This is a genomic window from Rickettsia endosymbiont of Ixodes pacificus (genome assembly GCF_000965155.1).
GTDB lineage: Bacteria > Pseudomonadota > Alphaproteobacteria > Rickettsiales > Rickettsiaceae > Rickettsia > Rickettsia tamurae.
In genome coordinates this window covers 1,268,083-1,482,156 of sequence record NZ_LAOP01000001.1, presented here as the reverse complement: position 1 = coordinate 1,482,156, position 214,074 = coordinate 1,268,083, and the positions used below count along the sequence as shown (strand labels likewise).

Here is a 214,074-nt window from a genome sequence, read left to right as displayed (position 1 = left end):
AAAAGGTACTAGATGTTATGAAACAAAGTATCAACATAAATCCAGGATCAGTAGATAGCGGGGCTTCGTAATAATCAAATTATAGCGCCAGTAATATTTGAAGGAAATTGTAATAAAGAAATATTTACAACCTATGTAGAGACTATATTAACTAAAGAATTACATCCTGGACAAACAGTAATTATGGATAATATCAACTTCCATAAGAATAATATAATAAGAGAATTAATCGAGTCGGTTGGGTGCAGAATTTTATTCTTACCTACATATAGCCCAGACTTAAATCCTATAGAACATTATTGGTTTAAGATTAAGAACGAAATAAGAAAAGTTACGGGGCAATTCAAAGATATCAGTATGGCTGTAGAACACGTACTAAAGTTTATTTAACTGTACCTATTACTATGGTCTAGCTATACATAACCGGTAATTATTATTACGGCTCCTAAAAATTCTCCATCTCCGCTATCAGATGACTTTCCGTATTTTTTAGCTCTTTTTCTTGCCTCAAGGTCATCTGTTGCCTGTTTATTTGCAATTCTGCGTATGGTCTCCGGATCTTGCGTAAACATAATACCTCCTCCATGATTAAATAAGCCTTATTTAATCATATTGCAATTAGAAGTCAAATATTATTTTAGAAGTTCTATTTTTATTAACCGAATTCAGCTATCAAAGAAACTTTGTAATTACTTTTAAATATTCATCTAGGATTTTTTGGTTGTCCTCAACAAATTTTAAAGCATTTTCACGATAGGCTTTAAGTTCTAGAGAATTATTAGACCTAAGTAGATATGTTAGTTTGGTTAGTAAATCTTCACCGTTTTTGATTTGGATAGCTGCTTCATTTTGCAGTACGCCTTTAGCGATATCGGTGTTTTTACTCATATCGGGACCGAATATAATACAATTAGAGAAATATGCCGCTTCTAAAATATTATGCCCGCCTTGTTTAAAAGAACCGCCGATAAGAGAAATTGTAGCTACGGAAAAAAACAACCCCATTTCACCGAATCTATCAACTATATAAAGGTCATCGCTTAAAACAGGTAAATCATTTTGTGATTTAGTGGTAGCGGATAAATTATGTGACTTACAATTATCGATAATTGATTTAACTCGCTCAGGATGTCTTGGAATTAAGATAACATAGCAATCTAAAAACTGCTCTTTTAGGTTTTTGATTATAGGCAAAATCACTTCTTCATCTTCGGGGTGAGTGCTAGCAAATACCACGACTCGCCTATTTTCTAAATGTAAGCTTAATTTTGATAACTCTTCTTGATTGACCGGAAGTTTTTCATTAGCAAATTTAATATTGCCTAAATTAACTGCATTCGATACTCCAAGTTCATTGAATTTTTGTAAGTCACGCTCGCTTTGTGCGATAATTTTACTGAAATTTTTGAGAATAAGCTGAAAAAAGCTTTTTCTTTTTAGCCAAGCTTTAAACGATTTATCGGAAATACGAGCATTTACTAGCAGTAATTTACACTGCCTCGCTCCCTCATTAATAGTACACGGCCATAATTCCGATTCTATAAAAATACCTAAATTAGGTTGCCAATTTCTTAAAAATTTTCGAGTAAAAATAATATTATCTATCGGTAAAAATTGGTGAACTGCTATTTTAGGTAATTTGGCAGTTAATATTTTAGCGGAGCTGTTAGTCCAAGAAGTTACTAAAAAACGAACGTCAGGATAGCGTTTACTTATATTATATATTAATGTTAAAGCTGCCATAGATTCGCCGACGCTTGCTGCATGAATCCATATTAGACTTCTTGCATAACTTGCTTCTAAAGGTAATTTATACGTCGATCCGGTACTCGAATCCTCACGTACGCTTGTGTACGCTGCGGTTCTGCGTTCCGTGTCTCCTTTAAATTCCTCTTTATTAGCTTCGTTATGCAAGAAGTCTAATGAATAGTCTTGTCTGCTTTTCCCGATAGCAAAACGTTCTTGGATGCGTCTTATATCTTCTTTACCTATTAATAAGCGGATAAGAATTATAATGAAATAAATAGGTAATAATATAAAGCTTAAAGCATAATATAATAGCATCATTTCTTTAAGCTCTCTGGGTTAAGCTTGCTAATTGTTTTTCAAGGCTTATATGGTTTTGTATTTTATCATTTGTGAGTTCTAAAGGTGAGCCAACTATGATTTTAATAGTACCAAACGGTAGGGGTATTATTAATTTATCCCAACTTTTTAGTCTAAAACATTTAGAGGTACTACTTACTATCGGAATAAGTTTTTTGTTATATCTATAGGCAATTTCAGTAATGCCGCTATTTACTTTATATACCGGTCCTTTAGGACCATCCGGCGTGACTATTATATTTGCACCTTGAGATAGCTTACCTATAATATTACGTAAAGCTCCAATTGGATTTTTATTAGTAGAACCTACTATAACTCTGCAACCGAATTTTCCTACTAAATCGTTTAAAATTTTTCCGTCTAAATGCGGGGATATTAAAGCATAGATATTTCTATGTCCTATAAACATAGCCGGACTTAAGGCGAGCATATTATGCCAAAATGCAAAGATTACACCTTGTTCGTTTAGGAATTTTTCCTTATTGCCGTTATCGTAAAATATAAATTTCTGCCTTGAAGTAAAGTAAACAAAACGCAAATACCAATATAGTAAAATAGTAATTATACTAAGTACGTATTTATTATTTTTTAAAAATTTTTTAAAAACTTTCCGCATTGATTACCTTAATTTGTCATATCGTGGCTTGTCCACGGTTGACAATGGGAAAACTGAAGCCATACAACATAATCAACCTATAGAACTACAAGCCCTCTCAATTCTAATACAAGCCTCTTCTAGCTCTTTCATAGAAGTAGCATAAGAGATTCTAAAATATCCCTCTAAGCCGAAAGCAATACCGGGTACTACGGCAACTTTTGCTTCTTCAAGTAAATATTCGGCAAAATCATTACTATTTGCAATAATTTTTCCTGATTTAGTTTTATGCCCAAATATTTTATCGCATTTAACAAATAAGTAAAATGCCCCTTCCGGCTTATAGCACTCAAAATATTCTATTCTTTTCAAAATTGATAAAGCAAGATCACGCTTTTTTTGAAAATTTAAAGCATTAGGCTTTATATAATCTTGAGGACCGTTTAATGCTTCAATAGCAGCCATTTGACTTATTGAACAAGAGTTTGAAGTACTTTGCGACTGAATAATAGTCATTGCTTTAATCAAAGCTTTAGAGCCTGTACCGTAGCCTATACGCCAACCCGTCATAGAATAAGCTTTAGATACTCCGTTTACGGTAAATATTCTCTCTTTTAAATCAGGTGCTATTTGGGCTAATGTATAAAATTTAAAATCATCAAAAGTAATATGCTCGTAAATATCATCGGACATTACGTTTACATGGGGATATTTTCTTAAAACTTTAGCAATATTTTCTAGTTCTTCAAAATTATAGCTTGCACCTGTCGGGTTACTAGGAGAGTTAATAATAAGCCACTTAGTTTTATCTGTAATTGAACATTCTAAAGCTTCTGCACTTAATTTAAAGTTATTTTCAATTCCGCAATTTACAAAAACAGGTGTTCCTGTGCTAAGTGCAACCATATCAGGGTACGAAACCCAATAGGGTGCCGGAATAATTACCTCATCCCCTTTGTCTAAAGATGCCATAAACAAATTATATATAACTTGCTTACCGCCGGTGCTTACTATTATTTCATCAAGTTCGTAATCTATATTATTTTCACGTTTGAATTTGTCTTTTATTGCTTGCTTTAAAAGAGGCATACCCTCAACGTTAGTATATTTAGTAAAGCCATCTTTAATCGCTTTAATCGCCGCTTCCTTAATATTGTCAGGCGTATCAAAATCAGGCTCACCGGCACCGAGTGCGATAATATCAACTCCCGCTTTTTTAAGTTCAAGAGTTTTTTTTACGACTGCAAGGGTCGGCGATGGCTTTATAGAACTTAGCCTCGTAGAAATAATTGACATAATTTGAGTCCGTATTAATGCATTAGGTGTTGTTGCATAGATACTAGAGTCGTCATTGCGAGCAGCCGTAGGCTGCGTGGCAATCTCATCAAATATTCTGAGATTGCTTCGTCAATTGCTATGCAATTTCCTCGCAATGACGTTTACCCTTTTGATCCGCACAACAAGCTTTATTTATAAAAGCGATAATACAGCAATTTTAATCGCAATAAAATTATTTTATTTAAAAATTTATCAAGATATGCTTTATTATAGTTAAGTAATATTAATTTAGTAATTAAACTATGCTCGGTAAAATAAAAGACAAAATCAAACATTATTGCTTAACTATAATAAATATACCGAATTTTATTAAGAATAAAATTTTAGAATTTAAGAATTATATAAGTGATTGTAAATATAAATTCTCTCATTTAGCCGAAACTAATTATCAGCTTGGACTTGATCATTTATATAGAGGTAATTTAAATGATGCATTGCTTAGGTTTAAACTAGTCGATAAATTTTTTAATCCTAATGATTCTAAAGTATATTATCAACTCGGATGGGTTTATTTTTTAAAAAATAATTACAGACAAGCTATAGAATATTTAGAAAAATCTAATGAAAAATATAAAGCTATATTTATAAATTTTTTGAAAAATTATAAGGATATTACTGAAATACCTCAAGAAATTTGGGGAAAATATCGTGATTTAACAGCACAATATTATCCTACTATTTTTAATAACGATAAAAATATCCATCTTCCGTATAGGTTTGTTAATGAAGCACTTAAGCAGATATCTGATTTACCGGATAATTACTCTATTTTGGAACTTGGAAGTAATATAGGGCTTGTAGGTTATGAAATACAAAAACGTTTTCTGGAAAGTTTTACTTTAACCGGTGTAGAAATTTCTACTTTAATGAATGATTTACAAGAAACATATTATCCGAACACTAAAATTTACGATCAAATATATAATATTGCTATAGATGAATTTTTAAAACAAAACACTAATAAATCTGATATTATTTTTAGTTTTTGTGGATTATCGTTTACTAACAATTTAATAGAATATTTTAATTTAATATACTCATCTCTTAGTAAACAAGGGTATTTTGCCCTTTGTTTACCGAATGCGGCGAAGACACAATTTTCAGTAAAACGCAAAGAATTTATTTTTAACTTGAATGAAATAAATAATATTTTGCAAAAAAATAATTTTACTATATTAACTTCGGAAGAAATAATACTAGCGGAAAACAATAAATATAGTATTATTGTTTGTAAGAAAACAGCATAAATCAATGAGAATATTAATTATATTATCCATTATTTTATGTTCATTATTGATAAGAGCTGATCTTGAATATGTTGATAATGACATATATAACTATAATGGTGGAAGAAACGAAAGCGGTTGCTTGGAAGTTTATGATCCATACGAAAAATTTAACCGTAAAGTGTTTGCATTTAATTCTGTGTTAGATTATATAATATTGCGTCCTTTAGCGATAGGTTATAAGAACATCACGAATGATTACGTAAAAGCACGTGTTAATAGTTTCGTCAGTAATGTCGATACACCGCTTACGGTGGTAAATTATGGGCTTCAGTTAAATTACGATAAAACTATGAAAAGCGTTTGGCGGTTTCTCATTAACACGACCCTTGGCATAGGCGGTTTATTTGACGTAGCAGGTAAAGTAGGTTTGCCGTCTGATCGTCAAACTTTCGGTAGTACCCTCGCACATTATGGGGTTGCCCCAGGTCCTTATTTAGTATTGCCGATAATCGGTAGTACTAACGCAAGAGACATGACGGATTCGGTAATTACTAATTATGCTCTTAATCCATTAATGTACTACACTCATAATGATTTTAACTTAGGAGTACTAGCAGTTAGTAAAATAAACGATCGATATGTTGTGTTACCGTTTAGTGATTATGTGATGAAGAATTCTACCGATCCTTATGTGGCTATTAGATCAGCATTACATCGTGCTCGTGAAGCATCGGTTCAATATCCTGAAAATTTTAAATGTCCTAAACCCAAGAATTAATTAAATTAAAGAGGATTATATGCAAAAAATTATTACAGGTTTATTTCTATTAGTTATAACGTTTCCCGCTTATTCTAATGAAAAAGTGCCTGCCGGTTTGAACAGTTACGTTACTAATTTAGTAAATGAAGCTTCTAGTATATTAAACGATAGTAAGCTATCTGAGCGAGTAAAAATTGCTAAAGCACGTGAGTTAGTGTCTCAGAACCTAGATTTTGATTGGATGGCTAAATATACATTAGGCAGAAATGGGATAAAAACTTTATCAGGTGGGCAGGTTCAGGAATTCATCAAAGTTTACTCTAAATATGTTACTAAATCTTATACTGATTTAATAAAAGATTATAAAGGTGAACAGCCTAAAATAGTAGGAGTTCGTCCTTTAAGCTCGACCGATTTTATGGTTGCTATGAATATCATTAGTAATAAAGAGCAAGACCCTATTAAAGTAGAATATCTTGTACGTGAAATGAAAGGAAACGGAAAAGACGTTTTTAAAGTTTCTGATATAATTACGGAAGGTGTAAGTCTTATTGGAGCTCAACAAGACGAGTTTACTGATACTTTAAAAAATCAAGGTTTTGAGGCACTAATACAAAAATTAGAAAGTCGTTCTTAAGCTTATTTCACTGTCATCCTAAATCGTCATTGCGAGGAAATTTTGGCAGGCAGTAGTAATAAGTTACTCGCATCTCGTTTAGCTATAGCATTAAATGTTAAATATATTGAGCCGAGAATTACCTGTAGAAATTCAAGAATCGTTTCATAATGAAGATGTAATCATAGTACAATCCACATCAAAACCCGTTAATGATCGTTTAATTAAGCTGTTCTTGCTAGTAGATGCGGCAAAAAAAGCGGGAGCAAATCGAATAATTTTAGTAATGCCTTATTTCGGTTATGTAAGGCAAGATAATATAAATTCTCAAAATATAATTCCTGCTAAGTTAATAGCAGATTTTTTAGAGAAGCTCGGAGTAAACCATATAATTACTATTGATTTACATTCCGATAAAATAGAGAAATTTTTTAATATTCCTGTTTCTAATCTTGAACCTATAAATTTATATATCCCGTTTTTAAGAACTTATAGCAATTTCGTTATAGTTGCACCTGATAAAGGAAGTATCAATCGAGTTCAAAAAATTAGTAATTTACTAAATATAGATTCAGCTTATATAAACAAAGAAAGAGATATAAATATATAATTGCGAGATGATATCAATAACAGGATGATATTTATAGATAGCGGTGAAACAATAGTAAAAGCAGCGAGATTTTTAAAAGAACATTCGGCTTTATCGGTTAGTGCTTTTATAACTCATGCAGTGCCTTCTGCTGGTTCTAAAAATTCGATAATAGACCTCTTGCATAACGAAGCTAATAGAGAGGAATTTTGTACGTCAATCCGGTACTCGCATCCTCACACTAAAGTGTACGTGAGGATGCGAGTACCGGATTGACGTACAAAATTCCTCTCTATTAGCTTCGTTATGCAAGAGGTCTATGACAATATTTTTATCACGGATACTATAGAAACAAGTGACTTATCTACAAAATTTCATATAATACCTGTGTTGTCTATCATCGTAAAAGAGTTAAGAAATATATTATGAGTTTATGTACTCTAGAAATAAATCTATCTGCAATAAAAAATAATTACCTTTTATTACAAGATATTTGCAAAACCTCATTAGTCGGTGCTGCCGTTAAAGCTAACGGTTACGGTCTTGGAGCAGTACAAATTTCTAAAGTTTTAATAGAAGAAAATTGTAGGCATTTTTTTGTAGCCTCAAGTGAAGAGGGAGTGAATTTACGCAAAGCTTTAGGAGTAGATGTTAATATTTTAGTGCTTAACGGCGTTTTTGAACATGATGCTTTAGAGCTGATAGAATATAATTTAACACCTGTTCTAAATAACTTAAAACAAATAGAAATTTGGCAAAAATTTAGTAATTTGAAAAACCGATTATTGCCTTGTTATTTACATTTTAACACAGGGATTAATCGCCTTGGATTAACTCATGATGAAATAGAGCAGTTAATTAATAATCGTGATTTATTAAAAGGGCTAGATTTACAATATATTATAAGCCATCTAGCTATATCCGAGGAAATAGATAATTCTTATAATCTAGAACAATTAAACAGATTTAAAGCTTATTTACGATATTTTCCAAACGTCAAAGCAAGCCTTGCTAATTCCGGCGGCATATTTTTAGGACAGGATTACCATTTTGATTTAGCAAGACCGGGGGCAGCCTTATACGGTCTTAACCCTGTAATGAAAAATCCTATAAACTTAAAAGCTCCTATAATCCACTTACAGAATTTGACACTAGATAGCCATATCGGTTATAATATGACTTTTACAACTAAGCGTGATAGTGTCATTGCAACGTTACCGCTTGGTTATGCCGACGGATATAGCTGTAACTTTAGTAATCAAGGCGAGGTGTTTATTAACGGTTACAGCGTTCCTATAGTAGGGCGAATATCGATGGATTTGATAAATATCGATGTTACCGATCTACCACCGTCCGATATTTTTCTAGGGCAGGAAGCGGAAATTATCGGAAATCATTGCACGCCCGATAAAATAGCGAGTATTATAGGTACTATCGGGTATGAGGTATTAACTAGTCTTGGTAATAGATATAAGAGAATTTATAAGTAAGCATCATGAGCTACGGAAATTACGAAGTAATTGACGAAGCAATCTCAGGAATTTGTTATTATTTCATGAGATTGACACGCAGCCTACGGTTGCGGCTTTGTTGCATGGATCGTTTTATGTCATTCCCGCGTAGGCGGGAATCCAATAAAACATATAAAAAACTTGTTTTTATATGTTTATTTTATCAAATATGTAACTTCTATATCAATATTTGAAGTTATTTTTCTGGATCCCGCCTATGCGGGGATGACATCGAGTAGGTTTTTCGATCCATGCAACAACGCCTACGGCTGCTCGCAATGACGATTTAGATAATAATTATAAAACAAAAAAATATACACAAATGTTATTAAATATAGCTAATTCGGTCGGTAAACGTACTATAAAGTTTGCACAAAGTGTAGGCAGTTTTTCTCTATTTAGTTTTGCTACCGTTAGCAGTATCATAAGACCGCCTTTATATTTGAGTTTAATCATCAGACAATTATTATTTATCGGATTTTACTCGCTTTCGGTTGTTGCGATGACAACTTTCTTCTCAGGGGCGGTACTCGCATTACAGAGCTATACTGGTTTTTCCCGTTTCTCAGCTGAAAGTTCCATTGCAACGGTAGTAGTATTGTCGCTGACTAGAGAGCTTGGACCTGTCTTAGCCGGACTAATGGTAGCGGGAAGAGTCGGGGCATCAATCGCCGCCGAAATAGCAACAATGAGAGTAACAGAGCAGGTAGATGCTTTATATACTTTATCTACCGATCCTATTAAATATTTAGTTTTTCCAAGAGTAATAGCAGCTATTATTACAATGCCTTGTCTTGTTTTAATCGGGGATATAATTGGTGTTATGGGCGGTTATTTGGTAGGGGTATATAAACTTGATTTTAATAGTGCAGCTTATTTAACCAGTACTTTTCAGTATTTGGAGCCGATTGACGTAATTTCCGGTCTTGTTAAAACGGGAGTTTTTGGATTTATTATTTCTATAATAAGTTGCTATAGCGGCTATTATTCAGGTAAAGGGGCTAAGGGAGTTGGAAGAGCTACTACCTCGGCAGTAGTAAATTCTTCTATCGTTATCTTAATCAGTAATTATTTAATAACCGAATTATTTTTTAAAGTATAAATATGAGTGAAAAAGAAGAATTTAAAATTAAAATTCGGTCATTATATAAATCATTTGCTAATCATAAGGTGTTAGACGGAATAGATTTGGATGTAAAAAAGGGCAGTTCATTAGTTATTTTAGGTGGTTCCGGTAGCGGCAAATCCGTTCTAATTAAAAATATAGTAGGACTGATTAAACCTGATAAAGGTAAAATTTTTATTGATAATGTAGAAATCCAAGATATCTCAAGTAAACAAAAATTTGAGATTATGGACGGTATAGGTTTTTTATTCCAAGGTGGAGCATTATTTGACTCCTTAAATATACGTGATAATATTACTTTTGAGACTAAAAAATTATCTAAGAAAGAAAAAAACGACCTTGCCGGTGCAAAGCTTAATTCTGTCGGTTTGTCCCCTAGAATACTCGATCTTTACCCTTCCGAATTATCGGGAGGAATGCAAAAAAGAGTAGCCCTTGCTAGGGCTATTTGTAGTACACCGTCGATTTTATTCCTTGATGAACCGACCACAGGGCTTGATCCTATAATGGCAAATGTTATCAACGAATTAATTATAAAAATCCAAGAAGAGTTAGGGGCAACTACGATTACTATAACTCATGATATGATTAGTGCCGAAAAAATAGCTAAAGAAGTAGCTATGATTTATCAAGGAAAAATTAAATGGTACGGTAGTAAAGATGAAATGCGTAATAGTGATAATCCTTATTTAAAACAATTTATAAATGGATTAACTACCGGTCCTATAGAGGTATAAAATGTTTAAGAACTTATTATGTATAGTAATATTTCTAGGTATAAACCTAAATGTTTATGCTATAAATTCTAGCTCTTATACGATAGACGATATAATAAAAATAGTAATTATTCTTGGAATAGTTATTTTAATTTTTAGTCCTGCAAAATTCCGTATAATCGTTATCGGTACTATGTTAGGCTTGGCTTATGCCTATTTTACATATAAATTATCGTACCTATCTTTATTTCTTCACTAAATGGACCATAATTATCTCTTGACACTAGGGGAGTATTACTTTATATTTTTTATCTATTGTATATTTATAAGTTTTAAGGTATTTAGCTTATGTCTCGTAAGTGCGAACTCACAGGTGTGGGTGTTTTATACGGCAATAACGTATCACATTCTCAACGTAAAACTAGAAGACGTTTTGAGCCTAATTTAAGGTCAGTTAAGTTTACAAGTGATATAACAGCCGGGGAATATAGATTATCGGTTAATGCTAGATGTATTAGTTCAGTGGAAAAAGCTGGCGGTTTTGATGCATATATTCTAAAAGCCGATGATAATGTTTTATCAAGTAACGCTAGAGCTATTAAGAAAAAAATAATTCAGACTAAAACGGCAAAATCATTATGAAAAGCGGTATACATCCAGAATATAAAAAGTTTTTGATTAAAGTAGGAATCGATGTTTTTGAAACAATGTCTACTCATCCTACAGGTGAAATTTTAATGGATGTTGATTTTAGAAAGCATCCGGCATGGAATAAAGATTCCGGAAATGTAGTAAATCAATCGAACAAAAGTGTTAGTGATTTCAATAAAAGATTCTCAGGTCTTTCTTTCGGTAGTAAGAAAGAAGCTAGCTAGGCTTTGTTTGTGGATAACAAATCGTCATTGCGAGAAGAATTACGTAGTAATTCGACGAAGCAATCCAGTAAAAAATTCTGTAAATCAGAATTTTTTTATTATTTTTTTCTGGATTGCCGTGCAGTCTACGACTACTCGGTATCTACGCAAGAATGACACTAACAATATTCACATAGTATTGGACTAAGTCAAAATATAACACAGATAAATCGTCAATTCTCAATTATTGCGGGGTGGAGCAGCTCGGTAGCTCGTCAGGCTCATAATCTGAAGGTCGTTGGTTCAAATCCAGCCCCCGCTACCATATTTTTAATGTCATTCTAGCTCACTTATAGCGTTATTGAAGTCTGCTGATGCCATTCCTAACTCAGTGTTGTTGCATGGTTTGGTTTTCCTGTCATTGCGAGAAGAATTACGTAGTAATTCGACGAAGCAATTTAGTCAAAAATTCTGATTTACAGAATTTTTTTTATTATTTTGCTGGATTGCCACAATCCTTTTAGTCGCTCGCAAGGCATTGTTGCGTGGACCGGTAAAACCCACTGTGTCCACCCCCCATGGGATGACCAGAGGTGAAATTGAACCACGCAACAATGCCCGCTCGCAATGACGACTCGGTATTCACGCGGGCAATGCCTAATTACATCCAATACGAAAGCAAATTATGACTACTCAGAAAATAGTGCCTACAAAATCGACTGATGGCAGTAAGCTTTTTCGTCATCAAGCTAAATTTGTAGCCGGTGTTATGAATATAAATCAAATCCCCAATTTTTCATTGCCGGAAATTGCTTTTGTCGGTAAGTCAAATGTCGGCAAATCAAGCCTAATAAACACGATATGTAATAATAAAAATCTTGCTAAAGTTTCTAATACTCCGGGGCGTACTAGGCAAATCAATTTCTTTAACCTTGCAGATAAACTTATTATAGTTGATCTTCCCGGCTATGGTTTTGCTAATGTTCCTATATCAGTCAAAGAGCAGTGGGAAGTGTTAATTAGTTATTATTTACGAAATAGTCATAATTTAAGGTTAGTTAACTTATTGATTGATTCAAGAAGGGGTATAAAAGAAAACGATAAGAAAGTAGCTGAGCTATTACTTGCAAATAAAAGAGAATTTCAAATTATTTTCACAAAATCGGATAAAGTTACGGATCATAAAAACCTTAACGATGAAGCACAGAATTTTCTTGCAACTTTAAACTACTCATGTAATGTTATGTATGTAAGTAGTAGGAGTAAAGAAGGTGCAAGAGAACTTAAAGCTAGTTTGGCAAAATGCATCAAACCTCAAAAATAAAGAGGTAGATAGTATTTCTTCATTAAATAACATTGCTATAATTAAGAATATAATAAAGTGTAGTAGTGAGCTGAAGAGTCAAGCAATAGTTCTAAAATTACCTGCTACTATTATTATTGACGATAAATTATTTACGGCTTTTATTGAATCTGTTAGATTGCTTGAGATGTGCGGTGCTAAATATATATAGTACATGATCATATTGATTTACGAAGTTCGTCTTTAATATCACAAATAGATGAAAATTTTAGTCAAAAAATTAGTAAAATAAGCGACTATAGTTCTCTAAATGATCCTATTATTATGGAAATTCTATCCAGTTACGTTAACAAGCTTATAGTAACAAAGTTAAGTAGTATAGGTTGTTATGCAGTTGGTATTTCAGGTAAGGATGCTAATTTACTGCAAGCAAAAAAATCAAAATTATCTCACCGAAAAATTGTAAATCATGATGTTATAAATATTGGTTTTTTGAGTGAGCCTATTATTTGAAGATAATAATATTATACCCGTGATAGCACCGTTTGCGAGCGACGATCAGGAGAAAACACATTTATTAAATGTTAACTTAACGGTAGCAACAATTGCTTCTGCATTAAGTGCGGAACATTTAATATTGCCATATGAGATATTGCAGGTATCCGAGACGTTACCGTATAATAAAAATACGAGATATTAACTTGTTGAAATCAATGTTAGATGATAGTAATAATTTCATCGAAGAAGAATTAATTAAGATAGCAGTTAATGCACTTGAAAATAATAACGGTTACGTACATTTTGTGAATAGTGAAGCACCGAATTCAATATTGTCAACTATGTTTGATATTAATATAAATTAATAGAGGTTTTTTATGGCAGGAGCATTAGCATCCGATCTTTTATTTGTAGGGTTAACTAGACCGCCGATGATATTTGGAGTAAGTATTAAGTTTGCTGCATTAAATATGATAATGACGATGATAGTATTTATTTGGAATAATGGTATTATGATTTTGTTCGTTGCAGCTGCTTTGCATTTGGTAGCTTATATTATATGTTTTAAAGAACCGAGATTCATAGAGCTATATTTAAATAAAATGTCAAGAACTAGCCAATGTCCTAATAAATTTTACTACGGAGCAAATTCGTATAATATTTGAGTTTTATGTCATTCCCGCGTGGATACCAAGTCGTCATTGCGAGGAAAAACTGCAAGTTTTGACGAAGCAATCCAGTTAAAATTCTGATTTACAGAATTTTTTTATTATTTTTTCTGGATTGCCACGCAGCCTACGGCTGCTCGCAATGACGACTTGGTATCTATGCGGGCAATACTATGCGGGAATGACATAAAAAGAGGTATAACTGACAAAATAAATCAAAATAGTTAAATCAGGTGAGGTAATGAAGTTATTTAGAACTAGAGTAGCTAAAGAATTAAGGTCTAAACAAGAAAGACCCACTTCGCATTTTATTCCTTATAAATGTCATTGGGATAGTAATACTATTTTAACGAAAGATAATTCTTTATTACAAGTTATTAAAATAAACGGATTTTCTTTTGAAACTGCTGATGATGAAGATCTAGACATTAAAAAGAATATCAGAAATGCCTTACTTAAAAATATAGCTTCGGGAAATATCGTTATGTATTTCCATACTATTAGAAGACGTAAAGCAGTAATATTTGACGATACGGAATTTACTTATGATCCTACCGTAAAAGTCCCTAATGATTTTATTACTTATTTAGGTGCAGAATGGCGTAAGAAACATGCGGGTGCTAGGTCGTTTTTTAATGAATTATATGTTAGTATTTTATATAAGCCTGATACCGGCGGTGCTGCTATAGTTGAGTATTTTCTAAAGAAGCTTAGACAAAAATCTAATAAAACCGCTTGGGAAAATGACATGAAAGAGATGAAAGAAAATCTTCAAGAAATGTCAACTAGAGTGGTTAATACATTCAGAAGTTATGGAGCAAGATTACTTGGAATTCGTCAAACGCAGTCAGGTAGTTATTGTGAAATTTTAGAATTCCTTTCATCTTTAATCAATTGCGGCGATTCACCAGGTCCTATAGCATTACCGCGTGGTACTATTGACGAATATTTACCGACTCATCGCTTATTTTTTGATTCTCGTACTATTGAAGCAAGAAGTCCGCTTGGCAAGAAATATGCCGGAATGATCAGTATACTTGAATACGGTCCTAATACTTCGGCAGGAATTTTTGACGGATTCCTGCAAATGCCTTTTGAATTTGTCATGACTCAAAGCTTTATCTTTGCTAATAGAACAATAGCGATCGGTAAAATGCAATTACAGCAAAATAGAATGATACAATCTGGTGATAAGGCTACTTCACAAATTGCTGAAATTAATACGGCCCTTGATATGGCCACTAGCGGTGATATCGGTTTCGGTGAGCATCATTTATCGCTTTTATGTTCCGCAAATAATATTAAAGCTTTGGAAGATATATTGTCAATGGCAGCAGTTGAGCTTTCTAATTCAGGAATTCAGCCGGTTAGAGAAAAAGTTAACATGGAACCTAGCTATTGGGGACAGTTGCCGGGAAATATGGATTATATAGTGCGTAAATCCACTATAAATACTCTTAATATGGCTAGCTTTGCCTCACAACATAATTATCCGCTCGGTAAAATTAGAGATAACCATTGGGGAGAATATGTCACAGTACTTGATACTACTTCAGGTACGCCGTTTTATTTTAATTTCCATGTAAGGGATGTTGGACATACTCTAATTATCGGTCCAACCGGTGCCGGTAAAACAGTTCTTATGAATTTCTTATGTGCGGAAGCACAAAAATTCAAACCTCGTATGTTCTTTTTTGATAAAGATCGAGGAGCAGAAATATTTATACGTGCTTTAAACGGAGTTTATACAGTAATTGATCCGGGTTTAAAATGCAACTTTAACCCTTTACAGCTTGAAGATACTAGTGAGAATAGAACGTTTATTTTAGAGTGGCTTCGCGTGCTTGTAACTTCTAACGGTGAAAGTTTAACTGCACAAGATAATAAAATCTTATCTCAAGCGGTAAGCGGTAATTTTAGATTAGAAAAAAAAGACAGAAAGCTTAGTAATGTTATAGCATTTCTTGGTATTGATACACCAAATAGTTTGGCAAGTAGGATTGCAATGTGGGTCGGTAAAGGTTCACACGCTAAGATATTTGACAATGAAATAGATGATATTGATTTACAAAAAGCAAGGGTATTCGGTTTTGATATGACTGAATTACTTAAAGATCCTATAAGCCTTGCACCGGTATTGTTATATATTTTCCATCGTATTAATATCTCTTTAGATGGGCAGAAAACTATGATAGTGCTTGATGAAGCATGGGCTTTAATCGATAATCCGGTATTTGCACCTAAGATCAAAGATTGGTTAAAAGTGTTGAGAAAATTAAATACTTTTGTTATATTTGCTACGCAGAGTGTTGAAGATGCCGCAAAAAGTAGAATTAGTGATACGTTGATTCAACAAACAGCTACGCAGATTTTTTTACCTAATTTGAAAGCTACGGATATTTATCGTAGTGCATTTATGTTAAGTCAGCGAGAATATATTTTAATTAAAACTACCGACCCTACTACACGTTATTTTTTAATAAAACAAGGAATAGATGCCGTAGTTGCAAAGGTTAGCTTAGATGGCATGGATAACATAATCAGTGTTTTATCTGGTAGAGTTGAGACTGTAATATTGCTCGATCAAATTAGAGAGAAACACGGCAATGATCCGGATAAATGGTTACCTATATTTTATGAAGCAGTTAAAACATTATAGATTCCTGTCTGTCATACCGTGGCTTGACCGCGGGATCTTGTCTCACAGACTGTATCCTGAGATCACGTGGTCAAGCCACGAGATGACATTGTTACAATACGACGCAAGTAACTAGTTATGAAATTATTTCCTCGTAGTATACTTATAACATTAGTACTAAGCTTTATCCTAAATTTAGGGCTAGTTACTAAAACTCATGCTAAAGATACTCTTGATAGCATTATAGATGTTTTAAGCGGTTTAACTTGCGAAACTCAAGGCGTAGGTGATTTATTACGTAGTGAATTCTCTCATACATGTATTGTTGCTCCGTTCTTTACTTTTGCGGTAATGAATCTTGTTTCTCCCGTTTTATACATGAATACGTTTTTAAAGCTTAAAATAAATGATAAAGATTTGTTTAACGATAGTAAGTTTGGAAATTTTCCAGGAGGTCAATGTACTCGTGAAAATAGAATTGATCCTAAAAATCCGGAATTACGTTTTGCTTTATGTAGTAATGCTAAACTAATTGTAGCCAGGGCAACTGCCGTAGCAAAATCGGCACTTGCGATCGCTAAAGCCGTATTAACAGGGAGTGATCCTTGGGATGATATAAAAGAAGCGTGGAAAAATAATAAGAAAGATTATTATGTTCCATATAGCGGTAAGCCTGGTGATGACGGTTTTGCATTTGATGTAGGCTTCCCTGTAATATATTGGAAAGTTATTCAAGATAAAGATAGAATATGTGTTTCAACAAAGGGGTTTACAGGAGACGTTCCCGTCGGCTGTAAATATATGAAAGAGCCGTTTCCGAAATCCATGTATAATAGCTTTATGGATGTAGCAGATAAGGATTTTATTGAAGATACGCCTACCGATCCTTTAGCCTTAGTTTCCTGTAGTGCGGCAGGCGACGGGTGTTATCAAAAAGCTTATAATGCTTCAAAAACTGCAGTAGTCATGACTTCTCCTCTTATAGAATGTATGAGGCAAATGATTGCTAGATTACTAATTAGTAAAGATGTTTGTAGTTTTGATAATGTAAGCCAAGTGGTTAATTTGGCTTCAAGGCAAGATAGTGCATTATTTCAGTTCCAAGTAGGAATGTATAAAATAGTTACGGCTTTTCTAACTTTATATGTTATGTTTTTTGGCTTTAAACTATTACTTGCAGGTGAAGTACCGCCAAAAAGTGAGTATATAAATTTTATATTGAAAATGATATTCGTAACTTATTTTTCAATAGGAATTAATATAACCCCTGGTAATGGCTCTCCGTATGACCGGTTAGACGGTATGATTCAGTGGGCGTTTCCTTTCTTACTTGACGGTATAAACGGTTTAGCAAGTTGGGTTATGAATGCTGCTCCGTCCGGTTTATGTAAATTTAATAATCTTTCTTATGACGGTACCGTTTCTTATATTGCATTATGGGATGCATTAGATTGTAGAGTAGCTCATTATTTAGGACTTGATATATTATCTACGTTACTTGTCGAAAATGCTTATCGAAGCCATGATTTTTTAAATTTTGATTTCTTTAGTTATAGTGCTCCACCATATATTTATTTGCTAATTCCGGCGATAATCTCCGGTAATATGATGTTGGTGTCACTCGCTCTTTCTTATCCGTTACTTGTGATTTCGGTTGCTGCCTTTATGGTTAATGCAACGATTATGTGTATGATATCTATAGTAATACTCGGTATTTTAGCTCCTCTTTTTGTACCTATGTTTTTATTCACATATACAAGAAATTATTTTGATAGCTGGGTTAAACTAATGATCTCGTTCTTGCTACAGCCTATGGTGGTAGTTACTTTTATGATCACGATGTTTTCGGTATATGATTATGGTTTCTACGGTAAATGTCAATATAAGAGCAAGTTAATTCACAATAGTATAGAAGACAAAATTCAAGGTGGTATTACCTCTAAGAGGGATGTTTTAATATTTTACATTAATAATGATTGGGATGATACGTTACAATATCCTGATAAAGATGCCGTAGAAAGTTGTAAAAATAGTTTAGGTTATATGTTAAATAACCCTATTACCACGGCATTTAACTTTGCAAAAGATAGTGTAAGTGAAATTGTCGATAGTAAACCGGGTGATACCCCTACCGATAAATTTCTTGCTAAATTCCAGTTTTTATCGGGAGTAGTTTTGGGTCCCGGAATGTTTTTCATGTCTCCAAAAGTGCTTTTTGAGAAAATTAAAAATATTTTGCTTGCGTTAGTTACGGCATGTTTTACATTGTATTTGATGTATAATTTTAGTAGTCAGCTAGCTGAATTTGCTGCAGATATGACGGAAGGAGTAGCTCTTAATAATGTTGCTATAAAACCGCAAGCAATATTTAAGGCAGCTATGGCAGTACTTGCTACTGCGGGTGCTGCAACTAAGGGGGGCGATCAGATAGCAAGTAGAGGAGGAGTTGGTGATTTAAAAGCTGGTCAAGGTGGAGGAGCAAGTGATTTAGAGGTAGGTAAAGGCGGACTATCAAATGATAATATTGCTGCAAGCGAAGGTACGTCGGCACCTGCGGTAACAACGCCGACAGCTTCATCTTCTGTAGCAACTTCTAGCTCAAAAACTGTAAGTAGTGAAGCAAGATCAGATGTTGTTACTCCTCCTCCTACAGAAGCTGTTTCACCACCGCCTGCTAGTATTAGAACTTCTATTTATACACCTGCACCGCAAAGTAATATTGAAGCTGAAAGTGTTGGAAAAATCATAAGAGATAATAATCAAGAAAGTAAAAAAGAGATTGATAATACTCCGCCTTTACAGGAAAAAGTTGACAATACAAGTAAAGGTACGGGAGTAATTGATTATAGTTTTAACTTAAAGGAACATGAAAATCCGACAGGAGTAAAGCAAATACGGGAAAATGTAGAGATTCGGGATAAACGTGCAGAAGTAGAGAAAGTATGGAACGAATTAGTAGTAAGCGGGGGAGGAAGAATAAGAGATCAGCAAGGTGAAGAAACATCGGAACGACGTGCGAATGCAGAAAAGAAATGGAATGAATTAGTCGATAGCGGTGTAGTAACTGAGATAAGAGAAAGGGATAATAGTGTAACTAATAAATTTGATAAATTAGCTGATGAACTTAATAAGTCAGAAAAAGCAAAGGTAGAAGAAAATAAAAATATAGAAAACGACAGAAAAGAAGATAATACTACTACGTCACCGCAAGAAAAAGTTGACAGTACAAGTAGGGGTTCAGGAGTAATTGATTATAGTTTTAACTTAAAGGAACATGAAAATCCGACAGGAGTAAAGCAGATACGGGAAAATGCAGAGATTCGAGATAAACGTGTGAAAGTAGAAAAAGCATGGAATGAACTAGTAGCAAGCGGAGGAGGAAGAGTAAGGGAACAAGAAGGAGGAGAAGTATCAGAACGACGTGCAAATGCTGAAAAGGCATGGGATGAGTTAGTAAAAAGCGGCGTAGTAACAGAAAAAAAAGATAATAGTTCTAATGAAAACTCTTAAAACCTTAAAGATATTTATTATAGTTTATATAGCATCTGTAAGCTTAGCTAGCTTTGCCGGCTTTGGAGAATCATGTTCTAGTTTACCGACTACTTCAGATGGGTATTTAGAAACGGACACGGCATATGGCTATATAATTCGTAATATTGATATGAAAGATCCGAGAGGTAATTGTAACTCAGTTGCGTCTAGTATAACGTTTTGTTTTAAAAATGTAGAAGGTAGTAGTAGCCCTTGTACCATGTATACTTTAAATGAAGGTGACTCTAAGAAGATTAGTGATTTAAGTACTGATAATAATCTTGATCTTGGAGCAAATCCTGTATTAAAGAATATCGTTTTAACGGTTAAAAAATGGGATAATGATCTATGTTTAGTTATGCCTACGTCAAGGGGACCGATGCCGGTAGCATGTAAATCTTTAAGTGCTACTTCACCGCCTACTCCGCCTGATGAAAATTGTAATATAGGAAAAAGTTGCTATACGGGAGCAAATTATAGTCAATCGTTAATTAATTTTTCCGGTCTTGCAGTTCAGTGTTTGAGCGAAACGCTTAATAAAATATTTTTTGCCGGAAATGGTTGTAGTTCTCAAGATCAAAATTCTAGAATAACTAATCTTGCTGCTTTTTCTACGTTTCAAGATTATTTAAAGAGAATTATAGGTGCGGCACTAATTCTTTATACTATGTTTTTTGCCTTTAATATGGCTCTAAATAAAGAATATGCAAGTACTGAAAAAATAGCTCTTTTTGTAATAAAATTCTTATTCGTTGCTTATTTTTCTATCGGTCTTGGACCTTTAGATTTTAGTGGTGGTCAGCCGACAAAAGAAAACGGTATGTTAAAATATGGATTACCTCTTTTGACGGGAGCGGCACCGGACTTTGCACAGATGATCTTTAATGCAGCAGGTTCTATAGGATTATGTCAATTTGATAATTCAAAGTATAAAGACGGTTATAAATTTTATGGTTTATGGGATGCTATTGATTGCCGTATAGGTTATTATCTTGGCTTGGATTTACTTTATAATATAGATAAGAATGGAGTTTTAGGGAATTCGATCGGCAATGGTCCCGGTGGTAATAATACACCTATACCTAATTTTGATCCTGATGGCAAAAATGATAGACCAAAAGATTTAAGTAAAGCAGGAGCACTGAGATTTTTTGCCGTTATGTTTGGATTCTTTATGGCCGGAAATGTTATTATACTTGCAGCAGGTTTAGTATTTTCTGTAATATTTTTATCTATACTTTTATATTTTATTACGCATTATTTAGTTTGCATGATTACTATTTACGTTATGACATATATTTCTCCTATATTCATTCCTATGGCTCTATTTACTCGTACAAAAGCTTATTTTGACGGGTGGTTAAAAGTATGTATCTCATGTGCATTGCAGCCGGCAGTAATAGCAGGTTTTATAGCTTTATTAATAACTATGTATGATTCTGCAATATTTAAAAATTGTGAATTCCTTAGATATGATTATGAAAAAGGGGATATTAGATTTAGTACTTTTGAGTTAAGGCTTCCTGTCGGTGGGGCAGATAAATGTCAGGAAAGTTTTGGATATAAAATGTTACAATATTATGCGGGTGAAGGTTGGGAAGAGCATTTATTAATACTTTTCCCAATAAAATCAATTGTTAGAGATGTTGTATCTATTTTAGCGGAACTTTTGTGCGTATTAGTATTCTCGGTTATTTTTTATTATTTTTCTAAATCTATAGGGCGTTTTGCCGCTGATTTAACTAACGGTCCTAATATGGATGCAGTAACGGCAAGTCCAACTAAAATCGTTGATTTAGTAAAGAAAGGAGCAGCTTTCCTTAAGGATGCTGCTATGGCTTCGCAAGGTAAGCCGCCGGTAGGAGATAAGCCGGATGTTGGAGGTAAGCGTAAAGAGGGAGAGCAGCAAGGCGGGGATTCAGAAAGCGGTGCGGGTGGAGGTAAATGATAGAATATGCAGGGTAACTTATTAAAAGTTTTAGGAGTACTTGCTATAGTAGCAACGTTAGTTTGCTTTATTTTTGCAGCACTTGGTATGATAGGAGCAGTAAAAGTCGGTGACGGCTGTTACATGAGATATGCTCCGGACGGTAAAGGAGGTTCGGATTCAATAACCGGTACTATAACCCTTAATGCTAATGCTAATTATGTAAACACTTCTAAGATGTTGCCCGACGGCACAACTCAGCTTATTCCTGATCCTAATCGTTACGGTGAATGGTTAAATACTCAGGTACTAGTAGAAAACAGTCAACCGGTGAATTTACAAGTGGTCGGTCAGGTTAGTTTGTGTTTAGCTTATGTACCAAAAGACAATTTACAACGTACAGGGGCTGGATCTAATTTAGATGATAGTGGTAAAATGATTCCGATCCCTCGTATTACCGATGCAAATAATAAGCCTGTCTCTCTAATAATAGATGCAAGAAATAATGAATGGCGTAATATTGCCGAATTATACGCCAATGATAGAGTTTTAGTTTCCGTATCTCCTAATTTTGCCAATACGGATGCGACAGTTGAGGATGCTTTTAAAGGTGCTAAGGTTACGAAAGATTGTTCACAAGGCAAAACTTCTTATGAGCCGATTTGTGGAAAATATTCTATTTATTCCGGTAAATATGTTAATGCTTGCGAACTGAAGCAAAATTATTGGCAACATAATAAGCATCGGGAAAAATGTTATTGTTTTTTTAGATGTATTCATCAAGAAGATGTTGTTCAGTGGGTATGTGATGCTGCTAATGCCGTTTCTCATTGTTGCCTTGGTTTTATATGTGACTCCTTACCTGCTTGGATAAATCACGAGGGCGACATGCCGGAAGCTTATAAAGATGACGGTAGTTTTACCTTTAGTTGGTCAGATAATTCAGGTAATTTATTGATTGATTATGCGGGACTTCAATGTTCTAATAATGCTAATATTCCTTCAAACGGTAAATGTCCTGATAGTGTCGAGAATCGTAGTCCTAAGGATAAAGATTATATTGGAGGTGTAGATTGTACTTCGGGAATATGTAACGATGGAGATTTTCAAAAGAATCGGAGATTTTGGTATACGGCGGACGGTAAAGGAGGCAAAGGACCAACCGGATTAATATATCAAATGAATGATGCAGGCTCTGTAAGTCAAGCTCTGCCTTCTAAGCTAGAATTTGCTAAATTTGTTGCAGATACAGATCAACCGTCTGACTATAAAGATAAAGACGGTAAATATTTATATAAAGTTATATATAATATACCTTTTAACAGCAATATTGAAAAAAGTTATTTACAATATAGGCTTTGGTCTCCTACCTCACAAGATGCTAGTAAGAATACGGGAGGATACGTTTTAAATATTAAACAGACTAAATGTTATAGAGAGAACGGTAATAGTTTTAACGATACTTTTGATGATCGGGGACGAGTGCAATACATAATAGTAAAGCCTTCGGAAAACCCGAATACTAGCGGTAAAACCTATTCACCTCAAGGAATTAACGTTGATAGTGAAGGTAAATATAACTTTAACGCAAATGAGGCGGGTTATATATGGATGAAAATTCTAAATGATCCTGGTAATAATTTAAGGGACTATAAAGATAGTGAAGGTAGCTATAAAGTACATTTCTCAACATCCTTAAAAGTAGGAAGTTTTACTATTAAAGTAATGAATCCGTTACTTCAGTTATTTAAAACTAAAGTGCAAGGGGCTGCTACTTCTATTTTTAAAAATATGGTATGTTATAAAGCTAATGATAGTTCGTCCTGTACTAACTTTTTTACCTATATTAAAGCAATTTTAATTCTGTATGTGATGACTTACGGAGCAATGTTCTTGCTTGGTTTTGCTAAGATAAACCAAAAAGAGCTAGTAATTAGAATAGCAAAAATCGGGGTAGTTAGCGGACTTATGAACGGTAATACCTTTGAATTTTTCAATAACTATCTTTTTGATGCAATTACCAATTTTTCAGACGCAATTATTGCTAATATGAGTGGATATAGTTTATTTACTTCTACTAATGCTATTTCTAATCCTTTCATGTTTTTAGATGCAGTAATGAGTAAAATATTTTTTAGTCAAACCTTTATCGCTCAATTACTTTCACTTCTTTCTCTTGGGCTTAGCGGTATTATATATTTTATAATTACTTTTATTGCGGTTGGTATAGTAATTATTACGGCACTTAGAGCTGTTGCCGTTTATATTATGGCATTTATGGCAACTTGTATATTAATCGGTATAGCCCCTTTATTTATTAGTTTCTTATTATTTGATTTTACTAGGTATTTATTTGATAATTGGGTGAGGTTTACGATCCGCTATATGATAGAACCGGTAGTTATGATGGCAGGTATTATAGTGCTAACACAGCTATTTACCATTTATCTAGATTTTGTTTTAGGTTATAGCGTTTGTTGGAAATGTGCTTTACCGATAAAAATTCCGTTTATCGGTACTATTTTACCTATTGCATTGCTGAATGTACCTATCTTCTGTATTAATTGGTTTGCCCCTTGGGGAATGGATTATATGTCAGGTATGATGGGAGTAAATATGCAAAATATCGTAGCTCTAGTTATTATTGCTTACGGTATGTATGGTTATGTCGAATTTTCAGGACGTATGGTAGCAAAATTAACTAGTGCTGCTGGACCTTCGGCTACTGAAATTGGTGGTAAAATGTCTCATGATGCAGGACAAAAAGCATTAAGTCAAATAGGAATGGATTATAAAACAAGAAAAGGTATTACCGGCAGAGCGGAAGCACGATTAAAACAACGCAATAAGACATTAGATCAGGCTGAGAAAAATAGGAAAAATACGCCAAAAGAAGGGGGTGAGAAGACAAATGAAGAACCGCCTAAACCTGAAACACCGAAATAGAGGGCCGGAAAAGTGTCATACCGTAACTTGTCCACACGGTATCCAGCTTACAACGTATATTTTTTGACATTTTTACTGGATACCGTGGACAAGTTACGGTATGACGTGTTGGATAACAATTTAAAATTATGAAAATTCTTAAGAGTTTAGTTTTATTAGTTTTGTTTATGGCGATGCCAGCTAAAGCCGATGATGCTTTTTCATGGATGTCAACCAGTTTTGGCGGGTTAAAAAGCTTATTCGGTTGTTTAGAAGTGCCTGAATTTACAAGTTTTCAAGAGGGTAATATAGGAATTAGTTTATCTACAGCCGGAACTTGGCAATCAACAGGTAATACTGTTGAGAAAGGTAAATTGTTAAAAATAAATTGGTCTACTTCAGGTATTACTCCTGAACCTAGAAAATATCTAGTATTATATAGAATTGATCCAAGGTTTAGTACGCCGCAAGTTTTCATTAAAACTTATAATTATTCTAAATTACAATTTGAAGCTTTAGGATTTCCTCGTTTTGTTACGGACAATAACAGTGAAACACCGGGGGCTATACCGCCTGATAAAGACCTTGATGCACTTTCATTTACTAAAATGTCTGATTCTGTTAAATATTTTAACTATTCTAACGGTAATTCGAGAATTGAAGTTAAGGCCGGCGATGTAGTAAATATTAGTTTAGTTGGTAAAGATAATTTTTTTAGCCCTAATACTCCAAAACTTCCTAATACCGTAGATAATATTTTAACACAGGAACTTGATAGTTCGATATTCGCTGCTTCTGCACTTTATACTCAAAGTAATCTTGGAAATTTTGATAATAGAATAATTTACTCTTCTGCAGAGCAGGTGTGTAATATGATAGATGAGGAAAGAAAAAGTGTATGTAGCGGCACGGGTACTGCTACAAAGTATAAAAATACCGATAATGGAATAATAGTCGGTAAGCCTATGATAACGGGAGCGGTACAGAATTTCATGGGCTTAATTAATTCTTGTCCTGCTAATGCCGGTATAAATGCTAGCCCTGCTTGCTATTATGATCAAGGTAGAGGGATGATAATTAAAGTAGGCGGGCAGGTTATTAAGGGACGAGATCAGAGTTTTGTAAATTCAGGCAGCACTCAAAGTAGCTTTATATATTATCAAGCCACTATCGGTGGTACTATGGATTTTACTAGCGATTGGCAAGTTAGTAACATGTTTAGTAATTCAGTTTTAATGAGTGATTGGAGTAATGGCAGATTTCCTGATTATAATAGTTTTGTAAACTATATAAATACTAGCGATTGGTCAGCTAATTTTTTATATTTCGGTCGTTATTCGATGATTGTTGAAATAGGTAACGGGACAAATTCAATTAATCCGGGTGATCAACAAAATATAAAGTTAGAATATTTAATAACATCTGATGGTGCGTTACCTGATTCATCTGTTCGTGGTACGCCGGTAGATTATAACTTTGCGACTGATGCACCGCAAGATGGATATTTATGGTTAAGGGTAGTAAATCCTAATAGTAATATACAAGGGGTAGTTAGTGTAAATTATGCTAATTATACTGGTACAACTTGGTTTTCTGATATAATATATAACGGTGCTATTAAACCTATTACCGATCAGTTTAGAACTTTTAGTCAAAATTTTTATATTAAGTTAGTTAAAAATTCTGCAGTGCAGAATATAGCTAAAGCTGCATTAACCCTTTATGTTACTATATTTGGGCTAATGTTCGTTGCAGGAGCATTAAAATTAACTGCCGTAGAAGTAATAACACGTATATGCAAAATAGCTATAGTAGCTTTTTTAATTAGAGAAGAAAGTTGGAGCTTCTTTAATACATACTTCTTTAGTGCATTTACTGACGGTATTGATTTCTTTGTAACTAACGTAGTAGGTGCTACAAGCTCTAGATCTAATATTTTTGGTTTTATTGATCCTATATTTGATAAATATACTAACGGTAGGATTTGGGGATTACTATTTATTGAATTATTACAAATACACAATGGTTTAGCATTTATCGCTATTATAACCATTTATTCACTTATTACTTATTTTAGAGCTATTTTAGAAGTTATAATAGGCTATGTTATTGCATTCATAGGGGTAACTGTTATGATTTCATTAGCACCGTTTTTCATAATATTAATGTTATTTGAAAAAACTAAAAGTTTATTTGATAATTGGATATCGACATTGCTTAGCTATGTAGTGCAGCCGACAATATTATTGATTTTCTTTTTATTGATAGATCAGGTTTTATCTGAGCAGCTTTTAAAAGTGGTAGTTAGAGCCTGTTGGGATACTCTTATACCGATAAAAATAGGGCTTGATTTAACAAATCTTGGTATTCCGATTAATTTCTCTTTTACATTACCGTTCTTACCCGGAATACCTTTCTATGTACCGGATGTTCCGGAAATTAGTAGCTCTAATATTCTAACGAACAACGCTAATACTTTCTTAGTATTATTTACTACGGCTTTATTATTTTATTCATATTGCTTGATGTCATATGGTTTAGTAACTTTTGTAAATGTAGTAGTCGGAATGCTTACAAATGTTACACCGGCACGAATATCAGGAAATTATCAAGAACGTTCTGATCCTGTGGGAGCCGTTATGCAGGATATAGGTTCGGTAACAAAACCGATTAAAAAGGCTGCAATGGTTCCGGCTAGAGTTTTCAAAGACAAGATAATTGATCAAAATTATAAAGCTAGAAAACCGGAAGGGGGTGGTGAATTTACAAATAAATTCCTTGCTGAGCGTAATGATGTGAAGAAAGAGGAAGGAGAGAGGAAAGAATAATTGTAAATATTTTCACCGTCATTGCGAGGAAATTGCATAGCAATTGACGAAGCAATCTCAGGAATTTAATACTGCTTCATGAGATTGCCACGCTCCCTACGGTCGCTCGCAATGACGTTGAAATTGAGACATATGGAAATAACACATAAAAATAAATGAACAAAAATATTTTTATTACATTATTAATATCGCTATTGCTGCTTTCCGGTTGTACCGGCGATACTTGTATTGACCCTGATGATTTCGGTTTTATCAAATTCAATGTCTCTTCTAGATATGATCCGGAAGAAATTACTTCAAGACAGGAAGGTGATCAGGTAGCACCATGGCGTGATAGTGCTTATAAAGTAAACGGCTATCCTTTAACAGTTATGGTAAGACCGTGGAGTTATATACTTGGCGATAAAAATACTTCAGGTCAGTTATCTGCATGGTGTCCATGGTATGGTCAAAAAAATAACACAACTACTTTGGCTGCTTTTTGCGTTAAGCTACAACCGTGTACTTTTTGGGATAATGCTAGACTTGATATGTGTACTCCTAATCCCGCAAATCAAAATGATGCAATGATTAGTAATGCTCCATGTATAATGACAGACGGTGTCGGGCTTTATTTTCTTATTGCCGCTAAAAATACCGATCCCAATATTTCACCGGACTCACAGCGTAAACCGCAAGGTATAACTCAGCATTTAGGAGCGCTTACTTCGAGTGTAGGCTATAGTATTAGTAGTACAGGACAATTCTTGAAAGCCGGCGGTATAAATTATCAATATAAAGGTGAAGATAAGTCAAAATATGCTCAATCTCCTCTTTATTTTAAGATTATAGATAAATTTTATGATGATAATAGCGGGCAATATAGATTAGTAATAAAGTCTGGAGTTACTGATACTAGACCCGATCCGCTACAATTTTTAACGGATTTAATAAAAGGAGTATTATTTGGTAAGGATGGGATTATAAAGAAAACTTATCAACAAATAATTGATACGTCGGGTTATAGGATGAGTGTCTCGGCTATTTTAACTCTATATATAATGTTTACGGGCTTTTCCTTTTTAATAGGTAATATAAACCTTACTCATATCGAACTTATAGTTAGAATATTAAAAGTTAGTATAGTCTCAATATTATTAAGTACGGATAAAGCTTGGACATTTTTTCATGATTATTTATTCGTATTTTTTATTGATGGGGTTCAGCAAATACTGCAAATAATTAATGAAGCTTCGGCTACCGGCCCCGGTTCTCAAAGCTTGCTTGGGTTACTTATTTCTCCTCAAACTTTATCTAAATTATTTTCTTTACTATTTGTTGATTGGCTTGGTTTTATATATATCATTCTATATTTAATAGCTCTGTATTTTATTTTCTTTCTTATATTTAAAGCTACTATTATATATCTAACCGCTCTTATAACTATCGGTATGATTATAATTATGGGACCGATATTTATTTGTTTCATGTTGTTTAATATAACTCGTTCATTATTTGAGAATTGGTTAAGACAATTAATATCATACGCATTACAGCCTATAATTTTATTTGCCGGTATCGCTTTTATTTCAATGATCATCAGAACCGAAATATATTCAACGCTTGGTTTTGCGGTATGTAAACATGATTTTCCTAATTTAGGTCCGATAAATGAAATATTCGGTAGTTTTCTTGAGAATATAGATCCAAGCCTTGGTAATTCAATATTTTATTGGTGGTTCCCCGTACCAATGAAAGGCGGTATAAATAATTTCCACAAAGCAAAGATATTAGTTCCCGAAGATCATATAATAGTAGATGATTCTTGTAAGAATGACCCTGATAAATGTAAGCATTGTGCTGCGTACGAATGTATAGATGAACGCTATATTGAATTACCGTTTTTAGATTTAGTTAAAGATGTAAAAAGGATTAGTAATTTTATAAACGGGAAATTTGTCCAACTTGATGGGATATTACTAATTTTTGTGTCTATTTATTTGCTAAGTAAATTTAACGATACTGCTATATCGACGGCACAATTTATTGCCGGTACTTCAGGTAATTTAACAGACATACAAAAAGTTAATCAGCAATCTTATGAATCTGCAGCGAAGCAAATGAATAGACCGCTAAGTTATGTGGCTAAGACGGTAAGTGCACCTGTAACTACCCGTGTAAGTGCGAAGTTAGAAGAAACTAGTATGTTCTTTGCTAAAGGATTTGAAGGTATAATGATGGGAAGGCTTGAAAAGCAAGCTCTCGGTTCTTCAGCAAATAAAGCCGTACAAAATGAGGTTAAGAGAAAATACGGTATAGATTCTAAAGATGTAAAAATGAATGCTATTACTGATTATGAAAATGGTATTTCAGGATTATTAAAGAATTTACCTAAGGGGAATGAATTAAAAGCAAAAGAACTATCGCAAATGAAATTTACTCAGCTTCGAGATAAAATTGCTGCAAATAAATATGGAGTGAAAGATTACGCTGCTTTAAGTAAAGAACAAAAAGCTGAGCTTGATAAGTCATTAAAAGATGCTAACTTACGTGAACTCGCTAGTGATGCGAACTTTACTAGAGATTATCAAGATGCTTATAAGCATGCTCACCAAGAAATGTCAGGGCGAGGTGTTGGTTTGTTCGGTAAGAATATAGGAGTGCTTAGAAGCTGGCAAGAGATGGAGCATCGTGTTGATACAAAACGTAAATTAAAAGAAGAAAAGCGTGTAGGTATAGGCGAAAAAATATATGCAGGTTATACAGGAATAAAAAGAGGAGCTTTAACTGCAATAGTCGGTAAAGATTTACGCGATGCTTATGAGGGTAATCTAACCAGTGCCGAATGGCATGATTTTGAATATAACGATCCAAGGCTTAGAACTTATAGCGAAAAATTAAAAGATGATGAAAAAGCACGGGAACGTGAAGAGCTTCAAATGCATATTAATAAGGAGACGCTAGCTGCTCAAGCAGATATATTATCACCGGAATATCTAGCAAGACTAGAAAAAGCAGGTAGACAGAGTGATGTAGAATATTATCAAGAATTAGCTCAAAGAAAGCTTATTCATGAGGTGCGTGGTAGGTTATTTGAGGAAGGTGATCCGGTAATGATGGGCGATAGATTTATGCGTGAGAAAGCTACTGATTCTCAGATGCGGGATATGATAGATAACGCTCATAGAAAACATGCACAATTTATAGATGAAGATCGATATACCCGTCGTCAAGAGCATTATGATATTATGCACGAGAAAGCTCAGGAAAATTTAGAGCAAACTTATAAAGAGCTTAAAGATCATTTCAAAAGAGATGATATCAAGATCGAAGAAATGCCGGCATTAATAGCACAAAAAGTTAAAGATACCGCCGAGGGAGCTGAAATAGATCAAAAGATTACGGAAGAGCTTAATAACTTTAATGCTGATGTTAAAAATTATGAGTATAGTACTGAAGTATTAAATAAAATAGAGGATAGAAAGCAAGCCATTACCGATGAAGTCAATGCTCAGATCGATCAGATTAATAAATATAGAGAAAATGCAAAAATGCAAACCTATGTAAAGCCTATAGTAAACGAGGGTAGAAAGCTAAGAAAATTAGAAGATCATTTAAGAAATATGAAGTAGAAGAGTTGGTACTGCCTAAAAAGAATTGATTGGGGTTATCCTAGTGCTTCGATGTCATCCCCGCGGAAGCGGGAATCCAGTTACTAAAAAGTATAAACACACTAAATTTTTAAAATTAAAAGCTCGATTTATCTCGCTTTTTTCTGGATTCTGTGGACAAGCCACGGAATGACATCGAATATATACTGTTGCGGTAATACTACTTATTAATTTCCTATTAAAACGTTTCTTCAATTTTCTCTATATTAGTTAAGCTATATATTAACTAATTATTATTAAAGGGTTTATGAAGAAACAACATATAATAAATGAGACTTTTTTAGATGCAATTCTAGCTAAGAAATTAGGCACTAATTATACTTCTCCAAAAGAAATCAACGATCCTGACTTTGATGAAGCAGCAAAGCATTTCATCGATCTATTACTTAGAGCCGACGACTTTAAGCCTGTTAAAACTGCAGTAGTTCATCCGATCGATAAAGAATCATTACTCGGTGCAGTTAGAGCGGCACAATTTAATGTAATAAACCGGTCTTGATTGGTCCGCAACATAAAATTGAATCAGTAGCAAAAGTTAATAATGTCGATCTTGAGGATTATCAAGTAATTAACGTTGAGCATAGCCACGAAGCAGCAAAAAAAGCCGTAGAGCTTGCGAAGAAAAGAGAAGTTGCGGCTATTATGTTTGCTTGCCAGTAACTCACCTGATGCTAAATTTGCTATAGATTTATTCGTGTATCGCATTGTACTTGAAATAGGTAAGTTAACTGCTGCCCTTGAGGGGCTTGATTGTCTAATTTTTACTGCCGGTGTCGGACAGAATTCCGCTGTAATACGTGAAATGATTACTGAAAAACTTTTATGGCTAGGCATTAAAATAGATGATACAAAAAACGAGTATATAATAAGCGCTGAAAGCAGTAAGATTAAAGTTTTCGCTGTGCCGACAAACGAAGAGCTAATCATTGCTGAGGAAGTGATGAAGTTTTTATAACACAAATTGGTTAATTTTTAATTACTTCTACCTCTATTTTTCTTTATTAACTTTTTTTGAAATCAACCACTTTCATCTGAAAGATGAAAGTTTGTTTTATAGCGACTAGAAGTCGCATATGAAGCTAAAGCTTATGCGACCCGTATGTGCAAAATCATGTCTGGCTCATGTGTACCAATATGCCTATTAATCATATAATCGTTACATTACCACTATTAGACCTACAGTAACTTCCTTGCACACACAATGTCTACCACACTGTATAATAGCGACTATAGTAAACAGTACGTAATTTCCTGACGTATTGAACTCATGGTGCTTGTGATGCTAACGCATCATGGCGCACATGGCAAGCTAAAGCTTTTCCATCTGGAAGATGGAGGTTTTAACCACCAAAGGGACTATAAAATATATGCAACTATAGATATATTTTTAACTTAAATTTTGAGGGAAGTTATGCCGGAAGATTTTGATAAAAAGAAAGCAGAAAAACAAATAAAGGATATTAAAAACAATAAGATAAATCCATATAATGATGCAATGAAGAAAGATTCTAGAGTGAATTTATGCAGAAGCAAGTTATAGCTAAAAACGCAGCAGCAGGTTATAAGGCAGCATTAAAAATAGAGCAGCAAGCAAAAGAAGCAGGTATTAGTTTAGATAAAGATGCTATGAGACGCTTAGAGAAAATAAAAAGTCGTTATATAGAAGCTACTAAGAAAGCAGAATTTCAGAAATTTCAAAGTGATCAAGCTCATAAAACGAATCAACAAAAAGCTGAAGCATTTAGGAGTGGTGCAACAGCTGCTGCTAAAAAACAAAGAAAAGAAGATTATAGGACAGGTGGGTGGGGTAAAAATTAAATTATAATTTTATTGCATTAATTGGTACTGGCTACTATTTTAAGCGCATGTCTATACTTCACGCTACAATCTTAACAGTTTTTCCTGAAATGTTTCCTGGGACTCTAGGGCATTCTTTAGCAGGGCAAGCACTGCATAAAAATATTTGGTCATATAATGTTATTAATATTCGGGATTTCGGTTTAACTAAGCATAAAAAAATTGATGATGAGGCTTACGGCGGTGGTGACGGGCTTATAATGCGTTCTGATGTTCTAGGCAGTAGCATAGATTATGCTTTATCTTTAAATCCTAATGCTGAAATTTACTATCCTTCACCTCGCGGTAGAGTCTTTACCCAAAGCTTTGCTAAAGAGATGTTAAAAAATAAAAACCTCATATTCTTATGTGGACGTTACGAAGGAATTGACGAACGTGTAATTGAAGAGTATAATGTTAAAGAAATTAGTGTAGGCGACTACATTTTATCCGGCGGAGAAATACCTACCCTTACCATTCTCGATTGCTTAATTAGACTACTGCCAGGTGTTTTAATGAATCAAAATACCTTATCTTCCGAGTCTTTTGAAGAAGACGGGGAATTTAAGGGCGGGCTTGAATGCGGTCTATATACAAGACCTGAAATTTGGCGTGATCGAGCTGTACCGAGTGTTTTGTTATCCGGTAACCACAGGCTAATTAATGAATGGAAAAAAGAGCAATCACATATGATTACTAAATTACGCCGTCCGGAGTTACTTAAAGATTTATAGAGTTAAGGAGTTAAAAAAATGAATATTATTGACCGCTTTGAACAGGAAAATATTTCAAAGCTTACTGCAAATAAAAAAATTCCTGATTTTGAAGCCGGCGATACAGTTAAAGTAACTGTTAAAATTATTGATAGATCGATTGAGAAAGACGGTAAGGAAAAACTAACAGAAAGATTCCAAGCTTATGAAGGTGTAGTTATTGCTAAAAGAAATCGTGGTATTACTTCATCTTTCTTAGTACGTAAAATTAGCCACGGTGAAGGTGTCGAAAGACGTTTTATGACTTACTCGCCGATAGTACACTCTATTGATGTAGTAAAATACGGGGTAGTTCGTCGTGCTAAACTTTATTATTTAAGAAATAGAAGCGGTAAGTCGGCTAGAATTAAAGAGAGACATATCCCTATTGCTAAAACTAAGGCAGCAAAAGCTTAAATATATTCGTAGCTCTTATGTTATTCCTGCTTTCGTAGGAATAACATGGCATATACTCCGAATGAAGAGTAGGTATACGAAGATCAACTTCAAAAAGAGCAAGGAATCCACAAGGCGAGGATCGCAGTGTATGCTTAATACGTGAGAACTGCAGCTCTTGTAGGATGCGTAGCCAATTTTTGAAGTTCATAGAGTATACACTCAAATCCCTAAAGTATCTCTATAAAGTTCAAGCATAGCATCCTGCTCGGCAAGTTTATCTTTATCCAATTTCTTTAGTTTCAATATAGATTTCATAGCTTTAACATCAAATCCATGTGAAGAAGCATCTTGGAAAATATCTTTTACTTCTTGAGATAAATCAGCTTTTTCCTGTTCTAATCTTTCTATTTTGCTTATATATTGTTCTAATTGTTCTTTTACTACTACTTCTGACATAAAAAATCATTTAACCTTTTTGAATTTACTATATAATACAAATATAACTTTTATTCAATAAAATATATAATAATGCAAATTTATCCTTTAAGACTTTTACCTAATAAAATCGATTTTGATTTTATGAATTTTAAAAAAGTCAGCTACACTTTCTCAATTATTTTATCACTCATTAGCTTTATTTGGATCGGTATATATAAATTTAATTTCGGGATTGATTTTGCCGGCGGTATAGTTATTGAAGTAAGGCTTGATCAAGCTCCTGATTTGCCAAAAATGCGTGGGGTTCTAGGCGAGCTTGGAATAGGTGAGGTGGTCTTACAGAATTTCGGTAGTGAGCGTGATTTATCGATTAGATTCGGTAGTAGTAGCGAAGAAAATCTCATGAAAAATATTGAGTTAATTAAAGCATCTTTGCAAAGTAATTTTCCGTATAAGTTTGAATATCGTAAGGTAGATTTTGTTGGTCCGCAGGTGGGTAGACAGCTAATAGAAGCAGGGGCTATGGCGATGCTGTTCTCTTTCTTAGCGATTATGGTTTATATTTGGGTGCGTTTTGAGTGGTATTTCGGTCTTGGTATACTTATCGCCTTAGTGCATGACGTAATACTTGCTCTTGGGTTTATGAGTATGATAAAGCTTGATTTTAACTTAAGTACTATTGCTGCAGTGTTAACTATTATAGGTTATTCCGTTAATGATTCGGTAGTAATATATGATAGGATTAGAGAAAATTTACGTAAATATCATAAAAAAAATATCACGGAAATTATAAATTTAAGTATTAATGAGACTTTATCAAGAACTATTTTAACGGTAATTACCACGCTACTTGCCAATTTAGCTCTTATTCTTTTTGGCGGTGAGGCAATCCGTAGTTTTAGCGTACTTGTATTTTTTGGGATAATAGCCGGTATTTATTCCTCGATTTTTATCTCTGCTCCGATACTTACAATGTTTGTTAATAGGAAGTTTAATAAAAAAGTAATAGAAAGGTAATGAATCATCATTGCGAGCAGCCGTAGGCTGCATGGCAATCTCAGGATTTTGGCACGAGATTGCTTCGTCAAAATTTTCAATTTTTCCTCGCAATGACGTTTTTAAGCCATAACGAGAATAGTTTATGCTAAAAGAAGAAGACAAAATTTTTACTAACCTACATGGGCAGCAAAGCCATGATTTGAAATCTAGCAAGAAGCGAGGCGATTGGGAGAATACTAAAGCTTTGCTTGATAAAGGTAGAGATTTCATCATTGAAGAGGTTAAGAAATCAGGACTTAGAGGGCGAGGCGGTGCCGGATTTTCTACCGGTATGAAATGGTCGTTTATGCCCAAAAATTCAGAGAAGCCTTGCTATTTAGTAGTAAATGCTGACGAGTCTGAGCCTGGTACGTGTAAGGACCGTGATATATTAAGGTTTGAGCCGCATAAATTAATAGAAGGTTGTTTGCTTGCAAGCTTTGCTATAGGAGCGAACGATTGTTATATCTATATTAGAGGTGAGTTTTATAATGAAGCCTCTAATATTCAGCGTGCCTTAGATGAAGCTTATAAAGAAGGGTTAATAGGAAAGAATGCTTGCGGTTCGGGCTTCGATTGTAATATTTATTTACATCGTGGGGCAGGGGCTTATATTTGTGGTGAAGAAACTGCATTACTTGAAAGTTTAGAAGGCAAAAAAGGCATGCCACGGCTTAAGCCGCCTTTTCCTGCCGGCTTTGGATTATATGGCTGCCCGACTACTATAAATAATGTTGAGTCTATTGCAGTAGTGCCAACCATTTTAAGACGAGGAGCTAGCTGGTTTGCCGGTATAGGTAAACCTAACAATACGGGAACTAAGATTTTCTGCATATCAGGGCATGTTAACAAGCCTTGTAATGTTGAAGAAGCAATGGGAATCTCGTTAAAAGAATTGATTGAGAAATATGCCGGCGGTGTTCGAGGCGGTTGGGATAACCTTAAAGCCATAATCCCGGGTGGTTCTTCCGTGCCTTTACTTCCTAAGTCATTATGTGAAGTAGATATGGATTTTGATAGTTTAAGAACCGCAGGTTCCGGACTTGGTACAGGCGGTATTATAGTTATGGATAAATCTACCGATATTATTTATGCAATAGCAAGGCTTAGTAAATTTTACATGCATGAATCATGCGGGCAATGTACTCCTTGCCGTGAGGGTACGGGCTGGATGTGGCGAGTTATGATGCGGCTAGTTAAAGGTAATGCCAAAAAATCTGAGATAGACGAACTCCTTAACGTTACGAAAGAAATAGAGGGGCATACTATCTGTGCTTTAGGTGATGCGGCAGCTTGGCCGATTCAAGGGCTGATACGCCATTTTAGAAGCGAGATTGAGGAGAGGATAAAGAGTTAGCGTGGCTTGACTTTATCGTCATTGCGAGCGGGTCTTGTTGCGTGGATAGGATACCCAAACCGTCATGAGCTACGCAGCCGTAGGCGTTGTTGCAGAGTTGCCGATGTCATTCCCGCGTAGGCTTTGTTGCGTGGATCAATTTCACCTCTGTCATCCCGCGACTTGATCGCGGGATCCAGTTAAAAATACTAAAATTATTAGTATTTTTTATTGTTTTTCTGGATACCGTGGTCAAGCCACGGCATGACACTGAATGCGTTTTTCGATCCACGCAGGAATGACATCGGCAACTCTGCAGTAATAGTCTTCCACGAGAACGACATAGGTAAGAGCCATGTAACAAATATTATTTATAAATAATTAAGAGATTATGCAAACAGATAATACAAAATCAAACACTAATAAAACAGCTAAGCAAGAGTGGGGGTCTTTTGCTTTTGTAATATGCATCGCTTTACTTATTAGAATACTTATTATGGAGCCGTTTACCGTTCCGACCGGTTCTATGAAGGCAACCATACTTGAGAATGACTATATATTTTCTACGAAATATAGTTATGGTTATAGTAATTATTCTTTATCTTTTTTTGATTTTATTCCTCTTTTTAAAGGGCGAATATTTGCTCGTGAACCGGAGCGTGGCGATATTGTAGTTTTTCGTCCGCCTAACGATATGAGTGTTAGATATATAAAGCGTTTAATAGGGCTACCCGGCGATAAAATTCAATTGATTGATGATGTAATATATATTAACGATAAAAAAATAGAACGCACGGAAGTTGGAACTTATATAAGCGAAGAGGGAATAAAATATTTGAAGTTTAAAGAAACACTGCCAAACGGTAGAACATATTTTTCTTATAAGCTTGCTCCTATTTTTGGCGTTATATATAATGATAGATACGGTAATACGGATGTTTTTTATGTACCTGAAGGGAAATATTTCTTTTTAGGGGATAATAGAGATCAGTCAAATGATAGTAGAGTAAATCTTGGATTTGTACCGTTTGAAAATTTTATTGCTAAAGCACAATTTATTTGGTTCTCAACAAAAATAACTTGGTGGGATAATGATATAGGAGTTATTAATCTAGTACTAAAGTTAAAGCCATGGATTGAATCTGTTAGGTTAAATCAAATTTTCAGAAATCTTTATAACACGGATGAGTAATGGAATCATTTGAGAAGTTAGAAAAGCTACTTAGCTATAGTTTCAAAAATAAAGAGCTTTTAATAGAGGCGTTGAGTCACCCGTCTTTAAGGCAGCATCACGAGTACAAGGATAATAAAGATTATGAACGATTAGAGTTTCTAGGTGATGCCGTATTAAATTTAGTAATCACGGAAATTTTATTTAAGAATTTTGCAAATTATAATGAGGGAAATTTAGCTAAAATTAGATCATATTTAGTTTGCAAAGAAACAATATGTATGGTTGGGGCTAAGCTTGCTTTAAAAGATTATATAATTATGACTCATGGGGAAAAAGTAGTAGGCGGGCGTGATAATCCTAATAATATAGAAAATGCTACGGAAGCTTTGATTGCAGCTATATATCTTGATAGTAATATTGAAACAACCCATAATATTATCGGGAAATTATGGGAAGAATTTATAAAAGTTCAGAATTTAACGGATTATGACCCAAAAACTGCTTTACAAGAATGGGCTCAAGCTAGTGATCATCACCTACCTATATACCGTCTGATAAAAAGAGAAGGAGCCGCCCATTCATCGACTTTTACGGTTCTTGTAAAAGTAAAAGATTATGAACAAACAGGCACTGGTCACTCGATAAAAGAAGCAGAGAAAAACGCAGCACGAAGCTTATTGTATAGACTTAAAATGACTAATAGACATCTTCCCAAACCAACTTATAGAGAGGAATTTAAAGGAGACACGGAATGCAGCACCGCAGCGTACACACTAGTACGTGAGGATGCGAGTACTGGATCGACGTCTAAATTACCTCTAGAAGCGAAGTTTGGGAAGATGTCTAATCAGAAAACGGTATCGGTTTGTATAATCGGACGACCAAATAGCGGGAAGTCGACTTTGTTAAACAGAATAATCGGTGAGAAGCTTTCAATCGTTACCCCAAAAGTTCAAACGACTAGGTCAATTATTACCGGTATTATTACCTTAAAAGATACGCAGGTAATTTTATACGATACGCCCGGTATATTTGAGCCGAAAGGAACGCTTGAGAAGGCGATGGTCAGATGTGCGTGGTCTAGTTTGCATAGTGCGGATTTAGTTTTGTTAATTATTGATAGTTTAAAACCGTTTGATGATGTAACGCATAATATTTTAGATAAGCTTTGCTCACTTAATATTGTTCCGATATTTTTATTGAACAAAATAGACATCGAATCAAAATATCTAAATGACATTAAAGCTTTTTTAACGGGAAATCATCCTGATAGCTTGCTTTTTCCTATATCTGCTTTATCGGGCAAAAATATTGATGGATTACTTGAATATATAACAAGTAAGGCAAAAATTTCTCCTTGGCTTTATGCAGAAGACGACATAACGGATTTACCTATGCGTTTTATTGCAGCAGAAATTACAAGAGAGCAGTTATTTTTAAATTTGCAGCAAGAACTCCCTTATAAATTAACCGTACAAACCGAAAAGTGGGAAGAGCTTAAAGACAAATCCGTAAAGATTAATCAAGTTATAGTAGTCTCAAGAGAGAGTTACAAAACTATAATACTCGGTAAAAACGGTTCTAAAATTAAAGAGATAGGAGCAAAATCCCGAATGCAAATGGAGAGGTTTTTTGGATCTCCTGTTCATTTATTTTTGTTCGTTAAGGTGCGTGAGCTGTGGGAAAATAATCAAGAATTTTATCAATATATGAAGATATAAAGCTGTCACCCTGTGGCTTGACCACGGGGTCCAGTATTTTTAAAATTATTTTATGGCCCCCGTGGTCAAGCCACGGAGTGACACGGTATATGTAATCGTGATAGTACTTGGGATTGATCCGGCACTTGGTAGTCTTGGATGGGCAGTAGTTGCAAAAGAGACCGCAAAGTTGAAATATTTAGCTAGCGGTATTATTAAAACAAATAGTAAGGATGAAATTCATCATAGACTTGCTTTTATTAATAGTACATTAGAAAAAGTAATATTAGAATATCAACCAAATATGGCAGCGATTGAAGAAACATTTGTTAATACTAATAGCGTGACTTCTTTAAAACTTGGATATGCTAGAGGGGCGATAATGTCGCTGATCGGTAGATATAATTTGGGCTTACGAGAATTTAAGCCGAATACGGTAAAAAAAACCGTAACAGGATATGGGCATGCAGAGAAAGACCAAATTTTGCATATGATAAAGCTTTTGCTGCCTGGCACTTCCTTAATTACCAATTCCGATGAAGCTGACGCCGTAGCGATTGCCTATACCTGTTTAGTTACAAAAAATTATTAAAATGAATCCAATAATAATATTAGTTGCCCCGCAAATGGGTGAGAATATCGGTGCTACTGCAAGAGCAATAAAGAATTTTGGTTTAAATGAGCTTAGAATCGTAGCTCCAAGAGACGGCTGGCCTAATGAGCAAGCACGTAGTAATGCAGTCGGAGCGGTTAATATTATAGATAATGCAAAAGTTTATGATAGCCTTGAGGATAGCATTAAAGACCTCGAATATTTATATGCTACTACTTGCATTAAAAGGGCTATGAATAAAGATTATGTATTTTCACAAAATTTGCCTTTAGATTATCCAAATTCTGCAAAAGTCGGGATAATGTTCGGGCGGGAAAATAATGGGCTTAGCAATGAAGAGATTTCACTTGCCAATAAGATTATCACTATTAACACAACTGAATTTAGCTCACTAAATATTGCTCAAGCGGTGATTATAATATGCTATGAGTTATTTCGTAATTCTACGCCCAGAGAGGATGTACATAACATTCAAAAATTAGCTACTAAAGAAGAAATAGAGCATTTTTTAGTAAATTTATTCGGCAAACTCGATAAAGCCGGATTCTTCAAGGCTCCCGACAAAAAACCTGCTATGCAACAAAATATCACTAATATATTTACACGTATAAATAGTCTCTCTTCCCCTGAAGTCCAAACGCTGCAAGGTATCATAAAATCGTTAAACCTCTAAAGATTTAATAATTTCAGCTACTCTTTCTGCTTCATTTAAGGGTTTGTAGCTATATTCTTCTAGAGCAATAACCGACTTATCAAAAATTCTTGCTATCTTCTGTTCTACTAACTGCTTTATAAAAATCTTATGCTTTGAAGAATTAAAGTTTGGTGGGCAGAATATATAAAGAGGTTTACCGCTTGAAGCTGCTTCACTGCACATTGAGATTGAGTCGGCCGTAGAGATTATATATTTTGCTTTGGCGAGCATAGCTATATAAGGATTATAGCCTGCGTCTTCGTTCGGGTCATAAATAATTGTGGAAGACGGCATATTATTTTTAATAATTGATTTTACAGTTTGTGGTGTACGTCTACTAAAACTAATGAGAAAAGGTATTTGTTGATTAGTATATATTTTATTTAATAATGAAGAAAATAAAACTGCTTCATCTTCATTGAAATTAAATTTTTTATTATTCCCACCGATTATCACTGTAATAAACTGTTTAAGATTAGGATAATGTTTTTGCAGTTCTAGATTCGCAGCAGCAAACTTATCGGTTATGTTGTTGATGGCTCCATTGATGGGGATGATTGTCATTTCGCGACTTGATCGCGGAATCCAGTCTTCTTTAATTTTTTTTTGGATACCGTGGTCAAGCCACGGTATGACATTTTGGCTATTACTTAAATCATGATAAGGCAGAATGACGGCATCAAATGCATCATAAGGTAAAGAGGGCTGCATTATTTGTATTAACTTGATATCTTTAAATTTCTTTTTTAAATAAAATGCTAGTACTGTCGTTCTTCTTCCAGCGGTAATTATCATATCAGGTAAAGGCTTTGCCATAATATCTTGCAATAGCTCACTTTTTATATGAATAGGATAATATTTTAGTAAAAAGTTTGGTAGCTTAGTTAAGCAATTATATTCAAGCTTAATTGTGGTATATTCTTCTGTTAATTTTTCAGCAAGTGCAATAGCCTGATGGGTGTTGCCTGTTCTATCATCTGCCAATACGTGTATTTTCATCGTAAATACTTCTCTAAAGGTAATGTTAATAAGTTTGTTAGAGGCAGTGATTTATCGCAAGCATCGGCTATTTGCGGTGTGATCGGGATTTGAGCGATTAGTGGTATATTATATTTTTGCGATAAATACCCGCCGCTATTATTTTTAAGCATATAGCTCATATTCTCAATTATTCCCAAAATAGGTAAATTTAGTTTTTGATATAAATCTATAGAACGTATTACGTCTATTTCTGATATTTTTTGCGGCGTAGTTACGATTATTACGCCGTCTAAATGATAATTTTCTAGCATACTTAAATGAATATCACCTATCCCCGGCGGCATATCGATAATTAGATAATCTAAATTATCCCATTTTGTTACCGATAATAATTGATAGATAGTTTTGCTCGCCATAGGACCACGCCAAATAATTGCCGAGTGGTCTTTAACGAAGAAGCCTATAGACATAATTTCGATGCTTTGAGCAAGTACCGGTATTATTCGTCCATCTTTCGTTTTCGGTACTTCGTTAATGCCGAATATATGCGGAATTGACGGACCGTAAATATCCGCATCTACTATTCCGACTCGGTAATTTTCTAGACTTAACTGCTGAGCAATAAGAGCTGATATTGTAGATTTTCCGACTCCGCCTTTGCCTGACGCTACTAAGATAATTTTTTTTACGTTTTCTATAAAATGTTTTGGTTTTTGAACTTTTTTCTCCATCGGTTTACTTTCGGTGAAAACAATTGTTATTTTATTTACTTCCGAAATCTCGTTAAGTTTATTAATTGCCTTAAGTCTAATTTCCTCGGCTTCTAACTTGTTTTTACCTGATATATCTATGGAGAAACCGATATTATTCCCCTTAATTATAATATCCGATATAACTTCATTTAAAAAAGTACCGTCTTTAAAGGTAATATTCTGAATTTTATCTATAATTTGTCGTTGGTGTAAATTCGCCATAATTAAATTTCCTTTTTAAAGCTGTTTAAGTTTGTAACTTGACGTTATATACTATAATATATATAATCACTTAAATATCCTCATACTTTTTGTAAAATTCTACTTCTAGAGGTAATTTGTACGTCAATCCGGTACTCACATCCTCACGTACTTTTTTGTACGCTGCGGTGCTGCGTTTCGTGTTTCCTTCAAATTCCTCTCTATAAGCGAATTTTACAAGAAGTATTTTAAAATAATATAAAACAACAAAGCAAATGCTTAATAAAAAATATATCTCGATTTTAAAAAAATCCCCATGGAAAGATTTTGATTCTAATAAAGAAGATAACATATTCACAAGACCGCGTAAAAATCAATTTAATTTTGATAAATTTCAATTCCAGTTTAATTTCAATGCTAAAACAATAATTTTAGCTGTTGTTGCGATGGTTGCTTTATGGTTTGCTTCGGGTATTTATGAAATAAAAGAAGGTGAAGAAGCAGCAGTAATAAGGTTTGGGCGTTTTGTGCGTAAGGGTTACCCCGGGCTTAATTATCATTTACCGGCTCCTTTTGAAAAGATAATAGTTGAGAAAGTGAAGCAATCACGCCGGATTGAGATTGGTTATCGTACAAATAGCTCTCTGCGTAGCGGTGGCGATAATACTAAAAATATTGCCGGTGAAAGTATAATGCTTACCGGTGATGAAAATATCGTTGCTTTAAATTGTGACGTAATGTGGCATATTAATAATCTTGAAGATTTTATTTTTAATGTACAAAGACCTGAAGAAACAGTAAAAGCAACAGTAGAAAGTGCCGTTAGGGAAGTAATAGGCAATACTCCTATTTCTTGGGTATTATCCGATCGAAAGCAAGAAATTACTTATAAAATAGAAAAATTAGCCCAGAAGATACTGAATAGTTACAATGCTGGTGTGATGATTGAGAAAGTACAATTATTAAAAGCCGAGCCGCCTGCCGAAGTAATAGACGCTTATAGAGACGTGCAAACTTCAAAAGCAGATAAAGAGAAAGAAATAAATCAAGCTCAAGCCTATAATAATAAGATTTTACCGGAAGCTAGAGGAGCAGCTGCAAAGATTATACAAGAAGCAGAAGGTTATAGAGAAGAAGTTATATCAAAAGCAGAAGGTTATAGCCAAAGATTTAATGCTATTTATAAACAATATGCTACAGATAGGCAAGTAACTAGAGATAGATTATATTTAGAAGTAGTCGAAGAGATATTAGGCGGTTCAAATAAAACGATTATTAATAATGCACTACTGCCGCACATGGCCATAAAACCGTAGGGTACTATGTCATTCCCGCGAAAGCGGGAATCCACTTTTGTCATACCGTGGCTTGACCACGGTATCCAGAAAAAATTAAAAAAGGCTGGATCCCGCGATCAAGTCGCGGGATGACATTATAACAGCATAGAATACAAAAAAACAACAAGGAATATTAAATGCAACAAAAGATTTATTATATAATTTTTACAATTGTTTTTGGGCTGATACTGATTTCTAGCTCCTTATTTTCAGTTGACCAACGCCAATCTGCTGTAGTATTCCAGTTTGGTGAGGCAGTTAGAACTATAGAAAATCCAGGGCTAAATATTAAAATCCCGTTTATTCAAAATGTTGAATTTTTTGATAAGCGTCTTTTAGATGTTGAGGTTGAGGCAAAAGAATTAACGGCTGCTGACGGTAAGCGAGTTATTGTTGATTCTTACGCCAAATTTCAAATTAATAATCCCGTAATGTTTTATAAAACGGTACATGATTATCAAGGCGTGAAAATTAGGTTAACTCGTAATCTTGAATCGTCAATGCGTAAGGTGATAGGTAAAATCTCGCTAAGTAGCCTTTTAAGTCAGGAACGTAGTAACGTAATGTTAAATATCTTAAATCAAGTGGACGGAGAAGCTAAAAGCTTTGGTATTGACGTTGTAGATGTTAGAATTTTAAGAGCAGACTTACCGAAAGAAAATAGTGCGGCTATTTATCGTCGTATGCAAACGGCACGTGAAAAGGAAGCAACCCAAATTAGAGCGGAAGGGCAAGAAGAAAGCGTGCGTATTCGTTCAAAAGCAGATAAAGAAAGTAAAATAATACTTGCTAAAGCTTATCGAGATGCACAAATTATTAAAGGTGACGGCGATGAGAAAGCGGCAAAAATATATAATTCTGCTTATTCAGTCGACCCGGAATTTTATAAATTTTATAGATCACTTTTAGTATATAAAAATTCTTTAAAGAAAGAGGATACTAATTTTGTAATTTCACCGGATGCTGAAGTTTTAAAATATCTAAATCTAACTAAGTAGTATACTCGTTTAATTTGAAAGGCTACGTTGTTTTATATTTTTTGATCCTTACGTAGGATTAACTACGCTGCGGTCAAAAAGTATAAAACGCCTTGCTCTTTTCCAAATTAAACGAGTATACTACTTTTTATTTACTTGGAGTATATGGTTAATCTGAAAATAGTTCTTGTTATAATAGTTTTAATATCAAGTAACGTTGTTCTAGCAAAAGAAAATAATAAGTATTTAAAAGTAGCAGATCAAGAAGAGAATGAGTTTACGGAAATAAATTCTGCTCCTTTAAAAGTAAGTGAAGCCGCCCGTTATAGCTTTGCCGATATAGTTGAACCGTTAATTCCTGCAGTCGTTAATATTTCAACAATAGAATATGTTAATAGTAAATCGGAAAATGCCGAGAAAGATCCTCTGCAAGAAAAAAAACCTTTAGATTTCATTAATGATTTTTTAGAAAAGCTTAATATACCGCTGAATTTAGAAGAGGTTGATCAAACTCCTAAAAGCGTTCCGCTTGGTTCAGGATTTATTATTGAACCTAACGGCTTAATAGTGACAAACTATCATGTAATTGCAAATGTTGAGAAAATTAATATAAAACTTGCAGATAATACCGAATTATCGGCTAAATTAATAGGTAGCGATACTAAAACCGATTTAGCTCTCTTAAAAATAGATAGCGAGGAACCTCTACCTTTTGTTGAGTTTGGAGATTCAAATGATGCAAGAGTAGGAGATTGGGTTATTGCAATCGGTAATCCGTTCGGTAATCTAGGAGGTACGGTGACAAGCGGTATTATATCCTCTAAAGGGCGGGATATCGATATAGATACGGACAATATAGTCGATAATTTTATTCAAACGGATGCTGCAATTAATAACGGTAATTCCGGTGGTCCTATGTTTAATTTGGATCAGAAAGTAATTGGCGTAAATACGGCAATTTTTTCACCGCTCGGTACTAATATAGGTATCGGTTTTGCAATACCGTCAAATACTGCAAAGCCTATAATCGAACGTCTTAAGAAAGATGGAAAAGTAAGTAGAGGACGCCTTGGAGTAACAATACAAGATTTAACCGAGGAAATTTCTGAAGGGCTAGGACTTAAAGATACTAGGGGGGTGTTAGTAGCTAAAGTACAAGAAGACGGTCCAGGTGATAAAGCAGGAATTAAAACAGGTGATATAATAATAGACTTTGCAGATATACCGGTTAAAAATACTAAAAAATTACGTGTAATTATTGCAGATGCTCCTATTGATCAGGAAGTAAAAGTAAAAATACTTCGCGATAAAAAAGAGCTTGAATTACCTATTAAAATTACTTCGGATAATGAAGAGGTTACCAAAAGAAGAGACCAATAAGGAAGAAATAACAAACAAAGAAGAAAATAATATTACTTTTAGTAATTTGACTGAAGAACTAAGACAAAAATATACTATTCCTCAAGATAAAATGGGAATAGTTATAACCAATATTAATCAGGAAAGCATAGACGATATAAGTAAGCTAGAAGAATTATATGAAAATGCTAAAATCAGATAAGCAAAATATTTTGCTCTTGATTGAAAGGGGCGATACAAGTGTGTTCGTGCCGTTATCGGTGCTGTGAAAATGTCATACCGTGGTCAAGCCACGGTATGACACCTAAATAATTATGAATGAAAAAATAGCAATTTTAAGTGCATATAGTTTTGTTAATATAGAAAGAGCCGGCGAATTTAATACCAAAGCTTTTGCTTATCGGTAAAAAATATGTTAGAGGTACTATTTTATTAGCTAATGAAGGTTTTAACGGTTCTTTTTCAGGTTCATATGAAAATGTAAATCTTGTACTTGAAGAACTAATAAAGCTAACCGGCCCCAAAGATGTTAACGTTAAAATAAATTATAGTGATGTTCATCCTTTTCAGAAGCTGAAAGTAAGGCTTAAGAAAGAGATTGTAGCGATGAATGTTGAAGATTTGAATGTTGATTTGTTTAAAGGCGAATATATAGAGCCGAAAGATTGGGATGAATTTATCACAAAACAAGATGTTATAGTAATAGATACTCGTAATGATTATGAAGTAGAGGTCGGTACATTTAAATCAGCAATTAATCCTAATACCAAAACATTTAAACAATTTCCTGCTTGGGTTCAGCAGAATCAAGAATTGCTCAAAGGTAAGAAAATTGCTATGGTTTGTACAGGTGGTATTAGGTGTGAAAATCCACCAGCTTACTTAAAAGCATAGGTTATGATGAAGTATATCATCTAAAAGGCGGTATATTGCAGTATTTAGAAGATACACAAAACAAGAATAATTTATGGCAAGGTGAATGTTTCGTCTTTGATGATAGGAGAGCAGTAGCAGATGATTTATCACCCGCAGACATTGGTTGCAGACGAAGTTTAATTTTTTATTATATTAAATAGCTATGACTAAAACCAAACAAGAAATTTATAATAAGCGTCCAACTTCGCCGCATTTAACTATATATAAGCCGCAAATAAGTTCTACTTTGTCGATTTTGCATCGTATGACCGGTGTAGCTCTATTTTTTGCAGTATCGATTTTGGCATGGTGGTTGATCCTTAGTAAATATGACAATAATTATTTACAACTTGCTAATTGCTGCATTATAAAAATATGCTTAGTAGCTGCTAGTTACGCTTGGTTTTATCATTTATGTAACGGCATTAGGCATTTATTTTGGGATATTGGTTACGGTTTTTCTATAAAAGCAGTTAATATCACCGGTTGGTGTGTAGTTGTATGTTCTATATTATTAACTATGTTGCTATGGGTATAAAAATATAAATAGTCTTCGGTGTCATACCGCGACTTGATCGCGGTATCCAAAAAATAACTTAATAAAATGAAAGAATATTATGTTTATATACTTTCTAATAAATGTAACGGTACTCTATATAGGCGTTACTTCAGATATTATAAAACGTATTTGGCAACATAAGCAGAAGATAAGAAAAGGTTTTACTACAAAATACGATATAGATAAACTAGTTTATTTTGAACAATTTAATGATGTTAATCTTGCAATTGGACGTGAAAAACGTCTAAAGGAATACAAGAGGAAATGGAAGCTAGATTTAATTAACTCTAGTAATCCAAGTTGGCATGATTTATATGAAGATTTTTTAAAATAAATTATGCTTTAGTAGTAATAAGTTTTTTTGGATACCGCGATCAAGTCGCGGTATGACAACTTAACGAAAAAAATATGTTTAGAGAAAATTAATGGTATATGATTTTAAAGCAGAAATTGTAAAAGCAAAAAATAGCGGTTCTGCTAAAAGTGGTTCTCATCATTGGTTATTGCAAAGAGCAACGGGGATTATATTAGCTTTATGTTCTATATGGTTAATATATTTTACGTTAACCAACAAAAATAATGACATAAATATTATTATGTGGGAGCTTAAAAAGCCTTTTAACGTAATAGCATTGTTAATTACGGTGGCTATTTCGTTATATCATGCAATGCTTGGTATGCGTGTAGTGATTGAGGATTATGTAAGTTGTCACAAATTACGTAATACATTGATTATAATAGTGCAATTATTTTGCATTGTGACTATTGCAGCTTTTGTAGTAGCGATGTTTTATAGGGGATAAAATTGTCATACCGCGGCTTGACCGCGGTATCCAGAAAACAATTTATAGCATTATTGTGTATTGAATTACTGGACCCCGTGGTCAAGCCACGGGGTGACAGGGGTAGACAATTCACGTATCAAAATAGTAAAAAATTAATTTAATGACCAAAGCATATAATATCATTCATCATAAATTTGACGTAGTAGTTGTAGGTGCGGGCGGAGCAGGTCTTCGTTCTGCATTCGGTATGGCTAAAGAAGGGCTAAATACCGCCTGTATAACTAAGCTATTTCCAACCCGTAGTCATACTGTGGCTGCTCAGGGCGGAATTAGTGCGGCTCTTGGGAATATGGGCGAAGATGATTGGCGTTGGCATATGTATGATACGGTAAAAGGTTCTGATTGGTTAGGCGATCAGGATGCCATCGAGTATATGTGCAAAAACGCTCCCGATGCGATTTTAGAGCTTGAGCATTGCGGTGTACCTTTTTCAAGAACCGAAGAAGGAAAAATTTATCAGCGTCCTTTTGGCGGTATGACTACGGAGTATGGTAAAGGAAAAGCAGCTCAGCGTACATGTGCTGCGGCAGATCGTACGGGGCATGCCATACTTCACACTTTATATCAACAGTCACTAAAACATAAAGTGCAGTTTTTTGTTGAGTATTTTGCTATTGATTTATTTATGGAAGATGGTGAATGTAGAGGTGTAGTTGCGTGGAATTTAGATGATGGTAGTCTGCATTGTTTTAGAGCTCATAATGTAGTGCTTGCAACGGGCGGATACGGGCGTGCTTATTTTTCGGCGACGTCTGCTCACACTTGTACGGGTGACGGGGGCGGTATGGCGATTAGAGCCGGTCTTCCACTGCAAGATATGGAGTTTGTACAGTTCCATCCGACCGGTATATATTCGGCGGGCTGCCTTATTACCGAGGGAGCAAGAGGTGAAGGGGGATATCTCGTTAATGCAAACGGAGAGCGTTTTATGGAGCGTTACGCTCCTGCTGCAAAGGATTTAGCTTCAAGAGACGTAGTTTCAAGAGCAATGACCATCGAGATTCGTGAAGGGCGAGGAGTCGGCGAGCATAAAGATCATGTATTTTTGCATTTAAATCATTTATCGCCTGAAATTTTACATAGCCGTTTGCCCGGTATCTCTGAGACGGCTAAAATTTTTGCCGGTGTGGATGTCACTAAGGAGCCGATACCGGTACTTCCTACGGTACATTATAATATGGGCGGGATACCGACTAATTACCACGGTCAAGTCATAATCAAAGACGGTACGAATCATAATAGCGTAGTAAAGGGACTCATGGCAATCGGTGAAGCGGCTTGCGTATCGGTACACGGTGCTAATAGGTTAGGGTCAAATTCTTTGCTTGATTTAGTAGTGTTCGGTAGAAGCTCTGCATTAAAAGCGGTAGAGCTTATTAAGCCTGCGAGTCCTCATAGGCCTTTAAAAGAAGAAAGCCTTGAAAAGGTTATTAATAGATTCGATAAAATACGTCACGCTAACGGTAATATTTTAGTTGCAGATTTAAGGCTTAAAATGCAAAGAACTATGCAAAGCCATGCTTCGGTATTTAGAATTCAAGAGGTACTAGATGAAGGAGCAGGAATGATTAGCGAAATAAGAAGCGGCTATAAAGATATAAAAATTAACGATAAATCTTTGATTTGGAATAGTGATTTAGTCGAAGCATTAGAACTAGATAATCTACTTGATCAAGCTTTGGTTACGGTATATTCAGCAGCTGCAAGAAAAGAAAGCAGAGGAGCTCATGCACGTGAAGATTATCCTGATCGTAATGATGGAGATTGGATGAAACATACTCTTAGCTCTATCGATGAAGCGGGTAAAGTAGTTCTTGATTATAAACCTGTAACATTAACCACTTTAACCGATGAAATCAGTGCAATTCCACCGGCAAAAAGAGTGTATTAATTAATGTTCTTATGTCATTCCTGCGAAAGCAGGAATCTAGAAACCTTTAATGTCATCCCGCGATTTAATCGCGGGATCCAAAAATCCTTATTTTTCTAGATACCGCGGTCAAGCCGCGGTATGACAAGAAAAAAATATATATTAAAAATGTTTGAGTATTTAACAAAATTCTATCCAAAAATCCTTTTTATTGTAGAGGGAACTTTGGTAACTTTAAAATATAGCGTTATTGCCGTTATATTCGGTTTAGTAATAGGGATGCTGCTCGCTATTTGTAAGGTAAATAAAAATCGTGCTTTAAGGTTTTTTGCAAATTTCTATACTTCTATTTTCAGAGGTACTCCTTTATTAATTCAATTAAGTATTATTTATTTTGCATCGCCGTATATAATAGTGGTTAAATTTAGCGTGTTTACGGCAGGTGCTATTTCTTTTTCTCTTAATTCGGGAGCGTATGTTTCCGAAGTAATCAGGGCGGGGATTAATGCGGTTGATAAAGGGCAGTTTGAAGCGGCTGAAGCTCTTGCTATTCCAAAGTTTTTAATAATGAAAGATATAATCCTGCCGCAAGCAGTTAAAAATATTTTTCCGTCATTAGTAAATGAGCTTGTAAATTTGATTAAAGAATCAGCCATTATTTCTATGCTTGGAGAAATGGATTTAATGCGTAGAGCACAAATTGTATCAATTGAAACATATAATTATTTTTTTCCAATGCTTATTGCTGCGTGCTGTTATTATATTTTAGTGATGTTAATCAGCTTTATAGCAAAAATAATTGAGAAAAAAATGATTATTAATTAAAACATACTTGCTTTTATGGAAAAAGTAATTATAATTTAAATTTAGTGTAATTTACAAATTCTTATAATTTGTATTTAGAAATGATTTAAAATAAAGGGTGGAAGTATTTTTCCACCCTTTAATTATCGTATATATAAGTTTTTTTTGGAGTATTTTTTTTAATGCCGACATATAATCAATTAGTACGTTTTGGGAGAAAGTCAAAAACTCGTAAGACCAAATCTCCTGCCTTAGAATCTAATCCTTTTAAAAGCGGTGTTTGCCTAGTTGTAAAAACCGTTACCCCTAAAAAGCCTAACTCTGCACTTCGTAAGATCGCAACGGTACGTTTAAGTAATAAAAGAACCGTAAATGCATATATTCCTGGTGAAAAGCATAGTGTAAAGGAGCATGATAAGGTATTAGTAAGAGGCGGTCAGGTTCCTGATCTTCCGGGGGTGAAATATCATATCGTACTCGGTGCTTATGATATTGCCGGAGTTAAAGGACGTAAGCAAGGTCGTTCACGTTACGGTGCTCCTCGTAAACAAGTTACAGTTACAAAAAAATAAATTATTAGTTAGAGAGAAAAAATAAAATGTCACGTCGTCACGCCGCGGAAAAGCGAGTAATTTTACCTGATATGAAATATAACAGTATTTTACTGTCAAGATTTATCAATAATATTATGAAAGAAGGGAAGAAAGCCCTTGCAGAGAAAATTGTTTATTCAGCCTTTAATAAAATTGAAAAGAAGCATAGAGTTGATCCGTATCAAACCTTTAATAATGCTATGCATAACGTGAAGCCGCATTTAGAAGTAACTTCGGTTAGGGTTGGAGGAGCTAATTATCAAGTTCCGACGCATGTTGATGAAAGAAGAGGATATGCTCTTGCTAGCCGTTGGATTATTAATGCTGCGTCAAAACGTTCTGAAAAAATGATGATTGATAAACTTGCCGAAGAGCTGTTTGAAGCTTCTAATAATAGAGGCGTCGCCATTAAGAAGAAAGAAGATACTCATAAAATGGCTGAAGCTAATAAAGCTTTCTCTCATTTTAGCCCTAAAAAAATGAAATAAGGTAGGGTATAATGAGTAAAATAAATAAACTTGAGCATATTCGTAATATCGGTATATGTGCTCACATTGATGCCGGTAAAACCACAACTACCGAACGTATTTTATATTATACTGGTAAATCGCATAAAATAGGTGAAGTTCATGAGGGCGGTGCTACCATGGACTGGATGGAACAAGAGCAAGAACGCGGTATAACCATTACCTCAGCTGCTACTACTTGTAGATGGCAAGATAAAATAATTAATATTATTGATACTCCTGGGCACGTTGACTTTACTATCGAAGTAGAGCGTTCGCTTCGTGTTCTTGACGGTGCGGTTGCAGTATTTGACGGTGTAGCAGGTGTTGAACCGCAGTCAGAAACGGTTTGGAGGCAAGCAGATAAATATAATGTTCCTAGAATGTGTTTTGTCAATAAAATGGACAGAATGGGAGCAGATTTTTATAGATGCGTTGAAATGATCAAAGATCGTTTAGGAGCAAAACCGCTTGTTATTCAGTCGCCTGTAGGGATTGAAGAAAATTTTAAAGGTATAATTGATCTTGTCAAAATGAAAGCAGTGATTTGGAAAGATGAATCACTTGGAGCTGAGTATTTTGAAGAAGATATACCTGCCGATATGAAAGATAAAGCTGAAGAATATCGTGCTAAATTACTTGATATGGTTGTTGAGTTAGATGATCATGTTATGGAAAAATATTTATCAGGTGAAGAAGTAACAGAAGAAGAGATTAAAAGATTAATCAGAAAAGGTACTATTTCAGCAGCATTTTATCCGGTTTTATGCGGTAGTGCTTTTAAAAATAAGGGAGTACAGCCTTTACTTGATGCCGTAGTAGATTTCCTACCTTCGCCTATTGATATAGGTATAGTAAAAGGTATGGAAGTAAGTACCGGTGAAGAAAAAGATTACCCTATTTCGGTAACTGAGCCTTTTGCAGCTTTAGCATTTAAAATTATGAATGACCCGTTTGTTGGTTCATTAACTTTTATTAGAATATATTCAGGTAAAATTACTTCAGGAACAACTGTTATTAATACCGTAAAGAATAAAAGAGAAAAAATCGGTAGAATGCTATTAATGCATGCTAATAATCGTGAAGACGTAAAAGAAGCATCAGCAGGTGATATAGTAGCTTTAGCAGGTCTTAAAGATACTACCACCGGTGATACATTATCCGATATTGATAAGCAAGTAATCTTAGAAAGAATGGAATTTCCGGAGCCGGTAATTGAGCTTGCGGTAGAACCTAAATCAACAGCCGATCAAGAAAAAATGGGCTTAGCACTTTCTCGTTTAGCAGCAGAAGATCCATCATTTAGAGTTTCAACTGATCATGAAACAGGACAAACAGTGATAAAAGGAATGGGAGAACTCCATTTAGAAATTATCATTGATCGTATGAGAAGAGAGTTTAAGGTTGAAGCAAATATCGGAGCTCCTCAAGTAGCATATCGTGAAACTATAACAAAAGCTTGCGAAATTGATTATACCCATAAGAAACAATCCGGCGGTGCAGGACAATTTGCTCGTGTAAAAATTATTTTTGAGCCTCTAAAAGAGGTAAAAGATCTAAAAGATGAAGATAAAAATAAAACTTTTGTCTTTGAAAGTAAAATCGTCGGCGGTGCCGTGCCTAAAGAATATATACCAGGTGTTGAAAAAGGTTTAAATAATATTAGAGAAACCGGTGTTATTGCCGGTTATCCTATGATTGATTTTAAAGCGACTTTAGTTGACGGTGCGTTTCATGATGTAGATTCTAGTGTACTTGCGTTTGAAATTGCTGCAAAGGCAGCCTTTAGAGAAGGAATGCCGAAAGGTAATCCTAAATTACTTGAGCCGATTATGAAAGTTGAAGTTATCACTCCTGATGAATATATGGGTGATATTATAGGCGATTTAAATAGTCGTAGAGGGCAAATTCAAAGCATGGATCCAAGAGGGAATGCTCAAGTAGTTACTGCGAATGTTCCTTTAGCGGAAATGTTTGGGTATGTTAATACGCTTAGGTCTTTATCTCAAGGTAGAGCTCAGTTTAGTATGATATTTTCTCATTATGATCAAGTGCCGAGTCAGGTAGCTGATATTATTAAAGCTAAAAAATAATTGATGGATCTAATTAGATATAATTAATGTCATGTCTTGCAAAAGTAGATGTTGTTTTACTGTGACAGCTTATAAATTAGAAGTACCGATTATTATAGTAATTTTTTAATAATAACAAATATTTTAAATAAATTTATTGATTTTTTATTAAAAATATGATAGGAGTGTAGCTCAATTGGTAGAGCACCGGTCTCCAAAACCGGAGGTTGCGGGTTCGATGCCTGTCGCTCCTGCCATTATAGATTTAGAGCTTTTTTGCTATAAAATATAGAATTTTTACAAAATTCGCTTATAGAGAGAAATTTGAAAGATATACTTCACCTCAAATCGCAGCGTACATACTAGTACGTGAGAATCCCAGTGCTGGATCATCGTCTCAATTGCCTCTAGAAGTAGAATTTTGTAAGAAGTCTAATAAATTACCTAACAAAAATATGTTTAAAGAATATAAAATTTATAAGTTTTTTGAACAAGTTAAACAAGAAACTTATAAGGTAGTTTGGCCAACTAGAAAAGAGCTTGTTGCTTCAACATTAGTAGTGGTAGTAGCAGTTTTTATTTTTAGCCTAATTTGTTTGGTACTTGATTATAGTATACATAACATAATGCAGCTTTTGCTTAATATCGGCAAATAGTAGTATAAGGAATAAATTTGTGATAGAACAGAGTATAGATAATATATTGCCTTCTTCTAAAAAAAATGTAAAGCAGTGGTATGTGGTACATACGGCATCAGGAGCAGAGAAACGCATTAAAGAAGATATGCTTAGAAAAATCGCTAAACAGAAAATGACAGATTTTTTTGAAGATATATTAATACCTGTTTTTGGAGTTTCTGAAGTTAAACGTGGTAAAAATGTCAAGGTAGAAAAAAAACTAATGCCGAGTTATATCTTGATAAAGATGAATATGACTGATAAATCTTGGCATTTAGTGAAAAATATATCTGGAGTAACCGGCTTTTTAGGAAGCAAAACCACGCCAAAAGCTCTTACAGAAAGTGAAATACAAAATATTTTTAATAATTTGGAAGCAGAAGCTAAAGAAGCAAAGAATTCTAAATTGTATGAAGTTGGTGAAATAGTGGCTGTTACAGATGGTCCTTTTGAAACTTTCATGGGTACAGTAGAAGAAATAGATCAAGAAAAAAATAGGTTAAAAGTTTCAGTTTCAATATTTGGTAAAGCAACTCCAATAGAACTAAATTTTAATCAAGTAAAGAAAAATGATTAAAAGTTGGACTAAATACGGTTTATAAATTACTTAAGCTGTATTGTACGAATGTTCAGGATGTCATTGTTGCGGGATAATGAGTCGTCATTGCAAGCAGACGTAGGCTGCGTGGCAATCTAGAAGAAATAATAAAAAATTCTGATTTACAGAATTTTTTTCTTCCTTGCTTTGTCAAAACTTACAGTTTTTCCTCGCAATGATGGGAAAAACGATCCATGCAATTGTTACAAAGTAATATTAATTTAAGAGAAAAATAAGGATATTTATAAATGTCTCAGAAAGCAATAAAAGGTTATATTAACTTGATAATTCCGGTTGCCGGAGCCACCCCTGCTCCTCCTATAGGACCGGCCTTAGGACAAAGAAAAGTTAATATTGCAGCATTTTGTAAAGATTTTAATGATGCTACGCAAGGTATGGAAAAAGGAGTGCCTTTGCCGACTGTAATTACTGTTTATGAAGATAGTAGTTTTTCTTTTAAAATAAAAACTCCTCCTGCTTCTTACTTTTTAAAGAAGTATGCTAAAATTACTAAAGGTTCTAGTGCTACTAAGAAAGAAGCCGTAGTAGGTAAAGTTACTATGGATGATTGTCGTGAAATTGCAAAGTTAAAAATACCTGATTTAAATACAAAAAATATTGAAGCAGCAACAAAAATTATTTGTGGTAGTGCTGCATCTATGGGACTTGAAGTGGTAGGGAATTAATTATTATGTCAAATAAGAAAGATGTTGCCGTAAAAATTAGCGGCGGTAAAAAAATAAGAGAAGCTAGAGAAAAAGTAAAATCAGATACTTTATATAATTTAACAAATGCAGTTGAACGATTAAAATCAGCATCATATGTTAAATTTGACCCAACCTTAGAAATAGTTATGAAGCTTGGAATTGATCCTAGGCATTCCGATCAAATGGTACGCGGTGTAGTTAATTTACCTGCCGGTACAGGCAAAACTGTAAGAGTTGCCGTTATTTGTAAAGAAGAAAGAGAAGAAGAAGCTAAAAGTGCTGGAGCAGATTTAGTAGGTTCAACAAATATCATTGATGAAATTAAATCAGGGAAAATTAATTTCGATGTATGTATAGCTACTCCCGATATGATGGCAGCTATAGGTTCAGTTGCAAGAATTTTAGGACCAAAAGGTTTAATGCCTAACCCTAAACTTGGTACCGTAACTTTAGATATTAAAAATGCTATTAAAAATGCTAAAAGCGGTCAGGTAGAATATAGAGCAGAGAAAGCAGGTATAATTCATGCAGGGCTTGGAAAATTATCTTTCTCAGACCAAGATTTATTAAAAAATTTAAATGCGTTTATTGAGGCAGTAATTAAAGCAAAACCTGCCGGATTAAAAGGAAGTTATTTAAAAGCAATGTATTTATCTTCTACTATGGGAACATCGGTACAAATAGATTTAACTAGTATAGCATAATTTTTATAGCCGTTTAACGGTAGTATAGTAATAATAAAAAAATTTTGTTATTTTAAGCATTTGTATCAGTTTAAATATATTAAACTGTATTATAAAAGGAGAATTAAAAGGTGTTAAGATCAGAAAAACCGGTAGCAGTAGAGGATATTGTAAACATTTATAAAGAATCGCCCTCTGTAATTATTACTCATTATCACGGGTTAACCGTTAGTCAAGTGAGTTCGCTTAGAGAATCACTTAAATCTAAAGAAGCAGGTTTTAAAGTAGTTAAAAATACTTTAGCAAAAATAGCTGCAAATCAAACAGGGCTTGATAGTATTGCTAATTTATTTGCGGGTCCTACTGCTATTGTTTATTCTAAAGAACCGGTTGAGATGGCAAAATTAGTAGTTAATTTTGCTAAGGCTAATGATAATCTTAAGATTATTGGTGGAATAGTCGATAATCACGTGTTAGATGAAAATTCAATAAAAGAACTTTCTAAGCTATCTTCACTTAATGAGCTTAGAGGTAAAATTGTTGGGTTATTACAAGCACCGGCTACTAAGTTTGTAGGTGTTTTACAAGCTCCGTCTTCGAGTATGGCGAGAGTAATACAAGCACATGCTAGTAAAAATTAACTTAAAGGTTACTGCATCAGATATTTTAATTGATAATTAAAGAGCTTTTATAGTGAAAATTAATAAGATTTTTGTCGAAATAATTGTTCTTATTTTAAAAAAATCTTATAATTTGTAGCAAAAAAGAATTTAATTAACTTTAAAATATCTGATGCAGTAATCTCTCAATATAAAAAAAAGTAAAAAGGAAAAAATTATGGCAGATTTAGCTAAAATTGAAGAACAATTATCATCATTAACATTAATGCAAGCAGCTGAGCTTGTGAAAATGCTAGAAGAAAAATGGGGTGTATCTGCAGCAGCACCTGTAGCTGTAGCAGCTGCTGGCACTGCAGCTCCTGCGGCTGAAGCAGTTGCTGAAAAAACTGAGTTTGAAGTAGTTTTAACAGCTGCCGGTGACAAGAAAGTTGAAGTAATTAAAGTTGTGAAAGATATCACGGGTCTTGGTTTAATTGAAGCTAAGAAATTAGTTGATGAAGCTCCAAAGCCGATTAAAAGCAATGTGAAAAAAGCAGAAGCTGAAGAAATCAAAGGTAAGTTAGAAGCTGCTGGAGCAAAAGTTGAATTAAAATAATTATTTCTGCACTAGGTCCTGTAAAGAAAAATTATTCGTATTTTTAGATATTTTTAAGTAAAAATTAATAAGATTCTTGCTGGAACAGTTATTTCTATTCCAAAAAAATCTTATAATTTTCAATAAAAAACAACTAAATATAGATTAATTTTTCTTTACAGGACCTAATGTTTTTTGCATTACAGATGAAATATTTTATAGCTTTAAATTAAATTCTTAAAATCTAAAAAGCCTTATTTTAGTAATTAAATTTGAATAAGGCTTTTTAGATTTTAAGAATTTAATTTAAAGCTAATTTAAGTTATTTTTTTGAAAGGATAAAGCTATTACATTAAAAATCTTATTAATTAAAATAATTTTGTTAACGTACCATACGTCTAGAAATTTAAATTATTGAAATTTTCTAGGTTCTGTGAACATTTATAATTGATTTTTAGTGAAAATTAATAAGATTTTTGGGAGTATAGTTGTTACTATTTCAAAGAAATCTTATAATTTATAGCTAAAAAGAGCTATAATTATGATTATTCTATTATAAAATGCATAGAACAATCACTTCAATACGGGCAGTAATTTTATCAGTCAGGAGATTATATGGTTTCATTAAGGGATAATATAGAAGCACAACCCTTGTCACATAATAGAAGAATAAGAAAAAATTTCGGTCACATAAATTTAGTAGCAGATATACCGAATTTGATTGAAATTCAAAAAAATTCATATGAAAAAAACTTTCTACAGTTAAATATTAAAGATTCTGAAAGAAAAAACAAAGGTTTACAATCTATATTAAACTCAATTTTTCCTATTTCAGATTCCTCCAATATTGCTAATTTAGAATTTGTAAAATATGAATTCGATACTCCAAAATATGATGTAGAAGAGTGTAGTCAAAGAAGTTTAAGTTATGCTGCTCCTCTTAAAGTTACTTTAAGATTAAGTATTTGGGATATAGATGAGGATACCGGTGCTAGAGAAATTAAAGGGATTAAAGAGCAAGAAGTATATATGGGTGATATCCCATTAATGACTAAAAACGGTACTTTTATTATCAACGGTACGGAAAGAGTAGTTGTATCACAAATGCATCGCTCACCTGGCGTGTTCTTTTATCATGATGAAGGAAAAGTTCACTCTTCCGGCAAGCTTTTATATTCTGCTCGTGTTATTCCATATAGAGGGTCTTGGCTTGATTTAGAATTTGACGCTAAGGATGTTATTTATTTCAGGATTGATAGAAAAAGAAAGCTTTATGCTACTACTTTGCTTAGAGCTATAGGTATGAGTACTGAAGAAATTATAAAATTTTATTATAATTCAGTAACTTATAAGCTTGTTAAAAATAAAGGTTGGGCGGTTAAATTTATACCTCAGCATATTACTGCTCATCGTTTAACAAGTGATTTAGTAGATGCAGATACCGGAAATGTTCTACTGAAAGCAGGACAAAAAATTACCCCACGTTTGGCTAAAAAATATTTTGGGGAAGGGCTTAATAATATTTTAGTAGCTCATGAAACTTTAATCGGCAAATATCTATCCGAAGATTTAAGAGATCCTGCAAGCGATGAAGTATTAGCAAAAATCGGTGAAATGATTACTGCTGATATGTTAAATGTTATTAATGATCTTAAAATTAAAAATGTTAACGTATTAGTAATCAATCCTCAATCCGGTCCATATATAAGGAACACCTTATTTGCTGATAAAAATCAGGATCGCGAGGCAGCATTATGTGACATTTTCAGAGTTTTAAGACCGGGCGAACCTGCTAATATCGAAGCGGCTGAAAGCCTGTTTTATAATTTATTCTTTGATGCGGAAAGATATGATCTTTCAGAAGTCGGGCGAATAAAAATGAATTCTAGGTTAGAGCTGAATATTTCTGAAGAAGTTACGGTTTTAACAATTGATGATATTAAAAATATCGTAAGAGTTTTAGTAGAGCTTAAAGACGGTAAAGGTATCATAGACGATATTGATCATTTAGGTAATAGAAGGGTTAGATCGGTAGGTGAATTGATAGAAAATCAATTTAGAATAGGTTTAGTCCGAATGGAAAAATCTGTAATTGAAAGGATGTCGGCAGGTGATGTTGATACCGTAATGCCTCATGATTTAGTAAATTCTAAAATTTTAGTTTCAGTAGTAAAAGAATTTTTTAGTACCTCCCAATTATCCCAATTTATGGATCAAACAAATCCATTATCGGAAATAACTCATAAAAGAAGGCTGTCGGCACTCGGACCTGGAGGTCTTAGTCGAGATCGAGCAGGTTTTGAGGTGCGTGACGTACATCCGACTCATTACGGTCGTATTTGTCCTATTGAAACACCTGAAGGTCAGAATATCGGGTTAATTAACTCTATGGCTACTTATGCTAGAATAAATAAACACGGTTTTATAGAGAGTCCGTATAGAAGAGTTAAAAATGGGCATGTAACCGATGAAGTGGTATATCTTTCTGCTATTGAAGAAGGTAAATACAAAATCGGACAAGCAAATTCTAAAGTTGATAAAGACGGAAAGCTGCAAGGAGAGTTTATTAATTGCCGAGTTGAAGGCGGTAATTTTGTAATGGTAGAACCGCATGAGGTAGATTTCATTGATGTGACTCCTATGCAGGTAGTATCGGTTGCGGCTTCTCTTATACCTTTCTTAGAAAACGACGATGCTAACCGTGCTTTGATGGGTTCAAACATGCAAAGACAAGCCGTTCCTTTAATTAAAACGGATGCACCTTTTGTAGGTACCGGAGTTGAAGGGGTAGTAGCTAAAGATTCCGGAGCGGCAGTGCTTGCATTACATGACGGTATTGTTGAGCAGGTAGATTCAAATAGAATCGTGATTAGAACTCTAGAACAAAAAGTTGACGGTTCTCCTTCGGTTGATATTTATAATTTATTAAAATTCCAAAAATCCAATCATAATACTTGTATAAATCAAAAGCCTTTAGTTAAGGTCGGTCATTACGTTAAGAAAAACGATATTATAGCTGACGGTCCTAGTACGGATAACGGTGAAATTGCTTTAGGTAGAAACGTGCTTGTGGCTTTCTTACCTTGGAACGGTTATAATTTTGAAGATTCAATTTTAATATCCGAACGTATAGTAAAAGAGGATGTATTTACATCTATTCATATTGAAGAGTTTGAAGTAATAGCTAGAGATACACGCCTTGGTCCTGAAGAAATTACCCGTGATATACCGAATGTAAGTGAAGAAGCATTACGTCATCTTGATGAGGTCGGAATAATTTATGTAGGTGCAGAAGTAAAAGCCGGTGATATTTTAGTCGGAAAAGTAACACCGAAAAGTGAATCGCCTATTACTCCTGAAGAGAAGCTACTACGTGCTATTTTCGGGGAAAAAGCTTTTGACGTAAAAGATTCATCGCTGTATGTACCTTCCGGAGTTAGCGGAACTGTAGTAGAAGTAAGGGTATTTTCTCGTAGAGGTGTAGAAAAAGACCAGCGAGCTATTGCTATTGAAAAACAACAAATTGAAAAATTAGCAAAAGACAGAGACGACGAATTAGAAATTATTGAGCATTTTGTGTTTAGTTGGCTTGAAAAGCTTTTAGTAGGGCAGGTGATTATTAACGGTCCTAAGCAAGTAAAAGCAGGACAAACAATTACTAGTGAAATGCTAAAAGGTTTATCTAAAGGGCAATTTTGGCAGCTTACCGTGGAAGATGCAAATGTAATGAATGAAATAGAGCAGATAAAGACTCATTATGATGAGAAAAAAGATGCCCTCGATAAAAGACTCGCTACTAAAGTAGAGAAATTGCAAAGCGGTGATGATTTACCTCAGGGAGCTTTAAAAGTAGTAAAAGTATTTATTGCAACTAAGCATAAATTACAGCCCGGGGATAAGATGGCAGGAAGACACGGAAATAAAGGTGTTATTTCACGTATCGTACCTGAAGAAGATATGCCATTTTTAGAAAATGGAACTGTAATAGATATCGTTCTTAACCCTCTAGGTCTTCCGTCACGTATGAATATAGGACAGATTTTAGAAACGCATCTTGGGTGGGCATCAATAAATTTAGCAAAAAAAATATCCGAATTAGTCAAGGAATATAAAAATAAGCATATAGGTATTGAGCAGATTAAGAAATTCTTACTTGAGCTATACGGAGAGAATATTAATTATATACTTGAAAGATCGGAAAAAGAGATTATCTCTTTCTGTAATAAAGTAAGTAAAGGCGTACATTTTGCAACTCCTGTATTTGACGGAGCAAAAGTTCAGGACGTTAAAGATATGCTAAAACTTGCCGGTCAAGATCCTTCAGGACAAGTAAAATTAATTGACGGTAGAACCGGTGAATATTTTGACCGTCTAGTAACCGTCGGACAGAAATATTTGCTGAAATTGCATCATTTAGTCGATAATAAAATTCACTCCCGTTCTATAGGACCTTATAGCTTAGTAACGCAGCAACCGCTTGGAGGTAAGTCTCATTTCGGCGGACAGCGTTTCGGGGAAATGGAATGTTGGGCATTACAAGCTTACGGTGCAGCTTATACGTTACAGGAAATGTTAACGGTTAAGTCGGATGACGTAAACGGTAGGATCAAAACTTATGATTCTATAGTACGCGGTGAAAATAATTTTGAATCAGGCATTCCTGAATCATTTAATGTTATGATAAAAGAATTTAGATCTTTATGTCTTAACATAAAGCTTGAAGTAACTTAGAGTTAAGTGTATACTCGGTGAATTTCAAAAATTGGCTACGTCGTCTAGCAAGCTCGCAGGTAGCAACGTATTAAGTATACGCTCCTCGCCTTGCAGACTCCTTGCTCTTTTTGAAATTGACCTTCGTATACCTACTCTTCATTTGCTCGAGTTATATTGTCTTGCATAGTATTAGCTTTGTTGCATGGATCAAAAAACCTATTCGATGTCATCCCCGCGAAAGCGGGGATCCAGAAAAATAACTTCAAATATTGGTATAGAAGTTATTTATTTAAAAAATAAGCCTGTAAAAACAAGTTTTTTATAGGTTTTACTGAATTCTCGCTTTCGTGGGAATGACATTAAACAATCCATGCAACAACGCTGCGACTAAGAGGAGTATGGCAATGACGAAAAATATGAGCCATGCAATAAGAACTTTAATAAAGAAGTATACGAGTAATTTTTAAGGAAAAGTATTTATGAGCGTAGTAAATTTTTACGGACAATTAAGTAATACTCAACAATTTGATCAGATAAGGATTAATATAGCAAGTCCCGATCAAGTACGTTCGTGGTCTTTCGGTGAAGTAACAAAGCCTGAAACAATTAACTATCGAACTTTTAAACCTGAGAAAGACGGTTTATTTTGTGCAAGAATTTTTGGTCCGATAAAAGATTACGAATGTCTCTGCGGTAAATATAAGCGGATGAAAAACCGTGGTATTACATGTGAGAAATGCGGCGTTGAAGTTACGGTTTCTAGAGTAAGACGTGAAAGAATGGGACATATAGAGCTTGCGGCTCCCGTTGCTCATGTTTGGTTTTTAAAGTCATTGCCTTCAAGAATTAGTACGCTTCTTGATATGGCAATGCGAGATGTAGAGAAGATTCTTTATTTTGAAAATTATGTAGTAGTTGACCCAGGGTTATCGATTTTACAAAAAGGCGAACTCTTAACAGAGGAAGAATTACAGAAAGCAAAAGATAAGTACGGTGAAGATGCATTTACTGCCTCTATAGGTGCAGAAGTAATACAACAAATGCTTAAAGAGCTTGATTTTTCAAAGTTAAAGCAAGAATTATACGAGGAATTACAAACCACTTCCTCAGAAATCAAAAAGAAAAAATTAGTAAAGCGTTTAAAATTAGTAGAGGATTTTTTAGAGTCGGAAAACAAGCCGGAATGGATGATTATGGATGTTTTGCCGGTTATTCCTCCTGAAATTAGACCGCTTGTTATGCTTGACGGCGGAAGATTTGCTACTTCGGACTTAAATGAACTTTATAGAAGAGTAATTAATAGAAATAATCGTTTAAAGAAATTAATAAAGTCAAAAGCTCCTGATATAATAGTCAGAAACGAAAAAAGAATGTTACAAGAAGCGGTGGATGCGTTATTTGATAACGGTCGTCGCGGTAGAGCAGCGAAAAATGCTAATAAGCGTCCATTTAAGTCATTAAGTGATATGCTTAAAGGTAAGCAGGGGCGTTTCCGTCAGAACTTGCTCGGTAAGAGGGTTGACTATTCAGGACGTTCGGTTATCGTGGTAGGACCTGAGCTTAAACTTCACCAGTGCGGTTTACCTAAAAAAATGGCTCTGGAGTTATTTAAGCCGTTTATTTATTCTAAGCTTGAGTTGTACGGCATCGCTACAACTATTAAAGCTGCTAAAAGAATGGTGGAAGCTGAAAAACCCGAAGTTTGGGACGTGCTTGAAGAGGTAATTAGAGAGCATCCGGTTTTACTTAATAGGGCTCCGACGTTACATAGGCTTGGTATTCAAGCATTTGAACCGCTATTAATTGAAGGTAAAGCGATCCAGCTTCATCCGCTTGTTTGTGCTGCGTTCAATGCAGATTTTGACGGTGATCAGATGGCGGTACATATCCCATTATCGATTGAAGCACAGCTTGAAGCTAGGGTATTTATGATGTCTACAAATAATATCTTAAGCCCTGCAAACGGTCGTCCTATTATTGTACCGGATAAAGATATAGTGCTTGGTTTATATTATCTAACCCTTGCATTTGATAATGAAGTAGGCGAAGGGATGATGTTCTCAGATTTAGCTGAGATAGAACATGCTTTATATAATAAATTTATAACTATTCATACAAAGATAAAATATCGCAGAAATCAGTTAAATGCCGAAGGTAAAATGGTCCATGTTATCATTGATACTACTTACGGTAGGTTAATGGTCGGTGAGTTATTGCCTTCTAATCCTAATATAGAATTCAAGTTTATTAATAAACAACTAACTAAAAAAGACATATCATTAGTTATAGATTTAGTTTATCGTCACTGTGGTCAAAAAGCTACGGTAATTTTTGCCGATCAGCTAATGAAACTAGGTTTTAAATATGCTTGTTCTTCAGGTATTTCTTTTGGAATGGACGATATGGTAGTACCGGAATCTAAGAGTACTCATATCAATGAAACTCAGCTTGAAATAAAAGAATTTGAACAACAATATTCAAACGGTTTAATTACTTACGGAGAGAAATATAACAAAGTAGTTGATGCGTGGTCAAGATGTACCGATAGAGTAGCAAACGACATGATGAAAGATATTGCTACGCCGCCGATTAATGATGATCCAAATCATCAGAAAATAAATGCTATATATATGATGGCTATTTCCGGAGCAAGAGGTTCTTTCCAGCAAATTAAGCAGCTAGGCGGTATGCGAGGTTTAATGACCAAATCAAACGGTCAAATTATACAAACTCCTATTATCTCTAACTTTAAGGAAGGATTAACTGAATTTGAGTGTTTTAATTCTGCTAACGGAATGCGTAAAGGGCAAATAGATACGGCTTTAAAAACGGCAAGCTCAGGTTACTTAACAAGAAAATTAGTAGATGTTGCACAAGATTGTATTATTACTGAAAAAGATTGTGGAACTGATAAAGGAATTGAAGTTAAGAGTGTTATTGAAGGCGGGGAAGTTATAGTACCTTTAGCTGAAAAGATTTTAGGTCGTACTGCTGCTATCGATATATTTCATCCGGTAACTAATGATCTAATTCTCAATAAAGGCGAGCTTATTAATGAAGTAAAGTTAGAGCAGATTGAGTCGGCTGGACTCGACAGAATTATGATAAAATCCGTATTAACCTGTGAAAGTACTACCGGTATATGTAGCATATGTTACGGTAGGGACCTTGCTACCGGTACATTAGTATCGGAGGGTGAAGCAATCGGGGTTATTGCTGCTCAGTCTATCGGTGAACCGGGTACGCAGCTTACAATGAGAACTTTCCATATCGGAGGAGCGGCAACAAAAGGTGCTGAGGTTTCTTCCGTAGAAGCTTCCTATGACGCAAAAGTGAAAATTATAAGCCGTAACGTTGTTATTAATTCCGAAGAACGCAAAATTGTTATGAGCCGAAATTGTGAATTATTATTGCTTGATAATAACGGTAATGAAAAGGCTCGTCATAAAATTCCATACGGTGCTAGATTACTTGTTGATGACGGTGATATGGTTATTAAAACGCAAAAACTAGCGGAGTGGGATCCTTATACTATACCGATTATCACAGAGAAGTCAGGTAAAGTTTTATTCAAAGATATGGTTGAGGGTATTTCTATTCGTGACGTAACTGACGAAGCTACCGGAATACCGAGTAAAGTTATTATTGAATCAAAGCAATATTCACGCGGTGCAGAATTACGTCCGCGTATACAGCTTTTAGATGCTAAAGGTGAAGTTATAACCTTATCAAACGGTTTAGAAGCTAGATATTACTTGCCGGTTGGAGCAGTTTTAAGCGTAGAAGACGGAGTACAAATATCGGTAGGTGATATCATTGCACGTATACCGAAAGAATCAACCACTACTAAAGATATTACCGGTGGTTTACCGAGAGTTGCCGAGCTTGTAGAAGCAAGACGTCCTAAAGATCACGCAGTTATTGCCGAGGTTGACGGTAGAGTAGAATTCGGTAAAGACTATAAATCTAAGAGACGTATTATTATACATCCGATTGATGAAACAATGTCTATTGAGTATATGGTACCAAAAGGCAAGCATGTTGTAGTTAACGAAGGTGACTTTGTTAAAAAAGGCGATTTATTGATTGACGGTAATCCAGTACTTCAAGATATTTTAAAAGTAATGGGCGTAGAGGTTCTTGCAAATTATATTGTTAAGGAGGTTCAAGCCGTTTATCGTCTACAAGGTGTAAAGATTGATGATAAGCACATAGAAGTTATTATCCGTCAGATGTTACAAAAAGTAGAGGTTACGGATTCAGGCGGAACTACGTTATTAGCAGGTGAAAAAATAGATAGACATGAATTCGATGAGATAAATGAAAAAGCTATTAAAAACGGTTTAAAACCTGCTGAAGCACAATTAATATTACAAGGTATTACTAAAGCTTCTCTGCAAACTAGATCGTTTATCTCTGCGGCATCATTCCAAGAGACTACTAGAGTTTTAACTGAAGCAGCTATTGCCGGTAAAGTAGATAAGTTACGAGGATTAAAAGAAAACGTGATAGTTGGACGATTAGTACCTGCCGGAACCGGTTACTTTATGGATAAAATGCGTAAAGCAGCTGTAAAGCTTGACGAAGAGAATGCATAAATAACTTAGATAGAACTTGATCTTTGTAAGGTATTGTTGTGTGGATACCGATGTCATTCCTGCGAAAGCAGGAATCCAAAAAAATAACCTTACTATGCATTATTGACAAAAAAAGCCTATAAAAACCAAGTTTTTTATAGGCTTTTTCTTACTTCCCGCTTGCAGGAATGACGCTTTAATAACAAGCGATCGGTGCTGTTAAATGCTCGTAGTTTTGACCTAAATAAGATACTGGTTGTTCAGAGATATACGTATCATTGTTATCATAATTATAATTACCGTATAATTGTAATCTTGCTAAAGAATCTTCATATTGGAAGTTTTTAAGTATTTCTTGATTTTTAGATATCTGAATTTCTGCTAAACAATGTTCAACATAAGTTTTTAATGCTTCTTGATGAATTCCATCATATAAAGCTTTTAACATGAGTAAGTTTACTAATGGGTTAATACCATTATTTGCATTAGTAGTAATCGTAGCTTCTTCGTGTTTTTGATCAATAGATAATTTACAAATTAAAGGCTCTTCATTACTTACTTCTACTTTCTCTATTTCAAGATTTTCTGATTCAGCATTGATTTTTTCTTCAAAATTTATCTCTGGGAAAAGTGCTTTCACATCCGTTATTTCAAGTTTCCCTCCTTTTTTACCTACTTCATAAGCTTTAGAAACAATTTGTTTATAAATAACGTCAATTAATTCTCGTTTTGTTTGTATTTCATCAGAATAGTTAATTCCTCCTTCATTCCAAAACTTTACTATTTTAGAAAAAGCAGGAATATATTTACCGATCTTTGCTAAAAATTTTTGTGCAAATGTAGGTTCAGTAAGAGGGGTTAATGTAGGATTTTTTTCATATTTTTTAAATACATACTCGACAATTTTAGGTATATTTTGATCTGTTTCTATTTCGTCAGGTAAGCCGTGTAATATTTTTTTGGCTATTGCTTGATCCATCTTCTTATACAAAATATTAACCTCGACCCATGTCCATACTGGATTAGCCATAAAACAAAGCTTTGTTACATAAAATGCTAGCGATATAGGTAGAGATAATAACTTTAAATAGTTAAGGCAAGTATATCGTATTGGATGAGGCGTAAGACTATAAATCTCACCCATATCTTGGTTTAACTCACATGATGTTTTAATCATTGTATACTTCTGCTTAATTAAATGAGAAGTGATGTCATGTACTGGCATATTATTACTTAAATTTAACTAATTCGTCAACAAAATATAATAAAACGTTAACATTTGTCAAATGCTATTTTAATGAGATTTTGTTTTAAATCAATTATAATACTTGCAAAGTTTTATCAAGATAAATAGAATTATCCAAAGTCAAAAGTAATATAAGGAATAAGTATGCTTAACATAAACTTTGTGAATGAAGAATCATCTACTAATCAAGGTCTAGTAGTTTTTATTGATGAGCGGTTAAAGCTTGATAGTAATTTAATAGGACTTGATCAACAACATCACGGATTAATTTCTAAAACTATTCAGAATAAACTGCAATTTACCGGTAAATATGGACAGATCAAGGTTATTCCGTCTGTCATTAAATCAGGCGAGGTTAGATATTTGATAATAGCAAGTCTTGGGAATGAAGAAAAATTAACTGAAGCAAAAATTGAAGAGTTAGGCGGCAAAATTTTACAGCATGCAACCGGTTGTAAAATTTCTACTATCGGCTTAAAACTTACAAATAGAATTAGCAGGTTTACATCTCAAACATTTGCATCTTTAGTTGCTAGTGGTGCGTTTCTTGCTTCTTACAGATTTAATAAATATAGAACTACCTTAAAAGAAGCAGAGAAGTTCGTAGTAGAGTCAATTGAAATTCTTACCGATAATAGCGCTGAAGCGGCAAAATTATTTGAAGTCAAAAAATTAATTGCTGAGGCAGTATTTTTTACAAGAGATATAAGTAATGAACCGTCAAATATTAAAACTCCGCAAGTCTATGCCGAAAGAATAGTTGATATACTTGAACCGCTAGGAATAGATGTTGATGTTATCGGTGAACGTGAGATGAAAAATCTTGGTATGGGAGCATTGCTTGGTGTGGGGCAAGGTTCACAAAACGAGTCAAAGTTAGTAGTTATGGAATATAAAGGCGGCAGTAAAGATGCTCCGACTATTGCTTTGGTTGGTAAAGGAGTGATTTTTGATACAGGCGGTATTTCATTAAAACCGTCAAGTAATATGCATTTAATGAGATACGATATGGGAGGTTCTGCAGCAGTTGTGGGTACCATGATTGCGGTTGCCGGTCAAAAATTACCTGTAAATATAGTCGGTGTTGTAGGGCTTGTCGAAAATATGCCGTCCGGTAATGCACAGCGTCCAGGGGATGTAGTAACTACTATGTCAGGGCAAACTGCCGAAGTTTTAAATACCGATGCAGAAGGGCGTTTAGTACTTGCTGATGCTGTTTGGTATGCACAAGAAAAATTTAAGCCTAAATGCGTGATTGACATTGCAACTCTAACAGGAGCAATAACCGTAGCACTTGGTAATACATATGCCGGTTGTTTTTCCAATAATGATGAGTTAGCTGATAAGTTAATAAAAGTAGGGGAAGAAGTTAATGAAAAACTTTGGAGAATGCCGCTTCATGATGAGTACGATGCAATGATTAACTCCGACATAGCCGATATGGCAAATATCGGGAACGTACCGGGAGCTGCCGGAAGCTGCACGGCTGCACATTTTATTAAACGTTTCATTAAAGATGGAGTAGATTGGGCTCATTTAGATATAGCAGGCGTTACAAATAGTAATGAAGCTTCAGCACTTGGTCCGAAAGGGGCAGTTGGGTATGGTGTTAGATTACTTGAAAAATTTATCAAAAAATATACTCGATGAACTTCAAAAATTGGCTACGTCGTTTTACAAGTACTGCAGTACTCACGTATTAATACGCTCCGTTCCTCGTCTTGTGAACCGATTACTCTTTTTGAAGTTGATCTTCGTATATTACATATTACTCGTAGTATACCTACTATTTGTTTATTCTGAATATAATTATGAACACAATAAATAAACCTTATATATTTGTTATAGGTAATGAAAAAGGCGGAGCAGGTAAGACTACCTGTTCTATGCATCTAATAATCGCTCTGCTTTATCAAAATTATTCGGTAGTAAGTATAGATACCGATTCACGTCAAAGTTCGTTAACGAATTATTTAAAAAATCGAGATTTATATAATAAACAAAATCCTGATAAAACTGTATTAGTACCGAAACATTTTCATATATCGGAAAGCGAAGTAGAAGAGCAAGCAAAGAGTTTTGAGCAGGTACTCAAAAATAATCAGGATGCCGATTATATAGTGATTGATACCCCAGGCAGTCATACTCCTTTATCAAGAGTTGCTCATTCTTACGCCGATACAATTATTACACCGATTAATGATAGCTTTCTAGATTTAGACGTAATAGCAAAAGTCGATAGCAAGGATGAAATTATTAGCCCATCAATATATAGTCAAATGATTTGGGAGCAGAAAATGGAGCGTGCTAGTCGTGATAGAATTAGTATAGATTGGGTAATACTTCGTAATCGTTTAAGTAATCTTGATGCATTAAATAAAAGACGCGTAGGAAATGTATTAGCTAAACTTACTAAAAGAATTAACTTTAAACTCGCAGAAGGATTTAGCGAACGTGTAATATATAGGGAATTATTTTTGCAAGGTCTAACATTACTTGATCTAAAAACTGCAAAATATGATAGAGCATTTAATAGCTCACACGTACTTGCACGTCAAGAATTACGAAATCTTTTAGACTTTCTAGGTATTAAGGTTGCGTTCAAAGGTTAATTTCTATTAAAGTTTTTCTTGTATAAAGTTAAAAAATATATATAATGTGCAAAATTAATATGTTTTAACTTTATAAGAGAAACAAATGCCAAATATTGCTGAAAATATTTCAAAACTACCGGAAGAACAAGAAAAAGTTAATAAGTTTGTTGATCAATATAAAAATTTAACCCCGGAAGAACAAAAAATTGTTGATAGAAAACTTAAGTCACATTTTACAAAAGAAGAGCTAGAACAAGATGAGCTTAAATCAAGAATGAATAACATACGTAGTAATTTGTCCAATAAAGACCAAGAAAAACTACAAGCAGGTAATAATTCTATAGGTGAAATAGCAAAAGATGTATTATCGTTAGTTAAAGGAATAATAAATCTAGTAGAAAATATTGCAGAGATAATTAAAAATCCTAAGAAAGCAATATATGAATGGATTAAAGGTGAGTTAAATCAAGTAAAACCTCAACAACAAAATTATCAGCAACTCCCATCAAAGCCAAAAGTTGCTGCAATATCAAGATAAAACTTTGGCAAGATAAATTTTTAGTTTTTATTTGCGAAAATTTGCGATTTTATTTATATAATATAGGGAAAATCGTATAATAAAAAAATAAAAATGCATAAATACAGAACTCATAATTGTAACGAATTACAAATATCCGATGTAGAAAAAGAAGTTAAGTTATCCGGTTGGGTACATAGAAGAAGAGATCACGGGAATCTAGTTTTTATAGATTTACGTGATCATTACGGTATAACTCAAATCGTGTTTACCGATCAAAACCCTCAGCTTATGGAGGATGCAAGTCGTTTGCGTTATGAGTCGGTAATTGCGGTAAGGGGTACAGTTGTAGCAAGATCAGAGGACACGATTAATAATACGCTTCCGACAGGTCATGTTGAAGTGCTAGCTGTGGAATTTATTATTGAATCAGCTGCGGACACTCTACCTTTTGTTATTAATACCGAAAAAGACGCTCCCGAAGAGTCGAGGCTTAAACATCGCTTTTTAGATCTTAGACGTGAGAAATTACATAATAATATAATACTCCGCTCACAAATTATTTCTCATATTCGTCATTTGATGACGGCAAGAGGATTTATCGAATTTCAGACACCGATTTTAACTGCTAGTTCTCCTGAAGGTGCTAGGGATTTCTTAGTGCCGAGTAGAATGCATCCGGGTAAGTTCTATGCATTACCGCAAGCACCTCAGCAATTCAAGCAGTTATTAATGGTTTCAGGCTTTGATCGTTATTTCCAAATTGCTCCTTGTTTTCGGGATGAAGATGCAAGAGCCGATAGATCACCCGGCGAGTTTTATCAGCTAGATGTAGAAATGTCGTTTGTTACACAGGAAGACATATTTAGTACTATTGAGCCTGTGGTGTATGATTTATTTACTAAATTTACAGATAAGAAAGTATCAGAGACTCCTTTCGTTCGTATTCCATATAATGAATCTATGCTAAAATACGGCTCTGATAAGCCTGATTTGCGTAACCCTATTATAATTGCCGATGTAACTGAGATATTTAGAGATTCCGATTTTACAATCTTTAGAGAGAATATTAAAAAAGGTAGCATAGTTCGTGCAATTCCTGCCCCTAAAGCTGCTTCATTACCTCGTAGTTTCTTCGATAAAATGATAGAGTTTGCGATATCAGAAGGAGCAGGTGGACTCGGCTATATTCAGTTTAGTGAAACCGGTGAAGCAAAAGGACCAGTAGCAAAATTCTTAAGCCCGCAGCAATTAGAGAGTCTAAAAGCTACAGCTAGCATTAGTAACGGTGATGCTGTATTTTTCGCTAGCGATAAGAAAGAGAAAGCTGCTAAACTTGTCGGTAAGGTTAGAATAAGACTTGGTGAAGAGCTTGATTTACTTGAAAAAGATTGTTTTAAATTCTGCTGGATTACCGATTTTCCATTCTATGAGCTAAATGAAGAAACAGGAAAAATTGATTTTAGCCATAATCCGTTTTCTATGCCGCAGGGCGGAATAGATGCTTTAGAGCAAGCTAAGACCACTGAAGAGTTATTAGAACTTACCGCATACCAATATGATATTGTTTGTAACGGTATTGAACTTTCCAGCGGTGCTATTAGAAATCATAAGCCGGAAATTATGTATAAAGCATTTTCCATAGCAGGTTATAGTGAAGAGGAAGTTGATAAGAGATTTGGAGGGATGATTAGAGCGTTTAAGTTTGGAGCTCCACCACATGGTGGAATAGCCCCCGGTATTGACCGAATCGTTATGCTGCTTGCGGAAGCAACAAATATAAGGGAAATAATTGCGTTTCCTTTAAACCAACAGGCTGAAGATTTACTAATGAACGCCCCAAGCTATGTAGAGGATAAAGCTCTAAAAGAGCTAAGCATTATGCTCTCACCGTCAGCTAGAAAAAATGCGTAAGGTGGTAAGGATTTATAGTTGTTGTATGTTATTATGTCATACTATGACTTGATCGCAGGGTCTATTTTTTTAAATTTTTTTCTAGATATAGCTAGACCATAGTAAATAGGTACATACTATGCTAATATATATGTTATAAATGATAATAAATAAATTATGGCAAGCAGTTACAGTTACGATTTAAGAATGAAACTATTCAAAGCTCTAGATGATGGGCTCTCAATTGTTAAAGCATGTAAAATATTCAATATAGGTCGTAACACTATATATAGATGGAAAACTCTTAAATGGGAAACAGGAGATATAAAAGCAAAACCTTATGGTCCAGCAAAGGGTTATAATGCAAAAATAAATCTCAAAGAATTTGAAGAATTAATTATCAATAATCATGATAAAACAGCTAAAGAATTAAGTATTATACTAGGTAATAGATTACAAAGAACTAGAATAAATTACTATAGAAAACTACTAGGGTACACTTATAAAAAAAAGTCATCTTCATCCCAGAAGGGATATTGGTTTAAGGAATGAATTTATAGAAAAGATACAGCAAATTTCTAAAGAAACTCTAGTATTCATTGATGAGTCAGGAATAGAAGATAATGCTTGTAGAGAATATGGATGGAGTATAAAAGGTACTAGATGTTATGGAAACAAAGTGTATCAACATAAATCCAGGATCAGTATGATAGCGGGGCTTCGTAATAATCAAATTATAGCGCCAGTAATATTTGAAGGAAATTGTAATAAAGAAATATTTACAACCTATGTAGAGACTATATTAACTAAAGAATTACATCCTGGACAAACAGTAATTATGGATAATATCAACTTCCATAAGAATAATATAATAAGAGAATTAATCGAGTCGGTTGGGTGCAGAATTTTATTCTTACCTACATATAGCCCAGACTTAAATCCTATAGAACATTATTGGTTTAAGATTAAGAACGAAATAAGAAAAGTTACGGGGCAATTCAAAGATATCAGTATGGCTGTAGAACACGTACTAAAGTTTATTTAACTGTACCTATTTACTATGGTCTAGCTATACCGTGGTCAAGCCACGGATGACAGAGGTGAAATTGATCCACGCAACAATGCTTACCTTTGTTGCTGTCTTTCCTTCCTAGCTTGAATATTTAGAGAATGCGATTCCTTTTACCGCTTCTACTCTTTTTGTTTGGAGCCCTTCTTGCTTCTTCTGTTGTAGTACATTACCAATTTTTATACTTTCCGCTATAAGTTTTTCTGTATTATGAATTTTATTTAAATTCTCAGGAGAAATTTGTTTCATAAAATAATTTGAGATACTAGGTAAACCTATCTTTTCACAAAAATTTCCTACCTTGTAATATATAGTATCTTTAGAATTTAACTTGAAAGATTTAGCATTTAATAAGTTGGTCGTGTTTTCGATATTATCCTGATATTTTAAATCTTTCTTTATACCCTCAATATCTTGCTCGGTAAGATAATTTTCTTTTTTTAGCTCTTTCATTATATTGTCGTAGAATTTTGCTACTTCTTTATCGGTTACATTTTTAGTTGTTGCCTGCTTTGTAAAATCAACAATTAGTGATTCCAACTTTTCGCCTGTAGATTTGTCTTGTATACGCATTGATTTTGCAGGATCAGAAATTTGTACTTCTACTTATATCTGTCTTAACCTCAACTTCTTTTTCTTCCCATTTTCCTTCCAAATCTTTGTTCCATTGTTGTTCCTTGATTATTTCTTTTTTCAAGCCTATAGAAGTTTTAATTTGGTAATTATTTTCATACGCCCACTCTTTAGCATCTTTACCTTCAATTGTAATGTTATTATCTATTGCATAGAGTACCGAATTAGCGAAAGCCTCTAACCAACCACCATTGTTAAATTCAGGTAAAACATTACTGAATTTTGTTACTATCTCAGCTCCTTTGGCAACTTCTTGCATATTAACAAGATTTTCTTTTATACTGCCTTTATAGTGTTTTCTCAAATCATCAAAATTTTTAATATTAGTGGATAACGCAATATTTTTCGGATCAAACCCAGCTTTTTTTAATTCATCAATTTTTTGATCAACTATTGCTTCCATCTGTTTCTCATCAAATTGACTTATCATTTGATTTAACGGTTCGCTATATTTATCGATACTAAATGAGAAATTACCTGCTTTAATAGCAGCACTGTAGCCAACACCAGGATGTGCAAACATTTCAGCTGTTGATTGAATCATACTGGCAAAATCCTTATGAAATGCTAAAAAAGAGCGCAATTTTGGTTATTGTTTTACCATCCTGCACCATTAAATTACCAGCATGATAATCTACTTCCCCCAGCATATGACAAGCAGCTATGGCTTTTTCAAATCCTTCCAACTTTTTTAAATTTTGATCATTAGCTCTGACTCTAGTTTGACCTGATAAACCGGAAAATTCTGTTAGCGTTACAGCATTATCAAAAAATTTAGAACGTACATAAAGTGAATCAGGGTGTTTTTCATCCGCTTTTACCAGCCCTTCTTTTGGTACTCGATCATGTAATAAAAATTGATATGGATAGAAGCCTATTAATTCTTGTACCCCGTCTCTTCGGTCAGCAATAGCCTGTTTTCGTGCCTTATTATCTTGTATTTTTTGGCATGCAGCATGAGTTTTATAAAAATGTTTTAAAATAAAAGTATTACCGGCGTTATCTTTAGCAACATAACCGGTAGAGACTCCTGCTGCTTTTTTCCTTTCCCCTCAAACTCAGCTTATTGTGCCACCCTCTTATCACGTAGCATAGCATCAATTGCTTTTTTAGGGTCATTAAGATTTCTTATTCCTTCAAGTTTTCTGTAATCTGCGTTATATCGGCTATCATCTAATCCAACCTGTCGTTCAATTGCATCTTCCATAACTAAATGCTGTAAAAGAGGTGCATCGATTATTTCCCTTAATTCCTTGTTTTTATCTCCTGGAAACGAGTTTTTTATTATTGTTGTAACTTTATCTAAATCCTTAGTGTTTAAATCGGCTAGGACCATAATAGCTAATATATAGGCTTTCAGCAGTAGGAGATTGGTCATTAGAAAGGTCAATAACAGGATTCGGCTGCCTTCGCAGGCTCTCTAGATATTTTGGTATTCAATGCTGTATCGTTAGTTTTCAGGGCTTTAAAAAGTTGCTCTTGTAATAATAATTCCTGTTGAGTTTTCTCTTTAGACATAAAAATAACCTGATTATATTAACTAATGCTTCAAAAATTTATTATATAAATTGATTAATTGCAAGGAAGAAAAAATTCTGATTTACAGAATTTTTTTATTATTTTTTCTGGATTACTATCCTGTACTATAGATTTGATCGTGATATGACAATGAAAAAACCAAAGTCATGAAATAAAATCATGACTTTGCAGGAATGATACTAATTAATCCCTTCTATTGCCTAAAAATCTCATTAAATATAGGAAAAGATTTATAAAATCTAAATATAAAGTAAAGGCTGCCATAATAGAAAGCTTTTGTCCTACTTCATCGTTTCCTGCCATGTAATACATAGACTTAATCTTTTGAGTATCCCAAGCAATTAATCCCATAAATACTACTATTCCAATAAGAGAAGTAGCAAAAGAAAGAGCCGAGCTTTTTAGAAACAAGTTGACTAATGAAGCAATGATAAGACCTATAAGACCCATTGCAAAAAATGAACCCATAGATGTTAAATCTCTACTTGTACTATAACCGTATAAACTCATTGCTCCAAAAACGGAAGAGCAAATAAAGAAAGTACGAGCTATTGATGTCCCGGTATAAATAAGAGCTAAATATGCAAGCGACATACCGGTTAAACCGGCATAAACCCAAAATAATATTTGTGCCGTTTGCAGGTTCATTCGTCCGAAGCCCATAAAGAAATATAAAGCAATACCGAGCGGAGCAAACATTATAATAGTGCCGAAACCTGTTTGAAACATTAAATTATAAATAGGCTCAACTGATATAGTCGTTACGGCTGCTACACCGGTTAGTAAAAGTGCTAAAGCCATATAATTATATACTTTAAGCATGTATTTTCTTAAGCCTTCATCAAAAGTTTTATTTTTTGAGGTGGCAGTTAAAGTTTTTGTATAATCGATCATAAGTAACCTTAGGATTATGTTATTTACATAATAAAATATAGTCGTTTAAAGGCTATTTGTAAAGATATTTTAAAGCTAATTAAATTCTTTTTTGCTGCAAATTATAAGATTTTTTTAAAATAGGAATAGCTATTTCTTCAAAAATCTTATTAATTTTCGCTATAAAAGTTCTTTAATTATCAGTTAAAATATCTTTACAAATAGCCTCTTAAAGGTATTTTTTCAAGCTATATTAATTATATTTTATAAATATCTTGCATTGAATATAAAGCAGAAGGTTTATCTTGTAGCCAAATAGCGGCTTTAATTGCACCAATAGCAAAAGAATTTTTATTCAGAGCTTCGTGTTTTAAAGTGATTATTTCATCGTCACCTAGGAAAGATATTTCATGTATACCGTGAACATTCCCACCACGAAGCGAGGAAATACCTATTTCTTTTTCGCTTCTTAGTCTACTACCACGATTAAATGTTATATTTAATCCTTTTTCGCTTGCAATTGTTTCAGCAAGCATAATAGCAGTTCCTGAGGGTGAATCTTTTTTATTACGGTGATGTGTTTCTAGAATTTCAACATCGTAATCATCTAGTATTTTTGTTACTTCTTTAGCTAGATAGCTAAGCAAACTAGCTCCTATACTCATATTTGCAGAATATAAAACAGGTAAAGTTTGAGCTGCTTTTTCTAAAAGCTTAAAATGTTGAGGTTGGAGGCCTGTGGTTCCGATTACTAATTTTGTATTATGTTTTAATGCATAATTAATTAATTTTTCTAATATTTCAGGAGTAGAAAAATCGATGATTACATCAGAATTTTTACAAAAATTATCTAAATCATCTAAATTATTAGTACTATTAAATTTTGCTGAAATTTTGCAATCTTTAAATTTATCTATTCTTTCAGCAATAACCTTTCCCATTTTACCGGTAGAACCGCTAAGACCGATATTTAACATATTGGCAATGTATACTCCTAATAAATGAACAGTAAGTAGACGAAGTTTAATTTGGAAAAGAGCAAAGAGTCTAAAGCCCTCGGATCACAGCGTATACTTAAATATAGTTCGAACCGCAGATCTTATTAGACGACGACGCCAAATTTTCAAATTATACTAGGCTCTGTGAATATTTCTAAAAAGATTTAATTTTGGTTATTTTTTGCTGCAAATTATAAGATTTTTACTGGAATAGTTACTTATATTTCAAAAAATCTTATAATTTGCAGCAAAAAATAACCAAAATTAAATCTTTTTAGAAATATTCACAGAGCCTAGTATAAGATTTATGAAAATATAATAGAGGCTTTAAATCATTTTTAATATCGGTATTTATTACTTCACCGATAAATATAACATGATCACCGGCATCGTAAGAAACATATTTATTACATTCTATATGACAAGTTGCACCGTTTATTAAAGGGCAATCAGTTTTATTACCAAGCACATAATCAATTTTTGTAAATTTATTAGGTTGTGATTTAGCAAAATGTTTTGAAATATCAATTTGATTCTCTGCTAAAATACTAATTGCAAACTTATCACTTTTTCGAAAACTGTTTATACTAAAAGAGTTTTTATTAAGGCAAAATAATATTAATGGCGGTTTTAAAGATATGGAAGTAAGAGAACTAGCAGTAAAGCCAAAAAGCTCGTTATTGCAATTTGTTGTTATAATAGTCACTCCCTGAGGGAATCGGCTCATAGCATCTTTAAATTGACTTTCTGTTATTGTCCCAACCATTTTTTCATAATTTTGTTAATGGTCCCGTCTTTTTTTAATGAATCGATTGCCTCATTAATTTCATTAATTAGTCCTGAGTTTTTAGACATACCTATAGCAAAATCGGATGAAAATTCTTCTAAAGTACTGCTTTCTAAATTTGAATTATTTTCTTTTAATTTTTTGCCTTGAAATTCCTCAGAAATAATAGCATCTATGACTCTGGCTTTTAATTCTTCAACTAACATTAAATGATTTGCTAAAGAATGAACTTTAATATTCATCGTCTGTGATAGATCTTGTGCTTTTTTTTCTAAAACACTACCGAGCTGTACTCCTACTATTTTATTCTCTAGATCTTTGCTATTTTGTATATTGTCGCCTGTTCTATATATTATAGCAAATCTTGCAGTAGCGTAATTATCGGAAAAGCTGATATATTCGGAACGCTCCGGTGTTACGGAAAGCTCCGCCACCGCAACATCAATATTTTCACTAACCAAAGCTGCAAGTAAACCGTTAAAGTCGAAGTTTTTTATGATAACTTTTTTATTTAGACGTTCACTTATTGCTTTGATAATATCAATATCAATCCCAACAATCTCTCCGTCTTGGATGAATTCATAAGGAGGATTATCTGCGGCAGTACCGACTATTAAAGTTTTTTCCGTTTCTTTTTGTTCACAAGAAACTAGTAAGAAAGATAGTAAAAATATTTTCAGAAATTTCATAAAAATAATGTTTTAAGTTTGAGTATGTCCTGTGTCATCCCGCAGGCATTGAGCTTGTTATATGGCTTGAAAAACCCGTTCGGTGTCATACCGTGGCTTGGCCACGGTATCCAGAAAACAACTAAAAATACTAATATTATTAGTATTTTTAACTGGATCCCGCGATCGAGTCGCGGGATGACAGAGAGGGAAGTGAACCATGCAACAAAACCTACGGCTGCTCGCAATGACGGGAGAATCTATCCACGCGGGCAATACCTTCAAAGGAATAGCATCAAGAACTCAATTTCTCCTTTAAAAGCTGATTCACAAGCGTCGGATTAGCCTTACCGCCGGTTTTTTTCATTACCTGCCCTACAAAGAAACCGAATAATTTATCCTTACCACTTCTATAACCCTCTACTGATTCAGGATTTTCAGCTATTACCTCGTCAATTACCGTGTTTAGCACGTTATTATCCGAAACTTGTACAAGTCCTTTTTCCTCTACTATTTTATCAGGTGTTTTACCGGTTTCAAACATAATTTCAAAAACGGTTTTTGCAATTTTACCGGAAATAGTATCATTTTCTATTAATTTTACCAGTTTTGCAAAGTTACTAGGAGTAATTTTGCATTCATTTATTCCTATCGATGCTTTATTTAATTGGCCGAACAACTCACTAGTTAGCCAATTAGTAAGCATTTTAGGGTTACATTCATTTGCTGCTTTCTCAAAATACTCAGCAACCGATTCATCGGCTACTATTACTTCGGCATCATATTTACTTAAGCCAAATTCCTTCGTATATTTTTCAATCTTTTGATCAGGTAGCTCAGGTAAATTTGCTTTTAGCTCGTTTATTAACTCATCAGAAATAACAAGCGGTAATAAATCGGGATCAGGAAAATATCTATAATCAAGTGCTTCTTCTTTTAAACGCATAGTTCTTGTTTCGCCGCTATTGGCATTAAATAAGCGTGTTTCTTGAATTATTGCTTCACCGCTTTCAAGCAAGTCTACTTGTCTTTTAGCTTCAAATTCTATTGCTTTAATGATATTACGAATTGAATTAATATTTTTAATTTCGCATCTTGTGCCTAGTGGTTCGCCGCTACGTCTTACTGAAATATTAGCATCGCAACGCATCGAGCCTTTTTCCATATCACCGTCACAGCTGCCGATATAACGTAACAAATTTCTCAGCTTTTTTACAAATTCAGCCGCTTCTTCCGGTGATGATATATCAGGTTCGGTCACAATTTCCATAAGCCCAATACCGGCACGATTTAAATCGATAAAGCTGTAATGTGGTGATTGATCATGCATAGATTTACCCGCATCTTGCTCTAAATGCAAACGGTTAATACGAATAGTTTTAAGATCGCCGGTACTAGTCGCTATTTCCATAGTGCCGTTTTGTACTATAGGATAGTAAAATTGCGAAATTTGGTAACCTTGCGGCAGATCGGCATAAAAATAATTTTTACGATCAAATACCGAATATTTATTTATTTTAGCTTTAAGCCCAAGCCCTGTTTTAATTGCTTGGTGTACACAATGCTTATTTAATACCGGTAACATCCCGGGCATTGCTGCATCAACATAGGAAACCTGCGAATTTGGACTTGCTGCAAAAATAGTACTACTTCCTGAAAAAAGCTTAGATTTTGAGGAAATTTGAGCATGGATTTCAAGCCCTATTACATATTCCCATTTCCCCGTATTACCTTCAATATATGCCATAATTAAAACCCTTTGGCTCAAATTTAATATGTTTTACACCTGACTCAATTGTCGATGCTACTTTCAAAACATTATATTCGTCTAATTGTTTACCTATAATCTGCATCCCAAGAGGTAAACCTCGTGCCGATAATCCGGCAGGAACCGATGCACAAGGTAAACCAGCTAAACTTGCAGGAATAGTAAATAAATCGTTTAAATACATAATAGTCGGATCATTTTGTTTTTCACCGATCTTAAAAGCTTCGGTCGGTGCTGCAGGTAACAAAATGGCGTCAACTTTTGCAAAAGCATTATTAAAATCGTTTGCAACTAAACGACGTACTTTTTGAGCTTTTAGATAATATGCATCCATACAACTAGATGAAAGCACATATGTTCCAATCATAATACGGCGTTTTACTTCCTCCCCAAATCCGGCTGATCTAGTCATTTCATACATTTCGTCAAGCGTCATATTTTCACGTTCTACCCGAAGACCGTATCTAACACCGTCATATCTAGATAAATTTGAAGAAGCTTCAGCCGGTGCTATTACGTAATAAACGGCAACACCATATTTAGCATGCGGCAAAGTAATATCAACTATTTCAGCACCGGCGTTTTTAAGTAGCTCTATAGTATCCTGCCACATTTTCATAATATCAGGTTCAATAATACCACCTTCACCAAGGCTAAGAGGTACGCCTATCTTCATATTTTTCATAGAACTTCCAATAGCGGATTGTAGCTCTGGAACTTCTGCTTTAATCGAAGTAGAATCTTTTTCGTCAAACCCCATCATCGCTTCAAGCATGATGCTACTGTCTAAAACGCTTCTAGTAAATATCCCTGCTTGATCAAGTGAGCTAGCAAACGATATCATTCCGTATCTTGAGCAACGACCATATGTCGGTTTAAACCCGACTAAACCCGTAAAGCTTGCAGGTTGACGTACCGAACCGCCCGTATCGCTACCAAGAGCAGCAGATGCCATAAATCCGCTAACTGCCGCAGCTGAACCGCCTGAAGAACCGCCTGGAACTAAATCAGCATTATCATCATTTGCTTTCCAAGGGCTAATTACATTTCCAAAACAACTAGTGATATTTGCTGAACCCATAGCAAACTCATCCATATTGGTTTTGCCGAGCATCACACCGCCCTTATCAAAAATATTTTGTGTAACACTTGATTCATAATTAGGTATAAAATTTTTCAGTATATTAGAACATGCCGTAGTTCTAATTCCTTTCGTGCAGAAAAGATCTTTAGCGGCAAACGGGATACCTTCAAGTGTTCTTGCTTTATTTTGAGCATAATTTTGATCGGCGGCTTCAGCCTGTTTTAAAGCTAAATCAAAAGTTTCGGTAACATAAGCATTTAGGTTTTTATGCTTTTCTATTTGTTTAATATGTGCATTAACTAATTCCTTACTTGTAAAATCTTTATTTTTTAGACCTTTTACACTGTCTGCTACTGTTAATTTGTTTAGTTCCGTCATAATTATTCAACAACCTTTGGAGTGATAAAATATTTTACTTCTTTAGCAAGCTGAGCACTATTTCCGCTTACATTATCAAATAATTTGTTTGATAAATCAGAACTCGTAACTTCATCCTCTCGCATTCTAGCATTCATATTAGGAACCAAAGTTAAAGGCTCTATATCTTTGCAATCTATTTCATTTAAAATATCAATCATATTCATAATAGTACTAAGCTGAGCAGAAAATTTTTCTACAGTATCTTCTTCAAATTTTAATCTAGCTAATTTTGCTATTTTCTGTGTTTCTTCTTTTGTTATCATAGTTTTATTATTTTGAGTGGTAATAGTATGATGTTATTCCCGTGAAAGCTTGCTTGCGTGGATCGATTTTTCCGTCATTGCGAGAAGAAACTGTAAGTTCCGACGAAGCAATCCAGTAAAAAATTCTGTAAATCAGAATTTTTTAATTATTTTTCTGGATTGCCACGTCGCTTCGCTCCTCGCAATGACGATTCAGTATCCACGCAACAAATCTAAAGCAGGAATGACATAGAAAGTCAAACAGTCATTATTTCTTGTTCTTTTTGTTTTATTACCGAGTCAACTTTACTACTATAATCATCGGTTAACTTTTGTACTTGTTCAGATAAGCTATGATGCTCATCTTTTGCGATAACGTTATCCTTTTCTAGCTTTTTAAGTTCTTCATTGCCGTCTCTTCTAATATTACGTAATGAAATTTTAGTATCTTCACCGTATTTATGAGCAAGCTTTACCAATTCTTTACGCCTTTCTTCAGTTAAAGCCGGTATAGGTAGTCTGATTAATTGACCGTCTGTTGCTGGAGTTAAGCCAAGATTTGCTATCGTAATTCCTTTCTCTACCGATGATACCATAGATTTATCCCAAACCTGCACGTTAATTGTTCGTGCATCAGGGGTGGATAGAGAAGCAACTTGTGAAAGCGGCATTTTACTTCCGTAAGCTTCTACGGTTACACTATCAAGCAAATTAACCGAAGCTCTACCCGTACGTAGCCCTTTAAGCTCATGATCTAAAACTTTGAGAGCTTTCTCCATCTTTTCTTGTAAGTTTTTCTTTAAATTCTCTTTACCCATCTTTATTTTATCCATACTAATAATTATATTTTTATTTGGTATAAGCATTACCGGTGTAGTTCTATGTCATGCTAGTTCCTTGATCACGGCATCCAGTTTTTTACTTTTTTATGGATACCGTGGTCAAGCCACGGTATGACACTATACTACATTTCCTCAATTGTCGTATATTCCCCTTTATCTTGTATTACTCTAGCAAAATTTCCCTGTTCTTTTATCGAAAATACCCTTATAGGTAATTTATTTTCTCTTGCAACTGCAATAGCTGCCGTATCCATGACTTGCAGGTTGTTAGTTATAACATCTTTATAGCTGATAGTGAAATATTTTTTAGCATCCGGATTTTTTTTAGGGTCGGAATCATATACACCGTCAACCTGAGTTGCTTTTAATAAAATATCGCTATTCATTTCGATTGCACGAAGTACTGCAGCACTATCGGTTGTACAAAATGGGTTACCCGTGCCGCCGGCAAAAATTACTACACGCTTTTTTTCCATATGTCTTTTAGCTTTGCGGCGAATATAAGGCTCGCACACGCTCATCATAGGAATAGCCGATAGAACCCTTGTATAGATATTGAGGCTTTCCATAACGTTTTGCAGTGTTAAAGCATTAATTACCGTTGCGAGCATACCTATATAATCCGCTGAAGCTCGATCCATACCGACGAGTGCTGCATTAATCCCACGGTAAATATTTCCACCGCCAACTACAATAGCGACTTCTACTCCTAAATCGATAACTTCTTTAATATCGCCGGCAATCTTTTTTATTACGTCATATTCATGCCCAAATTGCTTGTCTCCCATTAAAGCTTCCCCTGAAACTTTAAGTAAAACTTTTTTATACTTTAGAGCGTTTATATCTGATATCATTTTCTACTTCAAGTTGTTTTTAATATCTGCTTAATTTTTTTAATCATTATACCTCTTTGTAGGTCGGTAATCGATGATTTATTAAGTGCATGCACTAATAACATATTATTATTTATATCAAGTGTTACTGTACCTGGAGTTAGAGTAATCGAATTACCATACATTATTTCGCCTATTTCTTCTAGCCCTTCTGCGTCAACCCATTCAAAAATCGGTTCTATCCCTATCTTTCTTTGCCAAATTATTTTAATAACCGAGAAAGCTGATTTCCATATTTCTAATAATAACCAAGGAAAATATAATATAAATTTAATTTTAGTGAGCATTAACATTTCCGGTTAATTTGATATTTGAAGTAAAAGGTATTAGTAGCATTATAAATACAAATAACAGCCCTATCATATTAAATATATTATTTATTGCAATTACAAAAGCATCATTATTTAATTTGTTTGCTAATAACAAATATGATGCTTTTTCGGGATTCAAAACTTTTCCGCTTAATAATTCAGTGTAAGAATCTAGTTGTTCTAATGCAATCATAGAAGTAGACGAGATATTTTTCGATAAATATTGCATAAAGGTTTTAGTATCATTAGTAAGTATAGTACTGATTATTGCAAGCCCTACCGCTCCTCCTAAATTACGAGTAAGATTATAAAGCCCGCTAGCGTTGCCTACTCTTTCTTTTGGCATATTGCCAAGAGCTATATTATTAGTCGGTATAAAACAAAACATTAATGAAAGCCCTCTAACAAATTGAGGAAGCACAAATGCAGCAAATTTAGAGTCAGGCGTTAGAAAACTATTCAAATGACATCCAAGAGCAAACCCTCCAAGCCCTATAATAAGCATCAGGCGTAAATCTACTCCTAGCCCTAACATTCTACCGGCGAGTGGTGCAGATAAAAATTGTGCTCCGCCCGTCACCATCATAGTAGCCCCGATTTGTAATGTATCATATCCGGCAATAGTAAAGAGAAATAGCGGTAATATATATACTGCCCCGTATAATCCGATACCCATAACGAACGAATAAAGGCAACCAAAAGTAAAGTCTTTATAAAGAAATGTTTTTAAGTCTAAAATTGGATTAATAAAGGTTAGTTCTCTAATGATTAATAAAATAAAACATAAAGCTACTGCAATACTTAAGAATAATATTAAATTATCCTCAAGCCAACCTTTTTTGTTTCCTTCTTCTAAAACATACTGTAATAAGCCGAGCGTTAAAGCAATTAATAATATACCGAGAAAATCAAAATTTTTCAGTAATTTATAATTTGGTTTATCAAAATCCCCATATAAAAAAACTACCGTGCATACGAAAATACCGGGTATGACGTTTAATAAAAACATAAAATGCCATGATAAAATCTCCGTAATATATCCACCGAGTGTAGGTCCTAAAGTAGGGGCAACAGTTACGACAAGTCCAATTAAGATAGTAACGGTAGGACGTTGCGATGCAGGAAAAATTATAAAAACGGTACTAAAGACCGTTGGTATCATAGCACCGCCAAAAAATCCTTGTAATGCTCTAAAGATAATCATGGATTCAATATTAGTTGCAAGCGAACATAATACGCTCATAACCGTAAACCCTAAAGCTGCAATAAAATAAGAAATTCTAGTAGAAAGCAACCTTGCTAAAAAGCCGGTAATAGGAATAATGATAACTTCAGCTATTAAGTACGATGTTTGAACCCAAGAAAACTCATCGCTTGATGCAGCAAGACCGGCAGCTATTACGGATAATGAGCTAGCGACAATCTGAATATCAAGTACCGACATAAACATCCCGACAACCATACCAAAAAAAGCAAATAATTGCTTTTTAGAAAGAGCAGGCGGTTGTAAATTATCATTTGACATAATTAAATTATACATTATACAGTTTAAATTAAATAAAGTTAATAAGTGACATAAAAATATATGTTTAAAATAAAAAATTGTTGTACAACTTTTAATTTTTAATTAAACTATTTATTAGGATATAAGTAGACAAGACATAATATATGGTAATCATTTTATTTATATTTAGCAAATAATAAATATGTGATTGATTTATTAAAAAATATTTACTATAATTGATTTATTAATATGCAAAACCCAGCACAAAAAATTATATCTTTTTCAGAGCATAAATCTGATATAGAACGTATAAAGAAATCAATAGAAGAGGGGTGGGCAATAGTAAAGCTAGTACCTAATAAAGACCGTTTTATCGGACTTTTAGAAAAGATTTCGCATGTTGAAGATGAAACAATCTATATTCCTCCAAGAAAAAAGATAATAGTTAATTAACACGAATAGCGAATTATTACATAATCTGCTATTCGGCTTAAGAAGTTGAATATAAAAGGTGAAAATTGGCTTTCACTTTTTATATAAAGCTAAGTATATATTATTTTTTAGCAAAAACTTATAATTCTTTACAAAGTATAATAGAATTGCCTAAAAAAGGTAGTTTTGTTTTACACCACTCTTAAAAAGACCTTATTGTCATTCCCGTGTAGCATTGGTGTTGTTGCATGGATCAATTCCACCCTGTCATTCTAGCTCATTTGTATTGGGATCCAGTTTAAAATACTAAAGGTGACCTTACAGTTAATAAAGTTCATCAAAGTAGTTGCCGCAATCTTGCCGATATTATGGCTTAAAGAATCACGAGTTGCTGCATGTTGGCTGGTTATTGTTTTGCCGTTCAGCCTAACATTAGCTCGCTCAGCTAGCTTGGTGATAATATTAATTGCCTGCTCTTTAATATCACTAATGATTGGGCCTATCTTCAAGATCGCATCAATAGTTGTAACTGCTCGTTGCACACTGTAAAGTGCTGCACCAATAGGGTTAATGACTACATGCTGCACAAAATACTCCGCTAGATAGTTCGTTAAGTACCCTAGTATGCTTCGAGGTTTTGGTGATATTAAAGCATGTTTGCTGCATCGCTTTTAATAACAATTCCTGCTCTAAACGGCTGTAACTGCTTAAGAGTATACAGTTATAAGAATTTAGAACAGGGATATATTTTCACTAACTTGAATTACTTATCTTAGTTTATAACCATTTTTAGTATTTTCTGCTATAGCAAAATCGTCATAATCCTCATATCCATCTATATTAAATTGATTGAATTGAGCTAAACATTCACTGAAATCATTAGCTTTATTATTTTGCTTCATTATCTCTACTAGTTCTGTTGCGTCATCGATAATCTTTTGCCACTGTGGGTGACCGTAATATTCTATATCTGGCTTTTCGCCTTCTATTTCTTCTGTTAAATCATAAAAGAAATGACTGAATTTATTTACTTTTTCTACTTCTTCTTGATTATACATAGTAAGACCAATTTTAATTTGTGATGTTTTGTCTAAAGCATTTGCATCATTAAAAAGCGTATCAATACAAAAGCATAATTCATCCCAAAAAGAATGCTTATATTTAGAATCTACCCATTTTGTTAACTGTAATTCTTTATTGGCTAACTCTTTAAAAGTAGCAAATATCTCCCATCTAAGTGCAGGAGATAAAAGCCACATCATTCTATGTTTCATAATATTTTTTTATTTTTTAGATTTAAAAAATTCTTCCCATTTTTGTCCATTCCTCTAAATCAATGTGAGCATCTGGGTGATGACCAGTCTTATGACCATATTCTTTAGTAATATCAAACCTTTAACCGATACCATGCAATAAAGCCATGTTCAATGATTTAAGGCTTGTATCTCTTTTAAGTAAGGTGATTTTGTTTTTTTCAAAAAAGGTATTACTTTTTCTCTTAGTTCAGGTATCATAATTGCTATATTAACTAAAAAAGAGTCTGTATAAATATGAACACAACTTTTATCTAGATTTATAAATTTTTTAATAAACGGTAATATAATATCAAAATCTATTTTTTTAAATCTGATTACTATATAACTGAGTCCTTGAAAAGCAGTTTTATATATTTGTTCATTTTCTTTTTTTTTTCAAGAAAATACAGGCAGACCTCTAATGCTTCTTTGTAATTTAAAGAATTTTGACAGAAACTTAAAATAAACTCTACTTTTTCTTCTTCATTATTTAAGGAGAACATTAGTGTTTTATCTGTATATCTTTTTAAAGTTTTTCCAGTAAAAAAATCAATTCCATTTTTAAAATATTCCAAATAAATCTTTCTTCTTAATCTTATTACATGGTAAGTAATTTGCTCTAAGGTATCTTTAGTTTCATATAATATTCTCTCACTTTTACTATTTAAGTTGTTAAACAAAATAGGTAATATTAATTTTTTTTAATATTGCTAAACCTATAAGCTAAGATTCCTAAAGCTTGAAGTGCCGCAGCTTGTATTAATTCTTCAGGATTATTTAAATTTTTGATAATACAATTCATCGCATCATCATAATTTTCATAATGAGCTACATTTATAATATAATAAAAAGACTTTTCCCATTCAGGAAGATTAATTACATCGGGTTGTTTTTTAAACTCTTCTTCATTAACTAACATATACTTTTAATGTACCTATTTTATAATTTTACCATTTGTTTTTATTAGGTTATTTTTTAAAACAGCGTCTCTCTCTATTTCTTTATATGTCCTTATATGACCATTATATACATTACCACTTGTATTATCAAATATTACAAACTGGTCATTTTTTATATCAACAGCAATAAGTCTTTCAGTATCATTACTTATTTTATAAGCATTTTTTAAAGCCGCTTTAGGGTCTTTAGATGCTGGATTTTTGACCACTTGGATTGATGGTGATGATAAATTATTAGTATTTTAAGTTATTTTTCTGGATACCGTGGTCAAGCCACGGTATGACACGAATGTGTTTTTCTATCCACGCAACAATGTCTTACAGGAATGACATAGAATGCGTTTTTCTAAACATTATTAGTATATCAGGTATCTACCACGCCTATCACAAAATAGGGCTATAGTTTTATTTAGAAAATGGTGCCAATGTGGGGATTTGAACCCCAGACCTACGCATTACGAATGCGCCGCTCTACCAGCTGAGCTACATTGGCTGAAATATGATTATATTATGCTGAGATATGGATTCCTACGAGACATTGTTTCGTCATTGCGAGCGACTGACAAGGAGCGTGGCAATCCAATAAAAAAATTTTAAAATGCTAAAAGACTAGCATCCTTAATTGGATCCCGTGGTCAAGCCACGGGGTGACAATGAAACATCTTTATAAATGCGTCGAAAATCTTAAATGGAAATGCTGCGTATCATCATATTTCTTCTTCTTAACCGGGAAACCCCAATCCATTCTGATCGGTGCAAAACGTGTTACCCAAATAAAGCCGAAACCAACGGAAGCTCTAAGCGATTTATCGTTATAAAAACCGTTTGGAGTTTGATATTGTTTCTTATTTAGACCTACTCCCCAAACGCTTCCTAAATCCATAAAGACTGCACCGGTTAAATTAAATTCCTCAGGTACAGGTGTTGGGAAATTAAGCTCTGTTGAGAATGTGTAATATCGCTCACCGCCAAGTCCTTCGTTAGTGACCTTTTCACGAGGTCCTACACCACCGCTTGCAAAGCCTCTTAAACTATAATCACCTAAATTAAAGCGATCGGAAATTCTAATAATTTTTCCTCCAAGTCCTGCAATATCGCCTCCGGAAGCAGATAATTTTAAAGTAAGCTTGTTATGTATGAAAGATTTATAATATTTACCGTCAACTTCATGCTTTATATATTTGTTATCACCTCCAACGCCGGCAAATTCTTGTGTGCCGCTTACTAAATAACCGTTCTTTGGAACAATTTTGTTATCAGTTTGGTCATAAGTAATAGCATGTCCTATAGCAGAAGTAATGAATCTTCCCATTTGCTCCTTTAAGAATATTGAGCTTGATGGAGTTGGAGCACTTAAAATATCACGTTTGATTAAATAATCTATTTCGTGACCTAAATCCTCTTTAATTTCATAACCAAGAGAAGTTTTGACTCCTATAGAGTGTAACTTATAGCTTTGATCAGTTGTATTTAATACACTAGCACCGCGTCCGGTATAGTTTCTAAATGCGTTTACGCCAAGTGATAAATCACGATCTAAAAAGTGCGGTTCGGTAATACCACCGTAATAGCTTGTAGTGTTTTTACTTACTTGTACACCGGCATTAAGCAGTTTCCCGGTACCGACTAAATTACGCTCTAAGAAAGAGAAACGTCCGAATAAACCGCCGGCAGTATTATATCCTAAATCAAAACCTATAGAGGAAGTAGATTTTTCATCAACTTCAACGTTAACATCATATTTATCTTTAGCTTTAGTCGGAGCTAAGCTAATTGCTACTTTCTCAAAATAATCTAAATTTCTAAGATTACGCTCACCTTTTTCAATATATGAACGATTAATTATATCACCTTCTTCTGTTTTAAATTCTCTTCTTATAACATGGTCTTCGGTTTTAAGGTTATTAATAATATTAATTTTATTAATATAAACTTTGTCGGCTTTCTCAATAATAAATTTAATATCTGCAGTATGATTAGCATTTTTCATTATATCCGGATAAACATTTACTGCAGGGTAACCGTTCGCTGTAAAATATTCTCCGATTTTTTCAGCTATATCATCAACCTTTTTCATATTGAAAACCTTGCCTTGCTTAATATTAACAATTTTATTAAGCGGTGTTATATCTATATTAGTTAATTTATTGTCTATTGTAATATTACCGAAGCTATATTTTTCTCCCTCTTCAATGGAATAGGTAAGGGTGAAATATTCTTTAGTATTATTGAGTTCTGCCGATGCCGAAATTACTCTAAAATCTGCAAAACCTACAGATTGATAAAACTCTCTCAGTAATTCTTTATCATACTCCACTCTATCAGGATCGTAAGTATCGTTACTTTCTAAAAAACGAAACCAACGAGATTCTTTAGTTAAAACAATAGATTTAAGTTCTGAAGCACTATAATTTTCATTACCACTAAAATAAATATATTTAATACCGGTTTTTGGTCCTTCTGCTATATCAAAAATAACCTTAACTCTGTTGTTTTCTAAATTTTCGATTTTAGGTGTTACCGTGGTAGCAAAACGTCCGCTACGTTTATAAATTTCTAATATTTTCTTTACATCTAATTCAATTTTAGCTTGGCTAAGAGATTCGCCTGACATTGTATAAATTTCTTTAGCGAGCATATTAGTTTTGATTTTAGAATTACCGCTAAATACTACGCTATTTATAAAAGGCGTTTCAGTAACGTTTACTATTAAATTACCATCATTTGTTATATGCATGTTTATATTTCTAAAAAGTGAGGTGGCATATAAACGTTTTATTACCTCATCTTCTTTAGAATTATTATAGGTTTCTCCTACCTTAAGCTTTAAATAGCTATCAATAGTAGAACGCTCAACCCTATGGTTACCTTCGATAGTTATTTTACGAATTACAGAGTCAGCTAATGAAATATGATAATAAAAAATCGTTAATAATAAAATTGTTAACTTACTAATTGATCTGATTTTCACCTAAAACCTTCTTTAAGATTTAAATATTCTATGGTTTAATGCATTAGTTACAAATTCATCGTCATTGCGAGGAAATTGCATAACAATTGATGAAGCAATCCAGTAAAAATTCTGGTTTACAGAATTTTTTATTATTTTTTCTGGATTGCCACACAGTCTATAGCTGCGGTGTTGTTGCATGGATCGAAAAACCTACTCGATGTCATCCCCGCATATGCGGGGATCCAGAAAAATAACTTCAAATGTTGATATATGAAGTTACATATTTGATAAAATAAACATATAAAAAACAAGTTTTTTATATGTTTTACTGGATTCCCGCCTACGCGGAAATGACATAAAACGATCCATGCAACAAGGTCTACGGCTGCTCGCAATGACGATAAAGCTCTCCTATACTAATGCATTTAAACGTAATTAATGTACTCCACTATAGTAGATAATATAAACGAGAGCAAGCAAATCTATAATTTAGGAAAACAAATTTTGTATATCGTTGGAAACAGAAATTATAATAAGAAAAATTATGATTATTGCTCCTAATTGTAACAAAATATTTTTAGTCTTAGGATTCGGTAATTTATTTGTAATTGCTTCATATAATATAAATACTAAATGTCCGCCGTCAAGCACCGGTATAGGTAGTAAGTTAAGTAACCCTAAATTAACGGAAAGCATTGCTATAAATAATAGATACATTTGACCTCCCCCCGCTATAGATTTTCCTGACTCTTTAGCAATAGCTACCGGTCCTCCTATCTCATCGAATGAACGTTTCCCTACAATCATTTGCGATATTGCTTTTAGAGTTAAAGCAGACATATCTATAGTAGTATTAATAGCTTCCCAAAATCCTCCTAAAATTCCTATTTTAGTATAAATAGGTTCATTTTTAGCTATAATACCGATGCGAAGAGTTTTCTTAACTTTCTTTTCTTCGGGAGGCGATATAATTATTTCTTGAGGCATTATATTAACGATAAATTCCTCATTTTTTCTTTCTATAGTTAAAGTAGAAGGACTAAAGCCGTTAATTAATATTTCTTTCTGTACGTCCCCGAAATCTTTAACAGATTTATCATTAACCTTAACAATTTTATCTCCTTCTCTTAAGTCTACTCTCTCTGCCGGTGATGAAGCTACTACGTCACCTATTATAGGAGGAATCTCTGCTTTTCCAAAGTAACAATAAAAACCTGCAAATATTATTACAGCAAGTAAATAATTAATTAACGGACCTGCTGCAACTATTAAAAAACGTTCCAAACAAGATTTAGCATAAAAAGCTACTTTTTCGTTAATTTCTTCAGTCTTATCCATAAGGCTGCGATCATAGCCGTAAATCTTGACATAGCCGCCAAGCGGTATAAGACAAATCTTCCACCTAACTCCTTTTTTGTCGGTAATACCTATTAGTTCTTTACCGAAGCCTATCGAGAATTCCTCAACTTTTACATTAAAATATCTAGCAATGCAATAATGCCCAAACTCATGGATAAATACCAAGATACTAATTGTTATAATAAATCCGATTATAGAGAGCATAAAAATTTTATAAGTTTACTAATAAATTATTTTAAGGTATAAATTGCAAGGTTACAGATATCATTTCGTCATTGTGAGTGATATTGTTGCAGGGTTTGAGTTTCTTAATGTCATCCCGCGACTTGATCGCGGGATCCAGTCTTTTTTTTATTTTTTTTTCTGGATACCGTGGTCAAGCCACGGTATGACACTGAACGTAATACTCACTCGCAATGACGAAAATTAAATTTTAAATTTCTTTTCTCTATGAGTTCAAATAAAATTAATAAAAAGTCGATTGCACGTATTGCAGCAGTACAAGCTATTTATCAAAACATATTGCAAAATAACGACGATATGGATGATATCATGCAAAATATACTTTCTTTTTATCAAAATAATAATTCTATAACAGATTTACCGGAGAATTTAAAAATATCATTAAGTATAAGTCATTTTAAAATGCTGGTAAAGTCGGTATTTGAAAATATTAATAAACTAGACGAAATTATAGACAATCATTTAACAAATGATAAAGATCCTGCACATATGCCGATCTTACTCCGAGCTTTATTGCGTGCCGGTATATGTGAGCTATTATTTTGCCCTACTACGCCTGCTAAAGTAGTAATCAACGAATATACGGATATAGCAAATGACATGTTAAATGAACATGAGATCGGTTTTGTGAATTCTGTATTAGATAAAATAGCAAAAGAGTATACTCGTTTAATTTGAAAAATTGGCTACGTCATCCTACAAGTACTCCGGTACTCACGTATTAAGTATACGCTCCGTTCCTCGTCTTGTGGATTCCTTGCTCTTTTCCAAATTAAACTTCGTCTACTTATTATTCATTATAAGATTTTATGACAAATAATTTAAGCGGTTATAGAAATAAATTCGTTAGAGTCAAGAGTTCTAAAAAACGTACCGTTTCCTCTAATAACTGGTTAAAACGCCAATTAAACGATCCGTATGTTGCAAAAGCACGCATTGAAGGCTTTAGGTCGAGAGCTGCATATAAACTACTTGAAATTCATGAAAAATTTAAACTTTTTACTCCTAACATGAAAATTGTTGATTTAGGGGCAGCTCCTGGGGGATGGAGTCAAGTAGCTTCCAAGCTTATTAAAGCTTCGGATAATAGCCTAAATAATAAAATAATCTCTATAGATTTATTAGAAATCGAACCTATTGCCGGAGTTGAATTTTTTCAAAAGGACTTTTTTGAAGAAGATACGGAAGAATTAATTATTCAGGCTTTAGACGGTAGAGCTGATATAGTAATGAGTGATATGGCATCAAATACCATAGGTCATAAAGCTACAGACCATATAAGAACCTTACTTTTATGTGAGCAAGCTTTTGAATTTGCTTTAAAAGTACTAAAGCCCTCCGGTCATTTTATTGCTAAAATTTTTCGTGGCGGTGCAGAAAACGAATTATTAAATAAAGTGAAGCGTGAATTTAGAACGGTGAAACATTTTAAACCTTCATCCAGCCGCAGCGAATCTACGGAAATCTATTTAGTTGCTCTAAATAAGAAATAATCAATATGAAAGGCGAAAGGCGGTTTCCGCCTTTTATATAAATCGTTATTTTTTTATTTAACATACTAGAGGATATAGATGATAATTACTTATATCTCCTGTTGTTTTGACTTCTTGAGCGTATTCTTGACTGCAGCTTTGAAAATCATTATACATCTCAACTAAATTAGCTCCAGTTTCAGTTTTAACTATTCTATTATATAAATTATTTTTTAAATTTAGAGTATTTTTAGCATATTTTTGTATTCCTGCTTCCCAATCATCTACGGTTAAAGTAATATTCTGTTTAAAATCAGAGAAATTAACAAGTCCATGTTTACTGATTCCGGCTATTATTTCCTCAAAGCCTTCAACTATTTCATTAATTCCTAGGTATTTTATAACTTTTTGTTTGGCAAAATTATATAAATATGATGCCCATTCTTCTGATTGTGATAGTTCTGTTTTTTTACCAGGAAGTACCATTGTTGTTTTTCCCAAATGCTTATTAGTAATATTAATAAGATTATGTTTTGCATTATATATCTTGGAATGGGTAGCTAGCTCTTCTATTGGAGTTGTTACTTTTCCGGTAAAGAAATTTTTTTTTATGGCTCTTTCAATTATCGGTTTTGAGCCAGGGCTGTCAAAAGTTGTAGATTTATTAAAATGTAAGTTGCGAGAATGTATTTCTACTGAGGTTAAATCTGCAATTATTGCTCCAAGTGAATGACCGCTAGTATTAAAACTATATTCTATGGCTTTACTTAAGCCACCTAATTTGTTAATTACTTCATTAACAAATTCCTGAAGCGGAGTTAGTTTAGTAGGTAAATAGTGAAGAGTGATAAGCCCATCATCTAATAAATCATATATATTGAATTTTGTGCCGGCACTAGCAATATGAACTTCTTTAGTTTCTTTATTTATAAATGCGACGGCTTTATAACCATATTTAGCAGTGCTGATATGATCACATGAAGCAGTCAGTATTTCCCAGCCGCTATCTGTTAATTGTTCATTGACCTTTGATGCTTCTAGATTATAAACATTTAAATCATCTGTTTTATATGCGAGGTCTAACCCTATATAAGCAAGTTTTTTAGTGCTAATATGTTTAGAATTTTTGTGCTTAGACATATCTACCTCTTTTTTATTGGTATTACCATAAAATATGGTTTTTTCTAAAAAATGTCAAGTATTAATATTAATTAACTTATTATTAAATAAAGATTGACATTTGGTTACCTTTGTTATATAGTGCATTTGCGTTATATAAAACCATGAAACATGGCAACTTAAACAAGGAGATAAACTATGTTTACATTATTAGTACGTAATTTATTCGGAAGTAATAAACCTATTACTTACTTATCTTTAATAGAAAAAGCAAAAGCAGATTATAGTTTTTATACAAAATTAGCATCAGGAAGTTTTCTTGCAGGAATAAGTAGTTTTTTTTCATCTAGTAGTTGGCTAAGCAAAATACCTTTAATAACAGGGGCTGTTTTTGGTACTAGTTATGGGGCAAAAGGTATTATGGATAGTAATGAACAAATAAAGCTTTTTACTAAAGCTCATGAAGCAACTAAGGTTGAAGAGTATTTGGCTATTTCGGGGTTAGGAAGTTTTGTATACGGTACTGCTATAGATAAAAATGGTATAGATAAATTTACCGGTAAATATATTGAAGGAATAAACGGTAAGATAATATCTAATGCAATAACTCGTGTGCCAACCTTAAGTTTAACGGAAGACGGCGTTGGTTACAAACATAGTGGTGGTTATGAAATAGTAGAATCAACAGATCGTGCGTTATATCAGGAAATACCTGGCGTGAAAGGACAATATACAAATAAATTAGTTCTAGATACTAGTATTCTTTCTTTACATGATTGTATTATTCAGCAGCTAATACAAAATGGCTATTCAAGTGAAAATATTGAAAAAGCTTTAAGTTTAGAAACTGTTGAAAAGAGAGAAAGTTACAAAAATAAGCAATTAGCAGAATACAAGCCAAATTTGACAAGTAAGTTATGGCATGGTACAGAGAAAGCTATGCAAAATAAAGAAGTAGAACTTTCAAAAGAAATACAGAAATATGCTGAAATAAATGAAGCTTATGAAGCATTATTTAATTATCATACTTCTAGTACTAGCGAAGAACAAGAAGAGCAGTTTTATAGCCTTGATTATAATAATCTTAATGATGATCAAACTCAAATCTTAGGAGATGAAGGATATATATCTGATATTGCCTAGTAACTAAATACAAAATTTTCTAGAGAGTAAGGTTATAGATCTATAACCTTACTCTTTTTTATTTAATAACCTCTTTAGCTCTCTTTTCAAAAGCCACAATCATTTTTTCTGTTGCTTTGGTAAAATAAGTGCCGATTAATTTATCCAGTATTACGGACTTCATTTTAAAATCAATAAAGAATTTTAATTCAGTTCCTGCTGTGCATGGAACAAATTGCCAAGTACTTTTTAAATATTCAAAAGGTCCTGAAATAGCTACCGTATTAATCAAATATATTCTATCATCTGTTATTTCGCTTGTAACCCGTGAGTTATATTTTTCTGAAAAGCCTTTTAACTGAATTACTAATTCAGCAATAACCTCTTGATTATTTTCTGAAATGATTCTAGCGGCGGCACACCAAGGCAAGAATTTAGGATAAGACTCTACATCCCACACCAAATCAAACAATTTCTGCGGCTGGTAAGGTAAAACCTTAATTTGCTCAAATGATGGCATAATATTAGAAATCCGTGACTTTACCTTTATGTTGCCAATCGCCGTATCTTGTCGGTTCTAGACCTTTAACACCGCCAATTTCTTTTTCTTTTGGCAAATTTTCTTCTTCTGATATATTATTATCTTTTTTATCGTCCATAGTACTAAATATATGAAATATAATCGTATTTATATTAATAGTCGTTTAGCTGAAAATAGCAAGATAGAATTAGCAGGTGATCATGTTCATTATGTTAAAACGGTGCTACGTCTTAAAGTAAATGATGGCTTGCGTATCTTTAACGGTATGGATGGAGAATTTTTAGCACAAATTACCGATATAGGTAAGCATAACTTATCGGTTAGGCTTAAAGAACAGTTAAAAAAGCCTTATACAGAATCTACTTTAATTCTTGCTATATCTATAATAAAGCAAGATAAATTAATGCTTGCAATAAATATGGCTACGCAACTCGGTATAACTAAAATTATTCCGTTAATTACTAGGCGATGTCAATTTAGATCGGTAAATATCGAACGTTTAACAAAATGTGTAATTGAGGCAACAGAGCAATCAGAACGTCTTACTCCCCCGATAATTGAAAAAGCTATCACAATACAAGATTATCTTAAAAAGAATAATAATTTGATGTTATATGCTAATGAACATGAAAAAGAAGAAAATTCTATATTACGAATTTTATCATCACTTAGTAATATATACTCTTGCGAAATGAAGAGGGGTTATACGAAGAACAACTTGGAAAAGAGCAAGGAGTCTGTAAGCCGAGGAGCGGAGCGTATACTAATACGTGAGCATCTGAGGACTTACAAAGACGACGTAGCCAATTTTTCAAGTTCATCGAGTATAACTATTATTGTAGGACCGGAGGGAGGCTTTACTAATGATGAGCTGGAACTTCTTGCCTCATATAAGAATACAAAATCTATAAGTTTAGGAAGTAATATATTACGTGCTGAAACAGCAGCAATAACTGCTATAGCACAGGTGAGGTTGTGGTGTGGATCAGTCTCAGTGGTCACCCCGTTGCTTGACCACGAGGTCTAGTTAAAAATACTAATATTATTAGTATTTTTAGTTATTTTCTGGATACCGTGGTCAAGCCACGGGATGACACCGAGTGGGTTTTTTGAGTCATACAACAACATCTTTAGTTGGTTAGCTCATGACGAAAAGGCGTTTACTTCGCCTTTTCTATTCCGGGTTTACAAAATAGCTTACCTAAACAAAGGAAAGAATATACACCACAAAAGCCTATAATTATATAAAGTATGGTAACAATAATTGGAAATGAGCTAAATAAAAGTGTGACTAAATTAAATAATCCGACTAAGCCCCAATTTATAGCACCTATAGAAGATAATAAATGTATAGTAGTAATAAGCGGATTATTAGAAGTATTTATTAACATATTTAAGCTCCTTTTAGTTAAACGTAAAAGACCTTGTTGTGTGGCTCATACCTCTGTCATCCTGCGACTTAATCGGCGTTGTTGCATGGATCAAAAAACCTACTCGATGTCATCCCCGCATAGGCGGGGATCCAGAAAAATAACTTCAAATCGATATAGAAGTTACACATTTGATAAAATAAACCTAAAAAAACAAGTTTTTATAGGTTTTACTGGATTCCCGCCTACGCGGGAATGACATGAAACGATCCATGCAACAACGCAGGTCAAGCCACATGATGACGCTGTGTGCGCTTTCCGAGCCATGCAACAAAACTAACGTAAAATAATCATTTCTCATTTTGAGCTATATGTCTACTAAATTTTATTATTCTATAATTTATTAATCCTTCTTAAAAGTTTGATATATTACAGGTATAACAAAAATTGTAAATATAGTACCGATGCTTAATCCTCCAACTATTACAAAACCTATAGAATTACGAGCAGCAGCATCGGTCCCGTCTGCAAAAACTAGAGGTAAAGCTCCGACTACAGCAGCAAGGGTAGTCATAAGAATTGGACGCAAGCGAAGTTTTGAGGATTCTATTATAGCTTCTTGAACCTTTACTCCTTTTTCTCTTAGCTGATTAGCAAATTCTACTATCATAATAGAATTCTTAGTAATTAATCCAATTAAAGTAATAAGTCCGATATTACTATACATATTAAGGCTATTACCGGCAAGCCAGAGAGCAAGTACACCGCCGGTTATTGAGAAAGGTACGGCGAGTAATATTAATAAAGGGTCAGTAAAGCTTTCAAATTGAGCTGCAAGCACTAAATAGATAAATATAAGAGCAAACACAAATGTTATAAGCATATTACTGTCTGCCTCTCTCATTTGTTTAATTTCTCCGATATATTCAATTATAGTATTACTAGGATCAAGTAACTTGGCGGCTATTTTATTGATTTCATTAATTGCATCATCAATTTTTCCGTCAGGAGCAAGATCGGAAGAAATAGTAACGGATTTTGAATTATTATAATGACTATATGATTTTACTGATATTTTTTCCGTAATATTAGCTATCGATTCAAGCGGTAACATATTATTATTTTTTGCTCTGATTAAAATTTTACTAAAATCGCTAATATCTTTTCGATCTTTTTGATTAAATTGTAATATAACGTCATATAAATCATTACCCATTCTAAAATCCCCGATTTGTTGACCTGCAAGTAAATATTGTACCGTTCTGTCTATATTTGCCAAATCCATTCCGTATAAATAAGCCTTATCACGGTTGACTTCTATACTTATAGTCGGCATTGCCGATTGTAAATTTCTATTGACGTTTAAGAAAATAGGATTTGTTTTCATTATATCAATATCAATAAATTGTTGTGATATTTTATCTAGATCATCATATTCAAGGTTCGTTTGAATAGTAAACTCGATAGGGCTACTTGCATTCCCGCTAACCATTGAACGTGGATCCATAGCGAAAATCGACATGCCCGGTATTTCGGAAAACTGCTTATTTAACATATTCTTAATAGTTTCTTGGGAACGAGAGAACGCTCACCCCAATCTTTTAACGGAATGAATCCAAAAACATTATCGCTACCACCTGCACCTATTATAGCTAGACCATAGTAAATAGGTACATACTATGCTAATATATATGTTATAAATGATAATAAATAAATTATGGCAAGCAGTTACAGTTACGATTTAAGAATGAAACTATTCAAAGCTCTAGATGATGGGCTCTCAATTGTTAAAGCATGTAAAATATTCAATATAGGTCGTAACACTATATATAGATGGAAAACTCTTAAATGGGAAACAGGAGATATAAAAGCAAAACCTTATGGTCCAGCAAAGGGTTATAATGCAAAAATAAATCTCAAAGAATTTGAAGAATTAATTATCAATAATCATGATAAAACAGCTAAAGAATTAAGTATTATACTAGGTAATAGATTACAAAGAACTAGAATAAATTACTATAGAAAACTACTAGGGTACACTTATAAAAAAAAGTCATCTTCATCCCAGAAGGGATATTGGTTTAAGGAATGAATTTATAGAAAAGATACAGCAAATTTCTAAAGAAACTCTAGTATTCATTGATGAGTCAGGAATAGAAGATAATGCTTGTAGAGAATATGGATGGAGTATAAAAGGTACTAGATGTTATGGAAACAAAGTGTATCAACATAAATCCAGGATCAGTATGATAGCGGGGCTTCGTAATAATCAAATTATAGCGCCAGTAATATTTGAAGGAAATTGTAATAAAGAAATATTTACAACCTATGTAGAGACTATATTAACTAAAGAATTACATCCTGGACAAACAGTAATTATGGATAATATCAACTTCCATAAGAATAATATAATAAGAGAATTAATCGAGTCGGTTGGGTGCAGAATTTTATTCTTACCTACATATAGCCCAGACTTAAATCCTATAGAACATTATTGGTTTAAGATTAAGAACGAAATAAGAAAAGTTACGGGGCAATTCAAGATATCAGTATGGCTGTAGAACACGTACTAAAGTTTATTTAACTGTACCTATTTACTATGGTCTAGCTATACCATCAGATAACCTAATATATCTTTATAATTAGCAAGGATTTTTTCGGCTTCTTTCACTACTTTAGTAGAAGATTCTAAACTAGAACCTTCAGGTCCTTTAAGAGAAATTTGTAAAAATCCGTCATCTTATTGAGGTACGAAAATTTTTTGAGTAAAATTTGAGTAAATTTAAAACTAATAATTAGCACTATAAATGATGATGCAATAATGATGACAAATTTCTTTTTATTGTCAAAAGTTAGCTTTAGATAGTAAATATATTTATTTTGAATAAATTGTAGAATGTCGTTAAACTTTACTAAGAATTTCGGTAAGTCCGTATTATGTTTTGTAACCATACGACTTGACATCATAGGAGTTAAAGTTAAAGCGACAAATCCTGAGAACAAAACACAAAATGCTAAAGTCCAAGCAAATTCAATAAATAATTTCCCGATAAAATCCTCTATAAAACCGACGGGTAAAAATACGGCAGCAAGCGTAATAGTCATAGCAATGATTGCAAAGCCGATTTTTTTAGAAGCAAGCATAGCCGCTTCCATGGGTTTATGCCCCATTTCATTATATCTAAAAATGTTTTCGAGCATAACTATTGCATCGTCAACTACTAAACCTATAGCAAGTATCATAGCAAGGAGCGTAAATATATTAATAGAAAATCCAAAAGCATACATTACGCTAAAAGTACCGATCAACGATACCGGAATCGTCACAAACGGAATTAAGGTAATTTTAGCAGAAGCAAGAAATAAATAAGTGACTAAAACTACTAATATTAAAGCTTCAAAAATTGTTTGAAATACTGCATAAATTGATGCTTTTACAGGCGTTGCTCCATCATATGCGATACCCATACTTATTCCTTTAGGCATGGATTCTTTAATTCTTTCTAGTTCTTTAGTTACTTCATTTGATAAATCTATGACGTTAGCTTTTGATTCTTTTATAAGACCAAGAGCAATGGAGCTTTTGCCGTTATATCTAAAAATTATGTCCTCATCGGGAGAAGTTAAAGATATTTTCTCTATATCTCGTAATTTTATGATACCTCTGTTTTGTACTTTTAGAATAATATTGCCGAATTCTTCCGGTGTAGATAAAGAACCTTCAAGAGTTACTATAAAATTATTACTTTTTGTTTTAATCGTTCCTGCCGGATAATCTTTATTTTGCTCTTTTATTGCGGATTCAATCTCCAATAAAGAAATTTTATGTTGATATAATTTTTTGGAGTAGGGTTCTATTCTCATTATTCCCGACTGCCGTAAATTTATGACTGTCCTACGCTTTCAAGTTTATCTAACGGTGTTTGTAGATTATCTTCGACGATCTTTGTTAATTCTAAATCGCTATATTGATCACTTTCAACACTTATGAAGAGGCTTAGGAAACTATCGGCATCAAGTTTTGCAACTGACGGGGCTTTCATATCTTGCGGGAACATATAAGTGATATCCGATATTTTAGAACGAACATCGTTTAATGCTATTTCAATATCGGTAGATAGTAAAAATGATAAAGTAATACTACTTTCGCCGGTGGAACTTTGAGAAGTTATATAATCTAAATTTTTAACCGTCTTTAAAGCTTTTTCTATACGCGTCGTTATTTCTTTTTCCATATATAAAGCATCGGCACCTGCATAATGAGCTTCGACATTTATAATGGGAACTGAAATATCCGGAGTTCCTCTAATTTGTAGTTTGGTAAAAAAATTGCTCCAAGAGCTACGATAACCAAACTCAAAACCGTAGCAAAGACAGGACGCTTAATACAAATTTCAGACAATAACATTGGATTTAATATATTTTTCTTTAAAAATTTTATTCTAAATTAATATGAATAGCGAATTATTACATAATCTGCTATTCGGTTAGAAATATTCTATATAAAAGGTGAAAGACGGTTTCACTTTTTATATAAATTAAGTATATATTGTTTTTTATTAAAAAACTTATAATTTTTTACAGGGTAGAAAATTAGTTTTTGTAATTTACTATTGACAATAAATTAGGGTTTTAATGATAAATTTTCACTTTAATTACTTGATTAAGATAGTTTTAACAGTATAACTGATGTAAAATGGCTACATTTTTCTATAAATTAATATAATAACGTATATATTTTAAACTTTGTAAATAACTGGCATTTGCAGTATGTAGGTAGTTTGTTATAATTAACTCACATAAAAAATATATTGATGTATATTATTGCCAGTTGTATATATTGTTTTATAAAAAAACATCAATACATATTAACCCATTAAAGGAGAGTTGATTTTATTATGAGTACACATAACAAAAAAGAACCAAAAAAAATGAATAAAACCGAATTTATAGCATTTATGACCGACCATGGTCATAATCATAAACATGCTTCACATAAAACATTAACAAAAACTGATGCCGAGAAAGCACTTAATTTAGTTCTTGATAGTGTGATTAGTGCTATAAAGAGCCACCATAATATTAATATAACAGGTTTCGGTTCATTTGAAATACATCATAGAAAAGCACGTGAGGGTCGTAACCCAAAAACCGGAGCAAAAATGAAAATAGATGCTTACAATCAACCTACTTTTAGAGCCGGAAGAAAAATGAAAGAAGCTTGTAATTAAAAGAAGTAACTTATAGTACTGATAATTTCCGAACCCCGTTACAAGCTTGCGGGGTGACACTAGAAAAATCGGCTCATGCAACAATGCTCTACAAAAGCCGGAATGATATAGAACACTTCTTAAGTACAATTCATAACGATATTACAACCATTGATAATCGAACGCCTAGAGTTTAACTTAAAACATAATAAGCTATACAATAGTTGGCTTATTGAAGCCGAAAATATAGAGCAGGTTTTAAAAGATTTAGAAGATTTTATATATATTAAGCTTTTTAAGAATAGCATTCCTCTTGAAAACAATCCTGATTATCATTTCATCGCTAGGGAAACTTCAGCTACATCTAATGCTAAAAATATTTCTATTGAACAAATAAGAAAATTACAAGACTTCTTAAGTAAAACTTCTGCAATCTCAGGTTATAAAGTTGCAGTAATTTATTCGGCGGATCTTATGAATTTGAATGCGGCAAATTCATGCTTAAAAATTCTTGAAGATGCACCAAAGAATAGTTACATTTTTTTAATTACCTCAAGAGCTGCAAGTATTATATCTACAATTAGATCAAGATGTTTTAAAGTTAATGTTAGATCTCCTCTACCTAATGCTCGAAATGATTTATATCTTCAGTTTATTCAGCCGATAGCAGATAACGAAACGTTAGATTTTATTAATCGTTTTACTACTAAAGACCGAGAATTATGGCTAGATTTTATTGATAATTTATTATTATTAATGAATAGAATTCTTAAAAAATCTGCTAACATTAATATTGAACTTCTAGATTTAGAAAACAAGATTTTTAATAAACTGCCAAATAAGCATCCTTCCTATTTACTACAAAAATTTACCGACATAAAAAAGCTAATATATAATACCATTGATTATGATTTGGACTTAAAAACAAGTTATATATTAGTGGTGAATGAGTTTTCTAGTAATTAACACGATATCCCTCCGTTCCTTTCTACGTTATCCATAAAACAACAAAATATATTGGAGAAATATACTCCTTTTTTTAAAAAAATAGTTAATAAATATTCAAGATGGGAAGCGGCTTCCCTCTCGAATATAAATTTAATTTATGTTTTATTTTGACTATTATTCATTTACTCGTAGTATATATTAGGTTCTAGGAACTTTATAAATTAAATTACTTACATGTTTAAAACTTTAACACAAAATTTAACGAAGATTTTTGATAAGCTAGTTAGCTCAGGAATTTTGACGGAAGCCCAAATAGATGCTGCTATGCGGGATATAAGAGTGGCTCTTTTAGAGTCGGATGTTGCATTACCGGTGATAAAAGATTTTATAGCGGAAGTTAAACAAAAAGCTTTAGGGCAGGAGGTTATTAAGTCTGTTTCACCTGGGCAGATGATAATTAAAATTATCCATGAAGAGATGATAAATCTCTTAGCTTCAAGTGGAAGTGAGACAAAGCTAAATTTAAATTCAAAGCCGCCCGTAAATTTCCTAATGGTAGGGTTGCAAGGGAGCGGTAAAACTACGGCAAGTAGTAAGCTTGCTTTACGACTTAAAAATCAAAATAAAAAAGTTTTACTTGTTTCTCTGGATACTTACAGACCGGCAGCACAAGAGCAACTTGCTATACTTGCAAACTCAGTACAGATTAATTCATTACCTATTGTGCAAGGTGAGAAACCCCTCGATATTGTCAAAAGAGCTATTGCTGAGGCTAAAATTTCTGCTTATGATGTCGTAATTTATGATACGGCAGGTCGTACACAAATTGATAAAGAGATGATGGAGGAGGCTCTTGCAATAAAAAAGATAGTAGAGCCTACGGAAACTTTGTTAGTAATCGATAGTATGACAGGGCAGGATGCAGTAGTCACGGCAAGTAGCTTTAATGAAAAGTTAGAGATTTCAGGATTAATTTTATCTAGAATTGACGGCGATTCTAAAGGCGGTGCAGCACTTAGCGTAAAATATATTACTAAAAAGCCGATTAAATTTTTAAGTAGCGGTGAAAAACTAACCGATTTAGAAGAATTCGATGCTAAACGTTTAGCTTCTCGAATACTTGATATGGGTGATATTATCTCTTTTGTTGAAAAAGCAGCTAGTATTGTTAATAGAGAAGAAGCTGAAAAAACGGCAGCTAAATTAAAAAAAGGTAAGTTTGATTTAAATGATTATCTTCAGCAAATGAGAAGTATAAAAAAAATGGGAGGTTTTGGAAGTATACTTAGCATGTTACCGGGTAGCGGTAAAATTATGGATCAAATAGATCAATCAAAATTAAATAGTAAAATAATTGAACATCAAGAAGCAATTATTTTATCCATGACGCTGAAAGAACGTAAGAATCCCGATATAATTAATGCTTCTCGTAGAAAACGTATAGCTGCTGGAGCAGGGACTACGGTACAAAAGGTAAATATTTTGCTAAAGCAATATAAGCAAATAAGCGAGATGATGAAAAAAGCCAGTAAAATGAATCCTAAGAATCTATTACGTAGCGGAATTGGAAAATTGTTTTCGTAAAACGGCATTATTGCATGAATGGTTTTATCGTCATTGCAAGCGGGCATTGTTGCGTGGATCAATTTCACCTCTGTCATCCCGTGGTCAAGCCACGGGATGACATTTTCCGGGCTGTTGAAAAAGTTATAAAAAGAAGTAGAAAAGAGTTAATCTAAGGAATAAGCTGTATTTTTATGCTTAAATGAAGGTGTAAAGATGCAGGGTTATAAGCTTGATCAAAGTGTGAGATGTAATAGCCTTAGCTTAAGGCACATGATACCTAATGATCATTTATTAGTGAGGATTCATGAAGCTAAAGAATTAGAGTTTTCTTTTATCTATGAAATAACTAAGAATCGTTATTGTGCTAATTACGGACGTCCCATCAATTGATCCTGTATTATTTTTTAGGATGCAAATAATAAGTTACTTATATGGTATAAAGTCAAATAGACGATTATGTAAAGAAATTCAGTTAAATATAGCATATAGGTGGTTTTGTGGTTTAAGTTTAGAGGATAAAGTACCGGATCATTCATCATTAAGTAGGATAAGAGATAGATTTGGGGTAGAACTATTTCAAGAAATATTTATAAGCTTGATTAAGCAATGGTATGAACTAGATATTATAAAAGGAGAAACAATTATTTCAGATGCCTCTTTAGTTGAATCTAATGCCTCTATGAATAGCCTAATATTAAGAAAAGATCAAGGTGATTCACAAAAGAGAGAATTAAAAAAATATGAACGTCGTTATCATGATTTCCGAGAAGGGAAAAAAGTAAGGAAAATATCTAATCAAACTCATGTCAGTAGGACAGATCCTGATTGTAGTCTTGTATCAAGAACTAATGGTTATAAAAAGCTATGTTATAAGACCCACTACTCAATTGATTCAGATTCACGTATTATAATAGATTGTTATGTAAGTACAGGATCACAACATGAGTGTATTGTACTTCCAAGTAGAGTTTGGAATATATTAAATAATTTTTCTTTTAGAGTAAAAGAATGGATAGCAGACAAAGGTTATGGTAGAGGTCCAACCTATGGATATTTTAAATTACTTGGAATTACAACTTATATACCTTTACATGTAGATAATCTTGGTGAAGGAAAAATAAGTAGGGGGGAATTTCAATATGATAGAGAACAGGATAGATATAAGTGTCCACAGGGACATTATCTTTATCCGTATGATAAATTAGATAAAAAACAAATAAAACGTTATCGTATTACAGGAGGGCATTGTAAAAATTGCTCTCTAAAATCAGGTTGTATTTCTGATAATTATAGTAATAGAGGACGATTTATTTATCGTAATCCTTATCAGGATGAAATAGATGAGGTAAAGGTCAGACAGAATAGAATTGATTTTAAGAAAAAACTAATTGAGAGAAAGTGGAAAATAGAAGGTCTATTTGGTGAAGCTAAGGAGAATCATGGTTTACGAGGAGCAAAATTTAGAAGTGTACAGAAAACACAGATTCAAATACTGATGATTGCGATAGTACAAAATTTTAAACGGATACTTAAAATTATTTTTTGGTTTTTTTATCTACTGCTATTAAAGATAAAAAAATATTAAAGTATTTGCAACCTTGTTGATTTTTTCAACAGCCCGTGTAGAGTTTTACAAATTATTTTAATTCTCTAGAACTAAGACAAGAAATACATAGTGCCTTAAATGTTGTAGAACGTTGGAATGGTGTTAATGACTTTATATTTTATGGGAAGACAGGAGTATTCCGTAGTAACAACCCACTAGAGCTAAAATTATCAACTTTATGTTTGCATTTATTACAGCTATCAATGGTCTACATCAATACTTTAATGTTACAACAGATATTAGTTGAATCATCTTGGGTGGAAAGGATGAGTAATGAAGACAAAAGAGCGATTTCTCCGCTAATTAGTGAACATATTAATCCATATGGAAGTTTTAGTTTAGATCTAAATAAGCGCTTAGCAATTAATATTGATCAGACTCTTTTTACACAAGAGGCAGCATCAATATGAATAAAAGAACCTCACCAAGAAAAAAAGCTCTACAATTAGCTAAATACCTAAGATCTGAGTCACCGGATTATGGTTACTTACGTACTGTATTTATGTATTTAAGGCAAGAATTAGAAGTGGCTGTTACTGTCCAACCTAAAAAATTACCCTATGTTCCAACTGAAGACGAAATACAGAAGTATTATGATGTAATATGGAAAAGTAAAAATATACAAGACATTATAATTATCAAAGTATTAATATATACAGGTATAAGAGTAAGTGAGCTGGTAAGGCTAAAAAAGCCTGATGTTGACTTGAATGGATGTCAAATTAGAATCATTGCTGGAAAAGGAAAAAAAGACAGAATAGTACCGTTTCCAAAAAGTTTTCGGGAAACATTGGCAATGTATATCACTAGCACCGCAGAGCATAAGACTTCTTACCTATTTGAGTCAAGTTGGAAGAAACCATATTCTGATAGAGGAATTAGAAGGATATTAGAAAAATATAGTAATTTGACAGGTATGCAACAAAACATTTCTCCACACAAATTACGTCATTTTTTATTTACTTGGCTTAAAAAAAGAGGAATAGACGATGCCCTTATTCAACCATACTCTGGTCATGAAACCCGCAAGTCTCTAGAGATTTATTCAAAATTATCGTTATCGGAAGCTCAAAAAATATATGAAGAAAATATAAAAAATTTTCCTGTTTAAACTCCTCAACTTTTCCGCCCCTTGCACGATCTTTAGTATTGGGCCTAATGGTCATTCCCCGAGCATATAAGGATATTACTTTATCATCAAATCCTTCAAATTTACGCACTCCTTTTGGAATTAGTTGAGGTTCAAATTCTCCGTCCCAATCCCTTGGCACTTCTACTTTCAATTTACGACCTTCTGGATCTATTAGAGTCTTTTCATAATTGCCATTACGTCTGTTATCTGAGTCTTTCTCATTTTTAGAATGTTTCTCATAACCTATATGAGATTCCATTTCTTTCTCTAAAATCTTATTTACTATCTGCTTTTTAATTTCCTGAAATATCTCTTCTTTGCCAAATATCTCAGATGGATCACTTTGTGATAGTATTTCTGATACTACTTTTTCTATAGTTGGATTTGATACTTTGCTCTTATTTTTCATATTAGCCTCATGTAAGTTGTTTTAATTAATTTTATTCTTAACTATTTTTATAACTTACACAAACTTTCTGACACCCTCTCAACTCTTATTAGTTTTTTGAATTTCTTGTTGTTGCTGTTTTTTGTATTCTTCCGCTTTTTCTTCTATGTAATTAAAAAAGAAATAAGTAAAAGTTAAAAAACCGGTCAAAATAATACCAAATGTTATTAGTATTGCTTTAAGTCGCTTCCGTGAATCTTCTGCTTTTAATCTTTTCTCTTCTTCATCCATGCCTTCATCATTTTTGAATTCAGATATTATTATTTGTTCTTCTGTAGTATTTTCCATGTTGTAACTCAACTAAAATGAATCTAAGTTGTTCCTATAACTTACAGATTTTTGAAGTTTATAAGATTAGCTATATTTTAATGATGAGGTTTAAGCCTCATAAAAATAGAATATATAAGCAATAATACTATGTCAATAGCCTTGAATATTAGCAGTAAATTATGTAATAATATGTGTTCAACCAGGGTTATACATATTATTATAATTTGGGTCTCCTAACATTGAAGTATTTAAAGTATCGGAGTAAGCAGCTGATAATATAGCATCATCAAAAGTGATATTAAGCTGTCCTATATAGTTTTGAATAAAATTGTTAACAGTAGATTCAAAGCTTGTATATTTTGTAGGATATGAATAAACAAGCTGTGTACATTCTGTATTTCCTAATTTACTTCCAATCAATGTTAATAACATAGAGTTATATTCATCTTGGGGATTACGATTAATTATTTCGTAAGTTTTAGCAAGAATATAACAAGCTTCGTTATTTCCTTTCATAATTTCTAATTTTATTTCTTCAGAAGATAAAATATTATTTAGAAAAGCTTTTTCATATATTTCATAATTTGGTGATGAATCAGATTTTCCGTTAAAAAGAGCGGTAAATAGGATTTTAGCTTTCTCTAGATCATTCATTTTTGATTTATCGGTAACCAAAAGACCGTTCATAGTATCGATAATTATGACATTGTCAAGACCTACTACGGTGGTTAATTTATTATTAGAACTAATGAAAGAGTTTGTGGTATTACTTGTTACTACGTTTCCCTCGCAATAATTATCGTTTATATTCCGGTGTTTTACCTGTAATAAGGAATGCCAAGTACCAAGATCGTTCCAAGCAAAATCGGCTTTTATCATGACCATTCCCGAAATATATTCCATTATGGCATTGTCTATAGAAATTGCTTCGATTTCATTATAAGCCTCATCATCTATTGCCAAACTATTCTCATTTTTTACAGCAGTATTAAATGCTTTTTCTGCAATACAAAATAAATCAGGTTGAAGGTTCATTGCTAAGTTTAAGAAGAAGTTAATATCGTATACAAATATTCCTGAATTCCAAAAATATTCATTACTTTGAAAATGTTTTTTTGCTTGCTCTAATATAGGTTTTTCAATGAAATGATCAACTAGATAAACATTTTCTGCAATTGATAATCCTGTGTTTATATAGCCATACTCGGCACTTATAACATTTATAGGAATACCTATAGTGCAAATACCGAATTCATTAACATAATGTAAAGCCTTATTTATAGTATTAAGGTAATTTATATTATCCGCTATATGATGGTCTGAAGGTAGTAACACTACAATATCAAATCCTTGTGCTTTAGCCGATAATCCCGTAATAATGGCACAAACGGCAGTATTTTTTTTGTAAAGGCTCGGTAATTAATTCTATTTCTACATCTATTTCTGCTGCTTGTTCTTTAGTGATTGATTCATATTTTTTGGGAGTAATAACAGTAGGTTGCCCTAAAAATTTATTTCGGTTTAATGTTTGCTGAAGTAAAGTTAGATCACTCAATATTTTTTTAAATTGTTTCGGTTTATCCTTAGATGACAAAGGCCGTAGTCTTTTACCGTTGCCTCCTGACATAATCACCGGCTTTATTAGACTCCTTGCATAACCTCTTTCTAAAGGTAATTTGTACGTCGATCCGATACTCGCATCCTCTCGTACCTTTTTGTACGCTGCGGTGCTGCGTTTCGTGTCTCCTTCAAATTCCTCTTTATAAGATAGGTTATGCAAGGAGTCTACTTCAACTATTAATTGAGTAAGCAATAGAGAGCTTTATAAATAGTTTTAAAAAATATGTCAAGTGAATTAACTATATTGACAAGTTTTACAATAAAAAGTACTCCTGCCTGAATGTTTTGTCTTGATAATAGTGCTAGAGCAGCTTAAACAATTTTGTCCCTCTCTACCGTAAACCGTAAGTTGCTGGGTAAAATAGCCAGGTTTGTTATCGCCGTTTACAAAATCTTTAAGAGTAGTACCGCCGGCAGTTATAGCTTTAGCTAATACTTCTCTAATCGATTTAATTAAACTTTCTATTTCATCGTCATTTAAATCGTTACCTAATTTATCCGGATGAATTCTAGCTAAATGAAGACTTTCGGAAGCATAAATATTACCGACTCCAACTATAATTTTATTATCCATAATCAAGTTTTTTATCGGTATTTTTCTAATCTTTAGCTTGTTTTTTAAATATTCTAGCGTCAATGAATCAGAAAGCGGTTCTATTCCTAAATCATTGAAAAATTCTTTTTCCAAGAAATTAGTTTTAAAGCTATAAACCATTCCGAATCGTCTAGTATCATTAAAAATTAGCTTTTCACAGTTATTTAAATCAAAAATCACATGATCGTGTTTTTGAGTTTTATAATTAGCAGATTGCAGAGTAAATCTGCCGCTCATGCCTAGATGAACTATTAAAGAATAATCATTATTAAAATCTATAATTAAATATTTTGCACGACGCCTAACATCCAGTATATTAGTATTTGAGATTTCTGTAGCTAAAAGCGAGGATAGCTTATAACGTAAATTATCTCTTTTTAACTCTACATTTTCTATAATAAGCCCGATTAGCTTATCTTTTAGGGAGTTTTTAAGAGTTTCTACTTCAGGAAGTTCCGGCATTTGATACTAATATTTATAATAAAAAACTATGAACCAAACAAATTTTGGCTTTAAAAAAGTAGACTACACTAAAAAACAAGGTTTAGTAAATAACGTTTTTTCTAACGTCGCTGATAAGTATGATTTAATGAATGACTTAATGAGTTTTGGATTACATCGTTTATGGAAAGATGAATTTATTAGGCAAATCCCAAATCTTAAATCTCATATATTAGACGTCGCTAGCGGTAGCGGTGATATTGCTTTAAAGCTTGTTAAAAAAGCAAGAGATAGAGGTAATAATATCGCTTTAACTTTAAGCGATATTAATGAAGAAATGTTAAAGCAAGCTAAGAAAAAAGCAATTGATCTTAATTTATTTCAGAACCTTAAATTTACTGTAGCAAGTGCTGAAGAACTACCGTTTCCGGATAATAGTTTCGATTATTATACTATAGCATTCGGCATTAGAAACGTACCTGACATTAATAAAGCTTTAAAAGAAGCTTATAGAATTCTAAAACCGATGGGTAAGTTTATATGTCTTGAGTTTTCAAAAGTAAAGGAAGGGTACATAAAAGATTTCTATAAATTCTACTCATTTAATATTATACCGAGTATTGGTCAAATGATAGCGGGTAATAAAGAGGCGTATGAATATTTGGTCGAAAGTATAGATTTATTCCCCTCACAAGACGAGTTTAGAATAATGATTAAAGAAGCCGGTTTTGAGGAAGTCGGTTATAAAAATTTGAGCGGTGGAATAGTTGCTATTCACAGTGCATATAAAATATGATAAGTAATTTTTTTAATTTAATACGTATTTTTCGTATCATCAGTAAAAAGCAAATCTTAATTGATTTAAGAAGCCCTAAATATTTCAGGTTTATCGGTTATATATTAGCCTTATTTTTTGCTCCGGTCTCGTTAATAAAAAAATCACGGGAAGATTACGGCAAACGCTTAATAGATTGTTTAAGCGATCTTGGACCTATTTATATAAAATTCGGACAAACTCTTTCGACAAGAGCCGATTTAGTAGGAGCAGAAATAGCAGATTATTTAAGGTTATTGCAAGATAAGCTACCTCCGTTTGATGGTGGGGTGGCTAGAAAGTTGATAACGAAGGAGTTTTTATGTCATTCTCGCACTCCGTTATGTCATCCCTGTGAAAACGGGGATCCAGAAAAAACAATACTGGATTCCCGCCTACGCGGGAATGACATAAGAGAGAGTAGTCATGACGCCCTCCCTTTCTCACACTTCGACGACACCCCAATCGCCGCTGCTTCAATCTCGCAAGTACATAAAGCACAACTCATAACCGGTGAATATGTTGCGGTAAAAATTTTGCGTCCTGATATTCATAAAAAATATAATAGAGATATTAAGCTGTTATATTTTCTTGCAAAAATTATCTCAAAATTTTCTAAAGCAAAAAGGCTAAAACCGACTAAAGTAGTCGATAAATTTCATGAAACTATGAAATTTGAGCTTGATTTACGTTTAGAGGCGGCAGCTAGCTCCGAGCTTATGGACAATATGCGTAATGATATTAATGTAATAATCCCTAAAATATATTGGGATTTAACATCAGAAAATATACTAACCACCGAGTGGTTAGACGGAACTTCTATATATGATACTTTACTACTAAAGGAAATGGGATTAGAACCTGCAAAAATATCTCAGGATTTTGCCGTAATGTTTTTCAATCAAGCCTATAGAGACGGATTTTTTCATGCTGATTTACATGCAGGAAATATTTTAGTAAACAAGCAAGGTAAGATAATTCTACTCGATTTCGGTATTATGGGCAGACTTAAAGAAAAAGATCGTTTAGCCGTTGCCGAAAGTCTATTCGGCTTTTTAAAACGTGATTATAAATTAGTTGCTAAAGTACATTTAAGAGCTGGCTACATCCCATCAAATACCGATTTAGATTTATTCGCTCAAAGTTGTAGAGCAGTCACCGAGCCTATAGTAGGTATGCCAACGAAAAATATTTCCATAGGTAAGCTGCTTGCACATTTATTTAAAATCACAGAAGATTTCGGCATGGAAGTACAACCGGAGTTGTTGCTATTACAAAAGACTTTGATAATGGTGGAAGGGATAGGCAGACAGTTAGACGGTAATGTTAATATGTGGCAACTCGCCGAACCTTGGATTAAAAAATGGGCAGTGAAAAATCTAAGCCCTGAAGCGAAGCTGTTACGACTGGTAAAGCATTACCTAGATAGCCTAGAGGATATTATTTGACATATAAAATTATTAATATTATAGCCTTATATATTAAGAAATTTATTATTATGAAACTAAAAGATTTATTTATTAAATATGTTATTGAAACTCCTTTTTTGGTTGATTGTAAAAATAATAAATTAGTATTTCCTTCAGATAAAGAGCAAGAATACAAAAGTAGCCTAAAAGAAAAAATAGGAGAGGAAGAGTTTAAGAAATTAACGGCTTCAGATAGAATTGTTCAATGCCCCGAAAACTTAGAAAATATAGCTTTAGTAAGTATAGAAACGCATCCCGATATATCGATTATAGCAACGGAATTTCTTAATGATGTACAACGTGAATATTATAAAATCTTTGTGGATACAAATAATAAGGTTAAATTGATTTGGCATTACTCGGAAATATATTTTATCGGTGATGTAGGGTGGATGCCGGTTAAAGCTTTAATGCCTGGGTATCGGACTGGTATTAGAAAAATAGAGCCTCTACCAAAAATCATCGAGCTATGGCCAAAGCCTTCCTATTACCATGACCCTAACTGGCTTAAGAAAAATACAGCGTGTAACAATCCAAATATAGACCCAAAGATAATGGATAATATTGTTTCATTATGTGGAGAGGTTAGTATAGATCTAGGTTTTGTAGACATTTAATAGAATAATCATAATTATGACTCTTTTTTGCTGCAAATTATAAGATTTTTTTGAAATATGAGTAGCTATTCCGGCAAAAATCTTATTAATTTTTGCTTAAAAATATCTCATAATTATAATCATTAATCAAATGTCCACAAAACCTAGAGACTTTTTGAATGAAAGGGAAGAATTATATGTAAACCTTTAGATTTGATCTGACATATTAAGATTGAAATTAGACGAGTTTGTGGGTATGTAGATAACTAAGGAGTTATCTATCATATCCACGAACTAAATATAAAACTCAATTAATAGGAACAATATGTCAAATTATGATCAAAAAATAATCAAACCTAAATTAGGATTATTAGAACTTGCAAAACAACTAGGTAGTGTTAGTACTGCGTGTAAAGTAATGGGCTATTCAAGAGATAGCTTTTACCGTTTCAAGGAACTATATGAGATGGGCGGAGAAGCGGCTCTTGTGGATATGAGTCGTAAGAAACCTATAGTAAAGAATCGTGTATCAGAACATATAGAACAAGCAGTAATAAATCTTGCTATAGAGAATCCTGCTCTTGGTCAGCTTCGTGCGAGCCAAGCACTAATAAAGCAAGGTATTATAGTGTCATCCAGTGGTGTACGTTCTATCTGGCTACGCAACGATCTTGAAACTCTAAAGAAACGACTCAAAGCTTTAGAAGCTAAATCTGCACAGGACGGTATCTTACTGACAGAAGAGCAGATATCTGCTTTAAAAAAAGCAAAACAAATTAAAGAGGCTCATGGAGAAATTGATACTCAGCATCCCGGTTATCTTGGTGCACAAGACACCTATTATGTCGGTAATATGAAAGGAGTAGGTAGAATATACCAACAAACCTTTATTGACACTTATTCTAGAGTGGCTATTTGCAAACTCTATACTGATAAATCTGCAATAACATCCGCTGATATTTTAAATGATAAGGTAATACCTTTCTTTAATAATCATGATGTACCACTACTGAGAATCCTTACAGATAGAGGAACGGAATATTGTGGTAAGGTAGAACATCATGCTTTTGAGTTATATTTGGCTATAGAAAATATTGATCATACTAAAACTAAGGCACGTTCTCCTCAAACTAATGGAATATGCGAAAGATTACATAGAACTTTAAAAGATGAATTTTATGATATAGCTTTCCGTAAAAAGATTTATAGCTCATTAGAGGATTTACAGATTGACTTAGATCAATATTTAAACAAATATAACAATACTAGACCGCATTCTGGAAAGTTCTGTTATGGAAAAACTCCTATGCAAACTTTCAAGGATAGCATTAAAATTGCTCAAGATAAGTCTATTAATTCTTACTTATCTGACAGCACTTTTGCTGCTTAATCAATCTCTACCTGTCAGATCAAGTGTACGGGCTGTTGAAAAAGTTATAAAAAGAAGTAGAAAAGAGTTAATCTAAGGAATAAGCTGTATTTTTATGCTTAAATGAAGGTGTAAAGATGCAGGGTTATAAGCTTGATCAAAGTGTGAGATGTAATAGCCTTAGCTTAAGGCACATGATACCTAATGATCATTTATTAGTGAGGATTCATGAAGCTAAAGAATTAGAGTTTTCTTTTATCTATGAAATAACTAAGAATCGTTATTGTGCTAATTACGGACGTCCATCAATTGATCCTGTATTATTTTTTAGGATGCAAATAATAAGTTACTTATATGGTATAAAGTCAAATAGACGATTATGTAAAGAAATTCAGTTAAATATAGCATATAGGTGGTTTTGTGGTTTAAGTTTAGAGGATAAAGTACCGGATCATTCATCATTAAGTAGGATAAGAGATAGATTTGGGGTAGAACTATTTCAAGAAATATTTATAAGCTTGATTAAGCAATGGTATGAACTAGATATTATAAAAGGAGAAACAATTATTTCAGATGCCTCTTTAGTTGAATCTAATGCCTCTATGAATAGCCTAATATTAAGAAAAGATCAAGGTGATTCACAAAAGAGAGAATTAAAAAAATATGAACGTCGTTATCATGATTTCCGAGAAGGGAAAAAAGTAAGGAAAATATCTAATCAAACTCATGTCAGTAGGACAGATCCTGATTGTAGTCTTGTATCAAGAACTAATGGTTATAAAAAGCTATGTTATAAGACCCACTACTCAATTGATTCAGATTCACGTATTATAATAGATTGTTATGTAAGTACAGGATCACAACATGAGTGTATTGTACTTCCAAGTAGAGTTTGGAATATATTAAATAATTTTTCTTTTAGAGTAAAAGAATGGATAGCAGACAAAGGTTATGGTAGAGGTCCAACCTATGGATATTTTAAATTACTTGGAATTACAACTTATATACCTTTACATGTAGATAATCTTGGTGAAGGAAAAATAAGTAGGGGGGAATTTCAATATGATAGAGAACAGGATAGATATAAGTGTCCACAGGGACATTATCTTTATCCGTATGATAAATTAGATAAAAAACAAATAAAACGTTATCGTATTACAGGAGGGCATTGTAAAAATTGCTCTCTAAAATCAGGTTGTATTTCTGATAATTATAGTAATAGAGGACGATTTATTTATCGTAATCCTTATCAGGATGAAATAGATGAGGTAAAGGTCAGACAGAATAGAATTGATTTTAAGAAAAAACTAATTGAGAGAAAGTGGAAAATAGAAGGTCTATTTGGTGAAGCTAAGGAGAATCATGGTTTACGAGGAGCAAAATTTAGAAGTGTACAGAAAACACAGATTCAAATACTGATGATTGCGATAGTACAAAATTTTAAACGGATACTTAAAATTATTTTTTGGTTTTTTTATCTACTGCTATTAAAGATAAAAAAATATTAAAGTATTTGCAACCTTGTTGATTTTTTCAACAGCCCGTGTAGAGTTTTACAAATTATAGTAAAAAATTCTATTGCAAGATAACCATGACTTTAAAAATTAACAAAAACTAAAAAGTAAAATTTTATAAACCTTTAAATAATTATAGTAAAATAATATTAAATTATATAAAGGTATTTAAATGTCTAAAAGCCAAGAGCAGGAATCCATTAATAATATAAGGCAACAGCTTGATGAAGAATATAAAAACCTTTCGTGGGTTCAAGTTGGATATTTAGCTCTTGGGGCTGAAACAGGTAATAAAAAATATGATGAGTTAAATAAACGATATCTAGATCTTAATAAAGATAATTTAGGTATAATACAAAGTGTTATCCAAGCAGTCGGGAATGCTCCTAGTGCATTGCAATTTACATGGGAGGCTTCTCTTACCTGATCTTGCACTGGAGCTTAATAACCTCAGAAAAGCGAGAAGTGCTACCACTAATGTAGGTTCTATTGAAGCCGGTTGCAAGATAATAGCAGATGCAGAATCGCTTATAAAAAAATGTGCTTCTGTTTTACATTCCGAAACTATATCCAATAGCTCAAAAGAAACACTTTTACAATCTAAAGTTATCCCATATCTTCTCACGCCTATTTTAAATAAGAGGCTTAGCAAAATAACAAAAAACTTTCAAACTTCCGAAACAGAAAAAATAAATGTATTAGACAAAATAACTCCTAAATTTATCAGAGAATTATCTACACTAGGAGTAGATTTAATATCTAAAGCACTAGAAAGCGATTTAAACCCAAAAGTACAAGAAATATATAAGAATATTAAACAAAAAAACGAGTCATCTCAAGGTGCTATATTAAAAATATACATGACATTATTACTTCAGATAAAGTAAAACCCCTTCTTAATCATGATTTAGTACAATTTTTAAAAAATCCTGATAATCAAAAGGGGTTAGTTCAGATTACGGAAAATATAATAAATAATAAAGCACAAAAAATCGCTAAACCTGAATTAATTGCAAATATAGCTAGACCATAGTAAATAGGTACAGTTAAATAAACTTTAGTACGTGTTCTACAGCCATACTGATATCTTTGAATTGCCCCGTAACTTTTCTTATTTCGTTCTTAATCTTAAACCAATAATGTTCTATAGGATTTAAGTCTGGGCTATATGTAGGTAAGAATAAAATTCTGCACCCAACCGACTCGATTAATTCTCTTATTATATTATTCTTATGGAAGTTGATATTATCCATAATTACTGTTTGTCCAGGATGTAATTCTTTAGTTAATATAGTCTCTACATAGGTTGTAAATATTTCTTTATTACAATTTCCTTCAAATATTACTGGCGCTATAATTTGATTATTACGAAGCCCCGCTATCATACTGATCCTGGATTTATGTTGATACACTTTGTTTCCATAACATCTAGTACCTTTTATACTCCATCCATATTCTCTACAAGCATTATCTTCTATTCCTGACTCATCAATGAATACTAGAGTTTCTTTAGAAATTTGCTGTATCTTTTCTATAAATTCATTCCTTAAACCAATATCCCTTCTGGGATGAAGATGACTTTTTTTTATAAGTGTACCCTAGTAGTTTTCTATAGTAATTTATTCTAGTTCTTTGTAATCTATTACCTAGTATAATACTTAATTCTTTAGCTGTTTTATCATGATTATTGATAATTAATTCTTCAAATTCTTTGAGATTTATTTTTGCATTATAACCCTTTGCTGGACCATAAGGTTTTGCTTTTATATCTCCTGTTTCCCATTTAAGAGTTTTCCATCTATATATAGTGTTACGACCTATATTGAATATTTTACATGCTTTAACAATTGAGAGCCCATCATCTAGAGCTTTGAATAGTTTCATTCTTAAATCGTAACTGTAACTGCTTGCCATAATTTATTTATTATCATTTATAACATATATATTAGCATAGTATGTACCTATTTACTATGGTCTAGCTATATATTAGATGTTTTAAAACATCCTAAAGTAACGGAAAGAATAGAGTCAAAAGGGAAAGATCCGAAGTTTATACATAAGGCACTAGATGCATCTACGCCTTTTTTAAAAGATGCTCTGCCGTCAATTACTAAACTTGCAAGCCTCGCTCTTGCCGATAGCGATAAAGTTGCCGATATAATACAAAAATTTCAGTTAATTAAGTCACTTCCAAAGGAAGAGAAATCAAAAGAAGAAAAGGTAAAAGAGGTAAAGGAATTGATTAGTACTTTGATACAAATTAAAAACCATAATCCGGAAATAAGCAAAATAATTGAAAAAGACCTTCCTGAACTATTAACAATTAAAATTAGACGGTGAAAAATTAGTAAAGATAGCCGGCAAACATTCACCTGAATTAATTAAAATTGCCGATAAATTTAGCAAACATGAATACGGTAAAATTATAGTGCCGGCGTTAAAATTATTATCAGACCCGAAAGTTCTAGGAGTATTAGCAGAAACTATAGTTAATTTAGTAAAGATAAAGAAGCGGTAGGACCGCATACAAGTAAGGTATTAGAAGAAAGACAAAGAGAGATAGGAAAATCCGGTAGAGGAACATAGAAAATCTTGTTATTATTTGATTAAAATTATATTGTAAATTCAAAGTATCATTATGAAATTACAAGGATGAAGTACCATAATGCCGGGAATAATACATATAAAAAAACAGAAAAAATAAGTGTAGTTGGAATAGAGAACTTATCTAATTTACAGCTTGGTTAAAGTGTACTAATTACGAGTCAATCTAATAGTGTTTGGAACAATCAGGCGGCTTGATAATCAACTAACAAGTTTTCTAGCAGTTTCTCTATACTATTACTTTCTATACTAATAAGTATTATATTACAAAATAGTAATACTAAGGGAAAAAGTTTATATTAACTATAGAATGAATATTTTATAAAAGTAATTTTAATTTATATATTATTTCATTTATAAGTATTTTATTTAATGTTAGAATTTTATTTGCTTTACGTACTTTGAAATCCATTGATCTAATTTGATCACATAATACCGCCCCCTTTATTTGCTGAAAATCTATTATTACTTCAAAAGGATAATTTTTTATTTGACTAGTAATAGGAGCAAATAAAGCAAGACCGCTTTTAAGATTATATTTGTAAGGGCTAAGTACAACCGCAGGGCGTGTCTTTTGAATTTCTTTACCTTTTTGTGGTTCAAAATCAAGCCAAACTATATCACCTTTTCAGGTATATAATTTACCATGTTTCATTACCTTTCGTCTTATCATTACTTAATAATTCATGATGACGATTAGAGTCAGTAATATTATTTAGTAATATATCTAATTCAGATTCTTCTGTGCTAATAATTAAACCGTTATTAGTTAATTTTAAATTAACTAATGTGCCTTCACTAACATGTAATTTTCCAGCTAAATATTTAGGTATTCTAATACCTAAATTATTCCCCCATTTTTTAATTTGACTTTGCATAATAATATACTTGATTATTGTATAAACAAGTATATACGTAAATTTAAATTTTGTAAATTAATTAATTTTAAACTACACATAAGGATTTTTAGTTTTTACGTAAGTGAATCTAATAGGAATGCCCGGCATGTCAAAAGCCTCACGCATATTGTTTACTAGATAACGAGTATAGCTATCGGTAATTTTTCCCGGGTTATTAGAGAATAATTTGAAAGTAGGTGGGCGGGTTTTTGTTTGAGCCATATATTTTACACGCACTCTTTTACCGCCCTTTTGTAGAGGTAGTGGATGTGCTTCCGTAGTAAAATTAAGCCATTCATTTAATTTGCTGGTAGTTATTTTTTTATTCCAAATTTTATAGATTTTAAGACAAGCATCTAAAACCTGCTCTATATTTTGTTTATTTATTGCTGAAATGAATAGAACTGGTACCCCTTTAACCTGAGGCAGATGAGTATTTATCTGATAATAAAATTCTTCCTGAAATGCTTCTTTTTCGGATTCTTTAACTAAATCCCATTTATTCACTACTATAACTATACTTCTTCCCTCATTTACCACATGGCTTGCAATATTTAAATCTTGCTGTTTTAAAGGGGCTAAAGCATCAATCATTAAGATTACGGTATTAGCAAATTTAATACTGTTAATAGTATCTGATGCCGATAATTTTTCTAAAGATTCTGTAATAGTAGATTTTTTGCGAAGCCCTGCCGTATCGATTAATTTAATATGATTATTTTTGTATTGCCAATCAATTTCAATTGATTCACGAGTAATGCCGGCTTCAGGACCGGTTAATAATCTTTCATCATTAATAAGAGCGTTTATAAAAGTAGATTTTCCGGCATTGGGTCTGCCGCTAACTACTATCTGCAAACAGTCTCCTTTAATTGGATCGGCTATATTTGTCTCGATTGATTCTTCTTCAGGTAACTTGGCAATAATCTCGTCATATAAATTAATTAAGCCTGTGCCATGCTCGGCAGAGATAGCCACCATACTATCAAACCCTAATTTGTAGTACTCTTTATCAAAATCAAAAGCTTTCTCGCATTTATTAACTACCAATATAGCAGGCTTATTATATTTTCTAACAAAGCTACCAAGTAGCTTATCATCGGGCAATATTCCGCTTCTACCGTCAACCATAAAGCAAATTAAATCTGCTTCTAAAATTGCTTTAGTAGTCTGTTCCATTAACTTCTCTCCCATACTATCAGGATTCTCTTCAAGTCCTGGGGTATCAATTAACAAAAATTCAAAAGAGCCAATTTTGCCTTCTGTATATTTTCTATCCCTAGTGACGCCCGGCAAATCGTGAACGATAGCTTTTTTACGTATGCTTAATCTATTGAAAAGCGTTGATTTGCCTACATTCGGACGACCAACTAAAGTAATGATTTTCTTAGTCATTATTAAATATTATTATGGTTAAGAGAACTAATAATGCCCCGATAAAACCTACTATATTTGCTATTATAATAGGTGTATTTTTTATTAATATGCCGTATATAAGCCAACTACAAAGAGCAATAGCACTTATAGTAAAGGCGGGCATAGAAACGGAAGCTGAAGATTTGCAGGTGAAAATCTTATGAGCCTGTACATAAAACATAAAATTGCCGATTGTACCGACAATCGTCATATATTTTTCGTAAAATTTCATGAATTTTGGAGACATATATTTATTTCTTAAAAAGTGATTTATGTCATTTTCGTAGGTATTGTTGCATGGATAGCAAATCGTCATTGCGAGCGACTAAAAGGAGCGTGGCAATCTCAGGACTTTAGCATGAGATTGCTTCGTCAAAACTTGCAGTTTTTCCTCGCAATGACGGTCTGGTATCCACGCAGGCAATGACATTCACTGACTATTTTTAAAACTCGCAATTACCGGTATATGATCTGAAGGTTTTTCTTGAGTCCTTAAATTATAATCCATATAGCAATTTTCTAAATAGTCAATAGTATTATTACAACCAAGGATCATATCAATCCTCATACCTTTATTTTGTTCAAAACACCCGGCTCTATAATCCCACCATGAAAATTCTTGTTTACTCGGATGCATCAATCTATATAAATCCTCAAACCCGGAATTTAGAATAGTACGTAATTTTTTTTGTTCAATCTCAGTAAAACAAGTAGTTTCAGCAAGTAGCTTAGGTGAATATACGTCTATATCGAACGGTGCAATATTGAAATCACCGCCAATGATAGTTTTTTCGTCAAAAGATTTTTTAGTTGATAGATAATTAATAAAATTATCATAAAATGCTAGCTTTGCTACAAATTTATCGCTACCGATAAATGAACCGTTAGGAGCATAGAGCGAGATTATATTACAGAATCCTATAGGTAATGATAATTTTATTTCTAAGAATCTTGCTTGATCACTGTAGTAATTATTCGGAAAATCCTTAATTATTTCATCGGCAGGAAATTTTGAAATTATAGCAACGCCGTTATATGATTTTTGTCCGTGAACATAAAAATTATAAGGTAAATCGGATAATTCATCAAAAGGAAATTTCTCGGTTTCGCATTTTATTTCTTGCAATAATAAAATATCCGGATTTTCTTTAGATAAAAAATTACGCAATAAATTAAGTCTTGTTTTTATGGAATTAATATTCCAAGTAACTATCTTCATGTTTGTTTTTCTAAGCTTGTGTTTTCATTACGGAATCGCCACTCAAGAAAACCAAAATGATAAGCTAAAAGATTAGTAATGAATGCTCCGGAAATTACTATAATCATTGAATATTTTATGGTATTGTAATTTGGATTACTGCCGTACATATCTAATAATACGCTAAAGGCTATACCCCATAATATACTTATTTCAATACTCACTCCTCTTGGTATTCTCTTAATTGAATGTTCTTTCATAATAAAATCTCGTAATATCGCACCGCAATTAGCTGTAATAAAAGCAAAAAACGGTCCCCAAAAACTTAGAGGCTTGATTTTGTGAATAATAACCATTGCAACTCCTATAATTATAAAAGTTGCTTGTCCGAATGAATCGCAAATTGCTACTATATTATTTAGTGATTGTTCTAAATAATTATCTTCAGCAATCTGTTTACTATAATAGCTGAATAATTTAATAATTGTAAAACCAAGTAAAACTACTACAAATATATAATAGAAATAAGAAGGAGTAAAATAGAAGTTTAAATGTCCGGTATCATGATTTACTATTAAGTCGAGTATTATACAGCTACTAATAGACGGTAATACTGCAAATAAAAATGTACCGAATAAAGTACTATTTTTTCTGCTACTTAAAATAATTCCTGAAAAAGCAAAAGCAAGGCAGCCAAGTAATCCTATAATATGACACCAACGAGAATCTATAGATTTAGGTAATAGAATATGGTATATGTATGTCTTAATAATTTTTTTATATTCGTTACTTGTAAGAAAATCATCTATCGCAAAATTAAATTGCTCAATTATATTTAAAGATACGGTTTTTTTGCTAAACATCAAATGTATAGGAGTTTTAATATTTAAAGGAACTTCTAATATATTCCTGTCTATCGCTCTTCCGAGTATATTAACGGAACCGACTATTCGATCACTAATAAAACCGTCAATTTCTTTCTTTATTATTCCGTTTACTAATTCTATATCATTTTGATATATTTCAATTATATCCCGATTTTTCTCATTATATAAAAAATCTGTAAATTTAGGGTCTCCGTATACGGTACCTTTCACTATTCCTAAATGAAGATTAAATAAGCGTATTTGTGCTATTAGTTCATTAACATTTTGAAAATTTAACTTTTTGGCAAGTGGTTCAATAATAAATAATGATAGTTCTTCTAAGCGATAAGGTTTTGAAAAATGAGCGTAGTTACTTCTCTCAGTAGTATAAGTAGCTCCTGCAGCCATATCGGCATTGCCGCTTTGAATATCTAATTGATCTTGATACCAACTTCTTGATTATACTCAATATTGATACCTATTTTTGCGGCAATAGCGTTAATTAATTCTATATCCATACCGGAAACGGTAGTGCGACCGTTTGAAGTAGCAATTAAGTATTGGTAAGGCTCATTTACATACCATGCATTTATTAAAGTTTTTTTATCGGTTGTCCCTTCGCATTCTAAAATTGCTTGTTGTTCGTTCGTACCTATGCTCAAAGCATAAAAATTTTTAGAAATGAGAAGTATAAAAATAAAAAGCTTTAAAATTTTCATGGTCTGTATTTTTTTAGAATTATGTTTTGTCATTCCTGCGAAAGCAGGGATCTAGTAATTTTTAATGTCATCCCGCAACTTGATTGCGGGATCTCAGGATACAGTCTGTGATACAAGATCCTGTGGTCAAGCCACAGGATGACATTTTTAATTACGAACTACTTTAATTTCGCCGTCAGAAAATTTAATATTAAAAATTTTTTCATTTGCAGCAGTAATTTTAGAAGATAAAAAATTACCCGTTTCTCCTTTAACTATAGCAAAACCTCGTTTCAATACGTTATGATAATCAAGGCTTGCAAGTAACGTGCTATTTAATTCTAATTTATACTCAAAATTTTTCAAAGTATTATTTGCCGATTTTGATAGATAAGCTGTTTGATGTGTTAATTCTAATGTTTTGTAATTGAGTATTTTAGCAGGGTTAACTCTTTCTTTAGAAAAAGATTTAAGCTTTGTTTCTTGTAGTTCAATAAAGCACGGTAAAGCATCTAGTAAATTAAAACCGGTTTCGTCTAGTAATTGTTGCCTATTATTTATATAGTGAGAGAGATATCTGTGTATTTTATCGTAATTTACTATATTTTGTTCGTGATATTTAATTAACCGGCTAGTATTATTCAATAATATTTTTTCATAAGATTGTAGAGTATTATTTAAAATAGATCGTACCGGTACGGCAAATTCTGCGGCAGCAGTTGGCGTCGGAGCTCTTTTATCGGCTGCTAAATCTATTAAAGTATAATCCACTTCATGACCTACTGCGGAAATAATAGGAATTTTTGAGTTATAAGCGGCACGTACTAATATCTCATCGTTAAATGACCAAAGATCTTCTATAGAACCGCCACCTCTAGCAACAATTATAACACTTGGTTTATTTATCTCTTCTAAATTGTTAAATCCTTCAATTGCTTCAGCAATTTCATTGCCGGAATTTTCGCCTTGTACGCTAACCGGCCATATTATTATCCGAGTCGGGAAACGTTCGCGAATGCGATGAATAATATCTTTAATAACAGCACCGGTTATTGAAGTGATAACGCCTATTTTATCAGGTAAAAAAGGTATAGGAATACGTTTCTTATTAAATAGTCCCTCTTTTTCTAAACGAGCTTTGCGTTCATTTAGAATTTGCAACATAGCACCAAGTCCTGCAGGTCGCAAATTATCTACCGATAATTGATAGCGTGAATTACCTGCATAGCTTGAAAGCTTGCCGCTAATCACCACTTCCATACCGTCATTTAAAGGAAATTTGATTTTAGCAAGAATAGGGCGCCAGCAAGTACAGGCTAAAATAGCGGTATTTTCTTTTAAGTTAAAATAAGCATGACCTGAGCTTGCTATTTTTAAACCTGAAATTTCTCCTTTTACCTTAATATAGCCAAAATTATTTTCTAATAATTCTTTAATTTTATTAGAAATCTCACTAACTGAAAACTCTTTAGTTGCTTGATTTGCAATGAAATTGTCTAGCATTTTATTAGTACTTGGTTTTTTGAGCTGAGAGTGGCTTTGTTGCATGGTTCTTGAAAAACGTTCTGATGTCATACCGTGGCTTGACCACAGTATGACAGTAGTGGAATCGATCCACGCAACAATGTCCACTCGCAATGACGGTTATCATCTCCATAGAATAACCTTGCACTGCAAAAGAGCAAGCAAAATTTTTTATTATTTGATATATTGCTAATAGCTTGCTATTATTTTTTACTATTAAAATATATTTATTAATATAAATGCTACTACGAATAATATGCTTGCTTATTATCATAATATTTTCTTTGGTAAGTTTTGCCCATCTTTCTAAGAATGGTCAAAATATTAAAATAAGCAATATGATAGCCGACTTCGTAGAGTATAATGAAAGTCAGGATTTGATATATGCTAAAGGTAATATAAGAATTATCACGGATGAGTATTTATTAACGGCAGATAATTTACTTTATGATATAGAAAACAATATTTTATGGGCAGAAGGTAATATCCGAATTAAGGATAAACAAAACCGGATAATAGAGGGGGACAAAGCGGTTTTAAAAGATGAATTTAAGAAAGGTATCATATCGGAATTTATTTTGCTTCCCGGTGATAATAATCTTTTAATTGCTAAACTTGCCGAAAGAATAGATGAAAATAATCTTAAGCTGCACCATGCCGAATTTACCCCTTGCGATGTTACTTGTAATAGAAACCCTATTTGGCAAATTGCTGCTAAGGATACTTATATTCATTTCGAAGAACATAGAGTAGTTTATAAAAACGTATTTTTTGAAGTATATGGCGTACCGATTTTTTACTTACCGTATTTTTCCCATCCGACTCCTACGGCACCTGCAACTTCCGGATTATTAGTGCCTGACGTCAAAAATAAAGGGTTTGGTATCCCTCTATATCTACGTGCAAAACCTAATATGGATTTTACTCTCATTCCAAGGATTTTTAGTAAATATCAAACTTATGAGCTAGAAGCACGCTATCGCCCGAATGATACCGATAATATGAATTTTCAAGGTAGTTACGGTAAATTACCGTATTTTCTAAAAAAAGACGGAAGTGTAGTGAAAAATAAAAAAGTTTCTTCTTATCATTATATAGCAAGCGGTAATTTTATTAGTACCGATAAAGTTTATGATTACGGTTTCAGGGTGGAACGTACATCGGATAAAGCTTATTTAAAAAATTATTATAATAACTACGCTTCATATTTAACTTCTAAAATATTCTTAAATAAAATTCATGAGACTGATTATTTTTCGGCGGAATGGTTAAGTTTTCAAGGCTTAGGTAGTAATGATAGTAAATATACCGATCCTCTAGTATTACCGAAAATCAATACAAAAAACGTGATAAATTTGAATGATAATGACAACAGCCATATCGTTGTTGAAAATAATATGTTAATGTACAAAGAAAGAATAGGAAAACAACTTGCTAGAACCTCTTTACAATTATCCTTTATGCATAATGTGCTGACTTCTTCAGGGCAAATTTTTGATTTTGTAGCAAAAGATAGAGGCGATTTTTATCTTGCTAGACGGGTTTATTTAGATAAGCCGAGAGAAAGTAAATCATTTCAAAGGAATATACCGGAATTGCAAACTTTATGGCGTTATCCGTTAGTAGGTAATATAACAAAAACGATAAATTTACTTATTGAGCCGGTAGTTTCTTTTACTATGGGACGTAAACTATATAAGAAAGATAAAAAATTTGTTATAATTGATCCTGCTAAATATGAATTATCCGAAAAAAATATCTTTTTATCCAACCGTTATAGCGGTATTGATTGCCATGATTTCGGTAATAGATTAAGTTACGGCTTAAATACTAGTATTGCTAAAGAAGAAAATTATTTAAAATTATTTTTAGGACAGTCGCGTAATACAAGATATAGTATAGATTTGCCTGCTGATGATACGGAAAATGTAGGGCAGATTCTAGGTAATCTTTCTAATAATTTAGAAGTGTTTTATAGCTTTCGGAAAGATAGATATTTCAGACCTATTAAAGATGAAGTGGGAGGAAATTTTAACTATGATAAGATTAACTTTCTAGGTAGTTTTATTCAGCTTACCAATCTTAAAAAATATTATTCCGTAGAAAGTATAAAGGTTTCAAATAATAGAGTGCGACAATTTTATGGGGACATAAATTATCAGCTAGCGGAAAATTGGACTATAGGCTTTGGTGCACGTATTGATCTCTCTAGACGATCTCCAAATTTGCTTACTCGAACTATTAGGGTGACATATGCGAAAGATTGTGTTAGAATTACTGCAAAGATTTATTCCGATTATCTAGCCGATGGAAGTAGAGGAATCAAAAAGACTACCTCTTCGCCGACTATTTCTATCGGTTTAAAAGTTTTAAACATGTGAGTATACTCGTTTTATTTGAAAAATTGGCTACGTCGTCTTATAAGTTCTGCGGTGCTCACGTACTAAATGTACGCTCCGCTCCTTGACTTATAGACTCCTTGCTCTTTTCCAAATAAAACTTCGTCTACTTACTGGTCACTTATTCAGAGTATCACATGAGAAAATTATTATTAATCATTACCGTTTTTTTTACTTTTAATGTAGCACAAGCATCATTACCGAATATAGTAGCATCCGTAAATGATGAACCTATTACTCTTAATGAGTTCCGTGCTAGAAAAAAAATGATTATGGCACTAAATAATGTTGAAAGTCTAACGCCTGCTCAAGATAAGCAGCTAAGTGACTTAGCAATCAAGAGCTTAATTGACGAATCTTTGCTTTTTCAATATGCCGGAGATAGAGAAATTCCGCAAGAAGAGATAGATAACGCTATTAAATCTATTGAAGATCGTAATAAAATGCCTCACGGTTCTCTTCTTCAGTATCTAAAAAGCAGATCGGTTAATCCTGATAGTTTTATTTCCCAAATTAAATCCGAGTTGATTAAAATGAATATTTTATCAAGTCTATCAAGATCGGTACAAGTAAGTAATAAAGAAATAGATGTCGCAATTTTATCTAGCGATCAAAAAGACGTAGAAATTTCAATGCAAGTATTTACATCTAAAGATGGTGGCAATAAAGCGTTTACGCAGATGAATAATTTGAAAAATCGACTAAAAAAATGTGCGGATGTTAAAAAATCGCTTTATGATAATTTTGCTACTATGCAAATTATTACCGATAAGCTTAGCAAGATAGAAGGCGTAAAACAAACTATTGTAAAGGACTTAACTCCTGATAAAGCAAGCAATGTTTTTGAAGTAAATAACAAATTTGAAATAATATTAGTGTGCAGCAAAAAAATCTTAAATGTTAATGAAGATGAAAATAATTATGTAGTAAACTTCCTAACCAATAAAAAGATTTTGCAAAAAGCACAAAAAATGTTTGAAAATATGCGTAAAAAGGCAGCTATAAAAATAATGTTGCCATCTTGAGGTACCTGTTTTTCGTCATTGCGAGGAGAGGCAAAGCCTCGACGCGGCAATCTCAGGATTTTATACTATTTCATGAGATTGCCACGCTCCTTTCAGTCGCTCGCAATGACGATGAAAATCGATTCATGCAACTTTTTTAGCTAGAACAACATTACTCTATGCTCCCTTCAATTGCAAAACATGCAGCATCTCATCAAATTAATCCTCTTAAAAAGTACGGACAAAATTTTATTTTTGACAGTAGCCTATGTGATAAAATTGTACGTGCGAGTAACCTTGCAGAAAATAGCCGAGTATTAGAAATAGGACCAGGCACCGGAGGGTTAACTAGGTCAATATTGCAAAAAAAACCTGAATCCTTAACTGTTATAGAAACAGATGAGAGATGCATCCCGCTCCTTAATGAGATTAAAGAATATTATCCTAATCTAAATATTATTAAACAAGATGCGCTTAAAATAAATTTAACCGATTTAAGCTATGATATAGTCAATTCAGTTGGATTTGCATACAAGGAGCGAGAAGCGAAGCCTATAACTAATAGGAGAGCGACGAGTAACGATGTAGGCGAGTCCAAATCAATTGACTATAAAGTAACTATAATTTCTAATTTACCGTATCATATAGGTACTGAGTTAGTGATTAGATGGCTGAAAGAAGCACGACTAATTACTAATATGACGCTAATGTTACAAAAGGAAGTAGTAGAACGTATTTGTGCTATGCCATCAACTAAAGCATATGGCAGGTTATCGGTAATATGTCAGTTAATTGCTAAAGTGGAAAAATGCTTTGACTTAGCACCGACTGCTTTCTATCCACCTCCTAAAGTATATTCTGCGATAGTCAAACTAATACCTTTAGAAAATCCGCCGTCTATTGCTCTGATAAATAAAGTTGAGCAAATAACAAAACTTGCTTTTGCAGGACGACGGAAAATGATCAAATCATCACTGAAAAATCTTGTACCTAATATACATGAAGTATTAACTCAGTTGAAAATCAATGATAATTATCGTGCTGAAAACCTTACCCCTCAAGATTATTTGAGAATTGCTGAAATATTATAAGCTTGCATCATTCAGCTTTATCTAACTTTTGTGCTTCTGCTTCTTGCTGTAGTTTATATTCTGCTGCTTTTTCTTCTATATAGTTAAAAAAGAAATAACAAAATGTTAAAAAGCTAGTTAAAATGATTGCAAACGTTATTAATATTAACTTAAGTTCTTTTTTAGAGTTTTCAGCTTTTAATCGTTTTTCCTCTTCTTCATCAATTATAAACTCAGGTAATATATTTGATTCTTCTTCTTTATTTTCCATGTGTTACCCCATATCTTAAGTTTATTAAAAATTAATGATAGAGTTTAAATATCATTTAAGTAAATTACGATATAAAGATACTTAAAATAAGTCAACAATTTTTAATTATTAGTTGTGATTTAATATAAATGACTGGTGCTTTTTAAAATAATTTTCTAATAGACAGTTTTGAAATTAGTTATTCTTCTTTCTTGAGTTTCTGATTTTGTTTTTGGGAAATCTACATTATCTTAGCCAAGTGTATGAAAGTGTTTAAGCTTTCTTCGTCTTAATAAGGTACTTTGACATATATAAGCATTTGATGTGTTTTGTCCGATATTTTATTTTTCTCTAAAACGCATATAATTTGTGAGTATTGTTATGTTCATCTTGTATACTAAACGCTTTATTTGCTGCAACTGATTTATCGGATTTTGATATAAAATCATCAATAAAATAGTTTAAAGAATCTCTAAATAATTCGCTTAATTGCTCATCATTTTCAAGTTCTTCATATGATAACGATCTTGCGGTTTTCAACTTAAAATATGATTTAATCATTTCAAGAGCAGAATATCTATCGCAGTTATTATTAAGAATTTTATATAACATTTTTTTATCAAAATATGCAGGTATTATTTTTAAATCCTTATTAATAATTTGCTGTTTGTAATAAGATAACTGACGCATAAAAACGATAACGGTAGCTGTAAGACCTGCAACTAAGATAGAGTATAAATTTAGTGATTGAAAAAGCATATTTTTAATATATTTAATTATAACTACCAACGATAGTATAGTATTTTTTGCTTTTCAATCTAAAAATGAACCATTACTGTATATTACTTATTTTTTTCTTTCAATTAGTTTATTTATCACATATTTATTGTGCTGCTAATAGAACATGAGATTTGTATAAATTAACTTTCAACTCAACTAATCGATTTTCATATCTATGACAAGAAAGTTATTAAAAAATAAATTTCTAAAATCTTATTAATTTTTGCATATTGATTCTAGAAAAATATTCTAATTATACATATTATCCTCTTATTAAATTCTATAAATTTTAATATTCTATTAAAGAATGAGCTATAGACAAAATCATAATAAAAAGTTTTAAGAATGCAATAGAAATTTAATTAAAGATATAAATAAAAATTTGAGAGTAATTTAAAGAGTTTATGAATGTATAGGGGATTAAAGGAAATAATAGAAGATTTTAATAGTTAATGATAGTTGCTATTTATTAATTTAAAAAATCTATTTATTACAGTTGTTCCAAAACTATCGTCAGAACAGTTTAAAACATCTTTAAATAACAAGTTTATGCGTGATAATAATCTTACTTTTTCTAGCTGAAAATATTGTTTAATTTCTTCAAGTGCCAAATATCTACCACGGTTATTATTAAGAATTTGCTGTTTATAAAAAGATATTTTGTTCATCATGGTCTAGTACCTCAAGAAAAGAAGTATGAAGTAGAACATATAGGGCAAATATCTAAAGAAGGTTGTGAAATATCTTAACTTCTTACATTCCACTACATGTGAAGTGCGTTAAGTTGCACTTCATTTCTCTATTTATCGTATAAGGCGAAAATTCCTATTGACTTTTATATAAAACAGTATAGATTTCTTTACAATTTAATTTTTTGTAAAGAAATTATGCTGACCTATAAAAAAGCAAGTAAGGTTAAATAGAGAACAGCGAGAAGCGGTAGGATTATTGTCTATTGGTACTTTTTTAGAGTATTTTGATCTTCTATTATATGTTCATATGGCAGTATTACTCAACGATATATTTTTTCCAACTTCAGATCCTCAAGTTGTTTTCTTACTTTCTGCTTTTGCCTTTTGTTCTACATATATTTGTAGACCTGTAGGGGCAATAATTATAGGTTATATTGATCACTTAGGACGTAAACTACTATAGTTATAACAACTTTAATTATGGCTTTATCTTGCTTTATAATGGCAATTTTACCTACATACGCTGAAATAGTGGTAAAAGCAGCTTGGATTGTTACAATGTGTAGAATTGCTCAAGGTTTTTCGTCAATGGGTGAAACTGTAGGAGCAGAACTTTATCTAACAGAGCTTATAAAACCACCGGCTCAATATCCGGCAGTAGCTTTAACTTCTGTTTTTACTTCGTTAGGAGGGATGGGAGCATTGTTTGTAGCATATTTAACAACTACGACAGGAGCAAATTGGCGATATGCTTTTTGGATAAGGTACAGGTATTGCAATGATTGGAGGATTAGCTAGAACACGCCTCAGAGAGACGCCTGAATTTGCTGATGCAAAAAGAAGAGTAAAAAATATACTTGAAAAAGCTAATTTAGATATAAGCAAATTAGAAGAAAATCCTTTATGGAACCAGAAAGTGAGTATAAAAACTTCCTTAGCTTTATTTTGTATTCAGTGTGCAGATCCTGTATATTGTGGAAATATTTTAAAAAATTCTTTTAACTATACTCCTGCACAAATAATACATCAAAACTTTTTAGTTTCTATAGTACATGTTGCTAGCTACATAATAATAACATATTTAAGTTATTACATTTATCCTTTAATTATACTAAGAGTAAAAGCAATTATATTTGGAATTTTTATACTGTTATTTCCATATTTATTAAACTATAGTACAAGCGGTTTTTATTAATTCAATCATTTATAGTTCTTATTCGGATTTTGTGATACACCAGCAATGCCTATATTTTATAGACATTTCCCAGTATTTAAACGCTTTACTTATACCAGTTTTATATATGCTCTATCCTGTGCTATGATGTATGTTCTTACTTCTTTTGGGCTTATTTATTTAACAGAATTTTTCGGACATTGGGGAATGTTAGTAATTATGATACAAGCATAGGGTTTATGTTTGGATTAAATCACTTTGAAAAACTCGATAAAACAGAAATTGATTTTAATCAAAAAATAGGTCTTTCAATTGCATAGCTTTTAAAACATAATTTTATAAATTCTTGTTCTAATTCACACACATCAAAAGACCATACGCATCAAGTTAAGAAAAGCAAGTAGGTTATACTGGTATTACGGTAGTAAATTATGAATTAAAAAGAAGCTAATATATGGTATAAATTTTTGCAAGATTAACAACTAAATTGTGAGAATTTATCCTATGGGGAAAATAGTAAACTTAGCAAAACTATGCCAAGAGTTTTTTGGAGAGACAGCCAATAATTTATCCATTACAACAGGATTTATTAAGAGACAACGAAAAATAACTGGTTCAGCTTTTCTAAAAGCTATAGTGTTTGGTAATATGAGCGATAGTAATTGTAGTCTTGATGGAATGCGTAACTTTTTAAGTGAAGAAACTATAGATATTTCTGCCCAAGGCTTAGACTTTAGGTTTACTGAGGTAGCAGTAAAATTTATGCAGTCAATGTATGAACAATGCTTGAAATTATTTAGAAATACTATGCCGCTTGATTGCAACATTTTGCAGCATGCAACATTTTGCAGCAATTTAATAGCGTTAAATTATTGGATAGTAGCCATATTATTCTACCTGCCAATATGGCGGATAAGGTATAAGGGCTGATCAAGGATATAGAGAACATTTATCAAACATATCTACTAAGGACTTATTAATATCTGATTTAGGTTATTTTGTCCCAGCTTCATTTATTCAAATTATCGAACTTGGTGCATATTTTATTAGTCGTTATAAAGCAGATACTAATATATATGACCCTATCACTGAGGAAAAAATTGATTTATTAAACCTATTAGATAATAAATTCTTTTTATCAAAAGATGTACTTTTAGGTAAACAAGCAAAAGTTAAGCTACGGATTATATGTCATAAATTGACTGATGAACAGGCTATTGGTAGAAGAAGGAAGGCTAATTTATTAGCTAAGTCTCATAAATATAAATCTTCTTCAAGAAACCAGAGATTACTAGATTGGTCAATATTTATCACTAATATATCAGAGGATATGGTTAATGCTGAGCATATAATGATAATTTATCGAGCAAGATGGCAAATTGAATTATTATTTAAATTATATAAAAGTCATGCAAAAATTGAAAATCTTAAAGGGAGAAGTAAACCTGCAAGAGTTTTGTGTGAATTATATGGTAAATTATGTAGTGTGCTTATTTTTCATGGATTATCGAATTGTGTAGAATTAGCAAATGATAGAGAAATTAGTTTAACCAAAGCATTTATTGAACTACAGAAAAGGTCAAGAGAATTATTCCTGTCTATTACTGGACGTCTTAATGATTTAAAGCAGTTCCTTAAGAAATTAATTATAGATTGGGGGAGATTTTCTTTGAAAGATAAATATCGTAAAACCAGATTATCTTCCTTAAATACACTAAAATTATTAACAATTATGGCTTAACTTGATGCGTATGCTCACGTAAACAGACTGAAAACGACGAGCAAGTGCTGCATCTTTCTCGATATATTTACGATATTCATCTAGAGTAGTAGCACCGATACAGTGCAGCTCACCACGAGCAAGCATCGGCTTTAGCAAATTCGAGGCATCCCTAGCTACTGGACAATTACCACCATTCTACGAATGCTCGCAATGATGTTTTTATGTGATTTACATAAAACCGTCTGGTATTATTATTATACCCATATCCAAGATTGAGCAGAATTTGCTAATATACCTTGGTTTATATCTTTCACTGAATATATTCTAATAAAATAACGGTCTTTTTCATCCCATTTAGGACCACTCTTTTATGTAAAACCGTCTTATTCGGGCTGTTGAAAAAATCAACAAGGTTGTAAATACTTTAATATTTTTTTATCTTTAATAGCAGTAGATAAAAAAACCAAAAAATAATTTTAAGTATCCGTTTAAAATTTTGTACTATCGCAATCATCAGTATTTGAATCTGTGTTTTCTGTACACTTCTAAATTTTGCTCCTCGTAAACCATGATTCTCCTTAGCTTCACCAAATAGACCTTCTATTTTCCACTTTCTCTCAATTAGTTTTTTCTTAAAATCAATTCTATTCTGTCTGACCTTTACCTCATCTATTTCATCCTGATAAGGATTACGATAAATAAATCGTCCTCTATTACTATAATTATCAGAAATACAACCTGATTTTAGAGAGCAATTTTTACAATGCCCTCCTGTAATACGATAACGTTTTATTTGTTTTTTATCTAATTTATCATACGGATAAAGATAATGTCCCTGTGGACACTTATATCTATCCTGTTCTCTATCATATTGAAATTCCCCCCTACTTATTTTTCCTTCACCAAGATTATCTACATGTAAAGGTATATAAGTTGTAATTCCAAGTAATTTAAAATATCCATAGGTTGGACCTCTACCATAACCTTTGTCTGCTATCCATTCTTTTACTCTAAAAGAAAAATTATTTAATATATTCCAAACTCTACTTGGAAGTACAATACACTCATGTTGTGATCCTGTACTTACATAACAATCTATTATAATACGTGAATCTGAATCAATTGAGTAGTGGGTCTTATAACATAGCTTTTTATAACCATTAGTTCTTGATACAAGACTACAATCAGGATCTGTCCTACTGACATGAGTTTGATTAGATATTTTCCTTACTTTTTTCCCTTCTCGGAAATCATGATAACGACGTTCATATTTTTTTAATTCTCTCTTTTGTGAATCACCTTGATCTTTTCTTAATATTAGGCTATTCATAGAGGCATTAGATTCAACTAAAGAGGCATCTGAAATAATTGTTTCTCCTTTTATAATATCTAGTTCATACCATTGCTTAATCAAGCTTATAAATATTTCTTGAAATAGTTCTACCCCAAATCTATCTCTTATCCTACTTAATGATGAATGATCCGGTACTTTATCCTCTAAACTTAAACCACAAAACCACCTATATGCTATATTTAACTGAATTTCTTTACATAATCGTCTATTTGACTTTATACCATATAAGTAACTTATTATTTGCATCCTAAAAAATAATACAGGATCAATTGATGGACGTCCGTAATTAGCACAATAACGATTCTTAGTTATTTCATAGATAAAAGAAAACTCTAATTCTTTAGCTTCATGAATCCTCACTAATAAATGATCATTAGGTATCATGTGCCTTAAGCTAAGGCTATTACATCTCACACTTTGATCAAGCTTATAACCCTGCATCTTTACACCTTCATTTAAGCATAAAAATACAGCTTATTCCTTAGATTAACTCTTTTCTACTTCTTTTTATAACTTTTTCAACAGCCCGTTATTGCTTAATACAACGATATCACCGGAAGTAATATATATAGTTTTGAATAGATTCTTGATCTACGATTTCTCTAATTTTATTTAAAAACCCTGCTGTTCTTTGTGTTTCAGGAATAGCATCCATTTTTATTCTGCTGTAATAACCGGTAGCATGTTCTACTAATAAAGGGAGATTCTTGCTCACTATTTTACATGAAAAAGAATCTGCACTTGTTACTGTAAATTCATTACTACACCCTATTAAGATATCTTGGTAGCTCAATTGATTTAATATATCTTTAAGGCTAATATATACTATAGGTAGATTCTCATGTCCTTTATGTACAATCCCAAAAATTAAATAGTCAACTATAGGAGATAAGTTATCACTCTTTTCTTTCATTGGACGGTATGCAGCATCTACATGCCAATCTAAATCATTATACGGTGATTGAGAGCTACGTTCATTATGAGAATTACGTTTTGGTGCTACTGCTCTAATAATATTCTTATCTTCATCTTTATATAATACAGGAAAACTACCAATTATCCCTATTCTCCATACATATGACAAATTAATTCTTCTATTCCCGTAATCCATACCTCACCGTCATAAGAGGTCATTATATTATAGTTTTTTTTATCGATATTTTTTATATGTATAATTTCTGCATTATTATTTACTGCATCTTTAATTTCTTTTGTATAATTTACATTATTTTGTTTCTAAAAAATTTTTAAAAAATACAGTAGATTTATATGGATTTTTAGTAAAATTGTTTAAAACCTCATCGCTATTAATATTAAAATTTTTTAGATAAATTTCCTTTCTCATAATTTATCTTTAAATCTTTTTTATAACTGAGTTCCAATTTTTAGAAGCATTAATAATACCAAAAGGATCTACATATTTTGTATCTACTAAATATAAATTTTTTTTCTTTCAACCAGCTAGTTAATCTAACGATTTTATTGTTTAAATTTTCTAATTTTGCTATACAAGTTTTTTCATCTAAAGTTTTCCTCCAAACATCATAGCACGCATTATTATAATCAATATTAGTATCTTCAATGATGAAATAATCTCCTTCTTCAAATATATTATTATGAAAATATTCTAAAATACCTATCATATTAATATGAGCATCTTCTATTAAAAGTATAGGATGTACTATTTCAGATATTTTCTCTTTTGGAAATATTGCCTCTACTTTATTAGAATCACCTTGTAAAAACTCTATTCTATTATCTCCTTTTACGGCTTGATCAATATTTTCAAAATCGATATCTATACTAATAACTTTACCGTCTTTTACCGATAAACTTTGTATATCCGCCAACCAAAGGGCAGAAGCTCCTTTAAAACTTCCAAATTCAATTATGGTTTTAGGTTTTAATTCTTGAATTAAACCTTGAGTAGTAACAGTCTGAAAAGGACTTTTTTGTAATGGTATATTTTTCCAATTAATATCACAGCTATTTTCAGCAATAGAATGCCAAAACGATTCAGGTATATCACTTACTGAAGTTCTATATTTATAGATACAAACCTTTTTGATTGTACTGTATTATTTAGGAAATTTAACACATATCCTCAACCTTAAGTTAACATAGTTATTGTAATACGCACTTAAGTCAATAGCATTTTTAAATTAAAAGTTGAAAATAAGAAAAAAAATTTTAATAACTATACTTTTAGTAAATGAATAGGAGGTAGCATTAGAGTTCTAACTTGCTTCTAAGGGTAATTTGTGCGTCGATCCGGTACTCGAATTCTCACGTACTAAGTGTACGCTGCGGTTCTGCGTTCCGTGTCTCCTACAAATTCCTCCTTATTAGCTACATTATGCAAGAACTCTATTGTTGTGTGGATATCGATGTCATTCCCGCGAAAGCGGGAATCCAGTCATTAAAAAATATAAACATACTAAATTTAAAAAATCAAAAGCTCAAATAATTTCGCTTTTTCCTGGATTCTTGCTTTCGCGGGAATGATATCGATTCTTAAGTTGGCCCCCATATGCTTTCGCAGGAATGACATAATTAGCTAGAAATGTCGATGAGCATTAAGATAAATATACTTCCTTATCTAAAGTATCTTCGCTGTTATCTATAATCATAGTAATTGTTGCATCGCCGGTAATATTGATAATAGTACGTAGCATATCAAGTATTCGGTCAATACCGGCAATAATTGCTACTCCCTCTATAGGTAAGTGAACCGAAGAAAGAACCATAGGAAGCATTATCAAAGAGGCACCGGGAATACCGGCACCGCCGATAGATCCAAGTGTTGAGGTGAGAATAATTACTAAATAGTCGTGAGGAGCAAGCGTTACTCCCATCATCTGAGCAAAAAATATGGTGGTAAGAGATAAATTTATAGCAAAGCCGTCCATATTAATTGACGCACCTATCGGAAGTACGAACGAAGTACTAGACTCTGAAATGCCAAGCTTTTCACGACAAACTTGCATAGTAGTTGCAAGAGTCGCCTTACTACTTGAAGTAGAAAAAGCAAGTATCTGATACTCAAAACTTTTCTTATAAAAAGGTATAGGGGAAACACGGCAGAATACATATATAAGTAAGCCAAAAACTAAATATTGGAATGTCATTGCCACAACTACCGCTACAATAAGTTTCGATAAACTAATCATTATCTCAACTCCCTGCATGCCTACAATCCAGCCTGTTAAAGCAAAAGCACCGTAAGGGGATAATTGAATAACAAACGATATTATTTTTAATATTAATTTTGACATTACATGAATTAAATCAGTAACAGGTTCACCGATAGATTTCATTTTGTTTAAGGTAATCCCAACAAAAATAGCAAAAAATACAACTTGCAAGACATCACCGTTTGCAAAAGCCCCAACAGCATTATCAGGGACGATATTTACAAAAAAATCAATTATATTAAATGAAGTTCTACTTGTCGTTTCTGAAGAGGTAAAATCTATATGTATGCCTACTCCCGGCTTTAATACTAAGGCAACAGTAAGTCCAAAAACCGTGGCAAAAAAAGTAGTACCTAAAAAAGCGGCTACCGCTTTCATTCCTACTCTACCAAGGGCAGAAGTATCATTCATACTAGTGATACCGGAAACCAAACTGAAGAAAATTAAAGGGGTAATGATCATTTTTATCAAACGTAAGAAAATGTCACCGATAGGTTTAATATAATTAACATATTGTGGTAAGTATATACCAAATATAATACCTAAGATTAACCCTAAGGTAACTTTTTGCCATAATTTCATAATTTACTTACTTAATTTTAAATTTGTTCAACTATAAGTTTATTTACTATTTTGGTCAATCCATTCTAAGTACTTTTGAAAGCAATAGTCAATATTTATTTTTATTATTTGCGGTAATTCATAATTATGAATTTCAAGGAGTTTATTTTCAATTTCGTTATAATTAGAAGATTTTGCTTTAATTACAAGTCTATATTCGCTTTCTAAAGTTACTCTACCATCCCATCTAAAGTAACTTTTAACATCGTCAATTTGAATGCAGGCAGCAAGATTTAATTCTAACAAAACAGATGCTATTTTTTCGGCAATTTGCAAATCATTAGTAGTAGTTAAAATTAAACAGTAATCTTGCATGCCTAAACCTCAACAAAACAATTCAGCGTTTCATATAGTTTGAGGCTCGCTATGAAGAAGTTTTGACTGACGAAAAGTTTAGGAAAAATTTCATTCTTTAAATGCGTCGCTATATTTTCTGCAGTTGGGTTATTTTGCATATAATATATTTTTTGACCGGTACAATTTTCTATTTGCTGTCCCATTTCCTTATCGTCTTGATTTAGGATTAAGCTATGATCAAAATTTTCATCAATCCATTTTTTAGCTAAATCCTTAATTAAACCAAAATCGATTACCATACCAAGTTTATCGGTTTCGTTTGTGGCTATAGTTATCTCAAGAATATAGCGATGACCGTGCAGGAATTGACATTTATTTTGATGTCCTATAATTCTATGTCCTGCATCGAACTCAATACGACGAGTACATTTTATCATTATTATATACTTCCTTTCCCGATTGTCATGCCGTGGCTTGACCACGGCATGACAATTTTTTACAAATTTAACAATAACTTCTCAGGATTTTCAATGAGTTGCTTAATTTTTACCAAGAACGATACTCCTTCTTTCCCGTCAATTATGCGATGATCGTAAGATAAAGCTATGTACATCATCGGACGTATTTCAATTTTACCGTCTATAACTACGGCTCTTTCCTCGGTTTTATGTAAGCCTAGAATACCTGATTGAGGAGGATTAATAATCGGTGTAGATAATAATGAGCCATATACACCACCGTTAGAAATCGAGAATGTGCCGCCTGACAAATCAGCCATAGAAAGCTTACCCTCACGAGCTTTTTTAGCCAAAATTTCTATAGCTTTCTCTACTTCGGCAAATCCCATTTTATCGGCATCCCTAACAACCGGTACGACAAGTCCTTGCTCTGTTCCGACAGCTACACCTATATCATAGTAATTTTTATATACTAAATCATCGCCGTCTATTTCAGCATTTACCGACGGAATAAGCTTTAAAGCTTCTATAGTTGCTTTAACAAAAAACGACATAAAGCCAAGTTTCACAGAGTGCTTTTTCTCAAACTCTTCTTTATATTGATTACGCAAGGCAATTACTTTTGACATATCGATTTCATTAAAAGTAGTCAAAATAGCTGCCGTATTTTGTGAATCTTTTAAACGCTGTGCAATAGTTTTACGCAAGCGTGACATACGAACACGCTGTACTCTTTCTTCATTAGATTTACTTATTGCAGGAGCAGAAGTAGCCGTAGGCGGAGTGTTTATTGTTTCAAGCACGTCACCTTTGGTAATTCTACCGTCTCTACCTGTTCCTTTTATATTATTGGGGTCAAGCTTATTTTCGGTAACTAATTTTTGTACAGAAGGAGCAAGAGTATTATTAGCCACGGCAGGTTTTTCTACAGGCTTTTCTGAAGTAGGTTGCGTAACTGCTTGAGCTTTAGCAGATTCATTATTAGTACCGGCAGTATTTGCAGCTGCCCCTTCATTTATTTCGCCTATTTCTTCGCCAACTGCTACATTTGCACCGTCAGTTTTCGATATTTTACCTATAGTACCGTTGCAAGGAGCATTAACTTCTAAAGTCACTTTTTCGGTTTCGATTTCTAACAGTAATTCATCGGTTTTAACCGAATCGCCTTTTTTCTTATACCATTTTGCAATAGTTGCTTCCGTTACGGACTCCCCAAGCGACGGTACTATAATTTTAACGCTCATAATTTATTTTACTCCTAAAAATACGATTCCTATGTCATTCCCGCGTAGGCGGGAATCTAGAATTTGCTTTGTCATCCCGTGGCTACGACCACGGGATCTTGTATCACAGACTATATCCTAAGATACCGCGATCAAGTCGCGGTATGACACTAAATGTTACTGGATTCCTGCCTATGCGGGAATGACATTAAGAACCACAATATTCACACCTTTAGTGCTTCCCTTAATAGCTTCTCTTGCTGTTTATTATGTGCTTGCAGCGAACCTACTGCCGGAGAGGCTGATTCCTCTCTACCTACATATTTAAATTCGTTATTAATTCCTGCTTCTTTTAAAGCATCGTTTAAGTGAGAAAATATATAACGCCAAGCTCCCATATTCTTCGGTTCTTCCTGACACCAAATAAATTCCTGCGTCCTATTATATTTTTTTAATAGCGATGCTACAAGTTTTTTTTCAAAAGGGTATAATTGCTCAAGCCTAATAATCGCTATATTACTGTTATTGCCACGCATTTCAAATAGATCGTAATACACCTTACCGCTACATAAAACTATTTTAGTAATATTGTTTGTATCTACTTTAGTTACTTCATCTAAAACCGGTAAGAAAGTAGTATTTTCACCTAGCTCGTCAAGTTTAGATACGGCATATTTATGACGTAATAATGATTTCGGTGACATTACGATTAACGGTTTACGGGTATCATCAAGTATTTGGCGACGTAGCAGATGGAAAATCGAAGCAGGGGTAGTAGGGTATGTAATATACATATTATCCTCAGCCGCCAGCTGTAAGAACCTCTCAAGTCTTGCCGAACTATGCTCTGGTCCTTGTCCCTCAAATGCATGAGGTAACAAAACCACAAGCGCGCTCATACGAAGCCATTTAGTTTCGCTGCTTGAAATAAACTGGTCAAAAATAATCTGAGCTCCATTAGCAAAATCACCGAATTGTGCTTCCCATAAAACTAAATTTTTTGGGTTTGCGAGTGAATAACCATACTCGAAACCAAGCACCGCATATTCAGATAAATTACTATCGGCTACCTCGTATTTTGCTTGTTCTTTAGATAAATTATTTAGAGGTATATAGGTAGTATCATCAATTTGGTTGTGCAATACTGAATGACGATGCGAGAAAGTACCGCGTCCCGAATCTTGTCCGGTTAGCCTTATATTTGTGCCTGAAGCAAGCAAGCTTGCAAAAGCTAGCTGCTCTGCCGTCGCCCAATCAATAGGTTGATCAGCTGTTAGAGTGGCTTTTCGAGCTTCAAATAGTTTTACAAGTTTTGGATTAGCAGCAAAATCTTTCGGTATTTCACATAGTTTAGTTCCTAAATCTTGTAATGTTTTTTTACCGACGCCCGTTATTGCAGCTTGTGTACGAGTACGAGAAATACCTTGCCATAACCCGCCTAAGAAATGTGCTTCTTGCTTATAACTTTTTGCCTGCTCATATTCCTTATCTAGTTTTGCTTTAAATTCTTCTTTTAACTTAGCAAAATAATTATTATCAATTATACCGCTTTTTACTAACTCATTTGCGTAAATATTTCCAGGGGTCGGTTTGCTTTTAATAATGTTATACATCTTGCCTTGAGTATACATCGGCTCATCGCCCTCATTATGCCCGTATTTACGGTAACAAATAATTTCTACTACAACATCCTTGCCGAATTTCTGCCTGTATTCTACCGCAATATTGGTGGCTTTTAACACTGCTTCTATATCATCACCGTTAACATGTAAAATTGGGGCAGCTATGATTTTAGCAAATTCCGTAGAATATCTACTAGCTCTAGTATCTGCAGCATTAGCTGTAAAACCTAACTGATTGTTAATGACGAAATGCAATATTCCACCGATATCATAAGCAGTGAGTGGTGACATTGATAGACTCTCGGCAACTACGCCCTGACCGCAAAAAGCAGCATCGCCATGCACTAAAATAGCTTTGACTTTGCTGCGTTTAGTATCTCCAAGAATATCTTGCTTTGCTCTTACTTTTCCTGCAACTATAGGATTTACCGCTTCTAAATGTGAAGGGTTATCGGCTAGTGACAAGTGTATTTTCTTATCCTCTATAGTTCTATCGGACGAATAGCCTAAATGGTATTTTACATCGCCTGAAACATTTAATTCATCAGGAAATACGCTACCGCTTATGAAACCGGCAATAACGGTTTTATAAGGTTTGCCGACTACTTTAGTCAGAGTATTTAGCCTCCCTCGGTGGGCCATACCGATGACAACTTCTTCAACGCCTTGATGCATAGATAAATCTATAGCTTTACTCATGGCAACTATAGAAGCGTCTCCGCCCTCAACGGAAAAACGCTTAGCACCAGGGAATTTAGTATGTAGATACTGCTCAAACCCTTCTACTTCTACTAAATCATTTAGGATAGTTTTTTTGTCTTCAGAAGAAAATGTAATTTTGCTTTCTAGCTTATTATATAACCAGTTTTTTTCTTCTATATTTTCTATTTGTTCAAATTCAACACCGATGGAGCCTGTATAAACTTTATCGAGCTTGGTAACTAATTCAGATAATTTACAGTTCCAAGTACCGACAAATTCATCCGTAATATTGATATTTTCTTCTAGCTGACCGCTATCAAGACCAAAAGTTTCTATATTAAGCTTTAAATCATTTTTTGTTTTACGTAGCTCAAGACCAAGCGGATCAAGATTCGCTAAATAGTGAGCATGCTTGCGATAAGCATTGATCATTTCCTTAGCTTTTAAACTATTTAAGTCTTCAGAAGATGAATTATTATTTAATGATTCTTTTTTTATTTCATCAGGGATAATTATTTTTGCCGTACTTTTATTGAGTAAAGTATTATTATCCTTAATGCCGACAAAAAATTCTTGCCAAGTTTGATCAACCGAGGCAGGGTTGGCTAGATATTGCCTATATAGCTCTTCAACAAAAACAGCATTCCCGCCAAATAAATAACCTGTTTTTTTTAAGTCTTCTTCCATATTATTGTTTGTATTGTTTGATTTTTTTGTTCCGGTGTCATACCGTGGCTTGACCACGGTATCCAGAAAAACAATTTAAAATACTAATAATTATTAGTATTTTTACTGGATCCCCGTCTACGCTGGGATGACATCGAGTAGGTTTTGCCGATCCATGCAACAACGCCAATTGCCTGCTCGCAATGACGATTTATTACTATAAATACTTCCCTTCTAAATATCTTATATACACCTCAGGGTTAATTTTTTCCTCACCGCTAGCACTTTTTAATAAATCGGCTGAATTTTTTAACGAACCGAGATTTCTAAAATTCTTATTTAGATTACTAAAATCACCCTTTAATATATCATCATCATTGATGCGATAATTGCACCGTTTGTATAGGCAGGAAAGTAACCGAAATTTCCGTGTGACCAGTGAATATCTTGAAGACGGCCGTTACTAAAACTTACCGGTTTAACGCCTAAATATTCTTGCATCTTACTATCCCAAAAGCTTGGTAACTCATCGAGATTCAAGTCACCCTTGATAAGCATTTCCTCTATCTCAAAACGTAATATTACATGCATCGGATAAGTTACTTCATCTGCATCTACTCTTATAAAATCAGGCGTAACTCTTGTAATTTTTCTATATAAACTTTCCGCTGAATATTCTTCGCTTTTAAAAGCAAATTCGTCTCGAAGTAGTTTAGCTAAAAATTCCGTAAATTCTCTTGATCTACCTACTTGCATTTCCATAAATAAAGATTGGCTTTCGAAGGCCTTTAGCAAGCCCAACCGGCTGCCCTTTATACATTTCCGGTAGATTCTGCTCATATAAAGCATGTCCTATTTCGTGAGTAATTCCCATTAAACCGCTTATGAAATTATCTTTATCATATCTAGTAGTTAAACGTATATAGTTTGGCGTTCCGCCGCAAAAAGGATGAGTCGATTCGTCTAATCGTCCTTTTGTTAGATCAAACTGCATAATTTCCATAATGCGTTTTCCGATACGCTTTTGCATTTCAGGAGCTAGTTCGCTGTTCTTTACTAGTTCTTTCTCGCTTTTCTGTTTTTCTAAAACTTTATTTATGAGCTGCGGGAGTTCTTTTTTAAGTACTGAAAAAACTTGTTTGATCTCGCTACTTTTCCTGCTTGGATCAAACATATCTATTAATGAGTCGTTATAATCCGCAATTAAAAACATCTGCTCGTACTTTAGCAACTTCTTTCGTATAATCTAAAACTTTTTGTAAGTGTGGTTTGAATAAATTATAGTCGTTATTTTTTCTTGCTTCTCGCCAAACAAGTTCAGTTTTAGTAGTAGCGGCTACCAATTTCTTTTGTAGCTGCTCGTCAATACAATTTGCATCTGTTATTTTTCTCTCAATCTCTCTAATATTACCATTCTGCCATTCATCAAGGTTCTTTGATTCTTCTTTTGCCTTGCTAAGTAACTCTTTTAGCATGGGAGATTTGAGCATAGAATGAACTAGTGACGTTGCTGCGACTTTCTCCTGAACCTATAGGCATATTTACGGCAACATCCCAGTATAATATGCTTAAGATATTATTAAAATGTGAGATGGTCTGAAGCTCATTTTCTAATTTTGTATAGTTGTTCATATGTTCCTTGTTTTTTGTCATTGCGAGGAGACGCCATAAGCGTCGACGAAGCAATCTCGGGTAAATTCCTGAGATTGCCACGCTCCTTTCAGTCGCTCGCAATGACGTTCATTACAAATGCAACAACTCCTTTGCTGCTTTTAAACTTGCCTCGGTGATTGTTTTACCTGAAATCATGCGGGCGAGTTCCTCTTGCCTTTCAGCTAAATTTAAAGCTTTTACCGTTACTTTTGTTTCTTTATCTAGCTGTGTTTTCTCGACTTTTATATGCAAATCTGCCTTACCTGCCACTTTTGAGGCTGGTGCGTAATAACTATTACTTGAGTAACGCTACTAAGTTTTTTTAATCGCTCATCTACTTTATCTGCGACCTCTCCGCCAATCCCGACATCTATTTCATCAAATATAATAGATGGTTTTACCGTTTTATCAAACAAAGAAGTTTTTAAAGCAAGCATGAACCTTGATAATTCACCGCCGGAAGCGATTTTATTGATTGCTGTAGCTAGCGTTCCAGGATTGGTAGAAGCCTTAAACACAATATCATCATTACTGCCGGCTGTCGGCTCTTTTCTAGTTTCTATCTCAATCTCAAAAATTGCTTTCGCCATTTTAAGCTGTTTTAGCTCCTGATGCAACGATTCTTCTAAGTGTTTTGCAGCAATAAGACGCTTTGCAGATAAATCACTCGCCAGTTCATAATATTTTTTCTGCAATAGCACTTCTTGAGCTTTTAACTCATTGCTATTTGCTATTTTATTTTTTAATATACCGAGCTGCTCTAAAGATTTATCTAAAAATACCCCTAATTCATCAGCGGGAACATTATATTTACGGCTAATAGCTTTTATTAAAAATAATCTTTCTTCTGTTTCTTCGAGATTATATTCCTCGTAATTAAAACTATCTAACAGATTTGATAATTCTTGACGTGCTTCTTCTAGATTATTATAGGCTTCTTCTAAGCTTGTAGCGATAGCTTCAAAACGCTCATTATCGCCTTGCCTTGCTAATAATTTCTCTGCTCTATTAATCGATGTATTTATTTCGGGATTATTAATCTGTTCTAGAATATCTTTTATTAACTGTAAATCCTTATCTTTATTTTGCAAATCTTTTCGTATATTTGCTAATTTTTCTTCTTCGCCTATTTGAATGTTCAGCTTAATTAATTCTTCCGTTGCAAAGCTCAAATAATCGATTTCTTGGTCTATAGAATTTTGCTTAAGTGTTATTTCGGCAATTTCTTTCCGAGTATTTTGCCAAGTCTGATAACATTTAGAAAGTTCGGCTCGGAAGTCCAAAAGATTTCCGTAACTATCTAAAATATCACGCTGCGTATTTGCTTCTAGAAGAGAAATATTATTATTTTGCCCATGAAGTTCAAATAAGTAAGTAGCTAATTGCTGCATTATAGCCTTATTAACTACTTGATTATTAATGAAAAAATTTTTCCGTCCTTCGGCTTTTTGCAAACACTTTATAAGTAAGCAATAACTCTTCAGGCTCAATAAAATTTTGGATCAGAAAATTTTTTATTCTTCATTTAAAGAGAATATTATATTAACAACAGCGTAATCTTTTCCACGCTTTATTATATTATTTGAAGTTTTATAACCTAGGCAAAATAAAATAGCATCAAGTAAAATAGATTTGCCGGCTCCTGTCTCACCGGTAATAACGCATAAACCTTTATTAAACTCAATTTCCAGCTCGTCTATCAGAATGAAGTTTTTAACTGAAAGACTATGGAACATAGATTTCCTGATTTAGTATCCCTTAACTAGTCTATATGCATAACTATACCATTGACTATCAGGATAGTTGTAACCTAGCACCGAGGCATATTTTTTTGCTTCATCCGGAAGTCCAAGCATCATATAGCTTTCGACTAAACGGTAAAGAGCTTCTACCGAGTGAGAAGTAGTTTGATAATTATCAATTACCTCTTCAAATCTATTAATAGCTGCCATTGGGTTCTTTTTCTTTAAGTAAAACCGACCTACCATCATCTCTTTACCTGCTAAATGATCGTTTACTAGGTCGATTTTTAAAGATGAATCAATAGCATATTTAGTATTTGGGAATTTTGCTATTACGTCTTCAAAACTATCTTTAGCTAGGAAAGTTCTAGATTGATCATGATTTACGTCTGAAATTAACATATAATATGATAATGCTTTAAGGTAATATGCATAAGCAATGTCAACATTTGCAGGATGCAAATTAATGAACATATCAAGCACATCAACCGCTTCTTCATATTGAGCGGCGAGGAATAAAGAATAAGCCTGCATCAATTCGGCTTGCGGCGTCATTTCATTACCTGGATGTTGGTAAAATACTCTTCCGAATTCTTCCGCAGCTTTCTTATATTTTTTCTTTTCTAACAAAGTAACACCTTCGTTATAAAGAGTAGGAATAGGAACTACTATGTCATCACTGTTTTTTTTGCTTTTACATCCGCTGAAAACTAACCCTATAACTAAAAGGGTACTCAATAATTTTGTTAATTTCATAAGAACTTAAATTCAGTTAATAACTAAATATACATATAGGTTTACAGAATTTCAAGGATTCAATTTAAAATCTCACAAACTTATAAATTCTTGGACTTATTTCTCTACCCAGTGTCCTTTATCATTTTTGTGGTATTTTTTTTCAACGGCTGACCATGCTACTTTATGTGCAACTGTCTCTCTAGAGTCGTTTTCACGTCTTTTATCGGCATCCTTATATTGCTCAAATGCATGATTAAAAGCTTCACGATAAATATCCTTGGCATGGCTTGGAAGATGATTTTTGACTGAATCAGGTAAATCGTTATTATTTTTATAAGGCATAAAAACCTCCGGTAATATTGATTATTTAACGTCATTGCGAGGAAAAACTATAAGTTTTGACGAGGCAATCTCAGGAGTTTGTTATTATTTCATGAGATTGCCACGCAGCCTATGGCTGCTCGCAATGACGACTCGGTATTCACGACCATAAGCTTTTCATTTTGTTAAAAAAGCTGCCGTCGTTTTCTTTTTCATTTATAGATTCTTTTTTGAATTCTTCTAGTAATTCACGTTGTCTTTTAGATAAATTTTTAGGTACTTCGACATGAATATGCGTAAGCATATCACCCCTAATAGTTGATCTCATTTTAGACATACCTTTGCTGCGTAGCCTTAATTGATCACCGTTTTGTGTGCCTGCAGGAATTGTTAAGTTTACTTTTCCGCCTTCAATTACCGGTACTTCTATCTCTCCTCCAAGAGCGGCATTCACAAAACTAATAGGTAGTTTACAATGTAGATTTGCTCCGTCTACTTTATAAATATCATGTGGTTTTATTGCTATATCAACGTATAAATCACCGCTATTACCGCCTCTAATACCTGCTTCCCCTTCTCCGGTATGTCTTATTCTAGTACCGTTTTCAACACCGGCAGGAATATTTACCGATAAATTTCGTTGTTTATGATAACGTCCCATGCCATGACATTTCTTGCAAGGATTTTTTATAATTTGTCCATTACCTTGGCATTTATGACAAGCTTGTTCGATCGTAAAGAATCCTTGCTGAATTCTAGTCGCTCCAACACCGCCGCAAGCATCGCAAGTAGTTATGGTTTCACCTTTTTCAGAACCGCTACCGTGACAAGTATCGCATTTTACTTCGCTAGAAAAGCTAATATTTTTTTCTATACCGTGAAATGCTTCCTCTAGGTTAATTGTCAGATCATATTTTAAATCCGAGCCTCTAACTTTAGCTGAAGTTGGGCGTGATGATCTTCTGCTGCCTCCCATAAAGTCGCTAAAGAAGTCACCGAATATATCGTTAATATCAGGATGAAAACCGCCATGATTTCCTCCTCCTCGTGATTGTTGGTTTTGAAAATTATCATGCCCAAAGCGGTCATAAGCGGCTCTTTTCTGTTCGTCTTTTAAGACATCATAAGCAGCATTTATTTCTTTAAATTTCTTTTCAGCATCTTTAGCGGTAGTAGTATCAGGGTGATATCGCTTGGCTAGTTTGAGGTAGGCTTTTTTAAGGTCAGCTTGGCTAGCTGTTTTACTAACGCCTAGTATTTGGTAATAATCTTGTGACATGAAATTATGTTATATGTTTGTTTTATATGACGATGTCATGCCGTGACTTGACCACGGCATCCAGTGAAAACATAAAATGTACACTTTAAGTTGTTTTCTGGACCCCGTGGTCAAGCCCACGGGGTGACAATTATTACTTCTTCTCTACATCTTGAAAGTCGGCATCTACTATTTTTTCATCATTAGCGGCACTTTCTTCAGCAGGTTGGCTCTCGCTTTGTGCTTTATACATCGCTTCACCGATTTTCATGCTAGCTGCAGTTAAGCTTTCGGTCTTTTCTTTAATCAAAGCAGCATCTTCTGACTCAAGAACGGCTTTTAAAGTAGCTAGTGCTTCTTCAACAGCTCCTTTATCGTCTGATGATAATTTATCGCCATACTTTGTAAGAGTTTTTTCAGTAGAATAAACTAAACTATCGGCAGCATTTTTTGCTTCAATAAGTTCCTTACGCTTTTTGTCTTCATCGGCATTCTGCTCGGCATCTTTAACCATTTGTTCAATTTCCGCATCGCTAAGACCGCCGGAAGCTTGAATAGTTACTTTCTGCTCTTTACCGCTTGCTTTATCTTTAGCCGAAACATGCACTATTCCGTTAGCATCAATGTCAAACGTTACTTCTATTTGCGGCAAACCTCTTGGTGCAGGAGGTATACCTTCGAGATTAAACTGACCAAGTAATTTATTATCTTTTGCCATTTCACGTTCACCTTGGAATACTCTAATAGTTACGGCATGCTGATTATCGTCAGCAGTTGAGAATACCTGACTTTTCTTAGTAGGTATAGTAGTATTACGATCGATTAATCTTGTAAATACGCCACCAAGAGTTTCAATGCCAAGGGATAGAGGCGTAACGTCTAATAATAATATATCCGTTACTTCTTTATTAAGTACTCCGCCTTGAATAGCAGCACCGAGAGCTACAACCTCATCAGGATTTACGCCTTTATGCGGCTCACGTCCGAAGAATTTTTTTACGGCTTCTTGTACTTTTGGCATTCTAGTCATACCGCCGACTAATACTACTTCTTGAATATCAGAAGCTTTAAAACCTGCATCCTGTAGTGCTTTACGGCAAGGCTCAATAGTTTTCTCAATTAAATCATCTACTAATTTTTCAAGTTCTGCTCTAGTAAATTTAATATTTAAATGTTTCGGTCCTGTGCTATCAGCCGTAATATAAGGTAAATTAATATCGGTAGTTACTGCAGAAGATAGCTCTTTCTTAGCTTTTTCTGCTGCTTCTTTCAAACGCTGAAGTGCTAAAGGATCTTTACTTAAATCTATACCGTTTTCTTTTTTGAATACATCTATTAAATGGTTTAATATTCTTGTATCGAAATCTTCACCACCAAGGAATGTATCGCCGTTTGTTGATTTCACTTCAAAAACACCATCAGCGATCTCAAGAATTGAAACATCGAATGTTCCGCCGCCAAGATCATATACTGCAATAGTTTTACTTGCCGATTTCTCGAAACCGTAAGCAAGAGCTGCAGCAGTCGGCTCGTTGATTATTCTAAGGACCTCAAGACCTGCTATTTTACCGGCATCTTTCGTTGCTTGACGCTGTGCATCATCAAAATAAGCAGGTACGGTAATTACTGCTTGTGTTACTTTTTCCCCTAAATAACTCTCGGCAGTTTCTTTCATTTTTTGTAAAATGAATGCACTAATTTGGCTTGGTGAATATTTATTGTTATCAGCTTCAACCCATGCATCATTATTATCGGCCTTGACTATTTTATACGGTACAATACCTTGGTCTTTTTCAACCATGGGGTCAACAAACTTTCTACCGATTAGTCGTTTTACTGCATATACGGTATTGCGAGGGTTAGTTACTGCTTGCCTCTTAGCTGATTGCCCGACTAATTTTTCGCCGTTTGCAAAAGCTATTATTGACGGCGTAGTTCTCTCACCTTCTGTATTTTCTATTACTTTCGGTTCTTTACCTTCCATGACTGCAACACAAGAATTGGTAGTTCCAAGGTCGATACCTATTACTTTTTCCATAAGATTCCTCGTTTTCTTTATTTTATTTTTGTTTATTATTAGTGTTGTAGTCTGTATGTCATTCCCGCCTACGCGGGAATGACATACAGACTACAAATCCTTTAATTATTGTGCTATGACTTTTTATTTGATATAGTGCGGCTTAAATGATTTTACAAGAGGTGAACATGAAAAAACTACCGATTTTACTAAAACTTTTATTTATTATTAATTTAGTTTTCCAGAATAATATAGTTTTTTCATCTTCTGAAACAAGCAGTGCTATATTTGAAAAAGCGAGGAAAGCAATCGTAACAATTGATACTAGAATTGCCGTATCGGCATATGATGATACAAGTAGTTGGACAGGAACGGGATTTATTAACGATAAGAACAACGGTTATATAATTACTAATACTCATGTTGTCGGCGGTGCGTCTATCGGAACTTATTTTGTTACTTTTTATAATGGGGAGCAGGCAGAAGCAAAGCTTATCTATTACGATATTTGGCAGGATTATGCCGTTCTAAAAGTAGAGAGCAAAGATATACCGGCATCGGCAACACAAATAGCTTTCTCAAACGAGCTTCCAAAATTAAATCAAAAGGTTTTCGTAGTCGGTAACACGGAAGCAAAAGGTTTTTCTTTCCATACCGGTTATTTGTCCGATCTTTATAATATTGAAGGTTTAATGCCACAATGTACTTATGTTATTAATTTAAATAGTACCGGCGGTGCTAGCGGTTCACCAGTGTTAAACGATAAGATTGAGGCTATAGGAGTATTATATGGTGGGGGTAAAACTCATTCTCTAGCACTGCACGGTGATTATGTAGCTCGTACTTTAGACAGTTTAAAGAATAATAAACAACCGAGCAGAAAACATATAGGAATAATAAGCGAGTTATATTCTTTAAATAAAGCAGTTAGACATCATAATTTCCCTAAAGAAGAAATGGACAAATATATAAATAAATTTCCTGATAGTAGAAATAGAGTGATAAGCGTTAAGGCAGTTCTAGCCGGTTCGCCTGCTGAAAAATCTTTAAAAGCCGGTGATATTATTTGGGCAGTTAATGATAAGGAACTCGGCGGTAATCTAGCATTATTTGATAGAGAAATGGATAATTTCAAAGGAATAGCTATTAAACTTACTATATTTCGTGACGGAAAAAAGCTAGAACAAGCAGTAGATTTATATGATGTGAACAATAATAAAATCGCTAAAATGATAAATTTCGGCGGTGCAGTATTTTTTGAAGCCGATGATTATTTTAGTAATAAATCAGGTATTCCGCTTAAAGCTCTAAGTATAGCTTCCGTTCAATCCGGTAGTAGCTTTAGCTCTATACCGACGTTTTTTACCAAAGATTATAAAAATGTTTATAGATTGCAAATTTTTGAGATGAAAGATTTGGCTTTGAGTAATCTTGACGATTTGGTGAAATTCTTACCTGCTATTACTAAAGAGAAATTTATAACGGTTAGATTTAAAAATTATCAACCTTACTATGCTAATTTTGGTTATAACGAACTCATCTCGTCACATGATAATATGATTGCGGATGTAACTTTGGATTCTATAGATACTAAGCCTTATATATTAAAGTATAATACTATTTCTCATGACTGGGATATGGAAAATATAAAACTTCAGTAACTAATCCATTGTGATAAATTAACAATTCTTATAGCTCAGAGTAGTTCGCCAACTAGGTCATTTTTGTGTGGATTGGTAAATATTCTTTATGTTATTCCTGCAAAAGCGAGAAAGCATTGTTGCGTGGATACATACCTAAGCCGTCATTGCGAGCAGCCGTAGGCTGTATGGCAATCCATAAAAATAATAAAAATTCTGTAAATCAGAATTTTTAACTGGATTGCTTCGTCAAAACTTACAGTTTTTCCTCGCAATGACAGAAAAAACGGTCCCTACTCAACACCTAAGAAACATAGCTAATTAACAATCCCTCCTAAAATAATTAATAATTTATAAATTTAGGAAAATTAATAACCAAAAAACCTAGCCCTTTAAATTTAAAAAAAGTAGAAGAAGTAAAAAAACAAGAAGCATTGATTCAAGAAGCAGATATTTTAGAATTTTTTACAGAAAATTATGAAAAATATGGTAATGATTTTCATACTCAGGATTCACTAACATCACCACGTTCAGATGATGATATAGAAGGGGATATTTCTAGAAAAGAAACTTCTTTAAAGGAATTGAAAGTATTAATAACTAAGAATAATCAAGATGAACTAAAGCATTTCTATTTGATAAAAATAATCAGTATATCTTATATGATGCGGTTGAGAGCGATGATGCAGAATTGGTTGAAACGATATTAAAACTTGCTAAACACTTAACTACTGTAACCTATAATGGTTCAACAGTCTTACATTCAGCAGCTAAATTGTCTAGCCAAGGGATCATTGATGCCTTACTAAGAGTGGCACCTCAACTAAAAGCTGTCCAAGATGCGGATAGTAAAAATCCATTCGATGACATACCATATGATTTGCAACATGAAATAAATACATATTTAGAATTATCAGGGGAAAGCTAGCCATATTTTGAGAAACCTAAGGCTTAACTTTTCTTATAAATAGTTTTAGAGGGAAAGATGCCATATGTTGTCTCCACACTACGGCAATGATATCAGAGTCATACAAACCTAGGATATTGTAAAGGTTTTAGTAGCAACTGATAAATTTAGAAGAATTAATGAGAAAACAAAAAATACCTACTTTACTTACATCAGATTTAAGTCAATATAAAACTCCAAGCCTAGATTCCCCCGATTCAGAGAGAGAAATGAAATCTGCATCGGTAAAGAGCGATATAGATGAGTTAGGAGAATTGTTTAAAGATAAGACAAAAGACGGTATAGCAATTTTTAATAGTGCATTAAAGATATGTATTGAAAATAATCCCACTGCCTTATTACACGAAGCGGCTGAACATGGTAAAAAAGAGTTAGTGGTAGCAATCTTAAAAGTAAATCGGGATTCTATAGATTCTACGACTCCTCAGGGTCTATCGGTATTACATTCGGCAATTGCAGGGGTTAATAATAAAGACGTTATTGAAATTCTATTACAGGCAAAACCTACTTTAGTAACACAATAAAGATGCTTCAGGTCTTACTCCATTAGATTATTCTACATATTATGGAAGTAGGGTAGAGATAGTAGAAATATTACAAGCTTACACTCGAGATGTTAAAGATCGAATTCCTATAGAATCATCAAAATACAATATAACACCGTGTAATAATTTGGAAGAAGATATGCACAAATATTTAGAAGATGATATGTCTATAATCGGAAAAAATAAGCATACAATAATGGAACTTGTATAAAAAATTTGTAAATTATTGGACAAGCATCTTCCTTGTAAATTTAACATAGAGTATTAGATTTGCAAGGAAGATGTAGAGAGTTCTTTAATAAAAAGCAGTGAGTATGTAAAACTTACCGATCAAATTTAAAGATTAAAAATTATAATTCAGTAGTAGGGATATACTTGATATTTCCATCTTCTCCTATCAATGGGTAATACTCTGTTTGAGAGTTATAAGCATCATAACTAATTGATGTTTGTGATGATAATTTTTGTGCTAATATTGTCAATTTTTCTTCATATAACTTAAAAGATTTTTCTAAATCCTTTTTTGTAACCTTTACAGTTTTAGCTTCATTTGTATTTACTTTGAGTGTTTCAATATTTTCTGTTGAGTCATATTTTGTTAAAGTTACTTTTTCTTTTTTTGGGAAGGGAAAATATGCTTTTATTTTTACCAATGCTGTTTTTATTTCTGTTGGAACACTTAGAACCTAATAACATACTAATACCTTAAAATTATTTTGAAGCGGCAAAAATATATAAGTCTTATTTATAAATGTCAATATAAATTAACATATAATTACTATAAGTATTAAATGCTAATTATTATAATTTTCTTTCACAAAATCGAAATAAACTGTTATTAATATAAAAAACCAATCTTAATCTATATATGCGTTCTTTATTTGTAGTAATTATATTCTTTCTAATGAGCAGTTGTAATTTAAAACCGGTATATAGTGAAAAATACAGTAGAAATAATGATTTAGAAGCTATTGAAGTTGAACCGATTAGAACAATTGAAGGAGCTGAGTTTTATCATCGTTTAACTAGTATTTTACCTCAGAAAGCAAAAGCAAAATACCTGCTTAAAGCAGAGCTTATCGCAACAACTATGCCTGCTACTATTGAAAAAAACTCCAATGTTTTAAGGGAATATATTAATCAATTAGTTATGTATAAATTAATTGATATAGAAAGCCAAAAGGTTTTAATTGAAGAGAAGTTTTACCAAAACACGTCATATAATGCTATTTTTACACCATATGCAACAAATGTTGAAAGAGATGAAACAGGAATAGACTTGGCATATCAAGCAGCAGAAGAAATTCGTAGCAGATTAATTTTATATTTTACACGGGAATAGTTAAGCTATGAAATTTTATTTTTCACAAATAGGTAGATTATTTGAACTAATAACAGCCGGAAAGATTAGAGCTCTTTTACTATATGGTCCTGATAAAGGTTATATAGAAAAAATTTGTAAGCATTTAGTAAAAAGCTTAAATATGCTACAAACTTCTATAGAATACGCAGATCTTAATATTTCATCTTTAGAAATATTACTTAATTCGTCTAATTTTTTTGGTCAAAAAGAATTAATTAAAATTAGATCGGTTGGGAATTCAATCGATAAGAATTTAAAAACAATTCTAAGCAGTGATTATATAAATTTTCCTGTGTTTATCGGTGAGGAAATTACTTCAAGTGGGAGCTTTAAAAAGTTTTTTGAAACGGAAGAATATTTAGCGGCAGTTGCTTGTTATCATGACGATGAAGCAAAAATTGAACGAATTATTTTAGGTAAAGTAGAAAAAACTAATAAAATTATAAGTAAAGAAGCTATCACTTATTTAAAAGCTCATTTAAAAGGTGATCATGATTTAATTTGTAGCGAAATAAATAAATTAATATATTTTGTTCATGATGAACGCGAAATTACTTTAAACGATGTTCTAGAAGTTATAAGTAGCGAAATTACGGCAAACGGCAGTGATTTAGCAATGTATTTTTCAAAAAAAGATTATAGTAATTTTCTGCAAGAGCTGGAAATATTAAAAAAACAAAATATCAATGAAGTTTTAATTATTAGAGCATTAATAAGGCATTATTTAAATTTATATATAGTTTTGTCGAAAGTAAAAAACGATGAGCGTTTGGAACTCGCAATAAAATCATTATCCCCACCGATTTTCTATCAGTATATTAATGATTTTACGAAAATAGCAGGTAGTCTTAGCCTAACCGAATGTCTAAAGACTTTAAAACTGCTACAACAGGCAGAAGTGGATTATAAGTTAAATCCTGCTAGTTTCGATTTATTCCAAAGTATACTCCAAAGTAAATGAAGAGTAGACGAAGTTTAATTTGGAAAAGAGCAAGGAGACTATAAGGCGAGGAGCGTATACTTAAATACGTGAGCACTGTAGCTCTTATAAGACGACGTAGCCAATTTTCAAATTAAACGAGTATACATTATGCCTAGACCTGATTTTTCTGCCCCTGACAAACAAATTCACGAGATAATTAGAGTTAATCATGCTGGAGAGTATGGTGCAAAAAGAATTTATCAAGGGCAGCTAAAATATATCAAATCTCAAAATGATCATATATTGATTAAAGAAATGCTTGATCACGAAGAGGTCCATTTAAATTATTTTGAAAAAAAATTACTAGAAAAAGAAGTAAGACCCACGTTTTTATTATTTTTTTGGCATCATTACGGATTTTTACTTGGTGCTTTATCTTCCTTGATGGGAATAAAAACGGCGATGCTTGTTACCGAGAGTGTAGAAGAAGTAATAGAAAAACATTATGAACAGCAAATAAATTATTTAGAAAATAAAAATGTTGAGCCGGAATTATTAAATAATATTATTAAATTTCGACTTGATGAAATTGAACATAAAAATATTGCTATAATGAATGATAGTACTGAGGCAATATTTGCAGAAATAACTAGTAAAATAGTGAAGATAATTTGTCGTATCTCTATAATTTTAAGTAAGAAAATTTAGAGTTAACAGCTTAATTAGTTGAAAAATCTAGAAATATTTTACTTTTAAGATATTAAGAAGATAATAAAAAAACATTAATAATATTATTAGAAACGGTGATGAAAAGAAAATTTTTTTAATTTTTTCTTTATTTTTTGCATTTGTATTTTTTAGAATTAATAAATCTTTATTTTTATCAAACATAGTTAATACTACTCGCAATTCCTTTATTTAATTTATGCCTAAACTTAATCTAGAATTAATAAATAAAGGTGCCAGGGGTAAGCTCCGTTGCTGTAAGACAACAACCTCCATTATACTTCATGATTTTACTCACTTATAATAAGCATACGCATCAAGTTAAGCCATAATTGTTAATAATTTTAGTGTATTTAAGGAAGATAATCTGGTTTTACGATATTTATCTTTCAAAGAAAATCTCCCCCAATCTATAATTAATTTCTTAAGGAACTGCTTTAAATCATTAAGACGTCCAGTAATAGACAGGAATAATTCTCTTGACCTTTTCTGTAGTTCAATAAATGCTTTGGTTAAACTAATTTCTCTATCATTTGCTAATTCTACACAATTCGATAATCCATGAAAAATAAGCACACTACATAATTTACCATATAATTCACACAAAACTCTTGCAGGTTTACTTCTCCCTTTAAGATTTTCAATTTTTGCATGACTTTTATATAATTTAAATAATAATTCAATTTGCCATCTTGCTCGATAAATTATCATTATATGCTCAGCATTAACCATATCCTCTGATATATTAGTGATAAATATTGACCAATCTAGTAATCTCTGGTTTCTTGAAGAAGATTTATATTTATGAGACTTAGCTAATAAATTAGCCTTCCTTCTTCTACCAATAGCCTGTTCATCAGTCAATTTATGACATATAATCCGTAGCTTAACTTTTGCTTGTTTACCTAAAAGTACATCTTTTGATAAAAAGAATTTATTATCTAATAGGTTTAATAAATCAATTTTTTCCTCAGTGATAGGGTCATATATATTAGTATCTGCTTTATAACGACTAATAAAATATGCACCAAGTTCGATAATTTGAATAAATGAAGCTGGGACAAAATAACCTAAATCAGATATTAATAAGTCCTTAGTAGATATGTTTGATAAATGTTCTCTATATCCTTGATCAGCCCTTATACCTTATCCGCCATATTGGCAGGTAGAATAATATGGCTACTATCCAATAATTTAACGCTATTAAATTGCTGCAAAATGTTGCATGCTGCAAAATGTTGCAATCAAGCGGCATAGTATTTCTAAATAATTTCAAGCATTGTTCATACATTGACTGCATAAATTTTACTGCTACCTCAGTAAACCTAAAGTCTAAGCCTTGGGCAGAAATATCTATAGTTTCTTCACTTAAAAAGTTACGCATTCCATCAAGACTACAATTACTATCGCTCATATTACCAAACACTATAGCTTTTAGAAAAGCTGAACCAGTTATTTTTCGTTGTCTCTTAATAAATCCTGTTGTAATGGATAAATTATTGGCTGTCTCTCCAAAAAACTCTTGGCATAGTTTTGCTAAGTTTACTATTTTCCCCATAGGATAAATTCTCACAATTTAGTTGTTAATCTTGCAAAAATTTATACCATATATTAGCTTCTTTTTAATTCATAATTTACTACCGTAATACCAGTATAACCTACTTGCTTTTCTTAACTTGATGCGTATGGTAAAATCTACTGTGTCACCCCGTGGCTTGACCACGGGGTCCATAAAAACAACTTAAAATACTAATAATTTTAGTATTTTAAATTAGATCCCGCAATCAAGTCGGCCTTGTTGCATGGATAGGTTTTTTCGTCATTGCGAGAAGAATTACGCAGTAATTCGACGAAGCAATCTCGGAAAAATTCCTGAGATTGCCACGCTCACTAACGTTTGCTCGCAATGACGACTTGGTATCCACATGAGTAATGTCTGCTCACAATAACGTTAAAGCAATTCTGATTTAATTAGAGTTAAAAGTTCTTTTCTCCAAATTACCAAATTTAGAAAATTGACTATCATAATAAAGCGGAACATTTCCAACCGGTCCGTTACGATGTTTTGCAACAATTATATCGGCAATATTATATACTTTGTTGAGCTTATCTAACCATTCGGCATGTTTAGCATCGCCTGCTGCCGGTTCTTTTCTAGTTAAATAATATTCTTCACGGTAAATAAACATTACTATATCAGCATCCTGTTCTATAGTTCCTGATTCTCGAAGATCGGATAGCATAGGTTTTTTATCCTCACGTAGTTCTACCGCTCTTGAGAGCTGAGATAACGCAATAACCGGAATATTTAACTCTTTTGCTATTGCTTTTAAGCCTTGGGTTATTTCTGAAATCTCGCTAACTCTATTTTCGGATTTACTTACTCCTCTAATTAATTGTAAATAATCGATAAATAATATACCGAGATTATGCTTGCGTTTCATTCTTCTAGCTCTTGTTCTTATAGCGGAAATAGATAGAGCAGGGGTATCATCGATAAAAAATTGTAATTCCGATAAAGTATTTGCTTCCTTGCGAAGACGGTTATATTTTTCTTCACCTAGAATCCCCGTACGAAGAGAAGTAGAATCAATTTCTGCACACATTGAAAGTAGACGTGTGGTTAGCTGTTCTGAGGACATTTCTAAAGAGAAAAAACCTACCGACTGAATTTCTTGATTATCTCTAATATTTTTAAGACGCATATTATTACAGGCATTAAGTGCAAGGTTTATAGCGAATGTTGTTTTACCCATCGACGGACGTCCTGCGAGAATTATAAGATCGGAATTATGAAAGCCGAATAATTTATTATCTAGATCAATCAAACCGGTAGATATGCCGATTACGTGATCGTTATTTTTCATAGCTCTATTAATGCTAGCAAGGGATTCTGAAATAGATATACCGATTTTGGTAAAACTTTTTTCATTTAAGCCTTCGCTAGCTAAATCGTAAAGCTTAGCTTCGGCATGTTCAATCTGTTCCTTTGCTTCAACTTCTAATGAAGAATTATAGGCATTATTTACTACTTCTTCACCGATATTTATTAAATTACGCTTTATTGCTAAATCATATATTATTTTACCGTAATCAATCGGATTTATTACCATCATTGACATAGTTATCAATTTTGCTAAATATTCCGCTCCTTCTATTCCTTGAAATAGTTCATCTTGAGTTAACATACTACGTAAAGTAATAGGTGTAGCTATCAGCCCTTTTTCAGTAATTTTCTCAATTGCTTCATAGATTTTTTGATGAATAGGCTCAAAAAAATGTTCATCACGTAAAAATTCCGATACGTAATTTAGTAATTCATTATTGGTTAGAATCGCCCCAAGTAGCATTTGCTCTGCTTGAACATTGGAAGGTAAAACCCTTGGTATAGGAATATCTACTTCTTCGTTAGCAGCTATATTTTTGTCATTATTTATTTTATTACGTGCCATTGTTGTTTGTTAAATTATTATATGGTTTGAAAAAAGAAGCCCTTTATGTCATCCCCACGAGGTATTGTTTCGTGGATACCGAGTCGTCATTGCGAGCAGCCGTAGGCTGCGTGACAATCTAGGAGAATAATAAAAAAATTCTGTAAATCAGAATTTTTTACTGGATTGCTTCGTCAAAACTTACAGTTTTTCCTCGCAATGACGTTAAAACCGATCCACGCAATAAAACTCAAAACAGAACATTTTATATTATTCATTTGAGTTTTTATAAAGATAATTTACCACAATAATATAGTTTATGAGATGAGTTTGTTATAAATACATCAGACAATAATTAGTTAATTCTACTCTCTGATACAAAAAATTACCAGTAAGAATCTTAGCAAGATTAAAACATAAAAATTATTAATAGATGCACATAAACATGAAGCAACACCAAAGAGAATTATCGATAATATATAAATATTTTTTAAACCAAATTTATCTCCCAACCAATTACTAATTGGAATGGAAATAGAGAGTGCTAAGAGAAAAGCTATACTGATCCAATTTGCATTGATAACAGAAATCCCAAAATGATCAGCAATAGTTGGAAGAGCAACATTAATAATTGTTAGGTCTAATCTATCCAAAAATAAGGTAATAGTATAAATTATAGCAACTATATGTTTATATTGAACACACATTAAATAATTTTATTTATTTCATAAAATTCAGGTATAACATTGTTAGATGGGGGATATTTACTAACAGCACGATGAGTTTTTTTAATGTAAGTTTAATAGTAAAGTTGATACTTTATTGCTCATAACTACCCCAGCGTTTAATTAAATTAGTTTCGATATTGAAAAAATCTAAAACTCTAGTAATAGAGTGATTGACTATATCATCTATATTTACAGGGTTATTATAAAAAGCCGGCACAGGCGGTGCTATGATACCGCCGTAACTCGCTACTTTTAGCATATTTTCTAAATGTCCGATATGTAGTGGAGTTTCACGGGTCATTAAAATAAGTTTTCGTCTGTCTTTAAGTACAACTCCTGCCGCTCTACTAATTAAACTATCTTCCATTGAGTGAGCAATACTTGCTAAGGTTTTCATACTACAAGGGGCTATTATCATTCCCAAAGTTTTAAAAGAACCGCTTGAAATAGTAGCACCTAAATCTTTATCGTTATAATAATAATTAGCCAGTAGCTTAACTTCATCTATAGAATATTTAGTTTCGAGCTTTATAGTAAGAGCTGCTCCCTCTGAAATAATCAAATGAGTTTCGATATTTTGCTCCTTTAGTACTTTAAGCAAACGAATACCGTATATTGCTCCTGAAGCTCCGGAAATTCCTATAATAATTTTTTTCATCTAAATTTCTACAATCTATTAAATTTAGTATATAATAAAAAAAAATTATAAAATACATTATATATGCGAATAGCAAAAATATTATTGCCGGTAGCAAAATTATTTCCGTTAGATTATTTAATATCTGAAGATTTAGAGCTAAATATCGGCGATCTTGTTGTAGTGCCTTTTAGAAATAAAGAATTAATTGGTATAGTATGGGAGCTTGCTTCAAATTCCGAGGCAAAAAAAATAAAAACTATTAGAGCGAAAGTACCGTTAAATTTAAATATTACTTTAGAAGTTTTAGAATTAATTAAATGGATGAGTAGCTACTATATGTCAGAACTTGGGAGCATAGCCAAGTTAGTATTACCTATAGATATTGCTGAAAAACCGATTAAAGTTAAAGAGCAGAAAGTAAATAATAACTTTGTGCTACCTGATTTGTCAGAAGAGCAGAAACAAGCAGTAACAATTTTAAATGAAAGTAATAAGCCTGTGCTTATTAAAGGTGTTACGGGGTCAGGTAAAACGGAAATATATTTTCATCTAATAGCAGATTACTTAGCAAAAGGCAAACAAGTGCTGGTTATGTTGCCTGAAATTGCTTTAAGTACACAAATTATTAATCGATTTATAGAGCGATTCGGTTTTGAACCTATCATATGGAACTCAAACGTTACTAAAGCTCAAAAGAAAATGATTTTAAGAGGCATATTAAGTGATAAAGTTAAAGTAGTAATTGGGGCTAGAAGTAGTTTATTTTTACCTTTTAAAAATCTCGGTTTGGTGGTTATAGATGAAGAGCATGACGATTCCTATAAACAAGATGACGGTATATTATATAATGCTAGGGATACGGCTATCGTAAGAGGTACATTTGATAAAGCACAAATTGTTTTGTGTTCGGCAACACCATCTATTGAAACGATGTATAATATAGAAATAGGTAAATATCAATTGGTTACATTGGTTAATAGATACAAAAATGTCGATTTGCCGAATATAGAAATAATCGACATGACTAAAGAAAAGCTACCTAAGAATTCATATTTATCTAAGATTCTTATAGAAGCTATTAAAGATAATTTAGATAATAAAAAGCAAGTATTATTATTCCTTAATAGGCGTGGTTATGCTCCGCTAATGCTCTGCAAAGCTTGCGGTTACAGATTTACCTGCAAATATTGTTCTAGCTGGATGGTAGTACATAAAGCGACTAAAAAACTTGAATGTCACCATTGCGGTTATCAAAGTAAAATTTTTAGTTCTTGTCCTGAATGTCTAGAAGATGAAACATTAACTATTTGTGGTCCAGGTATAGAGAGAATAGAAGAGGAAGCAAAAGCACTCTTTCCTGAGAGTAAAATTGCGGTGATAAGTAAAGATCATGCTAAAAGTCCTGAAAAAACAGCACAGCTTCTACATCAAATGGAAAATTTAGAAATTGATATTTTAATAGGCACACAAATAATAACAAAAGGTTACCATTTCCCGAATCTTACCTTAGTCGGTGTAATAGATGCCGATCTTGGGAGTAATAACGCCGATCTTAGAGCATCTGAGCGAACTTTCCAGCTACTACATCAAGTGGGAGGTAGAGCGGGTAGGGGAGATAGTAAAGGTGTGGTATATTTACAAAGCTATTATCCTGATAATATAATTTTTAGTTATGTTAAGGCCGGTGATGAAGATAGTTTTTTTACAAATGAACTTGAAATAAGAAAATTAGCAGATATGCCGCCATTTTCTAAAACGGCATCGGTAATTTTATCAGGTTCCAGTGAGGCTAAAATTCTAGAAATTGCTAGGGATATGGTCCGAATCGCACCAAAAGCAAACGTGAAAATTTTAGGACCGGCAAGCTCATTAATGTCAAAGCTCGCCGGTAAATATCGTTACCGGATACTCATTATAGCAGATAAGAAATTTAATTTGCAGAAATATTTAAAATTTTGGCTAAGCCTTATAAAAATTCCTTCTTTTTGTCATCTAAAAATAGATATCGATCCTAAAAGTTTTTATTAGCTTCTATATCTTTCTCCTTTATTCTTCGACGGTGGAACATTAGATGAATGAGGAGAAGGATTAGTAAGAGATTTTTGTATTTCTGCTATAGCTTTTTTAGTATTTTGAGTAGAATTTTTTATAGCATCTTTATAAAAAGCAGCTTTAGCTTTATCTCCAGTAAAAGAATATTTTATAAAATTACCAATATTTTTCCAAATAGGATTATTATCCATTTTTGTAGTTTCTTCACACCATTTACCTACCTCTTTCAGTTTTGCTTCAACTTTAACTATAGCAGTTGGATTATGTTTATTATCATCATAAATCTGAATAATATTATTTACTTTTTCTTTAAATTCAATGTGTTTTCTACTTTGTTTCAAATGAGCTATTATATCATCATTGTTTACTAATTTTCTAAGATTATCAATTATATCAGATAATTTAGGTGGTTCAGGTAATTTATAATGTTGATTGATTTTCTCAAATTTATCTTTGTGTGGATGATTCTTTATTAGATCATCTTCTATAAAAGAAACAAACTCTTTTTGAGGTACTCCTACTTGTTTTATTAGCCGTCCTAATGATTGTTCATAAGCTTTAATAGTAACATCAAGACGCTTCCCTGCCATAGAACCGCTTAATTCTATATAGCGGCTAAATTCTGGAATCAAAGCATCTTTGGTATCAATATTATGATCTTTAAAAAATTTCTCTATTTTCTCTTTTACGGTTAAATTAGATTGTTTTTTAGGTGTTTCTTCCGGTACTTTTGTTTGTTCCGGAGCCGGTTTTGAAAAAATAATAGGCTTTTGGGTTTCAACTTGCGGATATGGGGTATCGACAAATATATCAAGTGCTTGGGAATGTGTAGTTAAGTCAGTCTGTTTTTTATGTGCCTCGTTCCATGCCTTTATTTGCTCAGAAGTAGGTTTTGGAGGAACAGCCGTTTTTGTATTTTTTGGTGGGTTATTTGACATATTTGATTTTTTTCCCACTCTTTTATTCTATCTTTTACTGATTTTGGAATATTACCTTGTGCCATATTAAGCTCCTATATTTATTTACATATTTTTATTTTCGTTAGTTTGCTTAAATTTTTTATAAATTGCAAGCAAAATTTCTTTTTGTAATGCAATATTTTTACTATAAGATAGTTAGGTTATATATTAGAATCCAAGTTATTAACTAAAATAAGATATGAATTTTATGTACCCCCATATTAGACTTAGAAGAAATAGAAAAGTTTTTTGGCTTAGAGAATTAATAGCTGAAAATAATTTATCAATTAGTGATTTAGTGTTGCCTTTATTTATTGTTGAAGGACATAATGAAAGGCAAGAAATTAAGACTATGCCCGGTATATATCGTTTATCGATTGATCAAATAGTAGAAACGGCAAAAGAAGCAGCAGAGCTTGGTATTAATGCTATTGCATTATTTCCTAGTATTGATCAAAGTCTAAAAAGCGAAAATGCCGACGAGGCTTATAATTTAGATAATTTGATATGTAGAACTATTAGAAGCATCAAAAACGCTAATATTGATATCGGTATAATATGCGATGTAGCACTTGATCCTTATACTACACATGGTCATGACGGTATTGTGTATCACGGGGAAGTTGATAATGATAAATCAGTAAGAGCCTTGTGTAATCAAGCATTAGTACTAGCAAAAGCCGGAATAGATATTGTTGCACCTTCTGATATGATGGATGGAAGAATCGGGGCAATAAGGGAATATCTTGACAAAGAGGGGTTTATAAATGTTGGAATTCTTGCTTATGCCGCTAAATATGCTTCAAGCTTTTACGGTCCGTTTCGTGAGGCAGTTAGAAGCACTCAAAAGAATTATTTAGATAAATCAAGCTATCAAATGGATGTGCGTAATATTAAGGAAGCAATGCTTGAGATTGAGTATGATATAGCAGAGGGAGCCGATATGGTTATGGTGAAGCCTGGTATGCCGTTTTTGGATGTTATTCGTGAAGCGGCAAATAATTTTAATGCTAAAATTTTTGCATATCAGGTTAGCGGAGAATATGCAATGTTAAAATTTGCAGCAGAAGCAGGGGCGATTGATTGGGAGAGAGCTTTGATGGAGTCATTAATTAGTTTTAAACGTGTCGGTGCAACAGGTATATTTACCTATGCAGCTCTTGAAGTAGCTGAAATATTAAAGAACAATAAAATTAAGTAGAAAACGGCTTCTATCCTTGATATAAAATAAATAATATTTTTATAATTATATCAAAATTATCAATATAAAGAGGCGAGGATGACTCAAAATAAGAAATCAGTATTTAAAGGTTGGAATTTTTTAAAGCCTAAAGGAGGCGGAGCTAATGAAGTAGGAGAGCATGGCGGCGTATATCAAAGCTCAGACGGTAAAATTACGGCGATGATAAAAAAAGAGACTTCAAGCTCAAAAAATATAGCCGAGTTTTTAGGATCTCAAATTTTTGAAGCTATAAGTCCCGGAAATGGAGCAAAGGTTAATTTAATTGCTCCTGATGATTTTAATAAATCTAAAGCTGTTGATTCGCAAATATATGTCAAATCTGAATTTTTTGAGAATTATAGTAGCGATATGTATGTGGACATGGATAAACATATGTCTGCTAAAACTAAACCGAGTTCTTGGTTTAGAAAGGACGGCGGTAGACCGCTTTTTATGGGGGCTAGAAATAAATTATTTAGAACCTTAGAAAATGCTTTTAAGGAAATTAAGTATCAGAACTTTGAAAACATTATGCCGGCAAGTTTATTGATCGGCGATTTTGATATACATGTTGGAAATATAGGAGTTATCAGAGATCAAAAAAATCCAAAAACTTTACCTAAATTAGTAAGAATTGATTTTGCCGGTAGTTTTGATAATTTAACAAATAATATCTATCCGCATTCAAGAGCCAAACATTTGCCTGGATTCGGTCCCACTAACCATTTTAGAGAATTTCCTTCTAATTTAAGAACAAAAAATCCTAATTTTGCCGATAGCTTACTTGCAGTTTCTAAAATTGATTTAAGCAAAACTATTGATAAAAGTTTTGATGAATTAACTAAATATTATAGTAATGAAGCAATTGCAGAATTTGCAAAACAAGCGATGCCAAAGAAATTTAATAATAAAAAATCTAAAGAAATAACGCCTGAAGAAATTAAGGCTAGTTTAATAGATACAATGAAAAAAAGGCAAGAATCCTTAAAGGAATACGGCTTAGAAATTAAAGTAAATAGTTTAATTTCTAAAAAATATAGTTTTCCTTATTACGAAGTGAAAGAGCAAGGATTAAAAACATTAATGAAAGAATATCCTGATTATTTTGAGAAAATTCTTAATTATGAAGAAAGAAAAAAAGGGGGACAAAAACTTAAATTAAGAAATAAAGTTACTACTAATTTTGTAAGAATTTTAGAAATACTTGGTATTAGAGATAGTGCGAAAAAACATTTAATAAAGACAATAAAAAGTTTAAATGAAGATATTAAAGATGAAAGAAATTTAGCTGATTCTTCTGATAAAATAAAGAAAGAATCAAAACAAAAATCAGTAAAGACAAATATAGACGCAAACAGAGAATATGTAGACGCTCTAGAAAAATTCAAAAAAGAAGTTGGAACGGATGATATTGTTAGTGTTACTCCAAGTCAATTAGGTCTAGCTAAAAAAGCTAAACAGAAAGACCAAGATTTATTAAAATTAGATGAAGAAGATCTAAAACATATAAAGAATCTAAAAGAAAAGGTTGTGAAGCCTACTAAAACTACTGCGGCTAGTGTTGTTAATAAAAAGTCTACACCATCTAAAACGAGATAATAAATGAACCAAGCAACAAGAAGCCTACAACTAAGTAATTAATCAGTAAAAGCCCATATTGCATAGGAAGCTTAATTATCTCAATCTTTTTAGAAAAATACAGGGCTTTTACTACTTTAAGATAATAAAAAGCAGCAACTACGCTGGTAAAAATACCACAATAAGCTAATGCGAATTCTTCTTGATTAATTGCTTGGTAAAAAAGGTAATATTTACCGAAAAATCCTGTAAGAGGAGGGATTCCAATCATTGAAAACATAACTATGCTAATTACGGCAGCTATAGTTTTATGGTTCTCTGCAATTCCTTGTATAGTTTTAAAACTAGCTTTATCGGTGTCTTTACCGAGCAGCATGATTAAGCAAGTAAAAAATCCTATACTTCCTACCGCATATATTAGAATATATAGTAAAGCTGCTTTATATCCTTCTTGATTATGCAGAAGAACGCCGATTAATACATAACCGATATTTAAAATAGTACTATAAGCCATTAATCTTTTTAGAGAAGTTTGACGAATAGCTCCAAAAGCTCCAAACAGCATAGATAATATAGCAATTATCTTTATTAAATTATAATTAATAGGGTAGTAGTTACCTATGATTAATTTGCTGATATTTAATAAAACAATAACCATACCTATTTTTGAGGCAGCGGTGAAATAAGTAACCGAAGTAATCGGCGATCCTTCATATACGTCAGGGACCCAAAAATGAAGTGGAACGCTTGAGAGTTTAAAGAAAATACTACTTAAAAATAATACAATCCCGATTATTAAACCAAGTTCCATCCCAGAATTATCATTTAGTTTATATAAGATATCCTCAAATTGTAGGCTTCCGCCGAATCCGTATATAAAAGAAATACCGAATAATGATAAACAACTAACTAAACTACCTAAGATAAAATATTTTAAAGCACCTTCCGATGATTTAATATCATTTAATTTGAATCCTGCAAGTGCATATGAAGTTAAAGCAGTAAGCTCCATACCGCAGAATAATAATAGAAAATTCCGTGATGAAATTGCAACAAAAATACCTACGACCGATAATAACATTAAAGTAATAAATTCAAACTTTAATTCCTCAGCAACAAGAATAGAGTAATCACGGTATATAATCATGGAGATAATAATGAATAGTAGCACTATGCTTTTACTAATACCGATATTTATTTCGGTAGCAAATGAGTGCCATACTCCTTCATAGCTTGAGTACTTAAAGGTAAGAAAAATTGATAATATGCATAATAAAATAATGATATTAGAAATAATTCTATTTTTATTTGGTATAATTACGGCAAAAAACTGCCCTAAAAGTGCTATTAAAGTCAAAGTTATTTCAGGAAGTAGCAGTAGCATATAAAACTAATATTATTTATGGAAATATAGATATTAGTAAATAAATCATTTTTTATCAACAAACTTATATATAATATTGAACTTTAATAAAAAAGATAAAAGAGTTACTTAGTAAAGAATCGGCTAATAAGAATGATAAAGATGATTCAGAAAAAATAAAAAGAATCATAGATATAATAAATACCGAAAAAGAAGAAAATAATAAGATTAATCTAGTACATAAGGAATTAGGTAAAAATAATATAGAAGAAATAAAAGATATAATTGAATCAATAAACAGAATCCAAGCAGATATAGGGAAAATATTATTATTAGGCGGTGCAGGAGTTGGAAAAACAACGTTATTGCATAATATATCCTATAAATGGGGGAAAGGGCAGTTGTGGAATGATAAGTTTGATTATGTATTTAGAGTTAAGTTAAAAGAGCTATTAAATGAAAGTTGGAGCAGAGAATATGAACCTAGTGAGTTACGTCAAGATAAAGTTGGTTGTTTCATTCATTACTGTTTAACGCATAGTGCAAAATTTTCAAAATCAGAAAAAATACAACTACTGAAAGATATAGCTAGACCATAGTAAATAGGTACAGTTAAATAAACTTTAGTACGTGTTCTACAGCCATACTGATATCTTTGAATTGCCCCGTAACTTTTCTTATTTCGTTCTTAATCTTAAACCAATAATGTTCTATAGGATTTAAGTCTGGGCTATATGTAGGTAAGAATAAAATTCTGCACCCAACCGACTCGATTAATTCTCTTATTATATTATTCTTATGGAAGTTGATATTATCCATAATTACTGTTTGTCCAGGATGTAATTCTTTAGTTAATATAGTCTCTACATAGGTTGTAAATATTTCTTTATTACAATTTCCTTCAAATATTACTGGCGCTATAATTTGATTATTACGAAGCCCCGCTATCATACTGATCCTGGATTTATGTTGATACACTTTGTTTCCATAACATCTAGTACCTTTTATACTCCATCCATATTCTCTACAAGCATTATCTTCTATTCCTGACTCATCAATGAATACTAGAGTTTCTTTAGAAATTTGCTGTATCTTTTCTATAAATTCATTCCTTAAACCAATATCCCTTCTGGGATGAAGATGACTTTTTTTTATAAGTGTACCCTAGTAGTTTTCTATAGTAATTTATTCTAGTTCTTTGTAATCTATTACCTAGTATAATACTTAATTCTTTAGCTGTTTTATCATGATTATTGATAATTAATTCTTCAAATTCTTTGAGATTTATTTTTGCATTATAACCCTTTGCTGGACCATAAGGTTTTGCTTTTATATCTCCTGTTTCCCATTTAAGAGTTTTCCATCTATATATAGTGTTACGACCTATATTGAATATTTTACATGCTTTAACAATTGAGAGCCCATCATCTAGAGCTTTGAATAGTTTCATTCTTAAATCGTAACTGTAACTGCTTGCCATAATTTATTTATTATCATTTATAACATATATATTAGCATAGTATGTACCTATTTACTATGGTCTAGCTATATCTCTAAAAACACATCAAAAAAAGTGGAGCTGATTATAGTTTGTGGAAGGCAGTACTCTCTCCTAGAATTTTTTATTTTCCAGTTATTTGCAATTACTCTATTTGCTGTATTCTACTTATAATTATAATAGCGATATTCTCTTTGCTATATCGGTAATAATTATTTTTTTCTAAAGAATTCTCATATTTTGTGTCACGTACTGCCTGCCACGATAAGTTAAATACTTGTCCTACTGAAAAGTTTTGAAATAAATTTATAAAAGTTGCTAAAGCTTGCTTTTCTACATGTTTATCCATTACAGGAAAATCATGTTCTACTAATAAATATTTTAAGTTTTCTATACATTCATATTTAGTAATTAGCTCCCGCATTTCAATAACATCACTTCCCCATGATGAAGACCACTGGTCTTTAATAATAGTCCAAATAGTATTAAAATATTCTTTTTTTTTCTCCAATATCCATATTAGGCAAAAATTCCCATAATATTTTATTACGATAATACCCTACTACTTTGTTTTCTGAATCAAATTTAAAAGCATCGAGACTATTTATTAAGGGATTAATCTGTATAAAACCTCTGCGATTTAAATGTTCTATAATATCGCATCTTAACTCCTCATCCGGTGCTAAACTTGTTATAGAAGGTCCTTCTAAATAGGGTTTTATAAACTCTAAATCTTTAGTAGCAGAGTGTTCTTTTACGGCAAATAAATATACCGCATCCTTTAAGGTTAATTCATTTGGTATAGGAATATCGATACTAATGGGCAAAAACGCTTGCATTAACACATTTCTTTTATTTTCTTCTTCAGCTTGTTTTTTCTGTTTTCTAATTTCTTTACAATTAGAACAGGAACAATGTAGATGATCGATATGATTACATAAAGGACAGAATGAGTTAACACTTACTATATTACTATCACCATTAGTATAACTTCTGCTTCTAAATTCACTCACTAAATTTATATCCAAACAATATTTACAGAACAATTCATTATGAACTAGAGGGGGAAAGAGTTTAATTAACATGCTAGGATATACATTAATCTCAAATTCTTCTAATAAATCTGGTATTTTTTCGTAATTATAATAACGTCTATGTAATAACAAATGCATATGAAACTTTTAAAAGCTCGACAGTGGAAACCTTGATTACTATTTGGCTTTCCGGTTCGATAAACTACAAAAATTGGCTAACTGTCCAGACTAGAGCGTGGTATGTTAGTATTACAGAAAAAAGATATTTTTGTTTAGGTAAAGTTGATGGTAATATTTTAACAGTCCGTCCGTTTTACGTTCCGAGATAATCATACAAGAATTTTTGGAGCAGGATACTGGCGTAAAGGTAAGAGGATTTATGAGCAAGAGAATAAAATATACTGATGGGGAAATAGATGAAGTAAAAATAGTAAAAGATTTCTTGCCGCACCCTAAGAGAACTTTTATTAAAAGATGATTCAGTAAAAGTAACCATTTCTTAAGTAAAGAGAGCGTAGAATTTTTTAAATCAGAAGCAGCAACTGCACATGTTCCTTATCAAAAAATGATTAAGATTTTATTAGACTGAAATTACCGTTTTACTTAAATTAGGAAACTTCTTTGCTAACCTTATTTGTAGCGATCTTCTTTTTTAGGTTAAACTAAAATTTGCGTCGTTGTTTTGCGACCTCATATAGCACAATACCGGATGATGTACCCAAATTAAGACTTTCAATAATTCCGTACATTGGAATGTTAATACAAAAGCTACTTCTCTTGACAGCAGTTTTGTTAATTCCTACTCCTTCGTTTCCAAACCAAACTGCAAGCTTTTTATACTTAGTGTAATCATGTTCATGAAGCACTACATTTTTGTATCCTTTTATGTGAGGAGAAGTAATCGGGCTGTTGAAAAAGTTATAAAAAGAAGTAGAAAAGAGTTAATCTAAGGAATAAGCTGTATTTTTATGCTTAAATGAAGGTGTAAAGATGCAGGGTTATAAGCTTGATCAAAGTGTGAGATGTAATAGCCTTAGCTTAAGGCACATGATACCTAATGATCATTTATTAGTGAGGATTCATGAAGCTAAAGAATTAGAGTTTTCTTTTATCTATGAAATAACTAAGAATCGTTATTGTGCTAATTACGGACGTCCATCAATTGATCCTGTATTATTTTTTAGGATGCAAATAATAAGTTACTTATATGGTATAAAGTCAAATAGACGATTATGTAAAGAAATTCAGTTAAATATAGCATATAGGTGGTTTTGTGGTTTAAGTTTAGAGGATAAAGTACCGGATCATTCATCATTAAGTAGGATAAGAGATAGATTTGGGGTAGAACTATTTCAAGAAATATTTATAAGCTTGATTAAGCAATGGTATGAACTAGATATTATAAAAGGAGAAACAATTATTTCAGATGCCTCTTTAGTTGAATCTAATGCCTCTATGAATAGCCTAATATTAAGAAAAGATCAAGGTGATTCACAAAAGAGAGAATTAAAAAAATATGAACGTCGTTATCATGATTTCCGAGAAGGGAAAAAAGTAAGGAAAATATCTAATCAAACTCATGTCAGTAGGACAGATCCTGATTGTAGTCTTGTATCAAGAACTAATGGTTATAAAAAGCTATGTTATAAGACCCACTACTCAATTGATTCAGATTCACGTATTATAATAGATTGTTATGTAAGTACAGGATCACAACATGAGTGTATTGTACTTCCAAGTAGAGTTTGGAATATATTAAATAATTTTTCTTTTAGAGTAAAAGAATGGATAGCAGACAAAGGTTATGGTAGAGGTCCAACCTATGGATATTTTAAATTACTTGGAATTACAACTTATATACCTTTACATGTAGATAATCTTGGTGAAGGAAAAATAAGTAGGGGGGAATTTCAATATGATAGAGAACAGGATAGATATAAGTGTCCACAGGGACATTATCTTTATCCGTATGATAAATTAGATAAAAAACAAATAAAACGTTATCGTATTACAGGAGGGCATTGTAAAAATTGCTCTCTAAAATCAGGTTGTATTTCTGATAATTATAGTAATAGAGGACGATTTATTTATCGTAATCCTTATCAGGATGAAATAGATGAGGTAAAGGTCAGACAGAATAGAATTGATTTTAAGAAAAAACTAATTGAGAGAAAGTGGAAAATAGAAGGTCTATTTGGTGAAGCTAAGGAGAATCATGGTTTACGAGGAGCAAAATTTAGAAGTGTACAGAAAACACAGATTCAAATACTGATGATTGCGATAGTACAAAATTTTAAACGGATACTTAAAATTATTTTTTGGTTTTTTTATCTACTGCTATTAAAGATAAAAAAATATTAAAGTATTTGCAACCTTGTTGATTTTTTCAACAGCCCGTGTAGAGTTTTACATATTATATTTTGTGATGTTATTTTTTTTTGTATCAGCATATTCTGATGCTGTCCTTAATGTTATTTCTTTACTAAGCTGATTAAATCTCTGTTGTTTTTCTTGATCGGTAAATTTAAAGTAATTCTTATCTTGTAATAAAGCGGTTAATGCTTCGGTTTGAATAGTTTGTTTATACCCTATCTCTGCTAATGCTTGTATATTTTTATAATTACCTATATCTGCTTTTTGTTTTTCTTGATTAATATTATGGTTTAGCTCCTTAATTAACTTTATCCTATCCTGGATCTGATTTACCGAATCTTTAGAACCTTTTAATGATTGCAATCCTATATTTATTGATGAAATTATTTGTGCTACATTATTACCGACTATAGCTGCAGATATCCCCGCCACGTTTACTATATTACTTATTCCATTTGTTATAACCGATGCTATAAATAATGATTTGGTACTTTTATTACTTTTGTCTTTCGTTTGCTGTTTATCATTATGTATATGTAAATCATCTTTTAACTTTGGATCAATTTTTAAAAGGGCTTGTTGTTTACTCAAATCATCACGATGTTTTTCTAATAATTTATTTTCTTGTGTAAGAAGACGTATCTTTCGAGTATGTACTACATCTATTATTGCTTTACCTACTATAGATGTTGCCATGGCAGTAGCTGATACAAACATAAATGGAGCTGTTGCAGGTGCTATAGTTGCCAGCATAATACTACTTGCTATTAATCCGAGTACGCTAGCTGTGGTTTTATTAAAAAGAATCTTTCCTGTTACGTTGCTTATTTTCTTTACATTACCCCATGTTTTGAGGTCTTAATACTATTTATAATATTGGATGTTCTTGAGTTAGTTTGTGCTTTATGCTCACTTTTATAAATAGTATTTGGGTGTTGTTCATGGTTTTTTAAGGTGTTTGTGCCTCTACTCATTAATTTTTGTATCTGTTCTTGCTCTATTATATATAAATCATCTTTACTTTTTACTGTTTCTTGAGAAATTATACGCTCCAAGTTACACCTTTGTATAATTTCTATATCATCCATACTTCTAAATATTGGAGGCTGCTTTTTAGGTACTGTGTTTATATTATTGGATGATGCCTTTTTTCTCTGTTCCTTTATAATATCTAAATCTTTTTCTAGTAATTGTGCATATTTATTTTCTTCTTCTAGGTCTCGCCATTCTATTCGCTCTATTTGTATGCCTTTAATCTGTTTTAGGGTGCATTTAGATAATTATTAAAATTTGTTAATAGTTATCTATAATTAAATTACTTAAAATGCAAATTTAGAGTAAATATTTGTGGTGAATTAGTGTTAATAGAGCAAAGAGAGATAAATAATAACATAAACTAACTAAAAGTTATTGTATTATTAAAAAATTCATATATTAATTAAAAATACAAAATTATTTATTAATCATTATGTCAAATACATCTAAGTTAGAAAATCACTATAATAAATTGTTACAAGATATCATGCTTAAAACATTAGAGCAGAATAAAACTGTAGAAACCTATTTAGTACAAGAAGATTTTAGTAGTGCTTTAAGCGAACTACAAAAAATAAACGAAAAGCTTGAAGAATATTGTAAGGTTTTTTCTCTGCTTGAAATAATTAAAACCGAACTAGCTGAAGAAGATAAAGTATATAACTAATTTAATTTGTATAAAAGGTGAAAGCCGCATTTCGCCTTTTATATTCAATAATAATTTCCTGCTTCAACTTCTAGCTTTTTAAAATGTGATATACCGAGGCTATACCCTATAATAATAGGAATTACTATCATCAATAACCCTAAATTATTAAAACGTTCTGTTAAATAAACAAGCCCGAAAGAACTAATTACATACATAGCGGCTCTTGAAGAAGCATATATAAAGCTAGCATAGGTAAATCGTTTAAAAATCGGAAAACTTTTATAAAATATTGGAATTGCCGGAAATTCACTTGGAGAAAAAGTAACTACAATTAGTTGAATTAAGAGAATTTGCCAGCCTTGCGTTATATTATCTAATATTAATGGACTAAATAGAAGAAAAGTTAAAAATATTACTAATTGCGTTTTTAAAATTTTTAGTGGATGAAATTTACATAAACACGTAAGTGCTAGTGCTACAAAAATTCTACTATAGAAATAATAAAATTTTGATGTATTACTGCTTCAGCGGTATAGTGCAACGAATCTTTAAGTATATTACTACAATGAATATAAGCAAAATAAAACCACACCGGTTGTGCTAGTTGTATTAAAAAATAATAGATTGCAGTCTTCTTATTAACTTTTTCCTGCCATACAGGATTATTTTTTATCTTTGCTACATCAATTATATTACTATCTTTTATAGTTTCTTGTATTCTACGCTTAGCATCAACAAAATCCGGTGTTTCACGTATAAGTAGTCCTAGCAGCACTACCTATTAATGCAATTCCTGCACCTACCCAAAATGCGATACGCCAATTAAAGCCATAGGATGTAACTAAGGTTGCTACGCCAAGGGCCACAGTTAATCCTAAGCTAGCACATACTCCTACAAATGCTACGGCAGGAAAGCGTTTAGGAACTCCGACAGATTCCGTTAAATATAATTCTGCTCCTACTCTTTCTCCCATGGATGACATATAGCTAGACCATAGTAAATAGGTACAGTTAAATAAATTTTAGTACGTGTTCTACAGCCATACTGATATCTTGAATTGCCCCGTAACTTTTCTTATTTCGTTCTTAATCTTAAACCAATAATGTTCTATAGGATTTAAGTCTGGGCTATATGTAGGTAAGAATAAAATTCTGCACCCAACCGACTCGATTAATTCTCTTATTATATTATTCTTATGGAAGTTGATATTATCCATAATTACTGTTTGTCCAGGATGTAATTCTTTAGTTAATATAGTCTCTACATAGGTTGTAAATATTTCTTTATTACAATTTCCTTCAAATATTACTGGCGCTATAATTTGATTATTACGAAGCCCCGCTATCATACTGATCCTGGATTTATGTTGATACACTTTGTTTCCATAACATCTAGTACCTTTTATACTCCATCCATATTCTCTACAAGCATTATCTTCTATTCCTGACTCATCAATGAATACTAGAGTTTCTTTAGAAATTTGCTGTATCTTTTCTATAAATTCATTCCTTAAACCAATATCCCTTCTGGGATGAAGATGACTTTTTTTTATAAGTGTACCCTAGTAGTTTTCTATAGTAATTTATTCTAGTTCTTTGTAATCTATTACCTAGTATAATACTTAATTCTTTAGCTGTTTTATCATGATTATTGATAATTAATTCTTCAAATTCTTTGAGATTTATTTTTGCATTATAACCCTTTGCTGGACCATAAGGTTTTGCTTTTATATCTCCTGTTTCCCATTTAAGAGTTTTCCATCTATATATAGTGTTACGACCTATATTGAATATTTTACATGCTTTAACAATTGAGAGCCCATCATCTAGAGCTTTGAATAGTTTCATTCTTAAATCGTAACTGTAACTGCTTGCCATAATTTATTTATTATCATTTATAACATATATATTAGCATAGTATGTACCTATTTACTATGGTCTAGCTATACCTTGCACTATACGGCATATGGTTACTATCCAAGCGGCACTAGCACCTACTTGGGCATAAGTTAGGAAGATTAGCCATAACGATGCAAGAAAACGACATTAAAATAGTGGTAATAATGACTGTAGATTTCCGACCTATATTATCGCCTATCCAGCCAAATAATAAAGCTCCTAAGGGTCTAAAAATAAAAGTAGAACAAAAAGAAAAAGCTGCAAGAAGGCGATTAACGTGAGTATCATATTGCGGAAAGAAAAGCTCATTAAGTAGTACTGCCATATGAACATATAGCATAAGATCAAAATACTCTAAAAAAGTACCTATGGATAGTAAGCCTATAGCCCGTTTTGTTCTCTGTTTAAACTTTTTTGTTTTTTTCGTATCCCAACACAATTTTTTCTAAAAAGTTAATTTATAGAAAGGTTATATTGAGAAGATTTAAAGTCAAGGAAAAAGTTACAATATTTTATGATTATAGTTATTTAAAACTTCTTTGACTAATGAAGTTGTTATTTTTCTTTTGGAAATTAAAGCAAAATGGTTAATATTTTCTAATATTTCTATAATTTTAGAATATTCCCTAGGCAAATTTACTAAAAGAAAATCTATTATTTGTCTGGATATTGTTACCGAAGAAATAGAAAAATGCTTAAATATTAGAATTTTGATTAATTCATCGTTAGGTGAGTTTAATACAATACTAAGTACTGATTTAATACGTGAAGATAAATCGGGTAAAGTAAAATTTCTGCTTTTATCAGATGAGGTAAGTAAAAGATATTTTTGTTTTTCGTTAATAATATTAAATATATGAAGTAATGCCGGCTCTTGCCAGTTTTCAATATCTTCAATGATAAAAGCATTATATTTTTCTAAAATTTCTTCACTAAAAAAAATATCTTTAATAATATAGGCATTGCTTAAATTTTGCCATATTTTGGTTAAATAAGTTTTGCCTGACGAAGAAGGTCCTTTAATTAATAAAGTAAATTTATAAGGATTAACGCCAAAGCCGCACTGCCAATTTTTTATAATATTATAAGCTTGATCGTTAGAACTAGAAACAATAAACTCATCAGGATGATATTTATTAGAAGTAGTAAAACGAAATATATATTGCTGCACTGTTATAAGAATTTTTTAGCCGTCTGTTCGATAGAATTTGCTAGATTTATAAAATTTAATTAGATTCAGGAGTAAAATTTTTGTAATCCCTGCAATCGGTATAGCAAAAAATATTCCAATAATTCCAAATAAACTGCCGCAGGCAAAAATCGAGAATATAATCCAAAGAGGATGCAACCCTATTTTATCACCGATAATTTTAGGAGTTAAAATATAAGACTCACAAATATTCCCAACTAAATAAATTATCATTATATATAATAATTTTGCGGTCATGCCGAAAGTTAAATAACCGATAATTAAAGTCAAAAGAAACGATATAAAAGTACCGATAAAAGGAATAATAACTAAAAATCCCGTTAAAATGCCAAGTAAAAGAGCGAGATCAATACCTATTACGGTAAATGCAATACTATAATAAGTAGATAATAATAAGCAAATATTTAGCTGTCCTCTTATGTAAGCAGATAACAGATTATTAATTGCCGATAATATTTCAAGGATTTTCGGTCGGGTTTTTATAGGTAATAATGATTTCATGTTTGCAATAATTTTAGCCCAATCACGTAGGAAATAGAATAATATTATAGGTATAAGTAAAAATAAAACAAATATGTTAATGGTAATAATGGTATAACGCCAAAAATTATTAGCAATACTGCCAAGTATAGTAAATATACTATTTATAAAATTGCTTAAAGAATTCTTGATTTTATCGGCAATATCAGGTTCTATCGAATAAATTTTTGCCATTATAGGCGGTAATATTTCTGCTTGTAAATAATTTTTATATTTTGGAATATTATTTATAAAAGTAAAAATTTGTCCATAAATTATCGGCACTAAAATAGTTAAGCTTAAGAAAAATATGCTCAAAAATATCAGATAAATTATGCTTGATGCAAATTTATCTGATATTTTAAATTTTGATGCGATAAAACCTATAGCAGGTTGTAGTAAGTAAGATATTATAAATGCGATAAAAAATGGTTTTACTGCGTCTGAAATTAGCATAAAACCGCTTATAAAAAGCCCTAAAAAAACTAGCCAAAATATAGCGGTTCTATTCATATTATTTTCCCCATTTTCTATACGAAGATCAACTTCAAAAAGAGCTAGGAGTTCACAAGGCAAGGTGAGCTGCGTATACTTAATATAGTTCGAACCGAAGCTCTTATAGAACATTGAGCCAATTTTTGAAGCTCTACCTTAGTATTAAGATTTTTTAGCTACTTGTACGGTAGCAGGACGAAGTAGTCTATCTCTAATTTTATATCCTGATTGCATTAAAGTAATAATGCTATTCGGTGCATGATCAGGATGTTCTATCTGCGAAATTGCATTATGTAAATTATAGTCGAACATTGAACCTATTTCCGGCTTTATTTCTTCAATATGATGTTTATGAAAGATTTTGTCCAGCTCATCTTTAGTCATCTGAACGCCTGCAATAATATTTGTGACTTCTATATCAGAATTTGCCGGTTTATGTGCTAATGCTCTTGAAAGATTATCACTAACATTTAGTAGTTCTTTAGCAAATGTAGCAATTGCATAATCTTTTGCTTCGTCACGTGCTTTTTCTAAACGCTTTCTTGTATTGTCTATTTCGGCAGTAGTTCTAATTAGCTTGTCTTTTAGCTCTTCAATTTCTGCTTTTAACGCTGTTATCTCTGGATTTGCTGTTTCAACTATCTCTTCAGCAATATCATTTATTGTTTGTTCATTATTTTCTATATTATCATCTATCATATTATTTACTTATATATTTATATTCTTTTTTGAGATATATATAGATATAATAAAAATTTTTTCAATAGTAAATTAATATTATGAGACAGTCAGGAAGAAAAAGCAACCAATTACGTCCTATTTCATTAGAATTATCCCCGCTTGTTAATGCGGAAGGCTCATGCCTTATTAAAATCGGTAATACGCATGTTATGTGTAGTGCTACTTGTGAAACTACCGTACCGCCATTCTTGAGGGGACAAAATCAAGGTTGGATTACTGCCGAGTACGGTATGCTTCCCGGTTCTACATCACAGCGTATTAAAAGAGAAGCAGCACTCGGAAAACAAGGCGGAAGAACGCAAGAGATACAGCGTTTGATAGGTAGGGCGATGCGATGTGTAATTGACTTGAAGAAACTAGGGGAGAGGCAAATTATCATAGATTGTGATGTTATTAATGCTGACGGCGGTACTAGAACGGCAGCAATAACAGGGAGCTATGTAGCATTGCACCTAGCTATTAGATCCTTGATGAAAAAGAGAGTTTTAAAGGTGAACCCGTTAATTAGTCAAATTGCAGCTATTTCTTGCGGTATATATAAAGGCGAGGCAATACTAGATTTGGATTATTTGGAAGATAGTGATGCCGAAGTGGATAGTAATTTTGTGTTTGCAGGTAACGGTAATTTAATCGAAGTACAAGGCATGGCAGAGAAAAATCCTTTTTCCGAAGAGCAGTTTTTAGCAATGTTAAAACTTGCCAAAGGCGGCGTGGCAGAATTGTTTAAACTACAAAATCAAGTACTACTTGGGTCTTAGAAAGTTGCTACGTGGATCAGTTTTCCCGTCATTATTGACGAAGTAATCCAGTAAAAAATGCTGATTTATAGCATTTTTTTGTTATTTTTCTGGATTGCCGTGTCGCTTCGCTCCTCGCAAAGCATTGTTGCGTGGATCAATTTCACCTTTGTCATCCCGTGGCTTGACCACGGGATGACACAGTGGGTTTTACCGGTCCATACAACAATGCCTCCTTGCAACGACGGTTTCATGTATCCACGCAATCAAGCTTCCACAGGAATAACATATTTATTAAGCGTATAGATTATCATCAAAAGCAATATGTTCACCTGATAATGTAATTATCTTATCTCGATTGGTATTATTTATAAATACCTTATGATTAAGGTCTGTTACTTTAACATTACTATGTGGTCCTAAGATCAATTCCTTAATATCACCTATGGTTTCAAACGTAACACGCCGATTAGCTCCAATTGTTATTTTATCACGGGATATATTAATATTTGCTGTTCTACTTTCTTTGGTAAAAGTAATAGTTCCATATTTCGGATCGTTCATATTTTCCTCTTTGAATGAATTTTAAGTTGTAAAATCATTACTACAATATTCCATATACTACTTCAATTAAAAATTTTTTTAATTTAGCTCTCTACTCAATTTATAATTGCTATTATAGTGTATTTTTTAAATTTAAGCATCTATGACATTAAGATTATATTATTGTCTAATATGTCTTATAATTATTTTAAATATTAATAAGGTGCATGCCTCGGCATGGTTGTTAGAGCAGGGAAGATATAGATATATTGTAGAATAAAGTTAATAAGATATCAAAAAACGAGAAAAAGCAAAGAGAAGAAGCCGTTTATACATAAGAGAAAGAGTAGCTTATCTATGGGAATACCTCAAAAAAGTGAGTGATCAGCCGAGTCTTCATGCAAAAATCTTACGACAAATAAAAAGATTAGAGCAGAAGATATTAGAATTATCATCTTACCAAGATGAGCAATTTGTAAGTAGTATAGCTAGACCATAGTAAATAGGTACAGTTAAATAAACTTTAGTACGTGTTCTACAGCCATACTGATATCTTGAATTGCCCCGTAACTTTTCTTATTTCGTTCTTAATCTTAAACCAATAATGTTCTATAGGATTTAAGTCTGGGCTATATGTAGGTAAGAATAAAATTCTGCACCCAACCGACTCGATTAATTCTCTTATTATATTATTCTTATGGAAGTTGATATTATCCATAATTACTGTTTGTCCAGGATGTAATTCTTTAGTTAATATAGTCTCTACATAGGTTGTAAATATTTCTTTATTACAATTTCCTTCAAATATTACTGGCGCTATAATTTGATTATTACGAAGCCCCGCTATCATACTGATCCTGGATTTATGTTGATACACTTTGTTTCCATAACATCTAGTACCTTTTATACTCCATCCATATTCTCTACAAGCATTATCTTCTATTCCTGACTCATCAATGAATACTAGAGTTTCTTTAGAAATTTGCTGTATCTTTTCTATAAATTCATTCCTTAAACCAATATCCCTTCTGGGATGAAGATGACTTTTTTTTATAAGTGTACCCTAGTAGTTTTCTATAGTAATTTATTCTAGTTCTTTGTAATCTATTACCTAGTATAATACTTAATTCTTTAGCTGTTTTATCATGATTATTGATAATTAATTCTTCAAATTCTTTGAGATTTATTTTTGCATTATAACCCTTTGCTGGACCATAAGGTTTTGCTTTTATATCTCCTGTTTCCCATTTAAGAGTTTTCCATCTATATATAGTGTTACGACCTATATTGAATATTTTACATGCTTTAACAATTGAGAGCCCATCATCTAGAGCTTTGAATAGTTTCATTCTTAAATCGTAACTGTAACTGCTTGCCATAATTTATTTATTATCATTTATAACATATATATTAGCATAGTATGTACCTATTTACTATGGTCTAGCTATACTGTAGAATACGGTATTACCGATAATCAAAATATTGGAGTACATTTTTTGTACAAAGAAGATAAATTTTTGAATGAAAAAAACATAAGCACGGATGCTTCTATTTACTATAAATTGAAGCTATTTGAAGATAACGATTTTGTTATTTCGGCTCAGCCTAAAATTTTAATGAGTAAGAGTAAAAAACTTAAAGAAGATTTTTTAGGGGAAGTATCATTATTAATGGGAATGTCTAAAAATATCCGCTCTGTTACTATCTTTAATCAAAATATATTTAGCCTTGGACATTCAATTAATAATCTCGGTTCTAAGAAAATGTATTATAATTTTTCTACTTGTGAGGGGATTAAATTAAAAAATGGCATAATAAGGAAAATAAAAATTCAATCACTACTCAAATCGGTTATTTTTGGGATCGCAGTCTTTCAAATAAGAAATATAAAATATCAGGTATAAGTTTTTCAGCATGGTTAGATGTATAAATGAAGATATAATATTACAGATAATCAGAGATAAAAACTTATTAGGAAAAAACAAGTTACTAATTTAAAAGCTATTATCGAAGAAGCAATTATCGATAATGAGATAATGATTGATATATTATTATATGAAAATAAAATATTGCCGCTAATAAGCAATATTTCTTAACAGTTTTAGTACCGTTATATAAAGAATTAAGTAAGTTAAGGTCAATAATTAAAAATATTTCATTAATTAATTACCCAAAAGATAAGCTAGACGTTAAAATTATTATCGAAGATGACGATTATCTAATGATTAAAGAAGTAGCCTTATATAATTTACCGTCTTATTTTCATGTTATATCTGTTCCGAAAAACTAACCGAAAGTCCTTAATTATGCTCTAGAATATTCACGTGGTGAGTATCTAGTAGTATATGATGCTGAAGATAAACCTGAACCTGAACAGCTACTTAAAGCTCTAACAATGTTTAGAAGTTTATCTGATGAATATGTTTGTCTTCAAGCTAAGCTCAATTTTTATAATAAAAATGAGAATATTTTAACCAAAATGTTTAATATAGAATATAGTTTATGGTTTGAATATATCTTGAAAGGATTAAGTTTGCTAAAACTTCCTACACCTCTTGGGGGTACTAGTAATCATTTTAAAACGGATATATTAAATAAGCTTGGCGGATGGGATGCTTATAATGTAACAGAAGATGCCGAGCTAAGAATTTACTCACAGAACTATAAAGTAGCTATCCTTGATTCCTATACTCTAGAAGAAGCTCCGAATAGTTTAGGTAATTGGCTAAATCAAAGATCACGTTGGATTAAAGGCTTTTTGCAAACATTTTTTGTATTTAAAGCACAAAAAGATAAATACCAAAAGTTTACTTTATTGCAAGTAATAACAATTTACATTTTCATCGGCTTATCTACTTATAATTTTTGGAGTTTACCCTTTATAATATTTTCTATTGTTATAAATAAAAATTCTATAATTAATTATTTATGGCTTATTAATAGTATTTTTTCGCTTTTATATCTTTATAGTACTGCTCTGTATATATTAAAAAATTCTTTAAAAAGCGGGAAAGTAAAATTTCAGGATATAGTAGCTTCGATCTTATGGGCTAGTTATTTTATATTACATACTGTAGCTTCATATAAAGCAGTATTTGAAATAATTTTTTGTCCTTTCAAATGGAGTAAAACTAAACACGGCACTAGTTTAGAGGATTTTGAGAAAGAATAGACCTCTAATAAAAAAATTTTTATTCTTGCCCCTTGAATTAACAAAAATAAAATATATATAGTATGTACATTTAAAGATTTAATAATTGGAGGTTAAAATGTCTTTTAAACCATTACATGATAGAATTGCAATAAAGCCTATCGAACACGAAGAAAAAACTAAAGGTGGAATTATTATTCCGGATACCGCAAAAGAAAAGCCGATGCAAGGTGAAATAGTAGCCGTAGGTAACGGTATTCGTAATAAAAAAGGCGAAATTCATCCTTTAGAGCTAAAAGTAGGCGATAAAGTTTTATACGGTAAATGGGCAGGCACCGAAATTGAAATTAAAGGCGAAAAACTGATCGTTATGAAAGAAAGCGACGTATTTGGTATTATTAATTAATTATTTGTTTTAAGGAGAAATTAAATATGGCAACAAAACTTATTAAACACGGCTCAAAAGCTCGTGAGCAAATGCTAGAGGGCATTGATATACTTGCAGATGCAGTAAAAGTTACTTTAGGTCCAAAAGGTAGAAATGTACTTATCGAGCAATCATTCGGTTCACCGAAAATTACCAAAGACGGTGTGACGGTTGCAAAATCGATTGAGTTAAAAAATAAAATTAGAAATGCAGGAGCTCAGCTATTAAAATCAGCTGCTACAAAAGCTGCAGAAGTAGCCGGTGACGGTACTACTACAGCTACGGTACTTGCTAGAGCATTAGCTCGTGAGGGTAATAAGTTAGTAGCTGCCGGTTATAATCCTATGGATTTAAAGCGTGGCATGGATTTAGCGGTAAATGCATTAGTAGAGGAAATTAAAAAGTCTAGTAAAAAGATTAATAGCCAAGAGGAAATCGCACAGGTCGGTACTATCTCTTCAAACGGTGATAAGGAAATCGGTGAGAAAATTGCTAAGGCAATGGAGGAAGTCGGTAAAGAAGGCGTGATAACCGTTGAAGAAGCAAAGAATTTTAGCTTCGATGTTGAAGTAGTTAAAGGTATGATGTTTGATAGAGGTTATCTATCTCCGTATTTTGTAACGAATTCCGAGAAAATGGTTGCTGAGCTTGAAAACCCTTTCATCTTACTATTTGAGAAAAAATTATCAAACTTACAACCGATGTTACCTATACTTGAGGCTGTAGTGCAATCACAACGCCCACTATTAATTATTGCTGAGGATGTTGAGGGCGAAGCTCTTGCAACGCTTGTAGTCAATAGATTACGTGGTGGTTTAAAAGTTGCGGCAGTAAAAGCTCCCGGTTTTGGCGATAGAAGAAAAGCAATGATGGAAGATATTGCTATCCTAACTAAAGGTGAGCTTATTACTGAAGATTTAGGTATGAAGCTTGAAAATGTGAGTATTAAGAGTTTAGGGACGGCAAAAAGAGTAACAATTTCTAAAGAAAATACCGTAATTGTTGATGGTAATGGTGATAAGAAAAATATTGAGGATAGAGTATTACAAATTAAATCTCAAATAGCTGAAACTACTTCTGATTATGATAAAGAAAAACTACAAGAGCGTTTAGCTAAACTTTCCGGCGGTGTTGCCGTATTAAAGGTTGGCGGTGCTACGGAAGTTGAAGTGAAAGAGCGTAAAGATCGTGTTGAAGATGCACTTGCTGCTACAAGAGCGGCAGTTGAGGAAGGTGTTGTTGCCGGTGGCGGTGTAACATTACTTCATGCATCACAAACTTTAACAAAGCTTAAAGTAGAGAATAAGGATCAACAAGCAGGTATTGAAATAGTAATAGAAGCTTTAAAGGATCCGCTAAAACAGATTGTTGAAAATGCCGGTGAAAACGGTGGCGTAGTAGTTGGTAAATTACTAGAACATAAGGATAAAAATTATGGCTTTAATGCTCAAGATATGCAATATGTCGATATGATTAAAGCAGGAATTATTGATCCGGCTAAAGTAGTGCGTACTGCACTTCAAGATGCTGCTTCCGTTGCTTCGTTAATTATTACCACGGAAACTTTAATTGTTGACGAACCTTCTGATAAGAAAGAGCTAATGCCAATGCGTGGCGGTATGGGAGGTATGGATTTCTAAGTCTATACTCCATAAGATAGGTTATGCAATAGGTCTAATAAACCCGTTTTGTTGTATTGCTCGTTCCCCTCATTGCGAGGAGGCATTGTTGCGTGGACCGAAAAACCTGTTCAATGTCATATCATGGCTTGACCACGGTATCCAGAAAACAACTAAAAATACTAATAATATTAGTATTTTAAACTGGATCCCGCTACAAGCTCGCGGGATGACAATTAAGAAACTGGTCCACGCAGGCAATGCCTGCTTGCAATGACGATTTTAACAACGTGCCGTACAACACATTATCAAGTCGCAGAGTAGGACACTGAAAAACTGATTTATGCAACAAATGGGTTTTAAAGCGATTCTTTGCTTAATTTGAAAATAAATTCTTTAATAAAACTCTTCCTCAAAAAATAAAATATAGAATTTCTTGTAATTATTTCAATAAATGGTTGTAAATATTTTTTAATTAATTAATTAATTATAATAGCTCAACCTTTTGATCATCCTATATAAGACTGTTAACAAAATAACTTTAAAGCTAATTAAATTCTTTTTAACTGCAAATTATAAGATTTTTTTGAAATAGGGATATCTATTACTGTAAAAATCTTATTAATTTTCATTTAAAAATCTCTTTAATTATCAATTAAAGAGATTTTGTTAACAGTCTTATATAGGATGATCAAAAGGTTTAAAGCGGTTTTACGCCTTAATTATTAAGAATAGATTTCTTGTTGAAGCTATAGGCAAGGTTAATCTATAATGTATATATTCGTTTAATTTAAAAAATTAGTAATAAAAGTTTCTAGCTTTTGGTCGGTTAAACTACGCTAACTAAAATTAGTAAGGTTTTAGAAAAATTACTATTCTTATTTTAAAAAAATCTTATAATTTATACAGTTAAGAAAAACTAAAATAAGATAATTTAAATTTTATATATAAAACTTAAAAAATTAGGTTCTAAAAGAAATCTAAATAATGTGAATTTAGGATAAAAGATAAAATAATAGGGTAGTGCGAAGCTCGCCACAAGCTTAATTTTTCCTATTAATATCAACTAAAGCTAGGCTTTATTAATATTTACTAAAAATAGCAAATTAATTAGAAATATTAATAGAACTTAATAAGTTTATTGCTTTAATTGGTGTTTAGTTATTCGTAAGTATAACTAACTGAATTAGTATAAACTAAGGAGGTATTTTTGCTCCAAAGGGTTATTAAACATTTAAATCATAATTTATCTAAATATGATATTGCTGCTCAAATAACAGGTAGGATCAAACATCCAATATCAATTTTATATAAATTATATCGTAAGAGTATAAAGTTAGAAGAATTAACAGATATTTTTGCGATAAGAATAGTAGTAATAGATGAAGAGAAATGTTATAAAGCTTTAAAAGTAGTTCATGATCTTTATGAGCATGAAAAGGATAAATTTAAAAATTATATTCTTAATCCTAAACCAAACGGCTATCAATCTTTACATACTATTATTACAACTGAGGATAATTATAAAATAGAGATACAAATACGTGATCATAAGATGCATTATCATGCAGAGAGCGGTGAAGCTGCACACTGGAAATATAAAAATAGTTTTTAGCTGATATACACTTTTTTTCTTTCTAAAGTAGTATTGCATACTCTTTAATTTATTTTGTATTATTTTGAAGTTTTAAAAAGAAATTTCGTAAACCGACTTTTTGAAATATTTCTTTTTGTTCTGAAGGGAAATGTTGCTTGATAAAATTAGTGCAAACATTTAATAGTTGTTGTTCTACGGTTCGTATTTCTAAATAAGCTGCTATGAGTAAGAAGCTTTCTATAGTTTCTTTTACTGTTTCTAAAGCCTTTTCCGGCGATTTAGCATTTATAGTTTGTAAATTATGTAGGCGATCAAATACTTTAATAAGTGCTATATCATATCTTTGTTCTTGGATTAGTAAATTTAACATTTTCACCGGAGCTAATTTTACCGTATGGCTTAATTCTTGTTAAACGTTCTACGCTATCGGCAATATTCTTATCAAAAATTTTGCTAATATCAGCATGTGTAAGTATTGTATCCTCTATAATATCGTGAAGAAGGGCAATATTTATCATATATGATTTGTAAAGTTTAGGAGCTTCAAGAGCTGTAAAATCTGCAAGCATGATTGCAACTTCTATAGGATGAGAATAATAAGGTTCCCCTGATTGACGCATTTGAGAAGCATTGAGAAGCATGATATTTACGGGTATAATAAAGACCTTTTTCAATTTCTGTTATATCTATAGGTGAATCTACTATAGTATTCAAATATTTAATTCGATCAATTAATTTTTTACTATAATCACAAACCTCAAATTTTTTCTGCCAAGTATCAATATCTTCCATAAACCTACTAATTATTTAAACTTCTTTTAAAAGGAGTATATGCATACAATTAGTATAAAATATTTTTATGAGAAAATTAATAAGATTTTAGAAAGACATGATATTTATTTTTTAAATTTATCTATAATCAATGGTTAAGCACAAGTTAAACTATATCTTGATTTTTAAATAGGATTATATTTTTGTGATTTTTTTACACAGTTACATTACATTAATATTAATTTTTGTTAACATGATAAATTGAATATATTACTATAATAATAGCTAGTAGCTTAAGTAAAAATATAAAAATAGTTAATAAAACTTAATAAAAAGAAAGGTATTTTTTTATTTATTCTCAAATATTTTTTCACTTTAGTGGTTTATAACTTCTTGCAATATATTAAAAATTTAGTAAGCATTATTAATTGTAAAGGTAGATTATTATTCAATCTATTTTTATATATATCGAAATACAATTTAAATTAATAGGTAAATTATGACTAAAAAACTAGTTGATAACAAAATAGCTCCTAATAAAGCAGAGTACGATAAGAAATTTTCGCATATCTTAGATGTTACCCCATATCACATGGGGCAGTAACCTTACCGAAGACAATGGCTTTAGTTTGCGAAGAGTTAAAGTTGTTAAGATAGCTCACAGAAAAATGAGATGGAAGGAGGAAAAAATCCTTTCCTGATGATGTTGACTTTCCTGATGATACTCTAAGTGCACCGGCAATTAAAGAGGGACATCTTCTTAGCGGTGGAAAAGAAGATGAGAGAGATTCTGTTAATTATACTAATGCAGAAATGCGACAATTTTCATCTGACAAAACATTTGATTGGAGAGATGGAAGCAAGTACCATCATGTTCATAAAGTAAAAGCCGGTGACAAGTTTGATATACATTGGGATTATACCATGGCACATAAAACACGTGGTTATACATATGCGATCACTGATCATCCTACTGACTTTTCTCAAAGACTAACTTTAATGAGCTTAAGACATTTTTTGAAAATATAAGCCAAGAAAAACCATTTTGGAGTCATCAATTACCTGCTTCTACGGATCACTCAATAATTCTTCCGGAAAGAGAAGCAGGATTTCATGTTCTTTTAGAAAGATGGATAGTAGCTGATACAGGCATGGCATTTCATCAATCATGGGTTCTTGAATATGAAGCAAGTTTAGGTGGTAAAGGGCCTGGACATGAACACCATCATCACGATGCTTAATTAAGCTTTAAAGCAACTTAATAGCGTATCGTCATGGGTTAAGCGACGCAAGGTGTTATTGTGTGGATACCCGAGTCGTCATTGTGAGGAAAAATTGAAAATTTTGACGAAGCAATCTCGTGCCAAAATCCTGAGATTGCCACGCTTCTTTCAGTCGCTCGCAATGACGGTTTAGTATTCACGCAACAATGCCTGCTCGCAATCACGATGAAAAGCATTTCATGCAACAGCACTTAAATTCCGTTACTATCTATTCAAAGCGTTTAGACCTTCCTTTAGACCGTCTTTTATAAATGAAATTTTAGCTTGTTTACCGTCAGTGGTGATTAGTTCTAAATAATTATCATTAGATAAAATCATGTCTAGATCGTCTTTTGTAATAATAGCTAAAGCCTGACAGCCGTTTACCGTACAATTTACGTATTTCCCGGCTGATATTCGTTTGTCACCGCTATTAATAACTGTACCTGCTGGAATTTGAACATTTGATGGGACTATTTCGATTATCTTTAATTCCTGTTCTTCTTGCTCCCCATTGAAATAACCTATGTGATAAATGGCTAATATTCCCTTTTCTTTATCTTTCTCTAGATTATTAATTTGTTGTGATAAGAAGCAAAGTTGTTTTTTCTCATTATTAAGAGTATAATTTAAAGTCCAAGCTCCGTACTTTTTTGGTGCCGTTGTGCGTTGACGTTTTCTATGCTATACAAAACAAAAGTGCCGGTTATTATAAATAACCCACTAAAAACAAAAGCAATTTTTTTTATACAATCTTTCATATAATTTTTAACCTTTTTAAAATATTTTCTTTTCCTAAAATTTCTGCAATTTCAAATACGCTAGGTGAAGCCGTCATACCTGTTATTAAAGCTCTTACTGGTTTCATAATGTCATTCAGCTTTAAGCCGTTTGCTGTTGCTATTTCTTTAAATTTATTCTGTACGGATTCCTTATCAAACTGCTCAAGTTCGCTTAAGTTTTCTATAACTTGTTTGATTAAATCCTTATCGCAATTTTCTATAATTTCTTTTGCATCTTGGTTGTAGATGATAGGCGAATCTACGAGATAAATTTGAGCAAGGCGTGTTAGCTCTAGTAATGTTTCACTTCTAACTAACAAGCTTGGCATTGCTTGGGTTATATAGCTTATTTCCTTCTCGCTAACCTTATAATTTTGTTTCAATATCTCTACAGTCTTTGAAGTTAAGCTATCATTGTCAAGCATTCTTAAGTAATGAGCGTTAAGGCTATTCATCTTAGCAAAATCAAGCTTAGAAGGTGATTTACCGAGTGAATGAAGATTAAACCATTCTATAGCCTGAGTCATTGAGATAATTTCATCATCGCCGTGACTCCATCCAAGACGCAATAAATAATTACACAAACTTTCCGGTAAATATCCCATATCCTTATAAGCTTCAACGCCTAATGCTCCATGCCTTTTGGATAATTTCGCCCCGTCTGCTCCATGAATTAACGGTATATGAGTCATGCTAGGTACTTCATAGCCGAAAGCCTGATAAATAGCGATTTGCCTTGCTGCATTGGTTAAATGATCGTCACCTCTAATAATATGAGTTATACCCATATCATGATCGTCTACTACAACGGCTAGCATGTAAGTAGCAGTGTCGTCTGCTCTTAATAGTACCATATCGTCTATATGAGAGTTTTCAATTACTACCTCGCCTTGTAAGGTATCATGAATTGTTATGCTGCCCTCTCTTGGAGTTTTTAGACGTATTACCGGTTTAATATCAGTAGGGTAGGTAGATGGTTCTTTGTCACGCCACTCGCTGTTAAAAATAAAATGCTGTTTATTTTCTAAAGCTTTTTGTCGTTGTCTTTCTATTTCTTCTTGGCTAGTAAAACAATAATATGCTTTACCGTCTTGCAGTAATTTTAGTGCAGCTTCTTTGTAAAGATTATTACGTTTAGACTGGAATATAACCTCACCGTCCCAATCAAGCCCTAGCCATTTTAGACCTGAGAATATAGCTTCTACTGCGATGTTCGTTGATCTTTCTTTATCAGTGTCTTCAATGCGAAGCAAAAACTTACCGTTATGATGCCTTGCGAACAAGTAGTTAAAAAGGGCAGTTCTTACCGAACCTATATGTAAAAACCCCGTCGGTGACGGAGCAAATCTAGTAATTACGCTATTAGTCATTTATTATCTTTTTTAAATATATACTAAGAACTGTGTCATACCGTGGCTTGACCACGGTATCCAGAAAACAACTAAAAATACTAATATTATTAGTATTTTTAACTGGATCCCGCGATCAAGTCGCAGGATGACATATACTCTTTCTCCCCAAACACATAAAATAATTTACATCTATATCATCGCTTAATTTCCATTCATTTTTAATCGGATCATATACCAAGCCTTTTAGCTCTTTAATTTCAACATCGGTATCCGTAAGTATTTCGTAAATTTCCGATGGTTTTAGGAATTTGCTATAATCATGAGTGTTTTTAGGCACCCAACCTAAAACATATTCAGCAACTATTATTCCAAGTACATAAGCTTTTTTAGTGCGGTTAATCGTAGAAATTATTGCCATACCGTTGGGCTTAATATGCTTCACCAAATTCAGTATGAATTGCTGCACGTTTTCTACATGCTCAATAACCTCAAGACAAATTACCACATCATATAGTTTGTCACTCTGTAATTCTTCTATAGTAGATTGTAAATAATTTATTTTTACGCCGTTTTCCTTAGCATAAGCAGTTGCCGTTTCAATGTTACTTTGCAATGCATCAATGGCTGTAACGTTAAAACCTTGAGCCGCTAAAGGCGTTGCAATTAATCCTCCACCGCAACCGACGTCTAATATTTCTAATTTAGAAATATCGTTAGACATCTTCTCAAACTCTACTTCTAGAGGTAATTTGTGCGTCAATCCGCTGCTCGCATCCTCACGTACTTCTATGTACGCTGCGGTGCTGTGCTGCGTGTTTCCTACAAATTCCTCTCTATAAGCGAGTTTGGAAAGGTGCCTATTGTAATGTGTAGTTATTTTCTCTATTATATATTCAAGGCGAATAGGGTTTATTCGGTGTAAGATACCGAATTCCCCGTCCTTATTCCACCAATTGTGAGAAATTTTCTCAAATTTTTCTAATTCTTTTTTATCGATTGAAGACATAGTCTATGATTCTTTCCAATGTCATCCCGTGGCTTGACCACGGGATGACAAGAGGCCATACAACAAACATATATAATATACTCAGATGACTTTAATAATACTAGCCTTAATTTTAATTAGCTGCATATTTGCTCCCCTTGGCTGTATTGCCCTATGGAAGAGATATATTTATTTCGGCGATGGGCTTGCTCATAGTAGTTTTTTAGCGGCTAGCATAAGTATTATAGCACATTTTCCATTAATATATTCAGGCATAATAGTTGCAATTCTTTTTTCGTTTTTTGTGTTTATTTTTAAAAATAATTCTGAAAAAAACGCAGTTATTAATTTGATTTCTAGCTTTATGCTAGCTGTTGCTTTAGTTATTAATTATTTTACTTCTTTGCAGAATAATATAGTGAATTTGTTGTTTGGGGATATTTTATCCGTGTCTTTTAATGATTTGATTATACTAGGGGTAGTCCTAATAACTATTATAGGCTTTATAGTATATTTTTATAATCAAATTCTTCTTATCATTATCAATAGAGATATTGCAGTCATAAAAGGCTTAAAGGTTAATATTATTGAGCTAATATTTTTACTTCTTCTCTCATTATCGGTATTTTCTGCTATAAAGATTGTCGGAGTACTTATGGTAACTGCTATTTTACTTATTCCTGCAATGATTGCACGGTTTGTAGCATATAGCCCCTCCCAGATGATTATAATATCAATTCTTATATCTTTATTTATTAATTTTTGTGCCGCATTTAGCTCTTTCTACTTTGATTTACCTTTAACTCCATTGTTTATTATATTAGGTACGTTTATTTATGGTTTGTTGTATTTAAAGCGATTATTATGAACAAAAATGAATTTACTGAATATGTCAAAGAATTGTTAGAACCATATGGTTCAGTAGCCGTTCGTGCAATGTTTGGTGGATATGGTATATATAAGGGTGGTGTTATGATAGGAATTATTAAGAGCAATGAATTATATTTTAAGTCAGACCTAAGCACTTATGAATATTTTCAATCTTTCGGTTCTGAGCCATTTGTATATCAAAGTAAATGTAAACTTGTAACTCTATCATATTGGAAGGTGTTACCTGAAATTATGGAGGATCAAGAGTTATTAGGCAAGTGGTTTAAATTAGCTTTGAATGCTGCTATTAATAGTCAAAAGAAAAAATAAATGTCACCCCCGTGGTCAAGCCGGTGTTGTTGTGTGAATCGGTTTTACCACCGTCACCTAGTTCGCTTGTCCACGGGGTCTAGTTAAAAATACTAATAATATTAATATTTTTAGTTATTTTCTGGATACCGTGGTCAAGCCACGGGATGACAATGAACGGGTTTTTCGAGCCATGCAACAATGCCGGTCAAGCCATGTGATGACGTTGTTGGTTTTTCATAATATCAAGATAGTCAATTTTGCCGTTTGCAAGCAGAGGTATTTCTGAATCGGTAATAATTACTTTCGGTAAATGTAGTAAAGAAATTTGAGCTTTAGATACGGCATCTGCAAAATTCTCTCTATTTATATCGGAACCGGTAGTAAGTAAAATAATCTTTTCTCCGTGCGTTTTGTCGGGGATAGAAATAGCAGCGTGTAAGGAATCAGGATCAATTTCGCTTGCAAATTCTTCAATTTTTGTAAGAGATATCATTTCTCCCGCTATTTTAGCAAAGCGTTTTAAACGTCCTAAAATTGTTATGTATCCTTCAGAATCTATTTTGACTATATCGCCGGTGTCATACCATTCTTTATAAGTATAGTTGCTTTCTAAGTCTAAGTAACCAAGCATGATGTTAGGACCCTTAATGAATAAACGTCCCCCTTCATTTATTCCCTCTACTTTCTCAAGCTTATAATCAATTTTTGGTAATAATCTTCCTACCGTGCCTGCTTTATTATGCATAGGGGTATTGCAAGCTATAATAGGTGCGGCTTCTGTAATCCCATACCCTTCAAAAATACGTATGCCGTACTTATTAAGCCAAAATTGTCTTGTAGATTCTTTTAATTTCTCGCTACCGGCAAATATATAGCGTAATGAGTAAAAATCATATGGGTGAGCGTAATTAGCATAACCGTTTAAAAAAGTATCGGTAGAAATTAATATAGTTGCTCCAATATCGTATATAACTTCAGGAATGCTGCGATAATTTAGTGGAGAAGGATATAGAAACAGCTTAATACCGTTTAAAGTTGTAATAATTGCACTACCAAGACCAAAACAATGAAATAAAGGTAATGAGTTAAATACTATATCTTCAGGGCTAAAAGGTACTTTAGCAGTTATTTGATATCTATTAGTTTGTAAATTTCTGTGAGATAATAATACGGCTTTAGGTTCACCTTCAGTACCCGAAGTAAAAATTATCACTGCCGGTTTTTCGTCATCACGATTACGACAAAAATAATTGTAATAAGTTTGGGCAAAATAACTTCCTATTTTTGCTTTTAGTTTTAGAGCTGTACCAATCTGATTTTTAAAATCTTCTAAATATATTATTTTAATACCGAAATCTAATAAGTTAGTTATTAATTCATGTAAATTTGCTTTCTCGATAAATTGTTTTGAAGTGTAAACTACTTTAATTTGTGCAAGTTTACAGGAGTTAATAATAGTACTTATGCCGCTGCTCCAGTTAATTATAGCAGGAACATAACCGCTAGATTGCATAGCGTAAAAAGTAATTAACGTATTCGTGGTATTAGGCAACATTAAGCCTAAATTTCTGCCAAAGATATTATTCTTTTTGATTAAATCACCTAGGATAAAAGATTTTAATATTAAATCTCGATAAGTAACCGCATTATTTTCAAAATCATCAACTATTTTTTTCTTAAATCCATGAATTTTAGCAGCTTCTATAAGAGATGAGAATAAAGTATTTTTATAGTCTGAACTCTCAAACATCATGTCAGCCATGATATCATAAAGAGTCCTAGATATATAACTGCGTCGTTCTTGATTGCTTGCAGCATCCATATTAGCGAATTTTACCGGCGGTAAAACGGTTATAGTAATTTTAGGAAATATTTTTCTTTTTAATATGTTTTTAAATTTTGATAAATGAGTAAATTGAGTACCGTCTATTCTAACCGGTAAAACGGTAGCACCGGCTTTATCGGCAATCATTCCCGGTCCTTCGTATATTTTCATTAAAGAGCCGGTAACGCTTATTCTACCTTCAGGGAAAATTGCTACTTTCTGATCCTTTTGTACTTCTTTTACTAAAGTCTTTATTGCCATTGGGTTACTTGGATCAACCGGTAAAGTTCTTGCCATACGTAAAAACGGTTTAATCCACCATATTTTTTGTATATCGGGACTAATTGCAAAAGTCATTTCTTCTCGTAAGTAAGTAGCAATTAGCGGCGGATCGAGATATGAAATATGGTTAGCGACAACTACTACTTTTTTACCTGCTTTTTGAAAATTTTCAAATCCTTTAACTTCAACCTTATACATAAGATCAAAACAGATTTGGAATACTCTTCGCAATAGCTTAAACGGAATAATTTTAACTTCAGGTATTAAACGGTAAATATGTATAGTAACGATTATATTAGCTAGGCTAATAAATAATATAATCCAAGGTATAGTGAAATTTAGATAAAATAATAAAGATAAAATAATTGTTGATCCCACCATGAAAATGGAATTGATAAGATTGTTAACGGCAATAATTCGACTACGATGAGCAGGGTTTGCGTAATGCTGTAATATCGCAAAAAGAGGAACGATATATAAACCGCCTATTGCCGCTAAGAAAAATAAATCTATAACTATTCGCCAATTATGTCTTTTCGATAAAAATACTAAAATACTTTTTAGCTGAGTAGGTTCGTAGTTAACTGAGCTAATTCTACTTGCAAAGAATAAATCAATACCGAAAATACTAATGCCTAGGGCTGAAATAAATAGATATTTAACGGTAATCTCATCTTCAAATATTTTGCTACATAAAAACGAACCGACCCCAACACCAAGCGAGAAAACCGCTAAAAATAAATTAGCAACATTCTCATCGGCTTTAAAAGTTATCTTAGCAAGTAAAGGTATTTGAGAAATTATAGCAGCTCCAATAAACCAAAACCATGAAATACCAAGTATAGCTAAATATATCTGTTTTTTTGCTTTGGTATATTTAATCATATTTATGCTTTCATCTATAATATTAAAATTTATTTTAATATCACTATTTGCGTTTTTAGATTTTGGGGAAAAAAGGCTTGTAATAAAGCCAAGAAAAGCGATGGTAATTAAGGAATAAATTATAAAATTATTGCTGATTGTATAATAGCTGCCGATTATAGTACCGATAAAAATACCGATAAAAGTTCCGGCTTCAACAAAGCCGTTAGCTCCAAGTAGTTCGTCTTTATTTAGGTGATCAGGTAATACGCTATATTTGATTGGACCGAAAAAAGTAGAGTGTATACCCATTAAGCAAATAGAACAAAACAGAATTAGCAGATTATTATGATGAAATCCATAAATTGCAAAGGCAATTATACCGATTTCACAAATCTTAATAATTTTAATAAGATTTGCACGCTCGTATTTATCGGCAATTTGTCCTGCTATGCTTGCGAATATTATGAAAGGTAGTACAAAAGTAGCATTAGCAATTAAAACAAGTAGATTATTATATTTACTTAAAGAGCCGGTAATACTGTAAGTTATAAGGATTACTAGAGCATTTTTTAATATATTATCATTAAGACAACCGCATAACTGCACTATAAAATTTGGTAAAAATCGTCTATCTTTGAAAAGATATAATTTGTTTGTATCCATATTATATAATACTCTATTTTAATACTTACAATTAACGAATCAATTTAATATCAGCATTATTTAATTTTAATTCTGCCCATATTTTATCTGCGGTATATATAGGAACTTGTAGTTTGATACCTAAAGTAATACACGCTCGATCACCGAGTGATAAGCCTTTGGGTTGGGTGTATGGTTGTAATCATACGCATCAAGTTAAGAAAAGCAAGTAGGTTATACTGGTATTACGGTAGTAAATTATGAATTAAAAAGAAGCTAATATATGGTATAAATTTTTGCAAGATTAACAACTAAATTGTGAGAATTTATCCTATGGGGAAAATAGTAAACTTAGCAAAACTATGCCAAGAGTTTTTTGGAGAGACAGCCAATAATTTATCCATTACAACAGGATTTATTAAGAGACAACGAAAAATAACTGGTTCAGCTTTTCTAAAAGCTATAGTGTTTGGTAATATGAGCGATAGTAATTGTAGTCTTGATGGAATGCGTAACTTTTTAAGTGAAGAAACTATAGATATTTCTGCCCAAGGCTTAGACTTTAGGTTTACTGAGGTAGCAGTAAAATTTATGCAGTCAATGTATGAACAATGCTTGAAATTATTTAGAAATACTATGCCGCTTGATTGCAACATTTTGCAGCATGCAACATTTTGCAGCAATTTAATAGCGTTAAATTATTGGATAGTAGCCATATTATTCTACCTGCCAATATGGCGGATAAGGTATAAGGGCTGATCAAGGATATAGAGAACATTTATCAAACATATCTACTAAGGACTTATTAATATCTGATTTAGGTTATTTTGTCCCAGCTTCATTTATTCAAATTATCGAACTTGGTGCATATTTTATTAGTCGTTATAAAGCAGATACTAATATATATGACCCTATCACTGAGGAAAAAATTGATTTATTAAACCTATTAGATAATAAATTCTTTTTATCAAAAGATGTACTTTTAGGTAAACAAGCAAAAGTTAAGCTACGGATTATATGTCATAAATTGACTGATGAACAGGCTATTGGTAGAAGAAGGAAGGCTAATTTATTAGCTAAGTCTCATAAATATAAATCTTCTTCAAGAAACCAGAGATTACTAGATTGGTCAATATTTATCACTAATATATCAGAGGATATGGTTAATGCTGAGCATATAATGATAATTTATCGAGCAAGATGGCAAATTGAATTATTATTTAAATTATATAAAAGTCATGCAAAAATTGAAAATCTTAAAGGGAGAAGTAAACCTGCAAGAGTTTTGTGTGAATTATATGGTAAATTATGTAGTGTGCTTATTTTTCATGGATTATCGAATTGTGTAGAATTAGCAAATGATAGAGAAATTAGTTTAACCAAAGCATTTATTGAACTACAGAAAAGGTCAAGAGAATTATTCCTGTCTATTACTGGACGTCTTAATGATTTAAAGCAGTTCCTTAAGAAATTAATTATAGATTGGGGGAGATTTTCTTTGAAAGATAAATATCGTAAAACCAGATTATCTTCCTTAAATACACTAAAATTATTAACAATTATGGCTTAACTTGATGCGTATGGTTCCTACAACTGTGCCATCAGCAAGAGTTAGAGGAACTTTACTTATTAAAGAAGAATCATCTTTAACTTTAGAGAGTACTAATTGTTCAAGAGAATTAGCTCCCATACCTTTTCTAATTTCATCAGCACAATCTATAAGAGCATCAATATATTGTTGTCCTTTTTGAGACAGAACAAAAATTGAATAAGCCGTACGAGCTGTTACTTTAGTGACATTATCGACAGCATGCCATATTTCTTTAGGTATTTTAGCAAAATACAGATAGTTAACCAGTTTCTGTCTTGTGATGTTAAGGTTCTTAGCAAGTGCTACTTGCTTGAGGTTCAAATCTGAGAGCAGGCTTGTATAATACAATCCTTTTGAATAGTCGCATATGTCCAGTCCTTGATTTTCCTTAATCTGAATGATTGCAGCATGCTCATCAGTGACATCATCAATTACAGCTTTAAGAAGCAAATCGGCATCTAGGCACGCTTTCCATCTTCTACTACCTGCTATGACTTCATATTTAAACTTTGGGTTACCTTTTAGCATACGAAGATGAACAGGCTCTATTTGACCATTGTTTTTAATGTCCTCAGCAAGAGAGTCGATATCACCGAACTCAAAGTTACCTCTATCAGCGTATTTCCATCTAGTACAGTCTTTTGGATCAACAGTTATGATTTGCATTACCATATATCTTTTAATTTAATTGTCTCACATGAGACAGAAAGTTTGGCTACCTACTAAAATGTCCTACATTTTAGTAGGTAGTTATATATCTGTAAATAAGTGGTTTTAATAATTGTACACATTTTAAATAGCGGTGCAAGCAGAAAAGTAAAATATATTAAGTATAAACATCCATAATTAATAGTGTTGCAGAAAAACACAAACCTCACTTTATTATAAAATATATATAGAAATATATTAAAAATACTTGATAAGTATAGGGAAAAGTGGTACTATAAATATATGAAAAGGATAAAGAAAAAAGACTTTTCATGTATCTAAAACCAATTAAATTCGAGGTGAATATGAACTTAAGTATTAATCAAAATATAGGAAACTTTTTAAACACAAAAGTAAGTGAGCTGGTAAGGCTAAAAAAGCCTGATGTTGACTTGAATGGATGTCAAATTAGAATCATTGCTGGAAAAGGAAAAAAAGACAGAATAGTACCGTTTCCAAAAAGTTTTCGGGAAACATTGGCAATGTATATCACTAGCACCGCAGAGCATAAGACTTCTTACCTATTTGAGTCAAGTTGGAAGAAACCATATTCTGATAGAGGAATTAGAAGGATATTAGAAAAATATAGTAATTTGACAGGTATGCAACAAAACATTTCTCCACACAAATTACGTCATTTTTTATTTACTTGGCTTAAAAAAAGAGGAATAGACGATGCCCTTATTCAACCATACTCTGGTCATGAAACCCGCAAGTCTCTAGAGATTTATTCAAAATTATCGTTATCGGAAGCTCAAAAAATATATGAAGAAAATATAAAAAATTTTCCTGTTTAAACTCCTCAACTTTTCCGCCCCTTGCACGATCTTTAGTATTGGGCCATTATGAAGTGAAAGTAGTAACATTCATGATAATGATATACAAATTATAGATGTAGTTACAACCAATAATCTTGGTTAAAATAAGGTAAGATAAATGAATAAAAGTGAACTAAAGTTATATATCAATATAGCAAGAGATACAAAAAGTATAGAATTACTTGGAAATAAAAAGTATTAAAAATAATTAATAAGCATTAATGAAAAAGATAGAAGGTGGTCAAACAGATTTTGAGATGTGTATTTATGTTAAGAAGTTACTAGATAAAGTAATACATTTAAATAGTGTAGTAAAAGTACCGCCAGTGGATGTATTGGAAATAAAAAAAGCAATTTATTACGCTAAGAAATATCATGGTAGTCAGATGCGTCAATCAGGGGAGCCGTTTTATAGTCATCCAATAGAGGTGGCATATATGGTGTCAGATTACTTATTTAGGACGGATATTTTAGTGACCGCAATACTGCATGACACATTAGAGGATACAGAACTTACCAAGGAGAAAATATTACAAGAATTTGGAGAGAATATAGCCAATCAAGTAATGGATTTGACAAGGATTAAGGAGAATGGTATAAAGATTAGTTCTGCTGAAATAGTAGAGATGTTATACAAAGAGAAGAAACATAATGTACTTCTGATAAAGTTATTTGATAGACTGCATAATATACAGACACTAGGGGTAAAATCTCCTGAAAAAATCAGAAAGATTGTAGATGAAACTCTTAAAAGATTTATAACCCTGAGTATCTATTTTGAAGATCGGGTATATGGAGTATTAAATATATCAAACACAATAGCAGCACTATGCTATCATTATTCACCTATCAAAAAACGTATGTTACAGGATCAAACAATTATATTTAAGGATAATTACCAGATTCCTTTTCCAACTGCTCAAAATGCGATAATCCATAATTATATCCGCCATATATTGGTATCAAAATAATTAATAATCCCCAATTACCAAAATATTTTATAACATAAATAGTACCGAAAGAGGTTAGTATATATACTATTGCACGTGAAAACGCATATGAAAAGTTACTATAAGTAAATCGTTGAAATATTGGAAAATATTTGAAGAAAATAGGAAATGCTGGTGCTTTAGATGGACCAAATATCACAAAAAATAGTTGTAATAACATCACACAAAATGGCGTTGTTAATCCATGCTCCAATATATATGGACAAAATGGAATAAAAATAAGCATAGTCATTATTTTTATTTTTAGTATTTTTAGTGGATATATTCTACGGCTTAAATATGTTATTGATAGCATATTAATCATTGCAGCGATTGATACCAAAAAGTTGTGACTAATAACTTCCTCTGACGTATAACCGAATTGATTTTTAAGAATATTGCCACAATAAATGAAAGCAAAATAAAAAGTTAATGGCCAACTATAATCTATTAAAAATAAAGCTAAAATTCTTTTTTTGTCAGGTTTTTCAGACCAGATAGGGTCATCTTGTAATATTTTGTGATGCGTATCATTATCTTGCAGTATTTTTTTTACTCGTGCTTTTGCATTTGCAAATTCCGGCGTTTCTCTAAGAGCAGTTCTAGCTATCGTTCCTATGAACGCAATTAATGCTCCTATCCAAAACACTATCCTCCAATTTAATGCAAATGAGGTAACAATATATGCCATACATAAAGCGGCGGCACTCCCCACAGCAGCAACAGCATCTATTAATGTTACAACTGAATATTGTGCAGGTGGTTTAGTAATTTCAGTGAGGTAAAGTTGTGCTCCCATCAGTTCTCCCATCGAAGACATACCTTGTACAATGCGACATATAGTCATTATCACAGTGGCAGTAATACCTATTTGAGCATATGTAGGGAGAGTAGCCATAATTATACAGGCTATAGACATCATAAAAGTAGTAATAACTACTGTGACTTTACGTCCAATATGATCGCCAATCCAACCAAAAATTAATGCTCCAACGGGTCTAAAAACAAAAGTAGAACAAAATGCTGCTGCTGCATAAAGAGTTGTAGTTTCAGGATTAGCTTTTGGGAAAAAAAGCTCATTAATGACCACTGCCATATGCACATAGATCATTAGATCAAAATACTCTAAGAATGTGCCTACAGATAATAAGCCAACAGCTTCCATCCGTTGCCTTACAGTAAGCTCTCTTGCTTCTTGCTGATTTTTCATCATTTCTGCACCTTATTTGCTATTAATTGGATCTATTATCATTTCAGCTTTTATTGTTTCTAACACAAATTTTGCTTTTTCTGTAAAATTATATTGTTTTGCTTTTTTACCATGTTGTATTTATATTTCATTTTATAATTTTACTGTCCAGTTTTTGGGTACCATTATAATATTTTCTTACAATAATATATTATCTCTGTAACAATACTTATACAAGAAGTATGTTTAGGAGTTGTGCACTTTTAACTACGCAGAGTAAATAGAAGTCTATTGAATAAATTGACGGGATTTAAATTATGAATTAGTGCATTATTTTTGTTGTCAATCTACTTTCAATACAGACTCTGAGATATGTCATATCAGGGAGCATAAATGATGCTAAAATTTTTAAAGTATTATTTTTATATTATAATATTATTAAGTACAAAATCTATGGCATCGCTAAATCCAGAAGCAGAACGATATATATCAAGCATGATTAATAAACATGTACCATATCAGGTAAGTGTTCTTAACAATAATTTTATTATCAATAATGTTAACGCTTATCCTCCTGGAAAATTAACTGCCATGTTTGCAAAATTTTTAATAGACAACAATTTAGTAAAAAATAAGGTGTTTGCAGATATAGGATCTGGATGCTTTGCCTTAGGTATAATAGCTGCAAAGAACGGGGCTCGTACAATTATTGGTAGTGATATAAGTGAACATGCAATACAATGTGCAAAAGATAATTTGATACTTCATGGTATTACAAAAAATATGTATTTATTTAATGGAGAAGGTGTATTACCGTTGTTACCAAAATTTCTCGGTAAGATAGATATACTTGTCTCAGGGGTGCCTTGGGATAATTTATCTAAAAATGAATTTAACGGTATAATACCTGCAAGACAATCAATCAGCCGTGCTTTTTATGATGTTGATAATGCACTCATAAAAGATATTATGTTGCAAGGTTTTAATTTATTATCAAATCAAGGAAGAATATTTATTACTTCATCACTAAGAAAAATTCAACGAATAGAGCAATTATGCTCAGAGTATCAACTAAATTGTAAGATACTTAAAGGTGAGGATATACACAATGATGGTAACACACATTATATATTAGAAATAACTCGTATAAAATAGGGTATATACTTATTTAACTTATAGTAGTTGATACGGAATGTGGAAAAAGTTGTTGACAGTCAAGACTGTATCTCAACTATTACATAGTCGCTCCGCCAGCGTGCCAAGCAAAGTGCGTAAGGAACAGTTGGTGAGAATGGCTTTGTTTGGAAGGGTAATAAATAGGTGTGAAGTATAGGGAGAATGATATATAATATTGTGGATTAGATTAATAATAAATTGATAATGCCATACAAGGAACGAGTAAAAGCAGGTACTAACAAAAAAGTGATTGACTACGATTATCTTTAGATTTAGCATCCTTTGCTACTAGTTTCACTAAGGTCGAAGTAAGAGACTAGGAATAACAACTCTAAGAATGATTGTATGATCACCAAGGAACAGCTCATTAATATTGGGTTAGAAACAATTAGCAGAAATTATTTTATCGCTTTATAACAGTAATATAAGCATACAGAAATAACTAGATGTGATATTAGCAAGTCTTGACGAAGATCCCAAAAAGATTGTCTCGATGATTAAAGCTGAGATATCATCTTTGAAAAAATCCAGTAGATTCATTGACTATTATGAATCGGGTGATTTTGCTACCAAAATTGATCAATTACGTATGCATATTACTAGGGATTTATTACCAAGGTTTCCAAATCATGCTGTTGATTTATTAACAGCTTTCTTAGATTTGCATCCCAAGACTTTAAATAGAGTGGATGATAGTAATGGAGTAGTTGGCGATGTTTTTATGAAGGCTTGTACTGATTTAGCAAATGCCTATGCAGCAGTAACTACCTCTTTAGAAGATATGATAGAGCTAGTATTTAATCGTTTTATGAATAATGATTATGCTGTTTATGATGATATAATTTTTAATTTTAAGACCATATTAGGTGATAAGGGCTTAAAGTCGCTAGCACAGAAGCTAAAGCAAGCTTATAACGCAAAAAATACTATGACAATAAGTCAGATAGCTGACTGTCAAGACGATGTTGATGCTTATATAGCCGCTTGTTCATTCCATGAACAACCATCTGCTCACGAACATTTAGAAATTGCTGAACGTTTTATCAAGCACTGGAAAGGGCAAGAGGCAATAAAATGGTTAGATCCCATAGATTTACCTCATACCCATTCGTGGCAGAACAAAAGAAAAGCTTTAAAAATAGAGGCTTTAGAATTATGTGGCAAGTATCAAGAAGCACAAACAGAACGACTGCACTGGTTTGAAGAAACTTTAAGTCCTAGAGTTTATAAAGAAATTGTTAAATATGCAGAGGTAGATTTTATTGGATCATTTCATAAGATTGCTATCCAAAAGGCACTAGAGTTCCATGATCCTTATGTGGCTATTACATTCTTGGTCTCTATTCAAGAATTTGAACCTCTCGCAATATTAGTACATTCGAAGAGTAGTGATTTGGACGGTAGTAATTACAATATTTTGCGTCCTGCAGCAGATGTGTTGCATAAAATAGATCCGCTTGCTGCTACTTTATTGTACCGGAAGATGATACAACCTATTTTAGTACACACTAAATCTAAATATTATAATTATGCTGCTAAAGATTTGGTCACGTGCGGTATTTTAAGTAATAAAATTACTGATTGGAAACAATATCAGAATCATGAAACTTATTTTCTAGACTTATCAACGCAACATAAGCGTAAAACCAGTTTTTGGGCAGGATACCAAACTGCTATAGCTAAACAAAAGCAAAAAGAAGCGAAAATACTAAAAGATAAATCTTGATGACAATATATAATGGACTGAATTATCTTTTGTGCTAAGTTACACTAGCCTTGCTAGAAACCCTATTTAAAAGATGAGATATATCTAAGAAACCCCCTAAAGGCAACATTATACCATTTGCTAGTCAAAACAAAAAAGATGATATGATGGATATACTAAGCTCAATGGCATGCGAAGATATTGAGATGTAGACAAGTGATTATTTTACAGAGCAAATAGTAAATATTTTACCTAAAGTCATGAGTACAGCTGTTGACATGATAAAATTAGTTATTGAGAATAGAGTACGAAATGCCGAAAAAATGACCGATGAAGATATTTATCAAATTTATAATACATCATTTAAGCGTATGAACAAGGTATTGTCCGAAGACTCAACCACTACCGGCTGAGAGTCGGTAGGTTGTTGGAAGGCACTAAAAGTGCCGTAGAGTTTAAGCTAAAGCTTATTCTAATCTAATATTGAGTCAATCATAATTTTTGTGTAAGTCGTTAAAAATCATTTTCTAAGAGCCTGTCTTAAAAAGACATAAAAAATAATTTATATTGTTCTAAAACAATAATTATGTATCCTAGTGATATAGTAGAAGAAGAATGGGTACATTTAGCACCATTTGTGGGTCCTTGCAATATAGGACGTCCGCGTAAGCATAATATAAGAGACATAATTAATGGCATTCGTTATGTAATAAGGAGTGGTTGTCAATGGCGATTATTACCTAAAGATTTTCCCCCCTGGCAAACAGTATATGACTATTATTTACGTTGGCGCAAGAATGGTAGATGGCAAGGAATACATGATAGGTTAGTCCAGAAAGTAAGGGAGAAAGCAAGTAAGCAATCGACTCCTACTGTAGGTATTATAGATAGTCAATCTGTTAAGAATACCCAAAAAGGGGGTCTAGAGGATATGATACAGGCAAGAAAATTAAGGGTAGGAAACGACATATAGTGACAGATACACTTGGTTTAGTATTATCATGTGAAGTACATTCAGCAGGTATACAAGACAGAGATGGTGCTAAAGATGTAATAACAAAGGCCAAAGTAAAATACCCTAGTGTGATAAAATTTTTTGCAGATAGTGGTTATGCTGGAGCCTTACAAATTTGGTGCTTCTTAACTGTCAGAGCATTACTGACCATTTCTCGTAAAATTATTGATCAAGTGGGATTTAAAGTGATTCCCAAGCGTTGGATAGTGGAACGTACTTTTGGCTGGCTCAACAATTTTCGTCGTATGAGTAAAGACTATGAACATAACTATACAACTTCTGAACATATTATCTATATCAATATGATTACACTTATGCTTAAAAAATTGGCTAAACCTTAATTTCAAGACAGGCTCTACTAATCATACGCATCAAGTTAAGAAAAGCAAGTAGGTTATACTAGTATTACGGTAGTAAATTATGAATTAAAAAGAAGCTAATATATGGTATAAATT

The 214,074-nt window shown here is 32.6% G+C and carries 185 protein-coding genes, 3 tRNA genes and 38 pseudogenes; 122 read left to right on the top strand and 104 right to left on the bottom strand.

Annotated elements, in window-relative coordinates:
* Positions 1-390, top strand: a pseudogene (locus REIP_RS10210) (IS630 family transposase); the annotation flags it as partial.
* Positions 391-413: 23 nt separating this feature from the next.
* On the opposite strand, the gene REIP_RS11325 reads toward REIP_RS10210, so the two are convergent.
* From REIP_RS11325 to REIP_RS07805, 4 genes are all read right to left on the bottom strand, one after another.
* Positions 414-572 (bottom strand): hypothetical protein, encoded by a 159-nt coding sequence (locus REIP_RS11325; protein WP_156147373.1) that lies wholly within the window; start codon positions 570-572, stop codon positions 414-416.
* 100 nt (positions 573-672) lie between these two features.
* Complete coding sequence (gene waaA, locus REIP_RS07815; protein ID WP_045803512.1) at positions 673-2,067, bottom strand: lipid IV(A) 3-deoxy-D-manno-octulosonic acid transferase; 1,395 nt, start codon at positions 2,065-2,067, stop codon at positions 673-675.
* 4 nt (positions 2,068-2,071) lie between these two features.
* Positions 2,072-2,722, bottom strand: coding sequence for a lysophospholipid acyltransferase family protein (locus REIP_RS07810; protein ID WP_045803511.1), 651 nt, complete (start codon positions 2,720-2,722; stop codon positions 2,072-2,074).
* Positions 2,723-2,794: 72 nt separating this feature from the next.
* Positions 2,795-3,997, bottom strand: a complete 1,203-nt coding sequence (locus REIP_RS07805; protein WP_045803510.1) for a pyridoxal phosphate-dependent aminotransferase — start codon at positions 3,995-3,997, stop codon at positions 2,795-2,797.
* A gap of 284 nt (positions 3,998-4,281) precedes the next feature.
* Between REIP_RS07805 and REIP_RS07800 the strand changes: the two genes are divergently transcribed.
* The 28 genes and pseudogenes from REIP_RS07800 (at position 4,282) to rplS (ending at position 34,413) form a co-directional block, all read left to right on the top strand.
* Positions 4,282-5,286 (top strand): methyltransferase domain-containing protein, encoded by a 1,005-nt coding sequence (locus tag REIP_RS07800; RefSeq protein WP_045803509.1) that lies wholly within the window; start codon positions 4,282-4,284, stop codon positions 5,284-5,286.
* 4 nt (positions 5,287-5,290) lie between these two features.
* Positions 5,291-6,046: a VacJ family lipoprotein gene (locus REIP_RS07795; RefSeq protein ID WP_045803508.1), complete on the top strand. Its 756-nt coding sequence runs from the start codon at positions 5,291-5,293 to the stop codon at positions 6,044-6,046.
* Positions 6,047-6,065: 19 nt separating this feature from the next.
* Complete coding sequence (locus REIP_RS07790; protein WP_045803507.1) at positions 6,066-6,665, top strand: ABC transporter substrate-binding protein; 600 nt, start codon at positions 6,066-6,068, stop codon at positions 6,663-6,665.
* Between the two features lie 94 nt (positions 6,666-6,759).
* Positions 6,760-7,254 (top strand): ribose-phosphate diphosphokinase, encoded by a 495-nt coding sequence (prs, locus tag REIP_RS12925; protein ID WP_231569310.1) that lies wholly within the window; start codon positions 6,760-6,762, stop codon positions 7,252-7,254.
* 24 nt (positions 7,255-7,278) lie between these two features.
* The gene (locus tag REIP_RS12920) at positions 7,279-7,509 is read left to right on the top strand and encodes a hypothetical protein (RefSeq protein WP_231569129.1); all 231 of its coding nucleotides are present in this window, start codon (positions 7,279-7,281) and stop codon (positions 7,507-7,509) included.
* A 149-nt stretch (positions 7,510-7,658) separates the two neighbouring features.
* On the top strand, positions 7,659-8,723 hold the full coding sequence (locus tag REIP_RS07775) for an alanine racemase (RefSeq protein WP_045804227.1): 1,065 nt from the start codon (positions 7,659-7,661) through the stop codon (positions 8,721-8,723).
* A 343-nt stretch (positions 8,724-9,066) separates the two neighbouring features.
* Complete coding sequence (locus REIP_RS07770) at positions 9,067-9,846, top strand: MlaE family ABC transporter permease (protein ID WP_045804226.1); 780 nt, start codon at positions 9,067-9,069, stop codon at positions 9,844-9,846.
* Between the two features lie 2 nt (positions 9,847-9,848).
* A complete protein-coding gene (locus REIP_RS07765; protein WP_045804225.1) occupies positions 9,849-10,607 on the top strand; it encodes an ABC transporter ATP-binding protein in 759 nt (252 codons plus the stop codon).
* A gap of 1 nt (position 10,608) precedes the next feature.
* Positions 10,609-10,856, top strand: a pseudogene (locus tag REIP_RS10205) (DUF5510 family protein).
* 78 nt (positions 10,857-10,934) lie between these two features.
* Positions 10,935-11,228 carry a 50S ribosomal protein L28 gene (rpmB, locus tag REIP_RS07760; RefSeq protein ID WP_004996729.1) on the top strand — a complete coding sequence of 98 codons (294 nt, stop codon included), beginning with the start codon at positions 10,935-10,937 and terminating at the stop codon, positions 11,226-11,228.
* Entirely contained in the window at positions 11,225-11,461 is a 237-nt protein-coding gene (gene rpmE / locus REIP_RS07755) for a 50S ribosomal protein L31 (RefSeq protein WP_023507278.1), read from the top strand. The genes rpmB and rpmE overlap by 4 nt, the downstream gene beginning before the upstream one ends.
* Positions 11,462-11,688: 227 nt before the next feature.
* Positions 11,689-11,765, top strand: a tRNA-Met gene (locus REIP_RS07750).
* A 360-nt stretch (positions 11,766-12,125) separates the two neighbouring features.
* The gene (gene yihA / locus REIP_RS07745; RefSeq protein ID WP_045804224.1) at positions 12,126-12,764 is read left to right on the top strand and encodes a ribosome biogenesis GTP-binding protein YihA/YsxC; all 639 of its coding nucleotides are present in this window, start codon (positions 12,126-12,128) and stop codon (positions 12,762-12,764) included.
* A pseudogene (locus REIP_RS07740) lies at positions 12,712-13,606 on the top strand (acetylglutamate kinase). Before yihA ends, REIP_RS07740 begins: the two are co-directional and overlap by 53 nt.
* 12 nt (positions 13,607-13,618) lie before the next feature.
* Positions 13,619-13,906, top strand: a complete 288-nt coding sequence (locus REIP_RS07735) for a type IV secretion system protein VirB3 (protein WP_032139311.1) — start codon at positions 13,619-13,621, stop codon at positions 13,904-13,906.
* A gap of 244 nt (positions 13,907-14,150) precedes the next feature.
* The gene (locus tag REIP_RS07730; protein ID WP_045804223.1) at positions 14,151-16,568 is read left to right on the top strand and encodes a VirB4 family type IV secretion/conjugal transfer ATPase; all 2,418 of its coding nucleotides are present in this window, start codon (positions 14,151-14,153) and stop codon (positions 16,566-16,568) included.
* On the top strand, positions 16,546-16,683 hold the full coding sequence (locus REIP_RS11315) for a hypothetical protein (RefSeq protein WP_156147468.1): 138 nt from the start codon (positions 16,546-16,548) through the stop codon (positions 16,681-16,683). Before REIP_RS07730 ends, REIP_RS11315 begins: the two co-directional genes overlap by 23 nt.
* 2 nt (positions 16,684-16,685) lie before the next feature.
* Positions 16,686-20,057 carry a type IV secretion system protein gene (locus REIP_RS07725; protein WP_045804222.1) on the top strand — a complete coding sequence of 1,124 codons (3,372 nt, stop codon included), beginning with the start codon at positions 16,686-16,688 and terminating at the stop codon, positions 20,055-20,057.
* The gene (locus REIP_RS07720) at positions 20,044-22,026 is read left to right on the top strand and encodes a type IV secretion system protein (protein ID WP_045804221.1); all 1,983 of its coding nucleotides are present in this window, start codon (positions 20,044-20,046) and stop codon (positions 22,024-22,026) included. The genes REIP_RS07725 and REIP_RS07720 overlap by 14 nt, the downstream gene beginning before the upstream one ends.
* A gap of 6 nt (positions 22,027-22,032) precedes the next feature.
* Complete coding sequence (locus REIP_RS07715; RefSeq protein WP_045804220.1) at positions 22,033-24,951, top strand: type IV secretion system protein; 2,919 nt, start codon at positions 22,033-22,035, stop codon at positions 24,949-24,951.
* Positions 24,952-25,079: 128 nt separating this feature from the next.
* Positions 25,080-27,758, top strand: coding sequence for a type IV secretion system protein (locus REIP_RS07710; protein WP_045804219.1), 2,679 nt, complete (start codon positions 25,080-25,082; stop codon positions 27,756-27,758).
* 155 nt (positions 27,759-27,913) lie between these two features.
* The gene (locus REIP_RS07705) at positions 27,914-31,369 is read left to right on the top strand and encodes a type IV secretion system protein (RefSeq protein WP_045804218.1); all 3,456 of its coding nucleotides are present in this window, start codon (positions 27,914-27,916) and stop codon (positions 31,367-31,369) included.
* 286 nt (positions 31,370-31,655) lie between these two features.
* Positions 31,656-32,053, top strand: a pseudogene (locus REIP_RS07700) (phosphate acetyltransferase); the annotation flags it as partial.
* Between the two features lies 1 nt (position 32,054).
* A pseudogene (locus REIP_RS10195) lies at positions 32,055-32,363 on the top strand (acetate kinase); the annotation flags it as partial.
* 456 nt (positions 32,364-32,819) lie between these two features.
* Positions 32,820-32,948, top strand: coding sequence for a hypothetical protein (locus tag REIP_RS13270; protein ID WP_023507302.1), 129 nt, complete (start codon positions 32,820-32,822; stop codon positions 32,946-32,948).
* The gene (locus tag REIP_RS07690; protein WP_023507303.1) at positions 32,930-33,226 is read left to right on the top strand and encodes a hypothetical protein; all 297 of its coding nucleotides are present in this window, start codon (positions 32,930-32,932) and stop codon (positions 33,224-33,226) included. The genes REIP_RS13270 and REIP_RS07690 overlap by 19 nt, the downstream gene beginning before the upstream one ends.
* Positions 33,227-33,273: 47 nt before the next feature.
* Positions 33,274-33,978, top strand: coding sequence for a tRNA (guanosine(37)-N1)-methyltransferase TrmD (gene trmD / locus REIP_RS11310; RefSeq protein WP_045804217.1), 705 nt, complete (start codon positions 33,274-33,276; stop codon positions 33,976-33,978).
* A gap of 18 nt (positions 33,979-33,996) precedes the next feature.
* Entirely contained in the window at positions 33,997-34,413 is a 417-nt protein-coding gene (gene rplS, locus REIP_RS11305) for a 50S ribosomal protein L19 (RefSeq protein ID WP_008581025.1), read from the top strand.
* Between the two features lie 201 nt (positions 34,414-34,614).
* Here the strand turns inward: rplS and REIP_RS07675 are convergent, their stop codons facing one another.
* Positions 34,615-34,851, bottom strand: a complete 237-nt coding sequence (locus tag REIP_RS07675) for a DUF2312 domain-containing protein (RefSeq protein ID WP_004996682.1) — start codon at positions 34,849-34,851, stop codon at positions 34,615-34,617.
* Between the two features lie 72 nt (positions 34,852-34,923).
* On the opposite strand from REIP_RS07675, the gene secF reads away from it, so the two are divergent.
* Together secF and nuoF are read left to right on the top strand one after the other, a co-directional pair.
* Positions 34,924-35,850 carry a protein translocase subunit SecF gene (gene secF, locus REIP_RS07670; RefSeq protein ID WP_045804216.1) on the top strand — a complete coding sequence of 309 codons (927 nt, stop codon included), beginning with the start codon at positions 34,924-34,926 and terminating at the stop codon, positions 35,848-35,850.
* A gap of 124 nt (positions 35,851-35,974) precedes the next feature.
* Positions 35,975-37,228, top strand: coding sequence for an NADH-quinone oxidoreductase subunit NuoF (gene nuoF / locus REIP_RS07665; RefSeq protein WP_045804215.1), 1,254 nt, complete (start codon positions 35,975-35,977; stop codon positions 37,226-37,228).
* 118 nt (positions 37,229-37,346) lie between these two features.
* On the opposite strand, the pseudogene REIP_RS11300 reads toward nuoF, so the two are convergent.
* Positions 37,347-37,512 (bottom strand): annotated as a pseudogene (locus REIP_RS11300) (MFS transporter); the annotation flags it as partial.
* 86 nt (positions 37,513-37,598) lie between these two features.
* Here REIP_RS11300 and lepB point away from each other — a divergent pair.
* The 5 genes and pseudogenes from lepB (at position 37,599) to REIP_RS07645 (ending at position 41,367) form a co-directional block, all read left to right on the top strand.
* Complete coding sequence (lepB, locus tag REIP_RS07660) at positions 37,599-38,399, top strand: signal peptidase I (protein WP_008581015.1); 801 nt, start codon at positions 37,599-37,601, stop codon at positions 38,397-38,399.
* Positions 38,399-39,073: pseudogene (gene rnc, locus REIP_RS12915) on the top strand (ribonuclease III); the annotation flags it as partial. The gene lepB and the pseudogene rnc, both read left to right, overlap by 1 nt.
* Positions 39,074-40,102, top strand: coding sequence for a GTPase Era (era, locus tag REIP_RS12910; protein WP_231569350.1), 1,029 nt, complete (start codon positions 39,074-39,076; stop codon positions 40,100-40,102).
* Between the two features lie 97 nt (positions 40,103-40,199).
* Positions 40,200-40,673, top strand: a complete 474-nt coding sequence (gene ruvC / locus REIP_RS07650) for a crossover junction endodeoxyribonuclease RuvC (protein WP_032139323.1) — start codon at positions 40,200-40,202, stop codon at positions 40,671-40,673.
* A 1-nt stretch (position 40,674) separates the two neighbouring features.
* A complete protein-coding gene (locus REIP_RS07645) occupies positions 40,675-41,367 on the top strand; it encodes an RNA methyltransferase (RefSeq protein WP_045804214.1) in 693 nt (230 codons plus the stop codon).
* Here REIP_RS07645 and REIP_RS07640 read toward each other — a convergent pair.
* The 3 genes and pseudogenes from REIP_RS07640 to REIP_RS12905 form a co-directional block, all read right to left on the bottom strand.
* Positions 41,356-42,387: a mitochondrial fission ELM1 family protein gene (locus REIP_RS07640; protein WP_045804213.1), complete on the bottom strand. Its 1,032-nt coding sequence runs from the start codon at positions 42,385-42,387 to the stop codon at positions 41,356-41,358. The two genes, REIP_RS07645 and REIP_RS07640, sit on opposite strands and share 12 nt — an antisense overlap.
* Positions 42,384-43,343 carry an Mrp/NBP35 family ATP-binding protein gene (locus tag REIP_RS07635; protein ID WP_023507496.1) on the bottom strand — a complete coding sequence of 320 codons (960 nt, stop codon included), beginning with the start codon at positions 43,341-43,343 and terminating at the stop codon, positions 42,384-42,386. Before REIP_RS07635 ends, REIP_RS07640 begins: the two co-directional genes overlap by 4 nt.
* Positions 43,344-43,422: 79 nt before the next feature.
* Positions 43,423-43,563: pseudogene (locus REIP_RS12905) on the bottom strand (palindromic element RPE1 domain-containing protein); the annotation flags it as partial.
* A gap of 34 nt (positions 43,564-43,597) precedes the next feature.
* Between REIP_RS12905 and hflK the strand changes: the two are divergent.
* From hflK to rpoC, 22 genes and pseudogenes are all read left to right on the top strand, one after another.
* The gene (hflK, locus tag REIP_RS07630) at positions 43,598-44,638 is read left to right on the top strand and encodes an FtsH protease activity modulator HflK (protein ID WP_045804212.1); all 1,041 of its coding nucleotides are present in this window, start codon (positions 43,598-43,600) and stop codon (positions 44,636-44,638) included.
* Between the two features lie 158 nt (positions 44,639-44,796).
* Positions 44,797-45,657 carry a protease modulator HflC gene (hflC, locus tag REIP_RS07625; RefSeq protein ID WP_045804211.1) on the top strand — a complete coding sequence of 287 codons (861 nt, stop codon included), beginning with the start codon at positions 44,797-44,799 and terminating at the stop codon, positions 45,655-45,657.
* A 144-nt stretch (positions 45,658-45,801) separates the two neighbouring features.
* Positions 45,802-47,264, top strand: a pseudogene (locus tag REIP_RS07620) (Do family serine endopeptidase).
* A gap of 45 nt (positions 47,265-47,309) precedes the next feature.
* A pseudogene (locus tag REIP_RS07615) lies at positions 47,310-48,071 on the top strand (rhodanese domain-containing protein).
* A 2-nt stretch (positions 48,072-48,073) separates the two neighbouring features.
* Positions 48,074-48,448, top strand: coding sequence for a succinate dehydrogenase, cytochrome b556 subunit (gene sdhC / locus REIP_RS07610; RefSeq protein ID WP_008579663.1), 375 nt, complete (start codon positions 48,074-48,076; stop codon positions 48,446-48,448).
* 66 nt (positions 48,449-48,514) lie between these two features.
* Positions 48,515-48,803, top strand: a pseudogene (locus REIP_RS07605) (GIY-YIG nuclease family protein).
* Positions 48,804-48,894: 91 nt separating this feature from the next.
* The gene (gene sdhD, locus REIP_RS07600) at positions 48,895-49,272 is read left to right on the top strand and encodes a succinate dehydrogenase, hydrophobic membrane anchor protein (RefSeq protein WP_045804210.1); all 378 of its coding nucleotides are present in this window, start codon (positions 48,895-48,897) and stop codon (positions 49,270-49,272) included.
* Between the two features lie 142 nt (positions 49,273-49,414).
* Positions 49,415-51,205: a succinate dehydrogenase flavoprotein subunit gene (gene sdhA / locus REIP_RS07595; RefSeq protein WP_045804209.1), complete on the top strand. Its 1,791-nt coding sequence runs from the start codon at positions 49,415-49,417 to the stop codon at positions 51,203-51,205.
* Positions 51,206-51,352: 147 nt separating this feature from the next.
* The gene (locus REIP_RS07590) at positions 51,353-52,009 is read left to right on the top strand and encodes an amino acid ABC transporter permease (protein ID WP_045804402.1); all 657 of its coding nucleotides are present in this window, start codon (positions 51,353-51,355) and stop codon (positions 52,007-52,009) included.
* Between the two features lie 161 nt (positions 52,010-52,170).
* Positions 52,171-52,560, top strand: coding sequence for a 30S ribosomal protein S12 (rpsL, locus tag REIP_RS07585; protein ID WP_045804208.1), 390 nt, complete (start codon positions 52,171-52,173; stop codon positions 52,558-52,560).
* A gap of 26 nt (positions 52,561-52,586) precedes the next feature.
* Entirely contained in the window at positions 52,587-53,069 is a 483-nt protein-coding gene (gene rpsG, locus REIP_RS07580; RefSeq protein WP_004996646.1) for a 30S ribosomal protein S7, read from the top strand.
* An 11-nt stretch (positions 53,070-53,080) separates the two neighbouring features.
* Positions 53,081-55,180, top strand: a complete 2,100-nt coding sequence (gene fusA, locus REIP_RS07575; protein WP_023507506.1) for an elongation factor G — start codon at positions 53,081-53,083, stop codon at positions 55,178-55,180.
* A 160-nt stretch (positions 55,181-55,340) separates the two neighbouring features.
* Positions 55,341-55,416: transfer RNA gene (locus REIP_RS07570), tRNA-Trp, on the top strand.
* Positions 55,417-55,614: 198 nt separating this feature from the next.
* The gene (secE, locus tag REIP_RS10165) at positions 55,615-55,815 is read left to right on the top strand and encodes a preprotein translocase subunit SecE (RefSeq protein WP_004996644.1); all 201 of its coding nucleotides are present in this window, start codon (positions 55,615-55,617) and stop codon (positions 55,813-55,815) included.
* A gap of 19 nt (positions 55,816-55,834) precedes the next feature.
* Positions 55,835-56,413 (top strand): transcription termination/antitermination protein NusG, encoded by a 579-nt coding sequence (gene nusG / locus REIP_RS07560; RefSeq protein ID WP_045804207.1) that lies wholly within the window; start codon positions 55,835-55,837, stop codon positions 56,411-56,413.
* Positions 56,414-56,682: 269 nt separating this feature from the next.
* A complete protein-coding gene (gene rplK / locus REIP_RS07555; protein ID WP_023507508.1) occupies positions 56,683-57,120 on the top strand; it encodes a 50S ribosomal protein L11 in 438 nt (145 codons plus the stop codon).
* 5 nt (positions 57,121-57,125) lie between these two features.
* A complete protein-coding gene (rplA, locus tag REIP_RS07550; RefSeq protein WP_045804206.1) occupies positions 57,126-57,845 on the top strand; it encodes a 50S ribosomal protein L1 in 720 nt (239 codons plus the stop codon).
* A 110-nt stretch (positions 57,846-57,955) separates the two neighbouring features.
* Positions 57,956-58,465 carry a 50S ribosomal protein L10 gene (gene rplJ / locus REIP_RS07545; protein ID WP_045804205.1) on the top strand — a complete coding sequence of 170 codons (510 nt, stop codon included), beginning with the start codon at positions 57,956-57,958 and terminating at the stop codon, positions 58,463-58,465.
* A gap of 196 nt (positions 58,466-58,661) precedes the next feature.
* Entirely contained in the window at positions 58,662-59,039 is a 378-nt protein-coding gene (gene rplL / locus REIP_RS07540) for a 50S ribosomal protein L7/L12 (protein WP_023507511.1), read from the top strand.
* Between the two features lie 594 nt (positions 59,040-59,633).
* Positions 59,634-63,749 (top strand): DNA-directed RNA polymerase subunit beta, encoded by a 4,116-nt coding sequence (gene rpoB / locus REIP_RS07535; protein ID WP_045804204.1) that lies wholly within the window; start codon positions 59,634-59,636, stop codon positions 63,747-63,749.
* A 184-nt stretch (positions 63,750-63,933) separates the two neighbouring features.
* Positions 63,934-64,056 (top strand): hypothetical protein, encoded by a 123-nt coding sequence (locus tag REIP_RS13260; protein ID WP_267881748.1) that lies wholly within the window; start codon positions 63,934-63,936, stop codon positions 64,054-64,056.
* 154 nt (positions 64,057-64,210) lie between these two features.
* Positions 64,211-68,329: a DNA-directed RNA polymerase subunit beta' gene (rpoC, locus tag REIP_RS07530; RefSeq protein WP_045804203.1), complete on the top strand. Its 4,119-nt coding sequence runs from the start codon at positions 64,211-64,213 to the stop codon at positions 68,327-68,329.
* A gap of 175 nt (positions 68,330-68,504) precedes the next feature.
* On the opposite strand, the gene REIP_RS07525 is transcribed toward rpoC, so the two are convergent.
* The gene (locus REIP_RS07525; protein WP_045804202.1) at positions 68,505-69,533 is read right to left on the bottom strand and encodes a hypothetical protein; all 1,029 of its coding nucleotides are present in this window, start codon (positions 69,531-69,533) and stop codon (positions 68,505-68,507) included.
* 165 nt (positions 69,534-69,698) lie between these two features.
* On the opposite strand from REIP_RS07525, the gene REIP_RS07520 reads away from it, so the two are divergent.
* From REIP_RS07520 to REIP_RS10155, 5 genes are all read left to right on the top strand, one after another.
* Entirely contained in the window at positions 69,699-71,204 is a 1,506-nt protein-coding gene (locus tag REIP_RS07520) for a leucyl aminopeptidase (RefSeq protein WP_045804201.1), read from the top strand.
* 161 nt (positions 71,205-71,365) lie between these two features.
* Positions 71,366-72,166 (top strand): division plane positioning ATPase MipZ, encoded by an 801-nt coding sequence (locus REIP_RS07515; protein WP_045804200.1) that lies wholly within the window; start codon positions 71,366-71,368, stop codon positions 72,164-72,166.
* Positions 72,167-72,251: 85 nt separating this feature from the next.
* Positions 72,252-72,686: a hypothetical protein gene (locus REIP_RS07510; protein WP_045804199.1), complete on the top strand. Its 435-nt coding sequence runs from the start codon at positions 72,252-72,254 to the stop codon at positions 72,684-72,686.
* A gap of 93 nt (positions 72,687-72,779) precedes the next feature.
* Positions 72,780-74,579, top strand: a complete 1,800-nt coding sequence (gene aspS, locus REIP_RS07505; protein WP_045804198.1) for an aspartate--tRNA ligase — start codon at positions 72,780-72,782, stop codon at positions 74,577-74,579.
* A gap of 156 nt (positions 74,580-74,735) precedes the next feature.
* A protein-coding gene (locus tag REIP_RS10155) for an IS630 family transposase (protein ID WP_156147374.1) occupies positions 74,736-75,603 on the top strand; the annotation gives its coding sequence in 2 pieces (ribosomal slippage) (positions 74,736-75,062 and positions 75,064-75,603; 867 coding nt in all).
* Positions 75,604-75,683: 80 nt separating this feature from the next.
* On the opposite strand, the pseudogene REIP_RS07490 reads toward REIP_RS10155, so the two are convergent.
* The 13 genes and pseudogenes from REIP_RS07490 to REIP_RS07435 form a co-directional block, all read right to left on the bottom strand.
* Positions 75,684-77,778 (bottom strand): annotated as a pseudogene (locus REIP_RS07490) (hypothetical protein).
* Positions 77,779-77,982: 204 nt separating this feature from the next.
* On the bottom strand, positions 77,983-78,693 hold the full coding sequence (locus REIP_RS07485) for a Bax inhibitor-1/YccA family protein (protein ID WP_045804197.1): 711 nt from the start codon (positions 78,691-78,693) through the stop codon (positions 77,983-77,985).
* 236 nt (positions 78,694-78,929) lie between these two features.
* Positions 78,930-79,649: a 4-hydroxy-tetrahydrodipicolinate reductase gene (dapB, locus tag REIP_RS07480; RefSeq protein ID WP_045804196.1), complete on the bottom strand. Its 720-nt coding sequence runs from the start codon at positions 79,647-79,649 to the stop codon at positions 78,930-78,932.
* Between the two features lie 295 nt (positions 79,650-79,944).
* A complete protein-coding gene (locus tag REIP_RS07475) occupies positions 79,945-80,436 on the bottom strand; it encodes a flavin reductase family protein (protein ID WP_045804195.1) in 492 nt (163 codons plus the stop codon).
* Positions 80,421-81,146, bottom strand: coding sequence for an ABC transporter substrate-binding protein (locus REIP_RS07470; RefSeq protein WP_023507570.1), 726 nt, complete (start codon positions 81,144-81,146; stop codon positions 80,421-80,423). The genes REIP_RS07475 and REIP_RS07470 overlap by 16 nt, the downstream gene beginning before the upstream one ends.
* A complete protein-coding gene (locus REIP_RS13790; protein ID WP_410525711.1) occupies positions 81,143-81,373 on the bottom strand; it encodes a hypothetical protein in 231 nt (76 codons plus the stop codon). The genes REIP_RS07470 and REIP_RS13790 overlap by 4 nt, the downstream gene beginning before the upstream one ends.
* A gap of 47 nt (positions 81,374-81,420) precedes the next feature.
* Positions 81,421-82,872 carry an Asp-tRNA(Asn)/Glu-tRNA(Gln) amidotransferase subunit GatB gene (gene gatB, locus REIP_RS07465; protein ID WP_045804194.1) on the bottom strand — a complete coding sequence of 484 codons (1,452 nt, stop codon included), beginning with the start codon at positions 82,870-82,872 and terminating at the stop codon, positions 81,421-81,423.
* Positions 82,859-84,355, bottom strand: a complete 1,497-nt coding sequence (gene gatA / locus REIP_RS07460; protein WP_045804193.1) for an Asp-tRNA(Asn)/Glu-tRNA(Gln) amidotransferase subunit GatA — start codon at positions 84,353-84,355, stop codon at positions 82,859-82,861. Before gatA ends, gatB begins: the two co-directional genes overlap by 14 nt.
* Positions 84,356-84,357: 2 nt before the next feature.
* Positions 84,358-84,660: an Asp-tRNA(Asn)/Glu-tRNA(Gln) amidotransferase subunit GatC gene (gene gatC, locus REIP_RS07455; protein WP_045804192.1), complete on the bottom strand. Its 303-nt coding sequence runs from the start codon at positions 84,658-84,660 to the stop codon at positions 84,358-84,360.
* A gap of 236 nt (positions 84,661-84,896) precedes the next feature.
* The gene (gene frr / locus REIP_RS07450) at positions 84,897-85,457 is read right to left on the bottom strand and encodes a ribosome recycling factor (protein WP_023507574.1); all 561 of its coding nucleotides are present in this window, start codon (positions 85,455-85,457) and stop codon (positions 84,897-84,899) included.
* Positions 85,458-85,603: 146 nt separating this feature from the next.
* The gene (gene pyrH, locus REIP_RS07445; protein ID WP_045804191.1) at positions 85,604-86,335 is read right to left on the bottom strand and encodes a UMP kinase; all 732 of its coding nucleotides are present in this window, start codon (positions 86,333-86,335) and stop codon (positions 85,604-85,606) included.
* 8 nt (positions 86,336-86,343) lie between these two features.
* Positions 86,344-86,667, bottom strand: a complete 324-nt coding sequence (locus REIP_RS07440) for a monovalent cation/H+ antiporter subunit E (protein WP_037231214.1) — start codon at positions 86,665-86,667, stop codon at positions 86,344-86,346.
* The gene (locus REIP_RS07435) at positions 86,651-88,210 is read right to left on the bottom strand and encodes a DHA2 family efflux MFS transporter permease subunit (protein WP_045804401.1); all 1,560 of its coding nucleotides are present in this window, start codon (positions 88,208-88,210) and stop codon (positions 86,651-86,653) included. Before REIP_RS07435 ends, REIP_RS07440 begins: the two co-directional genes overlap by 17 nt.
* Positions 88,211-88,438: 228 nt before the next feature.
* Between REIP_RS07435 and REIP_RS07430 the strand changes: the two genes are divergently transcribed.
* Positions 88,439-88,642, top strand: coding sequence for a DUF2674 domain-containing protein (locus REIP_RS07430; protein ID WP_023507576.1), 204 nt, complete (start codon positions 88,439-88,441; stop codon positions 88,640-88,642).
* A gap of 251 nt (positions 88,643-88,893) precedes the next feature.
* Here the strand turns inward: REIP_RS07430 and REIP_RS07425 are convergent, their stop codons facing one another.
* The 8 genes from REIP_RS07425 to rseP all read right to left on the bottom strand — a co-directional run bounded on the left by REIP_RS07425 (position 88,894) and on the right by rseP (position 95,391).
* Positions 88,894-89,208: a hypothetical protein gene (locus REIP_RS07425; RefSeq protein ID WP_045804190.1), complete on the bottom strand. Its 315-nt coding sequence runs from the start codon at positions 89,206-89,208 to the stop codon at positions 88,894-88,896.
* A 180-nt stretch (positions 89,209-89,388) separates the two neighbouring features.
* The gene (locus REIP_RS07420; RefSeq protein WP_045804189.1) at positions 89,389-89,895 is read right to left on the bottom strand and encodes an SCO4402 family protein; all 507 of its coding nucleotides are present in this window, start codon (positions 89,893-89,895) and stop codon (positions 89,389-89,391) included.
* 359 nt (positions 89,896-90,254) lie between these two features.
* The gene (locus REIP_RS11885) at positions 90,255-90,596 is read right to left on the bottom strand and encodes a hypothetical protein (protein ID WP_197069219.1); all 342 of its coding nucleotides are present in this window, start codon (positions 90,594-90,596) and stop codon (positions 90,255-90,257) included.
* Between the two features lie 11 nt (positions 90,597-90,607).
* Positions 90,608-90,835 (bottom strand): hypothetical protein, encoded by a 228-nt coding sequence (locus REIP_RS11280; RefSeq protein ID WP_045804188.1) that lies wholly within the window; start codon positions 90,833-90,835, stop codon positions 90,608-90,610.
* Positions 90,836-90,850: 15 nt separating this feature from the next.
* Positions 90,851-91,084, bottom strand: coding sequence for a hypothetical protein (locus tag REIP_RS07405; protein ID WP_045804187.1), 234 nt, complete (start codon positions 91,082-91,084; stop codon positions 90,851-90,853).
* Between the two features lie 208 nt (positions 91,085-91,292).
* A tRNA-Thr gene (locus REIP_RS07400) sits at positions 91,293-91,368 on the bottom strand.
* Positions 91,369-91,539: 171 nt separating this feature from the next.
* A complete protein-coding gene (gene bamA, locus REIP_RS07395; RefSeq protein WP_045804186.1) occupies positions 91,540-93,846 on the bottom strand; it encodes an outer membrane protein assembly factor BamA in 2,307 nt (768 codons plus the stop codon).
* 471 nt (positions 93,847-94,317) lie between these two features.
* Complete coding sequence (gene rseP / locus REIP_RS07390) at positions 94,318-95,391, bottom strand: RIP metalloprotease RseP (RefSeq protein WP_045804185.1); 1,074 nt, start codon at positions 95,389-95,391, stop codon at positions 94,318-94,320.
* A 43-nt stretch (positions 95,392-95,434) separates the two neighbouring features.
* Here rseP and REIP_RS12885 point away from each other — a divergent pair, with 43 nt between their 5' ends.
* The 3 genes from REIP_RS12885 (at position 95,435) to REIP_RS07380 (ending at position 96,923) form a co-directional block, all read left to right on the top strand.
* Positions 95,435-95,617 (top strand): hypothetical protein, encoded by a 183-nt coding sequence (locus REIP_RS12885; RefSeq protein ID WP_231569308.1) that lies wholly within the window; start codon positions 95,435-95,437, stop codon positions 95,615-95,617.
* A 20-nt stretch (positions 95,618-95,637) separates the two neighbouring features.
* Positions 95,638-96,108, top strand: a complete 471-nt coding sequence (gene nusB / locus REIP_RS07385; RefSeq protein ID WP_045804184.1) for a transcription antitermination factor NusB — start codon at positions 95,638-95,640, stop codon at positions 96,106-96,108.
* Positions 96,109-96,239: 131 nt separating this feature from the next.
* Complete coding sequence (locus tag REIP_RS07380; RefSeq protein ID WP_045804183.1) at positions 96,240-96,923, top strand: RlmE family RNA methyltransferase; 684 nt, start codon at positions 96,240-96,242, stop codon at positions 96,921-96,923.
* Between the two features lie 57 nt (positions 96,924-96,980).
* Here the strand turns inward: REIP_RS07380 and REIP_RS07375 are convergent, their stop codons facing one another.
* The gene (locus REIP_RS07375) at positions 96,981-98,042 is read right to left on the bottom strand and encodes a hypothetical protein (RefSeq protein WP_045804182.1); all 1,062 of its coding nucleotides are present in this window, start codon (positions 98,040-98,042) and stop codon (positions 96,981-96,983) included.
* A gap of 177 nt (positions 98,043-98,219) precedes the next feature.
* Here REIP_RS07375 and REIP_RS07370 point away from each other — a divergent pair, with 177 nt between their 5' ends.
* A complete protein-coding gene (locus tag REIP_RS07370) occupies positions 98,220-99,164 on the top strand; it encodes a hypothetical protein (protein WP_045804181.1) in 945 nt (314 codons plus the stop codon).
* A 58-nt stretch (positions 99,165-99,222) separates the two neighbouring features.
* On the opposite strand, the gene REIP_RS07365 is transcribed toward REIP_RS07370, so the two are convergent.
* Both REIP_RS07365 and REIP_RS10140 read right to left on the bottom strand, forming a co-directional pair.
* Entirely contained in the window at positions 99,223-99,663 is a 441-nt protein-coding gene (locus REIP_RS07365; RefSeq protein ID WP_045804180.1) for a type II toxin-antitoxin system RatA family toxin, read from the bottom strand.
* A gap of 4 nt (positions 99,664-99,667) precedes the next feature.
* Positions 99,668-99,793: pseudogene (locus REIP_RS10140) on the bottom strand (DUF1674 domain-containing protein); the annotation flags it as partial.
* Between the two features lie 21 nt (positions 99,794-99,814).
* On the opposite strand from REIP_RS10140, the gene REIP_RS07360 reads away from it, so the two are divergent.
* The gene (locus REIP_RS07360) at positions 99,815-100,711 is read left to right on the top strand and encodes a 16S rRNA (uracil(1498)-N(3))-methyltransferase (RefSeq protein WP_045804179.1); all 897 of its coding nucleotides are present in this window, start codon (positions 99,815-99,817) and stop codon (positions 100,709-100,711) included.
* Here REIP_RS07360 and REIP_RS12880 read toward each other — a convergent pair.
* A pseudogene (locus REIP_RS12880) lies at positions 100,711-100,812 on the bottom strand (permease); the annotation flags it as partial. The gene REIP_RS07360 and the pseudogene REIP_RS12880 overlap by 1 nt on opposite strands.
* A 32-nt stretch (positions 100,813-100,844) precedes the next feature.
* Positions 100,845-101,075, bottom strand: a complete 231-nt coding sequence (locus tag REIP_RS07355) for a DUF378 domain-containing protein (RefSeq protein WP_008581250.1) — start codon at positions 101,073-101,075, stop codon at positions 100,845-100,847.
* An 85-nt stretch (positions 101,076-101,160) separates the two neighbouring features.
* On the opposite strand from REIP_RS07355, the gene REIP_RS11270 reads away from it, so the two are divergent.
* The gene (locus tag REIP_RS11270) at positions 101,161-101,313 is read left to right on the top strand and encodes a hypothetical protein (RefSeq protein WP_156147464.1); all 153 of its coding nucleotides are present in this window, start codon (positions 101,161-101,163) and stop codon (positions 101,311-101,313) included.
* Between the two features lie 144 nt (positions 101,314-101,457).
* On the opposite strand, the pseudogene REIP_RS07350 reads toward REIP_RS11270, so the two are convergent.
* Positions 101,458-102,710 (bottom strand): annotated as a pseudogene (locus REIP_RS07350) (efflux RND transporter permease subunit); the annotation flags it as partial.
* 61 nt (positions 102,711-102,771) lie between these two features.
* Between REIP_RS07350 and REIP_RS10130 the strand changes: the two are divergent.
* Positions 102,772-103,638 (top strand): annotated as a pseudogene (locus REIP_RS10130) (IS630 family transposase).
* A gap of 27 nt (positions 103,639-103,665) precedes the next feature.
* Here REIP_RS10130 and REIP_RS07335 read toward each other — a convergent pair.
* A pseudogene (locus REIP_RS07335) lies at positions 103,666-105,462 on the bottom strand (efflux RND transporter permease subunit); the annotation flags it as partial.
* A gap of 490 nt (positions 105,463-105,952) precedes the next feature.
* Here REIP_RS07335 and REIP_RS07330 point away from each other — a divergent pair.
* The 7 genes and pseudogenes from REIP_RS07330 (at position 105,953) to REIP_RS10120 (ending at position 111,495) form a co-directional block, all read left to right on the top strand.
* Positions 105,953-106,285: an HU family DNA-binding protein gene (locus tag REIP_RS07330; protein WP_045804178.1), complete on the top strand. Its 333-nt coding sequence runs from the start codon at positions 105,953-105,955 to the stop codon at positions 106,283-106,285.
* 150 nt (positions 106,286-106,435) lie between these two features.
* Entirely contained in the window at positions 106,436-107,230 is a 795-nt protein-coding gene (locus REIP_RS07325) for a DNA polymerase III subunit delta' (protein ID WP_008579421.1), read from the top strand.
* A 216-nt stretch (positions 107,231-107,446) separates the two neighbouring features.
* Positions 107,447-108,796 (top strand): signal recognition particle protein, encoded by a 1,350-nt coding sequence (gene ffh / locus REIP_RS07320; protein ID WP_045804177.1) that lies wholly within the window; start codon positions 107,447-107,449, stop codon positions 108,794-108,796.
* 14 nt (positions 108,797-108,810) lie between these two features.
* Positions 108,811-108,951 carry a hypothetical protein gene (locus REIP_RS11265; RefSeq protein WP_156147463.1) on the top strand — a complete coding sequence of 47 codons (141 nt, stop codon included), beginning with the start codon at positions 108,811-108,813 and terminating at the stop codon, positions 108,949-108,951.
* 188 nt (positions 108,952-109,139) lie between these two features.
* A complete protein-coding gene (locus REIP_RS07315; protein ID WP_156147378.1) occupies positions 109,140-110,363 on the top strand; it encodes a transposase in 1,224 nt (407 codons plus the stop codon).
* 62 nt (positions 110,364-110,425) lie between these two features.
* Positions 110,426-110,794 (top strand): annotated as a pseudogene (locus REIP_RS10125) (Tn3 family transposase); the annotation flags it as partial.
* Positions 110,791-111,495, top strand: a complete 705-nt coding sequence (locus REIP_RS10120) for a tyrosine-type recombinase/integrase (RefSeq protein WP_045803832.1) — start codon at positions 110,791-110,793, stop codon at positions 111,493-111,495. The pseudogene REIP_RS10125 and the gene REIP_RS10120, both read left to right, overlap by 4 nt.
* Here REIP_RS10120 and REIP_RS11260 read toward each other — a convergent pair.
* From REIP_RS11260 to mutM, 5 genes and pseudogenes are all read right to left on the bottom strand, one after another.
* Positions 111,380-111,925, bottom strand: a complete 546-nt coding sequence (locus tag REIP_RS11260) for a transposase (protein ID WP_156147462.1) — start codon at positions 111,923-111,925, stop codon at positions 111,380-111,382. The genes REIP_RS10120 and REIP_RS11260 overlap by 116 nt on opposite strands.
* Before the next feature lie 78 nt (positions 111,926-112,003).
* The gene (locus REIP_RS07300; RefSeq protein WP_045804175.1) at positions 112,004-112,252 is read right to left on the bottom strand and encodes a hypothetical protein; all 249 of its coding nucleotides are present in this window, start codon (positions 112,250-112,252) and stop codon (positions 112,004-112,006) included.
* A 177-nt stretch (positions 112,253-112,429) separates the two neighbouring features.
* Positions 112,430-113,113, bottom strand: coding sequence for a hypothetical protein (locus tag REIP_RS13785; RefSeq protein WP_410525707.1), 684 nt, complete (start codon positions 113,111-113,113; stop codon positions 112,430-112,432).
* Positions 113,111-114,032: pseudogene (locus REIP_RS13780) on the bottom strand (sugar phosphate nucleotidyltransferase); the annotation flags it as partial. The gene REIP_RS13785 and the pseudogene REIP_RS13780, both read right to left, overlap by 3 nt.
* Before the next feature lie 57 nt (positions 114,033-114,089).
* A complete protein-coding gene (gene mutM, locus REIP_RS07280) occupies positions 114,090-114,911 on the bottom strand; it encodes a bifunctional DNA-formamidopyrimidine glycosylase/DNA-(apurinic or apyrimidinic site) lyase (protein WP_045804174.1) in 822 nt (273 codons plus the stop codon).
* A 28-nt stretch (positions 114,912-114,939) separates the two neighbouring features.
* On the opposite strand from mutM, the gene ubiE reads away from it, so the two are divergent.
* The 7 genes from ubiE (at position 114,940) to REIP_RS12860 (ending at position 121,539) form a co-directional block, all read left to right on the top strand.
* Positions 114,940-115,686: a bifunctional demethylmenaquinone methyltransferase/2-methoxy-6-polyprenyl-1,4-benzoquinol methylase UbiE gene (ubiE, locus tag REIP_RS07275; protein WP_045804173.1), complete on the top strand. Its 747-nt coding sequence runs from the start codon at positions 114,940-114,942 to the stop codon at positions 115,684-115,686.
* A complete protein-coding gene (gene ubiB / locus REIP_RS07270) occupies positions 115,683-117,152 on the top strand; it encodes a 2-polyprenylphenol 6-hydroxylase (protein ID WP_045804172.1) in 1,470 nt (489 codons plus the stop codon). The genes ubiE and ubiB overlap by 4 nt, the downstream gene beginning before the upstream one ends.
* Complete coding sequence (locus REIP_RS12870) at positions 117,149-117,790, top strand: hypothetical protein (RefSeq protein WP_231569306.1); 642 nt, start codon at positions 117,149-117,151, stop codon at positions 117,788-117,790. Before ubiB ends, REIP_RS12870 begins: the two co-directional genes overlap by 4 nt.
* A gap of 304 nt (positions 117,791-118,094) precedes the next feature.
* On the top strand, positions 118,095-119,159 hold the full coding sequence (locus tag REIP_RS07255; protein WP_045803566.1) for an IS481 family transposase: 1,065 nt from the start codon (positions 118,095-118,097) through the stop codon (positions 119,157-119,159).
* A 173-nt stretch (positions 119,160-119,332) separates the two neighbouring features.
* Entirely contained in the window at positions 119,333-120,646 is a 1,314-nt protein-coding gene (locus tag REIP_RS07250) for a transposase (RefSeq protein WP_172686766.1), read from the top strand.
* A 178-nt stretch (positions 120,647-120,824) separates the two neighbouring features.
* Positions 120,825-121,079, top strand: a complete 255-nt coding sequence (locus tag REIP_RS12865) for a hypothetical protein (protein WP_231569305.1) — start codon at positions 120,825-120,827, stop codon at positions 121,077-121,079.
* Entirely contained in the window at positions 121,042-121,539 is a 498-nt protein-coding gene (locus REIP_RS12860) for a hypothetical protein (protein WP_231569304.1), read from the top strand. Before REIP_RS12865 ends, REIP_RS12860 begins: the two co-directional genes overlap by 38 nt.
* Before the next feature lie 159 nt (positions 121,540-121,698).
* Here the strand turns inward: REIP_RS12860 and REIP_RS10110 are convergent.
* The 9 genes from REIP_RS10110 to xseA form a co-directional block, all read right to left on the bottom strand.
* Positions 121,699-122,566, bottom strand: a protein-coding gene (locus REIP_RS10110; RefSeq protein WP_156147374.1) for an IS630 family transposase whose coding sequence is annotated in 2 segments (ribosomal slippage) — positions 121,699-122,238 and positions 122,240-122,566 — 867 coding nt in all. Because the reading frame shifts where the segments join, the coding sequence is not laid out codon by codon here.
* A gap of 1,009 nt (positions 122,567-123,575) precedes the next feature.
* Entirely contained in the window at positions 123,576-123,836 is a 261-nt protein-coding gene (locus tag REIP_RS13775) for a type II toxin-antitoxin system PemK/MazF family toxin (protein WP_410525706.1), read from the bottom strand.
* 61 nt (positions 123,837-123,897) lie between these two features.
* Complete coding sequence (locus REIP_RS07225) at positions 123,898-124,134, bottom strand: AbrB/MazE/SpoVT family DNA-binding domain-containing protein (protein ID WP_082068278.1); 237 nt, start codon at positions 124,132-124,134, stop codon at positions 123,898-123,900.
* Positions 124,135-124,206: 72 nt separating this feature from the next.
* A complete protein-coding gene (gene der, locus REIP_RS07220; RefSeq protein ID WP_045804170.1) occupies positions 124,207-125,550 on the bottom strand; it encodes a ribosome biogenesis GTPase Der in 1,344 nt (447 codons plus the stop codon).
* Positions 125,543-125,818: a SemiSWEET family sugar transporter gene (locus REIP_RS07215; RefSeq protein WP_045804396.1), complete on the bottom strand. Its 276-nt coding sequence runs from the start codon at positions 125,816-125,818 to the stop codon at positions 125,543-125,545. The genes der and REIP_RS07215 overlap by 8 nt, the downstream gene beginning before the upstream one ends.
* Positions 125,819-126,001: 183 nt before the next feature.
* Positions 126,002-126,790 (bottom strand): exodeoxyribonuclease III, encoded by a 789-nt coding sequence (gene xth, locus REIP_RS07210; RefSeq protein ID WP_045804169.1) that lies wholly within the window; start codon positions 126,788-126,790, stop codon positions 126,002-126,004.
* On the bottom strand, positions 126,787-128,043 hold the full coding sequence (locus tag REIP_RS10095; RefSeq protein ID WP_231569303.1) for a transporter substrate-binding domain-containing protein: 1,257 nt from the start codon (positions 128,041-128,043) through the stop codon (positions 126,787-126,789). The genes xth and REIP_RS10095 overlap by 4 nt, the downstream gene beginning before the upstream one ends.
* 23 nt (positions 128,044-128,066) lie before the next feature.
* The gene (locus REIP_RS12855; protein WP_231569302.1) at positions 128,067-128,354 is read right to left on the bottom strand and encodes a hypothetical protein; all 288 of its coding nucleotides are present in this window, start codon (positions 128,352-128,354) and stop codon (positions 128,067-128,069) included.
* A 147-nt stretch (positions 128,355-128,501) separates the two neighbouring features.
* Positions 128,502-129,836, bottom strand: coding sequence for an exodeoxyribonuclease VII large subunit (xseA, locus tag REIP_RS07195; protein WP_045804393.1), 1,335 nt, complete (start codon positions 129,834-129,836; stop codon positions 128,502-128,504).
* A 260-nt stretch (positions 129,837-130,096) separates the two neighbouring features.
* Between xseA and REIP_RS07190 the strand changes: the two genes are divergently transcribed.
* The 3 genes from REIP_RS07190 (at position 130,097) to rsmA (ending at position 134,351) form a co-directional block, all read left to right on the top strand.
* Positions 130,097-132,238 (top strand): LPS-assembly protein LptD, encoded by a 2,142-nt coding sequence (locus REIP_RS07190; protein ID WP_045804168.1) that lies wholly within the window; start codon positions 130,097-130,099, stop codon positions 132,236-132,238.
* Positions 132,239-132,393: 155 nt separating this feature from the next.
* Positions 132,394-133,281 carry a SurA N-terminal domain-containing protein gene (locus REIP_RS07185; RefSeq protein WP_045804167.1) on the top strand — a complete coding sequence of 296 codons (888 nt, stop codon included), beginning with the start codon at positions 132,394-132,396 and terminating at the stop codon, positions 133,279-133,281.
* Positions 133,282-133,439: 158 nt separating this feature from the next.
* Complete coding sequence (rsmA, locus tag REIP_RS07180; protein WP_045804166.1) at positions 133,440-134,351, top strand: 16S rRNA (adenine(1518)-N(6)/adenine(1519)-N(6))-dimethyltransferase RsmA; 912 nt, start codon at positions 133,440-133,442, stop codon at positions 134,349-134,351.
* Positions 134,352-134,358: 7 nt separating this feature from the next.
* Here rsmA and REIP_RS07175 read toward each other — a convergent pair whose 3' ends face one another.
* Positions 134,359-134,601 carry a hypothetical protein gene (locus REIP_RS07175; RefSeq protein WP_023507939.1) on the bottom strand — a complete coding sequence of 81 codons (243 nt, stop codon included), beginning with the start codon at positions 134,599-134,601 and terminating at the stop codon, positions 134,359-134,361.
* 268 nt (positions 134,602-134,869) lie between these two features.
* Positions 134,870-135,369: pseudogene (locus REIP_RS07170) on the bottom strand (hypothetical protein).
* 888 nt (positions 135,370-136,257) lie between these two features.
* On the opposite strand from REIP_RS07170, the pseudogene REIP_RS13770 reads away from it, so the two are divergent.
* Positions 136,258-137,546: pseudogene (locus REIP_RS13770) on the top strand (MFS transporter).
* Between the two features lie 184 nt (positions 137,547-137,730).
* Positions 137,731-138,967, top strand: a pseudogene (locus tag REIP_RS07155) (IS4 family transposase).
* Here the strand turns inward: REIP_RS07155 and REIP_RS11245 are convergent.
* The 17 genes and pseudogenes from REIP_RS11245 to dnaK all read right to left on the bottom strand — a co-directional run bounded on the left by REIP_RS11245 (position 138,950) and on the right by dnaK (position 156,836).
* A complete protein-coding gene (locus tag REIP_RS11245) occupies positions 138,950-139,105 on the bottom strand; it encodes a hypothetical protein (RefSeq protein WP_156147461.1) in 156 nt (51 codons plus the stop codon). The pseudogene REIP_RS07155 and the gene REIP_RS11245 overlap by 18 nt on opposite strands.
* Positions 139,106-139,373: 268 nt before the next feature.
* Entirely contained in the window at positions 139,374-140,687 is a 1,314-nt protein-coding gene (locus tag REIP_RS07150) for a transposase (protein WP_172686766.1), read from the bottom strand.
* Between the two features lie 166 nt (positions 140,688-140,853).
* Positions 140,854-141,387, bottom strand: a complete 534-nt coding sequence (locus REIP_RS12850) for a hypothetical protein (protein ID WP_231569300.1) — start codon at positions 141,385-141,387, stop codon at positions 140,854-140,856.
* A gap of 141 nt (positions 141,388-141,528) precedes the next feature.
* Positions 141,529-141,648 carry a hypothetical protein gene (locus REIP_RS12845; RefSeq protein WP_045804164.1) on the bottom strand — a complete coding sequence of 40 codons (120 nt, stop codon included), beginning with the start codon at positions 141,646-141,648 and terminating at the stop codon, positions 141,529-141,531.
* A gap of 49 nt (positions 141,649-141,697) precedes the next feature.
* Complete coding sequence (locus REIP_RS07125) at positions 141,698-142,267, bottom strand: CmcI family methyltransferase (protein WP_231569349.1); 570 nt, start codon at positions 142,265-142,267, stop codon at positions 141,698-141,700.
* 276 nt (positions 142,268-142,543) lie between these two features.
* Positions 142,544-142,674, bottom strand: a pseudogene (locus tag REIP_RS10085) (palindromic element RPE1 domain-containing protein); the annotation flags it as partial.
* Positions 142,675-142,879: 205 nt separating this feature from the next.
* Entirely contained in the window at positions 142,880-144,079 is a 1,200-nt protein-coding gene (locus tag REIP_RS07120; protein WP_045804163.1) for a dicarboxylate/amino acid:cation symporter, read from the bottom strand.
* Between the two features lie 39 nt (positions 144,080-144,118).
* Positions 144,119-144,433 carry a divalent-cation tolerance protein CutA gene (gene cutA / locus REIP_RS07115; RefSeq protein WP_045804162.1) on the bottom strand — a complete coding sequence of 105 codons (315 nt, stop codon included), beginning with the start codon at positions 144,431-144,433 and terminating at the stop codon, positions 144,119-144,121.
* Between the two features lie 2 nt (positions 144,434-144,435).
* Positions 144,436-144,852: a 6-pyruvoyl trahydropterin synthase family protein gene (locus tag REIP_RS07110; protein WP_045804161.1), complete on the bottom strand. Its 417-nt coding sequence runs from the start codon at positions 144,850-144,852 to the stop codon at positions 144,436-144,438.
* A 59-nt stretch (positions 144,853-144,911) separates the two neighbouring features.
* Entirely contained in the window at positions 144,912-146,117 is a 1,206-nt protein-coding gene (gene odhB / locus REIP_RS07105; protein ID WP_045804160.1) for a 2-oxoglutarate dehydrogenase complex dihydrolipoyllysine-residue succinyltransferase, read from the bottom strand.
* 203 nt (positions 146,118-146,320) lie between these two features.
* The gene (locus tag REIP_RS07100; RefSeq protein ID WP_045804159.1) at positions 146,321-149,107 is read right to left on the bottom strand and encodes a 2-oxoglutarate dehydrogenase E1 component; all 2,787 of its coding nucleotides are present in this window, start codon (positions 149,105-149,107) and stop codon (positions 146,321-146,323) included.
* Positions 149,108-149,303: 196 nt separating this feature from the next.
* A pseudogene (locus tag REIP_RS07095) lies at positions 149,304-150,718 on the bottom strand (carboxypeptidase M32).
* 111 nt (positions 150,719-150,829) lie between these two features.
* A pseudogene (recN, locus tag REIP_RS07090) lies at positions 150,830-152,475 on the bottom strand (DNA repair protein RecN).
* Positions 152,476-152,487: 12 nt separating this feature from the next.
* Entirely contained in the window at positions 152,488-153,237 is a 750-nt protein-coding gene (locus REIP_RS07085; protein ID WP_023507598.1) for an outer membrane protein assembly factor BamD, read from the bottom strand.
* Positions 153,238-153,333: 96 nt separating this feature from the next.
* Positions 153,334-153,561: a ChaB family protein gene (locus tag REIP_RS07080; protein ID WP_045804158.1), complete on the bottom strand. Its 228-nt coding sequence runs from the start codon at positions 153,559-153,561 to the stop codon at positions 153,334-153,336.
* Positions 153,562-153,700: 139 nt separating this feature from the next.
* The gene (gene dnaJ / locus REIP_RS07075; protein WP_045804157.1) at positions 153,701-154,819 is read right to left on the bottom strand and encodes a molecular chaperone DnaJ; all 1,119 of its coding nucleotides are present in this window, start codon (positions 154,817-154,819) and stop codon (positions 153,701-153,703) included.
* 133 nt (positions 154,820-154,952) lie between these two features.
* A complete protein-coding gene (gene dnaK, locus REIP_RS07070) occupies positions 154,953-156,836 on the bottom strand; it encodes a molecular chaperone DnaK (RefSeq protein ID WP_045804156.1) in 1,884 nt (627 codons plus the stop codon).
* Positions 156,837-156,982: 146 nt separating this feature from the next.
* Here dnaK and REIP_RS07065 point away from each other — a divergent pair, with 146 nt between their 5' ends.
* The 4 genes from REIP_RS07065 to REIP_RS12840 all read left to right on the top strand — a co-directional run bounded on the left by REIP_RS07065 (position 156,983) and on the right by REIP_RS12840 (position 159,946).
* On the top strand, positions 156,983-158,476 hold the full coding sequence (locus REIP_RS07065; RefSeq protein WP_045804155.1) for a S1C family serine protease: 1,494 nt from the start codon (positions 156,983-156,985) through the stop codon (positions 158,474-158,476).
* Between the two features lie 413 nt (positions 158,477-158,889).
* A complete protein-coding gene (locus tag REIP_RS07060) occupies positions 158,890-159,165 on the top strand; it encodes a hypothetical protein (protein WP_045804154.1) in 276 nt (91 codons plus the stop codon).
* Positions 159,147-159,383: a hypothetical protein gene (locus REIP_RS07055; RefSeq protein ID WP_045804153.1), complete on the top strand. Its 237-nt coding sequence runs from the start codon at positions 159,147-159,149 to the stop codon at positions 159,381-159,383. The genes REIP_RS07060 and REIP_RS07055 overlap by 19 nt, the downstream gene beginning before the upstream one ends.
* 158 nt (positions 159,384-159,541) lie before the next feature.
* On the top strand, positions 159,542-159,946 hold the full coding sequence (locus REIP_RS12840) for an ankyrin repeat domain-containing protein (protein ID WP_045804152.1): 405 nt from the start codon (positions 159,542-159,544) through the stop codon (positions 159,944-159,946).
* 371 nt (positions 159,947-160,317) lie between these two features.
* Here REIP_RS12840 and REIP_RS07045 read toward each other — a convergent pair whose 3' ends face one another.
* Positions 160,318-160,620: a hypothetical protein gene (locus REIP_RS07045; RefSeq protein WP_197069217.1), complete on the bottom strand. Its 303-nt coding sequence runs from the start codon at positions 160,618-160,620 to the stop codon at positions 160,318-160,320.
* A 215-nt stretch (positions 160,621-160,835) separates the two neighbouring features.
* On the opposite strand from REIP_RS07045, the gene REIP_RS07040 reads away from it, so the two are divergent.
* The 3 genes from REIP_RS07040 (at position 160,836) to REIP_RS07030 (ending at position 162,960) form a co-directional block, all read left to right on the top strand.
* Positions 160,836-161,309: a hypothetical protein gene (locus REIP_RS07040; protein ID WP_045804150.1), complete on the top strand. Its 474-nt coding sequence runs from the start codon at positions 160,836-160,838 to the stop codon at positions 161,307-161,309.
* 7 nt (positions 161,310-161,316) lie between these two features.
* Positions 161,317-162,291, top strand: coding sequence for a DNA polymerase III subunit delta (gene holA, locus REIP_RS07035; RefSeq protein ID WP_045804149.1), 975 nt, complete (start codon positions 161,317-161,319; stop codon positions 162,289-162,291).
* Positions 162,292-162,420: 129 nt separating this feature from the next.
* Positions 162,421-162,960, top strand: a complete 540-nt coding sequence (locus tag REIP_RS07030) for a demethoxyubiquinone hydroxylase family protein (RefSeq protein WP_045804148.1) — start codon at positions 162,421-162,423, stop codon at positions 162,958-162,960.
* Positions 162,961-163,299: 339 nt separating this feature from the next.
* Here the strand turns inward: REIP_RS07030 and REIP_RS07025 are convergent.
* The 4 genes and pseudogenes from REIP_RS07025 to REIP_RS07010 form a co-directional block, all read right to left on the bottom strand.
* Positions 163,300-164,536: pseudogene (locus tag REIP_RS07025) on the bottom strand (IS4 family transposase).
* Between the two features lie 409 nt (positions 164,537-164,945).
* The gene (locus tag REIP_RS07020; RefSeq protein WP_008580185.1) at positions 164,946-166,430 is read right to left on the bottom strand and encodes a replicative DNA helicase; all 1,485 of its coding nucleotides are present in this window, start codon (positions 166,428-166,430) and stop codon (positions 164,946-164,948) included.
* Positions 166,431-166,774: 344 nt separating this feature from the next.
* A complete protein-coding gene (locus REIP_RS13765) occupies positions 166,775-167,116 on the bottom strand; it encodes an MFS transporter (protein ID WP_023508118.1) in 342 nt (113 codons plus the stop codon).
* A 112-nt stretch (positions 167,117-167,228) separates the two neighbouring features.
* A complete protein-coding gene (locus REIP_RS07010; protein ID WP_045804147.1) occupies positions 167,229-167,795 on the bottom strand; it encodes a UbiX family flavin prenyltransferase in 567 nt (188 codons plus the stop codon).
* A 63-nt stretch (positions 167,796-167,858) separates the two neighbouring features.
* Between REIP_RS07010 and REIP_RS07005 the strand changes: the two genes are divergently transcribed.
* On the top strand, positions 167,859-169,805 hold the full coding sequence (locus REIP_RS07005; protein WP_045804146.1) for a primosomal protein N': 1,947 nt from the start codon (positions 167,859-167,861) through the stop codon (positions 169,803-169,805).
* Here REIP_RS07005 and REIP_RS12835 read toward each other — a convergent pair.
* Positions 169,802-170,767 (bottom strand): hypothetical protein, encoded by a 966-nt coding sequence (locus REIP_RS12835; protein ID WP_231569299.1) that lies wholly within the window; start codon positions 170,765-170,767, stop codon positions 169,802-169,804. The two genes, REIP_RS07005 and REIP_RS12835, sit on opposite strands and share 4 nt — an antisense overlap.
* Positions 170,768-170,996: 229 nt before the next feature.
* Between REIP_RS12835 and hemB the strand changes: the two genes are divergently transcribed.
* Positions 170,997-171,989 carry a porphobilinogen synthase gene (gene hemB, locus REIP_RS06995; RefSeq protein ID WP_045804145.1) on the top strand — a complete coding sequence of 331 codons (993 nt, stop codon included), beginning with the start codon at positions 170,997-170,999 and terminating at the stop codon, positions 171,987-171,989.
* Positions 171,990-172,067: 78 nt separating this feature from the next.
* Positions 172,068-173,609 (top strand): hypothetical protein, encoded by a 1,542-nt coding sequence (locus REIP_RS06990; RefSeq protein WP_045804144.1) that lies wholly within the window; start codon positions 172,068-172,070, stop codon positions 173,607-173,609.
* Here REIP_RS06990 and nuoN read toward each other — a convergent pair.
* Complete coding sequence (gene nuoN, locus REIP_RS06985) at positions 173,596-174,972, bottom strand: NADH-quinone oxidoreductase subunit NuoN (protein WP_045804143.1); 1,377 nt, start codon at positions 174,970-174,972, stop codon at positions 173,596-173,598. The genes REIP_RS06990 and nuoN overlap by 14 nt on opposite strands.
* A gap of 86 nt (positions 174,973-175,058) precedes the next feature.
* Here nuoN and REIP_RS13500 point away from each other — a divergent pair, with 86 nt between their 5' ends.
* Positions 175,059-175,550 (top strand): NACHT domain-containing protein, encoded by a 492-nt coding sequence (locus tag REIP_RS13500; RefSeq protein WP_082068275.1) that lies wholly within the window; start codon positions 175,059-175,061, stop codon positions 175,548-175,550.
* 13 nt (positions 175,551-175,563) lie between these two features.
* Here REIP_RS13500 and REIP_RS10050 read toward each other — a convergent pair.
* From REIP_RS10050 to REIP_RS12825, 3 genes are all read right to left on the bottom strand, one after another.
* Positions 175,564-176,431 (bottom strand): IS630 family transposase gene (locus tag REIP_RS10050; RefSeq protein ID WP_156147374.1). Its coding sequence is split into 2 segments (ribosomal slippage): positions 175,564-176,103 and positions 176,105-176,431, totalling 867 coding nucleotides; the frame shifts between segments, so codons are not numbered across the junction.
* Between the two features lie 163 nt (positions 176,432-176,594).
* Positions 176,595-176,960 (bottom strand): hypothetical protein, encoded by a 366-nt coding sequence (locus REIP_RS06965; RefSeq protein WP_045804142.1) that lies wholly within the window; start codon positions 176,958-176,960, stop codon positions 176,595-176,597.
* Positions 176,935-177,621: a hypothetical protein gene (locus REIP_RS12825; protein ID WP_052691115.1), complete on the bottom strand. Its 687-nt coding sequence runs from the start codon at positions 177,619-177,621 to the stop codon at positions 176,935-176,937. Before REIP_RS12825 ends, REIP_RS06965 begins: the two co-directional genes overlap by 26 nt.
* A 241-nt stretch (positions 177,622-177,862) precedes the next feature.
* Here REIP_RS12825 and REIP_RS13495 point away from each other — a divergent pair.
* A pseudogene (locus REIP_RS13495) lies at positions 177,863-178,072 on the top strand (CopG family transcriptional regulator).
* Positions 178,073-178,145: 73 nt separating this feature from the next.
* Here REIP_RS13495 and REIP_RS06950 read toward each other — a convergent pair.
* Complete coding sequence (locus REIP_RS06950; protein WP_231569297.1) at positions 178,146-178,349, bottom strand: TrmH family RNA methyltransferase; 204 nt, start codon at positions 178,347-178,349, stop codon at positions 178,146-178,148.
* Between the two features lie 181 nt (positions 178,350-178,530).
* Between REIP_RS06950 and REIP_RS06945 the strand changes: the two genes are divergently transcribed.
* Positions 178,531-179,844: a transposase gene (locus REIP_RS06945; protein ID WP_172686766.1), complete on the top strand. Its 1,314-nt coding sequence runs from the start codon at positions 178,531-178,533 to the stop codon at positions 179,842-179,844.
* Positions 179,845-179,889: 45 nt separating this feature from the next.
* On the opposite strand, the gene REIP_RS06940 is transcribed toward REIP_RS06945, so the two are convergent.
* Together REIP_RS06940 and REIP_RS12820 are read right to left on the bottom strand one after the other, a co-directional pair.
* Positions 179,890-180,609 (bottom strand): hypothetical protein, encoded by a 720-nt coding sequence (locus REIP_RS06940; protein WP_231569296.1) that lies wholly within the window; start codon positions 180,607-180,609, stop codon positions 179,890-179,892.
* Positions 180,610-180,689: 80 nt separating this feature from the next.
* The gene (locus REIP_RS12820; protein WP_231569295.1) at positions 180,690-180,911 is read right to left on the bottom strand and encodes a hypothetical protein; all 222 of its coding nucleotides are present in this window, start codon (positions 180,909-180,911) and stop codon (positions 180,690-180,692) included.
* Positions 180,912-181,324: 413 nt separating this feature from the next.
* On the opposite strand from REIP_RS12820, the gene REIP_RS06930 reads away from it, so the two are divergent.
* Positions 181,325-181,558, top strand: coding sequence for a hypothetical protein (locus REIP_RS06930; RefSeq protein ID WP_023507708.1), 234 nt, complete (start codon positions 181,325-181,327; stop codon positions 181,556-181,558).
* Positions 181,559-181,602: 44 nt separating this feature from the next.
* On the opposite strand, the gene REIP_RS12815 is transcribed toward REIP_RS06930, so the two are convergent.
* The 8 genes and pseudogenes from REIP_RS12815 to grpE all read right to left on the bottom strand — a co-directional run bounded on the left by REIP_RS12815 (position 181,603) and on the right by grpE (position 186,362).
* Positions 181,603-181,755: a hypothetical protein gene (locus tag REIP_RS12815; protein WP_023507709.1), complete on the bottom strand. Its 153-nt coding sequence runs from the start codon at positions 181,753-181,755 to the stop codon at positions 181,603-181,605.
* Between the two features lie 260 nt (positions 181,756-182,015).
* Complete coding sequence (locus REIP_RS12810; protein WP_231569294.1) at positions 182,016-182,315, bottom strand: hypothetical protein; 300 nt, start codon at positions 182,313-182,315, stop codon at positions 182,016-182,018.
* Positions 182,290-182,514 (bottom strand): hypothetical protein, encoded by a 225-nt coding sequence (locus REIP_RS06915; RefSeq protein WP_231569293.1) that lies wholly within the window; start codon positions 182,512-182,514, stop codon positions 182,290-182,292. Before REIP_RS06915 ends, REIP_RS12810 begins: the two co-directional genes overlap by 26 nt.
* A gap of 37 nt (positions 182,515-182,551) precedes the next feature.
* Positions 182,552-183,418, bottom strand: a pseudogene (locus REIP_RS10030) (IS630 family transposase).
* Positions 183,419-183,481: 63 nt separating this feature from the next.
* A pseudogene (locus REIP_RS11220) lies at positions 183,482-183,868 on the bottom strand (MFS transporter); the annotation flags it as partial.
* A gap of 73 nt (positions 183,869-183,941) precedes the next feature.
* The gene (locus REIP_RS06900; RefSeq protein ID WP_023507713.1) at positions 183,942-184,610 is read right to left on the bottom strand and encodes an HdaA/DnaA family protein; all 669 of its coding nucleotides are present in this window, start codon (positions 184,608-184,610) and stop codon (positions 183,942-183,944) included.
* Between the two features lie 15 nt (positions 184,611-184,625).
* Complete coding sequence (locus REIP_RS06895; protein WP_045804383.1) at positions 184,626-185,681, bottom strand: AI-2E family transporter; 1,056 nt, start codon at positions 185,679-185,681, stop codon at positions 184,626-184,628.
* A gap of 144 nt (positions 185,682-185,825) precedes the next feature.
* Positions 185,826-186,362, bottom strand: a complete 537-nt coding sequence (grpE, locus tag REIP_RS06890) for a nucleotide exchange factor GrpE (protein WP_008581003.1) — start codon at positions 186,360-186,362, stop codon at positions 185,826-185,828.
* Positions 186,363-186,442: 80 nt separating this feature from the next.
* On the opposite strand from grpE, the gene rph reads away from it, so the two are divergent.
* A complete protein-coding gene (gene rph / locus REIP_RS06885; RefSeq protein ID WP_045804141.1) occupies positions 186,443-187,162 on the top strand; it encodes a ribonuclease PH in 720 nt (239 codons plus the stop codon).
* A 65-nt stretch (positions 187,163-187,227) separates the two neighbouring features.
* Here the strand turns inward: rph and REIP_RS11215 are convergent, their stop codons facing one another.
* Together REIP_RS11215 and REIP_RS06880 are read right to left on the bottom strand one after the other, a co-directional pair.
* Positions 187,228-187,407 carry a hypothetical protein gene (locus tag REIP_RS11215; protein WP_156147459.1) on the bottom strand — a complete coding sequence of 60 codons (180 nt, stop codon included), beginning with the start codon at positions 187,405-187,407 and terminating at the stop codon, positions 187,228-187,230.
* Positions 187,408-187,435: 28 nt separating this feature from the next.
* On the bottom strand, positions 187,436-187,705 hold the full coding sequence (locus REIP_RS06880; RefSeq protein WP_045804140.1) for a hypothetical protein: 270 nt from the start codon (positions 187,703-187,705) through the stop codon (positions 187,436-187,438).
* 355 nt (positions 187,706-188,060) lie between these two features.
* Between REIP_RS06880 and REIP_RS13250 the strand changes: the two genes are divergently transcribed.
* A complete protein-coding gene (locus tag REIP_RS13250) occupies positions 188,061-188,183 on the top strand; it encodes a hypothetical protein (protein WP_269429018.1) in 123 nt (40 codons plus the stop codon).
* A gap of 13 nt (positions 188,184-188,196) precedes the next feature.
* Here the strand turns inward: REIP_RS13250 and REIP_RS10015 are convergent.
* Positions 188,197-189,063, bottom strand: a pseudogene (locus REIP_RS10015) (IS630 family transposase).
* Between the two features lie 117 nt (positions 189,064-189,180).
* On the opposite strand from REIP_RS10015, the pseudogene REIP_RS06865 reads away from it, so the two are divergent.
* The 6 genes and pseudogenes from REIP_RS06865 to REIP_RS06845 all read left to right on the top strand — a co-directional run bounded on the left by REIP_RS06865 (position 189,181) and on the right by REIP_RS06845 (position 194,496).
* A pseudogene (locus REIP_RS06865) lies at positions 189,181-189,614 on the top strand (hypothetical protein).
* Positions 189,615-189,995: 381 nt separating this feature from the next.
* Positions 189,996-190,856 (top strand): annotated as a pseudogene (locus REIP_RS12805) (glycosyltransferase family 2 protein); the annotation flags it as partial.
* Between the two features lie 97 nt (positions 190,857-190,953).
* Entirely contained in the window at positions 190,954-191,241 is a 288-nt protein-coding gene (locus REIP_RS06855; RefSeq protein WP_014412487.1) for a co-chaperone GroES, read from the top strand.
* A gap of 26 nt (positions 191,242-191,267) precedes the next feature.
* Positions 191,268-192,902, top strand: a complete 1,635-nt coding sequence (gene groL / locus REIP_RS06850; RefSeq protein WP_045804139.1) for a chaperonin GroEL — start codon at positions 191,268-191,270, stop codon at positions 192,900-192,902.
* Positions 192,903-192,990: 88 nt separating this feature from the next.
* Positions 192,991-193,155, top strand: a pseudogene (locus REIP_RS11210) (MFS transporter); the annotation flags it as partial.
* 936 nt (positions 193,156-194,091) lie between these two features.
* Positions 194,092-194,496, top strand: coding sequence for a bifunctional (p)ppGpp synthetase/guanosine-3',5'-bis(diphosphate) 3'-pyrophosphohydrolase (locus tag REIP_RS06845; RefSeq protein WP_045804138.1), 405 nt, complete (start codon positions 194,092-194,094; stop codon positions 194,494-194,496).
* A 9-nt stretch (positions 194,497-194,505) separates the two neighbouring features.
* Here the strand turns inward: REIP_RS06845 and REIP_RS11205 are convergent.
* Positions 194,506-195,270 (bottom strand): annotated as a pseudogene (locus tag REIP_RS11205) (HD domain-containing protein); the annotation flags it as partial.
* A gap of 720 nt (positions 195,271-195,990) precedes the next feature.
* Here REIP_RS11205 and REIP_RS12800 point away from each other — a divergent pair.
* Positions 195,991-196,278, top strand: coding sequence for a lytic polysaccharide monooxygenase (locus tag REIP_RS12800; RefSeq protein ID WP_231569348.1), 288 nt, complete (start codon positions 195,991-195,993; stop codon positions 196,276-196,278).
* A gap of 458 nt (positions 196,279-196,736) precedes the next feature.
* Here REIP_RS12800 and REIP_RS06830 read toward each other — a convergent pair.
* The 3 genes and pseudogenes from REIP_RS06830 to ubiG all read right to left on the bottom strand — a co-directional run bounded on the left by REIP_RS06830 (position 196,737) and on the right by ubiG (position 199,651).
* Positions 196,737-197,272 (bottom strand): annotated as a pseudogene (locus tag REIP_RS06830) (invasion associated locus B family protein).
* Entirely contained in the window at positions 197,269-198,663 is a 1,395-nt protein-coding gene (gene gltX, locus REIP_RS06825) for a glutamate--tRNA ligase (protein WP_045804137.1), read from the bottom strand. The pseudogene REIP_RS06830 and the gene gltX overlap by 4 nt, the downstream one beginning before the upstream one ends.
* A gap of 115 nt (positions 198,664-198,778) precedes the next feature.
* A complete protein-coding gene (ubiG, locus tag REIP_RS06820) occupies positions 198,779-199,651 on the bottom strand; it encodes a bifunctional 2-polyprenyl-6-hydroxyphenol methylase/3-demethylubiquinol 3-O-methyltransferase UbiG (protein WP_045804136.1) in 873 nt (290 codons plus the stop codon).
* Positions 199,652-199,736: 85 nt separating this feature from the next.
* On the opposite strand from ubiG, the gene REIP_RS06815 reads away from it, so the two are divergent.
* Both REIP_RS06815 and REIP_RS06810 read left to right on the top strand, forming a co-directional pair.
* Positions 199,737-200,498: a metal ABC transporter permease gene (locus tag REIP_RS06815; protein ID WP_008580849.1), complete on the top strand. Its 762-nt coding sequence runs from the start codon at positions 199,737-199,739 to the stop codon at positions 200,496-200,498.
* A complete protein-coding gene (locus REIP_RS06810; protein ID WP_045804135.1) occupies positions 200,495-200,830 on the top strand; it encodes a TfoX/Sxy family protein in 336 nt (111 codons plus the stop codon). Before REIP_RS06815 ends, REIP_RS06810 begins: the two co-directional genes overlap by 4 nt.
* A gap of 82 nt (positions 200,831-200,912) precedes the next feature.
* On the opposite strand, the pseudogene REIP_RS12795 reads toward REIP_RS06810, so the two are convergent.
* The 3 genes and pseudogenes from REIP_RS12795 to REIP_RS13490 all read right to left on the bottom strand — a co-directional run.
* Positions 200,913-201,008: pseudogene (locus REIP_RS12795) on the bottom strand (permease); the annotation flags it as partial.
* A 9-nt stretch (positions 201,009-201,017) separates the two neighbouring features.
* A complete protein-coding gene (locus REIP_RS06805) occupies positions 201,018-204,449 on the bottom strand; it encodes an acyl-[ACP]--phospholipid O-acyltransferase (RefSeq protein ID WP_045804134.1) in 3,432 nt (1,143 codons plus the stop codon).
* A 31-nt stretch (positions 204,450-204,480) separates the two neighbouring features.
* Positions 204,481-204,612 (bottom strand): annotated as a pseudogene (locus REIP_RS13490) (PIN domain-containing protein); the annotation flags it as partial.
* Positions 204,613-204,761: 149 nt separating this feature from the next.
* On the opposite strand from REIP_RS13490, the pseudogene REIP_RS06800 reads away from it, so the two are divergent.
* Positions 204,762-205,998, top strand: a pseudogene (locus REIP_RS06800) (IS4 family transposase).
* Here the strand turns inward: REIP_RS06800 and REIP_RS06795 are convergent.
* Positions 205,981-206,685 carry a ParB/RepB/Spo0J family partition protein gene (locus REIP_RS06795; RefSeq protein WP_082068317.1) on the bottom strand — a complete coding sequence of 235 codons (705 nt, stop codon included), beginning with the start codon at positions 206,683-206,685 and terminating at the stop codon, positions 205,981-205,983. The pseudogene REIP_RS06800 and the gene REIP_RS06795 sit on opposite strands and share 18 nt — an antisense overlap.
* Before the next feature lie 347 nt (positions 206,686-207,032).
* Between REIP_RS06795 and REIP_RS06790 the strand changes: the two genes are divergently transcribed.
* Both REIP_RS06790 and REIP_RS06785 read left to right on the top strand, forming a co-directional pair.
* Positions 207,033-207,524, top strand: coding sequence for a tyrosine-type recombinase/integrase (locus tag REIP_RS06790; RefSeq protein WP_197069216.1), 492 nt, complete (start codon positions 207,033-207,035; stop codon positions 207,522-207,524).
* 242 nt (positions 207,525-207,766) lie between these two features.
* Positions 207,767-208,516, top strand: coding sequence for an HD domain-containing protein (locus REIP_RS06785; protein WP_045804132.1), 750 nt, complete (start codon positions 207,767-207,769; stop codon positions 208,514-208,516).
* Here the strand turns inward: REIP_RS06785 and REIP_RS06780 are convergent.
* Positions 208,431-209,744, bottom strand: a complete 1,314-nt coding sequence (locus REIP_RS06780) for an MFS transporter (protein WP_156147497.1) — start codon at positions 209,742-209,744, stop codon at positions 208,431-208,433. The two genes, REIP_RS06785 and REIP_RS06780, sit on opposite strands and share 86 nt — an antisense overlap.
* 432 nt (positions 209,745-210,176) lie before the next feature.
* Here REIP_RS06780 and REIP_RS06775 point away from each other — a divergent pair, with 432 nt between their 5' ends.
* The 4 genes from REIP_RS06775 (at position 210,177) to REIP_RS11840 (ending at position 213,960) form a co-directional block, all read left to right on the top strand.
* Positions 210,177-210,878, top strand: a complete 702-nt coding sequence (locus REIP_RS06775; RefSeq protein WP_231569290.1) for a 50S ribosomal protein L11 methyltransferase — start codon at positions 210,177-210,179, stop codon at positions 210,876-210,878.
* Between the two features lie 469 nt (positions 210,879-211,347).
* Entirely contained in the window at positions 211,348-212,625 is a 1,278-nt protein-coding gene (locus tag REIP_RS06770) for a DUF6880 family protein (RefSeq protein ID WP_156147457.1), read from the top strand.
* 565 nt (positions 212,626-213,190) lie between these two features.
* Positions 213,191-213,577, top strand: coding sequence for a transposase (locus tag REIP_RS11845; protein ID WP_197069215.1), 387 nt, complete (start codon positions 213,191-213,193; stop codon positions 213,575-213,577).
* The gene (locus tag REIP_RS11840) at positions 213,577-213,960 is read left to right on the top strand and encodes a transposase (RefSeq protein ID WP_231569289.1); all 384 of its coding nucleotides are present in this window, start codon (positions 213,577-213,579) and stop codon (positions 213,958-213,960) included. Before REIP_RS11845 ends, REIP_RS11840 begins: the two co-directional genes overlap by 1 nt.
* The last annotated feature ends 114 nt before the right edge of the window (positions 213,961-214,074 follow it).

Excerpts from the sequence above, each read along its gene's own strand:
- REIP_RS11325 (WP_156147373.1), bottom strand. The coding sequence starts at position 572 with ATGTTTACGCAAGATCCGGAGACCATACGCAGAATTGCAAATAAACAG.
- waaA (WP_045803512.1), bottom strand. The coding sequence starts at position 2,067 with ATGATGCTATTATATTATGCTTTAAGCTTTATATTATTACCTATTTAT.
- REIP_RS07810 (WP_045803511.1), bottom strand. The coding sequence starts at position 2,722 with ATGCGGAAAGTTTTTAAAAAATTTTTAAAAAATAATAAATACGTACTT.
- REIP_RS07805 (WP_045803510.1), bottom strand. The coding sequence starts at position 3,997 with ATGTCAATTATTTCTACGAGGCTAAGTTCTATAAAGCCATCGCCGACC.
- REIP_RS07800 (WP_045803509.1), top strand. The coding sequence starts at position 4,282 with ATGCTCGGTAAAATAAAAGACAAAATCAAACATTATTGCTTAACTATA.
- REIP_RS07795 (WP_045803508.1), top strand. The coding sequence starts at position 5,291 with ATGAGAATATTAATTATATTATCCATTATTTTATGTTCATTATTGATA.
- REIP_RS07790 (WP_045803507.1), top strand. The coding sequence starts at position 6,066 with ATGCAAAAAATTATTACAGGTTTATTTCTATTAGTTATAACGTTTCCC.
- prs (WP_231569310.1), top strand. The coding sequence starts at position 6,760 with ATGTTAAATATATTGAGCCGAGAATTACCTGTAGAAATTCAAGAATCG.
- REIP_RS12920 (WP_231569129.1), top strand. The coding sequence starts at position 7,279 with ATGATATTTATAGATAGCGGTGAAACAATAGTAAAAGCAGCGAGATTT.
- REIP_RS07775 (WP_045804227.1), top strand. The coding sequence starts at position 7,659 with ATGAGTTTATGTACTCTAGAAATAAATCTATCTGCAATAAAAAATAAT.
- REIP_RS07770 (WP_045804226.1), top strand. The coding sequence starts at position 9,067 with ATGTTATTAAATATAGCTAATTCGGTCGGTAAACGTACTATAAAGTTT.
- REIP_RS07765 (WP_045804225.1), top strand. The coding sequence starts at position 9,849 with ATGAGTGAAAAAGAAGAATTTAAAATTAAAATTCGGTCATTATATAAA.
- rpmB (WP_004996729.1), top strand. The coding sequence starts at position 10,935 with ATGTCTCGTAAGTGCGAACTCACAGGTGTGGGTGTTTTATACGGCAAT.
- rpmE (WP_023507278.1), top strand. The coding sequence starts at position 11,225 with ATGAAAAGCGGTATACATCCAGAATATAAAAAGTTTTTGATTAAAGTA.
- yihA (WP_045804224.1), top strand. The coding sequence starts at position 12,126 with ATGACTACTCAGAAAATAGTGCCTACAAAATCGACTGATGGCAGTAAG.
- REIP_RS07735 (WP_032139311.1), top strand. The coding sequence starts at position 13,619 with ATGGCAGGAGCATTAGCATCCGATCTTTTATTTGTAGGGTTAACTAGA.
- REIP_RS07730 (WP_045804223.1), top strand. The coding sequence starts at position 14,151 with ATGAAGTTATTTAGAACTAGAGTAGCTAAAGAATTAAGGTCTAAACAA.
- REIP_RS11315 (WP_156147468.1), top strand. The coding sequence starts at position 16,546 with ATGAAGCAGTTAAAACATTATAGATTCCTGTCTGTCATACCGTGGCTT.
- REIP_RS07725 (WP_045804222.1), top strand. The coding sequence starts at position 16,686 with ATGAAATTATTTCCTCGTAGTATACTTATAACATTAGTACTAAGCTTT.
- REIP_RS07720 (WP_045804221.1), top strand. The coding sequence starts at position 20,044 with ATGAAAACTCTTAAAACCTTAAAGATATTTATTATAGTTTATATAGCA.
- REIP_RS07715 (WP_045804220.1), top strand. The coding sequence starts at position 22,033 with ATGCAGGGTAACTTATTAAAAGTTTTAGGAGTACTTGCTATAGTAGCA.
- REIP_RS07710 (WP_045804219.1), top strand. The coding sequence starts at position 25,080 with ATGAAAATTCTTAAGAGTTTAGTTTTATTAGTTTTGTTTATGGCGATG.
- REIP_RS07705 (WP_045804218.1), top strand. The coding sequence starts at position 27,914 with ATGAACAAAAATATTTTTATTACATTATTAATATCGCTATTGCTGCTT.
- REIP_RS13270 (WP_023507302.1), top strand. The coding sequence starts at position 32,820 with ATGCCGGAAGATTTTGATAAAAAGAAAGCAGAAAAACAAATAAAGGAT.
- REIP_RS07690 (WP_023507303.1), top strand. The coding sequence starts at position 32,930 with ATGCAGAAGCAAGTTATAGCTAAAAACGCAGCAGCAGGTTATAAGGCA.
- trmD (WP_045804217.1), top strand. The coding sequence starts at position 33,274 with ATGTCTATACTTCACGCTACAATCTTAACAGTTTTTCCTGAAATGTTT.
- rplS (WP_008581025.1), top strand. The coding sequence starts at position 33,997 with ATGAATATTATTGACCGCTTTGAACAGGAAAATATTTCAAAGCTTACT.
- REIP_RS07675 (WP_004996682.1), bottom strand. The coding sequence starts at position 34,851 with ATGTCAGAAGTAGTAGTAAAAGAACAATTAGAACAATATATAAGCAAA.
- secF (WP_045804216.1), top strand. The coding sequence starts at position 34,924 with ATGCAAATTTATCCTTTAAGACTTTTACCTAATAAAATCGATTTTGAT.
- nuoF (WP_045804215.1), top strand. The coding sequence starts at position 35,975 with ATGCTAAAAGAAGAAGACAAAATTTTTACTAACCTACATGGGCAGCAA.
- lepB (WP_008581015.1), top strand. The coding sequence starts at position 37,599 with ATGCAAACAGATAATACAAAATCAAACACTAATAAAACAGCTAAGCAA.
- era (WP_231569350.1), top strand. The coding sequence starts at position 39,074 with ATGACTAATAGACATCTTCCCAAACCAACTTATAGAGAGGAATTTAAA.
- REIP_RS07645 (WP_045804214.1), top strand. The coding sequence starts at position 40,675 with ATGAATCCAATAATAATATTAGTTGCCCCGCAAATGGGTGAGAATATC.
- REIP_RS07640 (WP_045804213.1), bottom strand. The coding sequence starts at position 42,387 with ATGAAAATACACGTATTGGCAGATGATAGAACAGGCAACACCCATCAG.
- REIP_RS07635 (WP_023507496.1), bottom strand. The coding sequence starts at position 43,343 with ATGGCGAATTTACACCAACGACAAATTATAGATAAAATTCAGAATATT.
- hflK (WP_045804212.1), top strand. The coding sequence starts at position 43,598 with ATGCTTAATAAAAAATATATCTCGATTTTAAAAAAATCCCCATGGAAA.
- hflC (WP_045804211.1), top strand. The coding sequence starts at position 44,797 with ATGCAACAAAAGATTTATTATATAATTTTTACAATTGTTTTTGGGCTG.
- sdhC (WP_008579663.1), top strand. The coding sequence starts at position 48,074 with ATGACTAAAACCAAACAAGAAATTTATAATAAGCGTCCAACTTCGCCG.
- sdhD (WP_045804210.1), top strand. The coding sequence starts at position 48,895 with ATGGTATATGATTTTAAAGCAGAAATTGTAAAAGCAAAAAATAGCGGT.
- sdhA (WP_045804209.1), top strand. The coding sequence starts at position 49,415 with ATGACCAAAGCATATAATATCATTCATCATAAATTTGACGTAGTAGTT.
- REIP_RS07590 (WP_045804402.1), top strand. The coding sequence starts at position 51,353 with ATGTTTGAGTATTTAACAAAATTCTATCCAAAAATCCTTTTTATTGTA.
- rpsL (WP_045804208.1), top strand. The coding sequence starts at position 52,171 with ATGCCGACATATAATCAATTAGTACGTTTTGGGAGAAAGTCAAAAACT.
- rpsG (WP_004996646.1), top strand. The coding sequence starts at position 52,587 with ATGTCACGTCGTCACGCCGCGGAAAAGCGAGTAATTTTACCTGATATG.
- fusA (WP_023507506.1), top strand. The coding sequence starts at position 53,081 with ATGAGTAAAATAAATAAACTTGAGCATATTCGTAATATCGGTATATGT.
- secE (WP_004996644.1), top strand. The coding sequence starts at position 55,615 with ATGTTTAAAGAATATAAAATTTATAAGTTTTTTGAACAAGTTAAACAA.
- rplK (WP_023507508.1), top strand. The coding sequence starts at position 56,683 with ATGTCTCAGAAAGCAATAAAAGGTTATATTAACTTGATAATTCCGGTT.
- rplA (WP_045804206.1), top strand. The coding sequence starts at position 57,126 with ATGTCAAATAAGAAAGATGTTGCCGTAAAAATTAGCGGCGGTAAAAAA.
- rplL (WP_023507511.1), top strand. The coding sequence starts at position 58,662 with ATGGCAGATTTAGCTAAAATTGAAGAACAATTATCATCATTAACATTA.
- rpoB (WP_045804204.1), top strand. The coding sequence starts at position 59,634 with ATGGTTTCATTAAGGGATAATATAGAAGCACAACCCTTGTCACATAAT.
- REIP_RS13260 (WP_267881748.1), top strand. The coding sequence starts at position 63,934 with ATGGATCAAAAAACCTATTCGATGTCATCCCCGCGAAAGCGGGGATCC.
- rpoC (WP_045804203.1), top strand. The coding sequence starts at position 64,211 with ATGAGCGTAGTAAATTTTTACGGACAATTAAGTAATACTCAACAATTT.
- REIP_RS07525 (WP_045804202.1), bottom strand. The coding sequence starts at position 69,533 with ATGCCAGTACATGACATCACTTCTCATTTAATTAAGCAGAAGTATACA.
- REIP_RS07520 (WP_045804201.1), top strand. The coding sequence starts at position 69,699 with ATGCTTAACATAAACTTTGTGAATGAAGAATCATCTACTAATCAAGGT.
- REIP_RS07515 (WP_045804200.1), top strand. The coding sequence starts at position 71,366 with ATGAACACAATAAATAAACCTTATATATTTGTTATAGGTAATGAAAAA.
- REIP_RS07510 (WP_045804199.1), top strand. The coding sequence starts at position 72,252 with ATGCCAAATATTGCTGAAAATATTTCAAAACTACCGGAAGAACAAGAA.
- aspS (WP_045804198.1), top strand. The coding sequence starts at position 72,780 with ATGCATAAATACAGAACTCATAATTGTAACGAATTACAAATATCCGAT.
- REIP_RS07485 (WP_045804197.1), bottom strand. The coding sequence starts at position 78,693 with ATGATCGATTATACAAAAACTTTAACTGCCACCTCAAAAAATAAAACT.
- dapB (WP_045804196.1), bottom strand. The coding sequence starts at position 79,649 with ATGTTAAATATCGGTCTTAGCGGTTCTACCGGTAAAATGGGAAAGGTT.
- REIP_RS07475 (WP_045804195.1), bottom strand. The coding sequence starts at position 80,436 with ATGGTTGGGACAATAACAGAAAGTCAATTTAAAGATGCTATGAGCCGA.
- REIP_RS07470 (WP_023507570.1), bottom strand. The coding sequence starts at position 81,146 with ATGAAATTTCTGAAAATATTTTTACTATCTTTCTTACTAGTTTCTTGT.
- gatB (WP_045804194.1), bottom strand. The coding sequence starts at position 82,872 with ATGGCATATATTGAAGGTAATACGGGGAAATGGGAATATGTAATAGGG.
- gatA (WP_045804193.1), bottom strand. The coding sequence starts at position 84,355 with ATGACGGAACTAAACAAATTAACAGTAGCAGACAGTGTAAAAGGTCTA.
- gatC (WP_045804192.1), bottom strand. The coding sequence starts at position 84,660 with ATGATAACAAAAGAAGAAACACAGAAAATAGCAAAATTAGCTAGATTA.
- frr (WP_023507574.1), bottom strand. The coding sequence starts at position 85,457 with ATGGGTAAAGAGAATTTAAAGAAAAACTTACAAGAAAAGATGGAGAAA.
- pyrH (WP_045804191.1), bottom strand. The coding sequence starts at position 86,335 with ATGATATCAGATATAAACGCTCTAAAGTATAAAAAAGTTTTACTTAAA.
- REIP_RS07440 (WP_037231214.1), bottom strand. The coding sequence starts at position 86,667 with ATGTTAATGCTCACTAAAATTAAATTTATATTATATTTTCCTTGGTTA.
- REIP_RS07435 (WP_045804401.1), bottom strand. The coding sequence starts at position 88,210 with ATGTCAAATGATAATTTACAACCGCCTGCTCTTTCTAAAAAGCAATTA.
- REIP_RS07430 (WP_023507576.1), top strand. The coding sequence starts at position 88,439 with ATGCAAAACCCAGCACAAAAAATTATATCTTTTTCAGAGCATAAATCT.
- REIP_RS07420 (WP_045804189.1), bottom strand. The coding sequence starts at position 89,895 with ATGAAACATAGAATGATGTGGCTTTTATCTCCTGCACTTAGATGGGAG.
- REIP_RS11280 (WP_045804188.1), bottom strand. The coding sequence starts at position 90,835 with ATGTTAGTTAATGAAGAAGAGTTTAAAAAACAACCCGATGTAATTAAT.
- rseP (WP_045804185.1), bottom strand. The coding sequence starts at position 95,391 with ATGCTCTCTATAATCGGATTTATTATAACAATTAGTATCTTGGTATTT.
- nusB (WP_045804184.1), top strand. The coding sequence starts at position 95,638 with ATGAGTTCAAATAAAATTAATAAAAAGTCGATTGCACGTATTGCAGCA.
- REIP_RS07380 (WP_045804183.1), top strand. The coding sequence starts at position 96,240 with ATGACAAATAATTTAAGCGGTTATAGAAATAAATTCGTTAGAGTCAAG.
- REIP_RS07375 (WP_045804182.1), bottom strand. The coding sequence starts at position 98,042 with ATGTCTAAGCACAAAAATTCTAAACATATTAGCACTAAAAAACTTGCT.
- REIP_RS07370 (WP_045804181.1), top strand. The coding sequence starts at position 98,220 with ATGTTTACATTATTAGTACGTAATTTATTCGGAAGTAATAAACCTATT.
- REIP_RS07365 (WP_045804180.1), bottom strand. The coding sequence starts at position 99,663 with ATGCCATCATTTGAGCAAATTAAGGTTTTACCTTACCAGCCGCAGAAA.
- REIP_RS07360 (WP_045804179.1), top strand. The coding sequence starts at position 99,815 with ATGAAATATAATCGTATTTATATTAATAGTCGTTTAGCTGAAAATAGC.
- REIP_RS07355 (WP_008581250.1), bottom strand. The coding sequence starts at position 101,075 with ATGTTAATAAATACTTCTAATAATCCGCTTATTACTACTATACATTTA.
- REIP_RS11270 (WP_156147464.1), top strand. The coding sequence starts at position 101,161 with ATGGATCAAAAAACCTACTCGATGTCATCCCCGCATAGGCGGGGATCC.
- REIP_RS07330 (WP_045804178.1), top strand. The coding sequence starts at position 105,953 with ATGAGTACACATAACAAAAAAGAACCAAAAAAAATGAATAAAACCGAA.
- ffh (WP_045804177.1), top strand. The coding sequence starts at position 107,447 with ATGTTTAAAACTTTAACACAAAATTTAACGAAGATTTTTGATAAGCTA.
- REIP_RS11265 (WP_156147463.1), top strand. The coding sequence starts at position 108,811 with ATGAATGGTTTTATCGTCATTGCAAGCGGGCATTGTTGCGTGGATCAA.
- REIP_RS10120 (WP_045803832.1), top strand. The coding sequence starts at position 110,791 with ATGAATAAAAGAACCTCACCAAGAAAAAAAGCTCTACAATTAGCTAAA.
- REIP_RS11260 (WP_156147462.1), bottom strand. The coding sequence starts at position 111,925 with ATGAAAAATAAGAGCAAAGTATCAAATCCAACTATAGAAAAAGTAGTA.
- REIP_RS07300 (WP_045804175.1), bottom strand. The coding sequence starts at position 112,252 with ATGGAAAATACTACAGAAGAACAAATAATAATATCTGAATTCAAAAAT.
- REIP_RS13785 (WP_410525707.1), bottom strand. The coding sequence starts at position 113,113 with ATGATAAAAGCCGATTTTGCTTGGAACGATCTTGGTACTTGGCATTCC.
- mutM (WP_045804174.1), bottom strand. The coding sequence starts at position 114,911 with ATGCCGGAACTTCCTGAAGTAGAAACTCTTAAAAACTCCCTAAAAGAT.
- ubiE (WP_045804173.1), top strand. The coding sequence starts at position 114,940 with ATGAACCAAACAAATTTTGGCTTTAAAAAAGTAGACTACACTAAAAAA.
- ubiB (WP_045804172.1), top strand. The coding sequence starts at position 115,683 with ATGATAAGTAATTTTTTTAATTTAATACGTATTTTTCGTATCATCAGT.
- REIP_RS07255 (WP_045803566.1), top strand. The coding sequence starts at position 118,095 with ATGTCAAATTATGATCAAAAAATAATCAAACCTAAATTAGGATTATTA.
- REIP_RS07250 (WP_172686766.1), top strand. The coding sequence starts at position 119,333 with ATGATACCTAATGATCATTTATTAGTGAGGATTCATGAAGCTAAAGAA.
- REIP_RS12865 (WP_231569305.1), top strand. The coding sequence starts at position 120,825 with ATGTCTAAAAGCCAAGAGCAGGAATCCATTAATAATATAAGGCAACAG.
- REIP_RS07225 (WP_082068278.1), bottom strand. The coding sequence starts at position 124,134 with ATGCAAAGTCAAATTAAAAAATGGGGGAATAATTTAGGTATTAGAATA.
- der (WP_045804170.1), bottom strand. The coding sequence starts at position 125,550 with ATGACTAAGAAAATCATTACTTTAGTTGGTCGTCCGAATGTAGGCAAA.
- REIP_RS07215 (WP_045804396.1), bottom strand. The coding sequence starts at position 125,818 with ATGTCTCCAAAATTCATGAAATTTTACGAAAAATATATGACGATTGTC.
- xth (WP_045804169.1), bottom strand. The coding sequence starts at position 126,790 with ATGAAGATAGTTACTTGGAATATTAATTCCATAAAAACAAGACTTAAT.
- REIP_RS10095 (WP_231569303.1), bottom strand. The coding sequence starts at position 128,043 with ATGGCTGCAGGAGCTACTTATACTACTGAGAGAAGTAACTACGCTCAT.
- REIP_RS12855 (WP_231569302.1), bottom strand. The coding sequence starts at position 128,354 with ATGAAAATTTTAAAGCTTTTTATTTTTATACTTCTCATTTCTAAAAAT.
- xseA (WP_045804393.1), bottom strand. The coding sequence starts at position 129,836 with ATGCTAGACAATTTCATTGCAAATCAAGCAACTAAAGAGTTTTCAGTT.
- REIP_RS07190 (WP_045804168.1), top strand. The coding sequence starts at position 130,097 with ATGCTACTACGAATAATATGCTTGCTTATTATCATAATATTTTCTTTG.
- REIP_RS07185 (WP_045804167.1), top strand. The coding sequence starts at position 132,394 with ATGAGAAAATTATTATTAATCATTACCGTTTTTTTTACTTTTAATGTA.
- rsmA (WP_045804166.1), top strand. The coding sequence starts at position 133,440 with ATGCTCCCTTCAATTGCAAAACATGCAGCATCTCATCAAATTAATCCT.
- REIP_RS07175 (WP_023507939.1), bottom strand. The coding sequence starts at position 134,601 with ATGGAAAATAAAGAAGAAGAATCAAATATATTACCTGAGTTTATAATT.
- REIP_RS07150 (WP_172686766.1), bottom strand. The coding sequence starts at position 140,687 with ATGATACCTAATGATCATTTATTAGTGAGGATTCATGAAGCTAAAGAA.
- REIP_RS12845 (WP_045804164.1), bottom strand. The coding sequence starts at position 141,648 with ATGAGAAAGGAAATTTATCTAAAAAATTTTAATATTAATAGCGATGAG.
- REIP_RS07120 (WP_045804163.1), bottom strand. The coding sequence starts at position 144,079 with ATGAAATTATGGCAAAAAGTTACCTTAGGGTTAATCTTAGGTATTATA.
- cutA (WP_045804162.1), bottom strand. The coding sequence starts at position 144,433 with ATGCAAGATTACTGTTTAATTTTAACTACTACTAATGATTTGCAAATT.
- REIP_RS07110 (WP_045804161.1), bottom strand. The coding sequence starts at position 144,852 with ATGATAAAATGTACTCGTCGTATTGAGTTCGATGCAGGACATAGAATT.
- odhB (WP_045804160.1), bottom strand. The coding sequence starts at position 146,117 with ATGAGCGTTAAAATTATAGTACCGTCGCTTGGGGAGTCCGTAACGGAA.
- REIP_RS07100 (WP_045804159.1), bottom strand. The coding sequence starts at position 149,107 with ATGGAAGAAGACTTAAAAAAAACAGGTTATTTATTTGGCGGGAATGCT.
- REIP_RS07085 (WP_023507598.1), bottom strand. The coding sequence starts at position 153,237 with ATGAAATTAACAAAATTATTGAGTACCCTTTTAGTTATAGGGTTAGTT.
- REIP_RS07080 (WP_045804158.1), bottom strand. The coding sequence starts at position 153,561 with ATGCCTTATAAAAATAATAACGATTTACCTGATTCAGTCAAAAATCAT.
- dnaJ (WP_045804157.1), bottom strand. The coding sequence starts at position 154,819 with ATGTCACAAGATTATTACCAAATACTAGGCGTTAGTAAAACAGCTAGC.
- dnaK (WP_045804156.1), bottom strand. The coding sequence starts at position 156,836 with ATGGAAAAAGTAATAGGTATCGACCTTGGAACTACCAATTCTTGTGTT.
- REIP_RS07065 (WP_045804155.1), top strand. The coding sequence starts at position 156,983 with ATGATTTTACAAGAGGTGAACATGAAAAAACTACCGATTTTACTAAAA.
- REIP_RS12840 (WP_045804152.1), top strand. The coding sequence starts at position 159,542 with ATGAGAAAACAAAAAATACCTACTTTACTTACATCAGATTTAAGTCAA.
- REIP_RS07040 (WP_045804150.1), top strand. The coding sequence starts at position 160,836 with ATGCGTTCTTTATTTGTAGTAATTATATTCTTTCTAATGAGCAGTTGT.
- holA (WP_045804149.1), top strand. The coding sequence starts at position 161,317 with ATGAAATTTTATTTTTCACAAATAGGTAGATTATTTGAACTAATAACA.
- REIP_RS07030 (WP_045804148.1), top strand. The coding sequence starts at position 162,421 with ATGCCTAGACCTGATTTTTCTGCCCCTGACAAACAAATTCACGAGATA.
- REIP_RS07020 (WP_008580185.1), bottom strand. The coding sequence starts at position 166,430 with ATGGCACGTAATAAAATAAATAATGACAAAAATATAGCTGCTAACGAA.
- REIP_RS13765 (WP_023508118.1), bottom strand. The coding sequence starts at position 167,116 with ATGTGTGTTCAATATAAACATATAGTTGCTATAATTTATACTATTACC.
- REIP_RS07010 (WP_045804147.1), bottom strand. The coding sequence starts at position 167,795 with ATGAAAAAAATTATTATAGGAATTTCCGGAGCTTCAGGAGCAATATAC.
- REIP_RS07005 (WP_045804146.1), top strand. The coding sequence starts at position 167,859 with ATGCGAATAGCAAAAATATTATTGCCGGTAGCAAAATTATTTCCGTTA.
- REIP_RS12835 (WP_231569299.1), bottom strand. The coding sequence starts at position 170,767 with ATGTCAAATAACCCACCAAAAAATACAAAAACGGCTGTTCCTCCAAAA.
- hemB (WP_045804145.1), top strand. The coding sequence starts at position 170,997 with ATGTACCCCCATATTAGACTTAGAAGAAATAGAAAAGTTTTTTGGCTT.
- REIP_RS06990 (WP_045804144.1), top strand. The coding sequence starts at position 172,068 with ATGACTCAAAATAAGAAATCAGTATTTAAAGGTTGGAATTTTTTAAAG.
- nuoN (WP_045804143.1), bottom strand. The coding sequence starts at position 174,972 with ATGCTACTGCTACTTCCTGAAATAACTTTGACTTTAATAGCACTTTTA.
- REIP_RS12825 (WP_052691115.1), bottom strand. The coding sequence starts at position 177,621 with ATGCATTTGTTATTACATAGACGTTATTATAATTACGAAAAAATACCA.
- REIP_RS06945 (WP_172686766.1), top strand. The coding sequence starts at position 178,531 with ATGATACCTAATGATCATTTATTAGTGAGGATTCATGAAGCTAAAGAA.
- REIP_RS06940 (WP_231569296.1), bottom strand. The coding sequence starts at position 180,609 with ATGCTGGCAACTATAGCACCTGCAACAGCTCCATTTATGTTTGTATCA.
- REIP_RS06930 (WP_023507708.1), top strand. The coding sequence starts at position 181,325 with ATGTCAAATACATCTAAGTTAGAAAATCACTATAATAAATTGTTACAA.
- REIP_RS12815 (WP_023507709.1), bottom strand. The coding sequence starts at position 181,755 with ATGTATGTAATTAGTTCTTTCGGGCTTGTTTATTTAACAGAACGTTTT.
- REIP_RS06915 (WP_231569293.1), bottom strand. The coding sequence starts at position 182,514 with ATGGGAGAAAGAGTAGGAGCAGAATTATATTTAACGGAATCTGTCGGA.
- REIP_RS06895 (WP_045804383.1), bottom strand. The coding sequence starts at position 185,681 with ATGAATAGAACCGCTATATTTTGGCTAGTTTTTTTAGGGCTTTTTATA.
- grpE (WP_008581003.1), bottom strand. The coding sequence starts at position 186,362 with ATGATAGATGATAATATAGAAAATAATGAACAAACAATAAATGATATT.
- rph (WP_045804141.1), top strand. The coding sequence starts at position 186,443 with ATGAGACAGTCAGGAAGAAAAAGCAACCAATTACGTCCTATTTCATTA.
- REIP_RS06880 (WP_045804140.1), bottom strand. The coding sequence starts at position 187,705 with ATGAACGATCCGAAATATGGAACTATTACTTTTACCAAAGAAAGTAGA.
- REIP_RS06855 (WP_014412487.1), top strand. The coding sequence starts at position 190,954 with ATGTCTTTTAAACCATTACATGATAGAATTGCAATAAAGCCTATCGAA.
- groL (WP_045804139.1), top strand. The coding sequence starts at position 191,268 with ATGGCAACAAAACTTATTAAACACGGCTCAAAAGCTCGTGAGCAAATG.
- gltX (WP_045804137.1), bottom strand. The coding sequence starts at position 198,663 with ATGACTAATAGCGTAATTACTAGATTTGCTCCGTCACCGACGGGGTTT.
- ubiG (WP_045804136.1), bottom strand. The coding sequence starts at position 199,651 with ATGTCTTCAATCGATAAAAAAGAATTAGAAAAATTTGAGAAAATTTCT.
- REIP_RS06815 (WP_008580849.1), top strand. The coding sequence starts at position 199,737 with ATGACTTTAATAATACTAGCCTTAATTTTAATTAGCTGCATATTTGCT.
- REIP_RS06810 (WP_045804135.1), top strand. The coding sequence starts at position 200,495 with ATGAACAAAAATGAATTTACTGAATATGTCAAAGAATTGTTAGAACCA.
- REIP_RS06805 (WP_045804134.1), bottom strand. The coding sequence starts at position 204,449 with ATGGATACAAACAAATTATATCTTTTCAAAGATAGACGATTTTTACCA.
- REIP_RS06795 (WP_082068317.1), bottom strand. The coding sequence starts at position 206,685 with ATGCAAATCATAACTGTTGATCCAAAAGACTGTACTAGATGGAAATAC.
- REIP_RS06790 (WP_197069216.1), top strand. The coding sequence starts at position 207,033 with ATGAACTTAAGTATTAATCAAAATATAGGAAACTTTTTAAACACAAAA.
- REIP_RS06785 (WP_045804132.1), top strand. The coding sequence starts at position 207,767 with ATGAAAAAGATAGAAGGTGGTCAAACAGATTTTGAGATGTGTATTTAT.
- REIP_RS06780 (WP_156147497.1), bottom strand. The coding sequence starts at position 209,744 with ATGAAAAATCAGCAAGAAGCAAGAGAGCTTACTGTAAGGCAACGGATG.
- REIP_RS06775 (WP_231569290.1), top strand. The coding sequence starts at position 210,177 with ATGGCATCGCTAAATCCAGAAGCAGAACGATATATATCAAGCATGATT.
- REIP_RS11845 (WP_197069215.1), top strand. The coding sequence starts at position 213,191 with ATGTATCCTAGTGATATAGTAGAAGAAGAATGGGTACATTTAGCACCA.